The following is a 230686-nucleotide window of genomic DNA, read 5'->3' on the forward strand; positions in this document are numbered from 1 at the left end:
AAGAAATATGCGACGAATAATGATGCTAAGTATGTGTTTTGAATCGGTATTGAGTAATTCGTGTTTAGTGCTTCTTCAATGTCACCTGTTGTGGTGACTTTATTGGTTATGGTGTATGTTTCTATTGCACCGGTATACTGATATGTCATGTTTTGTAGTTGTTCTAGTGTTTGGTTGTGTGTTTGTTGTATGCTTAGTATGTCTTCGTAGTCTTTGTGTGAGAGTGCAAATGATCGGTTGGTGTTTTTGTCGTTGATTGTGACGCTTGTCTTTATTATGTTGGGATTGTATATGAAGTTATCGAATACCGGTTCACCGTCAACTGTAAATATATCTTTGTTGTTTCGGGTATATTTGATTGTTGGTATATTGTTAGTGGTTATTTGATTGTAGGTACTTGTTGTTATGTCTTCTGTGTACTGGTATTGTCTTGCCAGCTGATATCTTACTGCCAGGTCACTAAAGGTATCGGTTATGCTTTCTAATGGTAGTGTGTTAGTCTCTATCATTGCAGTGTAGTTGTTGTTTTTGTTGAAGTCTATGCAGTCGACCAGTAATATCTGATTGGTGTTGTGGTTGTATCTTGTCGTGTATTCTACCGTGAATTGGTTGATGTTTTCTCGTGTTTTGTCATGGTATTCTATGATTGTTGTCTGGTTTTCTGTGTAGATGAGTATTCCATCTTTTTTCTGTGGATTTGCGTGGTTTGTTGTCTGTAATTGTCCATCAAATGATATGAGGTAGTCATTTAGTTGCATGTTGTATTTATCATTTGTTACTCCGTTTATGAAGTTGTATGTCTGATTTGCTAGGACAATATTTTACTTTGATATTAAAATGTAAAAAAGTAGACTTATCACAAGAAAATACCATAGTATTTTACCATAGAAAACCAAATCAGTCATGACAGATAAATGAAGATTATCCAATGTGATTAATAATAACATGAATAGACAAATAAAAACAAACAGTACATCTATTTTTGACAATAGAGGAAGTTTATCATTATTTTTTAATGATAATGCACATTCATAAGTATCATTAACAGTAAAAACATAATATATTACTGGTGTTATAGCAAAGAAAGGATAATTCCAGAAATAAAATACTATGTCAGATATGTTTAATGTTAAAGGATAAGCAGATATTGTTATCAAGTTTAAAATAGTTAATAGTAAACCAAGAATAACCTGAATCATGAAACGCTTATATAATTTAAGATATAAATTTCCTAATGAAAATAATCCTAAAAAACCACCAAATACACTTAATAAAACTCCATACAATATTTTTTTATCTTTTAATGCAATATAAACATTTTTAATATTTTTTCTTATGAAGAAATTAACGATTTTATATTTAAAATAATCACCAGCTCTTGAATCATTACGAGGGGTTCTGAGATTTATAATGTAAAGTATTATCACCATCCATAATAAAATACCAAAAAAAGAATAGTAATAAAAAGTAATTTCTTTAGAAATTAATACATTATAAGATAATCCAAAGATTAATTGGATAAATAAACCAAATAAATTGTAAGATGTATAACCTAATATTATTACATATACAATTGATAATTCAAATAAATCAGAAAACTTCATATCTTTCACCCCATAATCATATTACTAATTTGACTGAACAAAGAATCCCCTTCGAAATAAGTATATGATTCTTCCGGAGATAATTTAGTAACTTCTCCTGATGTCTGATTTACAATAAATGCACTATTTCTATCATAATTACCAAAGGCACTAGGATGAAATATATTCTTATTAAATCTTATAGCAACATAACTATGCTGATTACTTTTAATTTCTTCTTCAGTTGGAGGTAAATCATAATGATAATAACCATCCATCAACGATGGAACAACTGGATTTATTTTGATATAAAATGGATAATTTTTCTTTAAATAACCATATAATTGGTAAGTTAAGTAAATTATAGGAGTTGATATTTTCCAATCTTCAATATATCCTTTTTCAAATAATTGATATGAGGACTCAGACACAAATGGAACAGTATGTTCCAAAAGAGAATATTCAACATCTTCCAATTTATCATAAATATTACAATAACCTGCATCTTTATAAGTCCAACTCTCTTCACCATTTAATTGCTTAACAAGTGATTGGTAATGCAAATCATAAAAAGTCTCTAAAATTGAATCACAAACTGTTAGAATAAAAGGTAATTTTTTAAGCATTTCGAAACCCATAATACGTAACTCATTAATATTATATATTAATTTTCCTGAAGATACAAGGCTTTCAAGTGAATGATCATCAGAATAATTATAATTGTTTGTATTTACATTTAGTGTGCCCTGCATTAGATATGTATTTGTCATGAACATGCAATTTGGACATTCTTCATAGGATTCATGTCCATACTCATTGTATTCATCGAAAACATAATCTGTTATAAGACCTGTTTCCAAGTCAATACTTAAAGCCATTTGATCTTCCTCATCATAAACTATTATTAAATTATCTAAAGAAACATAACTTACATTATAACTTTGTATTTTATTTGCAATAATAGAAATGGTTGAATTAACTCTTCGATTTCCAGTTCTGTTACGTATGATATTTATCAATTCAGACTCAATAATACTCAATTTGCTACTGGTTTCTAAACGGAAACATACTTTATTGATTACTCGTCCACTAACGACCACTCCCATGTCTGGATTGTATGAATTAATTATTATCTTAGAAGCATTAATAAAACATTTCATAGTAATAAACGATGTTCTATTCCAAATAACACCATAATCTTCTTTTTTACTATCGGAATATTCATCATAAAACTCGATTGTTTTAAGTGAAATTAAAAACGTTGTATAAGACAATAAATCGCCCTCAAATTCCTGATAATCATTAAAACGGTCAACCCATTTATCATAATTAATTATTTGCTTTACTATGGCATAACTTTCTATTGCACCGGTATACTGATATGTCATGTTTTGTAGTTGTTCTAGTGTTTGGTTGTGTGTTTGTTGTATGCTTAGTATGTCTTCGTAGTCTTTGTGTGAGAGTGCAAATGATCGGTTGGTGTTTTTGTCGTTGATTGTGACGCTTGTCTTTATTATGTTGGGATTGTATATGAAGTTATCGAATACCGGTTCACCGTCAACTGTAAATATATCTTTGTTGTTTCGGGTATATTTGATTGTTGGTATATTGTTAGTGGTTATTTGATTGTAGGTACTTGTTGTTATGTCTTCTGTGTACTGGTATTGTCTTGATGGTTGGTATCTGACTGCTATGTCACTAAGGGTATCTGTTATAGTCTCTAGTGGTAGGGTGTTTGTTTCTACTAGTGCTTTGTAGTTGTTGTTTAGGTTGAAGTCTTGCAGTCAACAAGTAATACGGTGTTTGTATTGTAGTTGTATCTTGTATCATATTCTACAGTGAATTGATTAATGTCTAGCTGTGTTTTGTCGTGGTATTCCAGTATTGTGGTATTGTTTTCGGTGTATATTAGTATTCCATCCTTTTTGGGTGGATTGCTATGGTTTGTAACTGTTACTTGTCCGTCAAATGTTAAGTGGTAATCGTTTGATTGTATGTTGTATATTCCCTCTATCTGACCGTTAACGAAGTTATAGGTTTGGTTAGCTATGATGATGTTTACTGTACGTACAAACGGTAGCATTACTGTACCATTTTCTCCTTCTGTTATTATGTATTCATCAAGTGTATTGTTGTATCCTGTTACCTGAGGTAGTGTTATGTTATGGTAGTTTGCCAGTCGTATAGTGTAGTTTATCGGCACATACTCCGTTAGGTCATTAAGTGTGGTGTAGTTGTAGTAGTGCTTGTAATTGTTCTGATCAATTAACAACAGGTTGAGTACTGTGTTGTTGTGCAGTATGATTTCATCATCAGTATATTTATAGCTATCCATGGTTGGTATTGTTCTGTCTATAGTGTAGTAGATTGTATGATTGTTGTTTGTCTGCAGCACTATCTTATGTGTGTTGTAGTTGTCGAGTTCTTTCCTAACCTATGTATCAATTATCAATTCTAACACCTAAAAATAAGGGGTAATTGTTTCCCTTATATTTGGCTAAAGCACAAGCATAAACATCGTAAATAGTATATATTGCATAAATAAATATTAACAAACTCATATTCCATAAAGGTGTATTGAAATAGTAGTCATTAACGATATTCCAACGAGTTATTATTAAATAAAAATGCATGCTTCCTAATAATAATCCAATGATAAATTGAATTAAAAACCTAGTATATAATTTATTATAATAATTTCCCAGACCCATTATAAATAAACCTGAAAATACTATGGAAATTATACTAGGAATCAGTAGATTATATTTTAAATCAAAAGGAATCCTGTAATAAAAATGTTCAACTAAAATAAAAAATAAAAAAATTGTAAGGAGGAAAGGGATATATCTTCCTTGTAAAATAAATACTCCCCAAATTTTAACAAAGAAACTTGGTAATATATCAAATAACTCCTTTGCATTTGTATAATTATAGGATAAATCTATTACTCTAATAGTCAAAGCATATAAACATCCTAAAAAAATTACTTTATATGAAATTCCTAAAGTATTATTCATCTCATGAAACCTCCCATATAATAATCTAAAACAGAATCATATCTTCCATTATAATAATCAAATTCATCTTCAGTCAAGTTCCTTCTTCTATTAGCATCAACCACATACATATCTGAATAATCTAAATTTCCCCTACGACCAATTTTAATTACGATTACTTTGTGATTATCATGTAATTCTTGAGGATTATTATATGTAATATTGTGGTACTCATCATATCTATTCATACTTAAAGTTAAATAGCCATCAGTAATGGCGTAATATTCCATATTGTTGCTTGTAACTTCTTCATCCTTCATTTTTTGTTGATTATCAATTTTTATCCAATGATTGGTAACAGTTGTTATACTTTCATAAATTAAAACGAAAGGCAGCAATTTATATGGAAATGCCAAAGTAAATTTATCTAATTTATATTTATCTGCCATGTCATTCATTGATTTTAATGCATTGTATTCATCAATGTTTTTATCATAAAAACAACTAAATAACTGATGATTATATCCTGGTTGGTATAACTCCCCATAAATATTATTTAAAAGAGGAGTTTGTGTTTCTTCACCCCACATTTCATACATTTCTTGGTTAATTTCATTCACGAATTCACATGCTGAGCATTCTCTTTGGCTTGAATGTAGTAATGTGTCTTCTATTTTGCTGTTGTCTGTTAGTTGTCCCGTGTTAATGTTTAAATATATTGAAATGTTTTTTATTGGATCTATTATGAAGTAGTACTCGTTTATTCTTCCGGTTAATATTTGGTCATTGTTTATGCTTTCTGTTATTTCCTCTAGTGTTGATTTGGTTTTGTCTGGTCCTGTTTTGTTTCGTAGTATGTTTATCACATCTGCTTCTATTACGTTTAGCATGGATGTAGTTGTAAACTTGTATAGCAATTTGTTTGTTGAGTCTCCTTGTATTTGCATTCCCATTTCCGGATTGAATGAGTGAATGATTATCTTTGAAGCATTCACATAGCATGCTGTAGTTATAGTACTGGTACGATTGTATGTGACAGTATAACAGTCTTCACATTCATTAGCTATTGAGTCAAAGAAATATGTTACGAATAATGATGCGAGGTAGGTGTTCTGTATGTTAGGGGTATAGTTTGTGTTTAGTGCTTCTTCAATATCCTCGATTGTTGTGATTTTGTTTGTTATTGTGTATGTTTCTATTGCTCCTGTGTACTGGTATGTCATGTTTTGTAGTTCTTCTACAAGTTGATTGTGTGGAAGGTTTTGTCGTAGTATGTCTTCGTAGTCTTTGTGTGATAGTGCAAATGTCCTGTTTGTGTTTTTATCGTTTATTGTCACGCTAGTTTTTATGGTATTGGGACTGTCTATGAAGTTATCGAATACTGCATCACCGTTAGTTATAAATATAGTTTTGTTGTTTGTGGTATATTTAATCGTTGGTATGTTGTTGTTTGTTATCTGATTGTAGGTGCTTGTTGTTATGTCTCCTGTGTACTGGTATTGTCTTGCCAGCTGGTATCTTACTGCCAGGTCACTAAAGGTATCGGTTATGCTTTCTAATGGCAGTGTGTTAGTCTCTATCATTGCAGTGTAGTTGTTGTTTTTGTTGAAGTCTATGCAGTCGACCAGTAATATCTGATTGTTGTTGTGGTTGTATCTTGTCGTGTATTCTACCGTGAATTGGTTGATGTTTTCTCGTGTTTTGTCATGGTATTCTATGATTGTTGTCTGGTTTTCTGTGTAGATGAGTATTCCATCTTTTTTCTGTGGATTTGCGTGGTTTGTTGTCTGCAATTGCCCATCAAATGATATGAGGTAGTCATTTAGTTGCATATTGCATGTCTCTTCTATTTCTCCGTTTACGAAGTTGTACGTCTGATTTGCTAGGACAATATTTACTATACGTATAAACGGTAGCATTACTGTTCCGTTAACTCCTTCTTCTATTATGTATTCGTCCAGTGTGTTGTTGTATCGTGTTACCTGTGGTAGTGTTATGTTGTGGTAGTTTGCCAGTTCTATTGTGTAGTTTATTGGAGCATACTCTGTCAGTTCATTGTCTGTTGTGTAGTTGTAGTAGTGTTTGTGGTTGTTCTGGTCTACCAGGAGTATGTTGAGTACTGTTTTGTTGTGTAGTATTATTTTAGTATGATTGTATTTGTGGCTGTTGGTGGTTGCTATCGTACCGTCTATTGTATAGTAGATTGTGTGATTGTTGTTTCTTTGAAGCATTATTTTATACGTGTTATAGTTGTTGTTTTCTTTCTGTATTGTAATATTTACCGGGCTAACCTCATTTCGTGGTGTTCTATAAGTATAAACTGGTGATGATTGATTGTATTGGTTTATCACATAGTATTTTAGTTGTGTTAGGTTATTTAATGTCAGTATGCTAGTGCTATTGGCTTGTCTTAGATTTGTCGTATTCAATGGATCTGATCCATCCCTTGTATAATATATCACAGCATCTTCATCATCACAAACAAATGACACATTCTGATAGCCATCTGTATAAGTAGTTATTGGCTTTACAATAATCAATGGTTTGTTGATGTCAACTATCCTTATACTTTTGGATACTGTTTCTCCACTTGTTGTTGTTAATGTTATATGTACTGTACTGTTTTCGTTTAGTGTTAGTATTGTTTTTGGCATGTATGTTTGTGGTGTGTTGTTGTCTACTTGGTATTGTATTGTTCCTGTCTTGTTGGCCATTATTAACAAATTATATGTGGAATCAAAGTTTTTGTTTAGTGTTGTGTATATTTCTGGGGTTCTGTTATCTGTATCATGACCCATACAAAAGAAATAATCGTGAGATGAAATATAATCCGTAATGATTATAATTCCATTTGCTTGATAGTAATATGTATCACTTACTATATTGTTGTGTATGTAAAAATACTTTAGAATGTATGATTTTAGGTATATTGTTGTTGTATAACTATTATTTTGAGTAGTATTTGTTGGATGTAATCTTAAAGTTACAACAGAGCTATTTGTGAAACTACCGTTTGCCGTTGTTGGTGGTTGTCCATTAGTTGAGTAATATACAGTATAGTCCTCCGGTGCTGATAAATTAAGTTCAATCGTTTTAATATTGCCCATAAGATTACTATTAATGACATTAATGTTCACAACATTATCATCTGTATATTCATATTCACCATATAAAGGATAATAATAGTCATAAGTCAAATTACTATAATAATCCATAGAATCATTATATATTGTGAATACTGTTTTATATCGTATGCTATTATACCAGCTTGTTTGCCCTATCACTAATTCCAGGTTATATTCTCCAGGACTCCAAGTATATGGAATACTTTGATTTAGAATAACAGTACCATTTGTTACTGTATGTGTTGCTGTGGTTATTCCATTAATCTTAATTGCTACTTGTTCTCCATCAACATTGATATCATCAATGGATTTGACACTGGCATTAAGGTATAAACTTTTATTATAAAAAGCATATACTTCACATATGTCTATTTTTATGTCTTTCCTGATAAAGGAGATATTATAGTCCTCTTCTACTCTTGCCATACTGGAAGTATAGACAACCTGTAGGGGATGCTCGCCGAGAGTATATGAGGAATTAAATGTATAATTTACTATTACTTCACCGTGAACTACACTGGCATAGATAACATGACCATTATCGTCTTTCAATGTTTTACCATTAACCTTTATAACAACTTTACCCATATTAACCCCAATTCCATCATCATGATACACAAGCACATGAATTTTATTGTTCATGCCACGAACAAATGTATCATTAAGCAAGTGTACAATAATAGTATCATTAATCTCTGAAAGATTATCATCAATTACTGTTATAGGGGTAGTGTAATTTATCTCCAAATCATTGTTTATTATCTCAAGATTGTGCTGTCCTACTTCCAACACACCCGCATTAACTAGCATTAATCCACTGTTATCAGTACTCACGGTGTATTGTGTGTTGTCCAGTGTCATGTTAAACTGTGTTTGCATTACCGGGTTACCGGTATTGTCTGTTATTATTATATTATATGTGTCTGTTTTATTGTAGACATGTGTGGTTGGTGTTATGTTAATCTGGTAGTTGCCGTGTATTGTGTTGTTGGTGTATAGTTTTAGTGATGCAAGGTGGATGTGGTTATCTGTAAATTGCGGATAATCATGGAGGTTTATCCAGTTTATTCCATCACTGCTTACAAGTGAAGCATTCCTGCTTGTATTGTACGTTTTATAGGCTTTTTCTATCATGTAACCAGTCACATTCTCCTCAAGAGATGTGACCTTAACTACCACATTCAAGGTATCATTCTTTTCTAGCATTATGCATTTATTCAACGCTATGGTAATATAACCAATTGAATTAATTGTATTGTTTTGTGTGTATTCGAGGTGATTGTTACGGTAGATGTTTATAGTGTAATTGGATTTGTTGAGGTTGTATATTCCCACGGCGGTTAAATATCCCTCTCCGGTCATATTGTAAGTGTTGTTTATCCATAAGTCCTGTGAATCCAGTGTTGCGTATCCGTCATATGGGAGTATTCCATTTTGAATAACATTATCATAACATTTAGCTGTATTTATTGGAAATGCTATGTTGTTAATAAATAAACCATCCATTGTGTTGTTGTTTGTGGTGTATAGTCCTGCAAAGTTGTAATCATAATATGAAACGTGATACGTATCATTAAATATGCTGTCTGTTACAATGAATGCTCCATCACCCACGGGAATGTTTTCAAAGTTATACCTGCTGTAATTGTCATCCCATCCGATTACTGCGACTGCATGATTCGGAAGATGGAACTCATCATCATGGATGTCACTAATCTCAGTTGTTTCTTCATTTATGTGAAGGGTGGATACTACAGCACCATATTGATATATGGCTTTTTTAAGTTCCATGTTGTCACTTGTGTTTTGTCTGTTGGAAATAAATAGCACATCATTTACATTATAATCACTGTTTTGATTTACGGATAATTGACTGTACATCCAGTAATGATCATTGTATTCATATACCGGGCCAAGTCTGCTTACAAGATATCCCACACTGCTGACTATATCACATCCCGTGTTAGGTGTCCTGTCGGATTTGAAGATAGCATTTGTTGAAAGGAGGTTTTTCATGTTATTTTCTGAAAAATCACATGTAATGTTACTTTGTTTATTGAGTGAATATTCAAGGCAGTCAAGTACGGAAAACGCCCAACAGTTGCCACTGTCTCCCTGATTTTCAAAATCAACCATCACACCATCATCTCTTATATCATAACTAGTGGGTAGTGTAATATTCTCCAAGTTATAATCTATGTTCAAGTCATCCACATCAACTACATGGGTAGTGTTGGATTCAACAAAGAATGTGATGTTTTTACTGGTTAATTCCTTAAGATTTGTATCCCTGCAACTTAATTTAATATTGTATAATCCATGATAACTGGATGGAACATTATAATTTAACAGGTATTTTTCATTACTTACTTTAAAAGTACCAATATATGTATTGTTGATATATGCACGTACTTTACGGTTACTTATGAATGTATTGTCCTCTTTCAGTATTTTCACGACAAACTGTATCTTTTCGTTAGGTATGGCTCTTTGAGGTATAGAAACAATGTAAATCTCCTCTGGTGATATGATCTTAACAGTTTTAAATATATTCAAATCTGTTTCAACATCATTACTGTCAATATAAGTGGCTTTAATTACTATTGAACCAACACTACCTTCAGTTATTGTAAGATTATATGCAAAAAATCCATCAGTACAGGCAATAACACTTTCCAATGTGTCGTTTATTTCTAATCTAACAGAACCTTCAGTTACATTTTCATTATACTGATTTTGAATACTTATATTAACAGCTATCGTTCGGTTATTTTTAACAGTACCCGGTACTGTCAGATAAATATTATACTCATCTGTAGAATTAACCGTTGTTATACTGTTAGGTATATTATTACCTGTTCTGGTGTTGAAATCCGGCTGATTACTGCCCCAGTAATTGGATTCAATAGAATACAAGCCCATATCATTCAAATCAATGTTATCACCGATGAAAGTATTGGATTCTACCAACAAATTACTTTCAAATAGGTAAACAGATGAAGTGTCACATTGGCTGTTATCAAAGAGGTTGTCTTTTATACTGCCAATTGGACTTGACAAAACACATAGCGAGGAAGCGTTATCTGCCGTATTGCCTGTTATGGTATTGTTCACAAGTACGACGGGTGAATTAATCACATATACAGCTCCTCCACATTTGTCGGCACTATTATCGGTTAATATTGTGTTTCTAATTGTCAAATCATTAGAGCCTGCCTGTGTGATAGCACCACCTACTAATGCACTATTATTACTTAACTGTGAATTATATATAAAGAGTGTACTCTCATCAGAGTATACTGCACCTCCTACTCCAGTATTTGCATTATTATCCTCAAATACTGTATTGTTGATTAGTATTAATGAATCTTTGGAGTAGATACAGGATGCATGAACAGATGCCGTGTTATTGGTGTAAGTATCATTGTTTATTTCCACTACACTGCCGTTTATATAAATACAAGCACCCAGTTGAGTCATATTACTGGTTGTGTAGTTACCGGTTAATGTCTGTATTAAACGAACGGGATTATTCAATCCATTACCTGTAAATGTATTGTTTTCCAATATGGTTCGTGAATTATTAATATAAACTGCTCCACCAACCTCAGCATTATTGCAAGTAAAAACATTACCTGTAAGGGTAACATTATCTGTACCGGTTACTTGTATTGCAGAGCCACTTACAGGAGAATAACTGTTATTAAAGGTATTGTTTGTTATATTTGAACTTCCATCCGTTGCATATATACCTGCTGCCTGCCCGGCTAGATTTTCATAAATAGTATTGCCCGTTAAAGTCATCTCTGCATCATTATAGATAAATCCGCCCAAATCATTTGCAGTATTGTTTCTTATATAATTATTAGTAAATATGGTTTTATTCACATTCATTATGACACCTGCCTGAAGGCTAGCAGAATTATCTTCAAAAGAATTATTTGTAGCATTGAATAGTCCACTGTTATATACTACTGCTGCCATTAACTGTGCATAATTGGAACTGTAAGTACTGTTAAGGGTATTTGTTATTCCTTCATTGTAGATTACTCCACCAATTCCGGTTAATTTAATATTTTCATCTGATACTGTCTGATTGACCACGGTAATCTTAGCCTGGTTATCCGTGAAATTGGAATTTGAAATTATTGTTGAATCAGTATTGTATAGTACTCCACCATAACCACCATAAATAATATGATTGATGATATTTGTCTGTGAATCAATAATAAAATCAACATTATTGCCCGTGAATGTGGAATAGTCTATTGTCAGTGTTTTATCGTTATATAATACCCCGGCAAGAATACTACCACTATTATTTTCAAAGACACTGCCATTGATATATGTGATGTTGTTGTTGAATAAAACTCCGGCATTATCGGCGAAGTTATCCATATAAATATCATCAGTTATGTTTAATAATCCATAATTAACATGTATTCCTGCACCAATAGCGGTATTGTTATAATATGAATTGTTATAGGAGGTTATTGTACCGTAATTGTTAATCACAGATGCAATATTTGTGGCGGTATTATTATAGATTGTATTATTGTTTAAGGTAATGTTTCCTTCATTATTATAAATTACAGACCCGTTGGCTGCACTGTTATATTTAATGGAATTGTCGGTTAAATTACTAAAGCAATTAGAGTATACAACACCACCAAAGTTGTTGGCTTGATTATTTTTGATTGAGTTCTTGATTAAAGATAAGTTTCCTTTATTATACACTGCACCACCATTATTGGCTGTATTGTTATGTAAATTGGTGTTTTTAATGGTTAGAGTGGCATCTTCATAATTGTAAACAGTACCACCGTTTATTCTGGCAATATTATCATAGATACTAGCATTAATAGTGGATACTGTTGCATTATTAAATATAACTCCACCATTATCAGCAATATTATTGTAAATGGTGTCATTGACAATAGTTAAGTTGTACTTTTGATTGTATGCAAATGCACCATTGCTACTGGCACTATTATAACGAATAGAATTATTATACGACTCTAGAATACCCTTAGAATGAATCACTCCACCATTACCTGTGAGTGCTTCATTATGATGAAAAGAACTTTTAAACAAAATAGCCCTACCACTATTTCTAATAGCACCACCAAAATCAGCATAATTATACATTACCTGAGAATTTTTAATATATAAATAACCCTCATTAAAAATAGCACCACCAGCATATGCAGTATTATTGACGATTACAGAATCATAAATATTTAAAGTTCCATTATTGTCAATAGCTCCACCATTGGATGCACTGTTCATATTCTGTATGGTGATGTTATTCAAAGTCAAGGTATATCCATATTTTATTGTTAAAAAATGTTCGGTATCTTCGCCGGTTATTGCATGACCCATAGCATTGATTGTCACATTAGTAATACTTTGATCTGTGCCAAACACAATAGGCTGTGTGACAGTGTATATACTAGATCCGCTAAGTGTTATGACAGCACTATCATGATTAGTATCCAAATCATCAAAAGCATCAAGCAATTGTTCATAATTTAAAACAGTCACATATTTAATGTTATCAGATGAATCGGGATTGCTTTGAATGCCTGCATCAATTCCTCCATTGAGATTAACTGGATTGATGTTGATACTTGACTCTTCCAAGTCATCATCTTGAACGGTATCCAAGTTAAATGAATCATTGAATACTGCATCGGAATCGGGAACATCATCAATAAAATCATCCACAAAATCATCATCCTGACTAAATGAGTAAAAATCAAACTCATCATGCAAAGAATTAGAGTTAATAGCAGACACGTCAACATCTGTATAACTAATTGAATCGTTTCCCATAAAACAATCGTTTGCAGAAACAACAGATAATGATAATAACACAAATAATATCATTACCATTATTACTTTTCGCATAAAAACATATTCCTCCTTGATAATTTATAATTTTATTTTTAGTCATTAGTTAAGTAATTCTAAAATCGAGTATCCTATTTCAAATAGTTTGAATATTTAAAATAAAGTGTTACATTATTATTTGCTTACATATAATATTGAACGTATTGTTTAAACATCAACATATATCAACAAAAAAAAACAAAAAATTATCAATACAATATTGAAAAATATAAACAAATAATCCTTCAACAACAATTCGAACCAAAATACAATAATCACTTAACAAATAAACATATATTCATCATTATATATAAAGATTACATTATTTAAACAAACAATAACTAAAAACAACAAATATTAAAAAGCATATAACCATTTAATTGGATTTAAATATTAAAACTATTATTATAAAACCATATCCAAATAATAATTTGTCTACTAAAAAATAATCATCATAATCAAAGTATTAAAAAAAATATGCTAAAGTAAAAACAATGACCATTTAATAAATATAAACAATTAAGACATCTTGGAATGAATATTCTAAAAAACAGATAAAAAAATGCAAGGGGAAACCACTTAACATGGAAAATATGATTTAATGAGGGGAGTTCGCCAAAATTAATTTTACACTGGAAATGGTACAACTTCAAATTTTTTAAATTCAATTATTTTTAGAATTACATTATTTTTAAAAGTTATATCTATATGTAAAGATATACTTTTAATCATTTTTCATATGGAGATTATTTTTATTCTTATTTTTGTTAATAATCATTAATTAATTAGTAAAGTTTATATAGTAGATTATACATAATTATTATTATAAATTGAATTAAATGGATTGTTTATTTATGGTTATGAAAAATATGGATAAGAAACAAACTAAACTAATTATTAGAACTAATGATTACAACGTTCCAAGTGATCATATTTCTCGTTTTGTTGTTGATTTTATTGAAGATGCTTATGAAAAATTAGACATTAAAATAAATGAAAATAATAAAGGTAGACCCTCTTATAACCTTTGTTCAATGATTAAATTACTTATTTGGGCTAAATTAGAACATATGGATAGTGCTAGAATTATTGAAGAGATGGCAAAGTACCATGATATATTTAAGTTTGTTTGTGATGGAATTACTCCTTCAGAACGAACAATACAAAGATATCGGGATGAATACGGAGAATATTATGAGTTATTTCTACAAATGACACTGAAAAAAGCATCAGAAGAAAAATATACAGAATTTAATCACGTTGCTATCGATGGAACTGTGAAAAAAGCATGTAATTCCAACCATAATACAATCTCAAAAAAAGAAACCCAACTATTACTTCAATACTACAAAGGAGTTCAAATTGATGAAGATAAACTGGAAAACCTTCATAAACCTGCTAAAAAATTATATGAAAATCCAAATCTAAATAATGAAGAAAAATTAGAAATATTATACGACATAGAAACAGAATTCACACTCACTGGACAAGATAAAATACCAATGAACGATAAACAAGCACGTAAAATGAAAGGAAAAAAAGGAAACTTCTTAATAGCATATAATATACAATCAGCAGTTGATTATGATACAAAATTAATTTGTGCAATAAATGTCACACAAAGTCCAACAGACCATTACCAACTACCAGCAATAGCCGATAAAGCAATAAAAAATATAAAAAGAATACCAGAACATATGAGTGCAGATACCATCTATTTAAATCCCACAAGCTTATCTTACTTTAAAAATAAGAATATTGATGGACTAATACCAACAAGAAAACAATCCAAAGAAATAATAGGAAAATTAAACAAAAACCCATTTCATAAAGATCATTTCGAATATATCGGAGAAAAAGATGTATTTAAATGTCCAGCAGGACAATATTTAACATTTTACAATCAATACACAATACCAGACAAAGATCCAGAAAAACCAGCAAAAATAAAACGATTATACAACAATTACACAGCATGCAAAAACTGTAAATATCAAAAAGACTGCATATCACAAAAACAAACACACAGAACCATCACAGAAAACGGTAATAGATTACAAATAGAAATGTACTTTAAAATGGAAAAAGAAGAATATCAAGAAGAATATAGTAAAAGACCATGTGTTGAAGGACCATTCGGAACATTCAAAGAATTTTATCATATAGAACAAGAAGTTGTAATAGGAAAAACAAAAACAGAAGAAAGAATCTACTTAGATGCATTAGCATATAACATAAAAAGATTATACAACTTAAAATACAATAAAAACAATCAAAAAGAAGATATAATGAATTTTTGCGAAAATATATCCGTTAAACACCAATTAGCACTTGATGTAAATATATTTTAAAAAAAATCAAAAATTCATTTTTGGCGGACACCCTGAGAAGAATAAAAAAAGGACAATATGCAAATTGATTTATAAAAAAAAGGGATTGTCAACGAAAAAAATAGAGGTAACGCTTTAAAATCTATCATTATATTGAAAACTTTTAAATAACTGATTGTGGATAATTCAAAAATATCAGTCATGGCATGATATTATTATAAAAATAGAATTTGGGGGGGGGGGTGGTCAATGGGTTGCAATTATAATGGTCCTTTGTCTTCTCTTCCTTCTCGTATTCCCTGTCCGGCTTCTTTTCTAAGTGCATCCGGCTTAAAGAGCATCTTGACGACATTATCCGCGTGCTGTGTTGCACGGTTATGCATCAGTTCTTTAAGGTCCTTGTCGTTTATGCCCTCGTCTTCATGCACGAACACTTCAATGATATGTGTATTCGTCATTAATTGTGCCTGAATTAACCCGGTACTGGCCTCATGTGCACATAGTTTATCGATTTTTTCACCGCCGGGCATACCGAATGCCATGACAAGTTCGCAGCCTTCCTCTTCAATCAGTTTTTTAGCACTAACTGGTAAATCCTTAACTCCTGGAACGTATCTTTCGATAAACTTGACTCCTGTTACCTGTTTTTCTATTTGTTTGCGTGCTGCCTTTGCCATGTCATATCTGGCAAATGTTGTACTGGTTAATCCAATCTTTTTCATTATGTTACAACTCTTTTTTTTTTATTTATTTTTTGTTGATTATTTCTATTACTTCAAATGATTTTTTAAGTCTTTCAAGGTCAATAAATCCTGTATGGTACATCTGGCCGGTCACCATATCATTGACGATAACCTGTGCCGGTGCAAATACTTCCTTCGGCATACTGTAGAAGTCATGATTTGCCTCTTCAAATAGTTCAAGGAAGCTTTGACCATATTTTTCTGAAGCTGATGACGGTAAGTTTGCGGCCAGTTGTTCAAGGCTTTCTCCTTCATCAGGTTCTATGTAGTAGTATGCCCTTCCACCGAAGATTATTGCATCATTTGTTTTTCCCATTGCCTTTACGCTATCAGGGTCAACCGGTGTAATCGGTGTAATTGCGGCTGCATATGTTATCTTTGTAACGTCAAAGTCCATTACCTCAAACATTTTGTAGACGCCGCATTCAAGTGCACGGCCTGATATTTGTATTGAAGCTACAAGGGATGATGTTGGAGCGACTAATATCGTAAGGTTTTCTGCTTTGACGTTACATTCATCTGCTATATAATTTGCTACATTCTCATCAGGCAGGCTGTCTGCTTCAAGTGTTATGACGGCCACATCTGATTCTTCAACATATCCTGTCATTTCATAAATTGGGTTATTTTTAAACTTATGTGTCTGTGCAGGACCTGATGCTATGGCATAATAACTGTCAACGTCAATTTTCCATCCTGCCTTTTGTGAACCCAGGGTGGATAGTGCAGGAAAATCGGTTTTTACCTTAACTGCGGGCATTGCCATAATGTCACTTAAATCCCCTGGGATGGATATACCAACGTCACTTATACCACCAAGACATACTTTTGTGAATAATTCCCCACCTTTTATACTTCCTTTGGCATTTACTCCACAGTCTATTAATCTTGTACCATTAGGTAATGTTGTTGATATTAATTTGTAACTACTTGCGTCTTCAAACATTTTATCTGCTATTTTTTTAGCAGCTATATTCATACTCATTGTCATGATAAAAATCTCCATTAAATTATAATTTATAATTATTCTATTAAATGTTATTTCTAGCCTTTATAATTATCTATTACTCTTTTTAGCTTTTTTTATATTTAATAATTAACTTTTTAATAGTGTATGTTTAGGCAATCAGTATTTTTGTAGTATTTCTTTGGCTTTATCCCAGTCATGTTCATATATATGCAGACTCATTGCATGATGTACCATGTTGACTAGTTTTGTGTTGGTATTTTCAGCTACATAATAACCGACTTCACGTATCCCGAATAGATTGGGGAATGTTGCACCGCCACAATCGTTGCTTCTGAAAAAGTCGGTCATATACAGCTGGTCGTTTCTGATGAGAAATGCTATTTCTTGAAGACATGGAATCTCGTCCACGCTGTTATCCTGTACTGGGTCAATTGTTATTGCAATGGCACGACGAGATTCACGACAGTTGTTTAGTTTTTCAATACATTTATCCAGCTGGTCTACTTCAAAGTATTGTCTAAGCCTGTTACCATAGGTATATACAAATCCTTGACTATTGTCCGGATCCAAGAGTTCCTGCTTGTATGTTTCCAGCCTATCATCATGCCATGGGGAACACTCAGGTATTGTATTGTCATCAGGATCTGTGATTTCAATCATTACATTTTGCAGTTCCTTTGTTAAGGTTCCTCGTTCATCTGTCACTTCATGACCTTCAAGCATTATTTTCTTTACGCATGTCAGCCATGCCTTTGCTATTGAATTTGTTCGAATAAACTTTGCCATATCTAAACACCATTATTTCTAATACTTTGAATAACTTCCAATTTGCCCCTGGCTATATCATCATCAAGCATTCTCATACCGCAGTCTGGGTCAATTAGGAGATTTTCTTTATCAATTATTTTACACACATCTGTTACAGTTTTTCTTACATCACTTTCATCATCTACGGATTCGAGTTTTGTGTTAAGACAACCGATTCCTATTTGTTTGTTACATTCAGGAGTCCAGGCCTTTTTCAATGTCTTGATATTCTGGGGCATACCAGAAAACTCAAAGTCCAGGATATCAACGTCAAACTTAAGAAGATCTTCCAGGACATCCTTCAAATCACCGCATACATGTAATATTACGGGAATATTCACGGAGTTGCTGATGTATTCAACCGCTGTTTTAGATACCTCAATATCCTCTGCACCTGTTGATATAAACGGTTCATCAATTTGAATGGCACATGCTCCACTTTTTTCAAGTTCCCTTGCCTCATAACTTAATGCCTTTGCTATGTCAAAAATGGCGTTTTTCTTTGATGAATAAAAGTGGTCAATAATTGATGAGTGAACAATAGTTGTAGGGCCCGTGATTATCCCCTTAATTCCCCTTTGTTGATGGGCATATATTTTATCAAGGGATGCATTTAACTGAAACCTGTTGTCTAATGATTTTGCTGTTTTGAATGCAAAATGCAAATCCTTTGAGGATATTCCGCGTGCTGCAGGGGTAATTTTTCCCTTGATGTGGGCGGTATTATCTATAATCTTAAAACCAAAAATCTTGCTTGCAAAGATTTTCACCATGTCCTCTCTTACCTGCCCGTCACATATTATGTCAATGTCACATTCAACAAAATTTGTAACAGCATTAACAATCGCCTGCTTGTATGGGTCGAATAAGCCTAATGAATAGGATATTTTTTCATTAAATGTTTGGGCTTTATGGGTATGTGTAGGATAACTACCAACTACTGTTGTTATAATATTCATAATTTTCAATCCGTAACTAAGATAATTTTTTATTCAAAAATTTTATCACTAAATAATTATTTGTAATTAACCATTAAAAAATTTTTCAAGTAGTCCATATAATAACCTAAATATGCTAATTTCTTAATTTGATTTAAACAAGTTTGTCCTTAATATTTCATCGGATGACTCTTTAAATTCCAATAAAAATAATTTACATTAAAAAAAGAAAAATTGGAGGTTAAATCAACGTTTAGTAGTAACTGTGTGGGCTAATATTAATGCACTTAGGAATAAGTATGTGACCATTGCAGAACCATTTATTGTCCTGGTAATAATGAACAATCCCAGTATGGTTTGGGCTATAAATGCTGCAAGTGAACCCGTCAGTAATGCTTCACGTCCATAATACTTTTTGTTGCCGCGTTCACGTTCTGCCTTGTATTTTCTTAGAATAACCAATCCTATAATAATAACTGCTAAAATCCATATTATTGTTATTGCTAATGCCACATATCCAAAGTCATATCCAATACCAAAAATACCTGGTAAGAAGTAATCGATTACGTCCTTTTTAGTCACCAATATACCGTAGAATAATGGGAATGGGAGACCTAAACTGGTAATGTATGTTAATGGTAATGAAATGTACCCATCACTGTTTCCTAGACCTGAACTTCCCCAATATGTTGAGTTTGCAGTGTGACCCCATAAGTTGGTGTTGTCTATTACTAGTTTTAAACTAGCAAACTGATTTAAATTCATACGATCAATTCTTGCAAGAGGACTTATAATTTCCATGTGGAATAATTGTGCAATGCCTTCTAAAGCTCCAAATAATATCAATATTCCTATTATTAACAATCCGATTGTTCTAAGGGATACCGGGGACTTTTTATTATGCATCTTATTGATTATTAAGAATCCTGCAATTAATCCAAGAACCCACATAATTAAGAAGTCACGGTGTACAATTGCTCCAAATATTGTGATTGCACCTGTAATTATATATAATAATAACGTGATGCTCGATGTCTTGACATCCAGCATCTTCATTATGGGTATCGTAGCCCAGGAAGTAACCACTCCCAGAATTGCTATTGGACCATAAGGGTGTGTAAATTCATGGTGGCTTAAAAATGGTACTACTAAACACAATGCATCAAAACCAAATGCTACTGTAATTCCTCCACCTATCACTATTGATAATAGGAATACTATACTGTAATTTAAAGGTACGAAGTTTAACAATAGTAATACTCCTATATGTATGAGTATAGCGAATTCTAAAATCAATGTAAGGTGATTAGTTGCTATAAGTGCCATGTATTCATCTATCCTCCATATTGTCACTTGTTGGATTAACCAATATCATAATCCTATTTCTATATTTATATTGATAATTTGTTTTATTAATAGTTATTTGATATTAATTTTTAAATAATTTTTTCATGAGACTTGGCCAAAAGTATTTTAAAACAAAAAAAAGTATTACTCATATAAGTCAAGAAGAAAAAAAAACTTCCATAAACATATATTTTATAATACAACCATTTTTTTCATTTTAAAGCAAGTAAACAATAAACAGCATAACAGTTCTTTCTTTCTTATTAAAGATTTAAAACCCAGAAATAATCATACTGCATGGAGAACTCTCTTTTGCCTTTGTTCAAATCAAATAACGACAAACATGTGATAATAACAATAATGGACAATAAGGGATAAACATTTTTTTTATATTGCATCTATTATATATCTGGATGTCTTGGTTATAATTTGATTTTACTTGGAGTAGTCTGGACCCACTTACACAATAGCTCAAAATTGAACCTATGCTTACATTTTCTTATAATATTGGCTGCAGCGTTTACATCTGCGTTAATAATTTTTCCATTTTGTGTTTCGTATAATCCACGTTTGATTCTATTGCCCTTAAATTCATATTTAACTTTATCCTCCTCTTTTTCATCATCTTTTTCTTGGTATTCTGGTAGTATGTCTTCATCTAGGAAGCTGCTTTGGCTTGTGTATGATTCTTCCTGTATTATAAGGTCTATTTCGTGTATTTGGCATCGTGTTTCTAGTTTTTGTTTGAATTGTTTGAATGCTATGTGTGAAAATATTTGGTTTTGTTTTTTTCCCATATTGGTCTTGTGCTGGAAATTATTGTTGTATCCAAGCACAATTGTACCTACATCTTGTTGTTTGCATTTTTTTATGATGAAGTTTACTGTTTGGTTGAGGAAGTTGTCTTGTATGTTTTTGAATTTTTGGTTTATTTTTTGGATTCTATTGGATGTTTTATGTCCTTGTTTATTAAGTATTGATTGGTAGTGTGCTGTTTTCTTACATTTGAAGTATATTTGATTTTTTAATTTTCTCCCGTCCACAATTGCACGTGAGGCCCTTCGGTTGTAACAATTGTTGCAAAATTATTTACACCAGGATCAATACCCATAATTTTATTCTTATCCAAATCCAGTGGCTCTTTTTCAGCTTCATAAGTGAAATTTGCCTTAAACATCTTTCCATTATTTATAGGAATGATTTCCACTTGAATAATCTTTTTATCTCGTATATTCTCAGGAATTTTTATTCTAGGTCTACAATTCTTTGATTCCAAAAGTTTCTTATAATTTCTACTTAAGGGTAATTCTATAAAACCCTCTCTTAGCTTCTTTTTAGAAGAAGTAATAGATTCTTTCGGAATTATAATGTTATGTAATCGATAATTCTCATGTTTTTTAGGCGGATTAACCTTTTGATCATATTTACCATCAATTTTTTTATTTTTCAACTCAATATATCCATTGAATGATTCAACATGCTTTTTTATAGCAGCATTAGCTAAATGAGCCTGAATAAAAGAATATTCCATCTTAAATTCTTCTTTGACCTTGTTAATTATTGGTTTAAAATTTATTTTCTTAAAATGCTTTTTATCAGTAGATTTAACAAATGGCGTCTTTTCCACAGCACAATTTCTCAAATAGTTAAGTTTCAAGGAAATATCCACCAAAACATTATATTGTTTCATGGTAAGACCACGAATAAGAATACTTTGAGTTAATAAAACACAATCATCTGACATAATCTCTCTTAGTTCACCTCCTTTATAATCACTGAATAAACATAATCACATAATATCTAACAAAATGTTCCTCAATAAACATTCATAACAGTTCCCCATTATAAAGACATAACATATTACATGATTATATTATTATATTATTCATAGATACTATATAAATAAAATGTGAGCGTCTGATAAGTATTCAAAGGGGGGTCATGATAAGTATTAATAATATAATTATTTTAAATTTTAACTAAAGCAGATGTTAATAAATTAGTAAGTTTATAAAAGTATTACTTAAGAGTGAAAAAACATAATTTATGCCAACACTCCAGTTATAATTTTCTTTTTTTATAAAACGAGTATTTGACAAAACTATTTTTTTTTTGAATTTTTTAGTATTACTTTTTTTTAAGATCCTTTTTAATTTCTTTTTGATTTTCTATTTTATTTTTTCATTGCATTTAACTTTATTTTTATTATAATTCATTATTTATTTTTTATAGGCTTTATTGTTCTTCTATTATCCGTAATATTTAAATACTAGTTATTATATATATTTATATAGAGTTTTAAAAATATTTTGGTGTTTATTTATGGTTAAGAAAGTTATTGATAATGTTCAGACTCGTTTTGTCTATACTAGATTAGATGAATGAATTCCAGAGGATGATTGTTCTCGTTTTCTTGTACAGTTTGTTGATATGTTTTATCCTGTTTTGGATCTTGATGAAGTGGAAGGATTGCCTGGTTGTCCTTCATATCCTCCTCGTGAAATGTTTAAATTAGTAATTTATGGTTTTTATAGGGGTGTAACTAGTATTGAAATGTTTAGCTGAAATGGCTAAGTTTCATCAAATCTATCGTTATGTTTCAGGAGATATTAAACCATCTAGTAGAACTATTCGAAGATTTATTCAAAAAATATGGAGTCTATTTTAAAATATTGTTAGGTTGTTCGCTTATTTTTGCTAATGAGATTAATTTAACTGATTTTAATCATGTATCAGTTGATGGAAGTATTTAAAAAGCAGATAACAATCGTTTCAATGTTATACATAAAGATGATATAGAAATATTAATTAAATATTATGAAGAAGACTTTTTATCGGTTGAAGAGTTAAATAAACTTAGAAAACCAGCAAAAAGATTCATTGTAAAAGAAGATATATTTACATAAAAAAGGAATAACACCAATAATACCAGATAGAAAACAAACACGAAAAGAACAAGGCAAAATAAGCACCAACCCTTACCATAAAGACCATTTCCAATATAATTACAAAGAAGACACATACACCTGCCCAGAAAAACAAACATTATACTTCAAATACCAATATGAACGACCAGCCCAAAAAGAAGGCAAACCCAACAGAATAGAACGCAAATACATGAACTACGAAGCATGTAAAAACTGTCCATCACTACAAAAATGCACCAAAAGCAGCCACAGAATAATATCCGAATTCGCAAACGAAAATACACTAAAATTAAAACAATACATAGACACAAAAGAAGCACAAAACGAATACAAAAAAAGAGGAAACACAGTCGAAGCACCATTTGGAATATTAAAAATATCCTACAACTACAACAACCTAAGAACACATGGAATACAACAAACAGAAAACATAATGAACTTATGTGCACTATCACACAACATAAAAAGATTATACAACATAAAACACAACATACTCAACGAAATAACAGAAATAGACAACTTCCTAGAAAAACTATCAACATTATTCGAAACAGAACTCATAGCTACAATAAAATAAAAAAAAGTATTAACAAACCATAAAAAAATATAATTATGTCAAGTACTCTTCATTTAAAAAAAGTAATGTATATGTCGGTGATGATTATGGGATGTTGATTATTGTTTCTGAATACAAAATTAAAAGGTTACAAAAATAATTAAAGTATAAATATTATGATTGCTATAATATTATTTAGTAATTATTTTTATTTTAATCATGGGCTAGTAGCTCAGCTTGGTAGAGTGTCGCCTTGGCATGGCGGAGGCCTCGGGTTCAACTCCCGACTAGTCCATTATTTTTTAGAATCCTCATAACTTTTATATATTTCTCTGACAATCAGGTCAATCAGGTTATCTGTTTTTAATTCATGCTTTTCTTTAGGCTTCAACAGCAAATCCTTTGACATTGAAATGATATCTTCAAGGGTTGTGGATCTATTCATAAGGCCCTTTTCAATGTAATATGTATCAACAGACAATTGAGCTCCAGGATAACAGGATATTACGGGCGTACCTAAAAGTGCCGCTTCTCTGTTCATGGTACCTCCAGCTCCAATAACCAAATCCGCCTTTTTCATAAGACTAAATGTGTCAACAGGTGTTTTGATGATATGTACATTTTCAATATCCTTAAATATTTCACCCTGTGTCTTAAATCGAGGAATAATTAAAATGTCCGCCAAATCCTTCAGTTCATCAACAATTGGGGTAAGTACGGATTTTGTACAGTCGGCGTCCAGATATGATGCAAGTGATGGTTCAGGTCTCATTAAAATAATCTTGTCGTTTTTCAACTGTAAGTTCAAATCATCCAATATGTTTTCGTTATACTTGAAATCTTCCAGGTGCGTGACTTCACAGGTACCATTGTATCTGATTATATTATTCGGATTCATTCCGAACTTAACTGTATTCCAGACATCAAATATTTCCGGTATTATAAGTTTGTTTGTCAATGGTAACGTTAATTTGTTTGCAGCAATGGCGTGTTCATTATCCAGGACGAATATGTTGGGGATTGCAAGTCCGAATGCTACTCTGGGCATTTCAATCGAATGCTTTGAAATGGCAACATCAACATTCTCTTTTGATATGAACTTGGCTAATTTGTATGCACGTTCAGTACTTGATAACAGTTTTTCTTCTAGGCTAACTCCATGATTACCTATGGATGTATATTCCAAATCGAATATTTCCAGTAAGTCATGGATATTTGAAAAATCTCTGGCGGTTATAAGTACTTCATGACCATCTTTTTCCAGCTTCTTGATTATTCCATTGAAGAATCGTACATGTGGAGAATTTACTATATCTACCCATACTTTCATATGTAATCACTCTAAAAAAGGTAAATTTAAAAAAAATTAGGGGGATTAATCATTTGTTGTCATTGAATTTGCGTAACAATTCAATAATATCAGATACACCCTCTTTCGTTTTAAGGCTACATTTAACTACAGGTATATCAGGGTTAATTGTTTTGATGTCACAGACCATCTTGTCTGCATCCGCTCCGACAGCTTCTGCCAGATCAACTTTATTGACTATTGCCATGTCTGCGGTTTTGAAAATCATAGGATGTTTCTCAGCCGTATCATCACCTTCCGTAACACTTATTATCACACATCTTACATGTGTTCCGAGGTTAAAGTCGGCTGGACAGATTAGGTTTCCAACGTTTTCTATGAAAAGTACTTCTATGTCATCCAATGGCACGTCATCCAATGCATGTTCTACAAGGTGAGCGTCTAGGTGACATTCTTTTCCAGTGTTCAATCCTTTCACCGGAACATTTTTGGCTTCAATTCTTTGAGCGTCAAATTTACTGAGTATGTCTCCTGCTATAACTGCAATGTCCTCATCCATCTCATCAACTAACACTTCAAGTAGTGATGTCTTACCTGAACCCACAGCACCTACCAGGTCAACTGCAAATACATTCTTTTCATCCAACACTTTACGGTTTCCATATGCTAATTTGTCATTAGCTCTGATAATGTCCTGTTCAATTTCAATACTAGCTACGTTATGCATCTTCATCATCTCTTTCAATTTTTATTGTTTTTACATTACATTCCTGTCCTTGTATAATGTGAACTTGGGTATTTTCACATTCAGGACATCTTGCTACAGCCATTAAATGATCTCCATTTTCATCTGTTTTACTTTCACCTTTAAAACCACAGGATTCACATTCAATTTCTATTGGAATCATATTTATTATTATTTCCGCATCGTTAAGTAATGTGTCTTCACTCAATATTTCCATCATGAATCTGAGTTGTTCCGGGTTTAACATGGTCATTTCACCAATTTCTAAAACAGCCTCATTGATTTTGATAGCATCATTCTTTTTAGCAGTACTGAGTATTGCATCTACTATACTGCTAGCCATAGATAATTCATGCATCTTATAAACTCCATTTTCTAATATTTGTTTTTATCTTATTTTTATTTATCAACAATATATTATATGTCAATGCTAATAATAATCTTTTTTTATGTAATAATTATTTTGCAACTATTTTAATATGAGTATTAACATGATATCACCATAATGTGTCAAGGTCTTCTACATTATATGATTTCATACGTGGTCTATCATCCTCCAATTCATCTATTGAAGGTAATTTTTTAAGTTCCAATTCAATCAGGTATTCATAGTAGCCACTGAGAGTCAATCCGGATATGTTTCTGCAGACTGCCCTTGCCTTTTTTTGTAACTGTGGGTCTATGTTAATTTCCATTTTCATCTTGTTAGCCTCTAACTTTTTGACATGTAACAACTCGATAAATCTTTTGCTATAATTAATTATACATAGTTCTTTTAATTATCTTTTATCATTTTTTTCGAAAACTAAAAAAATATAATCTAGTATGTAGATAAATATAATCATTATAAAAAATTTTTAACATAATTTTTTAGGTACTTATTATATAGGAGTTTTATTTATGATAATCGGTGGATCTGCTTCTCAAGCATTAGCAAGCGAAGTTGCAAAAAATTTGGATGATAAATTGTGTCATGTTGAAACTAAGAAGTTTCCGGATGGAGAAAGATATTTCAGGATAGTTGATGAAATTGATGAAGATGAAGAAGTAATCATCATACAATCAACAGGTTATCCACAGGATGAAAATATGATGGAACTATTTTTCATATTGGACACTCTTTCTGATATGAATGTTAAAAATATTACGGTAGTATCTCCATATTTAGGTTACAGCAGACAGGAACGTAGATTTAAGGATACCGAATGTATATCTGCCAAGGCTACTGCCAGATTGATACAGGCGATGAATGTTAAGAGGGTCATTTCAATCAATCTACATGAAGAAAGTATCTGTGATTTGTATGGCATTCCTGTTGATAACTTATCAGCTATGCCGGCAATAGCAGAGTATATAAAGGAAAATACTGATGAAAAACCAGTAATATTAGCACCGGATAAGGGAGCACAAAATTTCGCAAAGGAAATAGCTACAATATTGGATACTGAGTATGATTATCTTGAAAAAGTAAGGTTATCTCCGGAAAAAGTGGAGACAAAAACCAAAAGCATATCTGTTGATGACAGAAGGGTTGTAATAATAGATGACATAATAAGTACTGGTGGAACCATAGTAAACGCTATTGAAATATTAAAACAACAGGGAGCAACAGCTGTAGATGTATACTGTGTACATCCAGTACTAGTAAATGACGCCGTGCTTAAAATTAATGCAGCAGGAGCGGATAATCTTCAGGCTACCAATACCTTAAAAAGTGAAGTGGCAGGTATCAGTGTTGCAAAAACAATAGCTAATCATATAAAATCATTGTAGATTTTATCATTTTATCTTTTTTTTCAAATTTAACTTTTCATATACTATGAATTTTAGTTTTCTTCAAAAAATAGCAGTTTCCTATTTAAATCAGGTGGGGCTGAGTTGTTTTAATTTTTTTTTAAAAAAATATATGGGCTGATGAATTAATCATATTCATCATAGTCTTTATAGCCGTTATATCTTTTATTGTACTTGTTGTTTGAGTAACTGTTCTTATTGTAGTTTTTATTTTCATATTTGTTGTCTTTGTCATAGCTGTTGTAATCGTTGTCATAACGGTTATAGTCATCGTTTTCATAATTGTCGTAATGATTATAGGTGTAGCGATTGTTGTTGTTGTAGTTGTTGTAATTTCGGGAATTGTTTCTTCTGTTGTTGTAGTTGTTGTTTTTATTCTTGTTGTACTTCTTGTTGTACTCGTTACGTTTTGGATTAAAATTTTTGTTGGGATTGTTTTTTCTAAATCTGTTTTTGTTGCTGAATTTTTTCTTTTTATCGTAATTGGTGGTATGTCCTTTCTTTTCTCTAGGCTTTGCAGGTTCGATGTGCACGTGCTTATTGTCAATATGGGTTTCGCCCATGAATCTATAGAAGTCACTTGCATTTTCGGTTGGAATCTCCACAAAGGAGAAATTGTCGAATATGTCAATATTTCCTATTTGGTGGCCGTTAAGTCCTGTTTTTTCGTGAACGGCGTTCAATATTACCGATACTGTCATGTCCTGTTTTCTTCCAACAGTCATGAAGAATTTAACAAAACCATCATGAGCTTCGGTATCACCAAATTCTTCTTCAACTCGTCCGTCTCTCATGATTTCCTTAAGCAACGTTGCAGCTATATCAATTGAGTTATATTCTTCCTCTATAAGTTTTTCAATGATATAAATTTCCTTTGTGATGTCTTCAGTATTTATCTTGGTTTTCAGTTGTTCTATGAAGTTGTCCTTTTTAACCTCTTCCACATCGCTGATGGATGGTATCGGTGCCTGTTCAATTTTGGTATTTGCATATCTTTGGATGTCCCTGAGTTGATATATTTCACGTCCGGATACAAAACTAAAAGCCTTACCGCTCTTTCCGGCTCTACCTGTACGTCCTATACGGTGTACGTAGTATTCGTTGTCGTTAGGTATCTCAAAGTTAAATACTGCTTCCACTCCGCTTACATCAATACCACGTGCTGCAACATCGGTAGCCACTAATACTTCTATGTTACCGTTTTTAAACTTATTCATTACCTGGTCACGTTGGTTTTGGGTTAAATCTCCATGTAATGCATCTGCAAGATATCCTCGTATTTGCAGGTGACTTACCAGTTTATCCACTCTTCTTTTCGTGTTGCAGAATACTAAGGATAAATCAAAATTGTTTAAATCAAGCAGTCTTGATAATAATTCCAGTTTCATATCTTCTTTAACTTCAAAATAGAGCTGTTCCACGTCTGGTGTTGTCAGTTCGTGTTGTGTTACCTTAACTATTTCTGGATTCGTCTGGTACCGGTTGGTCATTTGAAGTATTTCCTCAGGTAGTGTTGCAGAAAATAGTAGGAATTGTCTTTCATATGGTATGTCTTCTAGGATATATTCAATATCCTCTCTAAAACCCATGTCTAACATTTCATCCGCTTCATCAAGAATCACGGTCTTGATGCTGTCTAAGTGAATTGTCTGTCTATCGATATGATCCATTACACGTCCCGGTGTACCTATTATTACCTGCACTCCCTTTTGCAGTGCTTTGATTTGTCTTTCAATTGGTTGGCCACCATATACGGGTAATACATTAATTTCAGGTAAGTATATTGCCAATTTTCTTAACTCTTCAGCCACTTGTATTGCTAATTCGCGTGTAGGACATAAAATTATTGCTTGTAGACTGTTATCGTTACTGTCTAGATTTTCAAGTAGGGGTATTCCGAATGCCGCTGTTTTTCCAGTACCTGTTTGTGCTTGTCCCGTTACATCTTTGTGTGCTAATATTTTTGGTATGGCTAATGATTGAATCGGTGTTGCTTCTTCAAATCCCATGTCTTCTATTGCCTTTTGTATTTCTGGAGATATGTCCAAATCTTTAAATTCTAGTTTTTCCATTTTTCATACTTCCTTATCTGGGTATGTTCTTATTCGTTCGTCTGACAAATGATAATACTGGCGTATTATCGCTTAAAATCTTGTTTATGCATATTTTTTATAAAATAGTTATAGTTTTGATTAACTATATTTCTCTCATTTTCAAATTGATATTATTTTACAATATTATAATATTTAATAAAATTAATATTTATTTATATCTGTTAATTGAGCAATTATAAAGTATAATTTATAACCAGACTTTAATAAAAATAGTATAAAAAGAAAGTATTAGGGGATTTAACCTCTAATTTTTGGTTATTTGGGGGGTTACGATGTCAGAAGCCTTTGGAATCATTTCTTTGATTTTATCAATTTTGTTCTCTTTCAATGTTTTGATAAATTCGTCCTTTTTAGGTCCTACAAGTGCATGTTCAAGTACATCAGTCAATGTTTCTACAGGGATGATTTCTATCATGTCCTTGTATTTCTTGTCGATTAATACATCATTGATGTTACTTGCAGGGATTAAGACCTTTTTCATTCCGGATTCTGCGGCGGCTTCTATCTTGTATGTTGCACCACCTATAGGCAGTACGGTTCCACGAACACTGAGTGAACCTGTCAATGCCAGTGTCTGATCGATTGGTATGTTTTCTATTGCGGATATGATGGCGGTTGCCATTGATACACTTGCACTGTCTCCTTCCACTCCATCATATGACTGTACAAATTGGATGTGTATGTCATAGTTTGATATGTCTGTTCCAATACTTTTCTTGATGATTGCACCAACGTTTTGAACTGCTTCTTTTGCTATGTCTCCCAGTTTACCTGCAGCGATTATTTTTCCCTCTTCCTTACTTTGTGATGGTGCTGCTTCAGCTGCAATAGGTAGTACTATACCACTGGAGTTTCCGATAACTGCTAATCCGTTTATGCATCCTATTTTTGAACCTTCGTTTGCAAATACACTGTATTCTTTTCTTTGTGAGATGTATCTGTCTGCTATTTGTTGTTCTAATGTTCTTGACTGTTTTTTAGCTTCAAACACGTGGTCCGGTGTTACCTTGTTTGCATTTTCCTCTACCGCAATATCTCCTGCTGCACGTACAAGACCACCTAAATCCCTTAATTTTAATGTTAAGGAATCTTTTTTACCAGCTCTACGTTGTGCTTCTTTAATGACTTCTGCAACAGCCTCTTTTGTAAACTGAGGTATCCTTCCATCATTTTTGATTTCCTGAGCCACGAATTGGCCAAGTTTCTTACGGTTTTCAGGTGTATCCTTCATGCTGTCCTTCATAAATACTTCATAACCGTATCCTCTTATCCTGGATCTTAGGGCTATGTGCATATCTTCCAGTACTTCAAGGTTTCCTGAAGCTACAAGTACAAAGTCACATGGAACTGCATCTGTTCTTACCATTGCACCACTGCTGTTGTCACTTTGACCGGTAATTTGGTACTTGTGTTCCTGAAGTGCGGTCAGTAGTTCCTGTTGGGTTTTCATAGTCATTGTACCGATTTCATCTATGTAAAGAACTCCCTTGTTGGCACGGTGTATCATACCGCTTTCAACTCTTTCGTGTGCTGGTGTTCCAAGACCTCCTGATTGGTATGGGTCGTGTCTTACATCTCCCAGTAATGCACCTGCATGGGCACCCGTTGCATCGATAAATGGTGCAACGTTCTTTTGGTCATTGTTTACCAGTAGTTTAGGTGATGACTGCTGGTTTTTTGGTTTAATCTGGTAGAATGCAAAGAAGATTATACCTACCGCAATGATTGCAGTTAGGAATTGGTTTGTCATAAATCCGATAGCCATGATAAGAGCCATTACCGCTATCATTATCATGTTTTTTCTTTCTTCCTGACCTTTTATGTTTTTCTTGGCATTTTCCATTACTTTTTGTCCCTGGCCTGCAGGCATAACGCCTACCAATGGATTGTTTGGATTTTCTATATTTGGATATATCAGTATGTCCTGTAAATCTTCCGGTGGTAACAGTTCGGCCATTGCCTTTGCTATCATTGATTTACCGATACCCGGTTCTCCAATAAGCAGCACGTTTCTTCGTTGTTTGGCCGCCTTTTTTATGGTTTCAACAGCTTCTTCCTGGCCTATTATCTGGTCAATAAGCATTTCTGGAATATGGATGGTGTCTGTATCGGCGTATTCTTCGGGGTTTATCTCATCTTGGATGAATTCGTTCTTGCTGTTTTCTTCGGAGGTATTTGTTTCTATATTTTCTTCATTATCTTCTTGGGTATTTTCATTTTCTAAACTTTCATCAGTACTGTTTTCTTCTATACTGTTATTTTCAATCTCGGTTATTTTTATTCCTCCTTTATTTAATTGGGTGATGTTCGATTATTACTATTATATTTTTTTTATTATTTTCTTATATATTATTTACATAATAAATTTAAGTAACCATAGGTATTTAAAAGTGTCTTTTTTGCATAATTTTCTAATTATTACTTGGCTAAATTAATGTGTTATTTAAAAATTAAAATATTAATGTAAGATATAATAAATATACTTATATACTTTTAAAAAAGTCAGGAGAAAGAAAATGAAATACATAATGTTTCAAGGAACATCATCAAATGCAGGTAAAACATTAACAGTAGCTGCATTATGTAACTTATTATCAAGAAAAGGTTACCGAGTCACACCTTTCAAATCACAAAACATGTCTTTAAATTCATATACAACAATCGACAATGATGAAATGTCAATAGCTCAAGTAATGCAAGCTGAAGCAGCAGGGATAGAACCTAATTGCCATATGAATCCAATACTTTTAAAACCAAAAGAAGATTTTACATCACAAGTAATAGTTCAGGGAAAACCGGCGGGGGATATGCGATTTGATGAATATCAGGAAAATTTCAGGGAAGACGCATTGAAAGCCATACATGAATCATTGGATTACCTGAAGGAGGATTATGACATAACTGTAATTGAAGGTGCCGGATCACCTGCGGAAATCAACATGTATGATAGGGACCTGGCAAACATGTTAATTGCCAGAATAACCGATGCTGATGTAATCCTGGTTGCCGATATTGATAGGGGAGGAGTATTTGCGTCCATTGTAGGTACATATTACCTACTTCCTGAAGAAGATCAAAAAAGAATCAAGGCAATAATCATAAACAAGTTCCGAGGAAATGCAGATGTACTTAAATCAGGTATAGAAAAAATTGAAGAATTAACGGGTGTACCCGTAATCGGTATAGTCCCATTTGCAGAAAACCTAAATATTCCTGAGGAAGATTCCGCATCATTATCCATTCATCAGTTCAATGAAAATGAAAAAATAACCATAGGGACATTAAGGCTTCCTAGAATAGCAAACTTCACAGATATCGATCCTTTGGATTATGAACCTGACGTGGGAATAAAATTGGTGGACATATATGATGACTTTGAAGGTATAGATGCATTGATTATTCCAGGTACAAGAAATACGGTAAATGATATCGAGGAACTTAAAAAATCCGGTGCATTTGATAGGATAAAGCAACTGGCTAAGAAGATTCCAATAATCGGTATATGTGGTGGATATCAGATGCTGTCCAAAGAAATTATTGATGCTGAATGCAAAGAATCAAAGCATGGAACCGTAGAAGGATTGGGATTACTTGATATGGTTACCGAGTTTGGCCAAATAGAAAAGGTCGTAAAACAAAGTGAAGCTACTGTAATAAATGATAGTGATTTAGGTTTTAAGAAGGATACAATTGTAACGGGATATGAATTGCATGAAGGAATAACCCACCTATCCGATAATGTGGAACCATTTTTAAAAATAATTAAGGGAAACGGTAATGATACCGATGGAATCTATGACGGTGCAATAAAAGACAATGTATGCGGTACATACTTCCATGGAATATTCCATAACTTCGAATTCAGAAGACAGTTTACAGATATGCTACGCGTTAAAAAAGGATTAGATCCATTAGGCATAACAACCGATGAATTCAAGGAAGCAAAAACTGCCAATTATGATCAATTGGGTGACTTACTGGCAGATAATGTGGATATGGATTTCTTCGAGAAACTGCTTAAGGAAGAGTAAAATCCTTCTAAATTTTCTATTTTTTTCAAATACTTCTTTTTAATATTAAATTTCACGTATAACCTTGGCAAATTCGTTCAAGGTGCTTGTCTGAAATACTTTGGCCCCTACTTCTTCATAATCTTTCACACAACTGGTTGGAGTATTCCATCTGACTTTATTTTCAGGATTGAATATGTATACATTACGGCTTTTGACTATGATCTTTCTAAGTATCTTGGCACTTTCCAATACTCCATTGACGCGTCTTCCATTCCAATCTCTGCAGTCGGTCAGTATGATGACATCAGTCTGATAATCCAATTTGCAGTCCCTTAAAAATTGTCCGAACGCCTTTGTCATATCCGAATGACCTCTTGGTCTTAAACCCATCCCCTGATGTGCAACGTTTATTTGAAAAGAGTTTTTGAATTCCATGTCAAGTATTTGAGTCACATCAACAATTCTATGATCAAAATCATAAATGTTCATCCTATCAAAACTGTCATGGCAACCGCACATCAATGCAAAAAACCATGTTGTAGCCCATTGACAGGATATACTGATATCACATAGGAATATGTGCTTTGATTTATGGTGGGGTGGCCTGTTGTATACCAAGTTGATTAGATGTCCGCCGTTTTTAAGATTTTTCCTGATTGTCTTTGGAATATTGATTTTATGGGAGAATTCCTCTTTTTTTCTAAGGCTTCTATGGTTTGCTATTTTCTTGCTGAACTTTTGACATAATGAATATACCCTATAATCAATACTGTCCAATGTGGATAGCTTATCATCTAAAATACTGTTGTCCACTAGTTTTTTATGCTCCAGCCTTCTTCGAATAATGGTTTCACGGGTTGTATCCTCACGGGGACCGTTTTCACTGGCTGTTTTGGTATACTGTTGGTTTTCCTTTATATCCAACGGAACATAATCGGCCTTTCTGTTTTTAGTATCTCTATTGTATATGAATACATTGTTAAAGGCCCTTTCATACTTGGGAAGGTCTTCCTTATTTTTCACATAGACACTTTTCAAAGCATCCTTCAATTCAGTTAATGTTAGCTTACTTTTATATTGGTCCCATATGACTGTTGCGGTTATGCTGCTACGTATACTGACATCCATGCCTTCTCTTCTTAAAAAATAGGATAACGTTAAAATCTTCTCATAATTCATATTAATCATCAAAATAATGGGAGGGAGAGGATTAATCATTTTTTGTAAAAAAATGACGTACTTCTTTAATGTAATCTCGTTTTACCAGCACTACAATCCGGTCATCATAACCCAGTTCCGTTTCGTTTGTAGGTATTATCTCTTCATTTCCGGAGTATATTGTTATAATTATAAACTTGTCCGTATTGTTTTCTATTTCTTTAATTGGGGTAAATAATATGTCTTTGTTTCTTACCTTTATCTCTAATATTTCAGCGTCTCCTTTACCCACTGAAACTAAGCGTTGTGCTGTTGGACGGATGATATTTCGCACGATGTATCTTGTGGCACTTCTTTCGGGGTTAATAAATGGTATGTCCAGTTTGATGAATATGTTTCTGTGATCTACATTGTTCAGTCTGGAAATAACCTTTTTTACTCCATGGTCCTTAGCATATACTGATGATAGTAGGTTAACCTCATCATTGGCTGTAGCGGCTACGAAAAAGTCGGCTTTGTCTATGTCTGCCTCTTCAAGTAATTTTGTATTGGTTGCAGTGCCGTGAATGATATAACAGTCCAATAAGTTTGCTATCTTTTCACATTGTGCTTTGTCTTTATCGATTAATGTAATGTCATGCTTTTCGGACATTGCTAGTGCCAAGTTATATCCTATACGTCCAGCACCTACTATTATGCCTATCATAGAAATACCTCAATTGTTGTTATTATTTAATATTATCATTAAATTAATATAAATAGTACTGTCTTATAATGTTTGCTGTAATGTATAGAAATTATAGTAAAAATAGTTTTAAAAGGTATAGTGCGGCTGCCGGGATTTGAACCCGGGTCGTAGGCTTGGAAGGCCCAAGTCCTAGCCAGACTAGACTACAACCGCATGTGAATAATGCAACGACCGGGATTTGAACCCGGGTCACTACCGTGGCAGGGTAGAGTCTTAGCCAGCCTGGACTATCGCTGCATATGTATCGTTATTAGTTCTTTACTAACAACTATATAGTACTTTATTTGATGTTATATATAAACCTTTTGGATTAATTAAATTATTTTTTATCAAATCCTTTCAAAAAGTGTTAATAATCTATTTAAAAGTATTATCGTTTATGTTATACTCTTTTTTTTAATACTTATCCGCTAATTATTTATTATTGATAAAATGGGTATAATCCTATTCTTATTTGATTAATAACTTTAATAAGTGTCTTTTTTTAATTGTACTTATTTTACATAACTTCTATATATAATAAGGTATATAAATAATAACAATAATATGGAATAATGTATTATTGTAAACCAAAGTAAAATATTAAATAAAAAATAAGGATTCTTTTAACATTAACTGTAATTTTATTTAACTAATCTTGATTTAATTATGGGGGGTTATTGAAAGAATAATTGTTTAAGTATTTTTTAATTTACTATAGGAGAGATTGTTATGAGAATAAGTATGTCTTTACCTAACAAACTTCTCAATGAATTTGATGATGTTTTAAGGGATAGAGGTTATCAATCTCGTTCAAAAGGTATACGTGATGCATTAAAAGATTACATTCTAAGATATCAGTGGATGAATGATATGGAAGGTGAACGCGTAGGAGTGTTAGCCGTAATCTATGATCATCATTATGTTGGCGTAATGGAATCATTAACCGATATTCAACATGACTATCGTAATCAAATTAATGCAAGTCTTCATATACATATGAATGAAAAATATTGCCTTGAAGTAATCATAGTCAAAGGCGATGTGATTTACATAAGAGACTTAACCGAAAAAATCATGAGATTAAAAGGAGTCGAACATGTAAAACTAACCAGTGCAGGAACTGGTGAACTTGAGAAAGTAAAACAAGATAATTAAATTTAAATAAAAATTTTTATACCCACATATTTTTTATAAATTTATTATCTTCATAACAATTTATTCAATCTCATTTTTCAAAAAAACTTTACAAAATCCCATAATCCTATTTTTCCAAGTAATATTTCTATTTTTAACCTAACATTAAATGCATTTTGCTCTATAAATGACCGTCAAGCTACATAATTTCTATAAAACAAAACGCTATAATTCCAATGAAATCCCGATAAACTTTTGCATATACATAATATTTCAACAATTTTTTTTATAACAAATTTTTTTAGAATCCATCAACATATAAAATATATGATGACATATTACGATGATTTAGATAATGACGAAAAAAGAGTCACCGCTTTTTTCAAAGCCATTGAAAAGAAAGTTCATGGAATCTGCTATGACTTAGGGACAGGTTCGGGAATACTTGCCAAAAAAGCAAGTAAATATGCCGATTATGTCTATGCAATAGAACAAAATCCGTTAATAGCAGATAAAACAAGAAAAAATCTGGACAAATATGATAACATTAAATTCATACAAGCTGATGCAACAGAATATCAATTTATGGAAAATATTGATGTTGTCATATGTGAAATGCTTGACACTGCTTTAATAGATGAAGAACAAATACCCGTAATCAACAATGTAATAAAATATGCCGCTGATAATACGGAATTTATTCCAATGGCAGTCTATTCTACAATCGAATTAATCAATTCCAAAATCATGGGAATATGTTACTATGAAGACGAACATCCAAAATATACCTCACTGTCAGATGAAGTAAAATATGGCATGATTAAACTAAATCAATATAATAAACCAGAATATGAAGAGGATATACAGATAAAAGTCAAAAATGGCGGATTATTGAACGCCATAAAAATAACCACATATACAATACTGACTGATGAGGTAATACTGGAGCCAACACCAATGTTAAATCCACCACTTTTAATACCTGTTGAACAGTTGAATGTGGATGAAGGTGAAACTATTACAATAAACCTAAAATATACGATGGGGGGTGGATTAAATACTATCCAAACAACAAGAAGATACAATAAGTGAATTTATAGCAGGCTACGATAAGCTGCTGATTATGGGAATAGGAAATACCCTGCGGGGAGACGACGCAACAGGACCAAAGATAATAGACATAATCTATGAAAAATTAGTAAACTCCGATGTTGATTCAGACAATATCTATCTGTTAAATGCGGCAACAGCACCGGAAAATCATACAATAGAAATAAGAGAAATAAATCCCTCACACCTAATCATAATAGATGCGGTGGAATTTTCTGATAAGCCGGGATCATTTATCATAGTTGATAAAAAACAGATAGATACATTCAACTTCTCAACACATACCATGCCAATATCCTTCCTGATAAACTACCTTGAAGACAGTGTGGGATGTAAGATTTTAACACTGGGAATACAGCCGAAGGATATGACACTCGTGGATACAATATCGGATGAAGTAAACAGCAGTATTGAAGAATTGGCAGAAACAATAATCAAAAATATATGAGGTGCATTCAATTGAAAATATTATTTATAGGATCACGATTATTTGATGACATATCTTGGTATACAAAAGAAAAAGGAATAACAAGTATCATCACTGAATCAAATGAACACGCTCCCAACATTGACTTGGCAGACAAACATTACATAGTAGAACGGGGAATGGATAAACCCGGGGAAATTGCTTTAAAAGAAGATGTAGATGCTGTAATCCCACTTATAGGGATAGATAAGCCATTGGTTGATGTAGGTTTGTTAAAGGATAAGTTGGAATCAGAAAATGGAATACCGGTTGTTGCCGCAGGTTACGATTGTGCCAAGCTGGCAGCGGACAAATATCAAACAAAAGAATTGCTCCTGGAAAACGATATTAAAACACCCCTCTTTAGAAAAGTAGATGAAAAATACAATACTGATGAAATCAAAAAAGAACTACCTATAGTACTTAAAACACCCGAAGGACAAGGTGGATCAGGAGTAAAAATAGCACTAAATGATGATGATGTGGAAGAGTTCATCAAAGACAAGGATAATGTTTTTACCGAAGAATATGTTGAAGGATTTGAAGCATCAATTGAAGTTCTAAGATGGAATAACCAGGAAATTTCACTGGCACCAATCTACAAGGGAATAACTACAACCGAAGGAACACATCCTCTTGCCAAGATAAAACAGGGTCCCTTGGATATTGGGGGATTGGATAACAACTCACATAACAAAGCCTTAAGAAGCCTTGCCGAAAAACTGGCCCAACTTGTAAATGTAGAGGGTACAATGGACATAGACATACTTCATGATACGACAAAAAGTGAAGATTATATAATAGAACTAAATACAAGACCGAGCGGGACCCGATACATGACTGCCGCTACAACCGATGTATATCCACTATGTCAACTGGTAGACATGGCCTGTGGTAAATGGACAGCCAAAAACGTTGAAGGAAAGATGAATAACTATTACAGTGCCGAACTGCCTGTAGGAGATTTTCCACAGGATAAGAAAATACCGGAAAACAAGGTATTCGATGGAGACGTATCATACGTGGTACATGGGCCGGAACACTATCAAAGACTAACGCTCAGGGCACCTACAAGGGACTTGCTAAATAAATTAATCTATGAATTAGTACCAGGATATGCAAAGGAAAATGATATTCAATTTCAATGAATATTAATCAATTGCATTATCATTACTTTTTGTGTGACAGGCACTTGTCTTTAATTTGTTCTCACCTTAAACTATGCTTTAGGCGTGTTAGTATTATATTCGTTTAGGGTGTATTTAACATGGTTATATGGGTTATTCTCCCTTGAACTGCACTACTGGTAACAATGGGTGGATTACATTATAGGTAAAGCCTAATATTACTTCTAGCATCTATGAAGTAGTGGGTGAGAGAAAGACTAAGATCTCTAATAATAAATGAACTGATATAAGCATCGTAATAATGAGCCAGTAATGTGGGATGATTAAAGGATGTACTGTGATTGCAGATAGGCAGACGAAGTGAAAAAGGACATCTATAGATTACAACCCATATATCCGTCGGTGTAATGGGAGAGCCGAAGCTATATCGTATCTAATAAAAGATAAACCTGGGAAGCCTGGCAAAGTCCAGTAATATGTTACTGGTAGGTTTTTGTGAGGAGTATCTAAGACCTTGTTAGGTAAAGGATGTTAAGAAAGCTAATGCCACATTGTCATTAAGACAGAGGATTTTAACAAAATTGAACTACTGTGGATATGCTGACTCTAACAGGCAAATAACATGTTCATAAAACGAAAAGTATTTCAGATATGTAATTGGAATATGATGAAAGACATAGAAAAACACACAAATATTTTATGCTGTTGTGCATCATTATATAAAATGGTATATAATATACGTATTTGATATATAAAATCGGATATAACATGCCAGTATTTTACTTTGGATAACTAATTTACTTGAGCCGTATGTATTGAAAGGTACGCGTACTGTTCTGAAGGGAGCAAGAGAGAGCAACCTCTCTAACTTATCTGACTAGGGTATCTTTGTAATATGACTTCAAATCATGTAGTTATCAGTTGAGGATTAACTTATTTTTTTGGTTGATGATTAATTTTTTAAAATTCTTTAGATTGCTTATTTTCTGATAAAAACATTTTTAATCAATAATAAAAAATTCATGCTGGTTGATGATTATGGTTGGTGATTGGGATATGCTATTATTAATCTGGATAACTTATTTAAATTAGTCGCTTCGTGGATATTCATTCAGGGATATGCTTTTTTCAATATTAATTTCCCATATGATTCATTTTTTAAAAAAAAATAATAAGAAAGTGTGTGTTATATGCTCTCCTTCAATCCGATAAACGATATAACCGCACCAATAAATACGAATGCGACTGCAAGTATCATTATTGTATTACAACTATTTAGGAGTAAATCATAGTACTCTGGTACTATTGCTACATTGCCCATTACGATTGCAAATACTGTTGTAAATATTCCGAGACTTACGGTCTGTCCTATCAGTCTTGTGGCTGAAAGGGATGCTGATGCCTTTGATGATTCCTCTTCAGGTACCGTTGTGGTAATAAGCACGGTATTGGGTGATGAAAATAATCCATAGCCTATACCATGTAATGTCATGGCTATTAACAGTACGTATAACGGCGTGCTGCGTGATAGGAAGCACATGAGTATAAATGCAACACACAAGATTAATAAACCACAGCCTGTCAGAATCTCCCCTCTAATCTTCTTAATCATCCAACCTGATATGACACTCATCACTACCATTATAAGTGGTGTGATAATAAGGTACATTCCGGCTATCTGGGAATCCATACCCATGATGTACTGCATGTGATAGTTATAGACGTAGGTTGTCATGAATGTTGCAAAGTAGCTGAACAGACATGCAAGGTTGGCTGATGCAAAGCGTAGATTTTTAAACAGTCTCATCTCAAATATCGGATTTTTGCTTTTCAGTTCCCAATATCCAAAGCATATCAGCAGAATTATTCCAACAAGTGTAATGACTTGACCTGTCAACTCCAATATTCCAGTAAATCCATAGATAAACAATATTATTCCCATTGAGTATAGAATGGTACCTGTCATGTCAAAGTTATATTCATCCTCATGGATCCATTCTCCTTTAATCTTGCTTATAAGATAATAGTTAATTATGATAACAGGTAATGTTGCAAAAAACAGGCTTTGCCATCCATAGTTAAATATCAGACTTCCACCGAGTATCGGTGCAAGTGCAATTCCTATATAGACTGTTGCCACGGCAATACCTATTGCAGGTCCTTTTTTATCATCACTCATGGATTCGACAATTAATGCTATGGATGCAACGTTTAATATGGCAGATGCTATTCCAAGAACTACTCTAAATGCAAGTAGCATATATGCATCCTGTGATAATCCCGTTCCAAGTGTTCCTATAAAGAAGATTATAATTCCAAACTTCAATACCTTTTTTAAACCATATTTTTGACATATCTTACCGCATGGAATGCTCAGTACTGCTATTGACAACAGGTATATCGTGTCAACCCAGTTTTGCAATACATTATTCATTGCAAATGCCTTGGCAATTGATGGCAATGCTACTGGTGCAGCATTTAATAGGAATGCAACTATAATTGTTGCAAGACTTCCAGCGGTAATTATATACTTTTCCTCTATTGAATACATTTTTTTCACCGTTAAATTTTAATTTATTTTATTAGATTAAAATCAACTATTTTTTAAATTATTGATTATAGATTTTTTTTAAGTAAAAACATTGGTGTTTTCAGTAGATATTTAACCCATTATGTACTTAATATATCTTGGTTTAAAAATAATTGAAAAAACATTGTTAAAATTCATATTTTTTGATTATCAGATTTTCTTTATTCATATGCTCTTTATTTAAGTAATCTTGATGTAAATGTTATATATTAAATTCATTATAAGATAATATAAAACGAAATAATTATTTAAATTAAAATTTGGTAGATTTTTAAAGTATTTTATTCATATTTTTTGATAAAATATTTGTTTGTAAAAATTTTCATTAGAAAAGCAATTGATTAAGTGATGTGATAAAGTGTCAAAGCAAGATTGGAGAGACCTACTTAAAAAGTGGGAAGATGATGGTGAAATAAGACACGTACCTGATGAGGTCAAAAAGGAATATGAAATCAGTACGCTGATGATGGACTTGGAAAAAGAACATAGGTATCCTATAATGCAATTTGATAATGTTGAAGGCAGTGACATACCAGTTATAACAAACACTCTCGGAACAAGAGATCGTTTTGGTGATGCAATGGGAGTTGATGGAAAACATGTGGCAGAAGAATATGCAAAGCGTGTTAAAAATAGGATAGAGGAACATACACTAATTGAAAACCCGCCATTCATGGCAAACTCCATGTATGGTGGTGATGTTGATTTATACAAACTGCCTATAATAACACATTTTCCAATAGATGCGGGAGCATACCTTACAAGTGGGCATGTAATAGCAAAGGATCCTGAAAGTGGTGCTGAAACGGTAGGATTTCATAGAATGCAACTAAAGGGTAAAAATAAACTTGGTATAAGCCTACACTCCAGGCAAAGGTTATGGGAGTACTTCCGCAGAAGCGAAGAAAAGGGTGAAAACCTGGAGGCGGCTATTGTAATAGGTGTGCATCCAAACATATCCCTGGGTTCCCAGGCAGCCATCCCCTATGATAAGGGTAAGTTTGCTTCAATAGCAGGCCTATTCGGTGAGTCCTTGGAGATTGCCGACTGTACGGAAATAGATATTCAGGTACCTGCCTATGCAGAGTTTGTAATAGAGGGGGAAATACTTGCAAATGTCAGGGAAAAGGAAGGACCCTTTGCTGAATTTACCAATTATGCATGTCACAGAAGTACTGAAAACGTCTTTAATGTAAAGGCTATTCACTACAGACAAAATCCAATATTCCATGATTTGACGCCAGGTTATAGTAGTGAACATATAACAGTCGTTGCAATCCAACGAGAGGGGGATTTGTTGAATGCATTAAGAAATACCTTGCCTAACGTTAAGGCAGTACATTCACCATTATCCGGCTGTGGAATATTTCATTGTTTCATTTCAATGAAGAAGATTGCCGAGGGCCAGGCAGCTCAGGCAATATTCGCGGCATTTGCCGTTGATCATAACCTTAAGATGGCGGTCGTAGTGGATGAGGATGTTGACGTATTCAATGAACAGGAAGTTCTATGGGCTATGGCTACAAGACTTCAGGCAGACCGTGACATTTTCATAGTACCACAGAGTATGGGAATGGGTGAAACGCTTGATCCGTCAACTGATGAATTAAGCCGTACAGCCAAAATGGGAATAGATGCAACAAAACCGCTTGAAGGCTTTTCACCTAAAATAGAAATGAATCATGATGTAGAAAAAGCAGTTAAAAGATTGCATAAATATACAAAATAATCTAAAATCAATAGGGGTAATTATCATGTTAGATATTGCAATAGATACCGGTGGAACATTCACCGATTATACATCCATCGGGTCATTAAATGATGATGAAGAAAAGAAAATTTTCATAAAAAATCCTACAAATCACGAAAATCCAACACAGGGAATAATTGAAGGATTAAAACAACTTGCAGACAGTTGGGGATGTGATTTAGGGACGTTGCTTGAAAACACCAATAAGATAAGTCATGGAACAACACTGGCATTAAATGCACTTCTTGAGAAGAAAGGTGTTAAAACGGCACTCTTTACAACGGAAGGATTCAGGGATGCATTGGAGCTAAGACGTTCAAGGCTAGATAATCAATGGGACATAAGGGCAATAACACCTCCCGTACTTGTACCGAGAAGATTAAGACTTCCAATAACTGAACGTGTGAATTACAGGGGGGATGTTATCACAAAGTTAGATGAGGATAGTGTAAGGGCAGCTTGTAGAATCTGTAGAAAAAACAACATCAAATCCATAGCGGTATGTTTCTTGTTTTCATTCATGAATCCATCGCATGAACAGAATGTACGGGAAATAATCAATGAGGAACTACCGGATGTCTTCGTATCATTGTCAAGCGATATATCACCACAGATACGGGAATATGAAAGGACAAGTACAACGGTTATCAATGCATCAATAACTCCAATAATATCCACATACTTCGACAGACTTAAAAGTGAACTGGCAAGATATGGATGGACAAAACCGATACATATAATGATGAACAGTGGAGGATTATCAGATGTTGCCACCATGAAAAAAATAGCTGCAAAGTCATTACTATCAGGGCCGGCCGGTGGCGGTGTAGGAAATGAAAATCTAAGTAAAATTCTGGATAAAAAACATATGATACTGGCGGATATGGGTGGAACAAGTTTCGACTTACATATAATCGATAACAACAAGACGCAATTGGTTCCGGAGTCCAGAATAGGATCATATCCCATCACACTTCCTATGATGGACATCAAATCCATAGGAGCCGGTGGAGGAAGTATTGTGAGGGTGGATGAATCAAAAAGAGTTCATGTTGGACCGGAATCCGCCTCATCAGTTCCGGGGCCTGCCTGTTATAACTTAGGAGGGGATGAGCCAACAATCACTGATGCATTACTTGTACTTAATTTAATAAATGAAAATAACTTCCTCGGAGGAAGATTAACGCTATCCAAAGATAAGGCAATAAAGGCCATAGAAGAAAAGGTTGCAAAACCGCTGGACATATCCGTTATTGATGCTGCGGTACTTATTTATATGGTTGCAAGTCAATTGATGGCAGATGCATTAAGACTTGTAACGACCAAAAGGGGTAATGATCCAAGGCAGTATTCACTGGTAACCAGTGGAGGGGCATTCGGATTATTTGCATGCAATATAATGGACACATTAAATATGGATGAGGTTATCATTCCAGTGCAGGCACCGGTATTCTGTAGTTGGGGAATGCTGGGAGCTAAGCGTAGATATGATGGCACTCAAAGTTTTTTTATGGAAAAAAGTGCATGGGATCATGCACGATTAAACAAACAGGTAGATAAAATGCTTAAAGAGGCCAATATTGAATTGGATAAGTTGAACGTTTCAGAGGATAACAGAAAACATGAACTGATACTGGAGATGCGATATATCGGCCAGCATCATGAAATTAGCATAATGTTAAATAAGCTTCAATTTGAAGCAGAATCAGTCAATGAAATAGACAAACTATTCCATGATACGCATAATGACATTTACCAATATTCTCAGAAGGAAAATGACTGGGAAATAATGAACTTAAGGCTTGAAAGTTATGAAGAGAATGTGGATAATGAATTGTTTGAATTTGATGCTAACAAAAGGGATAGCTACAAAATCAATCTATCAAGTAAGATTGTCAACACTAAAGAGGATTCACAGGTAACTGTATATCATGAATGTGATTTAAGTGAGGAAATTGCCGGTCCTGCATTGGTGGAATTTGATTATACCAGCGTATTGATACCGGAAGGTTTTACTTCAAAAATTATGGATGATGGATTGTTAAGTATTATGAAAAATAAGTAGGAAGGTGTTTTATGATGACAACGGATGACATAATTAACCGTACAGTAATTGCCAATAGGTTGGATAATATTACCGAGGAAATGGGAATATCCCTTGAACATTCTGCTCATTCGCCAATATTTGCAGAAGCATGTGACTTTGCATGTTGTATATGTGATTCTAATGGGGATTTAGTATCACAATTGGAGGGAATACCAATACTGGCTACAGCAGGTTCATTCAGCGTAAAAAAAGTAATAGAAAAATATGGGGATGATATCCATGATGGTGATGGATTTATCTTAAATGATCCCTATTGTGGTGGAAATCACCTGCCTGATATAGGAATTATCACCCCAATATTTTATGATGATGAACTGATGTTTTTCTGTGTAAGCAGAGCTCATCATGGTGATATTGGTGGTTCAACTGCCGGTAGTTATAATCCTAAGGCAACCGAGATATTCCAGGAAGGAATAAGGATACATCCAACAAGAATAATACAAAACAATCAAATTATAGAGGATATAATGAGCTTAATTATCCTTAATACTCGTAATCCATCAATGATTAGAAGTGATCTTCTTGCACAGATGGGTTCCAATAAAATAGCAAAGAAAAGGTTAACTTCCATGATTGATGAGTATGGAACGGACGTCGTTAAAAAAGCAGTTGGGGATAACTTATATCTGGCACAGGAATTGACCAAAAAAAGAATACTTGAAGTACCCGACGGGGAGTATACTGCAGTAAATTACATTGATGATGATGGATTCCAGGAGGAACCCATTAAAATACAGGTAACAGTTAAAGTTAAGGGGGATAATTTGACAATTGATTTTACCGGAACTAATAAGCAGGTAAAGGGTTTTGTAAATACATCCGTAGTCACGGCTACTGCAGCATCGGGTATTGCATCATTATGGTTTTTAGGTTCTGATATTGCACGTAATGGTGGGGCTTTTAATGTTATTGATGTGGTTCTTCCAAAGGGGTCACTTGTCAATCCACATGAAGGGGCTCCCATGACGTTATCAACACTTATTCCCGCCAGTGAAATAATCGGTACCATATTCATGGCATTTAACAAGGCAATCCCTGATAGATTGCCTGCAGGTTATGGTACATATCTTGGACCGTCATTCTATGGAACAGATCCGCGTAATGGACGATATTACATCGGTTTTACATTCTGTTCACTGGCTTCAGGTGGTGCAATGAAAGGAATTGACGGTAAGCCATACATGTCACCGATGTCCAATTATGGTGGAGTAAAAACTCCGAACATCGAGTCAAATGAGGTACAGTATCCTCATATAACGTTGGTTCATGAAATGGAATGTGACACTGCAGGTGCCGGTGAATATCGTGGAGGGGCAGGTATAAAGTATGCCTTCCAGAATTATGATGACGGCTGTGAAATAGTAATGTACGGTGACGGGGTTAAAATTGCACCATATGGATTGAATGGTGGAAGTACCGGTTCGCTTCAAGTGCCTCTTGTAAGACAGGACGGCGAGTGGATTCAAACCGAGTCCAAGGAGTATCCTAGAAAAATCTCTGACGGAGACATAGTATACATACATTCCGCCGGCGGTGGAGGTTATGGAAATCCATATAAACGTGATGTTAAAAGGGTACATGAAGATTACATTGATGGAATAATATCACGTGAATCTGCTTTAAATGATTATGGTGTTAAAATCAATGAAGATGGCAAAGTGGATATGGATGCCACTAGCAAAATAAGGGGAGTTTAAAATGGATGAGTATGAAATTTCCACTCCCAGAACATCCATACACCTAAAAATAACAAAGGTGGGGGATGATATGGATGTCATTATAGCCGGTGGAAAAGAACATATAGGATGCGTTGGAGTAATATCCAACAACTCCTATACTATAAATACAATCAAAAATCACCGCGAGGATGATATTGTTCTACCAATAGCAAAGAAATTATCTGCTCTGACAGACAGGACAATCGTTATAAAAGCAGGCATACACGTTGATAATATAACAAAAGCAGAAATCAAATCAATACTTGGAAGTATTGAAAAAATGCTGGACATTATAATGGATTACTTATAATCCCCTTGATATATTCATATGTCTCGTTTTCAAAAAACAAAATTTAAATATTTTCAAAAATATAACATCAAATAGTTTATAAAAGTTTTCAATATAATTTTAATAAATTGTTTAAAAATAATTAATGTGTATAACAATTGCTTATTTATATTATATATAAAAAAAATTTTGTTGAAAACGATAATTAACTATAAAATATAGGAAATGATAATATGGCCGATAAAGTAATTTTAGTCGTAAGTTTTGGAACTTCATATAATAATAACCGTGACCTCACAATTGGTGCAATTGAAAATGATATAAAAGATCACTTCCAGGATTATGAAATCAGACGAGCATTTACAAGTCAAATGATAATAAACAAATTGAAAAAACGAGACAACCTAGAAATCGATAACGTTAAGGAAGCTTTGGAAAGAGCAGTAAATGATGGAGTTAAAACACTCATTGTTCAGCCAACACATATGATGGACGGAACAGAATACCATTATAAAATTAAAGATCATTTGGATAATTACCAAGATAAATTCGATACGCTAGTACTGGGTGAACCACTAGTTAAATATGATGTGGATTATGATGACCTAATCGATTGCATTACGGCTACAGAGTATGATGATGACACTGCCGTTTGTTTCATGGGCCATGGAACTCCAGCCGATTCAAACGTAATATACACAACGTTACAAAGTAAGTTAACCTCTAGAAATTATAAAAATTATTACATTGGAACAGTTGAAGCGGAACCTACCTTTGATGATGTTTTGGCAATGATTAACAAAGGAGAATACAAAAAAATTATTTTAAAACCTTTAATGGTAGTAGCAGGAGATCATGCTCAAAACGATATGGCCGGTGATGAAGAAGATTCATGGAAATCCATGTTTGAATCAAACGGATATGAAGTTGAATGCGTAATAGAGGGATTGGCCCAGTCAAAAGACATTAGAATGATGTATATTAAACATTTAGAACAATTAATCGAAAGCTTAAACTAATCTTTCAATGAATAATCCTCTCCCTTTTCATTTTTATCTTGATTTTATTATTTTTAAAAGTCTTGCACCAAGGATTATTGATTTTTTGACATAATAAGTTAAAAACTATTATTTTTTTGGATAATTGTTGTGTGTTTAATTATTCATTGTCACATACACCAAAAGGATTCATATTAACTCACCCATTTATAAAAATTTAAGAAAATATGTATTCCGCTAACAATTTACTATTGCTGAAATATGACAAAATTAGTCTAAAAAAAACATTATCTATTTTAATTTAAAAAAATAGAAATAATATTATTATAAATAATCTTTTAACTTTTAGGGGGTTAAAATTATGTTAGGTCAAGTGGATGTAATAATATTTATTATCACACTCATAGTCACGGCATTATTCACGGCATTCGTACGCCGTGAATTGATAGCAGCGGACATTCGTGATAATCCAATAGTATCAGAACATAGACAGAAAAGTGGAACACCAACAATGGGAGGATTTGGAATTCTCTTGGGTGTTATCCTAATGGCACTTTTCTTATTCAACCAGCCATCAAATAGTTATCTTATAATAACAGTACTTATAATGGTGGCTGCAGGATTCTTTGGAATGTTTGATGACCTTTTAGGTTTTAAAGTCAAAGAATATCAGAAGGTGGTCTTAAACGATGGTGACACGCCAGTCAAAATTGGTCTATTGACACTTGCTCCGGGTGAAGAGGCAAGAATAGCTTCTCCAAAAGCTAAAGAGGATTATGCTCAAATAGTAGAAAAAGAACATAAACTAAAAGTAGTTGATGAAATACCGATAAAAAGTGAAACAACGGAAACAGAAAAAATAATCATTCAGTTTGTTGTCGCATGTTTCATAGTTATTCCGGGAGTACTGCAAAGTAACATCATGGGAATAGAGATAGGTATCTTGATGATTCCACTGGCAATACTTGCTGTAATTGGTTCTATTAATGCAGTAAACCTCATTGACGGTATGGATGGACTTGCTGCAGGTATCATAGCAATAGCATCCCTTGCTTCAGCATTCTTTGCAAGCATGACTACGGGAGCAGTTGCTTCATTACCATTTGTAGTACTATCCGGTGCATGTGTAGGATTTTTGGTTCTAAACCATTACCCTGCAAAGATATTCATGGGAGATACCGGTTCATTTGCATTAGGGACTGGATATATGGTAGCCGCATTACTTGGAAATACATTAATATTCTCAATAATAGCACTGGCAGTACCGATAATATCGGTTATAATCAGTCTAATGCACAGGGCACATATTATAACACTGCCTGTTGAACCGTTGCATCATACATTAAACTATCATGGAATGAGTGAACAGAAAATCATATTATTATATTGGGCTATAACACTTGTAGTATCAATTGTTGCTTTATTCATATTTGGAGTATTCTAATTTAGGTGAGAAATTTGAAAAATAGTATTAAAGCTTCAGAATTAACCAAAATCATTGAAGGTAAATTATACGGTGAAGATACCGATTTGAATGGATTATTTACATTTTTAAATAAAGCATCCCGTAATGACATGGTTATACGTCATTGGATTAATGCTAAGGGAATCCAAATTGCCAATGATAAAAATGTTTCCTGTGTAATAACACAAAATCCACAGGATGATGCAATAGAAACGGCAGAAAGATTACACATGGCATTAATAGTCACTCAAAAGATTGAATTGGCAACAGCATATGCCATCAGTATGGCCGTTGAAGAATATGCACCCGGTGCATTTAAAATGGCCGTAACAGGTACAAACGGTAAATCAACCACCTCTCACCTACTTTATACTATTTTTAAGGATTTGGGTTTTAATACATACACCAATACTGATGCGGAATCTGAGGGAAACACCCTGATAGATCCACGTGTAGCGGTAGAATTGGCAGAGTTTCATGCTTCCAACGCTTTGATTGAAGCAATATCTCTTGAAGTATCTGAAGTGCAGGGATGGGATGACAGAATTATGAAAGATCACGCCTATCAAATGATAAGTGCATTAAATACTGACGTGTCCATCATAACCAATGCATCGGCGGATCATATGAATTTGGTGGAATCATTTGATGACTTATTGAATGAAATCGGCGGAGCAGCACGTGCATTACTTAACAATCAAAAGGATTCTTTACTTGTACTCAATTATGATGATGAAAATATCCGTAAAATGGATAAAATAGTGAAGAATCATGATAACATAAAGGTAATGTATTTCGGTGAATTTTCCACAGACTCTTCTCTGGATATATGTTATAAGGAAAATGATGCCATCTATGCAAATAATCAACTCTACATTAAGTATGAGGACTTGCCGTTTACTTCAAAGCATTTTATACAGGATATAATGGCTGCAATAGCAGTATGTGTATATAAGAACTTAGACAGGGAAAAAGTGGTTGAATCATTAAGAAACTACAAGGCATTATCCCGAAGATTCATTAAACTAAGGGACAACCCAGTTGTTATTGATGACTTTGCACATAATCCGTCAGGCATAAAGTTAACGATTGAAAACGGTGCAAAGTTAGGCGATAGGCTATTTGTAGTGGATGCTATAAGGGGAAGCCGTGGGGATGACATAAACAAAGAGATAGCTGAGGCACTGGTTGAATCATTACAAAACGAGGAAGACTATACATTACTTCTAACATGCAGTCGTGATGTCGTAAATGAATTAAATACTGTAATCGACTCCGAACTGGAAGTATTCACTACTATACTGGATGAAAATCACATTGAATACACGTTATTTGATAACCTGGAGGATTCATTATTAAATGTTTTCGATATTGCAGATGAAAATGATGTAATCCTATTATTGGGAGCTCAGGGTATGGATCCTGCCAGCAAACTACTTAAGAAGAATAATCTCATATAATTCCCCTTTTTACCCATATTTTTTTTAAATAACATACTAAATTAATCAATATCCTGATAATTCATTTTAAATCTCTTTTTTCATTCATTTGACATTGCATATTTTTAATTTATTATCTGTAATTTTCACTTATTTTTATAACTTATTAAAAACATAACTAATTATTATTAGATAGTTTAATTTGAATTATCATCAGATATTAATTTAACGATAGGAGTTGTAGTTATTGGAAATAAAGAAATGTCTTGTAATTGGTGCAGGTAATGCGGGAAGGCCAGTAGCAAAAATATTAAATCATGTCGGCGTTGAAGTGGTAGTCACAGATACCAAAAAAATGGAGCAATTCACTCAAAGATTCCAGGGTTATCTGGAAGATATGAAATCGATGGGAATAACGTTATCTCTGGGAATAAATGAACCTGACGTTACAGGTTTCGATTCCATCTATTTGGCTCCGACAATTCCTCAATCAGCACCCATAAGAAAATTGGCTGAAGATAACAATTTGAAAGTGTTAAGTCATGAATATATCAGTAAGATAATCGAAGATATGCTTGATATGGATAAGATAGGAATCACAGGGTCATTCGGTAAAACCACCACCACTACAATGATAACAAACATATTCCAACAAGCCGGATATAGGGTATATTCATGTTCATCCATGAAACAAAACCTTGTAAGTGAGGCATTGGTAAATGACATCATAAACGGTGAACATATCGGAGCAGATATTGCAATTTTAGAATTGCCCCACGGTACCCTAGGATTGCTCAGGGGACTGAAACTTAAAATAGGTATCATAACAAATGTTCTGTCGGAACACTTATCCGAATTTGGGGGATCTCTGCAAAAATATGCTGACAGAAAAGCCATGATGATGGATATGTGTGACACACTGATAGCAAACTGTCAATGTGGGGATATATTAACATATAAAAGAAAAGATACAATTTACTACAACATGCAAAGTTCCTATTCAAAAGATTTTGACACCGATAAATATCCTCCTAAGTTCACATCATACTTTAAAGATGACATATTCCACGTTAATTATGAGGAAAATGGAACAATTATGGATGAAACATTTAAATTGGACAGCATTGCCAATTATAACTATGAAAACCTAACAGCCGCTGTAGCCGTTGGAATCACATATGGTTTATCAATCAACGATATCAAGAAGGGTATAAACATGTTTGAATCCGTTGGAGGTCGAATGGAATATCTTGGAAATTACAACGGTGCCGATGCATATTATGATGCATCATTCGGTCCAAGTATAAGACAGGCACTTGAGGCTGTTAAGGACAAGAACATAATCGTTGTCTTCGGATTTTTGGATACCACCACCATTAGGGATAAGAAAGAAAACGGTAAGATAGTTGGGGAATATGCAAACATGGTTATAGCAACAGGTTATGCCGAATTAATGGGCGAGCTTAACATGGACAACGCACTTGAATTATTAAATGCAATAGAAAACAAGGATGTAATAAAATTGGCTGTATGTGACGTGGAAGAAGCATCGGAACTAGCAGTCAAATACGCAAAAGAGGGCGACATCATAGTGCACTTAGGTACCGGAGCATCAAATTCATACCAGGAAGTCAAGGATAAGATGCTTAAGGGATTAACTGAAGGAAGTAAACGATATGCTAGACGAGATTAAAACCGACGCAGTATTTGGTGTCATAGGAGTATGCGGAATCAATGGAAATCTAATTGCACGCATATTATCCGATAATGGCTACAAGGTAATTGCTAATGATACGTTAAGTAAAAAAGACTGCAAATACTCCTCTGCATTAAATGATTATCCTGACATAAAGGTTTATCATGGAGATATTCCCGAGTCATTCTATGAACAAGTGGATTATGTCATTCTTCCAATGGCACTAATCAAGTCAAAGTCTTCATTATATAAGAAGATAACATCACTTGATATTCCCGTATTGACCGTGTATGATATCTTTGATTATTTTGAACCAACACATCCCGTCATATGCATAACAGGAACAAACGGGAAGACAACTACAACCACGCTTCTTAAGCATTTGGCATATCATGACGGAATCATACCCGCCGAACATAACCTGGAGGGTATGCAGGGAAATGCAGGTGACATTCCAGGATTGCAGGCAAGACTAAAATCTGATGTAACAATATTGGAGACGGGTACGGCCGGTGTTAAGGGCAGTCTGACAGAACTTGCCTCCCCATGCAGACCTGATGTGGGACTCATTACAAACATCACCCCCGATCATTTGAACGAGAGTTCAGACTTCATAGCGTATGCAAGAGTAAAGGGAGAATTAATAAACCTCCTCCAGGAAGGAACACTGGTGGTAAATAGTGATGATCCATTGGTGATGGCATTAATAGATGAAATGGCCTATGATGGAAATCTCATAACTTTTGGAATTGAATATGAATCTACACAAAAATCCAAAAAGGAATGTTTATGTGGAAACTTCACCGAAATTGATGAATATATATCAGGAGTGGGTATATATGAATGCGGTTGTGGAAATAAGTATAAAAAACCGGATTATCGGGCATGCAATATCAACGATTCCCATGACAGGTTCACACTCAAAACACCATTTGAAGAGGTTGAATTAAAACTTGCCATAACGGGATTGCATAACATATACAACGCTACCGGTGCAATTATAATAGCACATGAAATACTTGGAATATCCTACGAGTCCATCAAGGAAGCATTGCTCACATTCGGTGGTGTAAGCGGAAGAATGGAAAAAATAGCACACCTAAACAATAAGGACATAATGGTGGATTATGCACATAACCCGGCAGGCATTACCACAGTACTTAAGGAGCTTAAGAATCATTATGGAAGGGTAGTTAACGTTATCACAACCTCTTCGGAGTCAGGAATCGAAGGTGATAAGCAGATTATGCAGAGGGCACTCGAATATGCGGATGTTGTCATTCCCGCCTCGTACAATTCATTTGTATGTGCCAAAGAATTGGCAAGGGATGATGAATATGCAAACAAAATAATATTGCCTGAATATATGCCTGAATCAACAAAAGTGGGAACATTGGGTGCTACGCTGGAGCAGGTTTTGATAGGATTTAACGAATCATTGGATATTGATGCCGATTTAATAGTTTGTACTGGTGAGGCGGCATTTAAATATAAGGATAAATTACTTAATTAACTTTCTTTTTCTCATTTTTCTTTTAATTTTAAAAATATTAAATAGTATAAAAAAGATAATTATATACAGATTAATTTAATATAGCATTATTTAATGTATAATATACATTTAATTTATGTTAATGAAGTCATGATTTAAGAGGTGAAATCTTTTGTTTATAAAAGTTAGAAGGGATACTTTAATTATTTTAATTTTAGCATTCATCTTAATAGTTTCAGGACGTGCAATGGCATATGTAGCCTTTTCAGCCTCAGATAATATGGATGAGCAAGTACCTATTGCCGGAGTAATGGTCAAAGGAAATGATGTTATCTCCACAGGCGTAATAAAATCTTACGTGGAATCAGCCGGTTTTAGGGACGGTAGTTATATCAAAGGAAATACATTAATTACTTCACAAAGACAATTGCTGCTGTCGGATGCTATACAGAATGCCGAACAATTGGCTAAGCGTTCTACAATTCCGGGTACATCCATAGCTCCAATCAATGCTGTTGATGTGCAAGTAGATACGAGTACTGGAAACGTTGTTGTAACAGTTGTTGAAGACTTTTCTGCTATTCCTCTTGATGAGTCAGTTATCAAAAATGCTACGACAACAAATCATTCGAAAGTTGAGGTAAATAATACAACAGGATAGGTGATACTATGAATAGGTCAAAATTATCTAAATGTGCATTATTTATGGTTATTTTGCTGATGTTTTCTTCAGTGGCATCAGCAACAATGAACGTTGCTGTAATTACTGATCCTACGGGTAAAGATCCTAATGGATGTGCAGCCGGAAGTCAATCATTTGCTATAAACATGTTCCAGTCAACATTCATATTTTCACAGGAACATAAAATGGCACTGCTATCCGGGGGGGAAGGTACCTCTAATGTAAGGGTTGTAGCGGTTATCAACGCTTTAACTTTGATACAGTCAAACAAAACTCCCGCCGAGGTTGTAAGTGTTGCACAGAATTATGAGGGTATCCGTCTGATGGCGGTAAATCCGACACAGGGTATTGCAGTAGGTGGAGACTTTAAGGTATACATGGTTACAGTGGACAATAACAATACCATCAGGGTTCAAGCCGCCAGTGGTGGAGTAGCAACTATTCCTGCAGGAACCCGAGGAGCAATGATACACTTGCGTAACTCCGAAGGTAACCCTAAATCCGGTACGGCAGATACCGTAAGGTTACAGACAGCCATCAATATGGGTAAAATGATTAGGGATGGATATCCAGCAACCACAATTGTTTCGGAAGCCTTTGGTGAAGTGGCCAGGGATTCTGGTGAAGACCATGGTGGAGGTGCAGTTAACCTAATTTCCGGTGTTACCACTGGGGATATGTTCACTCCTCAGAAACTGAATGATATTGGTTATCCAATGGAAAAACCATACAGTAAGGTAAGTAGTTCCGGTTGGAGTGTAGGTTATCCTGAAGCAGAAAACTATCAGGTATCACCGGTAGATGGAAGCCCATTAACCGACGTATATGCATATGAGGCATTAAAAAATGCAATAACAGTATCTAACGATAATCCGTCAGTATCTGTATATGGATCTGATAAGAAAGGTTTGTCCGAAGCAACATCCTCTGTAGTGGTATCATCCGTGCAGAGAAATGGTTATGATCCCGTGAAAATAGCTAAGGACATCAACAGTGCTATAGATGGTAGTATTATTGTTGGTGTAGAGCATGTGGATGCTTCAGACTTAAATGTTAAAGAGAATATTAAGGCTGTCGGTGTATATTATACTGCAGCACCAAATGGTAGAACATCACCTTCATGGTCCTTGCCTATAGACGCACAGGTATTTGATGTTCTTGCAAATATCCAAAGCCTAATTGGTATTCTATTGATACTATTGGCTTTATTTAGAACTTCATTAACTAAGTCATTCTTCAGAAGAAGATGATTTACTTTTTTTATTTTTTTTAGGTAGTGATTTTTTGTCATTAATATTAATAAGAGCAATAAATAAGAAAAAAGCATTAAATGCATTGGCCGATATTGAACGTCATGCAAAGTTATCCATAGATGGAAAGCCCAGAGTAATTGATGTTGAAGATGTTGAAGATATCACAAGAAGAATACTTAAGCAAAAACCGAAATCAGATATTAAATTGGCGATTCTTGTCAGGACATCGGAATCAACAACGAAAAGTATTATGAGCATTAAAAAAATTCATCCACCCGCTCATCTAATAGTTATCAGTGAAGAATATCCTGAATATGAAGGATTAAATAAGAAATTCTCAACATTGAAGGTATTCCAAGGTTATTATTCAATGAAAAAATAGATTCCTTCTCTTTTTATATATTTTTTTCAATTTTTATTTGTCAGATATTGTTTTTTGCGGAGGTTAATTAACTGAAAGTCGTAAAATATTCAAAAAAAAGTAATGGAGATTATTTTCTCTTTATACGGGCAATATCTCCAATGGTAGCTTCTTTATAACGTCCAACATCCTTAAATTCTTGAACATCGGATTCTACCTTTTCAACAATCTTAATATTTAATAATTTTTCAAGTTTTCTTGCAATTTTAATTTCCGGAATCATCTTACCAGATTCAATGTGTGAAATCACTGATTCTCTTTCATATATCTTTTCACCGAGTTTTTTCTGGGTGAGGTTCTTTTCTTCTCTGGCTTTCCTGATTATTGATCCATAATCTTCCACAATCTCATATTCCACATCTGGTTTTCGTGTATATGATTTGTTGGCTGGTCTCTGATTATATGAATTGTTTCTCATATTGTTTTTGTTGCCTTTTTTGATATTCTTATTTACTTTAGGTTGTGGCTTTCTTTGAACTTTACCATATCTTGAACATTCTTTGCAAGTAATCATTAAAGAATTATCAATTTTTGTTTTGTACGGTTCACCTTTAATTTCAGTTCCACATATTTCACAGTTCATCTTAATTCACTTATTATAATTCTACTACTTAATATCTATTTTTATTTACTTATATGTTATGTTTATATATGATTTTTAAATAAAAATTTTTAATTACTTTAAGTATCTAAATACAATAATATTAATATTAAGAAGTACAATAAAATATAATGTAGTAGTTTGAAAATATAGATTTAATATAAAATTAAAGATTGTGGAAAAAATAGTTGAAAATAATTATTTAACGAAATAAACTCCATATATGTGAAAGGAGGTTGAATACATGGACGAAGTCGGTCCAGTAAATACAACAAGCAGAGATCAGGAGATTTCTGATTTAATAGATAAACATGAAACTATCGAACGTAATTTAACATGGGAAGTAAGAAAACTTGAAAAAGACAAGGTCTTACTTGAAAATGAAAACTTACGTTTAGATAGGGAAGTCAAATCCTTAAAAACTGAAATTAACAGGTTTAGAACACCACCATTGGTATTGGCAACAGTTTCAGAGTTATTGGATGATAACAAAACCGTCGTTAAAAGCAGTACGGGACCATCATTTTTATTAAAATACTCTGATAAGGATGCTTCCAAAATGGAGATTGGTGCAAGAGTAGCTCTAAATCAACAAACATTCAGTATTGTAGAGGTAATCACGTCCGAAAAAGATCCATTAGTATCCGGTATGGAAATTGATGAAAAACCGGACATAAGCTACGATAAGATTGGTGGACTAAAAGAACAAATAAGAGAAACCATAGAAACAGTGGAATTACCACTTAAAAATCCGGAAATATTTGAAAAAGTTGGAATTACACCACCAAAAGGTGTACTTTTCTATGGACCACCAGGTACTGGAAAAACATTACTAGCAAAAGCAGTTGCACATGAAACGAATGCCACATTTATAAAAATAGTGGCTTCAGAGTTTGTGAAAAAATATATAGGAGAAGGATCCCGTTTGGTACGTGGAGTATTCGAATTGGCTAAGGAAAAAGCTCCTGCAATAATATTCATTGATGAAATTGATGCAATTGCGGCAAAAAGATTACAAGGTTCAACAAGCGGGGACCGTGAAGTTCAAAGAACACTCATGCAGTTACTTGCAGAGATGGACGGATTTGAATCACGTGGTGATGTAGGAATAATAGCAGCTACAAACAGGCCGGATATACTTGACCCTGCACTTGTAAGGCCAGGTCGATTTGACCGTATTATCGAAGTACCTGTTCCTGATGAAGAAGGAAAACTGGAAATACTTAAGATACATACAAGGGACATGACATTGGATGTTGATGTTAACTTGGAACAAATAGCTCATGAAGCCAAAGAAGCATCCGGTGCAGACCTAAAGGCAATATGTACCGAAGCAGGTATGTTTGCTATACGTGATGAAAAATACAGCGTTTCACGTGAACACTTTGAACAGGCAATGGACAAAGTGATGAATAAAAATAAGAACAAAGAATCCACCGATGGAGTAATGTTCGGATAGATTATAACCCAATCTATCCTTTAATTTTTTAGCCAGTGATGAACCCTATGAGCTCTGATATGATGATGAATGATGGGCGATCTGAGGCTAACTTTTATTAAAACTTTTTTTTTAAATTAAATTTTTCTTTTTCTTTGAAATTTTCTAAATGAACCTTTCATTAAATTCTTTCATTAATTTTAAACTAATCTTTGCTTTTAACTGGAACATAAACAGTAATATTAATCTTGAAAACCCTTATTAAATCAGCTACTATCAAAAGATATGTGAAATGATAAGCATAAACATTACAGAATCCGTATTGTCCACAATAGTACAACCCGAATAATTGGAAGATATTTAACCTAAAGAATAACCGCCAGTTTCAAAGAGCAAACCCTTTTTGAATAAAAAACATAGGATATTAACTCAATACTTTATTACACTTAAAATGAAACTGTTTTGATTTAAAAAAGAAGTTGGGGAGGTTAACAATCAATGGTTTAAATAATTTTCTCTAACTCTTCAATTGAACGTACAACGTCATGATTTTCCAATTCTTTTATTTCCGGTCGCAGTACTAAAATTGTAGGAATATCTAATTCCAAGGCGGCATTTATCTTAGTTTCAGCTCCTCCACTTTCACCACTTTCTTTTGTAATGATTGCCGATACATTGTATTCCTTCATCAATGCCATGTTGAGTTCTTTGCTGTATGTTCCCTGCATTGCTATGATGTTTTCTGCCGGTACGCCACATTCCAAGGTTTTGGTTATGCTGAAGTTGTTTGGAAGTACCCTTGCAATGACCTTGTTTGCATCTATTTGGTCTACCGTGGTTTTTAATCTCATTACACCAGCCAGGTGCATAATCTTATCCTCTTTGTTTACAAGTAACTCTTTTGCCTTTGCGGCGGCATCCTCAAATGTAGCTACTTTTATAATCAAATCAGATTCGGGTAGGATTGTTGATGCTCTTTCATATCTGATGTATCTTATGCCTGCTTTTTGACAGCTGGAAATCGCGGTTTCAGTTGCGACAGATGCAAATGGGTGTGTAGCATCAATTAAAGCTTCAATATTTTTTTCACCTATAACCTTTATGAAATCTTCCTCTCTCAATGCTTTTGATATGACTTCATTTGCACCAGCGGATTTTGCTATTTCTGCTCCATAGTCAGTGACTGTTGTAGCGATAATGTAATTATTTTTATCCTCATGTAAAAATTTAATAACTTTTGTCGCATCAGATGTACCGGACATTACCATGTATCTCATTTTAACACTCTCGTTTAATTTTTATTATATATAGATATATAACTTGATTTTATTTAATCTATGCTAAGATTTCGTTGATTTATTATAATTCTTTTTTTCTAAAAATATTCAAATCCATTTCATTTTTTTAGTTAACATTAATAATCTGATTTGCTCATCAAATAAAATACCTCTTTTTTATAATTAATTAATTTGAATCTTGGCTTGATTTTAAAGGATAACTCTTCCGAAGAAAATGGTTTCAATATGCAATCACATTCAACCGCTTTTGCCACATTGGATATGGGTCTTTGCAGTTCTTCAGGTGGTCGTATCGAATAGATCAAGTCCGCATTTTCATATATTTCATAATTGGGCTTTGTGATGTCATCCTTAATGATGTCATCATTTGTGGGTTTTATGTCAACGCATCTTACGGTGGCATTTTCTAATTTGTCCTTCAGTATATTGCTGGGATCGAGTATGCTGCCAACACCCACCTCTATTATTAATGATGCATCTTCATAGTTGTTTATGATATATTCAGTAAAGTTATCCCAAACATCGCTCATTTTATCGCCTGTAACTCTTATATTGATTTAATTGAATTTTTTTTTTAATTGTTTTTCAGTCATGATTCTTTATTTGAAGTAATTACAAATGCTGTGGTCATGTCTTGTTTATTCATATGTCTTTTTCTTTAAATAAGTTTAACTTTTGCTATGATGATATAATCGGTCACGGATAACAATAGTAACGTTTTTATTTCATCAACACTTATCATTTCAAAATAAAACTTTTTTCATTTGATTATTGTATAAATGTATTTATATATGATTTAGTCATAGATTTAAATATGCTTTTAAAATATAACATCCACTCAAATGTTTAAAATGGGTGTAATATTTGAAAAAACTTACAATTAATGGGAGTGGTAATGGATGAAGTATAAATCTTTTTTCATTTTGCTATTGCTTCTTGTAACACTTTGCAGTATCTCAGCAATCTATGCAGATACATATGTGATTAGAAATTCATCCTTCAGTTTGCCTGACGGATATACCCTTTCAGAAAAGAATAATCAAACGGTACTGTATAACGATGAGTATGTTCTCACTATGTATGAAGGTCCAATTCTAAGTACTCAGGAAGCAAAAAATAATAGAATCAACCTTGGTTACAAGTTTATCGGTGAAAGGGATTATGAATTTGATGGAGTTGAGATAAATCAACAAAATTATAATTATAATGGTATAAATACCTGTGTATATACCTTTGAAAAGAACAATCAAACTTATATCATTACATTGAATTTATTTGAAAATCAAGATGTACCCGAATATGCAGATAATCCTGTAACTCAAATAATTGATACATTAGAGACAGTTAACTGATGATAACGGACGTATTGATGGAAATTTCATTCTAATGATTGAAAATTCATTATCTTAAATTCCTTAAGGACATCAGTCAAAAAATCCCCTCTATTTTTATTTTTTTAATGATGAAAACAACCTATTTTTTTAACATATCCCATAATGTCCTAATCTGCAGGGGATATAGATTATCCCACATTTTTCAAATCAAAATATCATGAATTTATCGTGTCCTGAATGATACTAATAATAATATATATCTTTTCAAATAAAATTATTATATGAGATATAAGATAATTGTTATTTAATGAATGTGAGTGTTTAATGTGGATATTAGAAATTTTCAAATCACTGACTTGGATGACGTGTTAAGAATCCAATTTCAATCCTTTGATGATCCATATCCTGTGGGTATTCTTCTTGAGTTATTCAATAGTGGAGCAGGATTTTTAGTTGCCCAGGTAGGTAGATCAGTAGTCGGATATATAATTTTCTGGATCAGGGAAGGTTCAGGTCATATAATCGCCATAGCGGTTGATGAACGATTTCGCTCTATGGCAATCGGGTCAATGCTGCTTGATAAAGCAATAGGACTCATCAAACAAAATGATATCTTCACGGTAAAGTTGGAGGTAAGAAAATCCAATATCACTGCAAGAAAATTCTACCTAAAAAAAGGATTCAAGCAGGTTAAATATTGTAAAAAATATTACAGTGATGGTGAAGATGGTATAATAATGCAGTATACAATCACCAATAACTGATATTTCTTTTTATGGAGTTATCTTTTATAAGTGATAACACATTGATATTCTATAATTATTTTTAGATTTTTCGATAAAAGTTGGAATTTTCATAGTTAATTTTTTTTATTATTAATTACTATATATTATTATTAGGAATGAACATTAAATAGAATGCTGAAAAATCATATAAAAAACTGGTTTTTTAGCTATATTTTTAGAAAATAAATATGCATACTTTTTAAATAATTTTTATTTATTATGATAAGACTTATAATTGATGAATTTTATTATTTAAAGGTTATTTGCTGTAAAATATTTTTTAAAAAATTTTATTTAATAAATAATTCAGGATTTATTTGTAATATTTTATATTTCTTAAAATATGCGAGTATTTTATTTTTTTGTTCATTTATCTAACTGTTAAACATACAAATAACTTATCGGGTCAACTATCCGTTTAAAAAAAATGGATAAAACCCAATAACATATAAATAATAATCGGGGTTAAAACGTGGTAAAGACTGCAAAATTAGCATTGGAAGATGGTACAATTCTCATTGGTGAGGGTTTTGGAGCAGAAACTATTAAAACTGGGGAAATTGTATTTTCAACCTCAATGGCCGGTTATGTTGCAGCATTAACAGATCCTTCCTTCAAAGGTCAAATATTAATGTCAACATATCCATTAGAGGGAAATTATGGTGTTTCCAAAGATTGGTATCAATCAGAGGACATTAAAGCAGAAGCATATATTGTAAGACAGGTATGTGATGAACCTTGTCATCCAAAAAGTGAACAATCATTATCTGAATTTTTAATGGATAATGACGTTCCGGGTATAAGTGGAATCGATACTCGTGCATTGACAATTAAAATTAGGGAAGTAGGTTCCATGAAGGCAGCAGTTGCAAATACTGATATAGCCGATGAAGAACTACTTAAAATAGTAGCCGAACAGCCTGGTATTGAAGATATGTACTTGGTTGACAAAATCACTACAAAAGAACCTAAATACATCACGGACAAAAAAGACTATAACATAGCAGTATTGGATTGTGGTGTCAAAAAGAACATCCTCACAAATCTCATCTATGATGATGTGGGCGTAGTGGTAATGCCGGCAGACAGTACCGCTCAAGAAGTCATTGATATGGACGTTGATGGTGTATTGGTCTCCAGTGGTCCGGGAAATCCGGAAAACGTTGATAAAATCCAGGATACAATCAGGGAATTATCCGTAAAAATGCCTATTGCAGGTATATGTTTAGGTCAGCAAATAATTGCTCTGGCATTCGGTGCAAAGATATATAAAATGAAGTTTGGACATCGAGGTTCAAATCAACCAGTCAAAGACTTAAAAACAGGACAGGTATATATTACATCACAGAATCACAGTTTCTCAATAGATCCGGAGTCAATCGAAGGCACTGATTTGGAGATTACGCAGATAAACTTAAACGATGGTACGCCTGAAGCTATTGTTCATAAAGAATTACCAATATCATGTATTCAATATCATCCAGAAGCGGGACCTGGTCCTCATGATACAAGAGAATTCTTTGACAAATTTGTAGAAGCTATCAAGAATAACAAAGCATAGATTATAAATTTTATAGGAGTTTAAATAATGCCAAAGGATGAAAATATAAATAAAGTATTAATAATTGGTTCTGGACCAATACAAATCGGACAAGCAGCTGAGTTTGATTATTCTGGATCACAAGCATGTAAATCATTACGGGAAGAGGGCGTTGAAACAATTCTCGTAAACAGTAATCCAGCAACAATACAGACAGATATAGATTCAGCAGACAAAGTATATGTTGAACCGTTAACGGCTGAAATAGTCGCAAAAATTATAGAAAAAGAAAAAGTCGATGCAATATTACCTACAATGGGTGGACAAACAGGACTTAACATCGCAGTTGACTTGGATAAAATGGGAGTACTTGATAATATTCAAGTATTGGGTTCTCCAATCCAAACAATCAAGGATGTGGAAGACAGGGACTTATTCGCAGAATTCATGGACAGATTAAATGAACCTATACCAAAATGTCATGCAGTAAACTCATTGGAAGAAGCATTTGACGCAGTACAAGATATAGGCTATCCTGTTATTGTAAGGCCAGGATTTACCCTAGGAGGTACTGGTGGTGGAGTTGCCAACAATAAGAAGGAATTCGAGGAAATCGTAACTCACGGATTGGACATGAGTTTCAACAACCAGGTATTAATCGATGAATCCGTATTAGGTTGGCAGGAAATAGAATATGAGGTAATGCGTGATAAAAACGATTCCTGTATCATAGTATGTAACATGGAAAACATTGATGCAATGGGAATACACACCGGTGAAAGTGTAGTAGTAGCACCTACCCAAACATTATCCGATGATGATTGTCAAAAACTAAGAAACGCTTCAATAAAAATCATAAGAGCTCTCGGTATTCGTGGTGGATGTAATATTCAATTTGCTCTGCATCCTATTACAAGAGAGTATAAGGTAATTGAAGTAAACCCAAGGGTAAGTAGAAGTAGTGCACTTGCAAGTAAGGCAACAGGGTATTCCATTGCAAAGGTATCCTCAAAAATAGCATTGGGTATGACACTTGATGAAATAAAAAATGACATTACCAAGGAAACACCTGCATCATTTGAACCGGCAGTAGACTATGTAATTGCAAAAGTACCAAGATGGCCGTTTGACAAGTTCAAGGAAAGTTCAGGTGAATTAGGTGTGCAAATGCAGTCAACCGGTGAAGTAATGGCTATAGGAAGAACAATCGAGGAAGCATTACAAAAATCACTAAGATCACTGGATATCGATGAGGATTCATTTGAATATGTCAATTATACCGACTATGAACTGGAACACGCTACCGACAAAAGATTCCTACAAATCTACTCTGCCATCAAAGATGGAAGAAGCGTTGATGAATTGGCTGAAATAACAAAAATCAGTCCATTTTTCATAAACAAAATCAAAAGCATAGTAGACTGTGAAGAAATGATTACAGAAAAAGGAGCAGACATCCTCAAGGATGAATATACCTTTAGAAAAATCAAACAATATGGATTTTCCGATAAAAAATTAGGTCAATTGCTAGCACTTAGCGAAGAGGAAGTATCCAAGTTACGTCATGAATTGAACATCCTTCCGGAATACAAGATGGTAGATACATGTGCCGGTGAATTCGAAGCAAAAACACCATACTACTATGGAACATACGATTCACCATCAAAACTTGAAGCCGGCAAAGAGAAAAAAATAGCCGTTCTAGGTGCAGGTCCTATCCGAATCGGTCAGGGAATAGAATTTGATTACTGCTGTGTACATGCGGCATTGGCATTAAAGGATGAAGATGTAAAAACAATACTTATTAACAATAACCCCGAAACAGTAAGTACTGATTACGACATATCCGATAAATTATATTTCGAGCCATTAACCAAAGAAGATGTATTAGCAGTAATAGAACAAGAAAAACCTGAAGGAGTAATTGTACAATTCGGTGGACAAACATCAATCAACCTTGCAGAAAGTCTAAACGATGCAGGAGTAACAATACTCGGTACACCATTTGAAAGCATTGACATGGTAGAAGACAGGGAACAATTCACCGAAGTACTCAATGAACTTGAAATACCACAAGCAGACTATGGTATAGCAAATTCATTCGATGAAGCAAGGGATGCTGCCCATTCAATAGGTTTCCCAGTACTTGTAAGACCATCATACGTTCTCGGTGGACGTGCAATGGAAATAGTTTATGATGACAGTGAACTGGAAGAATATATGAAGGAAGCAGTAAGAGTATCAAAAGAACATCCAATCCTTGTGGACAAATTCCTGGAAGACTCCATAGAACTGGATGTGGATGCATTATGTGACGGTGAAGAGGTATACGTATGTGGTATAATGGAACACATCGAGGAAGCTGGTATACACTCAGGAGACTCCGCATGTGTAATACCACCACAATCAGTATCTGATGAAATCATAGCACAGGTAGAGGATTACACAAGAAAACTGGCATTAAGATTAGGAGTAAAAGGATTAATCAACATCCAATATGCCATAAAAATGGATCCCGAACCAAAACTATACATCATAGAAGCAAACCCACGTGCAAGTCGTACAGTTCCATTCGTAAGTAAAGCAATTGGAATACCAATAGCAAAAATAGCTACAAAAATAATGCTGGGCAAAAAATTATCCGACTTTGACTTGGTAAATTACGCTGATATTGAACATGTAGCGGTTAAAGAATCAGTATTCCCATTTATCAAAATACCTGATGCAGACTCAGTACTTGGACCGGAAATGAAATCAACCGGAGAAACAATGGGTATAGATAAAAACTTTGGACTGGCATATTATAAGGCACAGCTATCTGCAGGCATGAACCTACCGACAGAAGGAAAAATATTCCTAAGCGTACGTGATATTGACAAACCAAAAATAGCTCCAATAGCTCAGAAAGCCAAAGAATTAGGATTTGACCTGATAGCTACAAAAGGAACTGCAGAAGCAGTACCTGAAGTTGACATTGAAGTCATTAGAAAAGTAAGTCAGGGTTCACCAAATATACGTGATGCAATGATTAACGGTGAAGTGGCATTTGTGATAAACACTCCATCAGGTAAACAATCAGCTGATGACGGATATATCATAAGAAGATTGGCCATTGAATTGGGAGTTCCATATGTAACTACAGTTGCAGGTGCAAATGCAGTGCTCAAGGCAATTGAAGAAGCATCCCATGGAGAACTTAATGTCAAATCATTAAATGAATATGCAATATAATTTATTAATTTAAACTCCTTATTTCTCTTTTTTTCTTCACTATTAATTATTATTCTATTTAAAAATTACCGGAGGACAATTTTATGATAACAATAAAAAATGGTTTGGTGCTATGTGGATTTAACCTTCAGGCAGTTAAAACAAATGTCATCATAAACGATGAAGGACGTATCATTAAATTATCACCTCATGATGAAAGTGGTGAAATAATTGATGCTACAAATTGTATAGTGATGCCTGCCTTCCTAAATGCACATACTCACATAGCCGACTCTATCCTAAAAGATGTTGGGGATGGATTGACAATAAGTCAACTGGTAGAACCGCCAAACGGACTCAAACACAAAATGCTAAATGAGGCCACAGATGAACAGTTAGTAGAATCCATGCACGAGGAAGCCAAAGAAATGCTATACTCGGGAATATCAACCTTCATAGACTTCAGGGAAGGCGGAATTGAAGGAGTTAAATTACTTAAAAAAGCAGTATATGACCTTCCAATAAACGCCTGCATACTTGGAAGATGTAATGAATACTACGACCCTAAAACAACAGTCGAAGAGGCAAGACTACTTACAAGAGAACTGCTGCAATACTGTGATGGAGTAGGACTAAGTGGAGTTCAGGACGTGGATTCGGAGATAATAATGCAGATAGCACAGGTATGCAATGATGAAGATAAGCTGGCAGTAGTACACGTGGCAGAATACTATGACCTTCAGGAAAAATCAATACAACTTACCAACCAGACAGAAATAGAAAGGGCATTACGTGCGGGATTTACCACAATAGTGCATGCAACCCAACCCGTACTTCAGGACTTGGACCTTCTTGTGGAAAACAGTCCCTTCATAGTGGCATGTCCACGATCAAATGGAATGCTATCAACGGGAATACCACCCGTATCGGTATATAATGAGGTAGGATTGGACGTGGCGTTAGGTACGGATAACGTGATGTTTAACAAGCCGGACATGTTCAGGGAGATGGAATATACACTAAAAGCCATGCGTGGAACATATCAAAACAAGATAACCGCTAGGGACATACTGAAGATGGCTACTATTAATGGGTTTAAAATACTTGGTAAGGATATAAGCATAAGTGAGGGAAACGTCTCCGATATACTCGTGATAAAACAAAAATCAGAAGACCCGTACCTGTCAGTCGTTAACAGGTCATCTGCTGAGGATATAGTAAACTTCATAATGGGAAATCAGATGTAACATCATAACTAAAAAATAGATTAAAAAAAATGGATTACAAGTCAGATTCGATGTAATCTGTCTCATCCATGTTCTTCTTATTTTCATTCATCTCCTTTTTATTGTTTTTTTCCAGGTTTTCTTTTGTAATGTAATGTTTCTCTAGCTTTTCACGAATATCCTCGGGGATAGCCACACTGCTTTGTCGTATAAAGTCAAAGTATAGCATGGTACAGCTACCGTTGGCACGCAGTTGTCCATTCTGCCATGCTTCATGGATAAGCGTTAGTGATGTTTTGCCAATTTTGGATACATACGTCCTGATTTCCACGTCATAGCCATAGTAGATGGGTTTCAGGTAATTGAAGTCACAGCGAATCATCATGAGGTTCCATTTCTTATACGTTAACTCGAGTGTCGGATTAAATATCTCAAATATGGGGTTACGTGCAGTTTCAAACCATAGGGGTAGTGCGGTATTGTTGATGTGTCTTAAAGCGTCGGTATCTCCGATACGTGGTGTTATGATAGTTTTATACATGTTAAACTTCCTTTGTTGTTTTTATATGTTTATGTTGTTTTAATTTATTGTTATTTATTGGTGGTGAAGATTTGAGATTCAATAATGATTGTTTAAATGATAACATAAATATTTTTAAAATAGAATCTGTTAGAAATGGATGAAAAGTAGGTGGGGGTGATTAAGGATTTTACAGTCAAGAATATAGTACTATCTCTGTAATCTGGTAGAAGTTTCATTGGAATTTGTACTACTACTCCTATTACGATTGTTATTACTTCCACTACTTGAACTGCCATTACTACTATTTGACGTTGTATTGTTGGTAGTATTTTTCTTAGTATAGTTTGTAGTTACCTTCTTCTTTTGTTGTGGTTGTTTTATGGAAACGTTGTACATTGTTGTATTTGTCTCTTTAATCGGCTTTATCATATCATCCGATGAGGTGAGGGATGTTGGAATCAGCTGTTCGCTGTATTCCTGTCCCACATGAAAGCTTCCCACTACGCATCCTACAGCAAATGCAAGCACGGATACTACTGCTATAACCATTATTGCTGCTTTTGGATTGTCCACCATTCTAATCACTCATTATTATCTTTTATTGTACTGTTACGGATTTTGCCAGGTTTTTAGGTTTATCTGGGTCTATTCCTTTTAATATGCTGATGTAGTATGCCAGTAACTGAAGGTCTATTATGTACAGTAACGGTGCAAGTATTTCATCAATCACCGGGTTGAAGAGGAGTTTATCCTCTATCATGTCTATCTGCTTATCATCCTTTGAACCAAGGATTATCATATCCGCTCCTCTGGATATGATTTCCTGTAGGTTGCTGAATGTTTTTGCATAGCTTGGGCCAGGTGGGAGAAGTCCGACTACGGGTATGTTGTCTTCTATCAATGCAAGTGGGCCGTGTTTAAGTTCTCCGGCTGCATATCCTTCACCGTGTATGTATGTTATCTCCTTAAGTTTCAATGCTCCTTCCAGTGCTGTAGGGTAGTTGAATCCACGTCCGATGTAGAAGAAGTCTCTTGCGTACTTGTATTTCTTGGAGATTTCCTTGATCTGTTCTTCTCTTGTAAGTAGTTCCTCTGATAGTTCAGATAGTTTTCCCAGTTTTTCAAGTAGTTCATTGTTTTCTGCCATGTGTGCTACTAATAGGTAGATACAGATTAACTGGCTGAGGTATGTTTTTGTTGCGGCTACACCAATTTCCGGTCCTGCTCTGGTAAATATTACGTGGTCTGCCTCACGTGTTATTGAACTTCCCACAACGTTTACTATTGCAAGGGTTTCTGATTTTTCCTTTGCTATTTTAAGTGCTTTTAATGTATCTGCGGTTTCACCGGATTGTGTTATGAATATTACTAATGTGTGGTCATCCAATGTCTTCTTGAAGAATTCGAATTCTGATGCCAGTATTACCTCTGTTGGTATGGCAAGTTCCGTTTCTATTAGGTATTCTCCGATAAGTGATGCATGGTAGCTGGTTCCGCATGCAACAAAGCATATTCTGTTAAAGTTTTTGAAGTTTGAAACGATTTCATTAATTTTATTGGATTCGGATAGTGTGTCTTTGATTACCTGTGGTTCTTCATGTATCTCCTTTAACATGAAATGGTCATATCCACCTTTTTCAGCCATTTCTGGACTCCATGTAATGATGTCTATGTTCTTTTCCTTTTTATTTAATTCCAGGTCCATTATGTCAACGTTGTCCTGTGTCAGGACTATTATCTCTTCATTATCCAGGTAGATTACCTTGTTGGTTTCTTTTAGTATGGCCGGTACGTCTGATGCCAGGAAGTTTCCATGATCTGCAAGTCCCACTATCAGTGGGCTTTCATTTCTTGCACCTATTATTTTTCCAGGCTCGTCCTTTGATATTATTGCAAGGGCGTAGGAACCTTTTAATCTTTTGATTGTGGATTGAACCGCAACTAAAAATTCCTGTCCTTCTTTCATGTACTTTTCTATCAGATGTGGTATGACTTCAGTATCGGTATCTGATTTGAAGATATGTCCTTCTTCGAGTAGCTGTTCTTTCAGTTCCTGGTAGTTTTCGATGATACCGTTATGCACTACGCTTATTTTTTCATCACAGTCACAATGCGGGTGTGCATTTTCCTTTGTTGGTATTCCATGGGTAGCCCATCTTACATGTGCTATTCCAGTATTTCCGTCAATATCTGTTAGATGAATTTCATTGTTAACATCTTTTATTTTTCCACTACCTTTTTTCAGATTTATCTTATCCGTAACGGTTGCTATTCCAACAGAATCATATCCCCTATATTCCAATTTCTTTATTGATTCTATGATTGTCGGTGCCGCCTTTTTATCCAATACACATCCTACAATTCCACACATTCTATATTCTCCTGATAAAATTATATAATATAAAACTTGTTTTTATCAATCATATTATTAGATTTTATTTATACTATTAGGTTTCTATTTCATATATTATAATAGTTATTATTTACAAATAATATAATATAGTTAATAAAGGAAATCTATGTGAATGTAGATATTTCCTAATAAAATTTTTGTGGAATTTATTATGAGTCAAATAGCTAAAGAATTACTATATACAGGTAAAGCAAAGGATGTTTATAAAACAGATAATGATGATGAATATATTATTAAGTTCAGAGATGATATCACCGCCCTGGATGGCGGCAAGAAGGATACCTTGTCTAAAAAGGGAGTCTACAATGCATTGATATCTACAAAGTTATTTGAAGTGCTTGAAGCTGAAGGTATCAAAACCCAGTATATCGAATTGTTAAGTCCTGATGAAATGTTAACCATGTCACTTGACATGATACCTTTAGAGGTTATTTGTCGTAATATAGCAACGGGCAGTCTTGTCAAAAAGTACCCGTTCCCTGAGAAAAAGGAATTAAATCCACCTATTATTCAATTTGATTATAAGAATGATGAATATCATGATCCGATGTTGAATGACAGCATTATCCTGGCGTTGGATATTGTCAGTCAGGATGCACTTGATGAAATCAGGCAGATAACCCTTAAAATTAACAGGGTATTGTCCGATTTTCTTAAATCCAAAGGATTATTGTTGGTTGACTTCAAGTTAGAGTATGGATTTGATAAGGACGGTAACATCATATTGGGTGATGAGATAAGTCCGGACACTACCAGATTATGGGATGTGGATACACTTGAAAACTTCGATAAGGACATATTCAGAAAAGGAGAAGATGGTGTAGTGGATGCATACAGAAAAGTGGTTGATTTGATATTGACTGATGATGAAAAAGATAAATGGAATGTTAAAGATATAGAATAAATAATGATTGCAAATAGGATGTTGTTTATATGAATTATGATGTAGAAGTAAAAATAAGTTTAAAAAAAGGTATGTTGAATCCGGAAGCATCTACAATAGAAAAAGCTTTATCATTACTTAACTTCAATGTTAAAAATACTCAGACAATTGACATTATTAAATTTACGGTAGAAGCTGACAGTAAAGATGACGCAGAAAGTCAAGTGGATGAGATGTGCCAGAAATTATTATGTAACCCTGTTATCCATGATTATGAAATAGTTATATGTGGGGAATAATAGTGACTAATTTAGAAGATGTAAACGTTGGAATAATAAGATTTCCCGGTACAAACTGTGACAGGGACATTGAGTATGCCGTAGGCCTAGCCGGTGCATCCTCACAATATATCTACTGGAATGAGACCGACCTTTCCAAACAGGATGTTGTGATAATACCTGGTGGATTTTCATATGGGGATTATCTCAGGGCAGGTTCAATAGCAGGTATAACTCCTATCATAGATTCCATTAAGGATTTTGCAAAAAAGGGAAATCCGGTACTTGGAATATGTAATGGTGCACAGATTCTCGGTGAAATTGACCTGGTTCCAGGAGTATTTATTGAAAATGAAAATGCTAAATTCATTTGTAAAAGCAAAAAGCTTAAAATCAACACTACAAGAACACCATTTACAAAGTTATACAAGAAAAACCAGATAGTTGACATGCCTATTGCTCATAAAGAAGGCCGATATTACACGGATGATTTGGATAGTGTCATCGATAATGACCAGGTTGTATTAACCTTTGAAGACGGTAATCCTAACGGATCTTTAGCTGATATAACTGGTGTATGTAACCTTGAGGGTAATGTAGTGGCGGTAATGCCACATCCTGAAAGGGCTGTGGAGCCACTGTTAAGGTCTACAGATGGATTGGATTTCTTCAAAAGCTTCTTGGATTAGCATTATAATCCATTCTCCTTTTTTTATTTTTCAAGCATGATTTTCTTTCTTTTTGTAAATTATTATTATTCATGAATATTGCTTTATTTTAATTCAACTTTTTTAGTGATGATATTTTAATATGATGGAATTTATAAATAATAATATTAGAAATAAATAAAACAATTATAAAAAAATTATTATGATGTGATACTAATGACAGTTTATATGATAGGGGCAGGTCCTGGAGATCCTGATTTAATAACAGTAAAAGCGGTAAAATTACTAAAGAAAGCGGATGTTATATTGTATGATAGCTTGGCAAATGATGAACTGTTAAGCTATGCGCCGGATGATGTGGAACTTATCTACGTGGGAAAACGTGCCGGTGAACACTACCGTAAACAGCCGGAAATCAATGAACTTCTTGTAGAGCAGGGTAAAAAGCATGAAAATGTAGTAAGACTTAAAGGTGGAGATCCATTCATATTCGGTCGTGGAGGCGAAGAGGAACTTGCACTTCTTGCAGAGGGAATCGACGTTGAATTCGTGTCTGGTATCAACTCCGCTATAGGGGCAGCTACCATGTTGGGTTTGCCGTTAACACACAGGGCAGTTTCAACAAGTCTGACATTGGTTACAGGACATGAAGATCCGGAAAAAACCGAAAAACAGGTAAACTGGGATTATACTGCAGATACGCTTGTTGTATTTATGGGAGTAGGCTTACTTAAAAAATATGTTCCAAAGCTACTTGAATATCGTTCTCCTGATACGCCTGTATGTGCCATTGAAAACGGAACACTTCCTAATCAGAAGGTTATAATGGGTACATTGGCAGACATTACCGAGAAGGAAATTAGGCCACCGGCATTAATTATCATAGGTGATGTGGTCAACGTCTACAAGGAATGTCTGGAATTAAGGAGTAAATTCGAATAATGACAACCGATAAATTAGAATCCAAAAAGGTTGTAATTACCCGTCCAAAAGAAAGATCCATGGTATTGGCTAAGCTGATTGAAGAAAACGGTGGAGTACCCATAATAATTCCAACATTGGAATTGCAGCTGGTCAAATCCCCTGAATTGATTAAGATAGCCGAAGATATTGAATCATTCGATTGGATTATATTTACTTCTCCTGCCGGGGTAAGATCCTTCTTTGAGGTCTATCCTTCAAGGACTGTTCCGTGTAACATAGCCGTAATAGGCATAAAAACCGAGGAAGTATTGAATGAATATGACAATACTCCAGATATAGTGCCTGAATCATTTACGGCTGAAGGATTGCTTGAATCATTCAAGGATATTGATTTAAAGAATAAGAACGTGGCTCTTCCAAGAACCTTAAGTGCAAGAGAAGTACTTCCTGATGGATTAACAGAATATGGGGCTAATGTATTGGTTGCAGAAGCTTATACATCCGGAGTTCCAAAGGACAAAACTCAAATACTGGAATTATCCGACTTGATATTGAATAGGGATATAGATATTATAACATTTACCAGTCCGCTAACAGTTAAAAATCTATTGGATGTAATAAAAGAGTATAAGGCGAATGAATATGAGGAAGTCTTAAAGGCGTTACGTGAAGATATTACAATAGCATCAATTGGACCGATAACCGGAAAAATGTTAGCACAATACAATCTTAAAGCAATAGAACCTAAAAAATACACAGTTAAAGACATGATAGAATCATTAATAGAAAGTTTATGAGGTATAAAATATGAAAACAATAATTTGGCCAGTATACATAAATTCAGAACATACTCGTGGAGAAGGTCGCAGATTATCAATTGAAGAATCGGTTAAAGACCCTAAAGTACGTGAAATAAGTCAAGTTTTAAGAAAACAAAAGATTGAACACCAGGTGGAACATTCAAAATCATATCCGGGCTCATGGTGGGAAAATTCAGGTTATATCATAGCCGAAAGAGATGACATGACAAAAATTGAGTTTTTACGCATGATTGCTAGGCTGGTTAAATCATCCAGAATAACGGATAAAAATTAATTTTACTCTTTAAAACTTTTTTTTTAGTTTTAACTATTTTTTTAAACATTTGAGGTGAATATTTTTTGAAGGATACAAGTGAGCAATTTCAACAATCACGCGGTGAAATGGAATTATTATTAAACAAGGCTCGAGATAAAATAATGGAAGCAGAGGACGTGACAATATTTACCCACACCGATTGTGATGGTATAACAGCAGGGGGTATATTGTCTTCAATACTCGATAGGCTTGAAATAGACCATAGCGTAAATTTCGTTGAAATCAATGAAGTGGAAGAATTGAATACGGATACTGACTTAACCATTATCTCTGATTTGGGTGCTGGCCAGGATATTTCCCAACTGTGCAGGTCATCATCCAACTCCACAATCATACTTGATCATCATCCTCCCATCAGAAAGCTGGGAACACAATACAAGGGGGATTTGGTAGAAATCAACCCTAACTATTATGGCTTGGATGGTTCATATACGATTTCCGGTGGGGGATTATCCTATCTTTTGGCTAAGACCATGCATTATTATGACTACAGCTGGATGGGCATACTCAGTGCAGTGGGTGATATGCAAAACAGCATGACCGGAAGACTTAGGGGTTTGAACACTGAAATATTGAATGACGGTGTTGAAGTGGGCTGTGTAAATTATATAAATGATTTGCTCCTCTACGGTAGAAATACCCGGCCTTTGTTCGTGGCCTTGTCATACTTCGGTGATATTCACATTCCATTGACTAACAATAGGAACGAGTGCATACACTTTTTGGAAAGCTTGGATATTCCGGTAAAAAATGATATGGGAACGGTCAGATGTCTATGTGATTTGTCCATGGATGAAAAGTCAAGACTATTTCATGAACTGCTTAAGATGATGACCAGGGAAGTGCCCGACCGTTACATTAAATACATACCTAAATTGATTTCGGGTCAATCCTACGAGTTTACCTTTGAAAAGGAATACACTCCCTATAGGGATGCCAGTGAGTACAGTACCGTTATAAATGCATGTGGACGTAACGGTAGGCATGAGCTTGGAATGGAGGTAATCAAGGGAAATCGTGATAAGATATCATCCCAGTTGGACGTGCTTGTAAAAAGTCATAAGAGATATCTTGCCCAGAGCATGTCAAGAATCCAGGAGGATAACAGCGTTGAATTTCTGGATAATCTGCAATATTTCTATGGAGAGGGAATCAAGCCTAGTGTTGTGGGAACGGTTGCCGGGATGTTACTTAGCAGTTATGATTGGCAAAGACCCATAATGGGTTATACTCATATTGACGGTGATGAACCGGGTTTCAAGGTATCTCTCAGATGTTCCAAATTATTGGGATATGAGGGTATACATTTCGGAAATCTTGTACGTGATGTTGCTTCCAAATGTGGCGGCTCCGGTGGAGGTCATAGTGTAGCTTGTGGGGCATATATTCCAGAGGATAACATTGATGAATTCATTCATCTATTAAATAATTCAATTAATTTTAATTTCTAGGTTTTTTCTTTTTTCTTTATTTCCTCTTTTTTTAAATTATTATTGTAGTATATTGTGTTTTAATTTAAAATTATTTTTTTAAAGGTTTTTTATTGATATAACTTCATTAAATATGATTTATTTCATGTTTGATTCTTGTTTTTGATTTTTCAATATTCAACTAAATTGTAAAAATATAAATATTATCCTACTTAATATAATATTATAGTTATGAAAATTATACATTGATTTTAGAGGGTGCATTATGAGAATATTCAAAAACAAAGGTGAATTTACAAAATTTCAAATACTAGCAAAAATTGCTCAACAAGAGCCTCATCTCAAACAGAAAGATATTGCAGATGAATTAGGTATTACAGTACAGGCTGTTTCAGAGAATATCAAATCTTTAGTTAAGGAAGGTCTAGTGGAAACAGGAAGTTCAAATTTCAGATACAAAATAACTAAATATGGTATTGATAAGGTTAAAACAGAAGCCATCAATCTCAAGTCATATTCTGATATGGTTTTAACTACCATGAATGGATATAAATCAATCTGGCCTGCTATTGCAGCCGAAGATTTACATCAGGGGGAACAGGTATGGTTGAATATGGAAGATGGTATATTGTATGCAGATACCGAAGATAAGTCCGGGGCATATGCTGAAGTATTTAATGATGCTTTAGAAGGTGAAGACGTAACATTAATTAACCTCGGTGGAGAAATAGATTTGGTTCCTAAAGATGTAGTGATTGTTAAAATACCTCCAATAGCTGAAGGCGGTTCACGTGCATGTGACATGGAAAAAATCGAAGAAATATTCTCTCAAGAGTTTGACAGAATTGGTGTATTAGGTACAAGTGCAAGAGCTATAACAAATCATTTGGAAGTATACCCTGACTTTGAGTTTGCTACGGCCGAAGCCACATGTAGTGCTGCAGAAAAAGGTCTACGTGTACTTGTATTTTCAGTAGGTAAAATGACCAATAGAATAATCAATAAATTAGAAGAAAAAGGTATCGTTTACTGTATTGAGGATGTTAAAAAAGTATAATTACATTTAAGTAATTATCACTATAACTTTTTTTATATAAGTTTTATTATTTGTTTATTTTTTCTTGTTTTGGATGGATTTATAATTGTGCTTGTTTTTATTTAACTTCTGTCTATGAATGTATTTTTCTTTGAAACTTTGTACTCGGATGTCTATTTGCCGGAGTTCATCTTTTTAACGATATGCTATTTTTTACTCAAGAAATTTTATTCCGCTAGTATTCAATCTTGTTACCCGGCATTTGTCAACCTGTGTATCCGGTGAGTATGATAGGGCAAAAGCAGTATTTCCAAGCATTGCCATTGACGCTCCAATCGAGTCTTCATTCAATTGTTGAATTACCTCTTCTAGTTGGGGATTTATTAGCTGAGTATTTCTGCTAAATCTGTCGGATAATTTTATGAAGTTTTCAATGCTAGGATTCTTCATTAACTGGTTAAGTAAAAGACTACCACTATTGTTTATTCTTATTTGGTGGGTTGGATTTTCAATTATCGTACTGGTATCTAATGAACCCAAGGTTTTTGTAATAACATATATAGGTTTCGTGATTTGAATTTTATCAATTACTGCATTTACAGGTGTACCCTCCTTGAGTCTGACCACACAGCCGCCATACATCTCGGATATAACATCCCCCAATCCGCTTGATAATGAAACTTCAGCCAGATGTGCAATTTCACCGGCTTGTTTAAACGTAATGTCCACACCAAGTAAGGAAGGTAGTGAAGAGCTAACGCCCAATGCAAAACTTGCACTGGTACCAAAACCCGCCCCAATTTCTAGTCTAAGATCATGATTTATGTTGATGTCATAACATCCTAAATCCACATTGTATCTGTCTGTAATGATATCTATCGTTTTCTTGGTAATGGTATTGAATTTATTGTGTTTGCCATTAACGGTAATTTTTAAATTTCCATTTCCATCACAAACTTGACATGTAGTGATAACACCTTCATCCAATGTAATGCCTGCACCTTTTGAGCCTTTAAGCAGTGGATTTGTGTTTTGGATTATTTCAAAAAATCCCGTAATATGTCCGGGTACAAATACTTTAACTTCATTAATCATATAATAATATATATAACTACAAATTCATATAATATTATAAAAATTTTTAACATAATACAAATAAATAATTTTAGAGGATAACATGTCTGAAAATAAAAGAATAGATTTACATACTCATAGTATATTTAGTGATGGTGAATTATTACCGTCAGAATTAGCACGTAGGGCAGAAGTACTTGGCCACTCCGCTTTAGCAATAACAGATCACGTTGACGCTTCAAACATCGAGGTAGCATCCAAAATAGCCGAAGCAGTAAATGACATACGTGACAACTGGGATATTGAAGTAATTCCTGGAGTGGAAATAACACACACCCCTGTAGAAGTAATAGACAAGCTAGCAAACAAGGCCAGAAGTTTTGGTGCAGAAGTAATTGTCGTACACGGTGAGACAATAGTCGAACCGGTCCGTCCGGGTACAAACCGTGCAGCAGCTGAATGTCCGGAAATCGACATATTGGGTCATCCTGGTTTGATAACGCCTGAAGAAGTTGAAATTGCAATAGACAATGACGTATCGCTGGAAATCAGTGGTAGAAAAGGACACTGTTTCGGAAACGGTCACGTCGCAAAATTAGGACTGGAATACGGTGCCAACTTGGTATTGGATAGTGATACCCATGCACCTGATGATCTTGTTTCATATGACCTGGCTGTAAGAATCGCAAGGGGAGCTGAAATTCCTGAAAATGAACTGGATAATCTTTTAAAATATAATCCACAAAAAATATTAAAAAAAATAGGAATTAACTTATAATCCCTCATCTTTTTCTTTTAACAATCAAAAAAAAGCTTTTTTTAACTTACTCTAGTATAATACGTTATACTCAATAACAATATCATTATCCAACTGATAATAATCCTCTATTTCCAGTTTAACACATTCCTCTTTATCAAAACCCTTTCCATCAACCAATGTAACCGAATCCTTTCCCCCGAGTATCTTGGAACCTATACATACCGATATTTTATCAACTAACCGTTCTTCAAGCATCGAATAGTTAAGCGTGGCACCACCTTCCAGTAAAATGGAAGAAATGCCCATTTCATATAACTTATCCATCGCTTCGGCCAGGTTGACTTTATCATCTCCAACGGAAAAAACAATGGCCTTCTTTGATAATCGTTTGATATCCTCTTTTTCTGCCTTATCTGACGTTATTATTATGGTATCCGCGTCATCATTCAACACCTTTGAATCAAGGGGAGTACGTGCCGAACTATCAATAACGATACGTGTTGGATTATCCTCCTTTTTGGAATCGATCTTATGGATGCTCAGACGAGGATTATCTATCAGTATGGTGTTAATTCCCACCATAATGGCATCGTATTTTTTTCTCAGATTATGCACACGTATCAGGTCATCATGGCCTGATATCTTAAGGGTTGAATCCTTTGTAGCTATCTTACCATCAGCGGTCATGGCAGAATTCAAGTGTATATATGGTTTCATGCTTTCACGGTCAATGTTCGTTTACAAAAAAAATGATTGGTTCTCATATGAATCTATTCATAATTCAAATCCAATGCTTTAAGGGTATTTATGATATTTTCACCATTTCTAACGGCATTAATCAGGACTTCCTGAAATCCCTTTTCAATAATGTTCGCATTTTGAATAATCCACAATATCAAGTCAGGATGATCAGTCAGCCTAAGGTTCTCTAATGCTATAAAATCATCCATGGCTTCCGTTTTTATCGCTATATGTTTGACGTCATCCATTTCTATGGCCTTAATTGTGATGATGTCCTCATCACTTTTAATGCTGAAGTAATCTCCAACCTCACACAGGTCATAAACCTTTTCTTCAATCTTCTTCAAATCCGATGAAATCTTTTCCTGATATTTCCTTCTTTTTTGGATATATATCTTAATCATGTCTTCCATAATAACCTAACCTTACAAATTATATACCTTGATGGCATTTTTTTCAGTCACATGTTCTATTTCGTCAAATTCAATATTTTTTGTTCTTTCAATTCTTTCAATGGTTTTTCTGATATTCAATGGCTGATTAGGCTCACCCTTGACCGGTGATAGGTAGGGACTATCGGTCTCAGTCAGCATGTTTTCAAGGGGCACTTTTTTAATGTTCTGTTTGTGCTTTTTGGAAAACAATGCATTGGTGGCAAAGGATATGTAGTATCCATAATCCACGGCTTCGACGGCGGTTTCTTTTTTTCCGCTGAAACAGTGGAATATTACATCGGGTAGGTTGGTGTACTTTTTGACAATGTCCAGTGCATGCTGTTCTGCTTGTCTTACATGTAAGACTATGGGCATATCATATTCACATGCAAGTGTTAATAATTGATGGAATACATTGTGCTGTCTTCTAAGTTCATCTTCTGGTCGGGGCGTAGCAAAATCCAATCCGATTTCTCCAATGGCATGAATATCATCCAGATTATCCACTATTTGATTCAACGTATCATTGACTCTTTCTTTATTGTCCACTCCCGCATATATGGGATGATAACCAATCGTTGACATGATGAAAGTAGGGTATTGTTTACTCAATGCCAGTGATCTTATATTTCCCTCTATACTGGCACCACAGTCAACTATGTATTTGAATTCCTCTTTTGATTTTTTAATGATGTCCTCTCTGCTATCGTTAAACTCTTCAAAGTTTAAATGACAATGTGCATCTATCATAATCTAACTCCTATCTTCCAAATCTTCTTTTTCTTTCAGTATATGAGCGTATTGCTCTTAAAAAATCTACTTTTCTTAATTCAGGCCATAAACTATCTGTAAAGTATAACTCTGAATATGATGATTGCCATAATAAAAATCCGCTTAAGCGTTCTTCTCCACTTGTTCGGATAATAAGGTTAGGATCATCCAGTCCCGCGGTGTACAGGTTATCGTTTATCAATTCCTCATTTATGTCTTCTGCCTTAAGTTCTCCCTTTTCAACCTTTTTGGCAATCTTTTTGAATGCGTCAACGATTTCCACCCTACCGTCATATCCCATGGCTATGTTAATCTGGTGCTTACTGTAATTTTTAGTGGACTCTTCCGCATCAGATATTGCCTTTCTGACATCTTCGGGGAATAATTCCAATTTACCAACAGCCTTTAGTTTAACTTCATGTTTTCTAATCTTTTTATTGCTGCTAATACTTAAAAAGCTTTTAACAAATAAATCCATCAAGTCCTTAACTTCTTCGGGAGACCTGTTGAAGTTTTCAGTACTAAAAGCATAAACGGTCACAATCTCTATTCCTAAATCAACACACCATTCCAGAACATTTTCAAGCGTATCCACACCACGTTTATGTCCCTCTATAGCCTTCAGGTTTCCCTGCATCTTGGAATAGCGTCTGTTTCCGTCCATGATGATTGCAACATGCTTCGGCATTTTGGTCTTATCCAAATTTCTTGAAATATACCATTCATATAATGAGTATAATGGTTGTAATAAAATCAAATTAATCATCCTTCTATATTATTTTTTTTATTTGTTAATCAAGCTTCTTTTTGGAATTGATAATGCTTATGAGTAATCTAATCGAATTAACATATCCCTCTACAGATTGTGATCTGGACGTGTCAATAAATAAATTTGGTTGTTTTAATGTTAACGCACCATAACTTTTGATTCCGGCAACCAATACGAGACTTCTAAAAATAATGTTTCCTATTATGCCGTCAGGTGCAATTATTATGTTTGCATGATCTTTAATAGCCTCCTCTATAAGGATATAATCATGCTTGATATTGTATTCATCTTTTAAATCATTCACTACCTGTTCACATTCCTCTATGCTCTGGTCAATTTTAGGACTTCTTCCCTTGTCTTGTTTACGTCCTCCCGATAATAATGCAATCTTCGGTTTATATCCTGCCAATTCAACGATGCGTGAACATTCCTCTACAATGACCTTCTTTGCACGGATGGTATCACATTCATCAATACCTACCGGTGCTAGCATAAATTTATGGTTGTCAATTTCAAGAATTGATGCTCTGAATATATGAGGGTACTCCTTTTTTAAATCCATAATGATATTCGATTCCAATGAACCTCTTATCACACCATCGATTTCGGAATCATGGAAGTAATCCAACAATTCTTTATTAGTACGTGCAACCTTTATTTCAATGGGAAATTTTTCAATCGCTTCTAATACGTTTTCATTTTTACCTAAACCTATTGCTATCTTCATGTAAGTGACCCTGATTTAAAAGTTTATTATATAATAATATATTTTTTATTATAATTAATATTAAAATTTATCTAATAACTACTCTTGTCTTAAAAATGGAAAGTTCTTGTTATTGGGAGGATAAATTAAATTTAAATTATCTTAACAAAAAAATAGTAAAAGGAGGGTTATAATTTTTTAAGAGCTGTTTCCATGGCATCAAATGTATTGTCAAGGTCTTCTGTAGTATGTGCTGAAGATAGGAAGATACATTCATATTGTGATGGTGCGATAAACACTCCATTTTCAAGTAATGTGTGGAAATATTTGTCAAATGACTTTGTATCAACATTTTTCACTGATTCATAGTCAATAACCTCATTTTCCGTAAAATATACTTCCGTCATTGATTCAACACCCGTAACCTGGTAGTTTATTTTCAGTTTGCCTAAAACATCTTCAATACCCTTTCTGAAGTATTCTCCTTTGTCATGCATGTCTTTATAGAATTTGTCCGTTAATATGTCCATCGTAGCAAGCCCTGCACTTATGCTCATTGGATTACCGCTGAAGGTACCTGCCTGGTAGATTTTTCCACTAGGTGCAAATTGTTCTATGAACTCTCTTTTACCTGCAATGGCACCAATAGGGAATCCGCCACCCAATATTTTACCGAAGGTAACCAAGTCCGGTGTAACGTCATAGTACTCCTGGGCTCCGCCCTTTGCAATTCTAAAGCCTGTGATGACTTCATCAATTATGAATATTATTCCATTTTCTTCAGTTATTTCTCGTAGGAATTCTAAATAACCTTCCCTTGGCGGTATGCATCCTATGTTTCCCATTATCGGTTCAACGATAATACATGCTATTTCATCCTTATTTTCATTTATGAGTTTGCGAATGGATTCTTCATCATTAAAGCATGCAAGAAGTGTGTTTTTTGCAGCGTCCTCTGGTATACCCGGACAATCAGGTAGTCCTGCTGCACCGGAGCCTGGCTTGACCAGTACGGTATCATGTGCTCCATGATATGCCCCTTCAAATTTAATGATCTTGTCCCTGCCTGTTATACCTCTTGCAAGACGTATGGCACTCATGGTCGCCTCGGTACCGCTATTACAGAAACGTACCATTTCGGCACATGGCACCCTTTTTACAACCTCCTTGGCAAGTTCAACTTCCTGCTGTGATGGAACTCCATAATCGGTACCTAATTCCAACTGCATTTTTGATGCTTCAACGACTTTGTCATTTGCATGACCCATTAAAATTGGACCATAACCCAGACAATAATCGATATACTCATTTCCATCAACATCATATAACTTGGAACCCTTAGCCTTTTCGACAAAAAATGGATAAGGTTTAAATGCTCTTACAGGTGAATTAACTCCTCCTGGTAAGTAATTTACTGCTTCTTCATATAGTTTTTTTGAATTATCTAGATTCATGTTATCCGCTCTTATTTTTTTCTAATGTTAAGTAATGAATTTACAACGGCTACTGCTATAGGCGTTCCGCCTTTAGGTCCGGTAGTAATTGTATATGGGATATCCGTCTGGGATAATGCTTCCTTACTGTCGGCTGCACCCACAAATCCTACAGGTACGCCAACAACTGCACGTGCATCCATTTGGTCTTCTTCAACTAACCTCATTACTTCAAACAATGCGGTTGGTGCATTACCTATTGCAACAACGCCCTTAAATCCATCTTCAGCCGCAACTCTCATGGCCGCTGCAGAACGGGTAATCTCCTCTTTTTTAGCGAGTTTTATTGCTCTTTCATCACGGATATAACACATGACTTCTCCATCATAACGGGTTATACCTGACTTAACCATGTTGATGTCTGTAAGAATGTCCTCTTTCTTGTCAAAACAGTCAAGTGCAGTTTCAACAAATGTTGGTGATATCTTAACTAATTTGGCATATTCAGGGTCTGCTGTAGAGTGAACCACACGTTCTACAATGTCCCTTTCCTCATATGTCAAATCCTTGGTGTCATCATCAATTAATGATTTTATAATTTCTCTACTTTTATTTGCAATATCATAACCTGGTTTGGTTGATGCTCCCATATTGTACATGATTTCATCCTCATTAATTAAATTATATTAAATTTATTTTTTTCTATATTTCTGTCATTTTCTACAATAATTAATTATTTACTTTTAGAAATATATATATTGATTAAAGGTTAATTTAATTTTGATTAATAAATTATAAAAATCGCATTTTGATAACATGATAATACTAAGAAGAAATAAAAAAATCGTGGAATTATATCCAATAGGACCAGCAAAAGGTGCATTAAACTCTAAACGTGTACCTTTATTTTACAGCTACTTCAAATTACAGGAAGTTGATGGAAAAATAAGACCGTACCGTTTTATCATTAGACAGGATAATGTGGAAACAATAAAGATGCCAAAGGAAGCAATAAAAATTATGAGAAAGCAAAATGTTCTGCTGGCCACAAAGGATGAAAACATAGAAAAAATGCTTGATTCACTAAACATAGCATATAAGTACACTCACATCTGCAGACACTGTACATTTGAGGGCAACATTACATTACTTAAAAAGTCGGCATCATACAAACTTTACGACGAATACATATGCAAATCATGTGCAGAGGATGAAATACATCGTATAATGAAGTTACGTGGCTATAAAGAAGCGACATTTCCAAATTTTAAAAAGTTACTTAACAAAACACACAACTTGGAGAAGGTACTTAAGGTATTTGACCCGAAATTCAATCCCATTCAAAATGAAGATTTAACATTATACGATAAGATAACAGTCAAAAAACACAAATATCCCCGAATCAATGTAAATACCCTTAAAATTCCAAAAAGATTCAAGGCCATTCTATCAAAGAAACTAAAACATCTTCTTCCTGTACAAATCCTGGCACTCAATGCGGGTCTATTGGAAGGTGAAAACTTGCTTGTCGTATCGGCTACGGCATCAGGTAAGACATTGGTTGGAGAGCTGGCCGGAATACCAAAGGCCATGAATCACAAGAAATTCATCTATCTTACACCACTGGTTGCCCTTGCCAACCAAAAGTACAGAGACTTTAAAAAACAGTACAAGGATTTGGGTCTAAAGGTAGCCATCAAGGTGGGATCAAATAGGATAAAGGCAAAAAATGAGCTGACCATTGCAAACAAATCCGCAAAGCATGCCGATATAATCGTTGCAACATATGAAGGACTGGATTTCATGTTACGTTCTTCCAGGTATGATGAATTAAAAAACATTGGATGTGTCGTAATCGATGAGATACACATGCTTGATGAACAGGAAAGAGGTCCAAGATTAAACGGATTGGTTAACAGGTTATTAACGATTTTTCCGGATGCTCAGCTAATCGGGTTATCCGCTACAGTTAAAAATTCAAAACAAATAGCAAGCAACTTCAAAATGAAACTGGTTGAATATGACCAAAGACCGGTACCGTTGGAACGTCATTTGATATTTACAAAAAATGAGTACGAAAAGAACTCATTGCTGGCAAGTCTGTCAAAAAAGGAATTCAACACATTATCCTCCAAGGGTTATCATGGACAGACGATAATTTTTACAAATTCACGTAGGAAAACACATTCAATAACACAGCAAATACAAAAAAGAGGACTGACCGCAGCGGCATACCATGCTGGATTATCCTATTCCAAAAAGGTAAAGATAGAAAAGGATTTTGCAAATCAAAATATATCCACCGTTGTGACAACGGCAGCTCTTGCAGCAGGTGTGGACTTCCCGGCAGCACAGGTACTGTTTGAAACATTACGTATGGGAAACAAATGGCTTACAAACAATGACTTCTCGCAGATGCTGGGACGTGCAGGCAGGCCATCCTACCATGACCGGGGAAAGGTATTCTTACTTCCGGAAATCTCCAAGGAGTACGATAATGAATCTGAAGAGGAAATGGCTATAAAGTTACTTGATAGTGATGTGGACGATATCAACGTGGAATACAGTGAACTTGACAGCTACGAACAGGTACTGGCTGATATCTCATCAATCAGGAATGCAGATATCAGAAACATGGAATCCAGTTATAACAAGTTGGAAACACCTCTGCTATTTGAAGAAGTGATAAATGTGCTCCATGATAGAAAACTGATAATGCATCACAATAATAATGAATCGGTTCTTCTTCCAACAAAATATGGACGTGCAGTTTCAATGTCATTTTTGGAAATACCCAAGGCAGAATACATTAAAAAACATATCAATCAGGATCCATTGTTGATAGTAGAGTCAATCGAGCCATTTGACAGTGCATATATCAGTAACCGCTTGGTAACACGGGTGTCCAAGGCACTTAAAACAAACGTCAGCACGAGGCTGTTTGCAGATTCCACCCGTACAATATTGACATCGGGAGAAGTTCTTGCCAAGTTGGATTCACAATATGCAGATAAGTTACTTGCTATGCAGATAGATTTCATGGACTGTAAATGTAAGGAAAGACCATTCTGTTCGTGTCTTGAAAGAAATATCTCTCATAAAATTATCAGAAGAAGACTTCAGGGTTGGAATCCCAATAGAATAAGTAAGGAGTTCATGTCATTATATGATATACATATCTATCCGGGGGATGTATTCACCTGGCTTGACCAGGTAATCAGAACATTAGAGGCAATATCCCGAATAGCAAACGCATTCAACAATAAAAAAGTCAGAGATAATTGTAATCGTCTAATTAAAAAGATAGAACAAGGTAAATGATTAATTATCTCTCAACAACCTTTTTATATCCTCTATGATGCTATCATATGCATCATTTAATAGTTTTTTGCCCAATTCTTCATCGATAGTCATGCCGTGGTTTTCAATGTAGTCGGCCTCTTTGTCAATGATTTGGTTATTGCTTCTTGCCATTTTTAATCCAATCATACCCACTTCGGGGTTTTTGGAGTAATCCTGATGAACATCCATCTTAGTATCGTCACAGAAACCAAGAACGCTTCCCATTGATAACTCACCGGTACATGCATGTGGTCCCTCATTTTCTATAATCGAATTGTTGAAGATGACATTCAATTTACATCCATCTTCTATTGTGTCAATTTCATCCAAAAGCAAATTGTTTCCGCCATGACCGTTAACTATAATCACACTTTCCAAATCAAGCAGTTTACGTGCATTATCTAACTGGGGGATAATCTGATTACAAATCAATTCATCCTTATCCAGATGCCATCCGTGTTTAACGTAATCATACTCCGTTGCTGCATAGAATATGCCCAAGTATGTAGCACCGGTATCTGTAGCCACCTTTAATGTCACGTTGGATGCTATCTTTGAATCCGTATCGATTGGAAGACAACTTCCATGATTTTCTCTATGGGAACCCAGGGCGATTAATCCGATTTTATGTATCTCTTCAGATAAGACGTTACCTGATGAATACTTCATTTTAATGCTTTTGTCCATCTGTTCACCTAGATTTTCAAGTCCCATATTTCATCTCCGACATAGTGGAGATTTTCTATTGCTTTGCCTTTGTCGTTTTCAATCATTTCTTCACCAGAAATGAGGCTGATACCAATTGCCAATGGTTTTTTATGGCTTTCTTCAATTACGATGATGGTTTCTCCGGGTTGTATGCTTTTATCCGCATCAACTATTCCCGGTGACATGATGTCTGCTCCTTTAATAACGAAGTTTATGGCACCCATGTCTACCATGGCATATTTTTCGCTAATCTCTTTATCAACAACTGCCTTTAATGTTGGAATTACCCTATCCTCTGTCTGCATTACTAATGGTTGATTGTTTACAAGCAATATGTCGGGCATATCTTCTATCTTGATAAATTCCACTTGTGCCTTTTTAGGGATAATGTCCTCATAACTGCCTAATTCCTTCTTGATTTCCTTAATCTTTTTATTTTTCAGAAAATATCGTTGTTTGGTTTTCATAGATTTAATTACCTCGATTGTTAATATACGTATTATTCTTCTTATTTTTTTTAGATAATATTTTTATTTTTTAAATATAAAATATTTTTTCAATAAAATGTTTATATAAAATAATATAATATAACTGGGATATCATGGATGTTTAATGTTGCCGATGGCTAAAATTATTCAAATGAGAATATTTTTGTAATAATTATTTTAAGCGTTATAAAGCTTTTTTTATCCAGATATAAAGTAGACTAATTAAGTCATAGATACATTTATATATAATCTAAAATAAATAAATAAATATATTATTGATAAGGTGATTAATTTGAATGACCAGAAAAATAACAACAATACATCTAGACCACTAGATGCATTAGGAAAATCATTAAATTCTCAAGTACTTATTAAACTTAAAGGTGGAAAAGAATTCAGAGGTGCATTACAAAGTTTTGACATGCACATGAATTTAGTACTTAACGATGCTGAAGAACTCGAAGATGGGGAATCCACTCGTAGATTAGGCGTTGTTTTAGTTCGCGGAGATAACATCGTATATATATCACCAGGATAGGCATGTAAAAGGACACCTTAGTAGTAACATCTATTAATTAATCGTCCTTATTTTAAATTGTTTTTCAACTATTTTTTTGTTGAATGTACGTAATTATTTTGAATAGATTTTAATCTATTCTCTCTTTTTTACCTTTTTCATAAAAGGATTTTCTATTTATTATTTAACATAATCATTGGAGGAATTATACTTGAAAGGAACACCATCATTTGGGAAACGTAATAAGAAAAATCATATCAGATGTAGAAGATGTGGAAGAAACGCTTACAACCCAAATAAAAAATTCTGTGCTTCATGTGGATTCGGTAGATCCCGTAGATTAAGAAGATACAGTTGGCAAAATAAAAAACCTGTAACAGGTAAAAGATTAAAATAGATATACATTTATCTAACAATCTTTTTTTTCACATCCAATACTACTTTTAATTATTTTAGATTTTTAAGCATTTTAACATGACTTGTATTTTTTCACTATAAAAAGTCAAAGATTAAACTAATATATTACTTTGAAGAAATATATATAATATAAAATAGTATAATGGATAAAAAATTATCATTTTAATAAAATTAACAAAAAATTAGTAGGTGGCATAATGGCAAAAGTGAAAATAATTGAAACCGCATTACGTGATGCTCATCAATCATTAATCGCTACTAGAATGCGAACAGAGGACATGCTTCCAATTATTGAAGAAATGGATAAAGTAGGATATTTTTCATTAGAAGCATGGGGAGGAGCAACTTTCGATTCATGTATTCGTTTTTTAAATGAAGACCCATGGGAAAGACTTAGATTATTCAAAGAAAACGTAAGCAAAACACCATTACAAATGTTATTAAGAGGACAAAACCTCGTAGGATACAAACACTATGCAGATGATGTTGTAAAGGAATTCGTTGAAAAATCCTATGAAAACGGTATAGACGTCTTCAGAATATTCGATGCATTAAACGATTCCAGAAACATGGAAATGTCAATCAAAACAGCTAAAGCACAGGGAGCCTATGTACAAGGAACAATAAGTTATACCATAAGTCCCGTTCATACCATAGAATCATACGTTGAATTTGCTAAAAAACTTGAAGCTATGGACTGTGATGCAATAACAATCAAGGACATGGCAGGATTAATAACTCCTATAATGGCAAAAGATTTGGTAACAGCATTAAAAGAACAAACCAGCTTAGACGTAAACTTACACAGTCACTGTACTAGTGGATTAACATTAATGAGTTATCAGGCAGCAATTGAGGCAGGAGTAGACCTAGTAGACACTGCAATATCACCATTTTCCGGTGGAACCGCTCAACCACCAACCGAAAGTGTGGTAGCAGCATTACAATCAACCGAATATGATACGGGCATCGACCTAGCACAATTAAACATAGTCAAAAATTACTTTGCAGAATTGGCTGAAAAATACCAGGGACTAATCGATCCATTAGCATCCAAAGTGGATACTGACGTGTTAAGATATCAGGTACCCGGTGGAATGTTATCAAATCTAGTATCTCAACTAAAACAACAAGATGCAATAGACAAATACGAAGATGTTCTAAACGAAATACCACATGTAAGAAAAGACTTAGGATATCCACCATTGGTAACTCCAACAAGCCAAATTGTAGGAGTACAATCTGTAATGAACGTACTGATGGGTAAAAGATATGAAAACATCACCAAAGAAGTAAAAGAATACTTAAAAGGAGCATACGGAAGAGCACCAGCTGAAATAAACATTGATTTATATAAAAAAGCATTAGGTGATGAAGAACCAATAACCTGCAGACCTGCAGATTTATTAGAACCAGAATTGGAAGCAGCACGTAAATATGTCAAAGAAAACGATTTATACACCAAAGAAGAAGATGTTTTAACATATGCATTATACCCAACAGTAGCTGAAAAATTCCTCAAAGGCGAAGCAGTAGCAGAAGAAATACCAGAACCAAAAACCAACTTCACAGCATCAAACATACCAAACTCATACGATGTGGAAGTAGACGGTGAAGTCTTCAACGTAAAAGTACTTCCTACAGGTTATATGGAAATGGAACCAGGCAGCGGTAAAGTAACATCCGCAGTAGAAAACGGATTACACTCCTCCATGCAGGGAATGATTGTAAAGCTCAAGGTAAAAGTTGGCGACAACGTTGAAGAAGGAGATACAGTAGCAGTTCTCGAAGCCATGAAAATGGAAAACGATGTAAAAACAGATAGAAGTGGAAAAGTAACTGAAATACTAATCTCTGAAGGGGATACAGTAGAAAAAGGATCAGTTTTAATGGTAATAGAATAAAACTTCCTTCTCTACCTATTTTTTGAATACTTATTTTTTAAATTTTGAAATTTACTATTCTTGCTTATTTTCTTAAATTATGTTCTAATTATTATATAATCCGATTTAAATATTAAAACTCTATTTTTTCTAACATCAATTAACATTAGAACTACTTTTCATCCAGGCTATAAAGCAATGATGATAGATTATTTAAATATTTGGGTAATTGGCCTTCAATCAGTAACAATTCAATGTCAAACAGATCCTTCAATATCTTCTTGCTATCCATGCCTAAGGATGCAAGGGAAAAACGTCTGATTTCCGGATGAATACATTTATCATACTTGTTTTTACAATCAGCAACACAATTATTGCACGGACCGGTAATGCTCTCGGCATGATTAAAGGTTTTTTCCCTTTCAACTATTTCATCAACGGTCTTTTTTCGTTCCTGATAATAAGAACTGTTTAAAACTTCATTAAGTTCTTCCTTGGTGTAATCCTTCTCGTAATCCTCAATCTTAAAGAATAACTGGGTAACTGTAATGTCAATAAAGTCATAATCCAGGATATACTCCCTGATATTGATGTCCAATGGTGAACATGAATAATTGGTATCATATCTGGGGCACTGTTTACAATAACCCTGTACCAAATCGAAGTTTGAAAACCTATCATAGAATTCACCGGTCTCAAGGGTTTTTGTCATTCTTTTAACTTCATAATCAATATCCATAACTATCAACTCATCAATTCAGGTATTCTGTAGGATCATCCATATTTGCCTGTTGGAATGCTCTTTTTCTACGTTTACATGATTCACATACACCGCAATGTTTACTTGTTCCATTATAACAGGAATAACTAATATCCATAGGAGCATTAATTTCATTACCTTTTTCAACTATTTCCCTTTTGGTCATGTCAATGAGGGGTGCCTTAATTTTAATATTATCAAACGATCCATATTCAATTGTCTTATTAAAGGACTCAAGATATTCTTTAGAATTATCCGGAAAGGTAACAGCCTCCTCATAATCCCATCCAACTATTATAATTTCCGCATTGATACTTTCGGCATAACTTAATGCAATACTGCAGAAAACCGTGTTTCTGGCTGGAACCCATACGCTCTTTGCGTTTTCCAGGGATTTTTCATCGTCATCCAATTCATCCAAACTAACCTCAGGAACATTCTCATCATTATTTAAGCTAGAATTACTTATTTTATCCAGCCATGGAAGGTCAATAATCACATGTTTCATATGGAATTGTTCACATATTTTCCCGGCGGCCTTAATCTCTTCATCCAAACTTTTTTGATTATAGTTAAATGTTATTGCTGTTATATCGTAGTCGTCCTTGTATATGCTCGTTGCAACACAACAATCAAGGCCACCTGACAAAACAGCAATCGCCCTTGCTTTACTCATTCATATCATCTATTATATATTTGTTCTTGAGGTATTCATCCAAATCCTTTATAGGAATATTTGTTTTTTGGGATATCATTTTAACATCCTCATATTCCGGACGGCAGGTGATAAGCTTATTTCTAATATAGCCCACCTTATAATGAACTTCAAATTCATCGGAGTTAATAATGACATTTCTTGAAACTATCTCCCTTCTAGCTACTGATCGGTGTATCTGTGGAATGATTCTGATACCCAGGGAACCGGTCTCCTGCATTAAAACATCACATAGGTGTTCAACATCATTGTTCTTTGCTATGACCTTGATGATATGTCCAGGCCTGTTTTTTTTCATGATTGTTGGAGTGATACTTACATCTCTAGCTCCTTCATCCATTATCTTTTCAAACAAACTTCCAAGTACTTCACCCGTCAATGTATCGACGTTGGTCTCAAGAATTGAAATACTGTCCTTTTGGGTTAGACTATCGGCTTTAATTAATCTTAATGCATTTAACACTTCAAGATCTTTTGTACCTGAACCGTAACCAATTTCCTTATGGTAAATCAACGGCATTGATTCAACGTATTCATCCGTTATGTTAACAAGTATGCTGGAACCGGTGGGAGTGGCAATTTCACAGTTGGCAAGTCCACCAATCGTAGGAACATCCTTCAATATGTTACAAACAGCCGGGGCAGGTACTGGTAATATTCCATGGCTGGTTTTCACGGTACCTGAACCCACAGCTACCGGTAGGGAGTATACCTTTTCTTCATCCAGATTTAATAAGTGAAATGCATATGAGGCACCAATAACATCCGCCACGGCATCGGCACATCCCACTTCATGGAAATGAAGTTCATTCAGTTTCATTCCATGAACGTTTGATTCGGCAACGGCTATTGTTTTGAATATTTTTTTGGCTAATAATACACTATCCTTTACAGTCTTATCGCCAGGATATTTATTTTTGGTTATTTCATCTATCTTATCCATCAATTCATTATATTTCCTATGTTCATGATCTGTTGTCTGAATATTAAAATAAGTGGACATAACCCCATTTTTAGGCTTTTTTTCTACATTTATGGAGATATCTCCAAATTCACATGCATAATCCTCTATAACCTTTATAATCTTATCTTTATCTGCTCCTAAATCAACGAATGCACCTATAAACATGTTGCCTGCAATTCCTGATGTTTGAGCATCTATAATTAACACCATAATTATCAACCTTCCTTAATTGTATTAATTTTTATTTTTCTTTATTTTTAATTCTTTCAATTATCCATAGCCAATGAATATAATTTTCAAATTTTGTACTCAAGATAAAAAATAGGATACGGATGAGTGAAATTTTTTCATCAGGTCTAATTTTACATATTGATATAAACATTAATAATTTAAGCTATTAAATACATATCTAATTAATGAAGTATAATTACGTAAATAAAATTGTATAATAAGATTTAATATTTATCATGATATTATTTTATTAATTATCAATAATTTAAGGGGATTATAACTTAGTAAACTTTAAAAATAATAAATAATGGTGATTTTATGGATAACAATCTGGATCAACATTCAACTCATAAATTAAGGCCTTCTGTCAACGGTCTATTGGGAATTATCTCATTTTCCACTAGAATACCCATTACACGCTACATTACCATTGAACAGATGCAGGGATCCGTAATGTTATGGCCTTATGTTGGCATGTTTATCGGATTTGTCGCGATGATATTTGCTTATGTGTTAATGTACATATTTCATTTTACACCGCTTTTAACATCAGCACTTGTATATGCATTCATATTATGGTTTACCGGATTCAACCATCTTGACGGTGTATTGGATATGGGTGACGGACTCATGGCTCATGGTGATGCCAAAAGACGATTGGAGATTATGAGAGATTCAATGGTAGGAACCGGTGGAATAAGTACCTTCTTCCTGGTAGCTGCAATTACAATAGCCGCATATTCATCAATAGATTATTCCCATCTGCTGGCCGTTATTGTACTGGCAGAAACATGCAGCAAATATTCCATGATAACAAGTATGTTATATGGGGATGATGATTCAAAGGGTATTGGCAGACAAATAAAGGATGGTATGAACATTAAGATACTATTGGTAAATTTAATACTCATATCAATTATAGGCTACCTGTTAATAGGTATTGCAGGTGTTGTAGTTGCATTTGTTGCAGTGTTTACCGGTTTTATGATGTCATTTATTGCACAGAGAAACTTTGGATGTGTAACCGGTGACATAATGGGTGCTACAAATGAATTGTCAAGAACAATTACATTAATAGTTTTAGTGATATTATTCAATATTTTATAGGAGTTATTAAATGATTACAGTTTTAAGATTAGATCATAGAGTTGGTAGGGATACAAGAATAACAACACATGTATGTTTGACATCCCGTGCCTTTGGAGCCGATAAGGTTATTCTAAGCGGACAACAGGATAATCATATCATTGAATCCGTAGAGCGTATAGTAGATAATTGGGGAGGAAACTTCCAAGTCGAATACAATAAAAATTTCAGACAAGTAATCAAAGAACATAAGGATAATGGATTTGAAGTAATACATTTGACAATGTATGGAAAACAGGTATGTGATGTCATACCAACTATACGGGATAACGGCAAGGATAAGCTCATAATAGTTGGTGGAGCCAAGGTGCCTACGGAGGTTTACGAGGAATCCGATTGGAACCTCAGCGTAACCAATCAGCCTCACTCCGAAGTGGCCGCACTTGCCATATGTCTTCATTATATCATGGACGGTGAGGAATTTAATACGGTCTATTCTGATAGTAAAATGGAGATTATTCCAAACAATGAATTTAAAGAAGTTATTAATAAGAGAAAATAAACTTCATTATTACTTTTTTTTATTCAATTTCTATTTGATTAATATATTTATTCTATTTAATCGTTCATAATCCATTTGCATTTCTAACATACTTATAGATGTTGATTTAATATCCTGATTTTAGACTCGATACTCTCAATAAAATGCTTGATTTGATTATATTTAATATTTTTGTGTTTTTGTTTATTTTTTATTGGAAAAGATTGATTTTTTATTTTTTAGTATTTGTTGTGTTTTATAGTTAGTTTGTTTACTGTTTATTGGTGTTTGTTGTTGGTTTGTTTATTTTTGGTGGTGTGTTTTGGGTTGTTTTGTCGTATATTAATATAATATGCGAACAAAAAATCATAGAAAAATGGAATATGATACAGGAAATAAAGTTGTAAAAAAATAGTCGTAGTTACTATATGAAATGTAGGTATATCCGTATCCTTATCTGTTAACTATTGTTTATTAAATGAATTGGAGGTTAACATTTAATAACTTTGTATAAAAGAATTATTTCTCTTATTATTTCAAATATTAGTAAAATGATTACTAAAACCTGATAAATGACGGATAGCATATTTTCACCTCCTTTAATAGTAAATAGTGTTTGAAAGATAATTTAAGTGAGTAATTATCAATCAAGCAAAAAGAGGATCTTCATCTATACCTACAAGTATAATGTCTATAAAAAATAATATAAAAGATTTGTTAAAATTGAAAAATATCTTTAAAATGTGATTTATTAGAAAAACGAGTACATACTTTTAAATGCTATGTTATAAGAATCTATAAATAGATTCTAACATAGACATTCCACTTAATTACTATGCTTCCGTCATTTACTGAAAGTCATTAGTATGGTTAATATTATCTAATTTATTAATATATATACTTATCTCAAATAAATTCATCAAATAAAAATAATAAAAAAATACCACATGCTATTCGGAAAATCTAAAACCACACAACCTACGACACACATTTGCAATAGAAGCACTAAAAAACAATGAAATAAACTACGTAAAAGAATTCCTAGGGCATGAAAATATAGCAACAACACAGATATATACTAATTTAAAAGAAAAAGATGTAATTGTCAGATTTAAAAAATTAGAAACAATATAAATATTTTCAAAATAAAAAAAATGTGTTGTGGAGAGTGTTATCTCCACATCAAACTAATTATTTCATAGTCTATTATTAAGTTATATCCACTATAATTAAAAGGATGATATGTTGTAAATTGCTTGTATGAGTGTATATTTTTTTATGATTTTACAACAGTCATCGTAGTATTATCTGTTAATTTTTCATAACCTGAGGCTGTAAATACAGCTTCAATGTTGTAAGTTCCTGCTTTGAATGATTCTGGTATGGTGTAGTCTACACTTACCTCACCATTAGCATTTACCTTAGCATAGATTACTTTTCCATTTTCATCTTTAACGGTTTTACCGTTAATTTTAAAGACAATTTTACCGGTGGTGATTGCTTTGTCACCAATTGCTACTTTAGCCTTAAGTGTTACTGTGCTTCCTGTTTGTACGTCACTTGTTATTGGTGTTATGGTGATTTTTGCTTCAGGTGCTGTGACAGTTGTAGTGATTGTTGTGGTTTCTTTGTTGTATTTGCTTGTTCCAGTGTATACTGCTGTAATGTTAATGTCTTGTCCGCCAAGGTTTTCCGGTACAGTGTATTGAGCGGTTGCTACTCCGTCAACTACTTTGGCATATACTACTTTACCATTAGCATCTTTGACGGTTTTACCGTTTACTTTGAATGATACTTTTCCACCGGTTATGGCTTCATCATTTTCATCCGTGATATGTGCTGTTATTGAAACTGTTTCACCTGCTGTTGGGTTTACTTCGTCTATTCTGATTGTTGTCTGGAATTTGTCTTTGACTGTTAATGTTATCATTGTTTCAATCATAGCTATTCCTGAACTTGTTGAATTGTATACTACATACATTAATGTATTTGTTGTTTCTTTGAATATATGGTCTACTTGTGCTGTTCCATTAATAACATCTGCACTTGCAATAATTCTTCGTGATATGTCTTTGAAGTACACTGTTCCGGTATTAATATTATTTCCATCTATGGTTGTAACTGTTGCTTGGAGTGTTGTTGGTGTGTTTATTATTGTGGTTATATCTTCTATGTTTATTTTTGGATAAATTACATTGTCTGATATATCTGCTGTTTCTGGTGCTATTATTGTTTCGTCTCCATAGCCTTTGCTGCTGGTTAATCTGTTGTTTATTGCTGTCACGCTTTCTTCATCTGAATGTATTGTAGTATCTTGTCCACCTACATCGGATGTAGTGATAGTGTTGGCTTCCATGTATATGTTTTGTGTTCCATTTTGTATTCTAATTCCTGTATTTTCAGGTTTTATCTCTTCTGTTATTTGGTTGATAGGTGTGGTGCTGTCACCGTTTATGTTTATATGATTTCCAATAGCATTACCGTTTGGTGCGTAGCTGTATCCTATACCTAGTGAGTATGGACCGGTTACTGTAATGTTGTTGTTGTGTATTTCGGTGTTGTTTACTTTGTACAGTTCTATTGCGTAGTTTACTGTTCCTGTTATGTCTATGTTGTTGTTTGTAATGGTGATATTGTTGGATTCAGCACTTCCCATGCTGGTTGCTATTACTCCGTATGTTATTGCTCCTTCATCGTTTAATGGGGTGTTATTTATACATATGCATGTGATGTTGTTGTTGTCAATGGTTATGTTGTTTGCTCCATTTCCTACTTGTATTCCATCACAATATCGTTCACCATTGACTTGTATTGTGTTGTCTGTTATTAGGATATTTTCTACATCAGTTAAGCTGTTTATTGCATAATTAAAGTTTGCACCTGTTATATTTATTCTATTTTTTCGGATAAGAGTATTTGTTGCACCGTTACTATTTGTTATAGCTTCTATTGTTCCGTAAGCAGTATTTATTCCACTACTATTAACTATTATGTCATTGTTTTGTATAATGTTATTGTTTCCACCTATTAATAATATTGCTTGTGTATCTGCTATTGAAGCTATAGAATGATCTATTGTGTTTGCTGGTCCTGATACAGTTAATGTGTTGTTTTCAATGATTGTATTAGATGCGTGAGTGTATATGGTGGCAGTTTTATCATGGATATTTGTAATTGATATGGTGTTGTTGGTTATAATGTTGTTGTTTTGGTAGTTTGCTATTGGATATGTTGTTTCACTATTAATGATGTTCATGTTTTGGATTGTAATGTTTTCTGCATCAAGTGTGAATTCTGTATTTGTAAATGTTGCGTTTGAACCATCTAATATGATGTCGTTTGTGTCTATGTATATTTCTCCTTTGTCTGTGAAATCACCTTGGAATAGTACTTTACTATCTTTTCCTACACCGAGTAATGTTCCTTCATAGATATATTCATTGTAGTTTTCAGGTGTGATAGTAATGTTTGATAATGTTGTTGCTCTTATTGCTATGGTTTTACGTGTTTGTGATATTGTTGGTTGAACAGTTAACATCATAGTTCCTGTTGTTGGTGTAATAGAAAATTCAAGATTATCTACCGTTTGATTTAATCTTCCATTAATGTATACTTGGAATTGATTTTGATCTAATATGTTATTGTCATAGTTTGAGCCTAATATTTGATATGTTCCAGTAATGGTTATTGGTTCACCAGAATATATTTTGTTAGGTGTATTTAATGTGATATTGTCTGTGATAGTAGTGTTATAGTATGAATTATTTTCTATTATGGCAGATTCATTATTGGTATTGATTGTATTGCTTGAACAATTATTGTCTATGAATGTATTATTTATGATGTAATCGGCAGTTCCATAAATAAGAATTTGATTATTGTTATTTGTAAATGTGTTATTTATTATTTTCATGATTGGATCTGTTCCATCATCAATTATAAATCCACTTCCTATATTGTTATAGAAGTATGAGTTTGTGATGGTGTTTATCATTAGTTCTGTTCTATGATTATTTGATGAAACAATCATGGTGTTTCCTGTTTCTTCTTCTGTAAATGTACAATTGTCTATCGTTAATATTCCATCTTGTCTGTAGATTGTATTTCCTCTTCTACTTCCAAATGTAGAGGAAATTGTTTCAAAATGATTTTGTTTGAATAATGTGTTATTTACAGAAACATTCGAATTAATTCTAGTATTTTGTTCACCTATTCCAATGGATATGGCAGCACCACCATAAATAACAGTATTTCCTCCATTTGTGGAAACAACTATTTTATTATTTATGAATTCATTATCGGAAATATTTATATCTCCATTTGTAATTAATATTGCACCGCCACATTGTGTAGCTGTGTTATTGTAAAATGTGGTATTAATTATATCCATATAGCTATTGGAAATTATTGCTCCTCCGTTTTTACCAGAGTAGTTATCTTCAAATAATGAATTATTAATTAGAACTGTTCCTGCCTGATTATAAATACAACTTCCATCTCCAAAGTTAACTCCATAATCATAATGATAATCTGATTCTTTATCAGTTATCATAGCATAACCCACTGTATTATTTCTGAAAGTAGTATTTATAATGGATAAATTACCTCTATTGACAATAGCACCACCTAATTTATAGAAATTACTTGATTTATTATTGGATATATTAAAAGTATTATTTTCAAAAATACAATTTATAACTGAAGCATTACCTAAATTACTAAATAGTGAAGCTGAAGGAGTAAATGCTGCTTGATTGTTCATGTAGTTGTTTGATAAACTGCAATTAATTAATGTGATATTCCCCTCATTGGTAATTTTTGCACTAATGTTACAATTTATTAATTTTAAATTACCAGTGTTAGTTTTATCAGTAATAATTGTTTGATTTTCTATAGTATAATCTCTATTATATTGGGTGAAGTGAGGTAATATTCTATTTATATCATTTATGGTGATATCACCATAGTTGTTTATGAGGAAATTTTCTCCAATTATTGTATTATCATCAATTGTTAGGTTAGCATTATTGGTTATTGTGGAGTTCAATATTGAAGTGTTGAATGTTAGGTTACCATTATTTGTTATTGGTGCTGTTATATTAGAATTGATGAATGTTACATTTCCATCATCGGGAATAGTAATTGATTTGTTTATTACAGTATTTTCTTTTATGATGTTTCCGGAGTATATTCCTACTCGGGTGGTATCGTTCATGATTAGTTGTCCATTTCCTGTTATTTGGCAATTGTCTCCAATTATACAGTCATCGCTTATTGTTAGGTTTCCATTGTTTATTATTGTTGAATTTAAGGTTGAATTTTTTATTGTTAGGTTTCCATTGTTTGTTTTTGTTGTTGTTATGGTTGTGTTTTCTAGTGTGTAGTTTCCTTTGTATGTTGATAAGTGGGGTACTATTTTATTTGTATCATTGATTGTTATTTCTCCGTTTCCATTTATAACTAAATTTTCTCCGAGGACTGTTTCATCATTGATTATCAGTATTCCATTGTTGGTGATAGTTTTGTTAAGAGTACAGTTTTTTAGTGTTAAGTTTCCATTATTGGTAATGGTTTTATTGATATTCATATTGGTTAACGTAGTGTTTCCACTAAATGATTCCGTATATGGATATATTTTATTTCCATCATCACAAATAAGTGTACAACCATAGAAAGAAGTATTGATTATGGTTTCATTACTTATGATAACTGTAGCATATTGTATTGAACCACAAGAAAGAGTACTTTCTTCATATGTGGTTATAGTACCTTGCATTATTTGATTAGATGAAATTATAGAATTATTGATAAATATATTTCCGTAGTTTGTATCAAGATTTCCACTAAATGTAGTATTGTTAATTAGATAAATATTTCCATAGTTTTCCATACGTTTAGTCATTGTACAATTGTAAAGGGTTAAATTTGCATAGTTTTGGTTAATTAATGCGGCATTTACTGTACAATTTACCAATGTTAAATTACCATAATTCTGTTTAAATGTATTAATATTCATATTTGAGAACGTGAATGATCCATTATATATACTTTGATAAGGTATTAACTTATCTGTATCATTAATTATGATATTACCATAGTTTGCAATAAGGAAATTTTCTCCAAATATTGTATAATCATCAATTGTTAGGTTTCCATTGTTTGTAATGGCACTATTTATTGTTACGTTATTTAATGTTAGGTTTCCATTGTTTGTAATGGTTTTATTGATACTTATATTGGTTAATGTATTATTTCCACTAAATGAGTTGATGTATGGATATATTTTATTTGAATTATTCATTATAATTTTTCCAGAGCCATATTTATCTACATATAGGAAAAAATTTGTTCCAAATGTACATTCATTATCAATAATTACACTACCACCATAAAGATAAAGACTTCCAGTAATAGTACAATTTTTCAATGTTAATGTTCCATTATCCATGTTATCTATTTCATCGTTAAGATTACAGTTTATATAAGTTAAATTACCATAATTAGATTTATATTTATTTATAGTAACATTTTCAAAGGTATATGTCCCATTATAACTCATCATGTATGGTAAAAGTTTGTCAATGTAATTAATATTAATTATTCCAAGACCCATGATATTAGTATTTGTACCAATTACAGTTTCATTATCAATAGTTAAATTGTATCCATTATTAATAGTGTTATTGATAACTGATTTAATCAGAGATAAATTTCCATTATTTTCAATTGCAACAGTCGGCGACTGATTTACTAATGTTAAGTTTCCATTGTTTATTCTTCGACCAGTACCCGTAATTACTAAATCATTTATAGTAATGTTACTGCCACTGTTTATGTAAATATTTGTTGTTCCTGCTTGTAATGTCTGATGATTACCATTAATAATTATACTTTTATATATTGGGGAATTTCCACCCCAATTAGCATTATTAGACATGGACCAACCAATATTATATTCTGATTCCTTTAGATTAATTATATATTCTTGATTATCTGCATCATTTACAGCAGTATTTATTGCTGTTTTCAATTCATTATAATCGTTTACTTCAACAGTCTTTGTTGTAGTTTTCAAGTTTTTATCTTCTTTTTCTATCATCTTTGTATTAACATTATCATTACTTGTAGTTGCAGTTTCTGTTACAATAGTATCACTAACTGATGCAACATCACTTAAACTACTATCAGCAGCAGCTGTGCTGTTTGCATCATCTGCTGCACATACAGCACCAACTGTTGCAAGTAATGTAACAAGTGTTAATACAAAGAATATACTTTTTATGTTCTTTGTCATTCTATCGACCTTTTTTCTTGAATTATATTTTTTTAAATCAACTAATCTAATTACTAAATTAGTTGACTTTTTTTCGATATTGATAATAAAATCATTTGATATTAGATATTTACTAAGTAATATTGGATGTATTGATGTTAAACCGTGTAATTTCTAATAATTTATAATAAATTATTGTTTGTTTGGTTATTCTAATTATATTGATAATGTCACTAGAATTTTATAATATTTCAAATTGATGTTATTATCAAGTATATCTTTTAGAATTGATATTTAATAAATATAATCATTGTATTACATTTTTAGAAATAGGATATTAGCTTTTATTTTTATCTAAGGATTATTTAAACCTTATGTTTTATTATTTTAAATTTTTTCGTTTGGAGGGGGGCTTAGTGCATTTATTATCTTTTTAGAGTAAAGGGGGGGGGGGGGTGAGTTGATGTTTTATTTTTTTAAGTTGTGTCGCGGTTTGGTTTTATTTTTTACTTATTTTTATTGTTTTTTTAATATTTTTTCTATTGTTTTTTATTATTTGTTTAATTTTGGTTTAATGTAGAGTGGGTGCTGTGAATGTGTGGGTATTTATTTGCATATTGTCTGTATCTAAATTAATGTACATATTTTTCTGTATGTTCATGTATTGTTCTGTTATGGGATGGTCTTAGCATTTTTTTGTATTTCTATTTTTTCTTTTAGGGGGTTTAGTTTTCATGTTTTATTTTGTGACATGTATATGTGGTGGTTATTTTGTAGTGTTTTCGGATGTTTTTTCTTGTTTTTTGCTATGTTGGTGTTTTTAGTTGGGGGGGTGATTGGTTGATTTTTACTTCGTTATATATGTCTATAGCAAAGTAAATTAAAAGCTATCATAAAAAGCATATCTGGCCCTGAAATCCAACACATTATTCCATACTCCACATCCAACAGATCATTATCATGTGTCATATGATTACTAATACTAACATGGGAATATTATCACATTAATATAAACAATATCGTAACATTAATGTTTGCCTCTTATATTCTTTTTAATTGTCTGGTAATATTATATGTTGATAGATTCTGAAAATGAAATTGTTGCATGCTCTTATTTATCAATACTTTTCAATAAAGGCTCTTTTCATCTACAATGTATTATTATTCTATGAAAATTAATGGTTAAATGATTTTTGGCTTTATTTTATATTTGTAGGATTTGTTGTATAACTATTCTTTTCTTTGGAAAATGATACAATAAATGTTTCTTTTCATTTTATCATTATATTAAAATTACTAACTATAATTAATGGGGAGATTTGAATAAAATATCAAATCATCAGGGCAACTGATAATTAAATTAAATGCTTGGTTCTAGTTTAATATTTTTGGATGGATAATCTACATTTGGTATGTTAAGTTATGTGTTTGCATTGGTTGTGGGAACATTTTGGTTTTGTGTACCTATGTATTATGTGTTAATCAGGTGATGGGTAACTTAATGGGGGTGGAATTGGAGATTAATAAGTCGATTGGACTAGTGTATGTACAACTGAAGATTGTGGGTACAACTGAAGATTGTGGGTACAATTGATGTATTTAAATTACCTGATTTAATTGTAGAATGTATTAACAAATAGATAAAAACTTTGATAAACTCACGCTCCATATTGAAAATAAAGATATTCCAAGTACTAACAATTTATCAGAGTTATTTTTCATAGTTACGTGTCTTGCAAGGTTAAAGAAACGTTATCGTACGGATAAAGGAGTAAATCGTAAAATGAAAATAAATCGTTCACGTTGGAATTATATAATTTGCTTAGGAAAAAAAGATTCAATCTTACTCATATTTGTATTACAACCAACTGATAAATTATTAAATATTTAATTAGGGGGACTGGATTTCGGACACTCCCAATAAGGACAAGTTAAATCAGATTTAACATACAAAACACCATTAATTGATGGATTAAGCAACTTTAAAAAAGGTATTAAATCAGGAGTGACTGTTTCTGGCAATTCTAAATATGATTTATCATCTTCACCGAAAAATTTAACAACTTGAAAATTAATACATATATCTGTAGGGCGTTTTTTCGTGTACATAATAATATATAACTCCCTACACTTATTTAAACTTATTTTATAATCCTATTTTTAAAAATAACAACATACAAATAACCACAAATATAAACAACCACATATATACCAAATAAACTAAAAAAAAGTATCCATTAAACTCTATTAATTAAATAAAATATTCATACAATTTAAATTAACCTATATACATGAATTATTAGATAGTTTAATGAAAAATTATTATTAAATTAATGATTAATAAAAAAAAGTTTTATTTTTTATCTATATTTGAAAAGAAGTTTGTTTTGTTGGACTGGATTTCGGACACTCCCGTTTTTTCACTCTTAAGTAATACTTTTATAAACTTACTAATTTATTAGTATCTGTTTTAGTTAATATTTAAAATAATTATATTATTAATACTTCTTATCATGACTCCCCTTTGAATACTTATCAGATGCTCGCATTTTATTTATATAGTATCTATGAATAATATAATAATATAATTATGTAATATGTTATATCATTATTAATATGAGAGTGTTATGAATGTTTATCATTAAACATTTAATTGTTAGATATTATGTGATTATGTTTATTCAGTGATTATAGGGGAGGTGAACTAAGAGAGATTATGTCAGATGATTGTGTTTTATTAACTCAAAGTATTCTTATTCGTGGTCTTACCATGAAACAATATACTGTTTTGGTGGATATTTCCTTGAAACTTAACTCTTTGAGAAATTGTGCGGTGGAAAAGACGCCATTTGTTAAATCTACTGATAAAAAGCATTTTAAGAAAATAAATTTTAAATCAATAATTAGCAAGGTCAAAGAGGAATTTAAGATGGAATATTCTTTTCTTCAGGCTCATTTAGCTAATGCTGCTATAAAAAAGCATGTTGAATCATTTAATGGCTATGTTGAGTTGAAAAATAAAAAAATTGATGGTGAATATGATCGAAAGGTTAATCCGCCTAAAAAACATGAGAATTATCGATTACATAATATTATAATTCCGAAAGAATCTATTACTTCTTCTAAAAAGAAGCTAAGGGAGGGTTTTATAGAATTGCCATTAAGTAGGGAGTATAAGAAAGTGTTGGAATCAAAGAATTGTAGACCTAGAATAAAAATTCCTGGAAATATACGAGATAAAAAGATTATTCAAGTGGAAATTATTCCTATAAATAATGGAAAGATGTTTAAGGCAAATTTCACTTATGAAGCTGAAAAAGAGCCGTTGGATTTGGATAAGGATAAATTTATGGGTATTGATCCTGGTGTAAATAATTTTGCAACAATTGTTACAACCGAAGGGCCTCCATGTATTGTGGACGGGAGAAAATTAAAAAATCAAATATACTTCAAATGTAAGAAAACAGCTCACTACAGATCAATTCTTGATAAACAAGGACGTAAAACATCCAATAGAATCCGAAAAATAAACCAAAAATTCAAAAACATACAAGACAACTTCCTCAACCAAACAGTAAACTTCATCATAGAAAGATGTAAAGAACAAGATGTAGGTACAATTGTGCTTGGATACAACAATAATTTCCAGCACAAGACCAATATGGGAAAAAAACAAAACCAAATATTTTCACACATAGCATTCAAACAATTCAAACAAAAACTAGAAACACGATGCCAAATACACGAAATAGACTTTATAATACAGGAAGAATCATACACAAGCCAAAGTAGCTTCCTAGATGAAGATATACTACCAGAATACCAAGAAAAAAAAGACGCTGAAAATAAGGGGGATAAAAAGAAGGAAGATAAAGTTAAATATGAATTTAAGGGCAATAGAGTCCAACGTGGATTATACGAAACACAAAATGGAAAAATTATTAACGCAGATGTAAACGCTGCAGCCAATATTATAAGAAAATGTAAGCATAGGTTCAATTTTGAGCTATTGTGTAAGTGGGTCCAGACTACTCCAAGTAAAATCAAATTATAACCAAGACATCCAGATATATAATATGTGCGGTATAAAAAAAAATGTTTATCCCTTATTGTCCATTATTGTTATTATCATATGTTTGTCGTTATTTGATTTGAACAAAGGCAAAAGAGAGTATTCCATGCAGTATGATTATTTCTGGGTTTTAAATCTTTTATAATAAAAGAAAGAAAGGTTGTACTGTTTATTGTTTACTTGCTTTAAGGTGAAAAAATGGTTGTATTATAAAATATATGTTTATGGAAGTTTTTTTTTCTTCTTGACTTATATGAGTAATACTTTTTTTTTGTTTTAAAATACTTTTGGCCAAGTCTCGATTGATATGGTTAAATATGATGAAGAGTATACTAAATTATTATGAAATGATTTCTGAGGATATTCTTATTTTGAGTTTAAATATTAAATTATACATTGTAATTGGGGTATTAAATTGCTTAATCGACTTGAATTAGCAAATGATTTTGCAAAGAAAATAAAATCTGATGATATTAAATTAATAATGTTATATGGTTCTGTTGCTCGTGGAGAAGATAATTCAGAGTCTGATATTGATATTTTAATTGTTTCAGATAATGCAGATGATTTAAGATATAAGGTTAATGATTTAGTTGTTGATGTGAGTCTTGATTGTGGTGAGATTATTTCTCCTCATTTGATGACTGAAAAACATTTTAATAAGACTAAGGATTTAAGGTTTTTATCAAATGTTCTTAAGGAGGGTGTTATTCTAGGATGATGTTTTGGAAGCTCTTAATGTGGGTAGAGAAAATTTAACTTCTAGTAAATTGTTATTTGAAAAAGATCAATATAGGGATTCTATTACCATGTCTTATTTTGCTATGCATTCATCAGCAATGGCGTTATTTCATGATTATGATGGCTTTATTAAATCACATGATGGTGTTTTACGATTATTATCTAAATGTGTTAAAAATGGAAAATTCAGTAGAAAATCTTATGGTTATCTTTATGATGCTAGGGGTTTACGAAATAAGGCTAGTTATGATTTTTCGGCTGTTTTTTCAAGAGAACTGGCTGAAGAATTAATTTCTGAGGCTGAAGAATTTATTGAAGAAGTCGAAAGTAGGGTTTAGTTCATTGCTTAATCAATTTTATTCAATTCTTTTCTACTTATTTTATCCATTTTTTTCTTGTTTTAAGTTAACTGTATGTGATTGTTAAGTTCATGTTTTTTGTAAATCCGTTATAAATGGTTGTCTCCTAGTTTTATGGTTAGTTGGTATGTTCGGGCTTTGTATGTTTTTGTTGGCAGTTTGATGTCTAGCGGTCCGTTTTTTAGTTGTGTGTTTGGTATTGTTTTTTGGTTTAGTTTTATGGATATAGTGTCGTTTCTTTTCATTGTTTCATTGTGTGCGTCTTTGATTAGTGTTTTTATGTGTAGTGTTTTTCCTTTTTTTTATTCTCGTGTCTTTTAGTGTTATGGTGGTGTTTATTCGTTTGATGTTGAATTGTTTATTTGCGTCTAGTCGTTTGTAGTTTTTGTTTCCGTATACACTGTTATGTTGTGTTTACGGTTGGTTTTTAGTAGTGGTAGTTTATAATGCATATTTGTTGTTCCGTTTTTTAGTCTTGGTGTTGCCATAGTTTTTCTGTTTATTTTTACTGTTGTCTTGATGATTCTGGTTATTTTGTCGGTGTTTTTTCTTGTTTTTTACCATGTTGGTGTTTTTAGTTGGGGGGTGATTGTTTGAGTTTTACTTCGTTATATGTATGTATAGCAAAATAAAATATAAAAGTCATCAAAAAAAGCATATCTGGCCCTGAGTCCAACACATTATTCCATAATCCCCATCCAACAGATCATTATCAAGTTTTATATGATTAATAATGACTAACATGTGGATATTATTCCATTAATAAAAAAATAATATTGTTACATTAATTTATATTCTTTTTATTGTCTGGTTAATTATGTTTTATATTTTGAAAAATGGAATTGGTGTATAATTAGTATGTCATTTCATGGTTTACATTAATTGTGGGAACGTTTTGGTTTTGTGTACATATGTATTGTATGTTAATAGGGTTTGTGTGTTAATTGAAGAGTAGGTGACTTAAATATTAATAAATTGATGTTTTGTGGGAATAATTGTGTATTGGGGTACAAGATTTAATTAAATACTACTTTTTGTGGGTACGTTTTGGTTTTGTGTACATATGTGTTTATTTGTTTATCGTGTTTGTTGGTAACTTTAAAATGAGTGATTTGAATATTCATTATTTGATTGAATTGTTTGGAGGGTACAATTATGTATTGGGGGTACAATATTTGATTGGATGCTGTTTTTTGTGGGTACGTTTTAGTTTTGTGGGTTCAAAGTAAGGTGTGTATGTTTATTTTTGTGGGTACGTTTTGGAATTGTGTACCCTGTATTGTATGTTAATCAGGTTGGTGTGTAACTTGAAGAATAGGTGACTTGAATATTAATAAATTGATGTTTTATTGTGAGAACAATTGTGTATTGTGGGTACAAAATTTAATAGGATGCTGTTTTTTGTGGGTACGTTTTGGAATTGTGTGCCTATGTATTGTATGTTAGTCAGGTTGGTGTGTAACTTGAAGAATAGGTGACTTGAATATTAATAAATTGATGTTTTATTGTGAGAACAATTGTGTATTGTGGGTACAAAATTTAATAGGATGCTGTTTTTTGTGGGTACGTTTTGGAATTGTGTACCCTGTATTGTATGTTAATCAGGTTGGTTTGTAACTTGAAGAATAGGTGACTTAAATATTAATAAATTGATGATTTATTGTAGGTACAATTGTGTATTGGAGGTACAAAATTTAAGGGGATACTGTTTTTTGTGGGAACATTTTGGTTTTGTGGGTTCAAAAGATGGGTATGTATATTTTTTGTGGGAACAATGCTGATTGTGTGTACAATATATTAAAATGTGTTCATGTAAACAATTACCTGCTTGTATATGTGTCAAAGATTCAATTGGGCTCAGATGATACGGAAGTTACAATGGATTTCACTCATAATATATGCTAACTTCACACACTAAAGGATAGTTAAAATACGTATCCAGGAACTTAAAAGAACAAGCAAATATTTTTTTTAAAAATAAAAAATAAGGATTAGGTGGTTAGGTAGTTAATGGTCTAGTTGGCCATTAATAAATTTCTCAACGTTGTCATGTGCTTCATCATCAGGATATTGAATTGGTGGGTGTTTCATAATGTATGATGAAATGGATGTTAACGCTCCACTGGTACCACGTTTTAATGCTAATTTACAGCATCTGATGGCGTCGATTACACATCCTGCACTGTTTGGGCTGTCTTCAACACTGAGTCTTAATTCTATGTTCATTGGGACATCACCAAAGGTTTTACCTTCCATACGTAAGAAACATAGTTTGTTATCCTTTTGGAATGGAACATAGTCACTAGGACCGATATGGATGTCATCATCATCAAGTCTGTGTGCTAATACGGATTGTACTGCTTCCGTTTTTGATTCTCTTTTTGATGCTAATCTGTCATGGTTTAGCATGTTCAGGAAGTCTGTATTTCCACCTGTATTTAATTGGTATGTACGTTCTAGTCTTACGCCCCTGTCTCTAAATAGGCTTGCAAGTGTTCTGTGAGTAATGGTTGCTCCGATTTGTGCTTTTATGTCATCACCGATACATGGAATTCCTTTTTCTCTGAATTTTTCTTCATAATCAGGGTCGCTTACAATGAATATCGGTACGCAGTTGATAAATGCAATGCCCGCATCCAATGCACAGTCTGCATAGAATTTACCGGCTTCTTCAGATCCTACTGGCAAGTAGTTTACAAGTATTTCGGCACCGCTTTGTTTTAGTAATTCCACTATTTCCTCTTGTGTTTTTTCAGCTTCCTTGGAGACTACGAATGTGGAGTCAGCTTTGTAGTTTTTCATATGTGGTGCTACACCATCCAATACTTTACCCATTGAAACAGTAACGCCCATTTCTGGAATGTCATCGCAGAATACTGTGGTACAATTTGGTTTTTCAAACATTGCTTGGCTTACGTCCTTTCCAACTTTTCGTTCATCGATATCTATTGCAGCTACGACTTCAATATCTGACGGTTTGTATCCGTCTATTGTCCAGTGCATTAATCCTTCCACATCTTCTTCATTCTTATCTTCGTAGTAGTATATTCCTTGAATTAAGGAACTTGCACAATTACCTAATCCTACTATTGCAATTTTAATTTTTTCCATTTTTCCACCTGTATATTTATTGTTATACGCTTGTCATTATATTATATGATAAACTTCTTTTAATTTTTTTGTATAATTTGGTATTATAATTATTGCCTTGAATCATTTTTATAATATAATCAATATTATTAATAGGTTTGGTTTTTTTAATATAATAATTTTTGCAAAGTTTTAACCTTTAAAGTGAGTTGATGATTTTGGGTTATATGATTTAAATACTTTTTTTTAGACTGTATATATCATTATATTGATGCTTTTGGCATACCCCTACTGGTTATCCAGTGATTTTGTAAGTTTGGCACTGATGTCATCTGCATGATGTAATGCAAGGGCTTCAGGTATTAATGGGTCTACCGTTGAACCCCATCCCAATTCCTTTTGTCCGTGGTGGCTTAAAATCATATGTACCAGTTTCGTTTTCACTTCTTCATTGATGTCCAGTCGTTCACATTGCTGTTCTACCATGTTGGCTCCTATATAAATATGATCCAAGAGTTTTCCTTTCCTGTTTATTGTTATCAGATTGTTTTCATCCAAATCATAGGTTTCTATTTTTCCTATATCATGAAGGATTGCGGCAGTAATTAATAAATCCTTATCAAGTTTCTCATAGACCTGGCATAGATTTAAGCATATTGATATTACTTCGTTGGTATGTACAATCAGTCCGCCTTTATAGTTGTGATGATGTATTTTGGCCGCCGGTGCGTTAATGAATTTCTCTCTCAATATTTCATCGGTAAATATGCTTGATAAGAGTTTTACCATGTCCTTGTTTTTTATTTCCTTTTGTATGTTGAAGAAGTACTCTATATGTTTGTCCAGTTTATGGGCTGTTCTTTTAAATTCATCCATGTTATATTTCTTGGAATCCCTAATGTCATCTATTAATATGTTGAATTTATTGCTGCCTACGGGAAATTCACGTATTTTTCCAACAATGTTATATACATTGTTTACGCTTATGTTGTCATATCTTTTTTTACAGTTGTTTGTAAACATTCTTGCTTTAATGCTTCCTGTTTTGTCCTGTAATGTGAATTCAACATAGGGCTTGTTGTTCTTGTCCTTTTTTATTTCCTTTGTCGTTATTAGAAATTGGGAGATTATGTCTCTTGATTGATTAAATTTATTTATATAATCCGCTTCTTTTTTTACCATATTTTTGCCTTTTTGTTCTATAGTACTTTTTTTATAATCGTTGATTATTATCTTTTTTTAATGTTATGATTGTCTGATGCTTCGAAGGGAAATTTCTTGTATGGTTCGTATTCTTTTATTTTAAAGTGTTGTCGGTTCCATTTTCTTGATTATCAGTATCATGAATGATACTACCAGTGGGAAGAAGAATAAATATAATATTATCAGTAGCTTTCCGTCGATGATGGGTCCTGTCACTGTGGTTGCGGCTATGATCATGATAAACAATATGACCGGTATCAGTACGGCTACGAACATGTATATCAGCATTATTGAATTTAGTTTTTCTGAGTATTCCTTATATTTTATCTTCATGTTTTCATTGTTTTCATTGGCTAGGCTATTTAATGTCTTGGAGAGGTTTCCTCCACTATTCAATGTTCTTTTTATTTGATTTACTGCTTTCTTCATTGTCTGGGTATCGTTTCGTTTTACAAGGTTGTCAAATGCCTCATTGTAGTTGGTTCCATAACGTATTTCTTCCAGGGTTATCTTGAATTCATCGGATAATTTGCCGTAGTCACTGCTAGCTACCGTTTTCATGGCATCAAAAAGTCCTATTCCTGCCTGCAGTTCGATTGATATCTGTCTTAATGCATAGGGAAGTTGTTTTGTCACTTCGATTTGTCTTTGTTTTTCCTTTATTTGTGGATATGACTTGTATATGGCCAGCGTTATAGCTATTATTATGATGAGTTCTATGAGCAATATGTTTTGCAGGTATATTGATATCAGAAGTAGTATGATTGGAAGGACATATCTGCTTTTGTCTTCTTTTTTTTCATTTTTGTTTATTGTGAGTATTTTTTCAATACTTTCCTTTTCTATGATGTTTTTTTGACTACCTCTTCTGTGGTTGAAATTTCTCTTCAACATTCTTTCTTTTATTTTAATTGTAGCTTTTCCTATTTTTATAATGTTATGTCTGATCATAATTTTTATCGAGTGTACCTTTAATTATTTTAGTTGTCATAGTATTTGTTGATAATTTCTTCCGTGTTATCTATATTCTCTTCATTCTTTTTTTCCAAAACTTCAATTATGTATCTTTGCCTATTATCGATTTCATCCAGCACATCCTTGTATGATAATCCCTTCATCTCCGCTATCCTGTTTAGAACATTGCATGATATTGCCATGAACTCTATCCTGTCCTTTTGTGGGTTGTAGTTGTAGATTTTATTTAACTGCAGATTGTCCAACTCCATTCCCGTAACCTCAACAACCTCCGTTATTCGTCGGATGTTTCCTTTCTTATTGTTGTAAAGTCTTTTTTGCATGATTATAAAATCTATCGAATTAATCATTATCTTCGGCACATTCATTGGCGGATTGTTTAGCCGGGTTATTGTTTCATGGCTACTGTTTGCATGTAACGTTCCCATTCCTGAATGACCCGTATTCAATGCACCAAATAGGGTGTTTGCTTCCTTGCCTCTGACTTCACCGACTATTATCTTATCGGGCCTTTGTCTTAACGAGTTTTTAAGAAGCAGGTCCATGGTGATTTCGCCCCTGTCTTCTATATTGGGGGGTCTTGTTTCACATCTTATTATGTGCTTGTGATTTATTTGCAATTCCATGGTGTCCTCTATTGTTATGATCCGCTCATTGGGGGGTATGAATGAACATAGGCAGTTAAGGGTGGTTGTCTTGCCGGAACCGGTTCCACCTGCAATTATGATATTTGACGAGTATGTATTCATGCCCTCTATAATCATCCATAGAAATGCCGCCAGGTGTGTTGAAATCGTATTTGTTTCTATCAAATCGAAGATTGTAATGGGCGTCTTTTTAAATTTCCTGATTGTCAATGTTGGACCGTCGGGTGTAATTGGTGGTATGGTAGCATTTATCCTGCTTCCATCTGGCAGTCTTGCATCCAATAGGGGTGTTTGTTTATCTATCTTTCTTTGCACCTGGTTTGCTATTTTTTCTATAATCTGTCTTATTTCATTGTTGTTTAACGTTATGTTTGTTATCATCATCCCTTCCCGTCTATGGTATACATATACTGGATTCTTATCGTTGATAATCATTATCTCCTCCAGGTTGTCATCCTTTAACAGGTCATTGATCTTTCCATATCCCTCGGAATCCAGTTTCAGCTTCCTTAGTATCTGCTTAATGTCAAGATTGTCATTGTTGGATAGCCGGGCAATAAGCCTTTCATCAATAGTTATGTCGGGATTGTTTACCTGAAGCTGTATGACTTTGTCCTTGATTGACGTGTATTCTTCTTCATGTTCATTTCTTAAGTTGATGTTTTCTTTTGTTTTGTATGTTTTTATGTTGTTGTTTTGATTCATAATGTACTACACATACATAATTATTACTTTCATAATATATTAGTATTACTATTATTTTTATTACCATGAAAAAATAAATATAAAAACATGAAATGTCAATGTGAAAAAAGTTGTATAATTGATAAAAGACAACTGCTAAAAAAAACGAATGGATTATACGCTCCCTGCGATGAATGCAACACCAAAAAACTAAAAAAATCACTGCCCATAACAAGACAGGTCAAAGCGGATAAGATAAATGCCCGCTACGGACTATGTTCAAATTGCAAAAAAAGAAACATAGACTACGTGATGGCACACATACTCAAAATACTGATGGACAACAATCTGCAAAGTGATTCGGCATCTATCCGGAAAACCGGAACGCCCCTGATAACACCAGGAGTATACCTTGAAAAACAGCCATACCTCTCAGAAAACACACTGATTATCCTCATAGATAACATCGATAAAAAAACGGCACAGATTATCTTAGAAGAAGTTCCTGAAGTAAAGGGGGTATTGAAGGGCAACATCAACAATACCGTAGGACAAATAACCGAAAAAGATGAAGTATACAACTACGAACTGCTGGCCGGATGCGACATTAGATGTGACATTCAGAATACTGATGCCGGAGAGATAATACTATACAAGCAGCAATCAAAGATTCACATTGAATATCCGAAACTTGAGTCTCCGAAGATACTTGAAGTTAAAGAGGCACTGGAAAAATATGACAATCCAAGAGTGATAGATGCAATGTGCGGGCCGGGAACACTGGGAATATATGCACTAAAAAGGAATGCCGAACGGGTAATCTTCAATGACATATATAAGGACGCCATAGATAACCTGAAGTTAAACCTTGAAATAAATCAAATAAATCCTGATCAATACGAAATATACAATAAGAATCTTGATGACTTGATAAACCTGGTTGATTCAAAATATGACATAGGATTAATAGATGCATTCCCAAACGTCGATACTGCCGATTATGAAGACAAACTAAAAAATATCTGTAAAGATGTAATCATAATCTAAAACAGTCCAAGATACGTGATGATTGATGGGACTATCAAAACACCCATCAGATTACTCTTGCTGATGTCAAGATAATTGGGAAGTAAACCCAACGCGGTACCTGTAACATAACATATCAATACATATATCAATGGTGCATTTGTAACAACAGAATATGCCAGCACTATAAATGTAACCAGAACAACCAAAGCGATGTTCAAATTATAATAATTTACATTATTGACCCTCTCGATAACATAATCACCTAATTTTATGGAAATGATGCATGACAACGACACGCTAACCAATGCTATGAATATGAAAAAAATCACATGCACCAATTCCAAATTGCTTAAAATATAACTTACATACATGCTAACGGCACTTCGTGGATTTCCTATCAGATATATCGCTATCAATGAAAAGATCGTATCCGATATGTTAACGCCACTGTTTGTCAGAAGAAAATCCTCGGGAGTGATATTTCTATTGAAAGTCAATGTCTGTGCTATGATGCTGCCCTGAGCAGGACCAAGACCCGGAAGCAAGCCTAAAATACAACCCGAAATGCTGCCCGCAAATGTTGACTTTATAAGGCGATTGTTGATGTTGATGATTTTATCATTTCTTTGTGGCGGAAGATGTGACTTTTTGGTAATGGAATACAATAATGTGCTGATGCTGAACAATGCAGATAATATGCATAGCAATGCTGTATTGCCACTTAAATTACTATTCAGGACAAAATAACCCAATATTCCAGATAACAAAAAGATTGCTAGGCTGTAAAGCCTGTGACTGTTGCTTTTATTTGTAAAATAAATCATCAACGTCATGGTAATGATTAACAGATATGCAATGAATTCCTTTAGAAAGCCGTAAAGAATTGGCAGAATCATAAACAATAAAGGAAGCAGGATAACTAGGATAATGATTGACAAAAAACCTCCAAAGCTTACAAGTCTTATTGCCTTATGACCTTCACCCTTAAAAAGTAATCTATGGGCAGGTTGAACGCTTGTGATGGTATCCTCGGTTGACAATCCGAATATCAATGAAGGAATAAATTCAATCATTGCATGAACAACCGCAATTGTCACGAAGAATGTGCATAGTGTTATGCTGCTAGTATGGTTTAAGATTAAATCTGATGATGAAAATACGATTATGCCCACAGTATTTACGTGTAGGCCGGGAGTTAATCCAGTTAAGATTCCAAAAAATATTCCTGTGATGATTGCTAATAAAATTTCTATCATAACATACTTAATACTTATTTATACAAAAAGTAATATTTATATTTTATTATTGAAAATATTTTAGAAAAATGGCCATATATGTTTAAATAATTATAAATTTATTTGAGTAATATCATATTTTTTTTAACATCATATCCTCTTATCAATTCATCTTTTTGGATAATATTCGCATTTCTCATGAATTAATTGAAAAAGGTTGTCGAAAAAAACTGTGTACTGAAAATAAGTTGTTTTTTCAAAATTTAATTAATTAATATAAAAAAAGTAGTTTAACAAGAGAGCTATTCAGGTAATAACCCTCTTGATTTCTAGTTATAGTAAACTAGTCGTGTTTCAAGTGTATATTTCTTGACGTAATGACTTTAATATAAGTTTTCGAACTTACATTAATCTTCTTACATCAGTAACTTCTACACTAGCAACGCCATCTAAATCTGCTATTGCTTTTTCTGCTGGTTCAGTTCCACCTTCACCATCATCCACTACAATAGTCACATTTAATGCTACTAATCCAAATCCGATAGGTTCTTCTTCAATTCTTTCAAATTCTTCTTCACCTACGGCACCCTGGATGCTTGATTTTAATGCTTCTAAGTCTACATCCGGACTTTCAGGCATTACTTTTAATATTCCTGCTACGTCAGACATTAATATCACCTAATATATTTTTTTTTATTTTATTCTATCATTTAAAGTTAATCTAAGGTCCTTTAAATCCACATTCACATGTGTATTCATGTCCAAAGGTTCTGCATTTAGGACATCTGTATATGTCTGCATCACATTCAGGACAGTAGAATTTTACATATTCATCGATTGGTGAGATTTCTTGTTTACAAGAAGTACAAATCATTTTTTCTGCCATACTGTTTTACCTCCTTATATGTGTATTTATTGTATGAAAACCATTTAAGTGACATAGTACTCTCTCTGGGTAGATACCATTCATCACAAAACAGTCTAAATTATATTTAATTAATAATTTTGGTAAGCATTTATCCACAGAAGTTTCTTCAAAAATTAATAGTTCATTAGCACTTATACTTTTTATAAGATTTTTGTCATTTGAGAAAATGTTACCTCTATATATACCATCTACATTTGTTAATATTAATAGTTTGGCATTTAGTCTATGTGCAAAGTAACATGCAATTGAATCGGATGTTATGTTCCATGAATGTTTTAGCGGGTCTTCACTCTTCAATATTTCAAAACTTAATAATAAAGGTATCTTGCCGTCATCATGAACCTTTTTGATATCCTCTAGTTTGGTGATAGGTTGAATGTGTTTATTTCTGCTGGCTATCAACTCTCCAATAATGTCCATACATTTAATTGCACTCCAATGCATAACATCATCGGAAAAATCATATTCATCATTATATTCCCTTAGCTTATTTGCAAAGTCCCCTCCGCCATTGATAAGCACTATTTTTTCATTGGATTTGGCCAGGTATTCGCATAGCCTATCGGTATGCTCTGGAAATAAACTGCCACCAATTTTTACTACCGTCAGCATTAAAATCATCTATAATAGTTTTAAGTGTCCCGTCAGTTCATCAAGTTTATCATCGGGGTATGGGCCGACACCGACACATGTCTTGGTATTGGATTCTATCTGTGTATGTCCGGCATCTGTTATCAGTGCACATGGAATTCCTTCAAATTTGATTTTTCCATATAACTCCAGTAAATCTTTTTCGGACGGTACTTTCAGGACTACCTTTTTCTGGCCGGTTAATTCCCATTTTCTTATGCGTAATTTGTCAGCCTTCTTGTATGCTGCCAGGCAGGCATGACATGCTTGTGCGGCAATTTTTCCCTTGCCCATCTTCAAATCAGTTCTCATTAATATTACTTGTTTCATATTAAACTTCCCATTATCGGATCTTTTTGTTTCAATCTATTTCCTATTCGTGACGTGTCTACGCTATACACTTCCATCTGTGGTATGATGACACGGACAACAGGGATATCTATGTCCCTTGTTAGGTTTACATAGTATGCATCGGTAATGCCCGATTTTTCAAGTAATCTCATTGTTATGTCAATATCCTCTTTAAATGAATCTGATGACCTGTCGGGTATGTCCTCCAGGTTGATTGTCTTCTCGGACTTTCTAAACCAGTGTTTGTTGAGTCTTTTCATCCGTTCATATCCCGTTTGACGTAGCAGATTTGCTCTTGTAGTATCCTCACGTGTTCCATGTATCTGCGTAGCCCTGCTTTGAGCCACTTCTGTTATTGCTCTTATTGCCGCTATATCCGGGTCCAGGTGTGTTCCAATACCCAGCGTTAATAATGCTGGATCTTTCAGTGTCAAATCCTCCGATACTGCTGCTATTGTAGGTATCTGATTTTCTATAGTCAAGTCAAGTAGTTTTATGGAGACATTATTGTTTTCGAATTTCTCCAGTAATTCCAGGATATATTCGTTATCCGTATTTTCACAGTTGATTTCGGCTTTATCCTCCTTGAATACTTCAAAAAAGCTCCAGGCATCCCTTTCAACCACTTCCATCAGTCCATGAAATATAGCTTCTTCCAATGCGTTTCCCGAGGCCAGACCATTTGTATTTGATAAGTGTATATGATGCACTCCCTTTGAATTATATGGATGATAAACGGCATTTGATGGAACATACACTTCCTTTTGTGTCTTTATGGAAGTTGCCTTGGTCCATTCAATCTCTTCATCATGATAAGAATCCTTCGGAAGAATCAATTCTTCAGGATCAATACAATCAGCCGGATTATATCTTTTTATTATGTTTTCATCCGTTTCCTGTTGTTCGGCAGAATATCTTTCGATTGCTTCCATTATTGAGGATACCTTTGCATGAATGTCTGTCGGACCTTTGCCGGCGTATACGCTAACTGCACCTTCTTCTGCCAGTGGCCTTACGGATGTATAGACTGGTATGTTTAGTCTGTCAAGATGGGTTATCTTGCTTGTTCTTGTAAGACCTATATCCATTGTGATATCCGATATTTTATCCAATGTCTCTTCTGGTAGATTGGTCCGATGTGTTGATTTCTTATATTTAATTGGAGCCTCGTTTAACATATAAATCAATATCTATTTTTTTAATTTTTTTCTTTTGTTTATTAATTACTATCTTTATCGTTGATTGTTGATAAAACTTTTTAGACAACCGGGTTGTGATGTCAAAAGGTGTGATGATTTTTCATATATGTCCTATTGTTCACGTGCATGAACAAAAAATAATTAAAAAAATTAAAGGGGGGTTTAGTGGATATAAGCAGATAGTGTTAATAATCCGGATATTACAATACTTATAAGCCATATCGGTAGGTTCCAACTTATAACCTTAGAACCATCAAGTGGTGGTATTGGAAGTAGGTTAAACAATGCTAGGAAACTGTTGATGTTAAATCCTATCACTGATAAGAAATATAGATAAACCATCATATCAATGTTGGAAAGTGTGACAAGTGGTTGAATTGATATTTGGATACCTAAGAATATCAACGCTAATATTATATTTACAATAGGCCCTGCTATTGATATCTTACCATTTTCCTCCTCGCTTATAATGCCGGTGGGAGAACCAATCATAACGGCTCCGGGTGCAAAGAATAAAAAGCCCATTAAGGCTGTTACTATTCCCAGCATAAGTCCTTTGTCTGATCTTCTAAACTCTGCATAAAATCCATATTTCTGTGCAACAAACTTATGGCCCAATTCATGCAATACGAAACCCAATCCTACCGTAACAAATGCTATTGGTATGAATAATAATAATTTATCCACTGTAATGTTGGGTCTACTGTACATAAATGAAATAATCAATGTAAGAACAATGATGGATATGGATAAGTCTATTTTTTCCTGCTTTGAAAATTTGTTCATTTAATTTTCTCTCCGTTTATTATTATCATTAATATTATTGTATATGGATATTTATATATTTATTAGTTTAAATAAGTATTAATGATGATTAGCATATTTCTAATAGGAAAATAAATAGGCTGTGACTACTTATGAAAAATAACGAATTAATAACAAAATTAAATGAAGACAACATAGATTCAATGTTTGTATATAAGCCAGAAAACATCAAATATATATCCGATTTTTATCCATCAAGCTTCGCATATTTAATCATAACTGATGAACCAGTATTATACGTAAACAGTATAGACAAGGAGGATGCTTCAAACCTATCACAGGTGGAAGTAAGGGATGTTAAGAAATTAAGCCAAATCAAAGAGGAACTAACGGGTAAAATAGCCGTTGAAGAGTCACTTGAGTTTTCCATGGCAAAGTATTTGAGTGATAATTTGAATGACTTAAGCGTCTCGGGTGTAATCGAGGATTTAAGAAAGACAAAGACTGATGAGGAAATCACCAAGATAAAAAATTCCATAGCGATAGCCGAAAATGCCATAGGGGAAATAGACTTTACAAGTACTGAAAAGTATGCGGCTGCCACGCTTGAGTTTGACATGACAATCAACGGCTCCATAAAACCTGCATTTGATACCATCGTTGCATCAGGTAAACGTTCAAGCATGCCTCATTCTGTCACGTCAATGAATCGCGTTGAAACTCCTATCGTTGTTGATTGGGGAGCAAAGTATGATCATTACTGCTCTGATATAACAAGAACATTCATTGACAGCGAACGTCAGGAGGAAATATGGAATATTGTATTGGAAGCTCAGACGGCGGCTATAAAAACTATTTGTCCCGGTGTTGAAATATCCGAGGTTGATAAGGCTGCAAGGGATGTTATAACGGAGTATGGTTATGGTGAATACTTCATTCACAGTACCGGTCATGGATTCGGGTTGGACATTCATGAGAATCCTAATGTTTCAAAGAATTCAAATGGTGTTCTTGAAGAGAATATGGTTATCACAGCAGAACCTGGTATTTATATTCCAGGGGAGTTTGGTGTCCGAATAGAGGATGATATTCTTGTTAAAAAGAATCCTAAGCAGTTAACTACATTGGATAAGAAGTTGGACTTCCTGTTATGAACTTCTTTTTTTTAACTTTTTTTCAATCATTTGTTTGATATTGTTTCATAATTATGCAAATATATTAATTATTATCATATACTCTTTTCATATTGTTGAAAATTATTTAAATAATAACAGTCATAATTAATAGTAATAACATTATGTATATGGAAATTATTAAAAAAACAAATGAATTAATAAGAAAATTAATATCCGACGATGACCTGGAGTATATGCAGGATATATTAATCCAATTGAAAATTTACCACCAGATAACAGATATTCTTACATATATCCTATTGGTTACATTAATTGTCTTTCTATTATTGTTTTTTATCTCATTGATATTCGGAGTATCGGTCTTTATAGTGCTACTGTCAACATTGCCCGTGATGCTTTTTATCAACTACCTGGTATATAAAAAGCAAAAACGATTAGATTCAATAGAAGAGGACTTGCCCGATTACCTGTTACAGGTTGCATCACTATTAAATGCAGGTATGGCACTTGAATCATCCTTTGATGAGATATCAAAAAATATGGACGGATACCTGAATGATGAAATCAAAAGGGCATTGATAGAAATCAGGATGGGAAAAACATTCAATGATGCATTCATGGATATTGCAGATAGGTGTGATTCATATAATCTGAACAAGGCAATTCAAATAATAATAAACACCAAGGAAAGTGGTGGAAATCTGTCTGAAATACTGATTGTTATGGCTGATGACATCAAGCAAACACAACTATTAAAAAGGAATAAAAAAACGAGTGTAATGATGTCCGTCATGTTTCTACTGGTCTCTGCTATTATAGCCACACCATTTTCCTTTGCAACAATACAGATATACACAATCTTTTTGGAATCGGTTGGAAAAACAAACTCTCTGATTGATGTAATACCAATAGCCAGCAACGGTTATATAATAATACATTCGTTATTGGTCAGCATATTGATAGCAATTGTAATGGAATCAAATTATAAAAAATGTATAAAGTGGATTGTGATAATACTGCCCTCTTCAATGGCTGTATTTTATTTTTCAAAAATGCTAATTGGAACGATATTGGGAATTTAATGGTGAAATAAATGTCTGATTTTTATTATGATAATAAAGCACAGGTATCGGCGGAGTTTATATTACTGATTGCAGGATTAATGCTAATAGTATTATTTGCCATGCATATCTATCAGCAATATCTAAGTGATTTGGCCAATCAAATAAATGATACCGAGTTGAATGAGCTGATTGATAAGATAGACAGCTTAAATGAGTACGTCTAATTGTTAAATGTCAATTTAACCGTATATTATAAGAAAAAATTGAGGGGAGGATGAGGTTCTAATCTTTAATGTATGCATCAACCAGGTTTCTTGTTTCATTAAATGCATTAACATCGATGTGTTTTGGAAGACTTCCCAATTCTCCTTCAACGTCCTTAAGAATTCCTTCTCCCGCACCTAAAAACATTCCCTCACTGGCAATTCCCATAAATTCTGATGGCGGAAGTAGACTGACGGCTACATGGTCATTATCCTTAACGGTCAAATCATTGGTTATGACGGTTATTGCACGTTTTCCCAGATTTACATTACATACCATCAAATTATCGGTTTTCTGATGTTTGCTTACACTGACAAGTTCTCCCACTACAATATCCACACCAATTACGGGATCATCTATTTCTCCCAACATCAATCTATCCGGCAAGCCCCTTATTGTATTGAAAAAGAACTTCATTTTAGATAATGGTAAATCAAGTTTTTCACGTTCTTGTCTGTTTAATTCAGACTGGAATTTCTTTGCATAATCCTCTCCACCAAGATTTTCAATAATCTCATCCATGCTTTTTAATAGATTTTCCATCTGGGGAGTTTTGGCTAACTCTTGTGGGCTAACATATGAATAGTATAACGTTTGAATATCCGGATTCATATTCTTAGCAATTAATCTTACCTGTTTCTTATTCCATGAACCCCTGAGGTTGGAACCTTCAACTACTCTTATAAAATCCTCTACGGCTTTTTCAGCTACTTTTAATCTATAATCCTTACTAGTATCCCACATATTATCGTCCTTGATTGTTCATTTAATTTAATATATTTATTCGCTTATTTTTCATTGTTATGTATATTATTTTTAATTTAAATCATATATTATTTTCTGGTTAGTGAAATTCAATTAAAGTCTATCTTTTTTTGGATTGAAAATATCAAGGTAATTATTATATATTATGTAAAATATATATTATATGTAATAGAACTTTATAAATAAAAAGTTTCAATTAGGGGATATTGAACCAATAAAATCAGTAATAGATTATATCTCATTAATTACATTTAAAATAAATAATTCGGTGATAATTTATGGTAAACTTATCAACATTTTACAACTTAAACGTTTATAACACAGAAGGAAAATTCATAGGTCAAATATGTGAAGTAGTGCTGAATATTAAAAAAGGAAGAATCTCATTTTTCAAAACAAAAGCTCTAACTCAAAATAAGGCAAGTCTAGGATTTGCAGATGTGTTAAAAAATCTGAGATTTGAACAGGAAGAAGAAAACTTGAAAGAAGTAAGTACTGAAGGTACTCTCGACATTCCATATGAACTCGTATCAGCAGTAGGCGATATCATAATCGTTGATCAAAACAAATTAACACAGTATCAAAATGAATTAAAAGCTAAAGAAGTCAAATCACAACAAGTTAAAAGGCCTGCACCTACCATTAAAAAGTAATTTCGGTGTATTTTAATGAAAATAGGCATAATAGGTTGTGGAGCAATAGCATCAGCATTGGTTGATTTTGTAGAAAAGGGTAAATTGGATGCAAATCTTCACTGTTTTTATGATTTAAGTCCAGAAAATGCTCAAAAATTAGCATCAAGAATAGATGCACAGGTAGCCTCGGATATAGATGATTTAATAGAAAAATCTGATTTGATTATGGAGGCGGCATCCCAGCAGGCAGTCATATCAAACATTCCTTATATATTGGAACATAAAAGGGATGTTGTTATAATGAGTGTGGGTGCATTGATGGATAAAGAATTTCATGACAGGATACAACAATTGGCTAAGGAAAATAAATGTAAAATATATTTACCGACAGGTGCCATAACCGGTATCGACACGGTCAATGCTGCAAATATGGGGAAAATTACCCAAGTATCACTAACCACACGTAAACCACCTGTATCATTAGGTGTCCACTTAGATGGTGAGGATGAAAAGGTACTCTTTGAAGGAAAAGCATCAGAGGCAGTTAAATTATTCCCTAAAAATATTAACGTTTCATCCACATTAAGTCTGGCATCAGGTATTGACGTTGATGTAAAAATCATTGCGGACCCAAAAATTAAAAACAATACTCATGAAATTCATCTTAAAGGTAGTTTTGGTGAATTAACCACCATCACATCAAATGTAAGTAGTAAAAACAATCCAAAAACAAGTGCACTGGCTGCTTACTCTGCTGCCAGTCTCTTAAACAAATTAAATAAAACAATACAAATTGGTTCATAGACATAATATATCATAAGATATTTTATTCATTATCACCCAATTTTACTTTTTTCTAAACCACTCTTTTTTCGGTGATTTACTTGAAATCATATGAAATCTTTTCTAATTTAAAGGTAGTTGAAGACATGCCCATAATCATCCGATTGGATGGAAGATATTTTTCCAGATATACAAAAAATTTGGAATTGGAAAAACCATTCGATACAAGATTAAGGGATATATTCATAGGAATATCCAAGGATCTAATAAGGGAGTTCAACGCCAAATACATATACACTTTCTCCGATGAAATAAACATATTGATGGACAACATACCATTCAATGGGAGAATAGAAAAGATAGATTCGGTGATGGCTTCTTATGCTGCCTCATCATTTAACAGACATCTATATATGAATGAGCAACTGTTTGAAAAGTCAGTACAATCAGACATGCTGGCATCATTTGACTCAAGAATAATAATGACACATCAAAATATTGACAATTACTTCAAATGGCGTCAGGATGAAGCATGGAGAAATTGTATTAATTCATACGCCCAGGCATTATTGAATAAAACACATGCTCCAAGACAGACGGCTGAAATATTGTATAAACTCAATAAAAAGGAGCTTCATGATTTGTTATTTGAAAACGGCATCAACATAGCCCATGTACCTGCATGGCAAAGAAGAGGAATAGCTGTGTACAAAGAAAAGTATGAAATCAGGGGGTTCAATCCTAAGGACAATAGCTCCACAATATCATATAGAAATAAAATTAAAGTTGACATGCAACTAGATTTATTTAATGGTACGAACAATATATAAACTATTAATTACTTATTTTTTGAATATAAGTTGAGGCAATAAATATGGATTTTAATAAAACATTGGCAAAACTATTAGGAAACGATAAAAGAATTAACGAAGTTCAAATAGATACAAGAGTCATCGATGAGATAATAAAAATAGCAAAAAATGCTGATCCAAAGGAGTATGTTGCTTTATTATCCGGTAAAATAAAGGATGAAATACTTAAGATAACAGGTCTGATATTTCTGCCATTTGAAGCATCAGAAAACAGTGCAGTAATGCAGGTATTCATGATGCCATTGACAACAGATGCTGTAGGTTCAATTCATAGTCACCCTGGCCCAAGCAATCGTCCATCAAATGCTGATAAAATATTTTTTGGAAAAAACGGTTATTTCCATATAATCATATGCAGGCCATATAATGAATTAACCATTGCAGGATATGATGCATTCGGTGAACCGATGCCATTTACCGTTACAGATTTGGGTGATGAAATAGAACTTAAAAGATGGGATGAATTGGATATTGATAAGGAGTTATTTGATGAGGAATTATTGGCTGAACTTGAAAGACTAGAACATGAAGAAAATAATCTTTGTGATGATAATTCTAATGAATTAAGCCAGGACACAACCGAAACATCAAATGATGTTAACCAATCCATAACCAATGAATCCAAAGTGTTAAATGATAGCCAAAATAAAATATCAAATAAAGATAATTCGGATGATAAGTATTATATTAACTCAACATCAAGTAAAAAACAGCAAAACGATAATCTTGAAGATAATTCAAAAAGTATAGGTGAAAACATGAATAATAAAAACAATGAAGAAAAAGAAGTGAAAAATCCAGAAGTCATAGAACCACAGGTTCCAAAAACAGTCAATCTTCAAATAGAAGCCGGAGGCAAAGTCATTGAAAAGGTATTGCCTCTTCCACCCGAATATGAAATAGGTGATGAATTGATTGTTGATGTAAGAACTGACAGAACACCTGGGGATAATATTGATGAAATATTACTCAGTGTTAAAAAATCCCCTGAAAACCTTGCGAAAATGGAAGAAGTTCAAAACATTGATGGCAAATCAACCGATGAAATAGATAAGGAAATACAACAAATGGAAGCAGATATTCAGAGATTAAAAGAAGAAAATGAACGTCTTCGTAAAAACAATGGATAACTCTTCCAATAATTTTTCTCCTTCTTTAAACTTTTTTGACGTGACTGCATTATATTCCAATCTTTTTTTAGCCAATTGGCGTTGAAGAAATTGTATCATCATCAAATGTTATTGATATTACTTCTTATTTGGTTTAATTATCCGTTTAAAAAATAGTTTGAATTTAAATTTGGTAATATTGGGGTTTATTTTTAAAAAAGAAAGAGGAGGGATTTATAATTTAACCGCTTTAACGGTATAAATTTTCTCATCTTTTAATAGTTCACAGACTGCATCTTCAACAATTTCTGAATCTACTTTTAGAACCATTACAGCTTCGCCGCCTACCTCTTTTCTACCAACCTGCATTTCAGCAATGTTGATTTCGTAGTCGCCTAATATCTTGCCAATTTTTCCTATGGTTCCAGGTAAATCCATGTATGAGATTATTCCCATGTACCCTTCAGGAGTCATGTTTACTGAATACTGATCGATTGAAATGATTTTAGGTTCCTTGTTTTCGATAATTCCTTCAATGTTCATTTCCTTATCATCATATTTAACGTTGACTTTCATGTAAGCGTCATATTTTTCGTTGTCTGTTTCACCTTCGGTTAAACCAATGCCTCTTTGTTTAGCTACTGCTTTGGCGTTAACGGAGTTTACAGGTTCTGTTAATATAGGGTTTAGGAATACTTTTAATAATTCTCTTGTCAATGGTTCTTTGGATCTTCCTGATACTTCTCCACCGTATACGATGTTTAATTCAGTAATGTTAGGTGTTGTTGTCTGTACTAATATTTGACCTAGTTTGTCGGCTAATTTGAAGTATGGTTTTAACTGTTGAAATGTTTCTGAGTCAACAATGGGCATGTTTAAAACATTTGTTGGTGTTTGCTTGTTTAAAACATTTTTTACTTCTTTGGCAACGATAATTGCCGCGTCACGTTGAGCTTCTTTTGTTGAAGCTGCTATATGTGGTGTTAGCACTACATTGTCAAGTGTTGTAAGGGGACTGTCTGTTAATGGTTCTTCTTCATACACATCTAAACCTGCTTTCATGTCAGGTCTTTCCTTTAAAGCTTCATATAAATCTGCTTCGTTGATTATTCCACCTCTGGCACAATTCAAGATTATTGCATGATCCTTCATTTTTGCCAGTTGTTCTTTGGATATTAATCCTTTGGTTTCAGGTGTTAAAGGTACGTGTATTGTCATAACATCCGCTTTTTGGATTAAATCATCAAGTGTGGTTATTTCCACGCCTAATTCTTTTGCAGCTTCTTCTGTTATGTATGGGTCGTATACTATTACATCCATTTCAAATGCTTTGGATCTTTTAACTACTTGGCTTCCTATTCTTCCCATTCCGATTACACCAAGAGTTTTGTTTCTTAGTTCCATTCCCATGAATTTACTTTTTTCCCATTTGCCTGCTTTTACGGATGCATCTGCTATTGCTATTTTTCTGCTTAATGCTAACATTAAACCCATAGCATGTTCTGCTACTGTGATGGATGTTGATTGTGGGGCATTTACAACCATTATTCCTTTGTCGGTAGCTGCATTCACGTCAATGTTGTCTACTCCAACACCTGCTCTTGCAATTATTTTAAGATTTTCAGCTTTTTCAATAACTTCTTTGGTTACTTTGGTTCTGCTTCTTACTATTATACCTTCATATTCATTGATGGTTTCAAGAAGTTCTTCAGGTGTAATCGTTGGATTGTTAACTACTTCTGCAGAGTCTTTCAATACTTCTACACCTTTTTCATTAATACTGTCTGCAATTAATACTTTTGGCATTTTTATCTCCTTTATTATTTGTTATGATAATGATTATCATTTGATATCATTAGTTATAGTAATATTTTTAAATCAATAATTTTTTTGATTAATAACAGTAATAATTATGTTTTTAATATTATAAATAATATAATATATTTAAGTAACATATTTAGGACATGATTTTTTATGACATTTAGTGAAGTTATTTTAGGTTGCTCTCCATTCACATTGGGCTATCAGTTTGGGCACAGATCCAGATTGTATGAACTGGACTTTTCAAATCAACCGGAAAACATTCTTGAAGTAATAGATAGGGCATATGAGTTAAACGTAAAAAATATAATGCTTAAACCAAACAAAGACTTGGAAACTGCTATTTGTATGTCTGAAAAAAACGGTAACGAGTGGACAGTTACGGCCTTCAGTGATTGTGAAAATATTGATGATGACTTGGAACTATTTTCTGATTTCAATACAAAACGTGTAATATTAAGCGGTGAATTTATCGATAGAAAAATAGCTGAATCAGACTATGATACTATATGTGATTATCTAAACAAGGTATCTGATGCATCATTTGAGGGAGCCATTGAAACAAGGATGCCTTTCAAGAATTTGCCGCTGATTAAAGAATCATCATTTGTCGATGAGTTTAAGACCATTATGATTCCATTAAACTTCTATGGTTATATGATGGACTGTAACTTTTTTGATGGTGAAAACAGAAATCTTTTTTCAGAAAGAGTAAAAAGTCTAAATAAGGAGGTTATAGCTAATCGTACACTTGCTACAGGAATACTGCAGCCACAGGAGGCCTATGACTTCTTAAAGAATATTGACTATATTGACGCAGTTTGTGTGGCAGTTGCAAAGGTCAGTGAGGCAGAGGAGACATTCTCAATAATCAACGGCATATTGAAATAACATTATTCTCCCTCATTTTCCCTTTCTTTTATTAATTTTTCAAGATCCTTATTTTTTTCCATGTTATCCAGTTCCCATGTATATATCACAGGGATATTCTTTATGGAATTCTGTTCATGTTCATGCTTAAGTACAAACAATGCTTTATGTCCTGTAATGGATGAGATGTCATTGGTTTTTTCAGCTATCTTGCTTAATGTACTGATGTTTCTGTTTCTTTCCAAATTGGTAATCAGGATTTCATTGTTCACAGTCTTTTTAGCCAGTTTTTCTTTTATCTTTTCGATTTCATCAATTTTTTCGGACAACTGTTCTTTTAATTTCAGAACTTCCTTCGAATCATCAGTTCTTGTTGAGACTGCATCAAATGGTGTTTTTGTGGATGAATTTACTTCATAACCTAATTTTATTAACTCGATAGGTTCCTGTATCTTGGTATCGAGAATATGATTGTGTTCTGATTCAAGAATGTTAATAGATAATGTAATTGGCTTGTTAAGTATTTCCTCCAGTAGCAGTGCCGTTTCGGGATAAGCCTGGGAGTTTTGCTGTTCATATTTATAAATGGTCTCCCTGGATACATGTGTCAGGTCAGCCAATTCCTTAAGGGACAGATTTTTTTCTTCTCTCAACTGTTTTAATAGTCCACCGTTAATCTTAACATAGAATCCTCCACGTTTGGAGAGTATCTCCGGATGCATATCATTTGCAATGATATCATAGAGTGTCTGTGGACTGACTGCAGGTATTTCATGTCTTTCATACACCACATCATCTTCAAGGTAGCTGTGCTTTGATTTCAAACCGATGATTATGGGACTGGCCAGGAAGGTCCCTGATATTTTAGATAATTCCTCCGCCTGCTGGGTAGTTAAGCTGTCAATGTTTACAAGAATTTTTAAAATGATTAATATGTCCTTTTTTCTTGCAAGAATATCAAAACAACTTCTTTCATAGATATTTGAAGTTTTAAAACCAAAATTAATGAGTAAATTATTGATTTCATGCAGTATGGTTTCACGGTTTATCATGGAATTATCTACTTTCATAATATATAATATATATTCATAGTTAATAAAACTAATATATAGAAAAAATTAAAATCCACATATATTATCATAACAGTAATATATTTTTTTTTGATTTATAGGAGAATATATTTTGAATTCAAACGATAAAATCACATTGCATGTGGGTCTGGATGATACCGATTCAACAGAGGGAATGTGCACTACATATCTGACACACATCATATTGGAAAAGCTAGAGCAAATGGGAATTAAAGCACTGGACTATCCTAGACTGATTAGACTTAATCCATTTGCAAGATATAAGACCAGAGGAAACGGTGCATTATCATTTGTAGTTGAAATAGATACGTCAATGAGGGATACGGTTAAAAATCTCGTGTTGGAAAATGTCGAGAAATATTCAATGTTTGAGGGAGTAAATACCAATCCGGGTGTGGTCTTTTATGAGGGAGAAATTACCGATAAGATGACCGAATATGCATTAAATGCCATATACAATATATACACTATTGAATATGCCGAAAAATTTGCCGTAGACAATAACATCGAATATCATAAATTCAAAAAGGGAAGGGGTATCATAGGTGCTATTGCAGCAATAAGCATAGTTCTTGATGATGTGACCTATGAATGCCTGGCATATAGGATGCCCGAAAACTACGGGACAAAAAGAAGACTTGATGAGGACAGCATATTCCGCATGAATGATGAAACCTATCCAGAAACCTTTGAAAACATTGATTTTGAACAGAATTATGCCGCTATAGAACCGCATACTCCATGTCCGGTATTATATGGAATAAGAGCTAATAATCCAGAAATACTTGAGAAGGCCAGAAGTATAGTTGTAAGTCATGAGGATATGGAAGGTTACAGAATATTCAAGACCAATCAGCATACCGATATGCACATTCAATGTGGTGTTGACATAGCAGATATGAAAAACACTTCCTGCTACAAGTTCAAGTGTCATGTTGTGGAAGCTCCCCATGACATTGAGGGAGGACATGTGTTTTTCAAGGTATCCGATGATACGGATGTCATAGAATGTGCCGCATTTGAACCTACAAAGTCATTCAGAAACATAGTCAGAAAATTGATAGTGGGTGATGAGTTGCTCATATATGGGGGCATAAACGATAATCATACTCTGAACATTGAAAAATTCAAGCTCTTAAAGATGGCCTCCAAATTCAATTTGGTAAATCCCCTGTGTAGTTGTGGAAAACGCATGAAATCAGCCGGTAAAAATAAGGGATTTAAATGTTCAAAATGTGGAAATAAACTTAGAAATTCATCCAAAGTCAAGGAAGTCATTTCCCGGGATGTTGAATTGGGTTTTTATGAAGTTCCCACTGAAGCTAGACGACATCTATCCAAACCGATAATCAGATTTGATTAAAAATGATTATTCCTTTTTAAATATTTTTTTTATTTTTTTACAATTTTTTGATTATTCCTTATTATATTCCAAAGCTATTTTTTTCATCTGTAGACTATCTTAAATTATTTCATTTATCATCAAATTCTATAATTATATAACTAATAACAGATAATATATATTATTATAAGATATATTTTTTGAACTGATTATAATATAACATAATAAATTTTATGTTAAATATTAGTTCTCATGTCTATCTTGAGGTGATAACTAGTTTGTTGTAACTCGATAAAAATTCAATTAAAAAGAAATATTATGTTTATTTTAAAAAAAATTTTTTTAACATAATATAATTTAAATATAAAAAGATCATATTAAAGGGTGATTTATAATGGCATCAATTTCTGAAACTATCTCAGCTATCAGACAAGCAGAATCTGAAGCAGATAGTATAATAGAAAACGCAAATAAAAAATCAACTGAAATGATCCAAGAAGCTCGTTCAAACGCCGATTCATTAATTGAAACAGCTAAAGCTGAAGCTGAAGACCAAGCTAAACACATAATTTTAGCAAAAGAAGAAGAAGCAGGCAAAGAAGCTGTAATTATTACAAATGAATCAGAAGCAAATATCAAAGAATCATTAAGAGGTTCTCATGATAAAGTAGATGACGCAGCTGAAATAATAATCGAAACTGTATTATAAAGGGATGACTATGTTTAGGCCAGCGAGAATGCAAAAATTAAGCATAGTAACATTGAATAAATACTCCAAGGCCACAATCGATGCACTTCACGAAAAAGGATACATTCAAATAGATGACCTATCTGAAGTAATCCAAGAGGATGAAGCCTACGAAGGATTAGGAGTATCTAAACAAGACCCTGTTGCTAGCAGAATAGCATCATTATCAATGAAATGTAATAATATTATTGATACTTTAAAATCTGCAGAGCAATCACAAAGTATAGTGGATGTTATTAAAGGATATATCAGCCCTAAAGAAATTCAACCAAAAACCGTTGAAAATCTACAATCAGATGAATTAGCTGATAAGGCTGAAGAAATAATTAATAAAGTTGATAATGTTCTCAGTCCAATTGAATCTCGTATGAATGAAATTGGTTCTGAAAAAACAAAATATAAAGATTCTTTAAATGTTGCAAATCAATTAAGCAGTTTTGACATAGACTTTGCTTACTTGCAGAACAGTAAATACACTAATGTAATTACAGGTAGATTACCAACGGATAATCTAGCTGAAGCAAAATCACAAATTGAGGAAATAACTCAGGAAGTCGAAATCGCAGAAGGTTCAACCACAACAAGTGGGGATGTAACATACGTACCATTAATAATTGTATGTGCAAGCAAATTTGAAGAAGAGATATCCGGTGTACTCAGACGTTTGGAATTTGAAAAATTGGATGTAACCAATCTAAGCGGAAAATCCAATGAAATAATTGAAGCATCTGAAAGTAAACTGGATGAATTAGAAAGTGAAAGAAAACAATGTTTAAAAGATATTGACGAAATAGGTCAACGTTCTAAAGAACATCTTTTAGTAATTAACGAACAGTTAGAAGTTGAAAAAGAAAGAACAGAAATCTATTCATACTTCGGTGAAACAGAAACTTCTAAAATGTTCCAGGCATGGGTACCTAAAGATAAGGTTGAAGAAACTAAATCTTTAATTGACGAACTTACAGATGGACACAGTGTAATTGAAACTGAAGATCCAACTGATGAAGAAATTGACAACAATAAAGTTCCAGTTAAACAAATGAATCCTGGTTTTGCTAAACCATACGAATTATTTGTAAACATGTACTCAACACCAAACTACAAAGATATAGACCCTACTATAATCATGGCATTATGTTTCCCATTTTTCTTCGGTTACTGTTTAACCGATGCATTCTATGGAATCATATTGGCAATAGTTGGATTTATTCTATATCAGGGAATGGGAAAATTCAGTAAAACATACAAATCCTTTGGAGTAATAGTAGTTCAATGTGGTTTGTGGACAATCCTACTAGGTCTATTGACTGGTGGATTCATAGGTGACTTCGTACCTAGATTTATAATGGGCGATGCAAGTGCGGCTCTGCCAACGGTTCTACCTGATATCAATGCATTCGCACATCCTGAAAACATTTTAATAATCGCTATAATAATCGGTTTAATACACTTAAACATCGCATTCTTATTCGGTATTATTGACAATGTTAAAAGAGGAAATATCAAAGAGTTATGTGGCGGACAATTATGTTGGGTTTTAATTGAATTAGCAATTGTCCTATTCATCGTTACAGGTTCATTACCATTATTAGGTATAGTATTCGTAATTGCATTATTATTATTAATATATGGTGTAGGACCTATGGGTGTAATGGACATATTCGGTTTCCTTGGAGATATCTTATCATATTCAAGGCTATTGGCATTATGTCTATCTACTGGTGGTATAGCAATGACTGCTAACCTCTTATGTGAAATGTTAACTGGTATGATACCATATGTAGGTATTGTTCTTGGTATAATTGTATTCTTAGCAGTACACTTATTCAACATTGCATTCCAGTCCATGGGAGCATTTATCCACTCACTTCGTTTACACTTTGTAGAATTCTTCGGAAACTTCTACGAAGGGGACAGTGCAGAATTTGTACCATTCAAAGCAAGTAGAATATATACAAAAGTAAAAGAATAATTTAATAAATTTGATTTAAATTATGATATTAAAATGATTATAGAGTATTGGATTAAATCCATATTTCTATTACTTTAAAAACCGAATAATCCCTCAATGAGGATATGTGTTTTATTAAAGTTCACATATTAAATGCATTATTCAAATAAAACAAAGTCTAAAAAAAAAATAGTATGGTGACTACATACAAATACAATATAATTATTATATAATTGGAGGAAAAAAGCATGGCAGCAGAATTAGCATTAGGTTCAGCTTTAGCTGCAATCGGAGCAGGTGTAGCAGTAGGTTTTGCAGCATTAGGTTCAGGTATCGGTCAAGGTATCGCATCAAGTGCATCTGTAGGTGCAGTAGCTGAAGATTCAAGTATGTTTGCACAAGGTTTAGTATTTACAGCTATTCCTGAAACTCAGGCTATTTATGGTTTCCTTATAGCTATCTTATTATTAGTATTTTCAGGAATTATGGGAGGTTCCGCATTAGGCGTAACATCAGGTTTAGTAGCAATAGGTGCTGGAGCAGCAGTTGGTTTCGGTGGTCTTGGTTCTGGTATGGGTCAAGGTATCGCTTCAAGTGCATCTGTAGGTGCAGTTGTAGAAGAACCAAGTATGTTCGCACAAGGTTTAGTATTTACAGCTATTCCTGAAACTCAGGCTATCTACGGTTTCCTTATAGCTATCCTTTTATTAGTATTCGGTGGAATACTCGGAGCATAAGTACAAAAATATACTAAAGGCATAAGCCTTTATAAATAAATATTTTTTGGAGGAAAGTAGATGAGCGTTGGATCAGATAAAATAATTTCAAGCATTCAAGCAGATGCTCAACAAAAAGCTGATGAAATTCTCTCCAAAGCCACTGCACAATGTGATGAAATCAGTGCAGCCGGTGAAGTAAAAGCTGAAGAAGAAAAACAACAGATTTTAAGTTCTGCAGAAAAACAAGCTGACATGAAATATCAACAGATAATTTCAGAAGCAAAAGTTAATTCCAGAAGAAAAGAACTTGAAAGCCGTGAAGAGTTAATTGAAAAAGCTTTCAGAGTAGCATCAGAAAAAATTGAAAAACAGGCATCTGAAAATTCCGCAAATTATGTGGATTCTTTAAAAACTATGGTTAAAGATGCTTCCGTACAAGTAGGTGGATCACAACTTGAAATTCTCGTAAGAGAAGATGACGTTGATAATATAAAATCCATGATTGACGAAGTATCCGAATATGTTACTAAAGAAACAGGTAACGAAACTTCCTTCATCATTGGTGAACCAATAGACATTATTGGTGGAGCTATAGTAAAAACTGTTGATGGAGAAATTGAAGTTAAAAACACTATTGAAGCACGTATGCTTCGATATAAAAAATATCTAAGATCAGAGGTTGCTAAAAAACTATTTAGATAGTTATAGGAGGAGAATTTAAATGGAAGAAAGCATTACAGGATTAATTACATCTTTCGGATTCTCTTCTCCTGAAGCATTCATTGCATTATTAGTTATGGTACTTGCTGTAATTGGAGCAGTCGTAGTAGTAATAACCTTTAGACCATTAATGGAATATTATCCATACACTTACCCTAACTCAAGAGTTAGAGCAAAAATAGGTAAATTATTTAACGAAAAACAAATCACAGAACTGGCAGAAGCTGAAAGTCTTGATGAAGTAACTAATTACCTAAGAGGAACAAGGGACTACGCTCCATTTGTTGATAAATACCCAATTGAACAAGCATTAGATGCAAATTTAGCAGAATCCTATGATTTATTAGCTAAAATAGCACCTAAAACATTAAAACCAACATTCAATTTAATGTTAAAACAATGGGATATTAAAAACATCAAAAGTGTATTAATTGCTAAAGAAGCTAAATTAAATGAAGAAGAAACTCGTGAATTATTAGTTCCATATGGTGAATTAAAAGATGACCACGATAAACTAATTGAAGCAGATTCAATTCAAGATATTATCGTAGCACTTGAAGGTACACCTTACGCTAAAATTCTAGAAGAATCATTACCTGATTACAATGAAAATAAAACTTTATTAACATTAGAATCAGCATTAGACAATTATTACTATGAAAAAGTACTAGTAGCTTCTTCAAGTCAAGAAGATGATAATACTAGAATGTTACACAGTTACATAGGAACAAAAGTAGATATTGAAAATATAAAGATTATCATGAGAGCAAAAGCAGATGGTCTTTCATATGAACAAATCAATCCATATGTAATAAATAATGGATACAGATTACGTGAATGGAAACTTAAAGAATTTATGGAATCAGAAGACATGAATTCATTATTAAGCAGTATCGAAAGTTCTGAATATGGTAGTGTTGTTGCAGATCACATTCCAGAATACAACCAGACAAAATCCATATCAGTATTCGATGAAGCATTAGATGCTTACGAAAGAGATACAGCTAAAAATATCTTTAAGAAAAAACCATTCGGTATAGGTCCTATAGTAGGTTTCATGTATAAAAAAGAAGATGAAATCAAAAATCTTAAAATTATTGCAAGAAGTAAAAGAGGACCTGTTGTACCTAGTTCCGAAATTAAGGAGATGTTATTATGAAAAAAGACATTGCTATAATGGCAGATCCAGATACAGTAACTGGTTTTATGTTGGGTGGAATCAAAAGCGGTTTCCCTGTACATAACGAAGATGAAGCAAGAACTACTTTAAAACAGTTGGTTGATGAAGAATACTCAATCATTATCACAACTGAAGAAATTGGTGATGAACTACGTGAAGATATAACCAAATACACTAGTTCAACAGCATTACCAATGATAATTGAAGTACCAGATAAGTCAGGCTCACATAAAAGAGAAACTGACCCAATGAATGAACTTATTAAAAGAGTTATTGGGGTAGAGATGGTAAAATGATCACAGGAAAAATTATTAAAATTGCAGGTCCAGTTATTGTCGGTGGAGGTATGAGAGGTACCCAGATGCACGAAATGGTTCGTGTCGGTGATATTGGACTCATAGGTGAAATTATTGAACTTGAAGGCGATACAGCCACAATTCAGGTTTACGAAGAAACTGCTGGTATCAAACCAGGAGAAAAAGTAGAAAGTACTGGTGGTCCGCTCTCTGTAGAATTAGGTCCTGGTATACTTAAATCTATTTACGATGGTATTCAAAGACCATTAACAGAAATTAAAAGTTTATCCGGAGATTACCTACCTAGAGGGGTAGACGTACCAGCATTAGATAAAGAAAAAGAATGGGATTTCAAACCAACAGTATCTGTTGGAGATGAAGTAAATGGTGGAGACATCATTGGTACAGTTCAAGAAACTGTAGCTATCGAACATAAAATTATGGTACCACCTAACGTATCAGGTACTGTAAAATCCATCGAAAGTGGAAGACACACTGTAGTAGATGACATTGCAGAAATCGAAACAGCTGATGGAATCAAAAAATTACAAATGATGCAAATTTGGCCGGTAAGGGTAGGTAGACCATACGTCAACAAATTAGACCCAGATGTACCTCTTATAACAGGTCAAAGAGCACAGGATACATTCTTCTGTGTAGCTAAAGGTGGAACATCTGCTATTCCAGGTCCATTCGGATCAGGAAAAACAGTTACACAACAACAATTAGCAAAATGGGCAGACGCTGATATAGTTGTATATATTGGATGTGGAGAACGTGGTAACGAAATGACAGAAGTACTTACCGAGTTCCCTGAATTAGAAGACCCAAAAACTGGAAATCCTTTAATGGACAGAACAGTTCTTATTGCTAACACATCAAACATGCCGGTAGCAGCTAGGGAAGCATGTGTATACACAGGTATTACCATTGCTGAATATTTCAGAGACATGGGTTACGACGTAGCACTTATGGCAGACAGTACCTCAAGATGGGCAGAAGCTATGAGGGAAATTTCCGGACGTCTTGAAGAGATGCCAGGGGAAGAAGGTTACCCTGCATACTTAGCTTCAAGATTAGCACAGTTCTATGAACGTGCAGGACGTGTAACAACAATCGGTTCACACAAAGCAATCGCTTCAGTAACCGTAGTTGGAGCAGTATCTCCAGCAGGTGGGGACGTATCAGAACCAGTTACAACCAACACATTACGTATTGCAAAAGTATACTGGGCATTAGATGCTTCACTTGCAGACAGACGTCACTTCCCATCCATCAACTGGTTAAACAGTTATTCATTATACGTGGACAGTATTACTCCATGGTGGAACGGTGAAGTCGGTAGTGATTGGAGAGATCTAAGAAATACCGCTATGGCTCTTTTACAGAAAGAAGCAGAACTTAACGAAATTGTACAATTAGTAGGTCCTGACGCATTACCTGAAAAAGACCGTGTAACATTAGAAGCAGCACGTATGTTAAGAGAAGACTTCTTACAACAAAACGCATTCGATGATACAGATACATATTGTTCACCTAAAAAACAATATAACATGCTAAAAACACTTTTATTATACAACACAACCGCTCAAGAAGCATTAGCTGACGGCGCAGATGTAAATAAACTTGTAAACTTAGATGTTAGAGTAGACTTAGACAGAATGAAATATGTACCAGAAGATGAATTTGATGCTAAAACAGAAGAATTAAGAAATCAAATTACAAAACAATGTAGCGAGGCTGGACAATGAATGATGTAGATATTAAAACAAGAGAATATACTACAGTATCAGAAGTATCTGGACCTTTAATGGTTGTTCAAGATGTTGAAGGTGTAGCTTACAACGAAATTGTAGAAATCGAAACTCCTACAGGTGAAAACAGAACTGGACAAGTATTAGAAGTTGAAAACGATGTAGCACTTGTTCAGGTATTCGAAGGTACAAGTAACCTCAACACATTATCCACAAAAGTCCGTTTCACTGGTGAAACTGCAAAAATCGGTGTATCAACTGATATGTTAGGAAGAATATTCAACGGTATTGGTAAACCTATCGACGGTGGACCGGATATCATTCCTGACAAAGAATTGGATGTGAACGGTTCTCCAATGAACCCTGCAGCAAGACAATTCCCTGCAGAATTTATCCAAACCGGTATCTCAACTATCGACGGAATGAACACACTTGTACGTGGTCAGAAATTACCTATCTTTTCAGGTTCTGGTTTACCTCACAACCAGCTTGCAGCTCAAATTGCAAGACAAGCAAAAGTACTTGCTGAAGATACTGAATTTGCAGTAATTTTCGGTGCTATGGGTATTACTCACGAAGAAGCAAACTTCTTCATGAACGAGTTTGAACAAACCGGTGCATTAGAAAGAGTAACAGTATTCATGAACTTAGCAGACGACCCTGCTATTGAAAGAATCATGACCCCTAAAATGGCACTTACAACTGCTGAATATTTAGCATTTGAAAAAGGTATGCACGTATTAGTAATTCTTACCGATATTACTAACTACTGTGAAGCACTTAGGGAAATTTCATCAGCACGTAGTGAAGTACCAGGACGTAGAGGATACCCTGGTTACATGTACACTGACTTATCACAGATGTACGAACGTGCAGGACGTATTGGTGGAAAAGACGGATCTATTACACAGATGCCTATATTGGTTATGCCTCAGGACGATATTACACACCCTATTCCTGACTTAACCGGATATATTACAGAAGGTCAGATTGTATTAGACCGTGAATTAGACAGAAACGGAATCTACCCTCCAGTAAACGTACTTCCTTCATTATCAAGGTTAATGAGTGGGGGTATTGGAGCAGACCGTACTCGTGAAGATCACAGTGGGGTATCAGACCAATTATATGCAGCATATGCAGAAGGTCGTGACTTACGTGATTTAACAGCTGTAGTTGGGGAAGAAGCTTTAACTGAAACCGATCTTAAATACTTAAGATTTGCTGATGCATTCGAAGATCAATTCATCAGACAAAGTCTTGATGAAGACAGATCTATTCAAGAAACTCTTGATTTAGGTTGGAACTTATTTACCATCTTACCTAAAACTGAACTTAAACGTGTAAAAGACGAATACGTTGAAAAATATTTACCAACTGAAGAATCCAAAGTAGAAGAAGAAACTACTGAAGAATAATTTCAATTATTCTTTAAATTTTAAGGTAAATATGTCAGTGAAGGAGGCTAGTTAATGGCAGGAGAAAAACTGGATGGAATTAATCCAACACGTATGGAACTTCTTAATTTAAAAGACAGAGCTAAATTGTCTACTAAAGGTCATAGTCTTCTTAAAGAAAAAAGAGATGCTCTCATTAAGGAGTTTTTTGAAATATTGGATAGAGTTCAAGGTTCTAGAGATGAAGTAGAAAAGAAATTAGCTATTGCTTATGCAGAACTAAACAAAGCTCAAATAGACATGGGAGATATGGCAGTTAAACGTGCCGCTTTATCAGTTAGAGAATCTATCGAATTAGACATAAGTTCTAGAAGTATTATGGGTGTTTCTGTCCCTGTTGTAAAAAGTCAAGCTACACATAACGATGTAATTAGCAGAGGTTATGGTTTTGCTGGAACTTCAGCTAACTTAGACATAGCTGCTAAGGAATTCGAAGAGTCAATAAAAATCATTATTGAACTCGGTGAAATCGAAAAAACCATTCTTATGTTAGCTAAAGAGATTGAAGCAACTAAAAGAAGAGTAAATGCTTTAGAACATGTAATGATTCCTCGTATCAACAACACCATTTCATTTATTGAAATGCGTTTAGAGGAAATGGAAAGGGAAAGCTTTGTACAGCTTAAAGTTATTAAGCGTAACATTGACTCAAGAGAATGAATAAATTCATGGATTTCTCCATGATTATTCTTTTTCATATCCTTTCTCAAATATAACTATTTTTTTTTCAATTATAGATGGTGTGTAACAATTATTATAATCCGCCCTATTTTTCTATAATTTAATTGATTATTTTTTTCTATAAACGTCTTATTATTAACTATATTATATATAATTTTAGAATTAAATTTTAATTAATTTTTTAAGTATTAATTATAGGTATATTTTATATTAGATTGTATATGAATATTACATATAAAATATATTTTATTGGTTGATTTTTTGGTTTTAAAGGACGATAATATTGATCAGACATTTTTATTATCTTTGGATATATGTACAATCATTCCTGATAATCATGTATGTTTTTTATTAGAAAGTTGGTAGATTGTATAGCTTTTAGTTATATTGGCTGTGAATATGGGAATACTCATGGTCAAAAGGCTTATTCTGCAGCTTTAATGATAGAGTTATTGTTTTAAGTATGATTTATTCTATACATAGCAGTCGTAAATTGGAAGCATCCTTCGTGAGAATGTTATTTTTATGTACATGGCTAGTTTTGAAACTCCAGTATTCACTACTATTGGGGATTTTAAACGTGAACATCAAGATTTGATAGGAAGAGTATTTTTTGAAAAGGTAAATTATGGACATAATCGTTATTTAATTGATTTTAACAGAATTAATGTGGATAGCAGTAAAACAAGAGTATATACAAATAAATATAATAGTTTAACAAGTGAAGACATTGCTAAATTACTTCATATTGTTGAACAAGGATTCATTACAGATGAAGAAGAAAAAATCCTGGATAACTGCAACAAAAAAACGTTAATGATGATGGCTTGAAAAAGAAACAAATCAAAAAAGACTTAAGAGAAAGTAAAAACCTAAAAATCAAAGAAGAAAGAACAACTAACAATAATAAAAACCGATAATAATCAAATGTAGAACCAAGATTCGCATACAACAAGTGCACACTAATAATAGACGATATCACCTAAAGGACAAAAAAGTGCAAAAACAGAACAATTACTCCAGACAACTAAATACATGATAAAAATACAGAATATAGAACAAAACCTACTAAAAGAAAACATAATACCCATAGAATGATAAAAACTAAAAATACAAAAAAATTAAATAATATAAATACATCAAGGTTTACTTGGACCAATGTGACAATCACAATTAACTTTCAAAATGTAATTGTCGCACACCCTCTTTTTTTATTTTCAAATCTTTTTTTTTACTAGATGTGTCCTGTTTTTTTTGAATTTAATAAATAAATTTAATATATTTAAACTTACTAATTTTAATAATATAAGATAATTATATTTCAGGTTGTGTATATTATTACTAAAATATTAATAGTAGGTTCCAATACTCGTCCGTTATCAAAATCCTTAAAGCAATTGGGTTACACGGTATATGCCACTAGTTTTTTTAATCTCTTGGATCAGGAGGATGTTGTTGATAAACTGATTGTTCCGGATGAGTTCTCATCATTTGATATGGACGTCATAATTGATTTGGCATTGGAATATGTCAATGAAGTGGATTACATCATATGTTCCAATGATATTGACGTAACTCGTTTTCCAAAATCTAAGGTTATCGGTAATTATGATGTGGATGCTATTAATAACAAGTATAAACTCTATAAGAAGTTGCATAAGAATTTTTTAATGCCTGAAACGTTTAAGTTAAACTCTCTGGAAGAGGCATTTGAAATAAGCAAGTCCAGTGATAAGAAGTATATTGTAAAACCAATCTATGGCTCTGGAGGGGTTAATATTGACTGGTTAAATGAAGATTCCCATGTTGATGATACATTTATCCTGCAGGAGTACATTGATGGTAACAGTATCAGCAGTTCATTTCTATCCTATCCTAATGGGGAGGTGGATATTATCACTGCATCCCATCAGATAATCGGCTCCAATAGGTTGAACGCCGCTAACTTTTTATATTGTGGAAATGTAACGCCTTTGGTTAATCATAGTGATAAGATTGACAATATATCTACCAAGATTTCTCACATGTATAATCTTGTCGGCTCCAATGGAATTGACTTTATCATGCAAAACAACAGGTTTTATGTACTTGAAGTTAATCCTAGGATTCAGGGAACTTTTGAGAATATTGAAAATTCCTTCGATTTCAACCTTGCAGATGCACATATCAATTCTTGCAATAATCATAAAGTAAACATACCTACCGTTAAAAAGTTCAGTGTTAAATTAATGCCCTATTCATTTAAAGATGCATATTATAATTTAAATAATATTCCTAATGTACATGATATATCTAGTGTGGATTATTTAATCAAGAAATCATATCCGGTATGTACTATAATAACAAGTGATCGAATATTGGAAAATGCAATGATAAAATCTGAAATGATTCAAAAAAGAGTTTACAGTTCTATTGTAAAAGAAGTTTAAATTTTTCGCAGAGCAAGTCTTTATATATTGTATAAAAAAAGGATAGTGATTAATTATATTATTCCAAATTCTAATAATATGAACATTATAACTCCGAATGCTATTAGGAATGTGGATATAATCATTATACGAGTGTAAATATAGAATAACTTAACTCTTCTTTCGGGATCTTTATCTAAATAGTCCTTCAATGGATCTTCATAATTTGGCATGATTATTCACCTAAAGTAATTAGTAGTTATATTTGTGTAATATTATTAATAAATGTTTTCAAAATGAGAATAAAAGTATAATAGCTCCCAGCGGAGTCGAACCGCTGTCCCCGGTTCCAAAGACCGGGAGGATTGCCACTACCCTAGGGAGCTATGCTTAAGACTCTTTTTAGAGTACAATATAAGTTTTGTATATTCTCATTTATATACTTTTCTATTTTTTCAATATTTTTTCAAGTTTTTCTTATTTTTATCTTCATGATACTCCAATTGGTAATAAAATTAATCACATATGTAATAAAATATACATAGATTTATATATTAACATAAAGATAAGTAAAAGTTAGAATTAAGAATATGTTCAATTCTTAATTTGCTTGCTTATTAATTTTTCATAAAAATTGATTAATCAAATTAAATAAAATCAGAATATCAGAGTTATACTTTTTTATGATATAATTATAAAATTTATGACTTACTTAATCGAATTAATAATTCATATTTTGGTTTATTAAATGGAGGCGGTAAGATTAAGCGAAATTTGATTTTGATTTTCATGTCTGTACTATTAATAGGTATGATGGCTGTCAGTGCTACTGGCAGTGATACGGTTAATAATGACAGTACCGATATCTCAAGCGTATCAGTAAATGAACAATCAAATGTAGAATCAAATGTTATAGAAAAAAGCACAGTAAGCATTAAAGGTGATTCAAACACTGACCCTACAGGCACCACCAGTCAAAGCACAATAAATAAAGCAAATTCAATTACTGATGATGCTGTAGTAAACAATTCTACAACAAGTACTACATTGAATAAACAAGAATCAAACATTAAAACAAGCTCATCAAAGATTGACACCACAGTAAACACAAATAAATATATGTTTGCAAAAAAAGGTGATAAGATAAATATATCCACTACAGTATTAACAACTGCAGGCAAAAGTACTGCAGGTAGTGTGGTATTTAAATTAAACGGTATAAGTATTGGAACTGCAAAATTGGTAAACAATCAAGCATCCATCTTATATGATACATCAAGCTTATCACAACGTGATTATACAATATTGGTAAAGTATGGTGGATCAACATCATTCAATCCAAGTCAATCAACATCTACATTAAAAGTATCCACAACAATAAACAAGTATACTTTTTCACAGATAGGTGATGCGGCAAACAGAACGAAAGTGTTTATTGAAAAATATAACCAATTACCAAATTATGTGGTAATGGGTAATGAAAAAGTCCAAATGAAGGACTTTTTATATATGTTAAGTAAAACATCATTATCTAAGGCATCTGTAGTACATCCGATATTTACAGATGCTTCAACAGCTAACACTAACTGTTATAATACAAGAGTATACAAAGAGGAATATTCTTCATTATCTTTGAAAGTGATAAATGAATATGAAAATACGCTAAAAAATCCAACAAAGGTTGCTTCAACCGTTGGAACAATCGGATTTGATGATTTGGTATATTTCTATTCAAGAATGGTAGCATACATGTATAATAATGGAGCCTATCCAAACTATTGTACCGTATTGCCATTATCAACTAACTATGATGATTATGTTAGATCTACACAAAAACAAGATATCAACATACAATTAAATTCATATGAAGTTAATCCGAATATGCCCGCAACCATTTCTGCCACATACACATATGGCAATGGTACCAGCGTAAACGGTTTAACCACTGTATTCAAAGTTAATGGTATAACAATTGGTTCTGCAAAAATAAATAATGGTAAAGCATCATTAACATTTGATGTTCCAAACTGGAAGATTAAAAACTATACATTACTTGCCAAGGTCGGAGCAACAAATACCAGTTATGAAGCAACAAGACAATCAACATTATCCGTTGTAAAATTCACCATTAAAAGTACAAAAATTATATTGGAACCATTATACATTGCTCAGAAGGATAAAACTTTCACTTTAAAAGCAAAAGTTTTAGATTCAAGTAACAATCCTGTTGATGGAGGAAAATTTGTCCTCAAATTAAACGGTGTATCAAGTGGTACTACAACAGTATCAAATGGTGTGGCAACAATATCATTTGGCACATCAGCACTGTCAACCAACAAGATTAACACTATTGAAGCAATATATGGTGGAACAAACAAATACCAATCAAGTAAAAACTCATCAAAAATCAGGACAGTATCATCCCTATCAACATATACTTACTCACAAGTATTGGATGCGGCAGTGAGGGTAAAAAATTATATCGAACAACATGAAAGTTTACCTAAATATGTCGTGATGGGAAATGATAACGTTGCAATGTCAGAGTTTTTATACCTATTGGCAGAAGTTGTAACAACCAATAAAACCTACGCTAATGGTAAATTTGGAGATAATGTGTCTTCATACAATACAAGCTGTTACGGTAAAAATCTTGTACAAAGCGAGTATGTTAAATCAGCGGGAAATATAATTTCATTCTACGCAAATAACTCACGAGCACCAGCAGCGATATCCACAGCTATCGGAACAATCAACTTTGAAGACACCGTGTATATTTACGCACGTGTAGTGGCATATATCAGTAACAATAAACAGTTACCTGCCTATGCCGTAGTTTCAAAGCTCAAGTCCGATTCCTCAAGCTACACATCAGACAATACAGTAGCTTCAGGATATCAGCAATACTTGGTAAAAACCAAGAATTGTGAAGTAAACGCTACAATATTTAAGAATGCAGTAGCCAGTGCAATTTCCGGTGTAAGCGGTGCATATAATCAGGCAAAAGCAATATTTGATTATGTGAACAAACACACTACATACAGCTATTACGCCGATACAAGATACGGATCCGTAAGAACACTCAGTCAAGGTTACGGTAACTGTGTAGACATGGCTCACGTATGTGTTGCAATGTTCAGAACAGCAAACCTGCCTGCCAGATATGTTCACGGTAAAAGCTGTGTATTCAGAAGCGGACTGGTAACCGGTCACGTATGGGCAGAAGTGTACGTTAATGGTAAATGGGTTCAATGTGATGCAACATCTGACTACAACTCCTTTGGAACTATTGTAAATTGGAGCAGAAACTCAGGTGAAGTAAGATATATTGAATTACCATTCTAAACTCCCTTCTTTTTAAATTTTTTATATATTTTCGCCAAATATCATTTTTATTTCATATGGGGATAATCCTTATCAAAAATACTGTAATTGGGTTTTGAACTGTTATATTCTATAGTATCATGGGAGTATATCCTGATAATTAATCATTCATGCAATGTGGATGCTTTATATGATTAAATTATTTCTATCATTTTTTTATAGGGCAGTGATAATACCCTAATGGTGTATAATTGATGATTTTTTTCTTTTAAATACAATAAAAAGTATTATAAATAATCATTTAAAGAAATATTAGTAGATAATATGCGAGTTAGGCAAATAATAATTGAATCATTAAAATTACCGTTAACTGATTATAAGTCTTTTTTAACAGTATTTTTGTTGTTGTTTTTATGTGAAGTAATATCTCAGGTATCTTATTCCTTTAAAATCGGTGAATATTATTTATTATTTGTATTTATCAGATCAATAGTTAGTCTAATATTGATTGGCTTAAGTATGAATATTGTAAACCATGTGGTATTTAACAAGTCAATACATCTACATTTTAAACAACATTTTAAGGAAGGTTTAAATGAGTATGTCCTCACATTATTTTATCTTTTAATTCCATTAATATTAAGTCTGTTCTTCATTTATATAACCGGGCTGTATTCTATTGTTGTGGACATTAGGGAGTATATACTGCAGATGGATATTGATTCGGCAGCATTAACAGTTGAAGAATTATCTCATGTATTGCCGGAGTCAATGACAATTGATTTTTTACACACGTTTCAATTACATTCACTCTTCACTTTGTTTTTGTATGTATTGTTCACATCATTTTCTTTCATTGGACGAATACTGATGTTTAAATATGGAAATTTAAAAATGGCACTAGATTTACGTAACATTTTTATTGTCGTTAGAAATATTGGATGTCTTCGATTTATGAAATTTGTTCTAATATTCACGATAATATTGATATTTGTTGTCAATTTACTGGTAATTCTCGGAGCAGTATTTGATGATGTGTTACTATCAACATTTTTCGAAGTATTCCTGTTGTTTTTTGCCACTAATGCTTTTTATAAGTTATATTTTGATAACACTGCATCAAATGAGTTGGATTAATCAGTTTATTCGGTCATATGTCGGGGTAATTTTAATCATCTCAATATTCCTTTTTTTTATTAATCTAATTGAACTGTTTATCATTATTTTTAAAACTCTTTTTTGACTAAAAAAATATAGAAATAATAAACTACATAACTATATAATAATTAATCTAATAATTTACAGGAGAGTAATGCAATTGAAATTTTCTTTAGAATTATTACCCAACGAACCTATAAGTAATCTACTTGAATTAATTAAGATTTCAGAGGATATTGGTTTTGAAAACGTATGGATAACCGATCATTACAATAATAAGAACGTATTTGAAATCCTTGCACTCGCAGCATATGAAACCAGTACGATACACATGGGTTCAGGAGTATCAAATCCATTTATCAGAAATCCCGTAACAATAGCACAGGCAACAACCACTCTGGATGAAATATCAGACGGCAGGGCACTACTTGGAATAGGGCCTGGTGATAAGGCAACGATGAATGCCCTCGGCATCAAATGGAACAGGCCATTATCTGCCGTGGAGGATGCAGTAAATCTAATAGGGGACTTGATTGAGGGTAAGGAAGTTAAGGATGGTGCAAAGCTAACAGGTACCAGTAAAGTTCAGGAAAAAATACCGATATATATAGGAGCACAGGGTCCTAAGATGCTCGAATTATCGGGTAAAATTGCAGACGGAAGTCTGGTCAACGCTTCAAGTCCCAAAGACTTTGAACATGCCATACCACTAATTAAAAAAGGAATATCCAATTCCTCAAATCCGGAAAAAGACTTTAACTTTGCAGCATATACTGCCTGTAGCGTTGATGATGATAAGATGGCTGCATTTAATCAAACCAGAATCGTGGTGGCATTTATCATAGCCGGTTCACCTGAAGTTGTACTGAATCGCCATGGAATCAATGTCGAATCTGCAAAACTGATTAAGCAATACCTGTCAAACAATGATTTCAAACAAGCAATCAATGCCGTAGATGAGGATATGGTAAACGCATTTAGCGTATGGGGAACACCTTCACAGATAAGTGACAAGATAGAAATATTGCAGGATATGGGCGTTAATGAATTTGTAGTAGGTTCACCTATAGGAAAAGACAGAATCAAATCTCTTAAATTATTGGAAGATATAATCAATTCATTTAATTAAGGATGTATAATATGCAAGTACAGAAGATTAACAGACAAATACGTGAAAAATCCATTCAAAACCTTAAAAACAAGATGGAACGCAAGAAAAATAAGAAGCCCCTGGAAGCATATGCTGCTAGCTGGGCTGGTGAAGACAGGTTATATGACTGTGTTGGTTATACAATATTTATAGTACTTCCAACCAGCGGTTGCCAGTGGGCAAGAGATAGTGGTGGATGTACCATGTGCAGTTATATAGCCGATTCCCCGTTATGCGATATCGGGGATGATGACCTGATAAGAATCTTCGACCTCCAGTGGAATAAGCAGTTGGACAAGGTTGATATAACCTCTTATGAGAATGTGGCGATAAAACTATTTGTATCAGGTAGTTTTTTAAATTGCAATGAAGTACCCAAAAATGTTCAGGAATATATCTTCAATAAATTCAATAAATACGATAATTTAAAAGAGGTAATTGTAGAGTCAAAGCCCGAATTCATTGATGAAGATTCACTTATTCGATTGGCATCACTGATACCTGATAAAATTTTTGAGATTGGTATAGGTCTTGAGACTTCAAATGAGGAAACTCGTCAAAATAAGATAAACAAGGGAATAACAAACAGGGCATTCGAAGACTGTGTAAGCCTAATAAACAGCATTGAAGACTATGACATAAGAGCCAAAGCATATCTATTGGTAAAACCAATACTGATATCAGAAAAAGAAGCCATTCAAGAAGCTATTGAATCAGCCGAATATGCCAAAAAAGTCGGAGTAAAGAGAATAGCATACTGTCCCGCAACGGTCCATGCAGGAACATTAATGGATTCGCTATGGAAAAAAGGCTCATACAATCCTCCATGGATATGGAGCACTGTGAAGATAATCAAAGAAGTGCGAAAAAATGTTGATATCCCATTTATAATGGACACTGCAGGATTCGGAACAAGACGGGGCCCATTCAATTGTAAAAAGTGTAACTCAAAATTGAAGTCATTAATCATAGAATCAAACCTGACCCAGGAAATCCCCGAAGAATTAGAGGACTTCACCTGTGAATGTAAGGACAAATGGCTGGCTGATTTAGAGTTTGGTGAAGTTTTAAATACTACAACCAATCCTAAATGCTAATCAATCTCTCTTTTTTTTATTCTTTTTGATATCAATCTGTTTTATTCAATCATTTGCTATTTTTTTTACATTTCATGAGTTTATACATTAATAATCATACAGTGATATGATAAATTATCGATGGTTATAATAACCCGATTTTGAAATGTGAATATATATAGCAGAATATTTGTTGTTGATAACTGATATTTGTGTTGATTTGATTTATTGGAGTTTATGTTGAAATAACGGGAGTACAAACTAAAAAAAGAGAAAAAAGGTAGGGTAGTGATTTATCCTAATATGTTTTTGATATCCTCTTCAGGATTTGATATTAGTTTTAAGTCGAAGTTATCGACCAGTACGTTAAGTATTGTTTCATCCACCCATGCAGGAAGTATTGGGCCGATGTGGATGTTGGTTAAACCTAATGCCAGTAGGCTCCAGAGTATGGATACGGCTTTTTGTTCCATCCAACTTAACACGAACGTTACAGGTAAATCATTTAATCCCATGTCAAATACTTCTGTAAGTGCAGTTAATATTTCGGCTCCTACAATTGCATCGTTACATTGTCCTAAATCAATATGTCTTGGTATGCCTTCTATGTCACCTAAGTCCAAATCGTTGAATCTGTATTTTCCACATCCGACTGATATTATTATTGTATCTTCAGGTAATTGTTTTGCAAAGTCAGTGTAATAACTCATTGCTGGGTTTGGCACGTCACATCCGCCCATTACGAAGAATTGTTTGATTTTACCTGCAAGTACCAGTTCCTTAATCTTATCTGCCAATGAAAGCACGGTGTCTTTTCCAAATCCTGTCATGTATGATGTTTTGTTTTCTTCCTCTTCAAGTTCTGGAAGTTCCAATGCTTGAGTGATTATGTCAGAGAAGTCGTAATCATCAATATGTGGTACTTCAGGTAGTTGTGCTATACCGGAGGTGTATATTCTGTCTTTATAACTTTCTTTTGGTATCAGTCCGCAATTTGTCGTTACAAGTACAGGGATTTCGTATTTTTCAAAGATTTCTTTTTGATCAAACCATGGTCCGCCTAATTGGCCTTTGAGGTGTTCATATTTGTTTAAGCCAGGATAACCGTGTGCTATTAACATTTCACTGTGGGTGTAGATGTTTATGCCTTTTCCTTCGGTCTGTTTTAGTAGCTCTTCCAATACTTTTAGGTCGTGACCTGTAACCAATATTCCATGTCCTTTGCTTGCACCTTTTGGTACTTCTTTTGGTTCGGGTTCTCCGTAATTTTCACGGTGTGCTTGTTTAAGTCCGTCCATTACTTTGATATTGATTTGACCTGCTTCAAGGGCCATTTCAATAAAGCTTTGAATATCGAAGTTTACGTTTGTTAATGTTGAGTATAACGCTTTTGTTATGAATTTGTTTACTTCTTCATCGACTTTTCCGAATTCCTCCATTTGGTAGTTGTATGCGGCAATTCCTTTGGCTGCAAAGATTAGGTTGTCCTGTAGTCTTGCAAGGGTCTCATTTTTTCCGCATACTCCTATTTTTGTACATCCTTCGCCTTGAACGGCTTGTGAACATTGGTAACAAAACATATTGTCATTCATTTTATAATCACCTATCATTTTTTTTGTTATATTTATTTAATGACTTATTGAGTATATAATATTATGTCACTATGTAAGTGAATTTGGAACAAACTTTAAATACTTATAATTATATACTATTAAAAATAATGAGAAAATATTTTAAAAATGGGGCTGTAACAATTGACAGATAACGAAAACTTGAACATATTAAAAAAGATGGGATTGACAGATTATGAATCAAAGGCATACCTTGCATTGATGTCTCTAATAACATCAAAGGCGGATACCATAAGTAAGGAATCGGGAGTTCCACGCTCAAAGATATATCCGGTACTGGAAAGTTTAAAACAAAAAAATCTCATAAAAATACGTCAGGGAAGACCACTCGAATATGATGTAATAGATCCATTGGAGTCATTAACTAATTATAAAGAAGATTTTTTAAGGCAAATGGACATACTTGAAAAAAACCTGGTTGAAATATATGATAATAAACTGCCAACCGTAAATACGCCAATCCAATCAATCGAAGACATAAATAAAATTTTACAAAAGCAGAAAGACATTTTAAACAAGTCTAAAAAAATAGTCCTGATACGTTTGGGATTTTTATTGCCGTCGGAAGTTGATTCATTCAAAAAAATGATACTCAAACTGGACAAGAATGGAATCAAGGTAAAAATATTATCCGTAAGCAAATGTGAGGTGGATGGTGTAAATATTGACATGGAAGAAATTCTATCCAATCTACCGGTAAATGTAAGGTATGTGCAGCTTCCCTCTGCACAATTGATAATAAGGGATTATAAGGAGATGATGTTGGTATTTGCAGAAAATTCTGGAAAATCAATACGTAACGCTAATATGGTAGGTTTATACAATACATATTCGACAATCATATCAAATTATTCATCCGCATTTAACAGGAAATGGAATTCAACAGACAAATAGTCACATCAAATCTTATAACATATGCTGCTTGCCAAGTCTACACCTATCTCGGATGAAATTACATTGCATTTCGTATTAAGAAGATAATAAATGGTGGTATTTATATCCATTTCAGTCAAACCCTCAAAGTTGCCCATTCCCTTGCTGATAATCATGTCTACATCATTTATCAGCTCATGCAGCTCATCAGAGACATAATCCTTCACGACGCCCACGGAATTGGCGCCGGTGCTTATGATGGTGGCATATTCATCCAATCCTAAATCATATGCATCGCTCACGATTGCATCATTTAATATTGGGGCTTCCTTTAAAGCCAGTATGATTTCCAGGTCATAATCCTCTTTAATCTTCTTTATCAATAGTTTATCAAATACGATTTCTCCTCCGTTATCTGATAAATAAAGTATTCTGTTGGCTTTTTTCAGGTCCTTGTCCAGTTTGTCGACATCATTGATTACAAGTTCATCTGTAATCTTTTGTTTGATTAACTTTTCCATGTCGGTGTCCTGCTTCAATGCACCAAAATCGATGATGTTTCCGCAGACTGCAATTTTAACATAGCTTTCAAGTGAGGGATTTTCATCAATAACTTTTTTTACAGTTGGAATTAACTTTTTGGCCAGATTATTTCCTTTTTCTCTGTACAGCTTGTATGGATCATCATTATCCGTTAGTTTCATAATCATATGATGCAAATCTGTACCTAACTTGTTGGAGTTGGTGTTCTTTTTAAAGTTTTTACCCATAAACTCCAATACTTCTAATGTTATATCCATACGTTTATCATAATCTTCAACAGAATTTTCTATAGCTTCTCTTGATTGTCTTAACATACATGATGCACATTCATATTTAACTTTCACATTTCTCAAATCCAATAACTTCTTAATTAATAATCTCTGCTTTAAACTTAATTAATTTAATGGATTTTTGCTCATTTTATCCATCTTTTTTCACTTTTTAAAAAAATCATACTAAAATATAAGTATTCATAAAATGATAAATATTAGTATAATTAATAAATTTTTTTACTTCAACTTCATTTTTTAATTTACATAATTGATGGGGAGACAAAAAGTGCAAGATACATTGCAAGATAAATGTGGAATAGTGGGTATATATTCTTTTGATGATTCAATGGATGTAGCTTCATGGATTTATTCAGGATTATATACTTTACAACATAGAGGGCAGGAATCTGCCGGAATAAGTGTTTTTAAAGATGGTAGAATTAATACTCATGTAGATATGGGTTTAGTATCAGAGGTATTTGATAATGATCTGTTGGATTTATTAAATGGAAATGTGGGAATAGGGCATGTACGTTATTCAACCACCGGTGAATCAGAATTGTCAAATGGACAGCCATTTGTAGAACGTGAAAATGACTTCATAATTGCAGAGGCACACAACGGTGATATTGTCAATTCAAAATTACTGCGGGATGAATTAATGGATGCCGGTTATGAATTCAAGTCCACCACGGATTCGGAGGTAATATGTCATTTAATACTGTCCGAATATAACAAATGCGGAGATGTGGTTGAGGCCATCAAGTCATCCTGTTCCAAATTGATAGGTTCTTACTCATTGGTACTGATGATTAATGGCGTAATCTATGCTATTCGTGATCCATTGGGAATGAAACCGCTATCACTGGGTGGAGATGAAGAATTTATAGTGGTAGCTTCAGAAACCGTGGCATTTGATTCATTGGATATAGATTATATACGTTCCATAGATGCCGGAGAGATACTCGAAATCAACAAGGGAGTACAAAAAAGTTATTATCTGCCTAGAGGTGAACATACGGCAAATTGTATGTTTGAATACCTGTACTTTGCAAGACCTGACAGTATGATATTTGACAAAAGTGTATATCAGGTACGTTTAAACATTGGAAAGCAATTGGCAAAGGAATATCCGATAGATGCCGATGTGGTAATTGCCGTACCGGACTCTTCCATACCTGCAACCCTGTCCTATGCAAGACATAGTGGAATACCATATGCAGAGGGTTTAATCAAAAACAGGTATGTTGGTAGAACATTTATCATGCCAACCCAGAAAGATAGGGATATCGCAGTAAAATTAAAGATGAATACAGTGGATGAGGTAATAAAAGGTAAAAAAGTAATTGTAATAGATGATAGTGTCGTAAGGGGAACAACCTCACGTACCATTATCAAGATGATAAAAGATGCAGGTGCCAAAGAGGTACATCTACTGATAGGATGTCCGGAAATCATCTCTCCATGCTACTATGGAATAGCAATGGCTACTAAGGAAGAATTAATAGCCGTAGACAGAACCAATGAAGAAATCAAAGATGCAATAGGTGTGGATTCCATAGGGTACATCAGTATCGAAGGGCTTGTAGATTCAATAGGTACACCTCGTGAAGACTTATGTCTTGGATGTATAACAGAGGAATATCCTACAATTATCCCACCAGAATTATATAAAGAAGAATAAATGGATTATTCTTCAACGTTACCCCTTTTTTTAATAGTTATCTCATTTTTTAAATTTATAAAGGTAGAGTGTTATGGTAGAATTATTAGCTCCCGCAAAAGATAAAAGATGTGTTAGTGCAGCAATAAACAACAATGCAGACAGTGTATATGTTGGGATAACCGATTATAATATGCGTGCAAATGTGGCAAACATCAGTTTGGATGATATTGAAGATATCGTAAAGTATTGTCATGATTATGATAAAAAGGTCTATGTATGTACAAACACAATCGTATCTGATAATCAGCTTGTCAAATATAAAAAACAACTTGAAAAGCTTGAATCATTTGACGTTGATGCATTGATAATATCCGATATGGGAATGATCAATATAGCTAAGGATTCATCAATCCCGTTACATCTAAGTGTACAGGCAAACATAACAAATGTGGAAGCACTAAAATTATATAATGAACTGGGTGTTACACGTGCAGTATTGTCACGTGAATTATCTTTGGAGGACATTAAAAGAATAAAACGGAATTCTCCAATAGAAATCGAAACCTTCATTCATGGGGCAATGTGTGTGGCAATATCGGGCAGATGTTTCTTAAGCAGCTACTTCTATAATCGAAATGCTAACTGCGGAGAATGTTTGCAGCCATGTCGTCAGGAATGGAGGATTCAATCTCATGATGACAAGGAGTTGATTCTAACTGCTCCCGAGGATAATGATATTGAAAAGTCAAGACTCTTGAGTCCAAGGGATATGTGTATGATAGAGCATATTCCCCAGCTGATGGAAGCAGGCATTGACGCATTTAAAATAGAAGGACGAGCAAGAGCTCCGGATTATGTTGCAACGGTCACGAAGTGTTACAGTGACGCAATCAAACTATATCAATTGGATAAATGGGATGAATCATCCGAGAAATATCTTCCGCAATGGAAGAATGAACTTAAGGGCGTATTCAACAGGGGCTTTGACACTGGATTTTACTTCAGGGTACCAAAGCAATGCAGTTGTGATAATGAAGCCACATATAAGAAGGTTGATATTGGACAGATAACCAATTACTACAAAAAAATCAACGTGGCCGAACTGAAATTATGGGATGAACTGAAAGTGGGCGATACCATTATCATACAGGGAAACAAAACGGGCAGCGTTACAGAAGAAGTGGAATCTATGCAAGTTGACGGCAGGAATATTGAATCGATAAGCGAAGGGCTTGTTGGAATTAAATTTAATAACGTGGTACGTGAAAATGACCATGTATATAAAAAAGTACCAATTAAGGAGTTGAGTTTATGACAAAAAAGAAAATAGCAATTTATGGAAAAGGAGGAATAGGTAAATCTACAACGGTATCAAATATTGCCGCCAGTTATGATAATTCCACCTTTGTAATAGGATGCGATCCTAAATCCGATACCACCAGAACATTGGTGGGAAAAAGAATTCCAACAATCCTTGATACAATGAGAAACAATAAGAATCCCGTATTGGATGACGTGTTATATGAGGGATTTAACAATACGTTGTGTGTAGAAAGTGGAGGACCTGAGCCGGGTGTTGGATGTGCAGGTAGGGGCGTTATCGTCGCCATGAAATTGCTCAATCAGTTGGGTGCATTTGACAGCAATCCCGAATTGGTGATTTATGATGTTCTGGGAGATGTTGTATGTGGCGGTTTCAGCGTACCTCTGCGTGAAGAATATGCTGATGAGGTATACATTGTAACCAGTGGGGAGTACATGTCACTTTATGCTGCAAACAATATTGCAAAGGGTATACGTAAACTCAACGGCAAGCTGGGCGGAATTATCTGCAATTGCCGTAATGTAGAAAATGAGGTTGAGATTGTTAGTGAATTTGCAAAGTTGTTGTCAACGGAGGTAATTGGAATAATACCTAGAAGCCCATTGGTTCAAAGCAGTGAGTTTCAGGCAAAGACTGTTGTTGAGGTATACCCTGATTCAGATCAGTCCAATGAATACCGAAAACTGATTAAATCAATCATGGATAACGATAATCTTGTTGCTCCAACTCCTCTGGAATCAGAGGAATTTGAAAAATTTTTCTATTCCTATGTGGATAACTAGAATGACCCATCCATACTTTTTTTTCTTAAATCTTTCTTTTTATTGTTTTTAATTATATCCATGTGTATACATCATATCCAAGTTTTTCCATCACACCTATGGAAACATTTATGGCTTCATCATAACTATCAAAATAATACAAATGAGACATGCATTTACAATCAGAACAGCCAAAAGATTCAATATGTTTGTCCGTATTTTCATTTATTTTATGTGAAATATCACATTCTATTTTTTTATCACAATGGGTGTATATCACTTGATTTATTTCCACATTTTTATTAAGAGACAAGTAATCCATATGCCAATGTTTTTTCTTATCCTTGGAGATATGTCTTGAAATACGACTTTTCAAACTATTTAGTGCACTGCCCACATATACATAGTAACCAGTATCAAATTTTATAAATCCTTTTGCACCAATTTTTATTCTGCAATCCTTTTTAACATGGATGATCAAACAGTAACTGCCCTTATCAACTTTTTCATAATTCATGATAATTACTATCAAAAAAGTAAAATATAAAATTATTTAAAAATAATTACTATAGGCGATAGAAATGGATGACTCCGATAAAAAAAATTTAACATATGTACTCGTGGATAGAAATCCGGATGAAAACAGTTATGATGATTCTAAAGATACAACAACAAGACAAACTAACGACGTTAATCCGATAATTAATTCATATGATGTTATTGACCAAAATAACAGTCAAATAATAGGTAGAACTTGTAATATAAATGACAGTCAGAATAATCTATCAAAGAATAATGTGTCCACGGATGACTCTTCATGTAGCAGAAATCAGGCAGTTAATCTGAATTATTACATCAGTGTTTCATTGCTGTCTATTATAACATATATGATAGTTGCATATTCAAGCAATGTAGCATTTGCAGAATTAATCGATTTGGAAATACCCTTGATAATCTTTTTATCATTAGCAATGGTATTCCTAACAAGTAACTGGTCAAGAATATACACGTATCTGTTATTCATAATTGTAATTGCCGTTATGATAGCTTTATCATTTAACTATTCATTCCTATTGATGATGGTACTGTTCTCTGAACTAGTAATCTACTCTATAAATGGTATTATAAACAACAAGGATGATTACAATTCAGTATAAATTAATTAAGTGGGGGAGATAATAATGCAATACACTTTTGAGGCAACAGGACATGAAAACGTATTGTCAAAGCATAAGACAACATTTGAAATAACAACCGATAGCACACTTACCCTGAAAGGTGACTGCATAATCGGATTAAACAGCAATGTCACGTTAAATGATTTTCCACAAAAATTAAGGGATAAAATCATGTGTGATGACACAAAAATAGAGTTATCGCTGGAAACGCCCAATGCAAAAGATAAAATAATCGGTTACGGTTCATCACAGTTAACCCTTAATCATCCAAGTGATATGGTATGTAGAAAAAGTACATTTACCTGCAGCAGAACATTAATGATAAAGGCCGATAAGGCAGCAATAGACTTGGATGAAGACCTGATTAATGATCTAAGTAACTGTGAAACCCTAAAAGTAACAATAAAAGTTGATGATTAACGAATAAATAATCTTCAAAATTCTTATTTTTTAAATATTAAATAATTTTTCTATAAAAATGGTGTTGAATAATATAAGTGCGGGAGACGGGAATCGAACCCGCGAAGAGACTACCTCACTAGGCCCTCAACCTAGCGCCTTTGACCGCTCGACCACCCCCGCATATAAAAAATCAGTTATATTTTCGGATGGATTTAACCATTTAGACTTAAAGTCTATAATTATATATTTTAATTATCATATATAAATTTTACTATTTATTCCCGATTTTTTTGTTATTGATGTTAATATACAATCGACAAAAAAAGGAAGAAAAGAAATTATTCACAATCACGCATTCTAATTAAGGATTCTTCACAGGTCTCCATTTTAAAGTCAAGTTCCTTTTCAATTTTATTCACGTTCAATGATGAATCACGAGGTCTAGGAGCTTTCTGAATGAACTTATCACTAGTTATTGGATTAATAAGATTCTCATCCAAATCAAATACATCGGCAATTTGTCTTGTAAAGTCATATCTGCTAATCAGGTCATTGCCCGCCGTGTGATAAATACCATTCTTGTCCTGTCCTGCTATTTCAAGCATGGCCTCGGCCGCATTATCTGCCAGTGTCGGTGAGTTAATCTGATCAGTAACAATATTAATCTCATTCTCCTTTCTAAGCTCATCTATGACCCACGTGGTAAAGTTTAATCTTTCATGCCAGCCATACAATACGCTAACTCTGGCTATTGCCCAGTTATTGCTGTATTTCTGAAGTTGCACTTCGCCATCATACTTACTTTTTGCATAAATTCCCAACGGATTAACCTCATCGGTCTCCTTATAATTGCCCTTTGTTCCATCAAATACAAAATCGGTTGATACATAAATCATCTTGGCATCAACATCTTCGGATGCCTTGGCCAAGTATCCTGTAGCATCACCATTAACTTTATAGGCCGTATCTATCTCGTCTTCACATAAATCCACATTGGTCATTGCAGCACAGTGGATAATCACATCGGGCTTGACTTTTTGTATTGTTTTTTTAACTTCATCTTCATCTGTAATATCACACTTAACAGTATTGTCTGTAGGGTTGGAGTTATGTGATAAAACAAGTTCATGCTCGTCATCAGCTACAGTAGCAATTCTACTACCCAGTAGACCACTACCACCTGTAATAAAGAATTTCATATATAAATATTGTTTTTTAAAATATAAATCATTTGATGTGTAATATAAAAGTAGGTGTAAAAATGAATTGTATGAAAAAAGTCAAAATTACAATATTAAAAACTACCTTGGATGAACAGTTGGCTAAGGAATATGGGGTGGAAGGTTTATCCACATGTCCATTAATGAAAGAAGGCCAGGTATTTTATGCTGATTATGCAAAGCCTGAAGGATTTTGTGATGAGGCATGGAAAGCAATCTACCAATATGTATTTGCATTAGCCCATGGGGCAGAGGATTGTGTATTTTATTATCATGACTGGATAGAAAAACCGGGTGTAGCGATTGTTTCATGCAATGATGGTTTAAGGCCTGTAATTATGAAGCTGGAATCAACGGATATTGATTCAGCTGATTATGACTTTTTGAGTGGTGAAAAACAGGAATAACCAATAAATAATATTGGTAATGCAAAATTGCTTAAAATAAAATAATATGTAATTTTTTAAATAATTAAGGTGAAATCATGCGTAAGCGGTTTACTAAACAGACCACTTTAGAATTTACACAACCAACTTTATCAGAAGGGGACAATACGCATTGCTATACTGTATCTGAGATAACTGATTACATTAATCAGAAACTAAAACGTGATGATGCACTGGCAAAGATCATGGTTAAGGGTGAAATATCCAACTATAAATCATATCCTAATGGGCATAGTTATTTCACGCTTAAGGATAAGGATTCACAAATAAGTTCCGTTATGTTCTGGGGATATAAAAAGCATTTGAAGTTTGAACCTAAAGATGGGATGAAGGTAATCATTACAGGTAAAATAGAAGTGTATAAAAAATATGGAAATTATCAGTTGTATGCTCATAATATAACAGAAGAGGGAGTCGGTGATTTACATATTGCATTCCAGCAATTAAAGGAGAAACTATCAAAAGAGGGATTGTTTGATGAGTCCCATAAAAAGAAGATAGTCAAATATCCAAAACGTATAGGTGTGGTAACAGCATCTACCGGTGCAGCGGTAAAGGATATCATCACGACAATAAAAAGAAGGTATCCTTATTGTCAAATACTTGTATTTTCCACACTGGTACAGGGAGATGATGCGGCAGATAACATAGTTGAACGAATTTCTGATGCTCAGAATTATGGCTTGGACACGTTAATTGTTGGTCGTGGTGGTGGAAGCATAGAGGACTTATGGCCATTCAATGAAGAAAAGGTAGCACGGGCAATCTATGATTCAAATGTACCCATAATCAGTGCGGTGGGTCATCAAATTGATTACACAATTTCCGACTTCGTGGCGGATTTAAGAGCACCCACACCAACGGCAGCAGCTGAAATGGCTGTTCCGGATGCATATGTATTAAAATCCAAATTAAATGATTTGAATGAAAGAATAACCAACACAGTTAGAAATAAGATACTGGAAAATAGAAATAAATTGAATACAATATCTAAGAAAAATATACTAAAACATCCTCAAAGCATATATGATCATCCAAAGATGAATCTGGAGTTACTCATTGGCAGATTTGAAAACGCATCACAGCAAATTATTCATGACAACAGAAATAAGCTGTTGAAATTGGAAAATTCATATATCTTTAAGAATCCCAAGTCAATAACAAAGAACAAGAAGGATAGATATATCAAAAATATCTCTAAACTGGAGGTTTTAAATCCGCTATTAACACTAAAAAGAGGTTATGCTATTGCCGAGTGTAATGAGAAGGTAATATCTTCTTCGAAAGATGTTAAAGTGGGGGATAAATTGGACATAAAATTTGATGATGGAACTATTAATACAAAGGTGATATAAATGGAAGATTTAAGTTTTGAAGAAAGTCTGGAAAAATTAGAGGAAATCGTTGAAAAATTAGAAAATGGGGATGTACCATTGGATGATGCAATCGATGAATTTAATAATGCAATGCAATTGGTCAAAGTATGTGATGAAAAGTTAACTAAAGCAGAAGAATCCATTGCTAAGATAGTTGAAGAAAATGGCGAATTAATGGATTTTGTTGTTTCCGATGAAGAATAATCATATTTGGGTCAGTAGTACCATGCTACTGGCCATTCTTTTTTTAAAATGGATATCTGATGAATTTGTCATGTTAAAAATGATACTGTAAATTTTTCAAAAATTATTAATAATTTAAACTATAGATAAATAACTAATATTGAAGATTATTAAGAAATAATTAATGGTGAGTTAGTTGAAGATAATGATTACAGGTGGAGCAGGATTTATTGGATCAAATTTTGTTCATCACATCTCAGAAAAATATCCAGATTATGATATAACGGTCCTTGATAAATTAACATATGCAGGTGACTTAGAAAACATCAAATCATTAGATGTTGAATTTATAAAAGGAGATATTGCAGACCCAATTGCAGCAAGCAAAGCAATGAAGGATGCGGATTATGTGGTAAACTTTGCAGCAGAAACACATGTGGATAAGTCAATCAACGATCCCCAGTCTTTTGTAAAGTCTGACGTCTTAGGTACACAGAATCTATTGGAACTGGTAAGAGAATATGATGTTGAACGTTATATTCAAATATCAACAGATGAAGTATACGGCAGCATACTTGAAGGTTCATTTAAGGAAACTGATAACATAGATCCATCAAGTCCATACTCAGCAAGTAAGGCTGGAGGGGACTTGCTGGTAAATGCATACTATAAAACATATGGAATACCTGTTATTATTACAAGAAGCAGTAATAACTTTGGTCCAAGACAATTTCCGGAGAAACTAATACCACTGTTTATTTTAAAGGCATTGCATGATGAACCGCTACCGGTATATGGTGACGGACAGAATGTACGTGACTGGATTTATGTTGAGGATAACTGTGCAGGTGTAGATACCGTCCTTCATAAAGGTAAACTAGGTGAAGTATATAATATTGGCGGAGGTAATGAGAAAAATAATATGGAAATTACCAAACTGATACTGGAAAAACTAAATAAACCTGAAAGTCTAATTCAGCACGTTGAAGACAGGTTAGGTCATGACAGAAGATACTCCCTTGATGCCACCAAGACCAAAAAACTTGGATGGGAGCCTAAATGGAACTTTGAGGACGCTATGGAAAAAACTGTAAATTGGTATAAAGAAAACCAGGAACGTTTATATCCAAAGACTAAAACATTATAAATAACCTTCAACATCTTCTCTTTTATTTTTAAGTAATTGATAAATTTCAAACTCTTTTTCTACTCTTTATTAATTCTATGAGAAAATGCTTATTGTAAATATTCTATCTTTACAAGAGGGGTATTGAATAATTTTTGGCTATTTTTAATAAAGCATGATTAATAATCTAATCATCCATTAACATATGATATAAGTTAATATTTTCATTAATCAAATTCAAATAATATTTTTTTTTTAAAAAAAGTATTTATTCTTTTTTTTTTAAAAAGAATAAAGAAAAGGGGTAATTTTATTTTTATATTTATTTTATAAATATGTATGATATCATCGCTTTCTCTCACGAGGAGTTCTACCTTCAAATCCGGCAAAGAATAATAAACCAACTAAAACAACACCTACAAGATATGCTGCCGATATTTCGGAATCTTGTGGGGCTGACTTACTTAATTTTTTCTTAGTTACTTCAAATACGGATTTCATAGCTGAACCTGCACTGGCTGCACTAGCTTCACCATCATCACTTTTTGAACCGGCACTTGCCTCGGCATTGGCTGCTTGGGCATTGGATGCTGCTTCAGCTGAACTAACATCTCCAACTGAACTTCCACTGCCTTCTGCTGTACTGTTGGTTTTACTGTCTCCAGCACCACCGTTTGTACCGACACTTACACCATCACCGTAATTGTTTGATGAGGTACCGCTACCGCTTGTTCCACTTCCACTGTTTGCACCGGAGTCACCGCTATCGGAGTTACCGGTGTTTTCACCGTTTCCATTAGATTGGCTTCCACTGCCTTCATTACCGTTTCCATCAGTAGCTGTACCGTTGGTACCGTTGGTATTCTGTGTATCTGCATTACCTGGTCCAACAAGATTTGCTACACTGCCGGAACCTGCACTTTGACCATTTGCATTAGCATTAGGGTTACCGCTAACTCCGGTATCCACTGCACTTGCATCAATACCTATTTCGGTAACTGTGCTGGTTAGATCTATTTCTCCACTGTAGTCATCTTCTACTAATGTGTTGGTGTATGGTAGGTCATTAGGGTCAAGTAGTGATCCTTTATAGCTGGTTGATGCTGCCATCATGTCTGAAAATTGTTGTTTCATCTCATTAGGGACAGTTGATGTTTTAACTACCCATTTGTTGAATACAACGTTTTTACATGTGTGGTGACAACATGCAATACCATATTGCACTGCACTTTGAATGTACTTGTTTGATAATTGTTCACGCAAAGCTTGATTGGATTCCCAGAATCCGTTCATGTCGGTTGTCAGTAACCAACCGGCCATGGATTGGAAAGCATATGCTTTGTAGTCTTTGTTAACGTTTAATTTGTCACTAACCAGCATCTTACCGATTTGTGTAATTAATCCGGAACCTAATGCACCTGCATTATTTCCTGTTCTGTTAACTTCCACGGCATTTCCATGTCTGTCTTCTGCATATCCTTGGGTTGTGAACATTATTTCCATAGCATTCTGTAATTTAGCTGCCATGGCATTCCAACCACTAGCACCATTGATTTGTGAATCGATATATGTAGGGTTAAGCAATGTGTCACGTATTTCTTTTTGGATTTCTTCAACTAATGTACTTGAAATGATATTGTTTTTATCACGAATATCCAGTAATTGGGTGTTTACTTTTGCTCCTAAAGTATTAGCAGCGTTAAGCAGTCCACCAAACCAATCAGCATAATCATCTGAATCAGTAACTCTCCATGTACTGTCAAGGTTTTGGGTTAATAACGTTAAATGGCTTAAAAGATAAGTAAACTGGTCTGTATTGTTGGTTACTTCAATTTTACCATTATCATTTACATTCCAAGCATTGGATATCCTGGACATGTATACGCTTGACAATTCATTACTGATTCCATTTTCTGAATCCTGCCAGTTGGTTACACTCGGTGCCAAATCAGATACACCAGTACCTTCAAGAATTGCACCACGTAAACCGAATACTCTGTCTAATGCACCTTCTGTTTTATTGTATGCTTCAATGTATTCATTTATGTGTTTTATAACATAGTTTTCTATGTTTTTACCAGTTGATGATTCATTTAAGTCATACACTAATTTAACGGCGTCATTCAACATCTTAATCCACTGTGGATTTGAACTTACAATTGTCGTGAAAACATCAAGTCTTGGACGATTGATAACTGATCCGTCACTTAACTTTAATGTTAAGTTTTCGAGTGGTATAACTTTAAGACCATTGTATTTACCATTGTGGTCCCATGTTGGTTCCACACCCATGAAATAAAGGAATTCTGCTAGACTTACACCTTCAGTACGTAATACTTCAGTACCCCAAATAACTATAGCATTTAGTTGTGGCCATGAACCTGCATTGTTTTCATAATAATTTCTTATCATGATATCTACTGCATTTTTAGCCATTTCCCATGCATTTTTACTTGGCATCTTGGTTGTATCACTTGCATACAAGCTTCTTCCTGTCGGCAATACATCAGAATATGAAGGGTCTGCTGATAAACCCGGTTCAACATATCCACCGTCAAGTGCAGTGAATATTGATGCCCATTCCTTGTTATCTTTAATTCCTTCAATTATGTTATATACATCTGTTATGTCCTGATATAATGCACTCTCATTGTTTTGCATGTATGTTTCGGCAACGTCATCAATGCTGTTTCCATCAACCAGTAATGAAATGATGTTTGTCAGCATATTGTTCAAATCATCTTTATACGGTTCAAAGCTCCTATCCTTAATTAAGGTGTAGTAGTCCTGACCGATAAATCCAGGATATCTAAGTTCCATCAGATTCTGTAATATGTATGTTCTTGATGCAGCGATTGTTTTGACACCTTCAACCATTTCAGTATCATTCCATATATGTCCTAATACATGGTTTCCAAGGGTAATTTTATCAGTTTCCATTGATTCTATCTGTGCATGTAAGAATTCAACATATTCATCAAATGTTTCGTCCTCTTCCATAGGACGATATCCTAATTCACTACTGATGTTTAATATTTCACTTTCATAAACATCAGTACCTGTGGAATTCAATTTCCTGATTTCAGTATATCTTGACATTGAATCCTCTAGTTTTACATAATCACCATATAATGAACTGTCTACAGTTACAGGAGTCATATGGGTAATAACCTGTGCAAAGCTTCTTTCTTTTGCAGTCATACCTTCCCCTGGGTTGGATACAATATATGGGTATATGATTGGAACATTTGTTAATTGGAATGACCAGTCAGTTTCCTGCATACCTAATGTGTGTCCAGGTAACCATTCAAGGGTTCCGTGGGTACCCATGTGAACTATGGCATCTACATCCCATATTTCATTCAGGTACTTGTAGTATGCTAGGTATGGTGGCGGTGGAGATAACGTATCGCTGTGGTAATCTGCAACTTCATCCCATCCCCTTGCCGGCTGTACACTTATGAATATGTTACCTATATGCATACCCGGCACGATAAGTGAAGTGTTTTTATATACCATAGCTGATGTTTCAAATCCTTCTCCCCAATTTTCAATCATGGATTCCTGAAGATTTTCTGGTAGTTCATTGAACCATTTCTGGTACTGTTCTTGACTGATGATTTGATGATTTGCTTCCAATTCATCCCGATACTTTTCTACATATTGCTCGAGAAGTCCAATAGCATGTGTACCTTTGTTACTTAACTCTAAGATTAAGGTTGTTAATTCATCAGTTGATGGGATATCATCGACACTTTCATATCCAATGTCATATCCGTTCTCTTTCATCTGAATCAACATTTCACGAACGCTTTCAAATACATCTAAATATGAAGCTCCAACATCTGCTTTTCCTGGAGGGTAACTGTAAAGAATAATAGCAATCTTTTTATCTTTGTTTTCCATATCCTTTAGTTTGGCCCATCCGTTTGTGATGTTAACATGTTTTTCCAGTCCACTTTGGATAATTATTTCATTACCTTCTTCATCAAGGTATGATACTGGAATCGCACCGAAAACACCTTCAAATTGTGGAACTGTCACGCCCATTGTCCATTCAGCTTGTGGTCCATATTTGCTTTGATAACTTGTGATATCTATAGCATCTAACGCTCTAAGAATTGAGACATTAGTATTTTTGAATGTATTTATAGGTATTTCAGTACCCATATTGATGTAATCCATGGAAAATGAATATAATGAACTTACTGCACTTACACCATGTTTCAATGCCATGTCTCCAACAGTTAAATTCTGTAAGAATTCACTGATTGACGGAGTTGTGGATTTTTGGTATAAGTTTATTGCGGCACGTCCTTGTTTTTCATATTCCTTGATCATTGCATCTATTACCTCTCCGCCAGGATAATAACTTGTTATTACAACGAAACTCCCATTAATCTTGACATTTTTATCGTACCATGTTTCAAATTCGTTGAAAATGGTCTTAGGGTCGTTGTTTTTAGCGTTCCACGCAGTCAGGTTTTGGGTCATCCAGTTTAGACTTCCAGCACCGTCATCGTTATAACCTGGATTGGATAAAATCCATGAATTAATTTCCTGTTGGGTTGGAGTTAGTGTGAAACTTTTATGTCCTGGATAATATATCCCCCAATCAGTTCGCTCTAATATAGGACTCCCATTCTTCTTTGTAGGATCAACATCCGAATCGCCAAGCAAATATTCTATATATTTATAGAAATTTTTCATATTTGTCTGTACTGTTTCATTGTCAGTTATTCTTTCAGCTTGCCAATAAGATCCTATGTATGTATTTTCCAGTGAATATGGATCTCCACCTACAAATCCCCAACTTCGCAGGTTTCCCTGGAACAACTGTTCGGAGTATATACCGAAGGTATATGCTATCATGTTGTTCTGTGAAGCTGGTGATTCACCTATCAGGCGTACGTCGATACCAAATCCATTACCTTCCGAATACATATCCACCAATATGAAATTGGTATAGTCCAACATCCATTGGTCAGAGTTATCATATCCTTCGATAATGTTATAACTTTCAAGGAAGTATACTCTGTCACTAATGCTTTTCAGTGCTTCTACTTTCTCTTTCTGACCGTCCGTGGATGTAGCACCTGAATATGAGATTATTGCTATATCAGGGATGAACGTGTAATTAATATCTGTTTTGGATTTGTTTGTAATTGTTACAGATTCGTTACCTAAAGCATATGTACCGTAACTAAATGTTACTGTATAGTTGTTTTTAGTTAAATTATCTACTTTGTAGTTACCAGATTTGTCACTTTTTGTTTGAGCTACTTTAACTCCATATGAATCATAGATAACAACTTCAGCCCCTTCGGTAACATAACCATCCTCTTCGCCACCGGCATATTTACCGGTAGTGTTGTTATATACCTGGGTTACTGTACCTGAGATACTGTAAGTAGCATTTTTACTGTTACTGCTACCAGCATTTTTCAGTACTTTCTTCGTGTTGTTGGCTATTTTTTCATTTTCAAGTTTTCGAGCTCTTTCCTGTGCAACTATTGCTTGTTGTTTAGCATAGGAACTACTTTTCACTGTTTTCTGTGTTTTCTTGGTATTGGAGTACTTCTTTGTATAACTCTTTTGTGTAGTCTTTTTATTGCTTGTTTTAGTATAAGTTTTTTGACTACTTTTGTTATTTGTGACATTGGATTTTACCTTGTCACTTGAAGAAGTCTCGTCTTCATTGTCAATTTTCGCTGATTTCTTAATGTTATCCTTGCTTTTTTCAGATAACTTTACAGTTGTGACGTTGTTTGATACATCTACATCTGATGTATCTTTAGTTATTTCACTTGTATTTATATTGTCATTTATTTCTGTGAGATTACTGTCATTTAATTTTTGATCTTTGTGATCAACTGCGGCTACTGTTGTACAAAGTAAGAGAACAATGATTAACATACATAATGAAAAGGTCTTAGTTTTCATCATATATCACCATTGTAGTGTATTTAATTAAATTACATTTATACTCTATCAATATATTATGAATATAAATACACTATTACTAAATAAGTTTAATAATATTAATAAAGGTATGTATAATTTATTTATTGATGGGTATTACTAAGAATAAAATACATTAAAATCGGTTATTTTTTTTAAATGTGGTTCTGGATGTTTCATTTAAAAATAGGGGGGAAATTATGATTACTTTGAAATTATAGAAATATCGTTTTTCAAAAAAATTTGGAGGTTAGGAAAGTAAATAAATTACTTATGTGATAGTCAATGATTTGGAGGAGTATTTGATTGGATTGGATTGTGTGTTTCCGTTGTAGTTAATTGTTATCTCATATACTCCAGGGTTCATGTAGTTTGGTATTGTGTATTCCCATTTTGCCAGTCCTTTTGTTATGTTTTTGGTTGTGTATACTTCTTCGAAGAATTCCGTGATTAATGGTACGGTTTTTCCATTTACTTTGAAGACATATTTTCCACTTATGACTGGTGTTTTGGTGTTTTTGTTGGTTAATGTTGCCGTTAGGTTCACAGCTTTACCTGGTGTTGCTTTGATAGGGTTTATTTTTACAACTACGTCCTGTTTGGATATGTTTATTGTTGAGTTGATGACTTTTGTGTTGTATCTGTAGTTTTCACCGAGGGTTATTTTGAATTTGTTTTCGCCCGGTGGTAGGTAGGGTACGATTATTTCGGTGTCAAGTATTGAGTTTGATACTGTGAGTGTTTTTACTGTTCTGTCTCCTAGTTTTATTGCTACTTGTGTGTTTCCGTAGATTTTGTTTCCGTTGGTGTCTGTTAGTGTTTGTTTGATTCTGATTTTTTGTTCACTTGTTCCGTTTAGTTTTATTGTGAATGTTTTGTATGTTCCTTTGTTAACTGTCATTTTGGTGCTGTTTTCTGCTCTGTTGAATCCTGTTTTTGAGAATATTGCTGTTACTGTGTATTCTTTTCCACTGTAGCTTGCAAGTGTCATTGTAAGGGTACCTTTACCGTTTTTGATGGTTATTGCGGATGTCTGTGTGTTGATGTCTTTTATGCTTAATCCGTTTATTTTAACTACTGCTGTTCCGTTTACTGCTTTTTTGGCAGTGTCGGTTATTGTTAGGTTGATTTTGATTGTTTTTCCTGTGTCAACCTTTTTAGGTGCCTGGATTGTGATAATGGCATCTTTTTTATCAAATGGGGATGTGTTGTTGAATACTGTGATGTTTTTTAGGTTTTTACCTACTTTAACAGCCTTGTCACCATACAGGTCATTTGCTACTAAATCATTGTTTTTAACACATGTATTATTGGTATTGTCTACACATACGCCTATTGATTTATTCTGTTTGTCAAATATTTTTATATTATTTCCACTTACAACCGTGTTATCGGCTTCAATCTGTACATGTATACCTGTATTTGCAGGTCTGATGTCTTCTACGATATAGTTAACGGTAGTTAAACTGTTACCTGTCAGGTTCATTTCATTATTGGTATAGTTGTTGTTTCCACAACGTGAACTACCAATACCCATTGAATATAAACCTTCTCCGGTTATGTTGTTGGAGTCATAGTTACTGTCAGAACATCTGAATACTTCAATACCATATGTAATTGTGGAGTTCAGTACAATCTTATTGTTTTTAACGGTTATGTTGTATGATGGTCCACCACCCATACAAGTGGTGATAATACCAAATCCTATAGCTTCGTTATCATCTGTAAAAACTGTTTTGTTAAAACAATAACCGTATACATCATTATTTGCTATTAAAGAATTGGTTACGCTATTACCCATCTGAATTCCATCAACATATCTTTCACCGTAAGCTGATACTTTGTTGTTGATTACTTTTACATCATCAAGGCATCTTAACACGTTTATAGCATAAACGAATCTGCCTTCAGTTACATTAACTGTATTGTTTCTGATGGTTATGTTGGATGGTATGCTACTTGGATCACCCTGTACTTCTATTCCATCAATTGAACCATAGTTTTCGTTTACTCCATCTTTAGCAAGTGTGGCAAATACCTTGTTGTTTTCGATTGTGGAATTAGCACCACTGGTAAAGATTCCTAAGGTGTAAGGTAAATCTTCACGGTCACCACTACCCCATGTGATATCTTTTGCAGGACCATATACCTTAACGTTGTTGTTTGCTATGAGTACATTGTTGGCTTCATTTTTTATACCTTCTGTTATGCCATCGGTTTTTGTTATACTGATATTGTTATTTGTTATTTTAACTCCTTCAGCCTCATTGAATATGGCACTATTAAATTCGTCGACATTTATATCAAGAATAGTAATGTTTGTTATCGTGTTGTTTCCTGCATCTTCGGTTATATAGATTTGTCCATTGTTAATTATTGAGTTTTTTTCTCCAATTAATGTGATTCCCGGTTTGTCTATGAAGAAGTTTTTTCCATTAAATTCTCCTGATAGTTTGATTGTATCATTTGCTTGAACTATCTTGGTCGTTGACCAATCATCTTGGGCGAAATATCGTCCATAGTTATCATCATTAACAGTATATGTTGATGATTTAATATTTTTGGTTTCTTTTGCAATATCCGATTGTTTTGTTGTCGTCAAATCAACATTATTATCCATACTCATGTCTGATATATCTGCTTCAACTTGAATGTTATCTGTTGATATTTGTGTTTCATCACTAGCAGACACAGCACTAAGTGTGATAATTAAAGCAATTAAGGATACGACAAAAAGAAGTGTTTTTCTTTTATTCATATCAATTACCTAATTTATATTTAATATAATCATCTATTAGACATAATTTTTTTAAAATATTAAAAATTAATTGATTATATGATATTACTTATGTCTAGTTTTTATTATTATATTTTATTATAATTATCTGATTCACTTCAAAAACTTTATATTGAAGGAAAAACTTTTTAAAAAAAGTAAATGCCTGTATTATGAATAATAAATTAGTGTAATTCATTTTTAGGGGTTGATTTAAAAAAATAGTATATTTGACATAACATCAGGATATAAAAGCAGATGTATCCATCAATGTTATGTTTTGAAGTCGAGGCGAATTCTTAATCTTTTTTGCCCATATCTATTTTATGATAAATTGGTACCACAACTAAGTTTAATTTAACTCTTAGCCATGGTATTTATCTGTTCTATTGTCGGTCGTGTCAAAACCTTCCGCATATGATTTCTAAGGGTGTACTTATATTATTTTTTAACTTTAATTATTAATAATGTCATATCATCAAATTGTTCCATGTCTTTGGAAAAATTATTTATGTCACAGATTAAACTATTTATTATGTCCCCGTTTTTATTTGTGTTTATATGATGCAATATTCTTTCTTCACCATATAATTCATCATTGGCATTTTGAGCATCTGTAATTCCATCCGTATAAAGAATCATTTCCTCTTCCAATTCAATTTCATGATTAGTATACTCATAATCCTCCCATACTCCTAGCACTATCTCCGAATCAATATCAAGTAATTCATAGTTTTCATTGTTTTTTATTATTGGAGGTGTATGGCCTGCATTGGCATAGGTTAATTTATGAGTTTTATTGTTGTATATTGCTAAAAATAATGTGATAAACATCATCTCTGTATTGTTTTCACAAATCTGATTGTTCACATCAGTTAACACTTTACCCGGATTAAGTTCATTTTTTATCAGCAGTTTAATTGACTGTTGGGTAATTATTGTAACTATCGCCACTGGAACACCCTTACCTGAAGCATCACCAATGACAATCATGGTATTGTCCTCATCGATTTCATAGAAATCATAGAAGTCTCCACCAACTTCCCTTGCAGCCCTGCAATAACCTTCTACTTTGATATGCTTGTTGTCTATGATGTTTTTGGGTAATGTGGCTAGCTGTATGTTGTGTGCAATATTCAATTCTGTTTCAATACGTTGTTTTTCCGATTCAAGATGTTTTAAGTTTTCAATATAATCATTGTTGTAATTAATCAAGTCAGTATAACTTCTTGAAAGAATACCTATTTCATCATCCTGATCCACATATTCAGAGTAAATATCCAATAGGGTATCCGATTCTATCTTTTCATGTTTTTTAATCAATGTTCCTATTGTTGAAAATGATTTTATTGGAGTTACAATCTTATCCTCAATATACTTCAATATTAACAATGCAGGTATGAAAAACATTAGAATAATCACATCTATTATCAATAGCATAATCAAATACTGTTGGTTTGTTGCTATGAAATTTAATAAACTTGACAATCCATCTCTTAATGGGCTAAATATTACCGTAATCTCAACAACCAATACTATCAACGTTACTGTGGCGAAGTAATTCATTATTTTTTCAGGAATCGATACATATTCTATCTTGTTCAGGTATTTGATTGGTTTTTTAATGTATATGATTAACAATATTATCGTTACGATTGTAAAAAGCATATTAAGATTATAAGTATTATATGAAAAATCGGATATAATATTTATAATTACACTGATTGCTATTATATAATATATTATTACATATTTTTTTTCATCGTATGTTTTTTCAGATATTTCAGGAGTATATGAAAAATCCTTTAATTGACTTATCAACATGAATATAATAGTGAATAGGAATGCATAGTTAACAAAATTTGTAAAGTACTGTAATCCTATATGGAAATTCAAACCCATTGACTCAGGATAGCACATCTCAATTATGTTCGCGGTCAATGTTGAATATAACAATCCACATTCATTTACCATGATTATCAGATAAATCATGTTATATATATTGTTCAATCTGGGTTTGGTAATTGGGAATCTTTTCGGATTCTTAGTATACCATAATTTGTAGGCCAAGTATGATACTAAAAAACTCACAATAGCAGATAAGACGGCTAGTTGTATCGAGTAACCTCTAAACAAGTCACAGATAAAATTGGCTATTACAGCACCTATACAACCGTATGGACCGAAGAATAGTCCGGAGATAAATAATATTCCCAGATGTGGATTTAATTCTCCACCAAAATTTGGGGCAGTAACTAAATAGAAGTAACCCAAATCAAATATCATCATCAGAATAAACGGTATAATAAAATTTTTTATTTTATCTTTCATATTTTCACATTTTTTATTATTGTCATATGATTTTTGTTATCTTTATATTCATAATACATTTCATCTGCAAGATTTTTTACCAGATGGATTCCTAAACCCCCAATTTTTGCATCTTCAATGTTGTCTGGAAGTTCAGGAGATTCAACTATCAACGGATTGAATTCATTTCCGTCATCTTCGAATTTAATCGTCAGCATATTTTCATCCAACTCAAAACTTGCTATTATATAGCTGCATTCGGAGTAATTGGCTATGTTGACGAATATTTCTTCAATAATTAATCGGACATCAAAGTTATTTAAATTAAATTCTTTTTCGAAAAATTCATTCAATCTATTTAACTCTTCTATTTTGGGATATAATTTAATGGATTTCATTGTATCGTCAATAATTTATCAAACCCTGACATTCTGAATATCTCTTTTAGTGTTTCATTAACATTTATGATTGTTAACGGTGTGTCAGTGCTTTTTAATTTCTTTTGTGTGGCTATTAATAAACGTAGTCCAGCACTTGAAATGTATTCTAATTTTTCAAAGTCTAATGTTAGCGAATCAATGTTTTTGATATCTTCATTCAATGATTCTTCTAGTTGCTGTGAAGTAATGGTATCTATACGACCTTCCACTTGTACTGTTAAATCGTTATCAGAATATGTCTTATTAATGTTCATTTATATCAGTCTCTTTTTAATCTTTATTTTACAATTTACAAAAGATTATTGTATGATTATATGTCTATACTTGTTTATAATTATTTTTTTTTACAGTTATTATGGTACTGTTTAAACCTAATACTCGGGTATAATCTATCTTGTCTGCTATTTTATTTAATACGGATATGTTATCGAACTTTAATTGATCTGATTCAATAACAGGGTTATATTCAACACCATCATCCTTTATGGATAAGATAATCTCTTCTTCATTATCCTTAAGGTATAAATCAATAGTTCCCATAGATTCATTTAATTGAACAATGTTTGTTAATATTTCTTCCACTGCAAGACTTACACGGGTTGAATCAAGGTTATCTCCAAGATATTTGTTAATTTCACCGGATAATCCAACCGCTTCTTTGATGTTGGCATTTATTGTGTAATCAATGAAGTTCTTTTCATCCGATGATTTGTTTATGAATAATCCATGATATTTTCCGTCGCTTTTTTTGTTAATGTATCTGGAATATCCGATTATGCATAGCAATACAGCTACTTCACTAACAAAAAATGAAAGCCATATTCCCAAATCACCCAATGCAAATACTAATATTACAAGTGATATCAATGGAAAGATTAAACCCTCAATAATTTGCATGATATTTGCTATCTTATCCTTTTGTATGGCCTGTGCATAGAATATATACAGGAAATTAATTCCCAATGCAAGAAAACTTAATGAGAATAGTCGAACTGCATTCATTACATATGGGATATATTCGGGGTTTTTTACCTTAAATAACAGCAGTAATATCTGAGGATAAATTGTAAGTATTGCAACAAAGACTAAGCTTACCACTATCATCATCTTCAAAGACTTGCTAGTCACATAGTCCACTCCAAGGTAATCCTTTTCCTTATAATAAACGCTTACAATAGGTGACATTGACTGTGCTATTCCAATAATGAATATTGATATGATAAACAGGCTGTTATAGCACATGTTAAATGCAGCTAATCCAAGTGCACCTGCTATGTTTAATAGGATTATGTTGATTACATACAGCTTAATTGTAAGATATAACTGGGTTGATGCAGTTGAATACCCTGACTTACATATGTCCTTCAGGTACTTAATCATTGATAAAACACTTATTTTAATAAATTTAAGCGTTCTTGACTTTCTAAAGAAGTATGTAGACATGCATATTGAACCGATAATGAAACTGGTGGTGGTTGCTAATGCAGCACCTTCCAAACCTAGATTCAGGTAGGATATGAATATCACGTCTAATACCAGATTGCTAGCATTTGATATTACAAGTGATATGAATGGAAGCTTTAAAAATCCATCCGCTCGTATAAAGTAACTCATTGACATCATATAGCACAGGAATGGTATACCTAATATATAGTACTTGAAAAATTGACCTACCAATGGTCTTAAGCTATCTGAAGAACATAATACATGCAGTATGTTGTTGGAAAACAGTAAGCAAATCACTGTAATTACTATTCCAATAATAATCATGGACACTATCGATGAAGTGAATAGTTCATCACTTTTTTTGTTATCGAATTCCGCCTTTGCTATAGAACAAACTAGACTGCCCCCCAAGCCTATCATCCAATATAGTAAATTCAGTAAAGTTGAAACGGGTTCAATAATCTGCATAACAGATAGGTTTATAACCCCAATCAGCATGCTAACCAATATTGAATCTATAAATATACTGATGTTACCCGCCATTGAAGTAAAAAGTGTGGGAATTAAAAATTCCCTAAACTTAGTATTAATCAAATCATAATTTCTTTTATACATTCAAAATACGCCCTCTTAAAGTATGTCGTCGATTAGAAAAAATCCACATCACGTAGGTGCTTGATGAAGTTATAGATGTACTCCTTATCAATGAGTGGCCATACTATGCCCATACGATATAATGATTGGATTGTGAATTTATTGTCCACGGGAAGCCATTTGCTTTTAATTTGACCTTCACCGACATTGGTGATGATACCTGATAATGCATCCTGTTTGGTTTCATCATTAAGTGCATCTTGCAGTGCTTCCTGATACTCCTCCTCTTCACAGCATTCAATATTAATATTTAAATCCCTGATTATCTCGATAACATCCGCAAAAGTTACAGTATGTGAATTATATGTATGGAATACCGTACATTCTTTTGGTGTTTTTGATAATTCAACAATGGATTTGGCTGTAATGTCAATAGGGCTGAATTCAACAGGATTATCCAACATGTCATATGACATTTTACCGATATTGACAAATGCCTTGAGTCTGTTTATAAATCCATTGGATTGATAATTGATTTGGAATTCACTGTCGGAGCTTCTTGCCATCAGGTTACCGGCACGCATGATTTTAACATCCATGTCATCTTCAACTGCCGCTTCAAGTATTGCACGTTCAGCAAGGAATTTACTGTTTAGATAAGCATTATCCAGATTTTGACCAATATACAGTTTATCTTCGGTAAATATTTCATCTTCCGGTGGGAAGTTATCTATACTTAAACCGGCAACACTATATGTGGAAACCTGCACATATTTACATTCTTTTAATTTGGCAAATTTAAGTCCATTGATTACTCCTCCAAGGTTAATGTCCTCGATATCAGTACTGTTGGAGAAGTGTTTGACGTTAGCTGCACAGTTGATGATGGTATCGACGTTATATGTCATCATCTTCTCAAAATCACTAAATGAGGTGATGTCTGCTTCAATAACATGCAGTCGTTTGCCGAACAATTCCGAATAATCCTCTGAGAAGTAATAGAAGAGTAATGACTTGAGTCTGTCCTCTCCGGATAAACTTCCATGTGATCTTACGAAACAATATATATTGCCGTCCTGAGTATTAATCAGCTCTTTAAATACGTGTATTCCTAAAAATCCTGTAGCACCTGTAAGCAATATATCTCCAAGTGAATCATCCATGTCTTTATTGACAAGATACTTCAAGTTGTTCTTTTTAAGTAATTTATTTATTTGTTCATAATCATACTTGCTTTCTTCCGCAACTTTTGTTGACGCACCATTGTATACGAAATCCGCTAATTGTCTTGGTGTAGGATTTTTAAACACGTCACCATAGTAGACTTCATAATTCCTGTTTATTGCGGCCATCGTAATTTTTGTAACAAGCAGTGATGTACCACCTATCTCGAAGAAATTATCCGTTACGCTTACCTTGTCTAAGTCCAATATTTCTGCAAATGCATTGGCAAAGAATGCCTCAACATCATTTTCAGGAGCAACATATTTTCTTATTAATTCAGGTTCTGGAAGATTCTTAAGATCTGTTTTTCCATTTAATGTCTGTGGCATCTCATCCAGTTGCATGTATACTGTTGGAACCATGTAATATGTTAATTTCTCAGATAATGATTTTTTCAATTCATTAATATCAAATGAGAATTCATTGGATTTTCTGTGTGCATCAAAGTATTTGTCACCAACGGTAAAGTATGCACATAAATGCTGATTGTTTTTTATCTTTCGTACAACAACTGCAACATCCTTTATGGCTTCATACTTAGATATGGCAGATTCAATTTCTCCAATTTCTATTCTTAATCCTCTGAGTTTTATCTGATTGTCTAAACGTCCCTGTATGTAAACATTTCCATCATCTGCTCTTTTTGCAAAGTCTCCTGATTTGTAGAATCTGACGTTGTTTATTTCAGTGTATGCTTCTTTGTTTTTCTCCGGACGATTGAGGTATGCTCGTGACACACCACTACCTGCAATGTATAGTTCACCGATTACATTTGAAGGAAGTGGATTTGAGTCATAGTCCATAATTTCTTCATGAACATTAAACAATGCCTTTCCAACTGTTATGTTTTCATTTTTAAGTTCCACGGTGTTACAGCTGATGGTTGTTTCCGTCGGACCATAAACGTTAAATAGTTTGGCATCGGTCTTTTCTCTTAACAATTCGTATAAGCGTTTAGGGAATGCTTCACCTGCAATGGAATAAACCTTGAACTTGTACATTTCATCTTTTATTTCATCTATATCCAGGTATTGGAGTAAACGTGATGGTGTAGCAGTGTAAACGGTAACATCATACTTTTTGATAAGATCCAATGTCTTTTTAGGGTCCTTGTATTCATCATCATCGGCAAATACTACCGGAACACCATTTAATGTTGCACACATCAGTTCATGTAGGAATAAATCGAATGCTACTGTGGCATTGGATAGTACTCTGTAGTCTTCTTTTTTGTAGTTTGTTGCCAGTTCATATGTGTACACATTATCTGGGTGTGGGTACGTGAAGTTTGCCAGGTTTCGATGTTCCAGCATTACTCCCTTAGGTACTCCTGTTGAACCTGAAGTATATATCAGGTATGCCAAGTTTTCCCCTTTAACATCACTTTCAGGATTTGATGTATTTTCCTCTTCCAATAAATCATTGATATCCAGCAGATGTTCTTTATATTCACTTAAGTCAATGTTTTTGATTTCAACGATATCGTCCGTTATTATGTATTTGGAATTACTGTCTGTCAGTACGTGTTCTATTCTGTCTTTAGGATAGTCTGAGTCTATTGGTATGAATGCAGCTCCTGCCTTTAATATTCCAAACATTGATGCAATAAAGTTGCTGTTTCTTTTTAAAACAATCATGACCTTATCTTCTACACCAACGCCTAGTTTGATTAGTGCATTTGCTATCCTGTTTGCCTTCGTATTTAGCTGGTTGAATGTGTATGTGCCGTCACTGGCATATAATGCCATGTCTTCACTATTTTCTTTGACACAGTTTTCAAATATTTTATTAATTCTGTATTCTGGTATTGCTTCGATTTCAATGTCATCAATTGATATACAGTCTTTTTCTACTATTGAAATGCTATTTAATGGAGTGTTTTCATTGTATGTGATGAATTTATTTAACACTATATTAAAACTATCTACAAAGGTATTTATCAAATCATCAGAGTATAATTCATTGTTGTATTGACATATGACCTTATATTCATCTCCAATATCCTCTATTTGGACACCCATATTGAATTTTAAGAAGTTATAATCTATAAATTCACGTTTTACACTTCTCGAATCTATTTCAATGTTTTCATTAATCATACCCTGATAAGTATAAAGGAATTCCGGGGTTATATCATAATCGCTGGAAATCTTCGTTAATGGATATGAAGAGTATGTTAATACGTTTAACCATTCCTCATTTATATAACTTAAGTAATCGCTGATTGACAGTTCTGTATTTAACTTTAATGCTAATGGTAATGTTTTAACCATCATTGCCAGAGTCTTTTCTTGTGCTTTCGTGTATCTTCCATTGGAAAGGGTTGCTATTAATACATTTTTATTATATACAAATTTTGATAATACAAATGATGTAACGGCCATGAATAGATTGTTTGGATTGATGTTGTGTTCATCACAGAATCTGTTAATATCCTCCTTTTTAAGATAACTGGTTTTTTCCAGAGATACTCCATTCTCCTTTTGGCCATTTAAATCAGGAGAAATAAGAGTAGCTTCTTCAAACTCCTTGATTTTATCAAAGAAGAATAGTTCGGCCTCTTTATAAAGGTTTGATTTTTCTATTTTTGCTTCGTTTAATGAATATTCAAATCCGTCAATTTCTTCTATTGTGTAATCTTTGTCATCATAGATTTTGGCTATTTCATCAAAGAATATGTTAAGTGATGTACCATCCATTATGATATGGTGGAAATCCGCTAGCAATGTGGTATTTTCACATATTTTAAAGCGGAATAATGGGCCTTCATCAAGTACAAATGTTTTTACAAAGTTGTCTTCATCCGCAGGATCATCCGTTATTTCAACAAATTCGTCTATTGTAAGGTTATCTCTTCTTTCCTGATATACTTCTCCATCATTCATGATTATCCTGGTTTTTAGATATGGATGATTATTGATGGCTGTTATAATCGCTGATTTTAATTTATGAGGGTCGATTTCACTACCAAATTCAATTTTAATCGGCATGTTGTATGATAAATCTTCCGGTTTTTTAACGCACTCGAAATATACTCCCAATTGATTAGGGGTTAACGGATACATATTTTGTGTATCATATTCTTCTATTTTGTCCTCTTTGATTAGCATTGAAATTTTTTCTATGGTCTTGCTTTTCATTACTTGAGTTATCATCAGTTGGGTTTTAAATTCCTCATAAATCTCAGATACTACTTGCATCATGGTTAATGAGGTTAGACCTATGGTAAACAGGTCGGTATCCACACCGAATGAGGATATATTCAGAATTTCTGAGATGATGTCCCATAGTTTTTCTTCAATTTCATTGCTTGGGTTCTTGTAATTATCAATGTCTGTCTGTGGTTCTGGCAAGTTCTTCAAGTCAACTTTATCATTTGGCGTTCTAGGGAATTTATCTAATTCAGTAAAGAACGTTGGAATCATATAATAGACCAATGAATCTTCTAATTTTTCCCTGAGCTTGTCTATGTCGATAGAATACTCATCATCTTTCTTGTATTCCTCATAAACTGTGTAGTAGGCACATAAGTAATCGTTATCATTAATGTTTCTTACCACAACGGCAACATCTTTTATTGCTTCACATTTGGATATGGCTGATTCAATTTCTCCAATTTCAATTCTCAAACCTCTAAGTTTAATCTGATTGTCTAATCTTCCATAAACATATATTTGTCCATCTAAACCTCTTTTTGCAAGGTCTCCTGACTTATAATATCTGATGTCGTTTATTGTCGTGTATGATTTGGCATTGTTTTCAGGACGATTGTGATATGCACGTGACACACCTAAACCTGCTATGTACAGCTCACCAATAACATTTGTTGGCAGTGGATTTGAGTCAAGATCCATTATCTGTTCTTTGACATTAAATAGTTCCTTTCCAACTGTGATGTTATTGTTGCTAAGTAATGCTGTGTTACAACTTATTGTGGTTTCCGTTGGTCCATATACATTGAATATATGGGCATCAGTATTTGCACTTAAATCCTCGTATAATCTGTTAGGGAATGGTTCTCCTGCTATAGCATATACTTTAAACTTAAGCATGTCCTTTCTTATCTGTTTAATCTGCAGATATTGGAGTATTCTTGAAGGGGTTGCAGTATAAACGTTTGCTTTGTATTTTTCAACAAGTTCCATGGTGGCTTTAGGGTCTTTATATGTGTTGTCATCAGCCAGTACTATAGGCACTCCATTCAGCAATGAACACATTGTTTCTTCCAGGAATACGTCGAATGCTACTGTGATTGTTGACAGTACCCTGTAGTCTTCTTTTTTGTAGTTTGTTGCCAGTTCATATGTGTACACATTATCTGGGTGTGGGTACGTGAAGTTTGCCAGGTTTTGATGTTCCAGCATTACTCCCTTAGGTAGTCCCGTTGAACCTGAAGTATATATCAGATATGCTAGGTTGGATTCGGTCACATTGGTTTCCGGATTTTTGGTGTTTTCCTCTTCCAGCAAATCATTTATATTTAACAAGTAATTGTTGTATTCGCTTAAATCTAAATTTTTAATCTTTATTATTTCATCTGTTATGATGTATTTGGAATTACTGTCTCTTAAAACGTGTTCTATTCTGTCTTTAGGATAGTCTGAGTCTATTGGTATGAATGCAGCTCCTGCCTTTAATATTCCAAACATTGATGCTATGAAGTTACTGTTTCTTTTGAGTATTATCATAACCTTGTCTTCAATATTAACTCCCTTTTTTATAAGTGCATTTGCTATTCTGTTTGCCTTGTTATTCAATTGGTTAAATGTGTATCTGCCATCACATGCATATACTGCTACATCATCACCATTTTCTTCTACACATGATTCAAAAATCTTATTTACCCTTTTTTCTCCAATATCAATGTATTCAAGATCAGTTGGTGTCCAGTTATCCTCTTCGGTAATGGATATCTCTTTTAATTGTGTATTGTTGTACAGTGTTATGAATTTTTCAACTACAATTCTTATGGAGTTAAGTAGTATGTCAATGTATTCATCTGAGTATAATTGATCGTTGTATTCACAGTTGATGTTATATTTATCATCTATCTCTTCTACATTTATCATTATCTTGAACTTGACTCCTGAATCTCCTATAGCTTCTCTTTTAATGGTCATTCCATCCATATGTATATCTTCAATAATTTTTCCTTGATAGGCATATAATATTTCGGGTGTTATGTTAAGTTCATCAGAAATTCTAGTCAACGGATATGATGAGTTTGCAAGAACATCCAACCATTGATTGTTAATATAATGTAGATATTGCTCTATGGTAAATGAACTGTCTAAATTTAATGCAAGTGGAAGGGTTTTAACCATCATTGCCAGTGTTTTTTCCTGATATGGATTAAATCTGCCATTTGAAATTGTAGCTATTAACAGATCTTTATTATATACAAACTTTGAAAGTACCAGTGATACCACAGATAGGAATAGGTTATTTTGACTGATGTTATTTTCATGACAGAAATTATCTATCTTATCCTGATTAAATAAGATGTCCTTAACTTTAACATTTGCTAAATTTTCATCACCATTAATGTCTTGAGGAATAACGGTTGCTTCATCAAAGTCTTTGATTTTATCTTCAAAGAATTTTTTAGCTTCATTGAACTTATGGGATTCTTCCATCTTCAATTCATTCAGTGTATATTCATAACCATCCATTTGTTCTAATTCGTAATCCTTGTCATCATATATCCTGGCTATTTCATCAAAGAGTATATTTAGGGATATTCCATCCACTATCAAATGATGGAAATCGGCAAGTAACATATTTTTTTCCACAATCTGGAATCTGAACAACTTTTCTTCATCAAGTTTAAACGGCCTTACAAACTCATTTACATTAAGCTCATCGGTTATCTGGATTAATTCATTGATATTTGAGTCATCATCTCTTTTTTGATAGATTGTTCCATCTTTCATTACAATTTGTGTTTTGAGATATGGATGATTATTTATGGCCTGGATGATTGATGATTTAAGTTTGTCCGGGTTGATTTCATGTGTGTATCTCATCATCTTTGGCAGATTGTATGTTAAGCTGTCAGGGTTTTTCATACAATCAAAGTATACTCCCAATTGGTTTGATGTTAAAGGGTAATATTCCTGTTTTTCATATTCGACTTTTTCTTGACTGCTTATCTGGGATGCGATTTCTTCAATGGTTCTGTATTTTAAAATATCGGTCACATTTAATTCTATCTTAAGATTTTTATACAGATGGGTTATCAGTTTGATAACGGATAATGATGTTAAACCAATGCTGAAAAGATTGGTATTGACTCCGAATTTGTCAGTGTTCATGATTTTGGATACAATTGAATATATCTCTTCTTCAATATTATTTCTAGGCAGTATGATTTCCTCATCTGTTACAACTGGTTCGGGTAGTTTCTTGAAATTAATCTTACCGTTTGGCGTTTTAGGGAATGTATCAAGTTGGGTATAATATGATGGAACCATATAATCCGGAAGAGTTAGGCCTAGTTGTTCCTTGAGTTTATTTATGTCAATCTCATTACTTGCAGTGTAATATGCACATAAGTGTTCCACATCATTTACCTTTTTAACCATTACTTTGCTTAATGTGATGTTTTCATAGTTACTGATGGCAGTCTCTATTTCGGATAGTTCTATTCTTAAACCTCTAAGCTTAATCTGGGTGTCATTTCTTCCTAAAACATACAGTTCTCCATACTTATCTTTTTTACCTAAGTCTCCGGTATTATAGTAGGGGATGTTGTTTATTGTGGAAAATACTTTATCGGTCTGTTCTTGATTGTTAAGATATCCTCTTGCTATTCCCGCTCCACCTACATAAATTTCACCGGTAACATACGGGGGGAGTTGATTTCCATCAATATCCATGATTTTATCAACTACATTTAGCATAGACCAACCGGCGGTAACATTAGGATTATCCATTAACTTGTAATGTGATGCAATTGTAACTTCTGTAGGTCCATATGAATTATATATTAAAGCGTCGGTATACTTGGATAAGTTATCATATAATACAGGTGGGAATGACTCTCCACCTACAATGATTATTTTACACTTTTTGACAGCTTCCTGAATTTCCTTAAGTTCCAAGTACTCGAGCAATCTTGTTGGTGTGGATCCAAAACCATCCGCGGCAGTCTTTTCAAATAATTTAACCAGTTTAAGTGGATTGATTGATTCCTCATCATTAGCAAATACCACAGGCAGTCCATTTAAGATAGTACCAAAGATTTCCCTTAGGAATACTATAAAAGATACGGTTGAAATTGATATGAATTTTTCACATGCATGATTGAGTTGATATATTGGCTGATTTTCCTCTACATTGGCAATGTAGTTTGATATTCCCCTATGGGTAATCATAACTCCTTTAGGTTTGCCTGTAGAACCGGATGTGTAAATTAGGAAACACAGATTATCCGGATTTAAATTAACAGGGGGATTACTGTCGTCATTGTTATTTAATAGTTCCTCTACATTTATTCTATTTTCGCCATCATAGTCAATATCCTTACTTGTTATAACATATCTTGAATCACTATCTTCAAGTATCTGATTTATCCTTTTTTCAGGATATTTTGGATCAATTGGTATAAATGCCGCTCCTGCTTTAACAATTCCCAGTACTGTAGCTATCAGGTCGCTGTTTCGTTTCATCATGAACATTACTTTGTCTTCAACTTGCACGCCTCTTTGTATTAATCCATTGGCAATCTTATTTGCTTTACTATTTAATTGGGAATATGTGAAATTACCATCCTCTGCATATAATATTGTCTTATCAGGATTTTCTTTGACTGCATTTTCAAATATCTTATTAATCAATCCTTCATTGGCCAGTTCGATTTTAAAATCTTCATCCATATCCATCTCTTCAACAATAGAAATGTTTTTCAATAATTCATTTTCATTGTTGAACTTAGCAATCAATACATTTAAAGCATGTAAAAATGCATCAATTAGTTCTTTTGAATAGGATGAGGAGTCATATTCCACAATTATCTTTTCATCGTCGTATGATAATATGAATTTATAACTTTCCTTTGAATAGTCACTTGTTGCAAATAAAATTTCGCTTTCAAAGTTTATTTCTTCATCATCGGAATAATCATTGTATTTTGTTTTAAAATCAGTGAGATATTCACTTACAGATAAATTTGTATTGAAATGATATCCTGCTGCTTGTCTGTTATAAGTTATCAGAATATCTTTTGAAAAAGAGAATTTTACAAGATTAAATATGAATATTGCAAGTAATATGTTATCTTTTGCCATTTCATATTTGTCTGTTAACTCATTAATTTTATCCTGGTATTCAATTGTTGATGTTAAATAACTTGTTTGGCTATCTTTTACATCGGGTGAAATTGTTGTCGGATAATCGAATGAATTTATCAATGTATAAGTATTGTCTGGTTTATCAATTTTCATATGTATCCCATAATCATTTATTAATTAAGTTTATGTTTAATCAAATATTTAAATATGAATTATTTTATTGATAAACCTTTATACAATGGTTTTTTATAATGATTGGTGTTATAAATAGAAATAAATGAATTTGATATGATAATGTAATTGTAATGATGAATGTTTACATAGCCGTAATTAAAAGAGGGATATTTAACAATTAACCATAAAAAAGAAAAAATGGGAGATGAATGTTTAACTCATTTAAAAATTAAGTATTGTCTATGATATCGTCAATGATTTGGATGAGTATTTGATTGGATTGGATTGTGTGTTTCCGTTGTAGTTAATTGTTATTTCATATACTCCAGGGTTCATGTAGTTTGGTATTGTGTATTCCCATTTTGCCAGTCCTTTTGTTATGTTTTTGGTTGTGTATATTTCCTCGAAGAATTCCGTGACTATTGGTACGGTTTTTCCATTTACTTTGAAGACATATTTTCCACTTATGACTGGTGTTTTGGTGTTTTTGTTGGTTAATGTTGCCGTTAGATTTACTGTTTTACCTGGTGTTGCTTTGATAGGGTTTATTTTTACAACTACGTCCTGTTTGGATATGTTTATTGTTGAGTTGATGACTTTTGTGTTGTATCTGTAGTTTTCACCGAGGGTTATTTTGAATTTGTTTTCACCAGGTGGTAGGTAGGGTACGATTATTTCGGTGTCAAGTATTGAGTTTGATACTGTGAGTGTTTTTACTGTTCTGTCTCCTAGTTTTATTGCTACTTGTGTGTTTCCGTAGATTTTGTTTCCGTTGGTGTCTGTTAGTGTTTGTTTGATTCTGATTTTTTGTTCGCTTGTTCCGTTTAGTTTTATTGTGAATGTTTTGTATGTTCCTTTGTTAACTGTCATTTTGGTGCTGTTTTCTGCTCTGTTGAATCCTGTTTTTGAGAATATTGCTGTTACTGTGTATTCTTTTCCACTGTAGCTTGCAAGTGTCATTGTAAGAGTACCTTTACCGTTTTTGATGGTTATTGCGGATGTCTGTGTGTTGATGTCTTTTATGCTTAATCCGTTTATTTTAACTACTGCTGTTCCGTTTACTGCTTTTTTGGCAGTGTCGGTTATTGTTAGGTTGATTTTGATTGTTTTTCCTGTGTCAACCTTTTTAGGTGCCTGGATTGTGATAATGGCATCTTTTTTATCAAATGGAGATGTGTTATTTTTGATGGTGGTCTTACTTGAATTGGTACTTACCACAGAATTATCTCCATACAGATTATCTGCAACCAAGTCGTTATTGAATACGTTAACGTTATCGCAGTTTCTTATATAAACTGCTTTGGAATTATTGTTGCGGTCTGTTGCTCTGACTTTATTGTCTTTAACTATTATGTTGTCGGATGCTTCCTGTATATGAATACCGTTATTGGATGGGGGAATGTACTCTGCGAGGGTAGAATTTCGGGCACTGTTTCCGCTTAATGTCATTTCATTGTTTGTTATGTTGCTGTTTTTAGAACCGGATAGTCCGATACCCATGGCATATTCACCACTTACGTTCATTGTATTGGAATCTATGTTGCTATTGTGGACGTTGTATATTTCAAATGCATATCCGATTTGTGCATCTATTTTCACATCATTGTTTTTTATGGTTATGTTTTCCGTTCCACTTGCCACTGTATTTGTTGCTATTATTCCAAAGCTTACAGTATCTTCATCAGGTGTGGCGTTGATGATTCTTGCATCAACCTTATTGTTTTGAATCAGACAGTTGGTAGCTTTATCACCTAATTGTATGCCATTGCTATATCTGATACTTGTGGCAGTGATATTATTGTCCAATACTTTGATGTTGTCTATGGAGTTTAAGACATTGATTCCATATACAAATCTTGCATCGCTTACATGTACATTATTATTTTTGATTGTTACATTGGATATGATTTCTTCAGGATATCCCTGTACTTCTATCGCATCTATTGTACCTGTAAATTCATCAACGGCATCTTTATGTTTTTTTGCAGTAACGGTATTATTTTCAATAAGGGTATTGTTTGCTTGGTTAACTATTCCAAAGGTAAATGCCATATTTTTACGTTCTGCATCATCAAAGTTAATGTTCTTTGATGGTCCTTCCACATTCACGATGTTATTTACTATTATTACATTTTTTGCTTCATTACGTATGCCTTCGGTCACGCCATCGGCATTTTTCAGTGTAACCTTATTGTTTGTGATATTGGTGTTTTCTGCCAGATTCAGAATTGCATTATCATAATCGGTTGTCGTGATTGTAATGTTTGATAACAGGTTATTTCCGGCTTCATCCGATATTATTATCTGTCCGCCAGTAAGTTTTGCATTATTTCCTATAACCTTCAATCCAACCTTGTCTATGTAGAACTCCATGTCCTTAAATGTTCCGGATAGGATTATGGTATCGTTTTCCTTAACATTTTTGGTCGTTGATCCATCTCCTAAATCGAAATATCTTCCAATATTTGTTTCATCGACGTTATAGGTTGCTTTTTTAATATTTTTTGATTCTTTGTTTATGCTTGTAGTCTCTTGTCGTGTTTTTAACTCATCCTGTGTATCCATGGGTATGGATGTATCCTGAATGTTAATATCCTGTGAATTTGAATCAATATCATCTACTTCGCCATAGTCCTCTGGATTCATTTGACTGGCTGATACTGTGGATATACCTAAAATAAGTATTAATAGCGATATTAATAGGATTATCTTATCTGTATTTTTATTCATAGATTAACTCCTGCTTCTTTTATCAGCATATGATTATTTTAAAAGACTTTATATAATACATATTATGATTTTTAATAATATTAATTTATGCATAATTACTTATTTATTTAGAATTGGTTCAAAATTAGTTGATTATTTATTTTGCATCTTTGGGGTTTAAGATTGAAGTTGTAAATAATTTAAAAAGAAAAAAAGATAATGGTGGTTAATTGGTAACCACTAATATGTCTTTAAAGTCTACTCTTGCACCGGTTAGTCTGTTGTTACCACTGTAAGTAACAGTAATGGTATTTTTACCGATTAATGATTTTGTAATTGGTATCTTAATAGTTACTATACCATTCTGTGGAACCGCTACTATTGGATTTCCATTAGCATCTTTAACAGTTACTCCTTTGATTTTAAGTGCCACTTTACCTGATACGGCATTGTGTGTTAAGGATTCGTTGGTAATACGTACTTTCATGGTAATGTTTTGACCGACTTTGGCAGTTGTTTTGTTAAGTTGAATTACAGTTTTCATTGGATATACATCAAATGCCCTTTCTGCTCTTGCAGAGGTTAATGTGTCTGTTCCACCGTATACAAACTGTACGACGTGTTTCTGGAATACGCTGTAACCGACTGGTATGACATAGTTGTATGTTGCTATTCCATTAACGATGTTTGTTGTACCGATAGTCAATCCATTGATTTTAACTGCTACTTTTCCACTTGTTAATGCTTTACCGTTTTGGGTGAATTTTGCTTTGAATGTGATAGGTGAACCCACTGTACCGTTTGAGTTGTAAACGGATGCTACAACCTGATTTTGAATACCAAGTATCGTTGAAATATTGCTTTCTGCAAATTGATCGTTACCATAGTATTTGATTACCAGTGGAAGTGTTGTAATAGGACTGTTTGATGGTATTTTGTATGAATGTGTTATTTTACCGTCTGTCAATGTTTTTGTTGCAAGTTTGGTGCCGTTTAATATGATGTCCACTTTACCGTTCATATTGTTTCCAAGGTTATCTTTAACCGTTGCATTTATCTGAACAGTTGAACCCGGTGTTCCAAGTACTTTGTTTGCTGTTATGACTGTTTTTGTTGCATTTTTGGTTATTGCTGCGGTTGCACGTGCAGTTGAGTTCTGGAAGTTTGTACCGCCCATAACTACGATAATATCATAGTTACCTGCTCTCCAGTAATTAGGAATGCTATAAGTTATTGTTGCTTTGCCATCTGTAATCTTACTTGTTCCTACAGTGGTACCACCGAGTCTGAATGTTGCAGTTACATTTGACACGTCTTTTGTTCTTGAGCTCATGTATGCAACAAGGGTGATTTTTCCACCTACCTGTCCATCAACATTTTTAGCACTACATTTTATTGGGTATAGGTAGTTGTTTTGAATCAATGCTTTGGATTCGTTTTTAACTGCCTTGTCACCGAAGGTTTTATTTCCTTGTAATGAGTTGTTTGTCACATTGTTTTGTACGCTGTCATAATCTATGTATACTGGCCATTGTGCGTTGGTTTTAATTGTGTTTGCAGTTACTGAGTTGTTGTGTGATTTTTTACTTAGGAATACTCCCTGGTCTCCTGCTGGAATTGAGTCTGAATGTGCATATCCGACTATTGTACCGTATTCTTTCTGTGTAATATCGAAGATGTTTCCTTTAATGGTGTTGTGTGTTGAAGCTTCACTTGCTACACCGTATGGTTGGGTACCTTTTATTTTAAATGTGTTGTTTTCTATTGTGTTGTAATGGGTGTGGTATAATTCAGTGGCATATGTTGCTGCACCTTTTGCTGTAATGTTGTTGTTTGTAAGTGTTAGGTTTCTGCATGATTCGAATACTACGCCATATCCATAGTCTGCATAGTATCTGTTGCTTTTTCTTGGCGTGATTGTTATGGTGTTCTGATCAACTAGTGTGTTTACACTGTTTAATCCGGCAATGAACCCTTCAGTACAGTATCCACCAAGTACTTTAACGGTGTTTTTTCTGAAGGTATTGTTTGATGCATTGTGGGTTAGTATTGACTGACCCCATGGAGCACCTAATACTCCCATACCATAGGCGTATGGTCCATAACTGTCAATGTATACCTGGTTGTATGTTACATTGTTTTCATGGCTGTCGAAGTATATGTCTATACCGACAATACTGTTTTTACATTCATCAGTAGGTCTTGTATAACCTTTGAATTCGGATTTTGTATTGATTACGTTGCGGTCTATTGAATTTAATGATGAGTATACAAGTACGATTCCATGATTGTGTAATATTTCTTTAATGGTACCTATTTTATCGTTGAACATTATTTCATCATAGTATTCATATGGGATAGCACTTTGATTGATGAATATGTTGTTGTTTTTTATCACATTCAAGTCTGATGAATAGATAAACATACCATTGTTAACTAGGTTTCCGCTAGTGTTTATTTTACAGTTTGTAATGGTGTTACCTGATGATACATATAAGAATATACCAAAGCTTTCGGTATTGTCGAAGTTAGTGATGTTTACATTGGTAATGTTACAGTTATTCACCTCTAATAACTCAAGACCATGTCTGTTAATGTGTCCAGGTTTTTTATTGTTAATTCTTATGTCTTTTACTGTTGATGAATCTGCATCTTCCAGCAATGTTATTGTACCTGTATTGATTACACAGTTCTGACCGATTAAGTGTACTTTTTGTGGGAATTGGAAATCCTTATTGTTGAAGGTACCTTTTAGGATTACGGTATCATTCTTGCTAATCTTTGAATTTGCTATGCCTTCCTCATCAAAGTATTGTACATAGTTGGAATCTGTAATGACAAATGTCTTGTTTGATTCCGGAAGTTCTGCTGATGAACCGATAATTGGTGCCAAGTATGCTTTTTCCAATCCTTTACCGTTTTTGGATGACAATACGTTGGATTCGTCAACTGTTACAAATGATTCATCTTTACTTCTGGCACCGGCTTCTGAAAAGTCAATCGCATAGGCTGCCTGTGAACTAATCACATTGTTTTTGACGGTAATATAGTTCACCTTCTTGCTCGACGACTGCTTCTTGAAGTAAATACCCGTCTTTCCACTTGTAATATTGTTTTTTCGAATATTTATGTTCTTATGGTTACCTTTGGCGTATATACCATATCCTTCAGTGGATAAGATGTAATTGTTTGTTACATTCACATTACTTGAACCGATAATTATTCCGGCACCACTGTTTGAGTAGATTCTATTGTTTTCAATAACAACATCCGGTCCACCGGTTTCAATACCTACTGTGGAGAAGTTAACCCTTACTTCGTTGTTTTTAACAATAGCTCCTTCACAGGCATATATACCTTGTGCCGTAGCGTTTACCTTGTTGTATGTGATTGTATTGTTTTTGAAGTCCTGTGTGGATATACCACGATATCCCTGATTTACCGTGTTGTTGTGGATAATGTTGTTTTTACCCATAACCTGTATGGTATAACTCCATGATGTGTTTCCACCTGTTACATAGTTGTGCTCAATTATGTTATTGTCACAGTATCCTCCACGGAATAAACCTGAACCATATGCACTAAAGTAAATACCATTAGCACGGTCGCTTGAAACTGTATTGTTTACAATCTTGTTGAAGTAACAGTTACCCATAGGTAAAGCTGTGTGTGTACGGTTATAATTTGAATCACCAATATCGACTACTCCTGCTGTCTGGGTAGTTTTGATGGTGTTGTTAATGATGGTACTTTCGTTCATCTCATCACATGCTATTGCAAATGCAAATACACCATGTACGTGTATCGTGTTATTTGCAATGTATAAGTTTTTGGTGATGTTGGTATAGATACCTGTACCATATGGGTTATTGTTGTGTATTGTTAGGTTATGGACTTGACTTCCCTGTGAATTCAAACCCTGAACATTTACAGAACAATTGTACAGTTTTGCAGTTCTTCCTACGCTGGTAATGGTTACGTTTTTCTTATCTATGGTAAAGTTAACACCTTTAAACTCACCTTGTAAGTCAAGAACATCTCCAGCCATTACTTGACCACTACTGATGGTTTGATTTGTTTTCGGATCTTTTGTAAAGAAATTGTTGTAATTCTTGGATGTTATAACTGTTACCACAGGTGCTTGTTTAATATTTTTATCTTCTGAATTGCTAATTTTACTGGAATCAGTGCTTGCTTGAATATCCGTTTTTTCAGATATCTGAGCTGTATGGGTGGTTACACTACTGTCTTTAACATCAAGTGTATCCTGAGTATCGCCAGTAATGTTGTCACTTGCCGATACAGCTGTAACGCTAAGCATGAATAAGATTACTGTTACCAATAAAAATTTATTTATGCCTTTCATCTTTTCACCTATGTCTTTTTCTCGGATTATTTTTTCTAAAATTATCCAAAGAATACTACTATATTTATTATGGATAATTATTAAACTTTAAGTATGCTTTTATAAAGTAATTTTTAATAACTATTACAGTTTCATAGATTTTTTAAATTTTTTATTCGGATAAAAAAATTTTAATTGGATTATATTTGTTGTGGCTTTATTTTTGAAATGTTACTATGGCCAGTTGATAATCAGTAAAATATTCATTTTTTAAATTAGGAATATGAAAAATAACAGTTTCAATCCTCTTTTTCACTTATAATTTACTGACAGATATGTTAAATGGAAAGATTCCAATGTTTTGTTAAAAAAATAGAGTTTGAATGATTAAAATATTTCAATTTTTAAAATCAGTTGTAATAATGATGAATATATAAAAAAATGGGTTTAGAAGTAAGCACTTTTAATCATTGATAAATATTTGAATAAGTTTATCAGAACACTCAAAATAACAATTATGAATGCTATTAACAATATTCTTTTAATGATTTTCTTTTCCTTTAAAAGATAATTCGGATCTTTTTTTAATCCTTTTGGTGCTCTTAATGTATTTTTCATATTTATCACTTTTTAAAAAAAAATTAGCAGATATGAGTAAATTCATATCTATTACATTGCATAAAGCAGTGGCGATATAAGCTCTTCTTGAACCACTACCATCTTTCCAGTCTTTGGATCCTGGTAGGTAGTACCCATTTTCTGATAACCTGAACCGGAACTGGTAATGTTTTCCGGTGTCTGATTTAATTCCTGATAGTTATCTTCAAGTTCAATCATCTCTTTTGCCGCTTCAACTGCACTTTGTTTCTGTTCTTGAGTCATATCACTAAACATAATAGTTTCCAAACCCGTAGACATTATTGCAAATATCATAAAACCAACTGCCAATACCAGCATAACATCGGTCATATTTACAATTGAAGCCATAGGGTCGTTATCCTCTTCATGATGAATATCCCTACGTTTTAGTGACATATTTACACCTCTATGATTACTTCTGCAATGTCATATAAAGCGGTTATCTCTTCATCATACCATCTTCTACGTACTTTAGATACCACATAACAAATGTTAGCGGCTGCTAACCCTGCAGTAGTGGTGTTGAATGCAGTTGTAAGGCTGGTGGTAAGTGTTTGCATATCCCCAGCACCAAGTGCCGCTAAACCCGGACCCATAGGTATGATGGTACCAAGTAAACCACATGCAGCACCAACTTTTGCTACAATATCCACTAATTCTAAAGATTTTGATATTTTAAATTCTTGTTCTTCAATCATACTTCTAGCAACAGTTTCACGTGTCTTTTTACTGTATAAATTTTTATCTAACTTTGCAATGGAACATAATAACTCTTTATCATTGTTTGTTAGATTTGAATGATTTATTACTTGGCATATCTGATTAGAGTTTACACAGGAAGATATGTTTCGTAATAGGATGTCCTTCTTCTGTCCATCCAATTGTCTTCTTCCAGTATATTCTGCAAGTATTGAACCTATTTCGTATACAGCAAAAATTATGAATATTACTAGTAATATCATAACAGGTATAAGTAAACTTTGAGCTATAACGTTCAATATACCTGATAATATTTCTCCCCCTGGAATTGTCGCCATAATTTTATTCTCCTATATTCAGTAGTTTAGGAAGGAACTAGTCTTTCTAGCCATTACCGCTCCTATTATCATTAATATTATTCCTCCAACTACAACAGCTAATGTACCTGATAAACTGGCAAGTGCTATGCTGCTTCCTTCTGATACATAAACCATATTCGGCAGTATTAGGATACATAATAAGAAATATAATCCCATGAATATCATGAAGTTACCCAATACTATTGGATATGGTTTGTCTATTTTTGAGACTATCTTTGTAGATAGGAAATATGTTATTGCCATAACTATCACTAAAGCTACGGATGATAATGACCCCAGTGCAACAGTAGACACACCGGCAACCGGTGCAATCATTATGACGGATGCTAATATTGCTCCAAAACAGCATGGACATGGTGCCACCATAGCCATACACGTTGCACTTCCACTATTTTTTCCCGTAACTTTCCAATCATAAATGGTTTTAAATCCTGTTACCAATATTATCACTGCTATAACGGCAAATATTGCGGAACTGTAACCATATACGATTTGATAAATCTGGTCAGTAAATGGTTGGCATATATATGATAAAATTATTAATCCAATTCCATAAGCAATTAAAATATATATGGCAGTTTTTCTTTTAATTCCTGAGAATCCCAGTGCCAGTCCAATCTTAACACCGAATATTAGAACTGCTAATAATATTCCATATTGTAAGAATTCTTCAAACATATATCTGTCCCTCCATATCGGTTATTCAATAAATCATAATTTCATTATTCAAAAATTATTAACTTACATAAGAATATTTTTATTTGTCCTTATTATTAATATTTTTATAATTGAAATTAGTTTAGAATTTTTTTTAAAAAAGATTTGAATGAATGGTTAAATATTTCTTATTTTTTTTCATTATTCCAAAAAAAATATATAATTACTTAACCATAATAAATACCATGAAGAAGTAGATATACTCTGGTGGCTTCTTCAATTATTTATTAATTGAAAAGGAGGTAAAAATATCAGAATTAGAAATTCTATACTCTTATCTTTCATGGTCATACTGATGGTATTGTTGTCAGTATCACTAGTAAGTGCTAACGATGAAGTTGATACATTAGATACACATGATGTGGATAAGTTATCTACAAACATGGAAGATAATACATTAAACAGAGAAGATAATTCTAATATAATAAAAGACGATAATAATGACTTAAATGCAAAAACTGATGAATCCTCATCGGAGGAGGTTAAATACACATCAGATAAGAATGATTCATTAAAAACGGCATCCAAGAAAATCGAACCTACCATAAGATTAAGTGACTACAGCATATACCGTAATCAAACAACCACATTCTATGCAAGGATAATGGATGAAAATGCAACCGGAACTGCAATTTTTAAAATCAACGGTATAACAATAAGTGACAAATTAAATGTTCAAAATGGAATAGCATCAACAGACTTTACAGTTCCTGTAAATTGGGGTCTTCAAACCCACACATTAACATTTGTATATGCAGGAAACGATATATATAAGGAAGCCAGAGTAAATTCAACACTGACTCTTGAATATGATCTTGATAGGTTAGATGCCAATTTAAAATCATCAAATTATGTTGCAAAGTATAATCAAACCGTACGATTAGAGGTAACATTGAACAAATCCGCTACTGGAAAAGTTGCATTCAAACTAAAAAACAAGACAATTGCAATAGTCGATGTAGGAAATGGTGGAGCATACTATGACTTTGAACTAAAGACAATAACTCCTAATAGATACAGATTGTCTGTAGTATACAGTGGTGATTGGAAGTTTGCGGAAAAAAGATTAAACTATAATCTTACCGTGATAAAAATCAACACTAAAATTACCACAAAGAACGTAACATCAAAGGCAGGTGCTCAAACAATATTCACGGCAAAAGTGGTGGATGAATACAACAACAACGTAACCAAAACAAATGTATCCTTCAAATTAAATGCGGGAAGTATCGGTGTAGTCGAAACTGATGAATATGGAATAGCAATATTAAATACAACAACCGATTACAGATTGGACAAAACAAATTATACAATCACGGCAGTTGTCGGAGCAAACGCAATCAGGGAAGCAAACAGTACTACTGCAGTACTTACAATGAAACAGTTAAAAACAAAAACACAAGTATCGGATATCAATGCTAAACCAGGGGATAAAGTAACATTATCCACATCAGTAGCAGATGAAAATGGAAACCCAGTACTAAATGGGTATGTAACGGTATACGTAAACTCTAAAAAATACACGCAAATAAACGTGAAAGATGGATTTGCACGATGTTCATATTCAATACCGGCAAATATGGCAGGTAATCTGAACTTAAGCTCGATATATACCGGAACATGGAAATATGCAAACAGTAATTCAACTGGTGCAATAGCCATAACCAAACTGGCTACAAAAACACGGGCCGGAAACGTGCTAACAAAACCAGGATTTAGCAGTGAATTCAGTGCAAACGTAACAGATCAAAACCAGAAAAATGTGAATGAGGGAGTAGTTGTATTTAAATTAAATGGAAAAGTGGTAGGTAATGCAACGGTTAAAAATGGACAGGCAATCCTGAAATATGCTGATCCATTAACTGCTGCAGGTAAATATCGTATAAATGCAAATTACCTTGGAACAGATTTATATAAGGAAAGTGCTGATGAAAATATCTACAATGTAAGTCAACTAAAAGTTGTAATGAGTGCAGATAACTATTCAACAGTAGTTGGAAAAACCGTGACCCTAAAAGTAAACCTGCTTGATGAGTCAAGATATGTGGTAAACAATGGAACCGTAAGGTTCTATGTAAACAACACATATATCGGTAATGCATCCGTAGTTAAAGGAGTAGCTCAAATAAACTTCACACCATCATTAAAATATGAATCAAAACAGGTAAGATACACGGCAAACTATACCAAGAATAACTATTACCTAAATGCAACAACATATGCAAACCTAACAATAACCAAACAGCTGGAAGTATATGTCAGTCCAAACGGTAATGACAATAATTTCGGAAACAAAACACATCCATTTAAAACAATAAGCCATGCAATCAACCACGTAGCATTACTTGGTACAATCAACCTGGCAAAAGGTACATATAAGGAAAATGGAATACTGGTAAACAATTCCGTTAAAATAATAGGTACAGGGGTAAACGATTGTATAATTGACGGAAGCTCATCCAAGATGATATTCAACGCATCAATTGAAAAATACTCCCTTGAGTTACAGAGGGTATGTTTACAAAATGGTAAAAGCAGTATTCCAAATACTGCGGGAGCCATATACTCTGCCGGAATGCTCATAACAAACGGAGTTAAGTTCCTGAATAATGCCGCAACAGGTTCAAACTCTGCAGGTGCAATATACAGTCTCGGATCATTAAACATAACTGGTTCAACATTTATTAACAATACTCTAACAGCTCCTAACGCTGAGGGTGCAGTTATACGTACAATAAATAACAATACAACTGTTATAGCATCAACATTTATGGATAACGCGGCAAAAGGTAACATGGTGGCCGGTGGTGGAGCAATATATGCTCAAAGGGTATCATTAATCATAATGAATACGACATTCAACAAAAACACTGCAACTGCTAGAAATGTTACCGGCGGAACATTGAAAATAGTCAATTCCACTGCGTCAATATATAATGTACGAATATTAAACAGTAACGCCAACGCTACAGAAAATGCAATGGGTGGAAGTATCTGTGACTTAAGCAGTAACATGGAGTTGAATAATGTTACTGTACAGAACAGTTTAATAGATGCAAAATCCATCGCAAGTGGTGGGGTAATATACTTGGAATCAGCACAGATGGAAATAACCAATTCAAAATTCCTCAACAGCAGATTGAAAGCTACTAATGCAATGGGTGGAGTTATATCCACATATTATGGACTTACAACTATTCGTGGCAGTGACTTTGAATTAACAAACATTGCAAGTACGAATAACTCCTACGGAGGAGTAATCTATCATACATTAGGTACATTATACACCATAAACACGAAATTCAACAATACCTTATCCAAGGCAAGTACGGTATATGGTGGAAGCATATACTTCTCAGGTACAACACTAAAACTAAACCACACAAACATTACTCAAAGTGTGATAAATGCTACAAGCACAGGACTGGCCGGTGCATTATACTCTGAGGCCAATGCTGAAATTGAAGCATCAAACTTCATAAACAATAAAGCAAGTGGTAAGAGTGTTGGAGGGGGAGCAATAGCAACCCTTGGTAACCTTGTAATTACAAAAACAAACTTCATATCAAACAATGCATCCAATGTTGGAAATGCAATAACGGGAGTTCAGAAATTAATTACAATAAACGGTAACTATTGGGGTTCAAGTTCTCCTAACTGGAAAAATGAACTTAAAGGTATAAACGAGCCTACAAGTTATTCAAAAACACAAATTATAAATTAGAATTATCTAATTATTTTCTTTTTTTTCTTCTTTTTGATTAGGGTTAACTTTTATCCTATTTAAGCTTATTTTTGAATAATGTTATTGTTTATCCTGTTTTTTCACTTACAGTCTATTTTTTTTACTGAAAGTGAAGCTAAATTTACCCGATTATCCGATTAACCTGTCCTGTAAAATAAATTTTCTAGAAGAAATCGTGATAATTAACTCATAATAAAAAAAGTATAAATGTGGAGGTTATATTTATTCTATCTCATTATCCTTTACATATCTTTTAAATATGAATGCCAATACGGCCCCTGCAAAGTTCTGCCAAACTGAATATAATGCCCCCGGAACTGTTGCAAGTGCAAGGTTCGGAAAATGGGTCTTTGCAAGGCTGGTTGATAATCCGGAGTTTTGGAATGCCAATTCAATGGCTATCGTAATTGCTTGTTTAAATTTCATTCCGGATAAGTAACTTACAATCAAACCGATAATCATTGCAAGTATGTACTGCAAGATAATTACCATAAGAATTATCCAAGAGGTCGTCATAATCGCATCCTTATTTGCTCCCAACACTCCTCCAATAATCAGACAAATTGCGATGGATGAAACCGCGGGCAAGTACTCTTTCAATTCTTCAGCAAATTTTGGGAATTTATAGTTAATGAATAAACCCAGTGCTATTGGAACAATCACTATCTGTACAATTGATATGAACATCTCAATTGGATTAAATGCAATATTGTTTCCGATTAATAATAATGTAATTATCGGTGTTAATAATGGGGAGATAATCGTAGAAACTGCTGTGAGTGATACTGACAATGCAAGATCTCCTTTTGCAAGGAATGTTATTACATCGGATGCCGTTCCACCAGGCACTGTTCCAACCAATATTAAACCTACCGTCAACGCTTCGTTCAATGAAAATATCTTTGCTAAGCATAATGCAAGTAGTGGCATTATGATATACTGTGTAGAAATACCTACCAAGACTTCTTTAGGTCTTTTAAATACATTTACGAAATTATCCACTTTAAGTGTAGTTCCCATTCCAAAAAGTATCAGTCCCAACAATAGGTTAATGGTATTTGTTCCATAGATATTACCCATTACCCATTTGAATGAATTAGGATAAAATAATGTTATAACAACCGTTAGTATAATTATAATAACATAATATTTTTCAATAAGTTTGAATATTCTTTTCATGGGATTATTTTTCTATTTAATCATTAAAATAATTTCGGTAATGATTACGATTAAGCACTGCTTTCAAAAGAGAATATCTTGTTTTTTTAAGTTTATCCTCGCTTGATTAAAAAAAATAAATGTTCTATTGCGGTTCCATTCACAAAAAAAGATTAAAGGGGGATGAAATTAAGATATAATCAATTCTATATCCTTGCTCATGGCATAATGATTGTTGTTTTCACCTACTTTAAGGGTCATTGTTTGTTTTAATGTTTCCCCATCCTTAACGCGTGGTGTTTTGATGTTGATAATTACTACACCTTCATCTATTTGTAGGCTACTGTTTATTGTCTTACCGTTAATCTTATATCCTGCCTGTCCATACGGTATGAAATTGTTGTTTGAATCATAGAAATATACTCTTATAGGATTTTCGCTATCGGCAAACAAATCCAGTGAGTCAAAGTCCACATGTACCATATGCTTTTTAACACTAAGCGTTGTCTTGTTCCTGTTTGATTTCTTATTCTCATCTCCGGAGTATACGATGCTTATTTCATAGTCCTTTACTTTAAGTGTTTGTTCAATTGTATACGTTGCCCTTGCCGTTCCATTGACTACCCTTATCTTTGAAGCGAATGTCTGATTATTGATTTTAAATGTCACATATCCATGGTTAACATTATTTTTGCCCATCTTTATTGTCGCCACAACTTCAATTGTACTTCCCACTTCTATTGGGGTGTTGTTTTTGATTGTAATGGCAGTTGTCACATCACGTTTAGGTATGCTTACTGTAATATTTTTTCTCAGAACCTTCTTGTCATTTGTTTGTATTATTACATTCAATGTATAATTTGCTTTGGATAACTGTGTTGGTATGTCATACTTGTATGTGTATGAACCGTTTATCACCTTTGAATTGTTAATTGTCATTCCATTGAGTTTAAGGTTTAGCTTACCGTTGATATTTTTAGGTAGGTTAACCTTAATGTTTAGTGTTTGATTGTTGTTTGATAATGTATATGTAATTTTTGATTCAATTGGTGTCAAAGTCAGAATGTCATTATCAATCTGTGCTATACTGCTGTTTGATCTGGTTACAACTTCATTTGTAACGTTTTTGTTTATCTCGAGATTATTTAATTTGTATGTGGTGTTGTCTCCATAGAATATGGCTTTTCTTTCAGGTATTAGATGTGTCAATACACGTCCCGTATTTGTCGTGTCGATTCTGACAATCACATCTGTATCGTAGTCCTTGATAAATGAGGACGTATTCGTGTAGTTTGCCACTACCCATTCCTTTGGAGTATATCCAATGTCCTGCCATCTAGGATTGGAACAACCCCACCAATTGTTTTCAAGGGATATGATGTTTTCCTTTTGACTTACAATTGTCTGGTTGTTGTCATCTGAATTATCTACAAATACATTATACTCCGCATCCACATATTTAAGGTTATGAATTGCTCCTCCTTTTTCACCACCAGTATTTTTCAGGAATACTGAGTCTCTGATGGTTATGATTCCACATACGGTTAAATCGGTCATCTTCTTATTTGATATTGCACCACCAAATGTTGTGGCACTGTTTTCAAAGAAGGTGGTATTGATTAACGTAAGATTTCCAAGTTCATTTTCACTCATTGCAATGTTCTGTATTGCTCCGCCTTCTGCTCCGGCTACGTTTGACTCGTATGTACAGTTTGTAGATAGGAAGTGGTGTGTATTTGTTATTGCCCCTCCATCATATGTCGCATGGTTTCCAATAAAGAAGGAATTGTTTGTAATTGTTCGGCCCGTATTATATATTGCTCCACCATAGAAGTGCTGAGCATCATTTTTAAAGAACAATGTATCGTTTACAGTCAGGTTTCCAAATGCATTATATATTGCTGCTCCACTTACTCCCCTGTTATACATGAAGGTTGAATTGGATATGTCTGTTTTTGATCTGATGCTGTAGACTGCTCCACCTACATTTATTGTTTCACTGTTTGTGAAGTTTGTGTTTATGATGCTTGTCTGTGCATTCTCGGTGTAGATACTTGCACCCCATGAAGCGGTATCATTGTCGAATACACAGTCTTTAACTGTCAGGTTCATTTTATTATATATAAATCCGCCCTTTGCACTTCTTGAATCTCTAAAAGCGTTTTGGAATAGGGAATTTTCTATTTTTAACGTACCATTGTTGTTTATGGCGGCACTTACCGTTGAGTTATAATCTCTGATTGTAAGATTTATCAACGTTAAGCTACTGCCTCCAGGAATATTGAATAACCCATTTTTGGAGTTAGTATAAAGAATGGTTTTATCCTTATTTTGCCCAACAATGCTAATATTATTGTTTAAGTTAATTGTATCCAGTTTATATTTTCCATTAGCTACATTTATAATTGTGTTGCTTTTTAATTTATTGACGGTTTTTTCATCAATTGTCTTATAGGGATTGTCCTTACTTCCATCCTCAGTTGTACTTTTTGATGATTTGTTCACATAAACATTATTATCTGCTGTTTTGACATGTGATGGTTCTGTCTTGATTAAATCATGTTGAATGCCCGTATCCGTTTGAACGGGTGATTCATCACTTTGATTATCTGATGCAAATACGATAGTACTTGCCATGATAATTGTGATGAAAAATATCAACATTACATATGATTTTTTCATATTTGTCCTCCATTTTAATTTAAATAATTAATTACTTTATATTATATATGTACATCTTATTAAATTTTTTTTTAATCAATTAATATTTAATGAAATCTTTTTCTAGCATGAATTTTACTGTTGAAATTTTTATTATTAAAAAGATATAATAATATCAAAATAAAGATATTCTTATTAGAAGTTAAATAATAGGATAATATGTTTAACAAATTATAGTTAAAGGAGTTTTTAACATGAAAGGTATAATCTTATCTGGAGGACATGGTACAAGACTTAGGCCATTGACTCATACGGGACCTAAACAATTAATACCTATAGCTAATAAGCCAGTAATCGAGTATGCTATTGAAGATTTACGTGATGCCGGAATAGTGGATATCGGAATAATTCTCGGTACAAATATGCCTAATAAGATAAAAGACGAACTCAAGGATGGATCACATTTAGGAGTAAACTTAACATATATCATGCAGGGAGAGCCTAAGGGGCTGGCTCATGCAGCCGCTACTGCAAAGGATTTTGTGGATGGGGATTCATTCGTAATGTATCTTGGAGATAATATTCTCAAATCCGGTATTGAAGAGTTTGTAAGTAAGTTTGATGAAAGTGAATTTGCCGCCAGAATACTACTGCAGGAGGTTGAAGATCCCAGACAGTTTGGAGTTGCCGAATTAAATGACAATAACGAAGTCATAAAACTTGTGGAAAAACCGGAACATCCAAAAAGTAACCTTGCATTAGTCGGTATTTACCTGTTCAAGAATGAGATATTTGATGCTATTAGTAAAATAAAACCATCATGGAGAAATGAACTGGAAATCACAGATGCCATTCAAAGGTTAATCGATGATGATAAGAATGTGGATTCATTCATCGTTGAAGGATGGTGGAAGGACACGGGAAAACCTGAAGATGTATTGGATGCTAATCAGTTAATTTTGGAAACAATCAAAACAGACATACGCGGTATTGTTGAAGAAAACGTTAAAATAAAGGGAAATGTAATAATAGGTGAAAATACAATTATCAAGGCGGGTTCTGTAATCAAGGGGCCTGCAGTAATAGGCAAAAACTGTGAAATCAAAGGATATGTTGGCCCATATACTGCCATAGGTGACAATACCAAAATCATAGAATCGGAAATAGATTCATCCATCGTTATAGGTAGTTCAGTAATCCATTCCGATAAAAGAATTACCGAAAGCTTACTTGGTCAAAACTCTAAGATTATATCAGATAAAAACACCTATCCTAAGGGCAGAAGCTTTGTCATTGGAGAAAACTCAATAATTAAATTATAGGAAGTCGATAAAATGAAAGCAGTTATACCAGCAGCAGGTCTAGGAACACGTTTTCTTCCGGCTACTAAGGCCCAGCCTAAGGAAATGTTACCTGTATATAATAAGCCAACGATACAATATGTTGTAGAAGAGGCGGTTAACTCTGGAATAGATGATATACTAATCATTACCGGTAAGGGAAAACGTACAATCGAGGATCATTTCGACAAGTCATTTGAACTGGAATATAACCTCAAGCAGAAGGGAAAACTTGACTACTTAAAACAGGTACAGGACATTACTAACATGGCCGACATTTACTATGTTAGGCAGAAAAAACAGAAAGGATTGGGGGATGCCGTTCGTTGTGCTAAAAAACACATAGGCGATGAAGCATTTGCAGTTCTACTTGGTGACACGTTCACCTACTCCGATGTTCCATGTACAAAACAATTGATGGATGTGCATGAAAAATATGGTGGTTCGGTAATAGCAATTGAAGAACTTCCTGAATATAAGATTGAACGTTATGGAATAGTCGACGGTACACATATAGAAGATAATGTTTATGGGGTAAATAATCTTGTTGAAAAGCCAAAACTTGCCGATGCACCATCAAACCTTGGAATTACAGGTAGATATGTATTGACACCGGATATATTCGATAAACTTGACTCGACCGATGCAGGTGTTGGTGGAGAGATACAGCTGACAGATGCAATCAATGCTCAAGATGAAGTATATGCATGTACATTTGAAGGAAAAATATATGATATAGGAAATACATTAGAATGGCTTAAAAGTTCAATAGATATGGCATTAACCCATGATGATGTAAAAGAGGAAATATTACTTTACTTAAAAGAAAAAATCAACGAAAATTAATTCTTTTCTCCAATATTTTTTTAATTAATTCTAATTTTTCTCATCCCCTTTTTGAATGTTCATCTATTTTTTTCAAAATGTTTACCAGCTAATTCTTTTTTATGCTTTTCAAGTTCTTTTCTATTTTATTCAAATCTCCAAATCTTTAAAAACATAGGACAGTATTTCACAAAAGTTTTATAATCATTCATACAAACATTTATGTGATAAGATGTTTTTTTTACATATTTTAAAGATTTAGATACATCTTATGTAATTATAATTGTAAAAAGAAGTGGGAATTATGTTGATTGAAGAATACCTAATAGAAACGCCCAGTATTGATTACATGAATTCACATATTCAGGAAAAGGTTCAAGAATTTGAAAATCAATCCAATGATGAGATGGACTATATCAAAAGGAGTTATGAATTTGTAAGGGATGAAATTCCTCATTCATGGGATATTGGAGCAAACATTGTTTCAAAAACAGCTAGTGACGTGTTAATAAATAAAACTGGAATATGTTGGACAAAATCATGTCTGTTCGCAGCACTACTAAGAGCAAAAGGAATTCCATCTGGTATTAGTTATCAACTACTTACAATAGCAGATGACGATAGTGAAGGTCATATGATTCATGCATTGAATACGGTGTATGTTAAAGATTTGAAGAAGTGGGTGAGACTTGATGCTAGAGGAAATATAGAAAGTTTAAATACACCTTTCAGTTTGGATAAGGATTGTTTGGCTTTTCAAGTTCGGAGTGAATTGGGAGAAATTGATTATATGGATAACCACGCTGATTTGGATGAAAGATTAGTTAATATACTTTCAGAAAGTGACAATCTCTTTGATATTAATATAGATTTTAAGTTTTAATTAATTTTATCATCAATTCATGTTTTTTCTCAAAATACTAAATTAAATATTTCTTTTTTTAAATTGTCAATTTTAAATTGGAAAAAAGTAATTGTAAAGTAAAGGGGGGTTATGTTAACACTTTTTTATTAAAAATTAAATATTCGAAGGATTGGTTATTTCTCCTTTGATAGCAGATGCTGCAACAACTTCAGGGTTGGATAAGTATACGTAAGATTTTGCACTGCCCATTCTACCTAGGAAATTTCTGTTTGTAGTGGAAATACAAGTCATGTCATCAGTCATAACTCCCATATGTGCACCTAAACAAGGTCCACAACCAGGGTTACAGATAATGGCATTAGAGTCTAGTAATGTTTGAATAATTCCTTCACTGATGGCTTTCTGGTAAATTGCTTTAGAAGCTGGAAATACTAATAATTGAATATCTGGGTGTACTTTATGTCCTTTAAGAATATCCGCTGCTTGAACTAAATCTTCATACCGGCCGTTAGTACATGAACCAAGAACTGCCTGATTAATGGCAGTACCTTCTATTTTATCAACATCTTCCACGTTATCCACGTTATGTGGACATGCTACTTGCGGTTGTAAGTCATTTACATCAAAATCATATATTTTTTCATATTCTGCATCTTTGTCTGGTGTGGTGATGGCATAATCTGTAATGCCCCTATTGGCTAAATATTTTTCAGTGGCTTTATTTGGAATCATTATCCCATTTTTTGCACCACATTCAATTACCATATTTGTCATGGTAAGTCTTGCATCAACGCTCATATCATCAATCGTGTTTCCATGAAACTCAAGGCTCTTGTATGTAGCACCATAGGAACCGATTTCCTTTATAATCCTCAGAATCAAATCCTTTGAATGAACATGTTCTAGTAAGTTTCCATTAACATTAATTTTAAATGACTCTGGAACGTTAAACCATGTTTTTCCCGTAGCGTATACCATGGCCAAATCGGTTGCACCAAGACCTGTTGCAAATGCACCAAATGCACCATAGGTACAAGTGTGTGAATCGGCACCAACCATTACAGTGGATGGTTTAACATGTCCCTTTTCCGGTAGAACTTGGTGGCATATACCTTCACCTTGAGTGTAAATATTTTTAATGTTCTGTTTTTTAGCGAAGTTTCTTACTACCTGTTGGAAATCTGCAGATCCAATCGTGTTTGCCGGTACATTATGGTCAAATACCAAAACGATTTTTTCAGGATTCCATACTTCATCAGCTATCTTTTCAAATACCTTAATTGTTGGTGGGCTAGTTCCGTCATGGCTCATTGCCACGTCAATATGGGTATCAATTGTATCTCCGGGGGATACTTCATCGTTACCAGATGCTTTCGCAAGTATTTTTTCAGTAATATTCATATTAAACCCTCAATGTTTAACGTTTGCTTTTTTGAGAATTTCATCAAATTTTTCATTTGTAATCTCTTCACCTTTTTCACGTTCTTGTTTAACAAGTCTAACAATTTCAAGTAATTTATCATTGTCCACTTTAATTTCCATTGAATCTAGCTTTTCTTCCACAGCAGCTTTACCGGAGTGTTTTCCAAGTACTATCTGTCTTTTAGTTCCAATCATCTCGGGCAGGTATGGTTCGTAACATAGTGGATTTTTAATTATGGCATCCACATGTATGCCTGATTCATGTCGGAATACATTGTTTCCAACAATGGCTTTACTGTCAGGTATTGGAATGCCACTATATTCAGAAACCATACATGATAAGTCATGTATTACCTCTGTTTTAAATCCTAAATCCTTGTTATATAATAATTTCAATGCCATCACCAATTCTTCAAGAGATGCGTTTCCGGCCCTTTCACCAATACCATTAACTGTGGTGGAAATTGCCGATGCTCCTTCGAATAAACCAGCAATTGAATTGGCAACAGCAAATCCAAAGTCATTATGACAATGCAGTGCAATTTCTGTATCAATTTCCTTTCTTATATTTCGGACTAAGTATTGCATAGCATATGGGTTAATGGAACCTGTCGTATCTGCTATATGGATTCTATCAGCATGGTATTCTTCAGCACTTTTATATAAGTCAAGTAATTTTTCAATTTCTGTTCTTGTGGCATCTTCACAAGAAAATGCAACGAATAATCCATGATCTTTACCATATTCAATGGCTTCCATACATATCTTTTTAATATCTTCTCTTGGTTTGTTTAATTTAACTTCAATATGTAAATCTGATGCTCCCATGAATGTTATTATACCATCTACATCGGCATCTAATGCTGCATCAATATCCTCCCTTTTTGTTCTTGTTAGACAAATTGTTTTGGCATTCAATCCTTCGTTTGCAATGGTTTTCACGGCTTTTTTTTCATTTTCGGATACTATTGGAAATCCTGCTTCAATTTGAGGTATGCCTAGTTCATCTAATTTTCGAGCAATGTCCAGTTTTTCGTCAATAGAAAAACAAACTCCTGGTGTTTGTTCACCATCCCTTAATGTGGTATCGTATATATTTATCTTTTCAGGTAAATTGTATTCAACTTCCTTGTTATATATACTTACAAATCTATCGTTTATTTCTAATCCCCCATGATATATTAATTTCAAATAAATTATGAGTAATTAATTATATTCATCAAATATAAAAATCGTTTTATGTATATTTTTGTTATGTTAAATTAATAAGAGATTTATTGATATTACTATTAATATTTTTTTATAATTTCTCGTATAATCTCATAGCTCTAATAACTCAAGATAACTTCTTCTTTCAAAACCACGGGTAATACCCATTTTTTTAAATAATTCCATGATGTTATCCCGTGTTTGTTCAATATCTTCTTCATCATTTGTCATGCATTCTATTTCCATGAAATAACCAATTTTCTCGAGTTTATCCAGTGTTATTGTAAACTCATCATAATAAAAAATTCTTCTAACTTTAGAGACAATTGCTGATGGTTTAAAGCCTAAAGCAATAAGGATATCAGTCATCTTATCTAAATCAGCTACCTCGACTTCTATCTCTTTTCTTGTTTTACTTTTGGAGTCTATTTTTGGTCCTTTGTATGTTAATATTTTTTTAACTTCACCGTCAATTGGTACTAACCTAATACGTAATGCTTCATCAGTTTCTCTATAATCCTTGTCTGGTGCATTAAAATAAATATCTTCCTGTTCTTCACTATGGGAATATGATGCTCCAAGGGATTTGATTTTATTTAAAGCATCATTTTTATCATCAATTTTTGCCTTGATTTCTATTTCAATCATGATATCACTATACTTATTGTATACTTCATTAATAATATTTTTTTTCAAAACAGATAATAGTTAAGTATATAAAGTAATGAGTAACATATATAAATACATAATATGTTATTTGGTATTTTTTTAATATTATGTTAAAAAAAATATATAAAGAGTGGATGGTCGAATGTTTTCTTAAACCCCAAACGGAACAATACTTTTAGAAAATTTTTAGATATTTAATATTGTATTTTTTTAATATTTTAATCTATTTATTTGTAAATCTATTCTATCAATATATTTTCATAAATACTGAATTATTATCACTTATATATGGAGGAGAAATAATGGCAGATGTACAAATTAAAGTTGAAAACATTGTTGCTAGTGCAACATTAGGTAAATCGTTAGAATTACCAAAAATTGCTCCAGCTTTAGAAAATGTTGAATATAACTTAGAGCAGTTCCCTGGTTTAGTTTTTAAACTTAAAGAACCTAAAACTGCAGCTTTAATATTTGGATCTGGAAAATTAGTATGTACTGGTGCAAAATGTATTGAAGATTCAATAAAAGCTATTCACATGACCGTGGATAGAATAAGAGAATTGGATCCTGAAATACCTAATGATTTTGAAATCAAAATACAAAACATTGTGGCATCAGCTAACTTAGGACGAATACTTAACTTAGAAGCAGTTGCTTTGGATTTAGAAAATACCGAATATGAACCAGAACAGTTCCCTGGTTTAGTATACAGATTAACTGATCCTAAAGTTGTATTATTATTATTCGGTTCCGGAAAAGTTGTTTGTACCGGAGCAAAAACAGCTGAACAGGCATCATTAGGTGTTCAGAAAACTAAAGAACGTTTAATGGAATTATACTTAATCGATGAGTAAGTATGGTATGGATCCAATGTTAAAATGAGATAATTTATTTATACTCCAAAATAACCACCTATTAAACTCCAAACATTAATATGCTCAAAGCATGTTCATAATGAATATGCAATGATTATATTAAAAATATCGGTGATATTTTGATTAAATTGGTAGTATTTGATCTGGATAATGTTTTAATCGACACAGAAACAATCGATGAAATTGCGAAAATCAAAGGTCTAGAAAGTGAAATAAGTGAAATAACATTAAAAGCAATGCAAGGAAAAATTCCTTTTGAAACATCAATACGTGAACGTGTTAAAAAACTTGAAGGCATATCTGTAGATGAAATAAATAAGGAAATGGATAAAATCGCTTTATCTAATGGTGCACAAGAAACAGCACAAGCATTAAAAACTAAAGGTTATAAAATAGCAATTATTACTGGAAGTTTTGATGTTATCGCATTGAAAATTAAAGAAAAAATAAATGCAGACTATGCATTTTACAACACTCTGGAAGTTGAAAATGGTAAACTGTCTGGAGAAGTATCAGGACCACTTGTAACCCAGAACAAAATCGATGTCCTAAGACAATTAGTAGATGACATCGGTATAACTCTTGATGAATGTGTTGCAATTGGTGATGGGGCAAATGACCTTGAAATGATTAAAAATGCTAAAATAGGAATAGCATACAACGCAAAACCAATTTTAAGAGAAAACGCCGATTTCACAATTGATGAAAAAGACCTAAGGAAGGTACTTGATATAATGGCAGACGAAGAATTATTTATTGAAGAAGAAAACGTAGAAGAAGTTGAAGCTCAAGAAGAAGAATTTGTGGAAGAAGAAGAAGCTGAAACTGAATCTGAAGAAGTTGAAGAAGAATCTGAAGAGGAAGAATCTGAAGAGGAAGAATCTGAAGAAGAGGAATCTGAAGAGGAAGAATCTGAAGAAGAGGAATCTGAAGAAGAGGAATCTGAAGAGGAAGAATCTGAAGAGGAAGAATCTGAAGAAGAGGAATTTGAAGAAGAGGAATCTGAAGAGGAAGAATCTGAAGAGGAAGAATCTGAAGAGGAAGAAGTTGAAGAAGAAAAACCAGCAATCGATTACTCCAAATTAAACTTCCCACAATTACTGGAAGTTAAAAGAGAGTTAGAAGATGAATTAACTCAACTTAAAAATGAAAGAGATCAGATGAATGAAAATACCAAAACATTCAGAAAAGAAAGAGATGAACTCAATCAAAAACTCAAAGACACTCTTCAAATAGCTTTGGATAAAAGAAATGAAAGAGACGAAATCAACAAAGAAGTTCGTGAAAACAAAGAGCTAAGAAATGAATGTAATGAAGAACTTAAAAAAGTTGAATGGAGCTCCGGTAAAAAAGAAATGTCTAATATCCAGTCAGAAATTAAAAAAATAGATCAAACTATTCAAACTAAAGTATTAGACATCAGAAAAGAAAATGAGTTAGTTAAACGTATATCCGATTTAACAAAACAACTCAAAAAAATCCAAAACGATGAAGAAGAAGAAAAAACTGCAAATCAACTCAAAGAAAAATCCGAAGAATACCACAAAAAAGTAGTTGAACTTTCAGACAAAGCACAAGTTGTTCATGAAGAAATGATTGAATACTTCAACAACATCGACGGAATAAGAGCAGAAGCAGATGCAAAACATCAGGACTTCATCAACTCAAGAAGAGCAGCAACAGCTAAACATGAAGAAGTCAAAGCTAAACTCAGTGAAATCAGAAAAGTTAACAAATGTATGGATCAAGCAAAATCCAGAAACAGAAGTAAAAAACCTGAAGAGAAAAGCAATTCTGATATGAAAGAAAGAGAAGCAGCTGAAGAAATATTCCAAAAATTCAAAGATGGTAAAAAATTAACTACAGATGAATTTTTATTATTACAAAAATACAACATAATGTAGATTTTTTACAATCTAATTTCTTTTTCAATAAAAAAATAAGATATGGTATGATAGTGGGGTTATCAATGTAATTAAACATTGAAACTATCATAATTTTTTTTTAACCCTAATATAACAATTTTTTTTATAATATTTATTTTAAACTCTAATTATACATAAAGCATAACTATTTTTAAAATAACAGGTTTTCACTTGATTAAAAAGAGTAGAAAAGGAGGTTATTCTCTCTGAACATATGTGGAAACACCATCCTTTTTACGAATCTCAATGATGTTTTCAGTTATGCCTATTAACTCAGAGTCATGTGTAACTATTAACATTTGCGGTGCTATGTCTGTATCACGCAGTATTTCAATCAGTTCCAGTTTTCTTTCCTCATCAAGATGCACGGTTGGTTCATCCAAGATGAGTAATTCATTTTTTTGTTTGGATATGACCTTTGCTATTGCAAGTCTTAATGCCAATGCTACAACTATTTTTTCTCCACCGCTTAACATTGAAACATTTAATATCTCATCGGATTTTGTGATTGTTATTTCATAGTTTTCATCTAACTTGATATTGTCGTAGTCGAAGTTGAAGTCATTGAAGATATTGTTTGTTTCAAGTTCTATTTGAGGTTTTGATTTTTCTCTTAAATCCCGCTGAACGCCGTCTTTACCATACATTTCACGAATATTGTTTAGTAGTTTTATGTAGTCATTGAGTGCTACTTGTTCGTTTTCTAGTTTTTCCAGTTCTTTAATATTTTCTTGAATATCACTTTTTTCCTTTTCAAGTGCTTCCTTTTTGGTCTTGTTTTCAACAAGTTTCTTCTCAATTTCTACACATTTTTTATCGGTACATGTATATTCTTTATGTGTCTTTTCATGTATTTTACTATCGTATGATAATTCTCGATTTTCTCTATTAATATTATCAAGGTTATTGTTTTCCTTGGTTAATTTATTATTCATTTCTTTGATTTTATTGTTAGTGTTCTCTTTGTTACTGATGAATCCTACATTTTCATTGTAAATTTTTTCTTTTTCTTCAAGATATCTGATACTGGCTTTTATGTCATCAGGGATTTTTACTTTTTGATTAATTTCCTTAAGCTTAATTTTCAATCCATTTATCTCATCTGTTAATGAATTTTTATTGGATTCTAATTCATCGATACTTTTCAATTCTTTTAATGTGGCCTCAGTTGTCAGATATGACTGTTTATTTGTCTCTAATGATTTGATGTTTTCATTTAATTTTTCAATGTTCTTTTCATTTGAATCATATACTTCTTTCTTATCCTTTAATGATTCAATTTTTGCATTTATTTCTTTGATTTCTTTAAGGAAATTTCTAAACTTATTATAATCATCAATCATTGAATTTGCTTCAATGGTTCGGATTTCACTAATTTTATCGGTTATTAATTTAAGTCTATTATTTTTCTCTTGGATATTCTCATTAATCTTTTTATTGCTGTCTTCACATTCTTGGATTGTATTGTTATACTCTTCAACTAGACTTTCATGTTTTTCATGACTGATATCTGATTGGCATATTGGACATTTGTCAGTAGTATTTTTAAGGTCTCTTAATGACTTTTGAGTATTTGTTATTATGGTATTGTTTGAACTAATCTTTAATTGACATTCTTTAATTTCATTATTTAATGATTCCTGTTGTTTTTCTTTTTCACCCAATTGTTTGGTGTATTCGGTGGATATTTCTTCAGGATTTCTTAAATTAGGATTGTTTAGTATATTACGGGCAGCTTTGGCTTTTTGTTCTAATTTATCAAACAAATCACCTTTTTGACTATTAATTGTAGTTAGTGATGATTCCAGTCTATTTAATTCTTCAATATCTTTTTTTAGTAAATTCTGTCTTTCATTCAATGCTTCCAGTTTTTCCGAGTATTCTATTGATTTTTCGTAATCGGACTTTGTGTTTTTTAATGTTTCATTTAATGCGTTTATCCTACTGATATCCTGTTCTGTTTCAACAAGTTTTGCTCTTTTATCATCATATTTGTCTTTAATTTCAACGAAATCCTTAAATAGTGGAAGTTTTAAAATTTCCTTTTCTATACTCTTATTCTCAGCTTCCTTAGCTTCAATAGTTTTTAACAGAGTTTCTTCCTTATTTAATTGGATCTTGGTTTCATCAATAGTTTTGTTTAATGATTCTATTTGGACCCTGTTTTTCTCATATTTTTCTTTCTTCTGGTTTAATGATTCAACCTCTTTTTCCAATTCTTTCAGGGTATTTGTTAATTCTTCTTTTAATTTCTCATCTGTCTGAAGTTCTTCGGTTATTTTAACCGTTGATTCTGTGTTTTCTTTTTCTTTTTTAAGCAGGTCTTCTTTATTGGCAAGTAATCTATCGTTTAATTCTATCTTATTTTCATATTCCTTGATAATGTTTATCATGTTCTTCCATGATTTTTCTAGATTATCCAGATTCAATAGTTTTGATATGAGTTCTTTTCTATCACTGGCAGTTTTATCTATTAAACTTGTGATTTCTCCTTGTCTGATATATACGGCATTCAAAAAGGAGTTCTTATCAACACCGATTATCTTTTCTATTTCTTCCGTTACCTGTTTTTCTCCATTGGTTATCTGGACTGTTTTGTCACATGAAAGTCTTCTTATTGTGGAACTGCTACTGCTTCTTTTCTTGATTCTTTCAATTTCATATTGAATGTGGTTATGCTTGAATTTAAGCTTGACCATCATTGTACTAACATCATCTTGGGCATCAACCGGCTTTCTAACCATGTCCTGGATATTTCCATCAACCTTTTTGAACAATGCAAATCGTATAGCCTCTAGCAATGTTGATTTTCCGGCACCGTTCTGACCTAAGATTACAGTTATACCCTCATTAAAATCTATTTTGCTATTTTTATGGGATTTGAAATTCTTCAATGTTAATTCTTCAATAATCATTTATTCGCCCCCATAATTCTTTTCAAAGTAGTCATCAGCAATATGTAACGCTTCTTCTTCGTTAGGAATCGACAATTCATGGTATAGACTTGTTGTCAAGTGAATTATGCCTTCATTTTCCCCATAATCCTTAATTATCCTATTTTCCAGTGCTTTTTCCGGTGTGAGATTATCCCAATTCTCTATTCCATCAGGCTCTGTTATTGTTGGATTGCATATGCATCTAATGCTCAATGCTTTATCACCTATAATTTCATCAATTTTTTCAAGCACGTCACTTTTTTCAAAATCACCCTCTTTAACAGTCAAGTCTAGTATAGGTTTTACTTCTAAGTCCTTAATTTCATCATTTATTTCCACTAACTTCTCTTCAAGTTTAGGATATTTGATTTTTTTAATGATGTACTTCCTTTTGAGTGGTAGGTTTACATGTTGAACATCAATATCATCTTTTTCATCATCAATTGTTACAAGGGTATAACCTTTACCGTTTTTCTTATAATCATCTAATTCTTTTTTGGTTCTAAGTTCGGTAGAACCTGGATAACACATTATTCCATCCTTGAATGAGGATATGTATCGTTTATGGATATGGCCCATGGCATAATAGTCGAAGTTATCCGGTATGGTATTTAGTTCAAATTCCTTTGAATATTGGTCGAACTTCTCCAACCCTCCATGTAATATAAGTATCTTATACTTGTAACTTTCACCCTTTTGTTTTATTTCATTTGCAAAGTTAGTGATTTGTTCCTGATAGTTGGGTGAGATATACTGTAATCCTCCGATAAACACGTCATCATTTATTGTGTAAGTTTTACCCTTCTCGACTATGTGGAAATGTTCGTTTTCAAATAATCTCTGTGGAATTTCAGTATTGCTCTTTTGCATCTTGTCATGATTACCTGCTATAACATAAACGGGGATATTATGAGAAACTAATCTCATAAATCCTTGTTGTGCGGTAAGCAAGGCCTTTATTGGTGGTTTTGGACTTTCAAATAGGTCTCCACTATGAATTACGCAGTCAACATCATTATCAATCATGTGGTCAATGATTTCATCAAATCTCTCATAGAAATCATTTTCACGTTCAGATAATCCATATTGTCTGTATCCAAGGTGGGTATCTGCAAAGTGTGCTATTCTAAGTTTCATATTCAATTACCTTTATAATAATAATTCTATATCTTCATTATCTTTCTTGCGTTTTTCTTCCCGTTCTTGCTTGTCTGTCTGCCATAGTTTAACAATATCCAAGTCACTACCCACACTTTTTCCTTCAAATTCATCTATCTTTACCATTGTAGGTATTTTTGTCATTTGACCAAGAATTACAGCTTCTCCTATGTTCAGTGAAGGCAGTTGTTCTAGAAGGTCATTGCTTAGACTTTCACTACTTTTCTGGACATGCTTTTGATCGCCGGGTTCTACTAGTCTTAAGATGATAAGGTTGTTTATCTGACTAAGTGAACCATTGTCCAGTGATTTAGGACTTTGACTTACAAGACATAATCCTACACCGAATTTACGTCCCTCTCTTGCAATTTTACTAATGGTACTTTTTGATTTGGTATTAAGGGAATTTGACGCCAGGTTATGTGCTTCTTCTATGACACAAAATATTGGATAGTCCAATACCTTTTTACCGTTATTTTCTATCTTATTTTTTCTTCTGATTAATATGTTGTCCAGCATATGCTTTACGATAATGTCGGTTGGTGTTTCACTAAGAGAACCTAAACTTACTATGTTGACTTTACCCGGTACTATGCTATCTACCATATCGCCGACATCCGTTCGGTTAAGAAGATTATAATGTATACGGTACATGTCTTCCAATTTAAACAGTACCTGATAGTTTGCCTCAATATGACTTTTCCTTTTAGGGTCCTCACCTTCAAGTTCTTTAATCTTATCTTTTATCCAGGAAATCATGTTATCGAAGAAGTCTTCCTTATTATCCGTAAGATCTTGCTCTTTAGCATAGTCATATGCGTCTCTCAGGTATTTTGTTTGATTGGTAGCTCCTTCACTGAATTTACCTAACTTCATATATTCATGTACTGATAAATCCCTGGGATTTATTTTTGAAGGAATGGTTATTGTTTTACCATTTTTAAATTCTGTTTTTGAATATTCACTATGTGCATCAAATACAAGTATCGTACCGTTAAGTCGAAGAAGTTCATCTATAATAACAGATGTGGTATTTGATTTACCACTACCGGTCATAGCTAAAATAGCAAGGTGTCTTGACACCATCTTATTTACGTCCAACTTCACGGCTACATCTGGCTGTTTGAGGATTGTCCCGATTTTAATACCTTCATCCTTTTCAAATATTTCCTTAAGCAACTCTTTTTCAGCCTTATATATTATTGTACCTGGAGGTGCAGGTGTTCTTGGAATAATAAGCTTGTCCTTATCTCCAAGTATCGTAATTGTCCCCCTGATGTAACACTCAGTGTCTCCATCCAGCTTTAATATTTTACCGATGGTATCCGGATTTAACAGGTCATCACCTAATGTTGTACAACCTCTAAATAATGAATCAATCATTCCCAGTATGGTTTTATCATCATAGTTTAAATATACGTATTCTCCTACTGCAGGAGTTTCCTTTGATATAAATGACACTTTGCTCGGTGTTGTTTCACCATAGCATCTTCCTAAAAATTCACTCATTATAATTCCCCTTTTTTGATATATTTTTTCATATTATTTTTTTTTTAATTATCAGTTACCAAGTCTATTTTTAATTATTTTACATTATCACATGTCTAATATGATAATACTTCCCTTCCTTTAGGTTTGTTTTTAAGCTCATAAACCATTTCCATTCTATCCATGAATTTATTTGTTATCACAACATTGTCATGAACTTTCTTTAATATATATGGATATCCGTTAATGCTGCAGCTGTACAAATCATCCAGTATGTTAACAATATTGTCCAGTATTTTATTGACATTATCCTTGTTCTTTAAAGGTATTTCTATTTTTATCACATGTTTTTTATTTTCCAACCGTGCAAATAATGTAATGTAATGGTAGTTTAAGATTTTATCATTGTACAATGGGTATTCCAGGCTCGTAAATCTGTTCTGGTTTAGTGGTCTTACAAGTTTCTTATTGTCAGTTACAGCAGGGATGGTGTATCCTGATTCCGTTGTGAAATATTCTAAAACAGCAGAGTCGGGTATTTTTTCATCGAATAATTTGTTTGTTCTGCTGGTTTTTGAGATACATACAATCTTTTCTGAGTAATTGTTTATCAGGTGAGTTATACATGCCAACAGTTCCAGGCCAGTGTAGTAGTTTTGTATCTCCTCTTCAAAATTCTCATATTTGAAGTTGGATAGTTCTTCATCATTTGACTCTTTCGCTTTTTGAATGACCTGCTGTTTGATATAGCCTATATTGTTATAATAGTCTAGTTCAACGTCAAAACTATTGTCATCTAACTTTTTTTCAAACTTTTTAATAATACCCAACAATATAGTTTTGATTTGTTGATTTAACTCGTTGTTTACATTAAAATGGTGCAGTTGTCCTCTTAGTGATCCGTCAATCAATATATAATCGATTGTATTTTCATTGTTTTTCAAGCTTTTCAACGTATTTTTAAGTTCCAAGATTTCCATATACGTGGAAATGTACTGGTTGAATCCTTCAAGATTTGTTGCAGTATAGGTACGGACATCCGCTTCTTCTGATTCAGGTATTATACTTTCATCGGGCCTTGATAGTAATGTGACAGCTCCAACGGCATATAATATCCCATCCAAGTATTTTTTACTGTTATGGCTGCCATCTGTTGAGATGAACGTCTTGTCTTGGATTGTCTTCTCAAAAGTGTGTGGTTTGAATAGTCTATCAATTTCTTCAGGGTTGATGTCTTCATGTAAACTATCAAATTCTTCCTGTATCTGGTCTTTTCTTTCAATCATTTTCTCATATAGAGACTCTAACAATTTGATTAACCTCCCTTGAAATTTTATTATTTTTATCTATATGTTATTTTTCTATTGCATTCATTAATATAATTAATAGATTTCTTAATATTTGGCACGATTTTTTGATTAGATTTTTATTTTAGTTAATATCCATTTATATTAGTAAAACCCCGTTATGCATCCATTTACTAAGGATTGCTTTATCCTGATACTAGTCTATGCTACTTTATTTAAATAAATTATCCAAGCATGTGATAAGTACTACATGGGGGGTATTGAGAAATATTATTGTTTGTATAAGGATGTTAATCAAAGTTATATTTCAAACATTTTCCATCAATTAATATATAATCCATAAAAAAGATAAATACTACTAAAGGTGTTAATATGCAGATAATTACAAAAAAGGAAAATAATGTTTTAGCCCTCTTAAAAGATATCAAACAGGACTATCCGGAAAGTGTATCATTTGATGTTATTAAAGAGTCATTGGATATTTCAGAGACTCGTCTTGTTGAATCATTGGAAATATTGCAGAAAAAGGAATTCATCAAATTGGACTCAGAAAACAACATGATATACTATGATGATTTGAACATGGAAGTCAAAGTGGTGGAGAATAGATCAGAATTAAAAAGATACATGCTAAACAAAACTGAAGAGGATGCATATGAGATAATACGTGATGTCATAACCAAATATGATGGATATGCACCAAGATATGTGCTTGAAGGTGCATTGCTATACGGACAACTGGAATTAACACCAAAAAGGACTTATAATATAATAGTATCATTGGAAAACAAAAAACTGTTGAATAAAGTTGTCAAAACCGATGGTGAATATTATACAATATAATCCATTATACAACTCTTTTTAACAAATATTTTTTTTATCTCTCTTTACATTCTTCTTTTTCATTGATAAATCCATATGAAAACATATAATTAACTATACTTACATAAATATATTCATATAGATATCATTTTTTAAAGAAATCAAAAAAATAAAAGGAGTTTTAATATTGATACTTATCGTAGGTGGAGCAGGATATATAGGTGCTCACGTAAACAAATTACTAAATGAATCAGGTTATGAAACTGTCATACTCGATAACCTAAGTCATGGACATAAAGAGGCAGTACAATGGGGAACATTATGTCAATGTGACATAAAGGACATTGACAGCATAGAAAAAATATTCGAAGAATATGACATCACAGCTGTAATGCACTTTTCCTCATTCATAGAAGTGGGCGAATCAGTTCAAAACCCACAGAAATACTATCAAAACAACGTCGTAAACACGTTAAACCTATTGAATACCATGATAAAATATGATGTAAAGAAATTCATATTCTCATCAACATGTGCAACATATGGGGTGCCACAAAAGATACCACTGACCGAAGATCATCCACAAAATCCAATAAATCCATATGGATGGACAAAGCTAATGGTAGAAAGAATACTTAAGGATTATGACACTGCATATGGTCTTAAATCAATCATCTTACGATACTTCAATGCATCAGGGGCTGATGAATCCGGATTAATAGGTGAAGACCACTCTCCGGAATCACATTTAATACCATTAATACTTGACGCGGCAATTGCAAAAAGGGAAGATATAAAAATATATGGTACAGACTATGATACACCCGATGGAACATGTATCCGTGATTACATCCACGTAAATGATTTGGCCGATGCACATATAAAGGCATTGGAATATCTGGAAAAAAACAATACAAGCAATGAGTTTAACCTCGGAAACGGTAAAGGATTCTCCGTAAGGGAAGTAATTGATTCTGTTAAAAAGGTAACCGGCAAAGACTTCAAAGTAACAGAAACTCCAAGACGTGAAGGGGACCCTGCAGTATTAATCGGAAGTGCCCAGAAAGCCCATGAACTGCTTGGATGGACTCCGATATATGATGATATAGATGATATCGTAAAGACTGCCTGGAACTGGCATAAAAAACTAAACAAGGTAAATGATGATGAATAACTCGGTATGTGCAGTAGTAGTAACATATAATCGTAAAGAATTACTCGTTAAATGTATTGACAGTTTGATAGGTCAATCTCTTAATGTTGATGCAATATACATTGTAGATAATGACTCTACAGACAATACTCCTGAACTATTAAGTGACTATGGATTTATCACATCACTTCCTCCGGTAGATTATGAATCCACATGGAGCTGTGATAATGAATATGAAAATATTCACATCAAGTACATAAAGCTGTCCAAAAATATGGGTGGGGCAGGAGGATTTTATGAAGCCGTCAAGCAGGCCTACCTTGATGAATATGACTGGATATGGATAATGGATGATGATGCATTCCCAACAGAAGACTGTTTAAAGGAATTGTCACCCTATTATGACTTGGAAGATACAGTGGCACTGGCAAGTTTGAAAGTTGACCTGGAAGATAACATACTATATCATCATAGGGGATACTTCAACTTCAACAGCGGACTTCCCATACAAACTCCCATAAGCTATGAGGATACCCAGGTGGAAGTAAAGGACATTGACATGGTATCCTTCGTCGGACTACTGGTTAAAAGGGACGCCATTGAAAAAATAGGATATCCCAAGAAGGAATTCTTCATACATGCCGATGACTTGGAATACTGTATAAGACTTAGAAGTGTTGGAAAAATCAAACTTATAAATAAAAGCATCATAAAACATGCAGAAGGAAGTACAACCGGAACATTTACAAAAAGGATATTGGGTTTTAATGTAGATAGAAGACCCTATGATAAGCTATGGATAAACTATTTCATGCAAAGAAACCTAATCTGGATTGGTAGAAAATACTCGACAAACAAATTATCATTATACCTGACAATACTGAAAAATTATTTGTTGACCTGTATTGGAATTATAGCCCTTGATGACCATAAATACAACAGGTTGAAATTCTATACGAATTCATATCTGGATGGATTAACATCAAATTTTGATAATAAAAAGCCCCGCAGAATACTATACAAGGAGGAATGATTATGGGAGTAAAATTTAAGGATATAACATCACCGGAGTTCATAGAATTGAATGATTTGGGTGGAAAATTATTGACTGTGGATGCCTCAAATGTAATCTATAAGTTCCTGTCATCAATGAGACAACCGGACGGATCACCACTTAAGGATTTAAATGGAAACATAACATCTCACCTAAACGGGATAATGTTTCAAACGTCTACACTGATAGCAAAGGGTATAAAGCCAATATACGTCTTTGATGGGAAAGCACCCGAGTTAAAAAAGAAAACACAGGAAGAACGTATAAACATCAAAAAAGAGGCACAGGAAAAATATGAAGAAGCCAAAAAAGCCGGTGACTATGAAACCGCTAGAAAATATGCCTCCAGAACACCCTATTTGAATAAGGAAATAATAGACTCCTCAAAAAAACTGCTTGACTTGATGGGACTTCCATATGTACAGGCAAAAACAGAAGGGGAAGCACAAGCATCATATATGGTGGCTGAAGGTGATGCATGGGCTGTTGTCAGTCAGGACTATGATTGCCTGCAGTTTGGAGCATCAAGAATGCTTAAAAACTTTAAACTGTCATCCAGACAATCCAAGGATTTGCAGGTAATATCACTAGAGAAAACATTGAATGAATTAAATGTAACTCGAGAACAACTGGTTGACATAGCAATACTTGTTGGTACGGATTTCAATGCAGGAATACATGGAATAGGACCAAAGAAAGGACTTAAATTAATACAAAAATATGGTAACCTTGAAACCGCCCTGAAAAAATTAGATAAGACAATAGAAGAAGATTATAATCAGATAAGGGAAATATTCTTACATCCGGATGTTGTAACGGATTATGATTTAAAATTCAGAAATCCAAAACGAGAACAGTTGATTGATTTCTTATGTGGGGATCATGACTTTACCGAAGAGCGAACATTTGCGGCTATTGATAAACTGGTTCATGAAACCGCTCAGACAAGTCTAGAACAATGGTTCTGATATATTTTTTAGTTTTTAAAATTATGGGGATGTGAGACAACTATCCCCCGATGAGTAATTTTTTATTATTTCAAATCCCTTTATTTTTAATTAATTATATTGTCTATTTTTATTTGATAAAATTTTTTTTTTATTTTTAGTGTTGGCACAAATTATGTTTTTTCACTTTTGAGTAATACTTTTATACACTTACTATTTATTAGCATCTGTTTAAGTTAAAATTTAAAATAATTATATTATTAATACTTATCATGACCCCCTTTGAATACTTATCATGACTCCCCTTTGAATACTTATCATATGCTCTCATTTTATTTATATAGTATCTATGAATAATATAATAATATAATCATGTAATATGTTATGTATTTATAATGGGGGACTCTTATGAATGTTTATTGGGGGAACATTTTGTTGGATATTATGTGATTATGTTTATTCAGTGATTATAGGGGAGGTGAACTAAGATATATTATGTCTGATGATTGTGTTTTATTAACTCAAAGTGTTCTTATTCGTGGTCTTACTAAGAAACAATATAATGTTTTGGTGGATATTTCCTTGAAACTTAACTATTTGAGAAATTGTGCTGTGGAAAAGACTCCATTTGTTAAATCTACTGACAGAAAGCATTTTAAGAAAATAAATTTTAAATCAATAATTAGCAAGGTCAAAGAGGAATTTAAGATGGAATATTCTTTTATTCAGGCTCAGTTAGCTAATGCTGCTGTAAAGAAGCATGTTGAATCATTCAATGGTTATGTTGAGTTGAAAAATAAAAAAATTGATGGTGAATATAATCGAAAGGTTAATCCGCCTAAAAAACATGAGAATTATCGATTACATAATATCATAATTCCGAAAGAATCTATTACTTCTTCTAAAAAGAAGCTAAGGGAGGGTTTTATAGAATTGCCATTAAGTAGGGAGTATAAGAAAGTGTTGGAATCAAAGAATTGTAGACCTAGAATAAAAATTCCTGAGAATATACGAGATAAAAAGATTATTCAAGTGGAAATTATTCCTATAAATAATGGAAAGATGTTTAAGGCAAATTTCACTTATGAAGCTGAAAAAGAGCCATTGGATTTGGATAGTGATAAGATTATGGGTATTGATCCTGGTGTAAATAATTTTGCAACAATTGTTACAACTGAAGGGCCTCACGTGCAATTGTGGACGGGAGAAAATTAAAAAATCAAATATACTTCAAAATGTAAGAAAACAGCTCACTACAGATCAATTCTTGATAAGCAAGGACGTAAAACATCCAATAGAATCCGAAAAATAAACCAAAAATTCAAAAACATACAAGACAACTTCCTCAACCAAACAGTAAACTTCATCATAGAAAGATGTAAAGAACAAGATGTAGGTACAATTGTGCTTGGATACAACAATAATTTCCAGCACAAGACCAATATGGGAAAAAAACAAAACCAAATATTTTCACACATAGCATTCAAACAATTCAAACAAAAACTAGAAACACGATGCCAGATACACGAAATAGATCTGATAATACAGGAAGAATCATACACAAGCCTAAGTAGCTTCCTAGATGAAGATATACTACCAGAATACCAAGAAAAAGATGATGAAAAAGAGGAGGATGATGTGGAATATGAATTTAAGGGCAATAGAATCAAACGTGGATTATACGAAACACAAAATGGAAAACGTATTAATTCAGATGTAAATGCTGCAGCCAATATTATGCGAAAATGTAAGCATGGGTTCGATTTTGAACGATTGTGTAAGTGGGTCCGGACTACTCCAAGTAAAATCAAATTATAACCAAGACATCCAGATATATAATAGGTGCGGTATAAAAAAAATGTTTATCCCTTATTGTCCATTATTGTTATTATCATATGTTTGTCGTTATTTGATTTGAACAAAGGCAAAAGAGAGTTCTCCATGCAGTATGATTGTTTCTGGGTTTTAAATCTTTTATAATAAAAGAAAGAAATGTTGTGCTGTTTATTGTTTACTTGCTTTAAAATGAAAAAATGGGTGTTATAAAATATATGTTTATGGAAGTTTTTTTTTCTTCTTGACTTATATGAGTAATACTTTTTTTTGTTTTAAAATACTTTTGGCCAAGTCTATAAATAGAGAACGTGCAACAATTCCTTTTAGAGGTTTTTTAGTAAGATTTTATTATAACTATGTTCATAATTATCAAATATAACTTGATATCATGTTTAATATTATAATATAAAAAAATATTCAATTCACATAGCAAAATAATTGTCGCACACTTTAATTTGATAAAAAATTCCAGAAATTATAGATTTAAAGAAGATACCTCTTATATATAACAATTGAATATTTTATAGACCCATTATTATATAGTTAAAGGTAAGACTATGGATGAAATGAATTTTCATATATTCTTTTATAAATCCCATTTAATGAACCATTTTTTTCTTCAAATTAACGGTTAATCCATTAAACTATAAATAATTCTTGTTACATAACTTATTATTATAAAAACATAGGAGATTGATATATATGGCAGAATTACCAATTGCCCCAATAAAAAGAATCATTAAAGATGCAGGTGCAGCAAGAGTAAGTGATGATGCTGCAAAAGTACTAGCAGATGCTTTAGAAGAATATGCTGAAGAAATAGCAATTCAAGCAAATAAACTAGCAAAACATGCAGGTCGTAAAACTGTAACTGCTGAGGATATTGAATTAGCATTACAATAAGTTTAAATAAGATATATGTAACTTTACATATATGCTTAATTCTTTTTTTTTTGAGATGAGTGTTGGCAAAAAAGATTTTTCCTATTTTTTGAGTAATACTTTTTTTTAAAATTCAATTTTTTCTTTGATAAAATCACTTATTTTTTTAAAATATTTTATATTTAATTTTATTTTATGATTATAATAATTATTATAGCATAACATTTAAATACTAGTAATTATATATATTTATATAGGAAATTAAAAATAATTTGGTATTTATATATGGGAGTAAAAGTTGTGGATTTGAAACAAAGCAAATGGTATTATGGTTGTTTAGATGATGAGATTCCAAGGGATGATATCGTGTTTTTGGTAACATAATTTGTGTTATCCAATAAAGATAAGATATATGAAGTTGTGGATATTAAAGAGAAGGGTAGGCCTGTTAATCCTCCAGAATATCTCGTATCTCTTTTAATTTAGGGGCATTACGTCATATTGATGGAACTGATGAATTAGCTGAAATGGCTAGGTTTCATCAGAAATTCAGATATGCATGTGGTGATTTACAACCTTCTGGAAGAGTTTTACGTAAATTTATGCAGGATTATGGTAATTTATTTAAGCAAATGTTTAGTTCTTACCTTAAATTTAGCGTATACTTTAGGATTAACTGATTTTGATTTTGTTTGTGTCGATGGAACCATAATTAAAGCAACTAACTCCCCATTTAATGTAATTTACTATGAAGATGCGTTAGTTTTGATAAAAAACTTGAAATCTGATTCGCCATCAAGTGAAGCGATTGATGATCTTCGTCGTCCAGCAAGAAAATTCTATTATAATTCCGTTATGACTACTGAACGTAAACTAGAGTTATTAAAGAAAATGATTGAAATTATGGACAATAATGGAAAAAATAAGATTCGTGCATTTGATATTGATTCACGAAGTATGCAGACTAAAAAAGGTCATAAAGAGCCATCATATAACATGCAATTAGTAACAGACACACAATCAAAGTTAATTTGTGCTGTACACATATCACAACATCCCACAGATCATCATGAATTACCACCAACAATGAATAAAGCAGTAGAGAATTTACCGACAAAACCCCACAAAGTAAGTGCAGATACAATCTATAAACAAGAATCTACTCTTCAATATCTTGAAAAAGAACGTTATGATGGAATAATACCAGATCAAGGACAAAATAGAATAAATCAAGGTAAAATACCAGACAATCTATTCCATAAAGACAATTTCACATACAATTTTGACAAAGACACATTTCAATGTCCATCAGGAGAAACATTAAATCATAAATCCACCACATATGAAGAATCTAAAGATGATAAAAACACAAAAATACGAGTAAAATCATATTATAACTATAATGCATGTAAAAACTGTAAATATCAAGACTCATGCACTTCACCTTCCCAATCACACCGAGTTATACAAGAACGAGGTTCAGACCTAAGTTTGGAAATGAAAAACAAAATGAACACCAAAGAATACCAAGAAAAATACAAAAAAAGAGGATCTACTGCAGAATCACCTAACGGAACACTCAAAGATCAATACCACATTAACCAAATAATAAGCAGAGGACAAGAAGACAAAGAAAACAAAATAACACTAAGAGCCGTAGCATACAACTTAAGAGCAATATTCAACAAAATATTAGAAGCAGATGACACAATAAACTTCAAAAACTTAGTAAAATACCATATAGATGACTACATGTTAGAAATAATACAAGAATTTGATGACATCAAATTCAAACTAACAGAACTAAAAAAATCAAAAAGTATTACAAAAGAGTGAAAAAACAGACTTTATGCCAACACTCATTTATCAAAAAAAAGTTAATATAGGTTTATGTACCTATATCCCAGCTGTTCATGTAGTCTTTTTGTTCTGTGGTCAATTCATCTATTTCTATGTTCATGGCTTCCAGTTTGAGTCTTGCCACTTCAGTGTCTACTTCATCTCTTGTTTTATATACGCCCGGGGCCATGTCCTCTTCGAGGATGCGTTTTGCTGATAGTGCCTGCATTGCAAAGCTCAAGTCCATTATCTCTGCTGGATGTCCTTGACCATGTTCACCAGCTAAGTTTACAAGTCTTCCACCAGCCAGGAGGTATACGTTTCTTCCATCCTTTAGGGTGTAGCATTCAATGTCCGGTTTTATTGTTTCTTTTGATTCGGTTATTTTAAGTAGGTCTTCCTCATTGATTTCCACGTTGAAATGACCTGCA

The 230686-nt window shown here is 33.3% G+C and carries 177 protein-coding genes, 4 tRNA genes and 2 pseudogenes (2 of these 183 running past the window's edge); 95 read left to right on the plus strand and 88 right to left on the minus strand.

Features of this window, described 5'->3' with window-relative positions; genetic code table 11:
* The 6 genes and pseudogenes from AW729_RS09635 to AW729_RS09660 form a co-directional block, all read right to left on the minus strand.
* A protein-coding gene (locus AW729_RS09635; RefSeq protein ID WP_112124914.1) for a hypothetical protein crosses the window boundary here: on the minus strand, window positions 1-758 show its 5' portion. It extends 1156 nt beyond the left edge of the window; only the first 758 of its 1914 coding nucleotides appear in the window; it begins with the start codon at window positions 756-758; its stop codon lies beyond the left edge, outside the window.
* 63 nt (window positions 759-821) lie between these two features.
* On the minus strand, window positions 822-1604 hold the full coding sequence (locus AW729_RS09640) for a hypothetical protein (protein WP_112124915.1): 783 nt from the start codon (window positions 1602-1604) through the stop codon (window positions 822-824).
* A 5-nt stretch (window positions 1605-1609) separates the two neighbouring features.
* Window positions 1610-2971 carry a hypothetical protein gene (locus tag AW729_RS09645; RefSeq protein WP_112124916.1) on the minus strand — a complete coding sequence of 454 codons (1362 nt, stop codon included), beginning with the start codon at window positions 2969-2971 and terminating at the stop codon, window positions 1610-1612.
* A gap of 377 nt (window positions 2972-3348) precedes the next feature.
* Window positions 3349-3984, minus strand: a pseudogene (locus tag AW729_RS09650) (chitobiase/beta-hexosaminidase C-terminal domain-containing protein); the annotation flags it as partial.
* A gap of 40 nt (window positions 3985-4024) precedes the next feature.
* Window positions 4025-4600 (minus strand): hypothetical protein, encoded by a 576-nt coding sequence (locus AW729_RS09655; protein ID WP_112124918.1) that lies wholly within the window; start codon window positions 4598-4600, stop codon window positions 4025-4027.
* Window positions 4597-13614, minus strand: a complete 9018-nt coding sequence (locus tag AW729_RS09660) for a right-handed parallel beta-helix repeat-containing protein (protein WP_112124919.1) — start codon at window positions 13612-13614, stop codon at window positions 4597-4599. The genes AW729_RS09655 and AW729_RS09660 overlap by 4 nt, the downstream gene beginning before the upstream one ends.
* Window positions 13615-14450: 836 nt before the next feature.
* Between AW729_RS09660 and AW729_RS09665 the strand changes: the two genes are divergently transcribed.
* Complete coding sequence (locus AW729_RS09665) at window positions 14451-15947, plus strand: transposase (RefSeq protein ID WP_112124920.1); 1497 nt, start codon at window positions 14451-14453, stop codon at window positions 15945-15947.
* Between the two features lie 239 nt (window positions 15948-16186).
* Here the strand turns inward: AW729_RS09665 and ribC are convergent, their stop codons facing one another.
* From ribC to AW729_RS09700, 7 genes are all read right to left on the minus strand, one after another.
* Entirely contained in the window at window positions 16187-16648 is a 462-nt protein-coding gene (gene ribC, locus AW729_RS09670) for a riboflavin synthase (protein WP_112124921.1), read from the minus strand.
* A 25-nt stretch (window positions 16649-16673) separates the two neighbouring features.
* Window positions 16674-17660 carry a methenyltetrahydromethanopterin cyclohydrolase gene (gene mch, locus AW729_RS09675; RefSeq protein ID WP_112124922.1) on the minus strand — a complete coding sequence of 329 codons (987 nt, stop codon included), beginning with the start codon at window positions 17658-17660 and terminating at the stop codon, window positions 16674-16676.
* Between the two features lie 135 nt (window positions 17661-17795).
* Complete coding sequence (locus tag AW729_RS09680) at window positions 17796-18425, minus strand: thymidylate synthase (RefSeq protein ID WP_112124923.1); 630 nt, start codon at window positions 18423-18425, stop codon at window positions 17796-17798.
* Window positions 18426-18427: 2 nt separating this feature from the next.
* On the minus strand, window positions 18428-19405 hold the full coding sequence (locus AW729_RS09685; protein WP_112124924.1) for a methionine synthase: 978 nt from the start codon (window positions 19403-19405) through the stop codon (window positions 18428-18430).
* 225 nt (window positions 19406-19630) lie between these two features.
* Window positions 19631-20710, minus strand: a complete 1080-nt coding sequence (locus tag AW729_RS09690) for a hypothetical protein (RefSeq protein WP_112124925.1) — start codon at window positions 20708-20710, stop codon at window positions 19631-19633.
* Between the two features lie 443 nt (window positions 20711-21153).
* Window positions 21154-21774: an IS200/IS605 family accessory protein TnpB-related protein gene (locus tag AW729_RS09695; protein ID WP_162685890.1), complete on the minus strand. Its 621-nt coding sequence runs from the start codon at window positions 21772-21774 to the stop codon at window positions 21154-21156.
* Entirely contained in the window at window positions 21756-22475 is a 720-nt protein-coding gene (locus AW729_RS09700; protein ID WP_112124927.1) for a hypothetical protein, read from the minus strand. Before AW729_RS09700 ends, AW729_RS09695 begins: the two co-directional genes overlap by 19 nt.
* Before the next feature lie 1220 nt (window positions 22476-23695).
* Between AW729_RS09700 and AW729_RS09705 the strand changes: the two genes are divergently transcribed.
* Together AW729_RS09705 and AW729_RS09710 are read left to right on the plus strand one after the other, a co-directional pair.
* On the plus strand, window positions 23696-24235 hold the full coding sequence (locus tag AW729_RS09705; protein ID WP_236951281.1) for a transposase: 540 nt from the start codon (window positions 23696-23698) through the stop codon (window positions 24233-24235).
* 200 nt (window positions 24236-24435) lie between these two features.
* Window positions 24436-24509 (plus strand) — tRNA-Ala (locus AW729_RS09710).
* Here AW729_RS09710 and AW729_RS09715 read toward each other — a convergent pair.
* The 4 genes from AW729_RS09715 to AW729_RS09730 form a co-directional block, all read right to left on the minus strand.
* Window positions 24510-25544, minus strand: a complete 1035-nt coding sequence (locus AW729_RS09715; protein ID WP_112124929.1) for a DUF354 domain-containing protein — start codon at window positions 25542-25544, stop codon at window positions 24510-24512.
* A gap of 49 nt (window positions 25545-25593) precedes the next feature.
* A complete protein-coding gene (hypB, locus tag AW729_RS09720; protein ID WP_112124930.1) occupies window positions 25594-26250 on the minus strand; it encodes a hydrogenase nickel incorporation protein HypB in 657 nt (218 codons plus the stop codon).
* On the minus strand, window positions 26243-26626 hold the full coding sequence (gene hypA / locus AW729_RS09725) for a hydrogenase maturation nickel metallochaperone HypA (protein WP_112124931.1): 384 nt from the start codon (window positions 26624-26626) through the stop codon (window positions 26243-26245). The genes hypB and hypA overlap by 8 nt, the downstream gene beginning before the upstream one ends.
* Before the next feature lie 139 nt (window positions 26627-26765).
* Window positions 26766-26969 carry a hypothetical protein gene (locus tag AW729_RS09730; RefSeq protein WP_112124932.1) on the minus strand — a complete coding sequence of 68 codons (204 nt, stop codon included), beginning with the start codon at window positions 26967-26969 and terminating at the stop codon, window positions 26766-26768.
* A gap of 199 nt (window positions 26970-27168) precedes the next feature.
* Between AW729_RS09730 and AW729_RS09735 the strand changes: the two genes are divergently transcribed.
* A complete protein-coding gene (locus AW729_RS09735) occupies window positions 27169-28041 on the plus strand; it encodes a ribose-phosphate diphosphokinase (RefSeq protein ID WP_112124933.1) in 873 nt (290 codons plus the stop codon).
* A 146-nt stretch (window positions 28042-28187) separates the two neighbouring features.
* On the opposite strand, the gene AW729_RS09740 is transcribed toward AW729_RS09735, so the two are convergent.
* A complete protein-coding gene (locus AW729_RS09740; RefSeq protein WP_236951225.1) occupies window positions 28188-30134 on the minus strand; it encodes a DEAD/DEAH box helicase in 1947 nt (648 codons plus the stop codon).
* Between the two features lie 286 nt (window positions 30135-30420).
* The gene (lonB, locus tag AW729_RS09745) at window positions 30421-32319 is read right to left on the minus strand and encodes an ATP-dependent protease LonB (RefSeq protein WP_394339572.1); all 1899 of its coding nucleotides are present in this window, start codon (window positions 32317-32319) and stop codon (window positions 30421-30423) included.
* 373 nt (window positions 32320-32692) lie between these two features.
* Here lonB and cobQ point away from each other — a divergent pair, with 373 nt between their 5' ends.
* Window positions 32693-34207, plus strand: coding sequence for a cobyric acid synthase CobQ (gene cobQ, locus AW729_RS09750; RefSeq protein ID WP_112124935.1), 1515 nt, complete (start codon window positions 32693-32695; stop codon window positions 34205-34207).
* Window positions 34208-34252: 45 nt separating this feature from the next.
* Here cobQ and AW729_RS09755 read toward each other — a convergent pair whose 3' ends face one another.
* The 4 genes from AW729_RS09755 to AW729_RS09770 form a co-directional block, all read right to left on the minus strand.
* On the minus strand, window positions 34253-35368 hold the full coding sequence (locus tag AW729_RS09755; protein WP_236951226.1) for a VWA domain-containing protein: 1116 nt from the start codon (window positions 35366-35368) through the stop codon (window positions 34253-34255).
* A gap of 31 nt (window positions 35369-35399) precedes the next feature.
* Window positions 35400-36053 carry a TrkA family potassium uptake protein gene (locus AW729_RS09760; RefSeq protein WP_112124936.1) on the minus strand — a complete coding sequence of 218 codons (654 nt, stop codon included), beginning with the start codon at window positions 36051-36053 and terminating at the stop codon, window positions 35400-35402.
* A gap of 121 nt (window positions 36054-36174) precedes the next feature.
* Window positions 36175-36248: transfer RNA gene (locus AW729_RS09765), tRNA-Gly, on the minus strand.
* Between the two features lie 10 nt (window positions 36249-36258).
* Window positions 36259-36332: transfer RNA gene (locus tag AW729_RS09770), tRNA-Gly, on the minus strand.
* A 474-nt stretch (window positions 36333-36806) separates the two neighbouring features.
* Here AW729_RS09770 and nikR point away from each other — a divergent pair.
* From nikR to AW729_RS09790, 4 genes are all read left to right on the plus strand, one after another.
* Window positions 36807-37232: a nickel-responsive transcriptional regulator NikR gene (gene nikR, locus AW729_RS09775; RefSeq protein WP_112124937.1), complete on the plus strand. Its 426-nt coding sequence runs from the start codon at window positions 36807-36809 to the stop codon at window positions 37230-37232.
* A 306-nt stretch (window positions 37233-37538) separates the two neighbouring features.
* Window positions 37539-38303, plus strand: coding sequence for a methyltransferase domain-containing protein (locus tag AW729_RS09780; RefSeq protein ID WP_112124938.1), 765 nt, complete (start codon window positions 37539-37541; stop codon window positions 38301-38303).
* Window positions 38304-38334: 31 nt separating this feature from the next.
* Window positions 38335-38769, plus strand: a complete 435-nt coding sequence (gene hycI, locus AW729_RS09785) for a hydrogenase maturation peptidase HycI (RefSeq protein WP_112124939.1) — start codon at window positions 38335-38337, stop codon at window positions 38767-38769.
* Window positions 38770-38780: 11 nt separating this feature from the next.
* Window positions 38781-39935 (plus strand): ATP-grasp domain-containing protein, encoded by a 1155-nt coding sequence (locus AW729_RS09790; RefSeq protein ID WP_112124940.1) that lies wholly within the window; start codon window positions 38781-38783, stop codon window positions 39933-39935.
* A gap of 1165 nt (window positions 39936-41100) precedes the next feature.
* Here AW729_RS09790 and AW729_RS09795 read toward each other — a convergent pair.
* A complete protein-coding gene (locus AW729_RS09795; RefSeq protein WP_112124941.1) occupies window positions 41101-42465 on the minus strand; it encodes an MFS transporter in 1365 nt (454 codons plus the stop codon).
* Between the two features lie 397 nt (window positions 42466-42862).
* Here AW729_RS09795 and AW729_RS09800 point away from each other — a divergent pair, with 397 nt between their 5' ends.
* The 12 genes from AW729_RS09800 (at window position 42863) to AW729_RS09855 (ending at window position 57775) form a co-directional block, all read left to right on the plus strand.
* A complete protein-coding gene (locus AW729_RS09800; protein ID WP_112124942.1) occupies window positions 42863-44233 on the plus strand; it encodes a UbiD family decarboxylase in 1371 nt (456 codons plus the stop codon).
* Between the two features lie 25 nt (window positions 44234-44258).
* Window positions 44259-46319, plus strand: coding sequence for a hydantoinase/oxoprolinase family protein (locus AW729_RS09805; RefSeq protein WP_112124943.1), 2061 nt, complete (start codon window positions 44259-44261; stop codon window positions 46317-46319).
* A gap of 14 nt (window positions 46320-46333) precedes the next feature.
* Complete coding sequence (locus AW729_RS09810) at window positions 46334-48058, plus strand: hydantoinase B/oxoprolinase family protein (protein ID WP_112124944.1); 1725 nt, start codon at window positions 46334-46336, stop codon at window positions 48056-48058.
* 1 nt (window position 48059) lies between these two features.
* Window positions 48060-48389: a hypothetical protein gene (locus AW729_RS09815; protein WP_112124945.1), complete on the plus strand. Its 330-nt coding sequence runs from the start codon at window positions 48060-48062 to the stop codon at window positions 48387-48389.
* A gap of 212 nt (window positions 48390-48601) precedes the next feature.
* Window positions 48602-49387, plus strand: coding sequence for a sirohydrochlorin cobaltochelatase (locus AW729_RS09820; RefSeq protein WP_112124946.1), 786 nt, complete (start codon window positions 48602-48604; stop codon window positions 49385-49387).
* Between the two features lie 340 nt (window positions 49388-49727).
* A complete protein-coding gene (locus tag AW729_RS09825) occupies window positions 49728-50810 on the plus strand; it encodes a glycosyltransferase family 4 protein (protein ID WP_112124947.1) in 1083 nt (360 codons plus the stop codon).
* Window positions 50811-50824: 14 nt separating this feature from the next.
* Window positions 50825-52291: a Mur ligase family protein gene (locus tag AW729_RS09830; protein ID WP_112124948.1), complete on the plus strand. Its 1467-nt coding sequence runs from the start codon at window positions 50825-50827 to the stop codon at window positions 52289-52291.
* A 226-nt stretch (window positions 52292-52517) separates the two neighbouring features.
* Window positions 52518-53963, plus strand: coding sequence for a Mur ligase family protein (locus tag AW729_RS09835; protein ID WP_112124949.1), 1446 nt, complete (start codon window positions 52518-52520; stop codon window positions 53961-53963).
* Window positions 53947-55479, plus strand: coding sequence for a Mur ligase family protein (locus tag AW729_RS09840; protein ID WP_112124950.1), 1533 nt, complete (start codon window positions 53947-53949; stop codon window positions 55477-55479). The genes AW729_RS09835 and AW729_RS09840 overlap by 17 nt, the downstream gene beginning before the upstream one ends.
* A gap of 151 nt (window positions 55480-55630) precedes the next feature.
* Window positions 55631-56119, plus strand: coding sequence for a hypothetical protein (locus AW729_RS09845; protein WP_112124951.1), 489 nt, complete (start codon window positions 55631-55633; stop codon window positions 56117-56119).
* A 56-nt stretch (window positions 56120-56175) separates the two neighbouring features.
* Complete coding sequence (locus tag AW729_RS09850; RefSeq protein WP_394339573.1) at window positions 56176-57390, plus strand: hypothetical protein; 1215 nt, start codon at window positions 56176-56178, stop codon at window positions 57388-57390.
* Between the two features lie 34 nt (window positions 57391-57424).
* Window positions 57425-57775 (plus strand): DUF356 domain-containing protein, encoded by a 351-nt coding sequence (locus tag AW729_RS09855; RefSeq protein WP_112124953.1) that lies wholly within the window; start codon window positions 57425-57427, stop codon window positions 57773-57775.
* Between the two features lie 109 nt (window positions 57776-57884).
* Here the strand turns inward: AW729_RS09855 and AW729_RS09860 are convergent, their stop codons facing one another.
* Window positions 57885-58397, minus strand: coding sequence for a multiprotein bridging factor aMBF1 (locus AW729_RS09860; RefSeq protein WP_112124954.1), 513 nt, complete (start codon window positions 58395-58397; stop codon window positions 57885-57887).
* Window positions 58398-58659: 262 nt separating this feature from the next.
* Here AW729_RS09860 and AW729_RS09865 point away from each other — a divergent pair, with 262 nt between their 5' ends.
* Entirely contained in the window at window positions 58660-59874 is a 1215-nt protein-coding gene (locus tag AW729_RS09865; protein WP_112124955.1) for a proteasome-activating nucleotidase, read from the plus strand.
* Between the two features lie 482 nt (window positions 59875-60356).
* On the opposite strand, the gene cobK is transcribed toward AW729_RS09865, so the two are convergent.
* On the minus strand, window positions 60357-61130 hold the full coding sequence (gene cobK / locus AW729_RS09870; protein ID WP_112124956.1) for a precorrin-6A reductase: 774 nt from the start codon (window positions 61128-61130) through the stop codon (window positions 60357-60359).
* A 137-nt stretch (window positions 61131-61267) separates the two neighbouring features.
* Complete coding sequence (locus AW729_RS09875; RefSeq protein ID WP_112124957.1) at window positions 61268-61681, minus strand: UPF0146 family protein; 414 nt, start codon at window positions 61679-61681, stop codon at window positions 61268-61270.
* 369 nt (window positions 61682-62050) lie between these two features.
* Here AW729_RS09875 and AW729_RS09880 point away from each other — a divergent pair, with 369 nt between their 5' ends.
* From AW729_RS09880 to AW729_RS09900, 5 genes are all read left to right on the plus strand, one after another.
* Window positions 62051-62503, plus strand: a complete 453-nt coding sequence (locus AW729_RS09880) for a hypothetical protein (protein ID WP_112124958.1) — start codon at window positions 62051-62053, stop codon at window positions 62501-62503.
* A gap of 308 nt (window positions 62504-62811) precedes the next feature.
* A complete protein-coding gene (gene rimI / locus AW729_RS09885) occupies window positions 62812-63249 on the plus strand; it encodes a ribosomal protein S18-alanine N-acetyltransferase (protein WP_112124959.1) in 438 nt (145 codons plus the stop codon).
* Window positions 63250-63742: 493 nt separating this feature from the next.
* On the plus strand, window positions 63743-64831 hold the full coding sequence (gene carA / locus AW729_RS09890) for a glutamine-hydrolyzing carbamoyl-phosphate synthase small subunit (RefSeq protein ID WP_112124960.1): 1089 nt from the start codon (window positions 63743-63745) through the stop codon (window positions 64829-64831).
* Window positions 64832-64858: 27 nt separating this feature from the next.
* Window positions 64859-68041: a carbamoyl-phosphate synthase large subunit gene (gene carB, locus AW729_RS09895; protein ID WP_112124961.1), complete on the plus strand. Its 3183-nt coding sequence runs from the start codon at window positions 64859-64861 to the stop codon at window positions 68039-68041.
* Window positions 68042-68124: 83 nt separating this feature from the next.
* Window positions 68125-69267: an amidohydrolase family protein gene (locus tag AW729_RS09900; protein ID WP_112124962.1), complete on the plus strand. Its 1143-nt coding sequence runs from the start codon at window positions 68125-68127 to the stop codon at window positions 69265-69267.
* A 34-nt stretch (window positions 69268-69301) separates the two neighbouring features.
* On the opposite strand, the gene AW729_RS09905 is transcribed toward AW729_RS09900, so the two are convergent.
* The 3 genes from AW729_RS09905 to glmS all read right to left on the minus strand — a co-directional run bounded on the left by AW729_RS09905 (window position 69302) and on the right by glmS (window position 72140).
* A complete protein-coding gene (locus AW729_RS09905) occupies window positions 69302-69787 on the minus strand; it encodes a thioesterase family protein (RefSeq protein ID WP_112124963.1) in 486 nt (161 codons plus the stop codon).
* A 189-nt stretch (window positions 69788-69976) separates the two neighbouring features.
* Window positions 69977-70345 (minus strand): hypothetical protein, encoded by a 369-nt coding sequence (locus tag AW729_RS09910; RefSeq protein ID WP_112124964.1) that lies wholly within the window; start codon window positions 70343-70345, stop codon window positions 69977-69979.
* 22 nt (window positions 70346-70367) lie between these two features.
* Window positions 70368-72140, minus strand: a complete 1773-nt coding sequence (gene glmS, locus AW729_RS09915; protein WP_112124965.1) for a glutamine--fructose-6-phosphate transaminase (isomerizing) — start codon at window positions 72138-72140, stop codon at window positions 70368-70370.
* A 193-nt stretch (window positions 72141-72333) separates the two neighbouring features.
* On the opposite strand from glmS, the gene purC reads away from it, so the two are divergent.
* From purC to AW729_RS09955, 8 genes are all read left to right on the plus strand, one after another.
* Window positions 72334-73086: a phosphoribosylaminoimidazolesuccinocarboxamide synthase gene (gene purC / locus AW729_RS09920; RefSeq protein WP_112124966.1), complete on the plus strand. Its 753-nt coding sequence runs from the start codon at window positions 72334-72336 to the stop codon at window positions 73084-73086.
* Window positions 73087-73115: 29 nt separating this feature from the next.
* Window positions 73116-73364 carry a phosphoribosylformylglycinamidine synthase subunit PurS gene (purS, locus tag AW729_RS09925; RefSeq protein ID WP_112124967.1) on the plus strand — a complete coding sequence of 83 codons (249 nt, stop codon included), beginning with the start codon at window positions 73116-73118 and terminating at the stop codon, window positions 73362-73364.
* On the plus strand, window positions 73352-74032 hold the full coding sequence (purQ, locus tag AW729_RS09930; protein WP_112124968.1) for a phosphoribosylformylglycinamidine synthase subunit PurQ: 681 nt from the start codon (window positions 73352-73354) through the stop codon (window positions 74030-74032). Before purS ends, purQ begins: the two co-directional genes overlap by 13 nt.
* A 195-nt stretch (window positions 74033-74227) precedes the next feature.
* Complete coding sequence (gene cobA, locus AW729_RS09935; protein WP_112124969.1) at window positions 74228-74953, plus strand: uroporphyrinogen-III C-methyltransferase; 726 nt, start codon at window positions 74228-74230, stop codon at window positions 74951-74953.
* On the plus strand, window positions 74953-75732 hold the full coding sequence (locus tag AW729_RS09940) for a uroporphyrinogen-III synthase (protein WP_112124970.1): 780 nt from the start codon (window positions 74953-74955) through the stop codon (window positions 75730-75732). The genes cobA and AW729_RS09940 overlap by 1 nt, the downstream gene beginning before the upstream one ends.
* Before the next feature lie 10 nt (window positions 75733-75742).
* On the plus strand, window positions 75743-76030 hold the full coding sequence (locus tag AW729_RS09945; RefSeq protein ID WP_112124971.1) for a signal recognition particle subunit SRP19/SEC65 family protein: 288 nt from the start codon (window positions 75743-75745) through the stop codon (window positions 76028-76030).
* Window positions 76031-76095: 65 nt separating this feature from the next.
* On the plus strand, window positions 76096-77523 hold the full coding sequence (gene recJ, locus AW729_RS09950) for a single-stranded-DNA-specific exonuclease RecJ (protein ID WP_236951227.1): 1428 nt from the start codon (window positions 76096-76098) through the stop codon (window positions 77521-77523).
* A 244-nt stretch (window positions 77524-77767) separates the two neighbouring features.
* On the plus strand, window positions 77768-78559 hold the full coding sequence (locus AW729_RS09955; RefSeq protein ID WP_112124972.1) for a winged helix-turn-helix transcriptional regulator: 792 nt from the start codon (window positions 77768-77770) through the stop codon (window positions 78557-78559).
* Window positions 78560-78751: 192 nt separating this feature from the next.
* Here AW729_RS09955 and AW729_RS09960 read toward each other — a convergent pair whose 3' ends face one another.
* Complete coding sequence (locus AW729_RS09960) at window positions 78752-79633, minus strand: pantoate kinase (RefSeq protein ID WP_112124973.1); 882 nt, start codon at window positions 79631-79633, stop codon at window positions 78752-78754.
* Window positions 79634-79715: 82 nt separating this feature from the next.
* Between AW729_RS09960 and AW729_RS09965 the strand changes: the two genes are divergently transcribed.
* Window positions 79716-80390, plus strand: a complete 675-nt coding sequence (locus tag AW729_RS09965) for a histidinol phosphate phosphatase domain-containing protein (RefSeq protein ID WP_112124974.1) — start codon at window positions 79716-79718, stop codon at window positions 80388-80390.
* Between the two features lie 51 nt (window positions 80391-80441).
* Here the strand turns inward: AW729_RS09965 and AW729_RS09970 are convergent, their stop codons facing one another.
* From AW729_RS09970 to AW729_RS10000, 7 genes are all read right to left on the minus strand, one after another.
* A complete protein-coding gene (locus tag AW729_RS09970; protein ID WP_112124975.1) occupies window positions 80442-81089 on the minus strand; it encodes a 2,5-diamino-6-(ribosylamino)-4(3H)-pyrimidinone 5'-phosphate reductase in 648 nt (215 codons plus the stop codon).
* A gap of 53 nt (window positions 81090-81142) precedes the next feature.
* Window positions 81143-81526, minus strand: coding sequence for a hypothetical protein (locus AW729_RS09975; protein WP_112124976.1), 384 nt, complete (start codon window positions 81524-81526; stop codon window positions 81143-81145).
* Window positions 81527-81538: 12 nt separating this feature from the next.
* On the minus strand, window positions 81539-82297 hold the full coding sequence (locus AW729_RS09980; RefSeq protein WP_112124977.1) for a TatD family hydrolase: 759 nt from the start codon (window positions 82295-82297) through the stop codon (window positions 81539-81541).
* Between the two features lie 10 nt (window positions 82298-82307).
* Entirely contained in the window at window positions 82308-83075 is a 768-nt protein-coding gene (gene uppS / locus AW729_RS09985; RefSeq protein ID WP_236951228.1) for a polyprenyl diphosphate synthase, read from the minus strand.
* A gap of 34 nt (window positions 83076-83109) precedes the next feature.
* Window positions 83110-83814 (minus strand): methanogenesis marker protein Mmp4/MtxX, encoded by a 705-nt coding sequence (mtxX, locus tag AW729_RS09990; protein WP_112124979.1) that lies wholly within the window; start codon window positions 83812-83814, stop codon window positions 83110-83112.
* 167 nt (window positions 83815-83981) lie between these two features.
* Window positions 83982-85247, minus strand: a complete 1266-nt coding sequence (gene hemL, locus AW729_RS09995; protein WP_112124980.1) for a glutamate-1-semialdehyde 2,1-aminomutase — start codon at window positions 85245-85247, stop codon at window positions 83982-83984.
* A gap of 11 nt (window positions 85248-85258) precedes the next feature.
* Entirely contained in the window at window positions 85259-85885 is a 627-nt protein-coding gene (locus AW729_RS10000; RefSeq protein ID WP_112124981.1) for a cobalt-precorrin-8 methylmutase, read from the minus strand.
* 157 nt (window positions 85886-86042) lie between these two features.
* Here AW729_RS10000 and AW729_RS10005 point away from each other — a divergent pair, with 157 nt between their 5' ends.
* Window positions 86043-88547 carry a DUF5814 domain-containing protein gene (locus AW729_RS10005; RefSeq protein ID WP_112124982.1) on the plus strand — a complete coding sequence of 835 codons (2505 nt, stop codon included), beginning with the start codon at window positions 86043-86045 and terminating at the stop codon, window positions 88545-88547.
* On the opposite strand, the gene arfB is transcribed toward AW729_RS10005, so the two are convergent.
* Complete coding sequence (gene arfB, locus AW729_RS10010; protein WP_236951229.1) at window positions 88548-89282, minus strand: 2-amino-5-formylamino-6-ribosylaminopyrimidin-4(3H)-one 5'-monophosphate deformylase; 735 nt, start codon at window positions 89280-89282, stop codon at window positions 88548-88550. It lies immediately after the preceding gene.
* A complete protein-coding gene (locus tag AW729_RS10015) occupies window positions 89264-89743 on the minus strand; it encodes an RNA-binding protein (RefSeq protein WP_112124983.1) in 480 nt (159 codons plus the stop codon). Before AW729_RS10015 ends, arfB begins: the two co-directional genes overlap by 19 nt.
* Window positions 89744-90056: 313 nt before the next feature.
* Here AW729_RS10015 and AW729_RS10020 point away from each other — a divergent pair, with 313 nt between their 5' ends.
* The 3 genes from AW729_RS10020 to oadA all read left to right on the plus strand — a co-directional run bounded on the left by AW729_RS10020 (window position 90057) and on the right by oadA (window position 92602).
* Entirely contained in the window at window positions 90057-90302 is a 246-nt protein-coding gene (locus tag AW729_RS10020) for an LSm family protein (protein WP_112124984.1), read from the plus strand.
* Between the two features lie 190 nt (window positions 90303-90492).
* The gene (locus AW729_RS10025; RefSeq protein WP_112124985.1) at window positions 90493-90678 is read left to right on the plus strand and encodes a 50S ribosomal protein L37e; all 186 of its coding nucleotides are present in this window, start codon (window positions 90493-90495) and stop codon (window positions 90676-90678) included.
* 217 nt (window positions 90679-90895) lie between these two features.
* Window positions 90896-92602, plus strand: coding sequence for a sodium-extruding oxaloacetate decarboxylase subunit alpha (gene oadA / locus AW729_RS10030; protein ID WP_112124986.1), 1707 nt, complete (start codon window positions 90896-90898; stop codon window positions 92600-92602).
* A 151-nt stretch (window positions 92603-92753) separates the two neighbouring features.
* On the opposite strand, the gene AW729_RS10035 is transcribed toward oadA, so the two are convergent.
* Genes AW729_RS10035 through larC form a run of 3 tightly spaced genes read right to left on the minus strand, consistent with a single transcriptional unit; the run spans window position 92754 to window position 95230 of the window.
* The gene (locus AW729_RS10035; RefSeq protein ID WP_112124987.1) at window positions 92754-93320 is read right to left on the minus strand and encodes a DUF2284 domain-containing protein; all 567 of its coding nucleotides are present in this window, start codon (window positions 93318-93320) and stop codon (window positions 92754-92756) included.
* 13 nt (window positions 93321-93333) lie between these two features.
* Window positions 93334-94017 (minus strand): 7-cyano-7-deazaguanine synthase QueC, encoded by a 684-nt coding sequence (gene queC, locus AW729_RS10040; RefSeq protein WP_112124988.1) that lies wholly within the window; start codon window positions 94015-94017, stop codon window positions 93334-93336.
* Window positions 94010-95230 (minus strand): nickel pincer cofactor biosynthesis protein LarC, encoded by a 1221-nt coding sequence (gene larC, locus AW729_RS10045; protein WP_112124989.1) that lies wholly within the window; start codon window positions 95228-95230, stop codon window positions 94010-94012. Before larC ends, queC begins: the two co-directional genes overlap by 8 nt.
* A gap of 339 nt (window positions 95231-95569) precedes the next feature.
* Between larC and cobS the strand changes: the two genes are divergently transcribed.
* The 3 genes and pseudogenes from cobS to AW729_RS11795 all read left to right on the plus strand — a co-directional run.
* Window positions 95570-96358, plus strand: coding sequence for an adenosylcobinamide-GDP ribazoletransferase (gene cobS, locus AW729_RS10050; RefSeq protein ID WP_112124990.1), 789 nt, complete (start codon window positions 95570-95572; stop codon window positions 96356-96358).
* 10 nt (window positions 96359-96368) lie between these two features.
* Window positions 96369-96899 (plus strand): tRNA (cytidine(56)-2'-O)-methyltransferase, encoded by a 531-nt coding sequence (locus tag AW729_RS10055; RefSeq protein ID WP_112124991.1) that lies wholly within the window; start codon window positions 96369-96371, stop codon window positions 96897-96899.
* A gap of 948 nt (window positions 96900-97847) precedes the next feature.
* Window positions 97848-98012: pseudogene (locus AW729_RS11795) on the plus strand (tyrosine-type recombinase/integrase); the annotation flags it as partial.
* A gap of 142 nt (window positions 98013-98154) precedes the next feature.
* Here AW729_RS11795 and AW729_RS10065 read toward each other — a convergent pair.
* The gene (locus tag AW729_RS10065) at window positions 98155-104172 is read right to left on the minus strand and encodes an Ig-like domain-containing protein (RefSeq protein ID WP_112124992.1); all 6018 of its coding nucleotides are present in this window, start codon (window positions 104170-104172) and stop codon (window positions 98155-98157) included.
* A 2695-nt stretch (window positions 104173-106867) separates the two neighbouring features.
* On the opposite strand from AW729_RS10065, the gene AW729_RS10075 reads away from it, so the two are divergent.
* The 3 genes from AW729_RS10075 to AW729_RS10085 all read left to right on the plus strand — a co-directional run bounded on the left by AW729_RS10075 (window position 106868) and on the right by AW729_RS10085 (window position 109302).
* On the plus strand, window positions 106868-108205 hold the full coding sequence (locus AW729_RS10075) for an RNA-guided endonuclease TnpB family protein (protein ID WP_112124994.1): 1338 nt from the start codon (window positions 106868-106870) through the stop codon (window positions 108203-108205).
* A gap of 433 nt (window positions 108206-108638) precedes the next feature.
* Window positions 108639-108944 (plus strand): nucleotidyltransferase domain-containing protein, encoded by a 306-nt coding sequence (locus tag AW729_RS10080; RefSeq protein ID WP_112124995.1) that lies wholly within the window; start codon window positions 108639-108641, stop codon window positions 108942-108944.
* A gap of 4 nt (window positions 108945-108948) precedes the next feature.
* Entirely contained in the window at window positions 108949-109302 is a 354-nt protein-coding gene (locus tag AW729_RS10085) for a HEPN domain-containing protein (protein WP_112124996.1), read from the plus strand.
* Window positions 109303-109412: 110 nt separating this feature from the next.
* Here the strand turns inward: AW729_RS10085 and AW729_RS11340 are convergent, their stop codons facing one another.
* From AW729_RS11340 to AW729_RS10105, 5 genes are all read right to left on the minus strand, one after another.
* Window positions 109413-109568 (minus strand): hypothetical protein, encoded by a 156-nt coding sequence (locus AW729_RS11340; protein WP_162685891.1) that lies wholly within the window; start codon window positions 109566-109568, stop codon window positions 109413-109415.
* 1762 nt (window positions 109569-111330) lie between these two features.
* Entirely contained in the window at window positions 111331-112434 is a 1104-nt protein-coding gene (locus AW729_RS10090) for an inositol-3-phosphate synthase (protein WP_112124997.1), read from the minus strand.
* Between the two features lie 267 nt (window positions 112435-112701).
* Entirely contained in the window at window positions 112702-113595 is an 894-nt protein-coding gene (locus AW729_RS10095; RefSeq protein ID WP_112124998.1) for a 3'-5' exoribonuclease YhaM family protein, read from the minus strand.
* Window positions 113596-113715: 120 nt separating this feature from the next.
* Window positions 113716-114510 (minus strand): type II secretion system F family protein, encoded by a 795-nt coding sequence (locus tag AW729_RS10100; protein ID WP_162685892.1) that lies wholly within the window; start codon window positions 114508-114510, stop codon window positions 113716-113718.
* Window positions 114511-114596: 86 nt separating this feature from the next.
* Window positions 114597-115943 carry a CpaF family protein gene (locus AW729_RS10105; protein WP_112125000.1) on the minus strand — a complete coding sequence of 449 codons (1347 nt, stop codon included), beginning with the start codon at window positions 115941-115943 and terminating at the stop codon, window positions 114597-114599.
* 87 nt (window positions 115944-116030) lie between these two features.
* Here AW729_RS10105 and AW729_RS10110 point away from each other — a divergent pair, with 87 nt between their 5' ends.
* Window positions 116031-116969: an RsmD family RNA methyltransferase gene (locus AW729_RS10110; RefSeq protein WP_112125001.1), complete on the plus strand. Its 939-nt coding sequence runs from the start codon at window positions 116031-116033 to the stop codon at window positions 116967-116969.
* Here the strand turns inward: AW729_RS10110 and AW729_RS10115 are convergent.
* The 7 genes from AW729_RS10115 to AW729_RS10145 form a co-directional block, all read right to left on the minus strand.
* Window positions 116966-118207: a tripartite tricarboxylate transporter permease gene (locus tag AW729_RS10115; RefSeq protein ID WP_112125002.1), complete on the minus strand. Its 1242-nt coding sequence runs from the start codon at window positions 118205-118207 to the stop codon at window positions 116966-116968. The two genes, AW729_RS10110 and AW729_RS10115, sit on opposite strands and share 4 nt — an antisense overlap.
* Window positions 118208-118588: 381 nt before the next feature.
* Entirely contained in the window at window positions 118589-118855 is a 267-nt protein-coding gene (locus tag AW729_RS10120; protein WP_112125003.1) for an elongation factor 1-beta, read from the minus strand.
* A gap of 52 nt (window positions 118856-118907) precedes the next feature.
* The gene (locus tag AW729_RS10125) at window positions 118908-119072 is read right to left on the minus strand and encodes a zinc finger domain-containing protein (RefSeq protein ID WP_112125004.1); all 165 of its coding nucleotides are present in this window, start codon (window positions 119070-119072) and stop codon (window positions 118908-118910) included.
* A gap of 6 nt (window positions 119073-119078) precedes the next feature.
* Complete coding sequence (locus AW729_RS10130; RefSeq protein ID WP_112125005.1) at window positions 119079-119726, minus strand: delta 1-pyrroline-5-carboxylate synthetase; 648 nt, start codon at window positions 119724-119726, stop codon at window positions 119079-119081.
* A 9-nt stretch (window positions 119727-119735) separates the two neighbouring features.
* Window positions 119736-120074, minus strand: a complete 339-nt coding sequence (gene pth2 / locus AW729_RS10135; RefSeq protein WP_112125006.1) for an aminoacyl-tRNA hydrolase — start codon at window positions 120072-120074, stop codon at window positions 119736-119738.
* On the minus strand, window positions 120071-121273 hold the full coding sequence (locus AW729_RS10140; protein WP_112125007.1) for a YcaO-related McrA-glycine thioamidation protein: 1203 nt from the start codon (window positions 121271-121273) through the stop codon (window positions 120071-120073). Before AW729_RS10140 ends, pth2 begins: the two co-directional genes overlap by 4 nt.
* Window positions 121274-121456: 183 nt before the next feature.
* A complete protein-coding gene (locus AW729_RS10145; RefSeq protein ID WP_112125008.1) occupies window positions 121457-122080 on the minus strand; it encodes a site-2 protease family protein in 624 nt (207 codons plus the stop codon).
* A gap of 131 nt (window positions 122081-122211) precedes the next feature.
* Between AW729_RS10145 and AW729_RS10150 the strand changes: the two genes are divergently transcribed.
* From AW729_RS10150 to AW729_RS10160, 3 genes are all read left to right on the plus strand, one after another.
* Window positions 122212-123213 carry a Xaa-Pro peptidase family protein gene (locus tag AW729_RS10150; protein ID WP_112125009.1) on the plus strand — a complete coding sequence of 334 codons (1002 nt, stop codon included), beginning with the start codon at window positions 122212-122214 and terminating at the stop codon, window positions 123211-123213.
* A gap of 143 nt (window positions 123214-123356) precedes the next feature.
* Complete coding sequence (locus AW729_RS10155; RefSeq protein ID WP_112125010.1) at window positions 123357-124277, plus strand: type II secretion system F family protein; 921 nt, start codon at window positions 123357-123359, stop codon at window positions 124275-124277.
* Between the two features lie 11 nt (window positions 124278-124288).
* On the plus strand, window positions 124289-124483 hold the full coding sequence (locus tag AW729_RS10160; RefSeq protein WP_112125011.1) for a class III signal peptide-containing protein: 195 nt from the start codon (window positions 124289-124291) through the stop codon (window positions 124481-124483).
* Window positions 124484-124541: 58 nt separating this feature from the next.
* Here the strand turns inward: AW729_RS10160 and AW729_RS10165 are convergent, their stop codons facing one another.
* Window positions 124542-125267, minus strand: a complete 726-nt coding sequence (locus AW729_RS10165; RefSeq protein WP_112125012.1) for a tRNA-binding protein — start codon at window positions 125265-125267, stop codon at window positions 124542-124544.
* 299 nt (window positions 125268-125566) lie between these two features.
* Between AW729_RS10165 and AW729_RS10170 the strand changes: the two genes are divergently transcribed.
* From AW729_RS10170 to AW729_RS10185, 4 genes are all read left to right on the plus strand, one after another.
* Window positions 125567-125941, plus strand: coding sequence for a PRC-barrel domain-containing protein (locus AW729_RS10170; protein ID WP_112125013.1), 375 nt, complete (start codon window positions 125567-125569; stop codon window positions 125939-125941).
* Between the two features lie 15 nt (window positions 125942-125956).
* Entirely contained in the window at window positions 125957-126727 is a 771-nt protein-coding gene (locus AW729_RS10175; RefSeq protein ID WP_112125014.1) for an aspartate dehydrogenase, read from the plus strand.
* A gap of 80 nt (window positions 126728-126807) precedes the next feature.
* Complete coding sequence (locus tag AW729_RS10180; RefSeq protein ID WP_162685893.1) at window positions 126808-127536, plus strand: tRNA(His) guanylyltransferase Thg1 family protein; 729 nt, start codon at window positions 126808-126810, stop codon at window positions 127534-127536.
* 44 nt (window positions 127537-127580) lie between these two features.
* Window positions 127581-128708, plus strand: coding sequence for a Mov34/MPN/PAD-1 family protein (locus tag AW729_RS10185; RefSeq protein ID WP_112125016.1), 1128 nt, complete (start codon window positions 127581-127583; stop codon window positions 128706-128708).
* A gap of 213 nt (window positions 128709-128921) precedes the next feature.
* Here the strand turns inward: AW729_RS10185 and serA are convergent, their stop codons facing one another.
* Window positions 128922-130493, minus strand: coding sequence for a phosphoglycerate dehydrogenase (gene serA, locus AW729_RS10190; RefSeq protein WP_112125017.1), 1572 nt, complete (start codon window positions 130491-130493; stop codon window positions 128922-128924).
* A 168-nt stretch (window positions 130494-130661) separates the two neighbouring features.
* On the opposite strand from serA, the gene AW729_RS10195 reads away from it, so the two are divergent.
* The gene (locus AW729_RS10195; protein WP_112125018.1) at window positions 130662-131399 is read left to right on the plus strand and encodes a hypothetical protein; all 738 of its coding nucleotides are present in this window, start codon (window positions 130662-130664) and stop codon (window positions 131397-131399) included.
* Between the two features lie 2 nt (window positions 131400-131401).
* Here the strand turns inward: AW729_RS10195 and AW729_RS10200 are convergent, their stop codons facing one another.
* Complete coding sequence (locus tag AW729_RS10200; RefSeq protein WP_112125019.1) at window positions 131402-132448, minus strand: transcriptional regulator; 1047 nt, start codon at window positions 132446-132448, stop codon at window positions 131402-131404.
* A 112-nt stretch (window positions 132449-132560) separates the two neighbouring features.
* On the opposite strand from AW729_RS10200, the gene AW729_RS10205 reads away from it, so the two are divergent.
* The 12 genes from AW729_RS10205 to AW729_RS10260 all read left to right on the plus strand — a co-directional run bounded on the left by AW729_RS10205 (window position 132561) and on the right by AW729_RS10260 (window position 145746).
* On the plus strand, window positions 132561-133832 hold the full coding sequence (locus tag AW729_RS10205) for a DUF1743 domain-containing protein (RefSeq protein WP_394339560.1): 1272 nt from the start codon (window positions 132561-132563) through the stop codon (window positions 133830-133832).
* 373 nt (window positions 133833-134205) lie between these two features.
* Complete coding sequence (gene ahaH, locus AW729_RS10210) at window positions 134206-134520, plus strand: ATP synthase archaeal subunit H (protein ID WP_112125020.1); 315 nt, start codon at window positions 134206-134208, stop codon at window positions 134518-134520.
* A gap of 10 nt (window positions 134521-134530) precedes the next feature.
* Window positions 134531-136531, plus strand: coding sequence for a V-type ATP synthase subunit I (locus tag AW729_RS10215; RefSeq protein WP_112125021.1), 2001 nt, complete (start codon window positions 134531-134533; stop codon window positions 136529-136531).
* A gap of 227 nt (window positions 136532-136758) precedes the next feature.
* Window positions 136759-137247, plus strand: a complete 489-nt coding sequence (locus tag AW729_RS10220) for a V-type ATP synthase subunit K (protein ID WP_112125022.1) — start codon at window positions 136759-136761, stop codon at window positions 137245-137247.
* Between the two features lie 60 nt (window positions 137248-137307).
* Window positions 137308-137931 (plus strand): V-type proton ATPase subunit E, encoded by a 624-nt coding sequence (locus tag AW729_RS10225; protein WP_112125023.1) that lies wholly within the window; start codon window positions 137308-137310, stop codon window positions 137929-137931.
* Between the two features lie 19 nt (window positions 137932-137950).
* Complete coding sequence (locus AW729_RS10230) at window positions 137951-139108, plus strand: V-type ATP synthase subunit C (protein WP_112125024.1); 1158 nt, start codon at window positions 137951-137953, stop codon at window positions 139106-139108.
* Entirely contained in the window at window positions 139105-139425 is a 321-nt protein-coding gene (locus AW729_RS10235; protein ID WP_112125025.1) for a V-type ATP synthase subunit F, read from the plus strand. The genes AW729_RS10230 and AW729_RS10235 overlap by 4 nt, the downstream gene beginning before the upstream one ends.
* Window positions 139422-141176, plus strand: a complete 1755-nt coding sequence (locus AW729_RS10240; RefSeq protein WP_112125026.1) for an ATP synthase subunit A — start codon at window positions 139422-139424, stop codon at window positions 141174-141176. Before AW729_RS10235 ends, AW729_RS10240 begins: the two co-directional genes overlap by 4 nt.
* The gene (locus tag AW729_RS10245; RefSeq protein WP_112125027.1) at window positions 141173-142597 is read left to right on the plus strand and encodes a V-type ATP synthase subunit B; all 1425 of its coding nucleotides are present in this window, start codon (window positions 141173-141175) and stop codon (window positions 142595-142597) included. The genes AW729_RS10240 and AW729_RS10245 overlap by 4 nt, the downstream gene beginning before the upstream one ends.
* A 54-nt stretch (window positions 142598-142651) precedes the next feature.
* On the plus strand, window positions 142652-143296 hold the full coding sequence (locus AW729_RS10250; RefSeq protein ID WP_112125028.1) for a V-type ATP synthase subunit D: 645 nt from the start codon (window positions 142652-142654) through the stop codon (window positions 143294-143296).
* Between the two features lie 546 nt (window positions 143297-143842).
* Window positions 143843-144148, plus strand: coding sequence for a hypothetical protein (locus AW729_RS10255; protein ID WP_112125029.1), 306 nt, complete (start codon window positions 143843-143845; stop codon window positions 144146-144148).
* 497 nt (window positions 144149-144645) lie between these two features.
* Window positions 144646-145746, plus strand: a complete 1101-nt coding sequence (locus tag AW729_RS10260; RefSeq protein ID WP_162685894.1) for an ATP-grasp domain-containing protein — start codon at window positions 144646-144648, stop codon at window positions 145744-145746.
* 53 nt (window positions 145747-145799) lie between these two features.
* Here the strand turns inward: AW729_RS10260 and AW729_RS11425 are convergent, their stop codons facing one another.
* On the minus strand, window positions 145800-145958 hold the full coding sequence (locus tag AW729_RS11425) for a hypothetical protein (protein ID WP_204355179.1): 159 nt from the start codon (window positions 145956-145958) through the stop codon (window positions 145800-145802).
* A gap of 556 nt (window positions 145959-146514) precedes the next feature.
* Here AW729_RS11425 and AW729_RS10270 point away from each other — a divergent pair.
* The 4 genes from AW729_RS10270 to AW729_RS10285 all read left to right on the plus strand — a co-directional run bounded on the left by AW729_RS10270 (window position 146515) and on the right by AW729_RS10285 (window position 152454).
* Window positions 146515-149070: a pseudomurein-binding repeat-containing protein gene (locus tag AW729_RS10270; RefSeq protein WP_112125031.1), complete on the plus strand. Its 2556-nt coding sequence runs from the start codon at window positions 146515-146517 to the stop codon at window positions 149068-149070.
* 498 nt (window positions 149071-149568) lie between these two features.
* Window positions 149569-150186 carry a hypothetical protein gene (locus tag AW729_RS10275; protein ID WP_162685895.1) on the plus strand — a complete coding sequence of 206 codons (618 nt, stop codon included), beginning with the start codon at window positions 149569-149571 and terminating at the stop codon, window positions 150184-150186.
* Window positions 150187-150367: 181 nt separating this feature from the next.
* Window positions 150368-151336 carry a 5,10-methylenetetrahydromethanopterin reductase gene (locus AW729_RS10280; protein WP_112125287.1) on the plus strand — a complete coding sequence of 323 codons (969 nt, stop codon included), beginning with the start codon at window positions 150368-150370 and terminating at the stop codon, window positions 151334-151336.
* A gap of 11 nt (window positions 151337-151347) precedes the next feature.
* Entirely contained in the window at window positions 151348-152454 is a 1107-nt protein-coding gene (locus AW729_RS10285; RefSeq protein ID WP_112125033.1) for an archaeosine biosynthesis radical SAM protein RaSEA, read from the plus strand.
* Window positions 152455-152726: 272 nt separating this feature from the next.
* On the opposite strand, the gene hcp is transcribed toward AW729_RS10285, so the two are convergent.
* Window positions 152727-154025: a hydroxylamine reductase gene (gene hcp, locus AW729_RS10290; protein ID WP_112125034.1), complete on the minus strand. Its 1299-nt coding sequence runs from the start codon at window positions 154023-154025 to the stop codon at window positions 152727-152729.
* Window positions 154026-154187: 162 nt separating this feature from the next.
* On the opposite strand from hcp, the gene AW729_RS10295 reads away from it, so the two are divergent.
* On the plus strand, window positions 154188-154958 hold the full coding sequence (locus tag AW729_RS10295) for a TrmB family transcriptional regulator (RefSeq protein WP_112125035.1): 771 nt from the start codon (window positions 154188-154190) through the stop codon (window positions 154956-154958).
* Between the two features lie 5 nt (window positions 154959-154963).
* Here the strand turns inward: AW729_RS10295 and AW729_RS10300 are convergent, their stop codons facing one another.
* On the minus strand, window positions 154964-155824 hold the full coding sequence (locus AW729_RS10300; RefSeq protein ID WP_236951282.1) for a DUF89 domain-containing protein: 861 nt from the start codon (window positions 155822-155824) through the stop codon (window positions 154964-154966).
* 199 nt (window positions 155825-156023) lie between these two features.
* Between AW729_RS10300 and purF the strand changes: the two genes are divergently transcribed.
* The 3 genes from purF (at window position 156024) to cfbC (ending at window position 159524) form a co-directional block, all read left to right on the plus strand.
* On the plus strand, window positions 156024-157436 hold the full coding sequence (gene purF, locus AW729_RS10305; RefSeq protein ID WP_204355180.1) for an amidophosphoribosyltransferase: 1413 nt from the start codon (window positions 156024-156026) through the stop codon (window positions 157434-157436).
* A gap of 73 nt (window positions 157437-157509) precedes the next feature.
* Window positions 157510-158733, plus strand: coding sequence for a peptidase U32 family protein (locus AW729_RS10310; RefSeq protein ID WP_112125036.1), 1224 nt, complete (start codon window positions 157510-157512; stop codon window positions 158731-158733).
* Window positions 158730-159524, plus strand: a complete 795-nt coding sequence (gene cfbC / locus AW729_RS10315; protein WP_112125037.1) for a Ni-sirohydrochlorin a,c-diamide reductive cyclase ATP-dependent reductase subunit — start codon at window positions 158730-158732, stop codon at window positions 159522-159524. The genes AW729_RS10310 and cfbC overlap by 4 nt, the downstream gene beginning before the upstream one ends.
* 52 nt (window positions 159525-159576) lie before the next feature.
* Here cfbC and AW729_RS10320 read toward each other — a convergent pair whose 3' ends face one another.
* The gene (locus tag AW729_RS10320) at window positions 159577-160020 is read right to left on the minus strand and encodes a DUF123 domain-containing protein (protein WP_112125038.1); all 444 of its coding nucleotides are present in this window, start codon (window positions 160018-160020) and stop codon (window positions 159577-159579) included.
* 64 nt (window positions 160021-160084) lie between these two features.
* On the opposite strand from AW729_RS10320, the gene AW729_RS10325 reads away from it, so the two are divergent.
* The gene (locus tag AW729_RS10325; RefSeq protein ID WP_112125039.1) at window positions 160085-160660 is read left to right on the plus strand and encodes a hypothetical protein; all 576 of its coding nucleotides are present in this window, start codon (window positions 160085-160087) and stop codon (window positions 160658-160660) included.
* A gap of 24 nt (window positions 160661-160684) precedes the next feature.
* Window positions 160685-161101, plus strand: coding sequence for a DUF371 domain-containing protein (locus tag AW729_RS10330; RefSeq protein WP_112125040.1), 417 nt, complete (start codon window positions 160685-160687; stop codon window positions 161099-161101).
* A 78-nt stretch (window positions 161102-161179) separates the two neighbouring features.
* Here AW729_RS10330 and AW729_RS10335 read toward each other — a convergent pair.
* Both AW729_RS10335 and rfbD read right to left on the minus strand, forming a co-directional pair.
* Window positions 161180-161263 (minus strand) — tRNA-Leu (locus AW729_RS10335).
* Window positions 161264-161421: 158 nt separating this feature from the next.
* Entirely contained in the window at window positions 161422-162282 is an 861-nt protein-coding gene (gene rfbD, locus AW729_RS10340; protein WP_112125041.1) for a dTDP-4-dehydrorhamnose reductase, read from the minus strand.
* Between the two features lie 71 nt (window positions 162283-162353).
* On the opposite strand from rfbD, the gene AW729_RS10345 reads away from it, so the two are divergent.
* The 4 genes from AW729_RS10345 (at window position 162354) to rfbB (ending at window position 165455) form a co-directional block, all read left to right on the plus strand.
* Window positions 162354-162710 carry a TIGR04076 family protein gene (locus AW729_RS10345; RefSeq protein ID WP_112125290.1) on the plus strand — a complete coding sequence of 119 codons (357 nt, stop codon included), beginning with the start codon at window positions 162354-162356 and terminating at the stop codon, window positions 162708-162710.
* 77 nt (window positions 162711-162787) lie between these two features.
* Complete coding sequence (xseA, locus tag AW729_RS10350; protein WP_112125042.1) at window positions 162788-164104, plus strand: exodeoxyribonuclease VII large subunit; 1317 nt, start codon at window positions 162788-162790, stop codon at window positions 164102-164104.
* The gene (gene xseB, locus AW729_RS10355) at window positions 164105-164329 is read left to right on the plus strand and encodes an exodeoxyribonuclease VII small subunit (RefSeq protein WP_112125043.1); all 225 of its coding nucleotides are present in this window, start codon (window positions 164105-164107) and stop codon (window positions 164327-164329) included.
* A 184-nt stretch (window positions 164330-164513) separates the two neighbouring features.
* Window positions 164514-165455, plus strand: coding sequence for a dTDP-glucose 4,6-dehydratase (rfbB, locus tag AW729_RS10360; protein ID WP_204355218.1), 942 nt, complete (start codon window positions 164514-164516; stop codon window positions 165453-165455).
* Between the two features lie 324 nt (window positions 165456-165779).
* Here the strand turns inward: rfbB and AW729_RS10365 are convergent, their stop codons facing one another.
* From AW729_RS10365 to AW729_RS10420, 13 genes are all read right to left on the minus strand, one after another.
* Complete coding sequence (locus tag AW729_RS10365) at window positions 165780-171377, minus strand: cobaltochelatase subunit CobN (RefSeq protein ID WP_162685896.1); 5598 nt, start codon at window positions 171375-171377, stop codon at window positions 165780-165782.
* 289 nt (window positions 171378-171666) lie between these two features.
* The gene (locus AW729_RS10370) at window positions 171667-174153 is read right to left on the minus strand and encodes a hypothetical protein (RefSeq protein WP_112125046.1); all 2487 of its coding nucleotides are present in this window, start codon (window positions 174151-174153) and stop codon (window positions 171667-171669) included.
* Window positions 174154-174612: 459 nt separating this feature from the next.
* Window positions 174613-176502, minus strand: a complete 1890-nt coding sequence (locus AW729_RS10375; RefSeq protein WP_112125047.1) for a SpoIIE family protein phosphatase — start codon at window positions 176500-176502, stop codon at window positions 174613-174615.
* Complete coding sequence (locus tag AW729_RS10380; RefSeq protein WP_162685897.1) at window positions 176499-176834, minus strand: ATP-binding protein; 336 nt, start codon at window positions 176832-176834, stop codon at window positions 176499-176501. Before AW729_RS10380 ends, AW729_RS10375 begins: the two co-directional genes overlap by 4 nt.
* A gap of 41 nt (window positions 176835-176875) precedes the next feature.
* Window positions 176876-177175 carry an STAS domain-containing protein gene (locus AW729_RS10385; protein ID WP_112125049.1) on the minus strand — a complete coding sequence of 100 codons (300 nt, stop codon included), beginning with the start codon at window positions 177173-177175 and terminating at the stop codon, window positions 176876-176878.
* Between the two features lie 64 nt (window positions 177176-177239).
* Window positions 177240-178982, minus strand: coding sequence for an MATE family efflux transporter (locus AW729_RS10390; protein WP_112125050.1), 1743 nt, complete (start codon window positions 178980-178982; stop codon window positions 177240-177242).
* 32 nt (window positions 178983-179014) lie between these two features.
* Window positions 179015-188629: a non-ribosomal peptide synthetase gene (locus AW729_RS10395; RefSeq protein WP_112125051.1), complete on the minus strand. Its 9615-nt coding sequence runs from the start codon at window positions 188627-188629 to the stop codon at window positions 179015-179017.
* Between the two features lie 261 nt (window positions 188630-188890).
* Window positions 188891-191380 carry a right-handed parallel beta-helix repeat-containing protein gene (locus tag AW729_RS10400; protein ID WP_112125052.1) on the minus strand — a complete coding sequence of 830 codons (2490 nt, stop codon included), beginning with the start codon at window positions 191378-191380 and terminating at the stop codon, window positions 188891-188893.
* Between the two features lie 205 nt (window positions 191381-191585).
* Window positions 191586-195725, minus strand: coding sequence for a right-handed parallel beta-helix repeat-containing protein (locus tag AW729_RS10405; RefSeq protein ID WP_112125053.1), 4140 nt, complete (start codon window positions 195723-195725; stop codon window positions 191586-191588).
* A 426-nt stretch (window positions 195726-196151) separates the two neighbouring features.
* Window positions 196152-196322 carry a hypothetical protein gene (locus AW729_RS11345; protein WP_162685898.1) on the minus strand — a complete coding sequence of 57 codons (171 nt, stop codon included), beginning with the start codon at window positions 196320-196322 and terminating at the stop codon, window positions 196152-196154.
* Window positions 196323-196373: 51 nt separating this feature from the next.
* Window positions 196374-196739, minus strand: a complete 366-nt coding sequence (locus AW729_RS10410) for a DUF2149 domain-containing protein (RefSeq protein WP_112125054.1) — start codon at window positions 196737-196739, stop codon at window positions 196374-196376.
* 2 nt (window positions 196740-196741) lie between these two features.
* Window positions 196742-197380, minus strand: a complete 639-nt coding sequence (locus AW729_RS10415) for a MotA/TolQ/ExbB proton channel family protein (protein WP_236951231.1) — start codon at window positions 197378-197380, stop codon at window positions 196742-196744.
* 18 nt (window positions 197381-197398) lie between these two features.
* Window positions 197399-198100: a DUF2162 domain-containing protein gene (locus AW729_RS10420; RefSeq protein ID WP_112125056.1), complete on the minus strand. Its 702-nt coding sequence runs from the start codon at window positions 198098-198100 to the stop codon at window positions 197399-197401.
* 343 nt (window positions 198101-198443) lie between these two features.
* Here AW729_RS10420 and AW729_RS10425 point away from each other — a divergent pair, with 343 nt between their 5' ends.
* Complete coding sequence (locus AW729_RS10425) at window positions 198444-201863, plus strand: Ig-like domain repeat protein (protein WP_162685899.1); 3420 nt, start codon at window positions 198444-198446, stop codon at window positions 201861-201863.
* A 243-nt stretch (window positions 201864-202106) separates the two neighbouring features.
* On the opposite strand, the gene AW729_RS10430 is transcribed toward AW729_RS10425, so the two are convergent.
* Window positions 202107-203063, minus strand: coding sequence for a bile acid:sodium symporter family protein (locus AW729_RS10430; RefSeq protein ID WP_112125058.1), 957 nt, complete (start codon window positions 203061-203063; stop codon window positions 202107-202109).
* 168 nt (window positions 203064-203231) lie between these two features.
* Complete coding sequence (locus AW729_RS10435) at window positions 203232-205724, minus strand: Ig-like domain-containing protein (RefSeq protein WP_112125059.1); 2493 nt, start codon at window positions 205722-205724, stop codon at window positions 203232-203234.
* Window positions 205725-205957: 233 nt separating this feature from the next.
* On the opposite strand from AW729_RS10435, the gene AW729_RS10440 reads away from it, so the two are divergent.
* From AW729_RS10440 to AW729_RS10450, 3 genes are all read left to right on the plus strand, one after another.
* On the plus strand, window positions 205958-207025 hold the full coding sequence (locus tag AW729_RS10440) for a glucose-1-phosphate thymidylyltransferase (protein WP_112125060.1): 1068 nt from the start codon (window positions 205958-205960) through the stop codon (window positions 207023-207025).
* A gap of 12 nt (window positions 207026-207037) precedes the next feature.
* The gene (galU, locus tag AW729_RS10445) at window positions 207038-207889 is read left to right on the plus strand and encodes a UTP--glucose-1-phosphate uridylyltransferase GalU (RefSeq protein ID WP_112125061.1); all 852 of its coding nucleotides are present in this window, start codon (window positions 207038-207040) and stop codon (window positions 207887-207889) included.
* 283 nt (window positions 207890-208172) lie between these two features.
* Window positions 208173-208751, plus strand: coding sequence for a transglutaminase family protein (locus AW729_RS10450; RefSeq protein WP_236951232.1), 579 nt, complete (start codon window positions 208173-208175; stop codon window positions 208749-208751).
* Between the two features lie 135 nt (window positions 208752-208886).
* Here the strand turns inward: AW729_RS10450 and hacA are convergent, their stop codons facing one another.
* The 3 genes from hacA to cyaB all read right to left on the minus strand — a co-directional run bounded on the left by hacA (window position 208887) and on the right by cyaB (window position 212012).
* Window positions 208887-210134, minus strand: a complete 1248-nt coding sequence (hacA, locus tag AW729_RS10455) for a homoaconitase large subunit (protein ID WP_112125062.1) — start codon at window positions 210132-210134, stop codon at window positions 208887-208889.
* 9 nt (window positions 210135-210143) lie between these two features.
* Window positions 210144-211346 carry a homocitrate synthase family protein gene (locus AW729_RS10460; protein ID WP_236951233.1) on the minus strand — a complete coding sequence of 401 codons (1203 nt, stop codon included), beginning with the start codon at window positions 211344-211346 and terminating at the stop codon, window positions 210144-210146.
* A gap of 129 nt (window positions 211347-211475) precedes the next feature.
* Window positions 211476-212012 carry a class IV adenylate cyclase gene (gene cyaB / locus AW729_RS10465; protein ID WP_112125063.1) on the minus strand — a complete coding sequence of 179 codons (537 nt, stop codon included), beginning with the start codon at window positions 212010-212012 and terminating at the stop codon, window positions 211476-211478.
* Window positions 212013-212335: 323 nt separating this feature from the next.
* On the opposite strand from cyaB, the gene AW729_RS10470 reads away from it, so the two are divergent.
* On the plus strand, window positions 212336-212887 hold the full coding sequence (locus AW729_RS10470) for a TATA-box-binding protein (RefSeq protein ID WP_112125064.1): 552 nt from the start codon (window positions 212336-212338) through the stop codon (window positions 212885-212887).
* 140 nt (window positions 212888-213027) lie between these two features.
* Window positions 213028-214812 (plus strand): phosphoserine phosphatase SerB, encoded by a 1785-nt coding sequence (gene serB, locus AW729_RS10475; protein WP_112125065.1) that lies wholly within the window; start codon window positions 213028-213030, stop codon window positions 214810-214812.
* Between the two features lie 218 nt (window positions 214813-215030).
* Here the strand turns inward: serB and AW729_RS10480 are convergent, their stop codons facing one another.
* From AW729_RS10480 to AW729_RS10495, 4 genes are all read right to left on the minus strand, one after another.
* Window positions 215031-217748 carry an AAA family ATPase gene (locus AW729_RS10480; RefSeq protein WP_112125066.1) on the minus strand — a complete coding sequence of 906 codons (2718 nt, stop codon included), beginning with the start codon at window positions 217746-217748 and terminating at the stop codon, window positions 215031-215033.
* Window positions 217749-218906, minus strand: a complete 1158-nt coding sequence (locus tag AW729_RS10485) for a DNA repair exonuclease (RefSeq protein WP_112125067.1) — start codon at window positions 218904-218906, stop codon at window positions 217749-217751.
* Between the two features lie 12 nt (window positions 218907-218918).
* Complete coding sequence (locus tag AW729_RS10490) at window positions 218919-220436, minus strand: ATP-binding protein (RefSeq protein ID WP_112125068.1); 1518 nt, start codon at window positions 220434-220436, stop codon at window positions 218919-218921.
* Between the two features lie 95 nt (window positions 220437-220531).
* Window positions 220532-221725, minus strand: a complete 1194-nt coding sequence (locus AW729_RS10495) for a DNA double-strand break repair nuclease NurA (RefSeq protein ID WP_162685900.1) — start codon at window positions 221723-221725, stop codon at window positions 220532-220534.
* 369 nt (window positions 221726-222094) lie between these two features.
* On the opposite strand from AW729_RS10495, the gene AW729_RS10500 reads away from it, so the two are divergent.
* From AW729_RS10500 to AW729_RS10535, 8 genes are all read left to right on the plus strand, one after another.
* Window positions 222095-222565 carry a hypothetical protein gene (locus AW729_RS10500; RefSeq protein WP_112125070.1) on the plus strand — a complete coding sequence of 157 codons (471 nt, stop codon included), beginning with the start codon at window positions 222095-222097 and terminating at the stop codon, window positions 222563-222565.
* A gap of 166 nt (window positions 222566-222731) precedes the next feature.
* Window positions 222732-223718: a UDP-glucose 4-epimerase GalE gene (gene galE / locus AW729_RS10505; RefSeq protein ID WP_112125071.1), complete on the plus strand. Its 987-nt coding sequence runs from the start codon at window positions 222732-222734 to the stop codon at window positions 223716-223718.
* Window positions 223711-224730, plus strand: a complete 1020-nt coding sequence (locus AW729_RS10510; protein WP_162685901.1) for a glycosyltransferase family 2 protein — start codon at window positions 223711-223713, stop codon at window positions 224728-224730. Before galE ends, AW729_RS10510 begins: the two co-directional genes overlap by 8 nt.
* 2 nt (window positions 224731-224732) lie before the next feature.
* On the plus strand, window positions 224733-225719 hold the full coding sequence (gene fen, locus AW729_RS10515) for a flap endonuclease-1 (protein ID WP_112125073.1): 987 nt from the start codon (window positions 224733-224735) through the stop codon (window positions 225717-225719).
* Between the two features lie 474 nt (window positions 225720-226193).
* Window positions 226194-226913 carry a hypothetical protein gene (locus tag AW729_RS10520; RefSeq protein ID WP_112125074.1) on the plus strand — a complete coding sequence of 240 codons (720 nt, stop codon included), beginning with the start codon at window positions 226194-226196 and terminating at the stop codon, window positions 226911-226913.
* Between the two features lie 114 nt (window positions 226914-227027).
* Window positions 227028-227516, plus strand: coding sequence for an IS200/IS605 family accessory protein TnpB-related protein (locus tag AW729_RS10525; protein ID WP_257791428.1), 489 nt, complete (start codon window positions 227028-227030; stop codon window positions 227514-227516).
* 720 nt (window positions 227517-228236) lie between these two features.
* Window positions 228237-228437, plus strand: a complete 201-nt coding sequence (locus AW729_RS10530; RefSeq protein WP_112125076.1) for a histone family protein — start codon at window positions 228237-228239, stop codon at window positions 228435-228437.
* 591 nt (window positions 228438-229028) lie between these two features.
* Window positions 229029-230252: a transposase gene (locus AW729_RS10535; RefSeq protein WP_162685902.1), complete on the plus strand. Its 1224-nt coding sequence runs from the start codon at window positions 229029-229031 to the stop codon at window positions 230250-230252.
* 52 nt (window positions 230253-230304) lie between these two features.
* On the opposite strand, the gene AW729_RS10540 is transcribed toward AW729_RS10535, so the two are convergent.
* Window positions 230305-230686, minus strand: partial view of an adenosylhomocysteinase gene (locus tag AW729_RS10540; protein ID WP_112125078.1) — the 3' portion only. The gene runs 872 nt beyond the window's last position; 382 of the gene's 1254 nt are visible here — the last part of the coding sequence; its start codon lies off the right edge, out of view; it ends in the stop codon at window positions 230305-230307.

It is taken from the genome of Methanosphaera sp. BMS (assembly GCF_003268005.1).
Taxonomy (GTDB): Archaea; Methanobacteriota; Methanobacteria; order Methanobacteriales; family Methanobacteriaceae; genus Methanosphaera.

What these genes read in the sequence shown, in the direction of transcription:
- AW729_RS09640 (WP_112124915.1), bottom strand. Translation starts at nt 1,604, where the DNA reads ATGAAGTTTTCTGATTTATTTGAATTATCAATTGTATATGTAATAATA.
- AW729_RS09645 (WP_112124916.1), bottom strand. Translation starts at nt 2,971, where the DNA reads ATGACATATCAGTATACCGGTGCAATAGAAAGTTATGCCATAGTAAAG.
- AW729_RS09655 (WP_112124918.1), bottom strand. Translation starts at nt 4,600, where the DNA reads ATGAATAATACTTTAGGAATTTCATATAAAGTAATTTTTTTAGGATGT.
- AW729_RS09660 (WP_112124919.1), bottom strand. Translation starts at nt 13,614, where the DNA reads ATGCGAAAAGTAATAATGGTAATGATATTATTTGTGTTATTATCATTA.
- AW729_RS09665 (WP_112124920.1), top strand. Translation starts at nt 14,451, where the DNA reads ATGGTTATGAAAAATATGGATAAGAAACAAACTAAACTAATTATTAGA.
- ribC (WP_112124921.1), bottom strand. Translation starts at nt 16,648, where the DNA reads ATGAAAAAGATTGGATTAACCAGTACAACATTTGCCAGATATGACATG.
- mch (WP_112124922.1), bottom strand. Translation starts at nt 17,660, where the DNA reads ATGACAATGAGTATGAATATAGCTGCTAAAAAAATAGCAGATAAAATG.
- AW729_RS09680 (WP_112124923.1), bottom strand. Translation starts at nt 18,425, where the DNA reads ATGGCAAAGTTTATTCGAACAAATTCAATAGCAAAGGCATGGCTGACA.
- AW729_RS09685 (WP_112124924.1), bottom strand. Translation starts at nt 19,405, where the DNA reads ATGAATATTATAACAACAGTAGTTGGTAGTTATCCTACACATACCCAT.
- AW729_RS09690 (WP_112124925.1), bottom strand. Translation starts at nt 20,710, where the DNA reads ATGGCACTTATAGCAACTAATCACCTTACATTGATTTTAGAATTCGCT.
- AW729_RS09700 (WP_112124927.1), bottom strand. Translation starts at nt 22,475, where the DNA reads ATGTCAGATGATTGTGTTTTATTAACTCAAAGTATTCTTATTCGTGGT.
- AW729_RS09715 (WP_112124929.1), bottom strand. Translation starts at nt 25,544, where the DNA reads ATGAAAGTATGGGTAGATATAGTAAATTCTCCACATGTACGATTCTTC.
- hypB (WP_112124930.1), bottom strand. Translation starts at nt 26,250, where the DNA reads ATGCATAACGTAGCTAGTATTGAAATTGAACAGGACATTATCAGAGCT.
- hypA (WP_112124931.1), bottom strand. Translation starts at nt 26,626, where the DNA reads ATGCATGAATTATCTATGGCTAGCAGTATAGTAGATGCAATACTCAGT.
- AW729_RS09730 (WP_112124932.1), bottom strand. Translation starts at nt 26,969, where the DNA reads ATGAAAATGGAAATTAACATAGACCCACAGTTACAAAAAAAGGCAAGG.
- AW729_RS09735 (WP_112124933.1), top strand. Translation starts at nt 27,169, where the DNA reads ATGATAATCGGTGGATCTGCTTCTCAAGCATTAGCAAGCGAAGTTGCA.
- AW729_RS09740 (WP_236951225.1), bottom strand. Translation starts at nt 30,134, where the DNA reads ATGGAAAAACTAGAATTTAAAGATTTGGACATATCTCCAGAAATACAA.
- cobQ (WP_112124935.1), top strand. Translation starts at nt 32,693, where the DNA reads ATGAAATACATAATGTTTCAAGGAACATCATCAAATGCAGGTAAAACA.
- AW729_RS09755 (WP_236951226.1), bottom strand. Translation starts at nt 35,368, where the DNA reads ATGAATTATGAGAAGATTTTAACGTTATCCTATTTTTTAAGAAGAGAA.
- AW729_RS09760 (WP_112124936.1), bottom strand. Translation starts at nt 36,053, where the DNA reads ATGATAGGCATAATAGTAGGTGCTGGACGTATAGGATATAACTTGGCA.
- nikR (WP_112124937.1), top strand. Translation starts at nt 36,807, where the DNA reads ATGAGAATAAGTATGTCTTTACCTAACAAACTTCTCAATGAATTTGAT.
- AW729_RS09780 (WP_112124938.1), top strand. Translation starts at nt 37,539, where the DNA reads ATGATGACATATTACGATGATTTAGATAATGACGAAAAAAGAGTCACC.
- hycI (WP_112124939.1), top strand. Translation starts at nt 38,335, where the DNA reads ATGGGAATAGGAAATACCCTGCGGGGAGACGACGCAACAGGACCAAAG.
- AW729_RS09795 (WP_112124941.1), bottom strand. Translation starts at nt 42,465, where the DNA reads ATGTATTCAATAGAGGAAAAGTATATAATTACCGCTGGAAGTCTTGCA.
- AW729_RS09805 (WP_112124943.1), top strand. Translation starts at nt 44,259, where the DNA reads ATGTTAGATATTGCAATAGATACCGGTGGAACATTCACCGATTATACA.
- AW729_RS09810 (WP_112124944.1), top strand. Translation starts at nt 46,334, where the DNA reads ATGACAACGGATGACATAATTAACCGTACAGTAATTGCCAATAGGTTG.
- AW729_RS09815 (WP_112124945.1), top strand. Translation starts at nt 48,060, where the DNA reads ATGGATGAGTATGAAATTTCCACTCCCAGAACATCCATACACCTAAAA.
- AW729_RS09820 (WP_112124946.1), top strand. Translation starts at nt 48,602, where the DNA reads ATGGCCGATAAAGTAATTTTAGTCGTAAGTTTTGGAACTTCATATAAT.
- AW729_RS09825 (WP_112124947.1), top strand. Translation starts at nt 49,728, where the DNA reads ATGTTAGGTCAAGTGGATGTAATAATATTTATTATCACACTCATAGTC.
- AW729_RS09840 (WP_112124950.1), top strand. Translation starts at nt 53,947, where the DNA reads ATGCTAGACGAGATTAAAACCGACGCAGTATTTGGTGTCATAGGAGTA.
- AW729_RS09860 (WP_112124954.1), bottom strand. Translation starts at nt 58,397, where the DNA reads ATGAACTGTGAAATATGTGGAACTGAAATTAAAGGTGAACCGTACAAA.
- AW729_RS09865 (WP_112124955.1), top strand. Translation starts at nt 58,660, where the DNA reads ATGGACGAAGTCGGTCCAGTAAATACAACAAGCAGAGATCAGGAGATT.
- cobK (WP_112124956.1), bottom strand. Translation starts at nt 61,130, where the DNA reads ATGAGATACATGGTAATGTCCGGTACATCTGATGCGACAAAAGTTATT.
- AW729_RS09875 (WP_112124957.1), bottom strand. Translation starts at nt 61,681, where the DNA reads ATGAGCGATGTTTGGGATAACTTTACTGAATATATCATAAACAACTAT.
- AW729_RS09880 (WP_112124958.1), top strand. Translation starts at nt 62,051, where the DNA reads ATGAAGTATAAATCTTTTTTCATTTTGCTATTGCTTCTTGTAACACTT.
- carB (WP_112124961.1), top strand. Translation starts at nt 64,859, where the DNA reads ATGCCAAAGGATGAAAATATAAATAAAGTATTAATAATTGGTTCTGGA.
- AW729_RS09900 (WP_112124962.1), top strand. Translation starts at nt 68,125, where the DNA reads ATGATAACAATAAAAAATGGTTTGGTGCTATGTGGATTTAACCTTCAG.
- AW729_RS09905 (WP_112124963.1), bottom strand. Translation starts at nt 69,787, where the DNA reads ATGTATAAAACTATCATAACACCACGTATCGGAGATACCGACGCTTTA.
- AW729_RS09910 (WP_112124964.1), bottom strand. Translation starts at nt 70,345, where the DNA reads ATGGTGGACAATCCAAAAGCAGCAATAATGGTTATAGCAGTAGTATCC.
- glmS (WP_112124965.1), bottom strand. Translation starts at nt 72,140, where the DNA reads ATGTGTGGAATTGTAGGATGTGTATTGGATAAAAAGGCGGCACCGACA.
- purC (WP_112124966.1), top strand. Translation starts at nt 72,334, where the DNA reads ATGAGTCAAATAGCTAAAGAATTACTATATACAGGTAAAGCAAAGGAT.
- purS (WP_112124967.1), top strand. Translation starts at nt 73,116, where the DNA reads ATGAATTATGATGTAGAAGTAAAAATAAGTTTAAAAAAAGGTATGTTG.
- purQ (WP_112124968.1), top strand. Translation starts at nt 73,352, where the DNA reads ATGTGGGGAATAATAGTGACTAATTTAGAAGATGTAAACGTTGGAATA.
- cobA (WP_112124969.1), top strand. Translation starts at nt 74,228, where the DNA reads ATGACAGTTTATATGATAGGGGCAGGTCCTGGAGATCCTGATTTAATA.
- AW729_RS09940 (WP_112124970.1), top strand. Translation starts at nt 74,953, where the DNA reads ATGACAACCGATAAATTAGAATCCAAAAAGGTTGTAATTACCCGTCCA.
- AW729_RS09945 (WP_112124971.1), top strand. Translation starts at nt 75,743, where the DNA reads ATGAAAACAATAATTTGGCCAGTATACATAAATTCAGAACATACTCGT.
- AW729_RS09955 (WP_112124972.1), top strand. Translation starts at nt 77,768, where the DNA reads ATGAGAATATTCAAAAACAAAGGTGAATTTACAAAATTTCAAATACTA.
- AW729_RS09960 (WP_112124973.1), bottom strand. Translation starts at nt 79,633, where the DNA reads ATGATTAATGAAGTTAAAGTATTTGTACCCGGACATATTACGGGATTT.
- AW729_RS09965 (WP_112124974.1), top strand. Translation starts at nt 79,716, where the DNA reads ATGTCTGAAAATAAAAGAATAGATTTACATACTCATAGTATATTTAGT.
- AW729_RS09970 (WP_112124975.1), bottom strand. Translation starts at nt 81,089, where the DNA reads ATGAAACCATATATACACTTGAATTCTGCCATGACCGCTGATGGTAAG.
- AW729_RS09975 (WP_112124976.1), bottom strand. Translation starts at nt 81,526, where the DNA reads ATGGAAGACATGATTAAGATATATATCCAAAAAAGAAGGAAATATCAG.
- AW729_RS09980 (WP_112124977.1), bottom strand. Translation starts at nt 82,297, where the DNA reads ATGATAGATGCACATTGTCATTTAAACTTTGAAGAGTTTAACGATAGC.
- mtxX (WP_112124979.1), bottom strand. Translation starts at nt 83,814, where the DNA reads ATGAAGATAGCAATAGGTTTAGGTAAAAATGAAAACGTATTAGAAGCG.
- hemL (WP_112124980.1), bottom strand. Translation starts at nt 85,247, where the DNA reads ATGAATCTAGATAATTCAAAAAAACTATATGAAGAAGCAGTAAATTAC.
- AW729_RS10000 (WP_112124981.1), bottom strand. Translation starts at nt 85,885, where the DNA reads ATGTACAATATGGGAGCATCAACCAAACCAGGTTATGATATTGCAAAT.
- AW729_RS10005 (WP_112124982.1), top strand. Translation starts at nt 86,043, where the DNA reads ATGATAATACTAAGAAGAAATAAAAAAATCGTGGAATTATATCCAATA.
- arfB (WP_236951229.1), bottom strand. Translation starts at nt 89,282, where the DNA reads ATGGGACTTGAAAATCTAGGTGAACAGATGGACAAAAGCATTAAAATG.
- AW729_RS10015 (WP_112124983.1), bottom strand. Translation starts at nt 89,743, where the DNA reads ATGAAAACCAAACAACGATATTTTCTGAAAAATAAAAAGATTAAGGAA.
- oadA (WP_112124986.1), top strand. Translation starts at nt 90,896, where the DNA reads ATGGCAAAAGTGAAAATAATTGAAACCGCATTACGTGATGCTCATCAA.
- AW729_RS10035 (WP_112124987.1), bottom strand. Translation starts at nt 93,320, where the DNA reads ATGGATATTGATTATGAAGTTAAAAGAATGACAAAAACCCTTGAGACC.
- queC (WP_112124988.1), bottom strand. Translation starts at nt 94,017, where the DNA reads ATGAGTAAAGCAAGGGCGATTGCTGTTTTGTCAGGTGGCCTTGATTGT.
- larC (WP_112124989.1), bottom strand. Translation starts at nt 95,230, where the DNA reads ATGGTGTTAATTATAGATGCTCAAACATCAGGAATTGCAGGCAACATG.
- cobS (WP_112124990.1), top strand. Translation starts at nt 95,570, where the DNA reads ATGGATAACAATCTGGATCAACATTCAACTCATAAATTAAGGCCTTCT.
- AW729_RS10055 (WP_112124991.1), top strand. Translation starts at nt 96,369, where the DNA reads ATGATTACAGTTTTAAGATTAGATCATAGAGTTGGTAGGGATACAAGA.
- AW729_RS10065 (WP_112124992.1), bottom strand. Translation starts at nt 104,172, where the DNA reads ATGACAAAGAACATAAAAAGTATATTCTTTGTATTAACACTTGTTACA.
- AW729_RS10075 (WP_112124994.1), top strand. Translation starts at nt 106,868, where the DNA reads ATGTCAGATGATTGTGTTTTATTAACTCAAAGTATTCTTATTCGTGGT.
- AW729_RS11340 (WP_162685891.1), bottom strand. Translation starts at nt 109,568, where the DNA reads ATGAAAAGAAACGACACTATATCCATAAAACTAAACCAAAAAACAATA.
- AW729_RS10090 (WP_112124997.1), bottom strand. Translation starts at nt 112,434, where the DNA reads ATGGAAAAAATTAAAATTGCAATAGTAGGATTAGGTAATTGTGCAAGT.
- AW729_RS10095 (WP_112124998.1), bottom strand. Translation starts at nt 113,595, where the DNA reads ATGGTAAAAAAAGAAGCGGATTATATAAATAAATTTAATCAATCAAGA.
- AW729_RS10100 (WP_162685892.1), bottom strand. Translation starts at nt 114,510, where the DNA reads ATGTTGAAGAGAAATTTCAACCACAGAAGAGGTAGTCAAAAAAACATC.
- AW729_RS10105 (WP_112125000.1), bottom strand. Translation starts at nt 115,943, where the DNA reads ATGAATCAAAACAACAACATAAAAACATACAAAACAAAAGAAAACATC.
- AW729_RS10110 (WP_112125001.1), top strand. Translation starts at nt 116,031, where the DNA reads ATGAAATGTCAATGTGAAAAAAGTTGTATAATTGATAAAAGACAACTG.
- AW729_RS10115 (WP_112125002.1), bottom strand. Translation starts at nt 118,207, where the DNA reads ATGATAGAAATTTTATTAGCAATCATCACAGGAATATTTTTTGGAATC.
- AW729_RS10120 (WP_112125003.1), bottom strand. Translation starts at nt 118,855, where the DNA reads ATGTCTGACGTAGCAGGAATATTAAAAGTAATGCCTGAAAGTCCGGAT.
- AW729_RS10125 (WP_112125004.1), bottom strand. Translation starts at nt 119,072, where the DNA reads ATGGCAGAAAAAATGATTTGTACTTCTTGTAAACAAGAAATCTCACCA.
- AW729_RS10130 (WP_112125005.1), bottom strand. Translation starts at nt 119,726, where the DNA reads ATGCTGACGGTAGTAAAAATTGGTGGCAGTTTATTTCCAGAGCATACC.
- pth2 (WP_112125006.1), bottom strand. Translation starts at nt 120,074, where the DNA reads ATGAAACAAGTAATATTAATGAGAACTGATTTGAAGATGGGCAAGGGA.
- AW729_RS10140 (WP_112125007.1), bottom strand. Translation starts at nt 121,273, where the DNA reads ATGTTAAACGAGGCTCCAATTAAATATAAGAAATCAACACATCGGACC.
- AW729_RS10145 (WP_112125008.1), bottom strand. Translation starts at nt 122,080, where the DNA reads ATGAACAAATTTTCAAAGCAGGAAAAAATAGACTTATCCATATCCATC.
- AW729_RS10150 (WP_112125009.1), top strand. Translation starts at nt 122,212, where the DNA reads ATGAAAAATAACGAATTAATAACAAAATTAAATGAAGACAACATAGAT.
- AW729_RS10155 (WP_112125010.1), top strand. Translation starts at nt 123,357, where the DNA reads ATGTATATGGAAATTATTAAAAAAACAAATGAATTAATAAGAAAATTA.
- AW729_RS10160 (WP_112125011.1), top strand. Translation starts at nt 124,289, where the DNA reads ATGTCTGATTTTTATTATGATAATAAAGCACAGGTATCGGCGGAGTTT.
- AW729_RS10165 (WP_112125012.1), bottom strand. Translation starts at nt 125,267, where the DNA reads ATGTGGGATACTAGTAAGGATTATAGATTAAAAGTAGCTGAAAAAGCC.
- AW729_RS10170 (WP_112125013.1), top strand. Translation starts at nt 125,567, where the DNA reads ATGGTAAACTTATCAACATTTTACAACTTAAACGTTTATAACACAGAA.
- AW729_RS10175 (WP_112125014.1), top strand. Translation starts at nt 125,957, where the DNA reads ATGAAAATAGGCATAATAGGTTGTGGAGCAATAGCATCAGCATTGGTT.
- AW729_RS10185 (WP_112125016.1), top strand. Translation starts at nt 127,581, where the DNA reads ATGGATTTTAATAAAACATTGGCAAAACTATTAGGAAACGATAAAAGA.
- serA (WP_112125017.1), bottom strand. Translation starts at nt 130,493, where the DNA reads ATGCCAAAAGTATTAATTGCAGACAGTATTAATGAAAAAGGTGTAGAA.
- AW729_RS10195 (WP_112125018.1), top strand. Translation starts at nt 130,662, where the DNA reads ATGACATTTAGTGAAGTTATTTTAGGTTGCTCTCCATTCACATTGGGC.
- AW729_RS10200 (WP_112125019.1), bottom strand. Translation starts at nt 132,448, where the DNA reads ATGAAAGTAGATAATTCCATGATAAACCGTGAAACCATACTGCATGAA.
- ahaH (WP_112125020.1), top strand. Translation starts at nt 134,206, where the DNA reads ATGGCATCAATTTCTGAAACTATCTCAGCTATCAGACAAGCAGAATCT.
- AW729_RS10215 (WP_112125021.1), top strand. Translation starts at nt 134,531, where the DNA reads ATGTTTAGGCCAGCGAGAATGCAAAAATTAAGCATAGTAACATTGAAT.
- AW729_RS10220 (WP_112125022.1), top strand. Translation starts at nt 136,759, where the DNA reads ATGGCAGCAGAATTAGCATTAGGTTCAGCTTTAGCTGCAATCGGAGCA.
- AW729_RS10225 (WP_112125023.1), top strand. Translation starts at nt 137,308, where the DNA reads ATGAGCGTTGGATCAGATAAAATAATTTCAAGCATTCAAGCAGATGCT.
- AW729_RS10230 (WP_112125024.1), top strand. Translation starts at nt 137,951, where the DNA reads ATGGAAGAAAGCATTACAGGATTAATTACATCTTTCGGATTCTCTTCT.
- AW729_RS10235 (WP_112125025.1), top strand. Translation starts at nt 139,105, where the DNA reads ATGAAAAAAGACATTGCTATAATGGCAGATCCAGATACAGTAACTGGT.
- AW729_RS10240 (WP_112125026.1), top strand. Translation starts at nt 139,422, where the DNA reads ATGATCACAGGAAAAATTATTAAAATTGCAGGTCCAGTTATTGTCGGT.
- AW729_RS10245 (WP_112125027.1), top strand. Translation starts at nt 141,173, where the DNA reads ATGAATGATGTAGATATTAAAACAAGAGAATATACTACAGTATCAGAA.
- AW729_RS10250 (WP_112125028.1), top strand. Translation starts at nt 142,652, where the DNA reads ATGGCAGGAGAAAAACTGGATGGAATTAATCCAACACGTATGGAACTT.
- AW729_RS10255 (WP_112125029.1), top strand. Translation starts at nt 143,843, where the DNA reads ATGTACATGGCTAGTTTTGAAACTCCAGTATTCACTACTATTGGGGAT.
- AW729_RS11425 (WP_204355179.1), bottom strand. Translation starts at nt 145,958, where the DNA reads ATGCCAAATTATGAAGATCCATTGAAGGACTATTTAGATAAAGATCCC.
- AW729_RS10270 (WP_112125031.1), top strand. Translation starts at nt 146,515, where the DNA reads ATGTCTGTACTATTAATAGGTATGATGGCTGTCAGTGCTACTGGCAGT.
- AW729_RS10275 (WP_162685895.1), top strand. Translation starts at nt 149,569, where the DNA reads ATGAATATTGTAAACCATGTGGTATTTAACAAGTCAATACATCTACAT.
- AW729_RS10285 (WP_112125033.1), top strand. Translation starts at nt 151,348, where the DNA reads ATGCAAGTACAGAAGATTAACAGACAAATACGTGAAAAATCCATTCAA.
- hcp (WP_112125034.1), bottom strand. Translation starts at nt 154,025, where the DNA reads ATGAATGACAATATGTTTTGTTACCAATGTTCACAAGCCGTTCAAGGC.
- purF (WP_204355180.1), top strand. Translation starts at nt 156,024, where the DNA reads ATGGGGAGACAAAAAGTGCAAGATACATTGCAAGATAAATGTGGAATA.
- AW729_RS10310 (WP_112125036.1), top strand. Translation starts at nt 157,510, where the DNA reads ATGGTAGAATTATTAGCTCCCGCAAAAGATAAAAGATGTGTTAGTGCA.
- cfbC (WP_112125037.1), top strand. Translation starts at nt 158,730, where the DNA reads ATGACAAAAAAGAAAATAGCAATTTATGGAAAAGGAGGAATAGGTAAA.
- AW729_RS10320 (WP_112125038.1), bottom strand. Translation starts at nt 160,020, where the DNA reads ATGAATTATGAAAAAGTTGATAAGGGCAGTTACTGTTTGATCATCCAT.
- AW729_RS10325 (WP_112125039.1), top strand. Translation starts at nt 160,085, where the DNA reads ATGGATGACTCCGATAAAAAAAATTTAACATATGTACTCGTGGATAGA.
- AW729_RS10330 (WP_112125040.1), top strand. Translation starts at nt 160,685, where the DNA reads ATGCAATACACTTTTGAGGCAACAGGACATGAAAACGTATTGTCAAAG.
- rfbD (WP_112125041.1), bottom strand. Translation starts at nt 162,282, where the DNA reads ATGAAATTCTTTATTACAGGTGGTAGTGGTCTACTGGGTAGTAGAATT.
- AW729_RS10345 (WP_112125290.1), top strand. Translation starts at nt 162,354, where the DNA reads ATGAAAAAAGTCAAAATTACAATATTAAAAACTACCTTGGATGAACAG.
- xseA (WP_112125042.1), top strand. Translation starts at nt 162,788, where the DNA reads ATGCGTAAGCGGTTTACTAAACAGACCACTTTAGAATTTACACAACCA.
- xseB (WP_112125043.1), top strand. Translation starts at nt 164,105, where the DNA reads ATGGAAGATTTAAGTTTTGAAGAAAGTCTGGAAAAATTAGAGGAAATC.
- rfbB (WP_204355218.1), top strand. Translation starts at nt 164,514, where the DNA reads ATGATTACAGGTGGAGCAGGATTTATTGGATCAAATTTTGTTCATCAC.
- AW729_RS10365 (WP_162685896.1), bottom strand. Translation starts at nt 171,377, where the DNA reads ATGAAAACTAAGACCTTTTCATTATGTATGTTAATCATTGTTCTCTTA.
- AW729_RS10370 (WP_112125046.1), bottom strand. Translation starts at nt 174,153, where the DNA reads ATGAATAAAAGAAAAACACTTCTTTTTGTCGTATCCTTAATTGCTTTA.
- AW729_RS10375 (WP_112125047.1), bottom strand. Translation starts at nt 176,502, where the DNA reads ATGAAAGATAAAATAAAAAATTTTATTATACCGTTTATTCTGATGATG.
- AW729_RS10385 (WP_112125049.1), bottom strand. Translation starts at nt 177,175, where the DNA reads ATGAACATTAATAAGACATATTCTGATAACGATTTAACAGTACAAGTG.
- AW729_RS10390 (WP_112125050.1), bottom strand. Translation starts at nt 178,982, where the DNA reads ATGTATAAAAGAAATTATGATTTGATTAATACTAAGTTTAGGGAATTT.
- AW729_RS10395 (WP_112125051.1), bottom strand. Translation starts at nt 188,629, where the DNA reads ATGAAAATTGATAAACCAGACAATACTTATACATTGATAAATTCATTC.
- AW729_RS10400 (WP_112125052.1), bottom strand. Translation starts at nt 191,380, where the DNA reads ATGAATAAAAATACAGATAAGATAATCCTATTAATATCGCTATTAATA.
- AW729_RS10405 (WP_112125053.1), bottom strand. Translation starts at nt 195,725, where the DNA reads ATGAAAGGCATAAATAAATTTTTATTGGTAACAGTAATCTTATTCATG.
- AW729_RS11345 (WP_162685898.1), bottom strand. Translation starts at nt 196,322, where the DNA reads ATGAAAAATACATTAAGAGCACCAAAAGGATTAAAAAAAGATCCGAAT.
- AW729_RS10410 (WP_112125054.1), bottom strand. Translation starts at nt 196,739, where the DNA reads ATGTCACTAAAACGTAGGGATATTCATCATGAAGAGGATAACGACCCT.
- AW729_RS10415 (WP_236951231.1), bottom strand. Translation starts at nt 197,380, where the DNA reads ATGGCGACAATTCCAGGGGGAGAAATATTATCAGGTATATTGAACGTT.
- AW729_RS10420 (WP_112125056.1), bottom strand. Translation starts at nt 198,100, where the DNA reads ATGTTTGAAGAATTCTTACAATATGGAATATTATTAGCAGTTCTAATA.
- AW729_RS10430 (WP_112125058.1), bottom strand. Translation starts at nt 203,063, where the DNA reads ATGAAAAGAATATTCAAACTTATTGAAAAATATTATGTTATTATAATT.
- AW729_RS10435 (WP_112125059.1), bottom strand. Translation starts at nt 205,724, where the DNA reads ATGAAAAAATCATATGTAATGTTGATATTTTTCATCACAATTATCATG.
- AW729_RS10440 (WP_112125060.1), top strand. Translation starts at nt 205,958, where the DNA reads ATGAAAGGTATAATCTTATCTGGAGGACATGGTACAAGACTTAGGCCA.
- galU (WP_112125061.1), top strand. Translation starts at nt 207,038, where the DNA reads ATGAAAGCAGTTATACCAGCAGCAGGTCTAGGAACACGTTTTCTTCCG.
- AW729_RS10450 (WP_236951232.1), top strand. Translation starts at nt 208,173, where the DNA reads ATGTTGATTGAAGAATACCTAATAGAAACGCCCAGTATTGATTACATG.
- hacA (WP_112125062.1), bottom strand. Translation starts at nt 210,134, where the DNA reads ATGAATATTACTGAAAAAATACTTGCGAAAGCATCTGGTAACGATGAA.
- cyaB (WP_112125063.1), bottom strand. Translation starts at nt 212,012, where the DNA reads ATGATTGAAATAGAAATCAAGGCAAAAATTGATGATAAAAATGATGCT.
- AW729_RS10470 (WP_112125064.1), top strand. Translation starts at nt 212,336, where the DNA reads ATGGCAGATGTACAAATTAAAGTTGAAAACATTGTTGCTAGTGCAACA.
- AW729_RS10480 (WP_112125066.1), bottom strand. Translation starts at nt 217,748, where the DNA reads ATGATTATTGAAGAATTAACATTGAAGAATTTCAAATCCCATAAAAAT.
- AW729_RS10485 (WP_112125067.1), bottom strand. Translation starts at nt 218,906, where the DNA reads ATGAAACTTAGAATAGCACACTTTGCAGATACCCACCTTGGATACAGA.
- AW729_RS10490 (WP_112125068.1), bottom strand. Translation starts at nt 220,436, where the DNA reads ATGAGTGAATTTTTAGGAAGATGCTATGGTGAAACAACACCGAGCAAA.
- AW729_RS10500 (WP_112125070.1), top strand. Translation starts at nt 222,095, where the DNA reads ATGCAGATAATTACAAAAAAGGAAAATAATGTTTTAGCCCTCTTAAAA.
- AW729_RS10510 (WP_162685901.1), top strand. Translation starts at nt 223,711, where the DNA reads ATGAATAACTCGGTATGTGCAGTAGTAGTAACATATAATCGTAAAGAA.
- fen (WP_112125073.1), top strand. Translation starts at nt 224,733, where the DNA reads ATGGGAGTAAAATTTAAGGATATAACATCACCGGAGTTCATAGAATTG.
- AW729_RS10520 (WP_112125074.1), top strand. Translation starts at nt 226,194, where the DNA reads ATGTCTGATGATTGTGTTTTATTAACTCAAAGTGTTCTTATTCGTGGT.
- AW729_RS10530 (WP_112125076.1), top strand. Translation starts at nt 228,237, where the DNA reads ATGGCAGAATTACCAATTGCCCCAATAAAAAGAATCATTAAAGATGCA.
- AW729_RS10535 (WP_162685902.1), top strand. Translation starts at nt 229,029, where the DNA reads ATGGTAATTTATTTAAGCAAATGTTTAGTTCTTACCTTAAATTTAGCG.